Source organism: Lactobacillus sp. M0390, from assembly GCF_016102085.1.
Lineage (GTDB): Bacteria > Bacillota > Bacilli > Lactobacillales > Lactobacillaceae > Lactobacillus > Lactobacillus apis.
On record NZ_JACFPH010000001.1, the window covers coordinates 634,388 to 865,073 of the forward strand.

At 36.5% G+C, this 230,686-nt stretch carries 210 protein-coding genes, 2 tRNA genes and 3 other annotated features (2 of these 215 cut by a window edge); of the genes, 39 read left to right on the top strand and 173 right to left on the bottom strand.

Going from position 1 to position 230,686, the window contains the following annotated elements; all coding sequences use genetic code 11:
* Positions 1–451, top strand: the end of a protein-coding gene (locus H3R25_RS03050; RefSeq protein WP_198194272.1) for an HAD-IC family P-type ATPase. The gene continues 1,823 nt to the left of window position 1, outside the view; only the last 451 of its 2,274 coding nucleotides appear in the window; its start codon lies beyond the left edge, outside the window; it ends in the stop codon at positions 449–451.
* A 115-nt stretch (positions 452–566) separates the two neighbouring features.
* Here the strand turns inward: H3R25_RS03050 and H3R25_RS03055 are convergent, their stop codons facing one another.
* The 24 genes from H3R25_RS03055 to H3R25_RS03170 form a co-directional block, all read right to left on the bottom strand.
* Positions 567–1,085 carry an N-acetyltransferase gene (locus H3R25_RS03055; protein WP_109715553.1) on the bottom strand — a complete coding sequence of 173 codons (519 nt, stop codon included), beginning with the start codon at positions 1,083–1,085 and terminating at the stop codon, positions 567–569.
* A gap of 309 nt (positions 1,086–1,394) precedes the next feature.
* Positions 1,395–1,922: an adenine phosphoribosyltransferase gene (locus tag H3R25_RS03060; protein ID WP_198188562.1), complete on the bottom strand. Its 528-nt coding sequence runs from the start codon at positions 1,920–1,922 to the stop codon at positions 1,395–1,397.
* Positions 1,923–2,011: 89 nt separating this feature from the next.
* Complete coding sequence (gene recJ, locus H3R25_RS03065) at positions 2,012–4,288, bottom strand: single-stranded-DNA-specific exonuclease RecJ (RefSeq protein ID WP_198194393.1); 2,277 nt, start codon at positions 4,286–4,288, stop codon at positions 2,012–2,014.
* A 170-nt stretch (positions 4,289–4,458) separates the two neighbouring features.
* On the bottom strand, positions 4,459–6,297 hold the full coding sequence (gene lepA / locus H3R25_RS03070; RefSeq protein WP_198194273.1) for a translation elongation factor 4: 1,839 nt from the start codon (positions 6,295–6,297) through the stop codon (positions 4,459–4,461).
* 140 nt (positions 6,298–6,437) lie between these two features.
* Entirely contained in the window at positions 6,438–7,577 is a 1,140-nt protein-coding gene (gene dnaJ, locus H3R25_RS03075) for a molecular chaperone DnaJ (RefSeq protein WP_046307029.1), read from the bottom strand.
* Positions 7,578–7,655: 78 nt separating this feature from the next.
* Positions 7,656–9,506, bottom strand: a complete 1,851-nt coding sequence (dnaK, locus tag H3R25_RS03080) for a molecular chaperone DnaK (protein WP_198188551.1) — start codon at positions 9,504–9,506, stop codon at positions 7,656–7,658.
* 18 nt (positions 9,507–9,524) lie between these two features.
* Positions 9,525–10,106, bottom strand: coding sequence for a nucleotide exchange factor GrpE (grpE, locus tag H3R25_RS03085; protein WP_074425234.1), 582 nt, complete (start codon positions 10,104–10,106; stop codon positions 9,525–9,527).
* Between the two features lie 12 nt (positions 10,107–10,118).
* On the bottom strand, positions 10,119–11,168 hold the full coding sequence (gene hrcA / locus H3R25_RS03090; RefSeq protein ID WP_198194274.1) for a heat-inducible transcriptional repressor HrcA: 1,050 nt from the start codon (positions 11,166–11,168) through the stop codon (positions 10,119–10,121).
* 136 nt (positions 11,169–11,304) lie between these two features.
* Positions 11,305–12,237, bottom strand: a complete 933-nt coding sequence (ribF, locus tag H3R25_RS03095; RefSeq protein WP_187157999.1) for a riboflavin biosynthesis protein RibF — start codon at positions 12,235–12,237, stop codon at positions 11,305–11,307.
* Positions 12,238–12,257: 20 nt separating this feature from the next.
* A complete protein-coding gene (gene truB, locus H3R25_RS03100; protein ID WP_198194275.1) occupies positions 12,258–13,151 on the bottom strand; it encodes a tRNA pseudouridine(55) synthase TruB in 894 nt (297 codons plus the stop codon).
* A 43-nt stretch (positions 13,152–13,194) separates the two neighbouring features.
* On the bottom strand, positions 13,195–13,557 hold the full coding sequence (locus H3R25_RS03105) for a ribosome-binding factor A (RefSeq protein WP_046307037.1): 363 nt from the start codon (positions 13,555–13,557) through the stop codon (positions 13,195–13,197).
* 18 nt (positions 13,558–13,575) lie between these two features.
* Positions 13,576–16,236, bottom strand: coding sequence for a translation initiation factor IF-2 (infB, locus tag H3R25_RS03110; RefSeq protein ID WP_046307039.1), 2,661 nt, complete (start codon positions 16,234–16,236; stop codon positions 13,576–13,578).
* A gap of 4 nt (positions 16,237–16,240) precedes the next feature.
* Positions 16,241–16,552: a ribosomal L7Ae/L30e/S12e/Gadd45 family protein gene (locus tag H3R25_RS03115; RefSeq protein ID WP_074425229.1), complete on the bottom strand. Its 312-nt coding sequence runs from the start codon at positions 16,550–16,552 to the stop codon at positions 16,241–16,243.
* Positions 16,553–16,554: 2 nt separating this feature from the next.
* Positions 16,555–16,851, bottom strand: a complete 297-nt coding sequence (gene rnpM, locus H3R25_RS03120; protein ID WP_101138666.1) for an RNase P modulator RnpM — start codon at positions 16,849–16,851, stop codon at positions 16,555–16,557.
* 18 nt (positions 16,852–16,869) lie between these two features.
* Positions 16,870–18,084 carry a transcription termination factor NusA gene (nusA, locus tag H3R25_RS03125; RefSeq protein WP_198194276.1) on the bottom strand — a complete coding sequence of 405 codons (1,215 nt, stop codon included), beginning with the start codon at positions 18,082–18,084 and terminating at the stop codon, positions 16,870–16,872.
* 19 nt (positions 18,085–18,103) lie between these two features.
* Entirely contained in the window at positions 18,104–18,577 is a 474-nt protein-coding gene (gene rimP / locus H3R25_RS03130; RefSeq protein ID WP_198194277.1) for a ribosome maturation factor RimP, read from the bottom strand.
* Positions 18,578–18,682: 105 nt separating this feature from the next.
* The gene (locus tag H3R25_RS03135; protein WP_198194278.1) at positions 18,683–22,990 is read right to left on the bottom strand and encodes a PolC-type DNA polymerase III; all 4,308 of its coding nucleotides are present in this window, start codon (positions 22,988–22,990) and stop codon (positions 18,683–18,685) included.
* A 5-nt stretch (positions 22,991–22,995) separates the two neighbouring features.
* Entirely contained in the window at positions 22,996–24,696 is a 1,701-nt protein-coding gene (locus H3R25_RS03140; protein WP_198194279.1) for a proline--tRNA ligase, read from the bottom strand.
* Positions 24,697–24,715: 19 nt separating this feature from the next.
* Positions 24,716–25,972, bottom strand: coding sequence for an RIP metalloprotease RseP (rseP, locus tag H3R25_RS03145; RefSeq protein ID WP_198194280.1), 1,257 nt, complete (start codon positions 25,970–25,972; stop codon positions 24,716–24,718).
* 9 nt (positions 25,973–25,981) lie between these two features.
* Positions 25,982–26,779, bottom strand: coding sequence for a phosphatidate cytidylyltransferase (locus H3R25_RS03150; protein ID WP_109715567.1), 798 nt, complete (start codon positions 26,777–26,779; stop codon positions 25,982–25,984).
* Positions 26,780–26,790: 11 nt separating this feature from the next.
* Positions 26,791–27,525 carry an isoprenyl transferase gene (locus H3R25_RS03155; protein ID WP_074425222.1) on the bottom strand — a complete coding sequence of 245 codons (735 nt, stop codon included), beginning with the start codon at positions 27,523–27,525 and terminating at the stop codon, positions 26,791–26,793.
* 2 nt (positions 27,526–27,527) lie between these two features.
* Entirely contained in the window at positions 27,528–28,085 is a 558-nt protein-coding gene (frr, locus tag H3R25_RS03160) for a ribosome recycling factor (protein WP_046307059.1), read from the bottom strand.
* A complete protein-coding gene (gene pyrH, locus H3R25_RS03165) occupies positions 28,085–28,810 on the bottom strand; it encodes a UMP kinase (RefSeq protein WP_074425221.1) in 726 nt (241 codons plus the stop codon). The genes frr and pyrH overlap by 1 nt, the downstream gene beginning before the upstream one ends.
* A gap of 205 nt (positions 28,811–29,015) precedes the next feature.
* The gene (locus H3R25_RS03170; protein WP_198194281.1) at positions 29,016–30,473 is read right to left on the bottom strand and encodes an FAD-dependent oxidoreductase; all 1,458 of its coding nucleotides are present in this window, start codon (positions 30,471–30,473) and stop codon (positions 29,016–29,018) included.
* A gap of 107 nt (positions 30,474–30,580) precedes the next feature.
* Between H3R25_RS03170 and H3R25_RS03175 the strand changes: the two genes are divergently transcribed.
* Positions 30,581–31,468, top strand: a complete 888-nt coding sequence (locus H3R25_RS03175) for a LysR family transcriptional regulator (RefSeq protein WP_074425218.1) — start codon at positions 30,581–30,583, stop codon at positions 31,466–31,468.
* A 37-nt stretch (positions 31,469–31,505) separates the two neighbouring features.
* Here H3R25_RS03175 and H3R25_RS03180 read toward each other — a convergent pair whose 3' ends face one another.
* From H3R25_RS03180 to H3R25_RS03210, 7 genes are all read right to left on the bottom strand, one after another.
* Positions 31,506–32,420 (bottom strand): ROK family protein, encoded by a 915-nt coding sequence (locus tag H3R25_RS03180; RefSeq protein WP_198194282.1) that lies wholly within the window; start codon positions 32,418–32,420, stop codon positions 31,506–31,508.
* A gap of 249 nt (positions 32,421–32,669) precedes the next feature.
* A complete protein-coding gene (locus H3R25_RS03185; RefSeq protein ID WP_198194283.1) occupies positions 32,670–33,470 on the bottom strand; it encodes an alpha/beta fold hydrolase in 801 nt (266 codons plus the stop codon).
* Positions 33,471–34,133, bottom strand: a complete 663-nt coding sequence (locus H3R25_RS03190) for a malonate decarboxylase holo-ACP synthase (RefSeq protein WP_198194284.1) — start codon at positions 34,131–34,133, stop codon at positions 33,471–33,473.
* Entirely contained in the window at positions 34,121–35,788 is a 1,668-nt protein-coding gene (mdcD, locus tag H3R25_RS03195; RefSeq protein ID WP_198194394.1) for a biotin-independent malonate decarboxylase subunit beta, read from the bottom strand. Before mdcD ends, H3R25_RS03190 begins: the two co-directional genes overlap by 13 nt.
* A complete protein-coding gene (gene mdcC, locus H3R25_RS03200) occupies positions 35,778–36,071 on the bottom strand; it encodes a malonate decarboxylase acyl carrier protein (protein WP_187158013.1) in 294 nt (97 codons plus the stop codon). The genes mdcD and mdcC overlap by 11 nt, the downstream gene beginning before the upstream one ends.
* Before the next feature lie 15 nt (positions 36,072–36,086).
* Positions 36,087–37,727 carry a malonate decarboxylase subunit alpha gene (gene mdcA, locus H3R25_RS03205; protein ID WP_187158014.1) on the bottom strand — a complete coding sequence of 547 codons (1,641 nt, stop codon included), beginning with the start codon at positions 37,725–37,727 and terminating at the stop codon, positions 36,087–36,089.
* A 1-nt stretch (position 37,728) separates the two neighbouring features.
* A complete protein-coding gene (locus tag H3R25_RS03210) occupies positions 37,729–38,637 on the bottom strand; it encodes an acyltransferase domain-containing protein (RefSeq protein ID WP_198194285.1) in 909 nt (302 codons plus the stop codon).
* Positions 38,638–38,747: 110 nt separating this feature from the next.
* Between H3R25_RS03210 and H3R25_RS03215 the strand changes: the two genes are divergently transcribed.
* Both H3R25_RS03215 and H3R25_RS03220 read left to right on the top strand, forming a co-directional pair.
* Positions 38,748–39,620 carry a LysR family transcriptional regulator gene (locus H3R25_RS03215; RefSeq protein ID WP_198194286.1) on the top strand — a complete coding sequence of 291 codons (873 nt, stop codon included), beginning with the start codon at positions 38,748–38,750 and terminating at the stop codon, positions 39,618–39,620.
* 98 nt (positions 39,621–39,718) lie between these two features.
* Positions 39,719–40,828: an acyltransferase family protein gene (locus tag H3R25_RS03220; protein WP_198194287.1), complete on the top strand. Its 1,110-nt coding sequence runs from the start codon at positions 39,719–39,721 to the stop codon at positions 40,826–40,828.
* A gap of 178 nt (positions 40,829–41,006) precedes the next feature.
* Here H3R25_RS03220 and H3R25_RS03225 read toward each other — a convergent pair whose 3' ends face one another.
* Entirely contained in the window at positions 41,007–41,744 is a 738-nt protein-coding gene (locus H3R25_RS03225) for a MurR/RpiR family transcriptional regulator (RefSeq protein WP_198194288.1), read from the bottom strand.
* A gap of 148 nt (positions 41,745–41,892) precedes the next feature.
* Between H3R25_RS03225 and H3R25_RS03230 the strand changes: the two genes are divergently transcribed.
* Entirely contained in the window at positions 41,893–43,752 is a 1,860-nt protein-coding gene (locus H3R25_RS03230; protein ID WP_198194289.1) for a glucose PTS transporter subunit IIA, read from the top strand.
* Positions 43,753–43,776: 24 nt separating this feature from the next.
* A complete protein-coding gene (locus H3R25_RS03235; protein WP_278955526.1) occupies positions 43,777–45,264 on the top strand; it encodes a glycoside hydrolase family 1 protein in 1,488 nt (495 codons plus the stop codon).
* Positions 45,265–46,077: 813 nt separating this feature from the next.
* Here H3R25_RS03235 and tsf read toward each other — a convergent pair.
* The 3 genes from tsf to H3R25_RS03250 all read right to left on the bottom strand — a co-directional run bounded on the left by tsf (position 46,078) and on the right by H3R25_RS03250 (position 48,956).
* The gene (gene tsf / locus H3R25_RS03240; protein ID WP_074425200.1) at positions 46,078–46,953 is read right to left on the bottom strand and encodes a translation elongation factor Ts; all 876 of its coding nucleotides are present in this window, start codon (positions 46,951–46,953) and stop codon (positions 46,078–46,080) included.
* Between the two features lie 31 nt (positions 46,954–46,984).
* Positions 46,985–47,770 (bottom strand): 30S ribosomal protein S2, encoded by a 786-nt coding sequence (gene rpsB, locus H3R25_RS03245; RefSeq protein WP_187158021.1) that lies wholly within the window; start codon positions 47,768–47,770, stop codon positions 46,985–46,987.
* A gap of 154 nt (positions 47,771–47,924) precedes the next feature.
* Positions 47,925–48,956: a GIY-YIG nuclease family protein gene (locus tag H3R25_RS03250; protein ID WP_046307070.1), complete on the bottom strand. Its 1,032-nt coding sequence runs from the start codon at positions 48,954–48,956 to the stop codon at positions 47,925–47,927.
* Positions 48,957–49,014: 58 nt separating this feature from the next.
* Between H3R25_RS03250 and H3R25_RS03255 the strand changes: the two genes are divergently transcribed.
* Positions 49,015–49,629 (top strand): 1-acyl-sn-glycerol-3-phosphate acyltransferase, encoded by a 615-nt coding sequence (locus H3R25_RS03255; RefSeq protein ID WP_198188500.1) that lies wholly within the window; start codon positions 49,015–49,017, stop codon positions 49,627–49,629.
* Between the two features lie 98 nt (positions 49,630–49,727).
* Positions 49,728–50,906, top strand: coding sequence for a cyclopropane-fatty-acyl-phospholipid synthase family protein (locus H3R25_RS03260; RefSeq protein WP_046307074.1), 1,179 nt, complete (start codon positions 49,728–49,730; stop codon positions 50,904–50,906).
* Positions 50,907–51,069: 163 nt separating this feature from the next.
* Here H3R25_RS03260 and H3R25_RS03265 read toward each other — a convergent pair whose 3' ends face one another.
* From H3R25_RS03265 to H3R25_RS03285, 5 genes are all read right to left on the bottom strand, one after another.
* Positions 51,070–52,470: an FAD-binding oxidoreductase gene (locus tag H3R25_RS03265; protein WP_198194290.1), complete on the bottom strand. Its 1,401-nt coding sequence runs from the start codon at positions 52,468–52,470 to the stop codon at positions 51,070–51,072.
* A 131-nt stretch (positions 52,471–52,601) separates the two neighbouring features.
* A complete protein-coding gene (locus tag H3R25_RS03270) occupies positions 52,602–54,392 on the bottom strand; it encodes an ABC transporter ATP-binding protein (RefSeq protein WP_198194291.1) in 1,791 nt (596 codons plus the stop codon).
* 1 nt (position 54,393) lies between these two features.
* Positions 54,394–56,148 (bottom strand): ABC transporter ATP-binding protein, encoded by a 1,755-nt coding sequence (locus H3R25_RS03275; protein ID WP_198194292.1) that lies wholly within the window; start codon positions 56,146–56,148, stop codon positions 54,394–54,396.
* Positions 56,149–56,219: 71 nt separating this feature from the next.
* A complete protein-coding gene (locus H3R25_RS03280) occupies positions 56,220–56,435 on the bottom strand; it encodes a YneF family protein (protein ID WP_046307085.1) in 216 nt (71 codons plus the stop codon).
* 69 nt (positions 56,436–56,504) lie between these two features.
* On the bottom strand, positions 56,505–56,777 hold the full coding sequence (locus H3R25_RS03285; RefSeq protein ID WP_046307087.1) for a DUF896 domain-containing protein: 273 nt from the start codon (positions 56,775–56,777) through the stop codon (positions 56,505–56,507).
* A gap of 144 nt (positions 56,778–56,921) precedes the next feature.
* On the opposite strand from H3R25_RS03285, the gene lexA reads away from it, so the two are divergent.
* On the top strand, positions 56,922–57,545 hold the full coding sequence (lexA, locus tag H3R25_RS03290; protein WP_046307089.1) for a transcriptional repressor LexA: 624 nt from the start codon (positions 56,922–56,924) through the stop codon (positions 57,543–57,545).
* Between the two features lie 269 nt (positions 57,546–57,814).
* Here the strand turns inward: lexA and H3R25_RS03295 are convergent, their stop codons facing one another.
* From H3R25_RS03295 to ylxM, 7 genes are all read right to left on the bottom strand, one after another.
* Complete coding sequence (locus H3R25_RS03295; protein ID WP_198194293.1) at positions 57,815–58,579, bottom strand: nucleoside phosphorylase; 765 nt, start codon at positions 58,577–58,579, stop codon at positions 57,815–57,817.
* A gap of 100 nt (positions 58,580–58,679) precedes the next feature.
* On the bottom strand, positions 58,680–59,027 hold the full coding sequence (gene rplS, locus H3R25_RS03300) for a 50S ribosomal protein L19 (protein WP_046307093.1): 348 nt from the start codon (positions 59,025–59,027) through the stop codon (positions 58,680–58,682).
* Between the two features lie 113 nt (positions 59,028–59,140).
* Complete coding sequence (gene trmD, locus H3R25_RS03305) at positions 59,141–59,866, bottom strand: tRNA (guanosine(37)-N1)-methyltransferase TrmD (RefSeq protein WP_198194294.1); 726 nt, start codon at positions 59,864–59,866, stop codon at positions 59,141–59,143.
* Positions 59,856–60,371, bottom strand: a complete 516-nt coding sequence (gene rimM, locus H3R25_RS03310; protein WP_198194295.1) for a ribosome maturation factor RimM — start codon at positions 60,369–60,371, stop codon at positions 59,856–59,858. Before rimM ends, trmD begins: the two co-directional genes overlap by 11 nt.
* A 71-nt stretch (positions 60,372–60,442) precedes the next feature.
* Positions 60,443–60,715, bottom strand: coding sequence for a 30S ribosomal protein S16 (gene rpsP / locus H3R25_RS03315; protein WP_046307097.1), 273 nt, complete (start codon positions 60,713–60,715; stop codon positions 60,443–60,445).
* 85 nt (positions 60,716–60,800) lie between these two features.
* Positions 60,801–62,228 carry a signal recognition particle protein gene (gene ffh, locus H3R25_RS03320; RefSeq protein ID WP_074425178.1) on the bottom strand — a complete coding sequence of 476 codons (1,428 nt, stop codon included), beginning with the start codon at positions 62,226–62,228 and terminating at the stop codon, positions 60,801–60,803.
* Between the two features lie 3 nt (positions 62,229–62,231).
* Positions 62,232–62,573 (bottom strand): YlxM family DNA-binding protein, encoded by a 342-nt coding sequence (gene ylxM / locus H3R25_RS03325; RefSeq protein ID WP_046307101.1) that lies wholly within the window; start codon positions 62,571–62,573, stop codon positions 62,232–62,234.
* Positions 62,574–62,778: 205 nt separating this feature from the next.
* On the opposite strand from ylxM, the gene H3R25_RS03330 reads away from it, so the two are divergent.
* Positions 62,779–64,206 carry an APC family permease gene (locus tag H3R25_RS03330; RefSeq protein ID WP_046307103.1) on the top strand — a complete coding sequence of 476 codons (1,428 nt, stop codon included), beginning with the start codon at positions 62,779–62,781 and terminating at the stop codon, positions 64,204–64,206.
* Between the two features lie 62 nt (positions 64,207–64,268).
* Here the strand turns inward: H3R25_RS03330 and H3R25_RS03335 are convergent, their stop codons facing one another.
* From H3R25_RS03335 to H3R25_RS03425, 19 genes are all read right to left on the bottom strand, one after another.
* Positions 64,269–65,693 carry a C69 family dipeptidase gene (locus H3R25_RS03335; protein ID WP_046307105.1) on the bottom strand — a complete coding sequence of 475 codons (1,425 nt, stop codon included), beginning with the start codon at positions 65,691–65,693 and terminating at the stop codon, positions 64,269–64,271.
* Positions 65,694–65,727: 34 nt separating this feature from the next.
* Positions 65,728–66,990, bottom strand: a complete 1,263-nt coding sequence (ftsY, locus tag H3R25_RS03340; RefSeq protein ID WP_198194296.1) for a signal recognition particle-docking protein FtsY — start codon at positions 66,988–66,990, stop codon at positions 65,728–65,730.
* 2 nt (positions 66,991–66,992) lie between these two features.
* Positions 66,993–70,556 (bottom strand): chromosome segregation protein SMC, encoded by a 3,564-nt coding sequence (gene smc / locus H3R25_RS03345; RefSeq protein ID WP_198194297.1) that lies wholly within the window; start codon positions 70,554–70,556, stop codon positions 66,993–66,995.
* A 12-nt stretch (positions 70,557–70,568) separates the two neighbouring features.
* Positions 70,569–71,255, bottom strand: a complete 687-nt coding sequence (gene rnc / locus H3R25_RS03350) for a ribonuclease III (protein WP_122035384.1) — start codon at positions 71,253–71,255, stop codon at positions 70,569–70,571.
* A 131-nt stretch (positions 71,256–71,386) separates the two neighbouring features.
* Entirely contained in the window at positions 71,387–73,156 is a 1,770-nt protein-coding gene (locus H3R25_RS03355) for an oligopeptide ABC transporter substrate-binding protein (protein ID WP_122035386.1), read from the bottom strand.
* Between the two features lie 245 nt (positions 73,157–73,401).
* Positions 73,402–75,171, bottom strand: a complete 1,770-nt coding sequence (locus H3R25_RS03360; RefSeq protein WP_198188469.1) for an oligopeptide ABC transporter substrate-binding protein — start codon at positions 75,169–75,171, stop codon at positions 73,402–73,404.
* 179 nt (positions 75,172–75,350) lie between these two features.
* Positions 75,351–77,111, bottom strand: a complete 1,761-nt coding sequence (locus H3R25_RS03365; RefSeq protein ID WP_198188466.1) for an oligopeptide ABC transporter substrate-binding protein — start codon at positions 77,109–77,111, stop codon at positions 75,351–75,353.
* Positions 77,112–77,304: 193 nt separating this feature from the next.
* On the bottom strand, positions 77,305–79,071 hold the full coding sequence (locus tag H3R25_RS03370; RefSeq protein WP_198194298.1) for an oligopeptide ABC transporter substrate-binding protein: 1,767 nt from the start codon (positions 79,069–79,071) through the stop codon (positions 77,305–77,307).
* Positions 79,072–79,211: 140 nt separating this feature from the next.
* On the bottom strand, positions 79,212–80,984 hold the full coding sequence (locus tag H3R25_RS03375) for an oligopeptide ABC transporter substrate-binding protein (RefSeq protein WP_198194299.1): 1,773 nt from the start codon (positions 80,982–80,984) through the stop codon (positions 79,212–79,214).
* A gap of 192 nt (positions 80,985–81,176) precedes the next feature.
* Complete coding sequence (locus tag H3R25_RS03380) at positions 81,177–82,949, bottom strand: oligopeptide ABC transporter substrate-binding protein (RefSeq protein ID WP_122035396.1); 1,773 nt, start codon at positions 82,947–82,949, stop codon at positions 81,177–81,179.
* Between the two features lie 165 nt (positions 82,950–83,114).
* Positions 83,115–84,035, bottom strand: coding sequence for an ABC transporter permease (locus tag H3R25_RS03385; protein ID WP_122035399.1), 921 nt, complete (start codon positions 84,033–84,035; stop codon positions 83,115–83,117).
* A 12-nt stretch (positions 84,036–84,047) separates the two neighbouring features.
* Positions 84,048–85,007 carry an oligopeptide ABC transporter permease gene (gene opp4B, locus H3R25_RS03390; protein WP_198194300.1) on the bottom strand — a complete coding sequence of 320 codons (960 nt, stop codon included), beginning with the start codon at positions 85,005–85,007 and terminating at the stop codon, positions 84,048–84,050.
* 2 nt (positions 85,008–85,009) lie between these two features.
* Positions 85,010–85,987: an ATP-binding cassette domain-containing protein gene (locus H3R25_RS03395; RefSeq protein WP_187158041.1), complete on the bottom strand. Its 978-nt coding sequence runs from the start codon at positions 85,985–85,987 to the stop codon at positions 85,010–85,012.
* A 2-nt stretch (positions 85,988–85,989) separates the two neighbouring features.
* Positions 85,990–87,003 carry an ABC transporter ATP-binding protein gene (locus H3R25_RS03400; RefSeq protein ID WP_198194301.1) on the bottom strand — a complete coding sequence of 338 codons (1,014 nt, stop codon included), beginning with the start codon at positions 87,001–87,003 and terminating at the stop codon, positions 85,990–85,992.
* Positions 87,004–87,124: 121 nt separating this feature from the next.
* Complete coding sequence (gene acpP, locus H3R25_RS03405) at positions 87,125–87,367, bottom strand: acyl carrier protein (RefSeq protein WP_046307130.1); 243 nt, start codon at positions 87,365–87,367, stop codon at positions 87,125–87,127.
* A gap of 23 nt (positions 87,368–87,390) precedes the next feature.
* Positions 87,391–88,389: a phosphate acyltransferase PlsX gene (gene plsX, locus H3R25_RS03410; RefSeq protein WP_122035407.1), complete on the bottom strand. Its 999-nt coding sequence runs from the start codon at positions 88,387–88,389 to the stop codon at positions 87,391–87,393.
* An 18-nt stretch (positions 88,390–88,407) separates the two neighbouring features.
* On the bottom strand, positions 88,408–90,444 hold the full coding sequence (recG, locus tag H3R25_RS03415) for an ATP-dependent DNA helicase RecG (RefSeq protein WP_198194302.1): 2,037 nt from the start codon (positions 90,442–90,444) through the stop codon (positions 88,408–88,410).
* A 1-nt stretch (position 90,445) separates the two neighbouring features.
* Positions 90,446–92,104, bottom strand: a complete 1,659-nt coding sequence (locus H3R25_RS03420; protein WP_198182350.1) for a DAK2 domain-containing protein — start codon at positions 92,102–92,104, stop codon at positions 90,446–90,448.
* 21 nt (positions 92,105–92,125) lie between these two features.
* Complete coding sequence (locus tag H3R25_RS03425) at positions 92,126–92,488, bottom strand: Asp23/Gls24 family envelope stress response protein (protein ID WP_046307138.1); 363 nt, start codon at positions 92,486–92,488, stop codon at positions 92,126–92,128.
* A 166-nt stretch (positions 92,489–92,654) separates the two neighbouring features.
* Between H3R25_RS03425 and rpmB the strand changes: the two genes are divergently transcribed.
* Positions 92,655–92,840 (top strand): 50S ribosomal protein L28, encoded by a 186-nt coding sequence (gene rpmB, locus H3R25_RS03430; RefSeq protein WP_046307139.1) that lies wholly within the window; start codon positions 92,655–92,657, stop codon positions 92,838–92,840.
* Positions 92,841–92,925: 85 nt separating this feature from the next.
* On the opposite strand, the gene H3R25_RS03435 is transcribed toward rpmB, so the two are convergent.
* From H3R25_RS03435 to gmk, 10 genes are all read right to left on the bottom strand, one after another.
* Positions 92,926–93,618, bottom strand: coding sequence for a thiamine diphosphokinase (locus tag H3R25_RS03435; protein WP_198194303.1), 693 nt, complete (start codon positions 93,616–93,618; stop codon positions 92,926–92,928).
* Positions 93,618–94,271, bottom strand: a complete 654-nt coding sequence (rpe, locus tag H3R25_RS03440) for a ribulose-phosphate 3-epimerase (protein WP_198194395.1) — start codon at positions 94,269–94,271, stop codon at positions 93,618–93,620. The genes H3R25_RS03435 and rpe overlap by 1 nt, the downstream gene beginning before the upstream one ends.
* A 7-nt stretch (positions 94,272–94,278) precedes the next feature.
* Positions 94,279–95,172: a ribosome small subunit-dependent GTPase A gene (rsgA, locus tag H3R25_RS03445; protein ID WP_198194304.1), complete on the bottom strand. Its 894-nt coding sequence runs from the start codon at positions 95,170–95,172 to the stop codon at positions 94,279–94,281.
* Positions 95,169–97,148, bottom strand: coding sequence for a Stk1 family PASTA domain-containing Ser/Thr kinase (gene pknB / locus H3R25_RS03450; protein WP_198194305.1), 1,980 nt, complete (start codon positions 97,146–97,148; stop codon positions 95,169–95,171). The genes rsgA and pknB overlap by 4 nt, the downstream gene beginning before the upstream one ends.
* Complete coding sequence (locus H3R25_RS03455; RefSeq protein ID WP_074425145.1) at positions 97,145–97,894, bottom strand: Stp1/IreP family PP2C-type Ser/Thr phosphatase; 750 nt, start codon at positions 97,892–97,894, stop codon at positions 97,145–97,147. The genes pknB and H3R25_RS03455 overlap by 4 nt, the downstream gene beginning before the upstream one ends.
* A 4-nt stretch (positions 97,895–97,898) precedes the next feature.
* The gene (gene rsmB, locus H3R25_RS03460; protein ID WP_198194306.1) at positions 97,899–99,221 is read right to left on the bottom strand and encodes a 16S rRNA (cytosine(967)-C(5))-methyltransferase RsmB; all 1,323 of its coding nucleotides are present in this window, start codon (positions 99,219–99,221) and stop codon (positions 97,899–97,901) included.
* Complete coding sequence (gene fmt, locus H3R25_RS03465; protein ID WP_198194307.1) at positions 99,211–100,155, bottom strand: methionyl-tRNA formyltransferase; 945 nt, start codon at positions 100,153–100,155, stop codon at positions 99,211–99,213. Before fmt ends, rsmB begins: the two co-directional genes overlap by 11 nt.
* A gap of 14 nt (positions 100,156–100,169) precedes the next feature.
* Entirely contained in the window at positions 100,170–102,569 is a 2,400-nt protein-coding gene (priA, locus tag H3R25_RS03470) for a primosomal protein N' (protein ID WP_198194308.1), read from the bottom strand.
* Between the two features lie 63 nt (positions 102,570–102,632).
* Positions 102,633–102,851, bottom strand: coding sequence for a DNA-directed RNA polymerase subunit omega (rpoZ, locus tag H3R25_RS03475; RefSeq protein WP_046307157.1), 219 nt, complete (start codon positions 102,849–102,851; stop codon positions 102,633–102,635).
* 2 nt (positions 102,852–102,853) lie between these two features.
* On the bottom strand, positions 102,854–103,468 hold the full coding sequence (gmk, locus tag H3R25_RS03480; RefSeq protein WP_046307159.1) for a guanylate kinase: 615 nt from the start codon (positions 103,466–103,468) through the stop codon (positions 102,854–102,856).
* Between the two features lie 207 nt (positions 103,469–103,675).
* Between gmk and H3R25_RS03485 the strand changes: the two genes are divergently transcribed.
* Positions 103,676–103,951 carry a hypothetical protein gene (locus H3R25_RS03485; protein ID WP_046307161.1) on the top strand — a complete coding sequence of 92 codons (276 nt, stop codon included), beginning with the start codon at positions 103,676–103,678 and terminating at the stop codon, positions 103,949–103,951.
* 40 nt (positions 103,952–103,991) lie between these two features.
* Here the strand turns inward: H3R25_RS03485 and H3R25_RS03490 are convergent, their stop codons facing one another.
* From H3R25_RS03490 to H3R25_RS03565, 16 genes are all read right to left on the bottom strand, one after another.
* The gene (locus tag H3R25_RS03490) at positions 103,992–104,855 is read right to left on the bottom strand and encodes a GNAT family N-acetyltransferase (RefSeq protein WP_198194309.1); all 864 of its coding nucleotides are present in this window, start codon (positions 104,853–104,855) and stop codon (positions 103,992–103,994) included.
* Positions 104,852–106,537, bottom strand: coding sequence for a DNA repair protein RecN (gene recN / locus H3R25_RS03495; RefSeq protein ID WP_198194310.1), 1,686 nt, complete (start codon positions 106,535–106,537; stop codon positions 104,852–104,854). The genes H3R25_RS03490 and recN overlap by 4 nt, the downstream gene beginning before the upstream one ends.
* A 9-nt stretch (positions 106,538–106,546) precedes the next feature.
* On the bottom strand, positions 106,547–107,356 hold the full coding sequence (locus H3R25_RS03500; protein WP_187158049.1) for a TlyA family RNA methyltransferase: 810 nt from the start codon (positions 107,354–107,356) through the stop codon (positions 106,547–106,549).
* A gap of 3 nt (positions 107,357–107,359) precedes the next feature.
* Complete coding sequence (locus tag H3R25_RS03505; RefSeq protein ID WP_198194311.1) at positions 107,360–108,226, bottom strand: polyprenyl synthetase family protein; 867 nt, start codon at positions 108,224–108,226, stop codon at positions 107,360–107,362.
* 1 nt (position 108,227) lies between these two features.
* A complete protein-coding gene (locus H3R25_RS03510; RefSeq protein WP_046307168.1) occupies positions 108,228–108,470 on the bottom strand; it encodes an exodeoxyribonuclease VII small subunit in 243 nt (80 codons plus the stop codon).
* Positions 108,460–109,818 carry an exodeoxyribonuclease VII large subunit gene (gene xseA, locus H3R25_RS03515; RefSeq protein ID WP_198194312.1) on the bottom strand — a complete coding sequence of 453 codons (1,359 nt, stop codon included), beginning with the start codon at positions 109,816–109,818 and terminating at the stop codon, positions 108,460–108,462. Before xseA ends, H3R25_RS03510 begins: the two co-directional genes overlap by 11 nt.
* Entirely contained in the window at positions 109,808–110,656 is an 849-nt protein-coding gene (locus H3R25_RS03520) for a tetrahydrofolate dehydrogenase/cyclohydrolase catalytic domain-containing protein (protein WP_074425126.1), read from the bottom strand. The genes xseA and H3R25_RS03520 overlap by 11 nt, the downstream gene beginning before the upstream one ends.
* Positions 110,657–110,706: 50 nt before the next feature.
* A complete protein-coding gene (gene nusB / locus H3R25_RS03525) occupies positions 110,707–111,105 on the bottom strand; it encodes a transcription antitermination factor NusB (protein WP_046307173.1) in 399 nt (132 codons plus the stop codon).
* Positions 111,083–111,541, bottom strand: a complete 459-nt coding sequence (locus tag H3R25_RS03530) for an Asp23/Gls24 family envelope stress response protein (RefSeq protein ID WP_046307175.1) — start codon at positions 111,539–111,541, stop codon at positions 111,083–111,085. Before H3R25_RS03530 ends, nusB begins: the two co-directional genes overlap by 23 nt.
* Positions 111,542–111,559: 18 nt before the next feature.
* Complete coding sequence (efp, locus tag H3R25_RS03535) at positions 111,560–112,129, bottom strand: elongation factor P (protein ID WP_046307177.1); 570 nt, start codon at positions 112,127–112,129, stop codon at positions 111,560–111,562.
* Positions 112,130–112,200: 71 nt separating this feature from the next.
* On the bottom strand, positions 112,201–113,310 hold the full coding sequence (locus tag H3R25_RS03540) for a Xaa-Pro peptidase family protein (RefSeq protein ID WP_074425124.1): 1,110 nt from the start codon (positions 113,308–113,310) through the stop codon (positions 112,201–112,203).
* A gap of 127 nt (positions 113,311–113,437) precedes the next feature.
* Positions 113,438–113,731 carry a 50S ribosomal protein L27 gene (gene rpmA / locus H3R25_RS03545; RefSeq protein WP_046307181.1) on the bottom strand — a complete coding sequence of 98 codons (294 nt, stop codon included), beginning with the start codon at positions 113,729–113,731 and terminating at the stop codon, positions 113,438–113,440.
* A gap of 13 nt (positions 113,732–113,744) precedes the next feature.
* On the bottom strand, positions 113,745–114,059 hold the full coding sequence (gene rplU, locus H3R25_RS03550) for a 50S ribosomal protein L21 (protein WP_046307185.1): 315 nt from the start codon (positions 114,057–114,059) through the stop codon (positions 113,745–113,747).
* Positions 114,060–114,073: 14 nt separating this feature from the next.
* Positions 114,074–114,151 (bottom strand) — a sequence feature (ribosomal protein L21 leader region).
* A 76-nt stretch (positions 114,152–114,227) separates the two neighbouring features.
* A complete protein-coding gene (locus tag H3R25_RS03555; RefSeq protein WP_109715612.1) occupies positions 114,228–115,067 on the bottom strand; it encodes a YitT family protein in 840 nt (279 codons plus the stop codon).
* A gap of 116 nt (positions 115,068–115,183) precedes the next feature.
* Complete coding sequence (locus H3R25_RS03560; RefSeq protein WP_198194313.1) at positions 115,184–116,512, bottom strand: DUF2325 domain-containing protein; 1,329 nt, start codon at positions 116,510–116,512, stop codon at positions 115,184–115,186.
* Positions 116,513–116,602: 90 nt separating this feature from the next.
* Positions 116,603–118,333, bottom strand: coding sequence for a DUF2207 domain-containing protein (locus H3R25_RS03565; protein ID WP_198194314.1), 1,731 nt, complete (start codon positions 118,331–118,333; stop codon positions 116,603–116,605).
* 247 nt (positions 118,334–118,580) lie between these two features.
* Between H3R25_RS03565 and H3R25_RS03570 the strand changes: the two genes are divergently transcribed.
* A tRNA-Arg gene (locus H3R25_RS03570) sits at positions 118,581–118,654 on the top strand.
* Positions 118,655–118,773: 119 nt separating this feature from the next.
* Here H3R25_RS03570 and H3R25_RS03575 read toward each other — a convergent pair.
* Positions 118,774–119,259 (bottom strand): hypothetical protein, encoded by a 486-nt coding sequence (locus H3R25_RS03575; protein ID WP_074425117.1) that lies wholly within the window; start codon positions 119,257–119,259, stop codon positions 118,774–118,776.
* A gap of 430 nt (positions 119,260–119,689) precedes the next feature.
* Between H3R25_RS03575 and H3R25_RS03580 the strand changes: the two genes are divergently transcribed.
* From H3R25_RS03580 to H3R25_RS03595, 4 genes are all read left to right on the top strand, one after another.
* Positions 119,690–120,727 carry a PTS sugar transporter subunit IIC gene (locus H3R25_RS03580; protein ID WP_074425115.1) on the top strand — a complete coding sequence of 346 codons (1,038 nt, stop codon included), beginning with the start codon at positions 119,690–119,692 and terminating at the stop codon, positions 120,725–120,727.
* Between the two features lie 81 nt (positions 120,728–120,808).
* Complete coding sequence (locus tag H3R25_RS03585) at positions 120,809–121,165, top strand: arsenate reductase family protein (RefSeq protein WP_198194315.1); 357 nt, start codon at positions 120,809–120,811, stop codon at positions 121,163–121,165.
* Between the two features lie 96 nt (positions 121,166–121,261).
* Positions 121,262–123,658, top strand: a complete 2,397-nt coding sequence (locus tag H3R25_RS03590) for a Xaa-Pro dipeptidyl-peptidase (RefSeq protein ID WP_198194316.1) — start codon at positions 121,262–121,264, stop codon at positions 123,656–123,658.
* Between the two features lies 1 nt (position 123,659).
* Positions 123,660–123,962 (top strand): hypothetical protein, encoded by a 303-nt coding sequence (locus H3R25_RS03595; protein WP_109715618.1) that lies wholly within the window; start codon positions 123,660–123,662, stop codon positions 123,960–123,962.
* A gap of 733 nt (positions 123,963–124,695) precedes the next feature.
* Here H3R25_RS03595 and H3R25_RS03600 read toward each other — a convergent pair.
* The 7 genes from H3R25_RS03600 to H3R25_RS03630 form a co-directional block, all read right to left on the bottom strand.
* A complete protein-coding gene (locus H3R25_RS03600; RefSeq protein ID WP_109715619.1) occupies positions 124,696–124,989 on the bottom strand; it encodes a hypothetical protein in 294 nt (97 codons plus the stop codon).
* A 77-nt stretch (positions 124,990–125,066) separates the two neighbouring features.
* Complete coding sequence (gene carB / locus H3R25_RS03605; RefSeq protein WP_198194317.1) at positions 125,067–128,249, bottom strand: carbamoyl-phosphate synthase large subunit; 3,183 nt, start codon at positions 128,247–128,249, stop codon at positions 125,067–125,069.
* Complete coding sequence (locus H3R25_RS03610) at positions 128,242–129,327, bottom strand: carbamoyl phosphate synthase small subunit (protein WP_198194318.1); 1,086 nt, start codon at positions 129,325–129,327, stop codon at positions 128,242–128,244. Before H3R25_RS03610 ends, carB begins: the two co-directional genes overlap by 8 nt.
* Positions 129,328–130,602: a dihydroorotase gene (locus tag H3R25_RS03615; RefSeq protein ID WP_198194319.1), complete on the bottom strand. Its 1,275-nt coding sequence runs from the start codon at positions 130,600–130,602 to the stop codon at positions 129,328–129,330. It lies immediately after the preceding gene.
* On the bottom strand, positions 130,602–131,558 hold the full coding sequence (locus H3R25_RS03620) for an aspartate carbamoyltransferase catalytic subunit (protein WP_198194320.1): 957 nt from the start codon (positions 131,556–131,558) through the stop codon (positions 130,602–130,604). Before H3R25_RS03620 ends, H3R25_RS03615 begins: the two co-directional genes overlap by 1 nt.
* 159 nt (positions 131,559–131,717) lie before the next feature.
* The gene (pyrR, locus tag H3R25_RS03625; RefSeq protein WP_122035448.1) at positions 131,718–132,257 is read right to left on the bottom strand and encodes a bifunctional pyr operon transcriptional regulator/uracil phosphoribosyltransferase PyrR; all 540 of its coding nucleotides are present in this window, start codon (positions 132,255–132,257) and stop codon (positions 131,718–131,720) included.
* A 237-nt stretch (positions 132,258–132,494) separates the two neighbouring features.
* Positions 132,495–133,418: a dihydroorotate dehydrogenase gene (locus H3R25_RS03630; RefSeq protein WP_198194321.1), complete on the bottom strand. Its 924-nt coding sequence runs from the start codon at positions 133,416–133,418 to the stop codon at positions 132,495–132,497.
* A gap of 243 nt (positions 133,419–133,661) precedes the next feature.
* Between H3R25_RS03630 and pyrF the strand changes: the two genes are divergently transcribed.
* Both pyrF and pyrE read left to right on the top strand, forming a co-directional pair.
* Positions 133,662–134,369, top strand: a complete 708-nt coding sequence (gene pyrF / locus H3R25_RS03635; protein ID WP_198194322.1) for an orotidine-5'-phosphate decarboxylase — start codon at positions 133,662–133,664, stop codon at positions 134,367–134,369.
* Positions 134,370–135,005, top strand: coding sequence for an orotate phosphoribosyltransferase (gene pyrE / locus H3R25_RS03640; RefSeq protein ID WP_046307214.1), 636 nt, complete (start codon positions 134,370–134,372; stop codon positions 135,003–135,005). It begins immediately after the preceding gene.
* A gap of 146 nt (positions 135,006–135,151) precedes the next feature.
* Here the strand turns inward: pyrE and H3R25_RS03645 are convergent, their stop codons facing one another.
* From H3R25_RS03645 to H3R25_RS03695, 11 genes are all read right to left on the bottom strand, one after another.
* Positions 135,152–136,336 (bottom strand): MFS transporter, encoded by a 1,185-nt coding sequence (locus H3R25_RS03645; protein WP_198194323.1) that lies wholly within the window; start codon positions 136,334–136,336, stop codon positions 135,152–135,154.
* Positions 136,337–136,604: 268 nt separating this feature from the next.
* The gene (locus H3R25_RS03650; RefSeq protein ID WP_198194324.1) at positions 136,605–137,624 is read right to left on the bottom strand and encodes a linear amide C-N hydrolase; all 1,020 of its coding nucleotides are present in this window, start codon (positions 137,622–137,624) and stop codon (positions 136,605–136,607) included.
* 165 nt (positions 137,625–137,789) lie between these two features.
* Positions 137,790–139,127 (bottom strand): type I glutamate--ammonia ligase, encoded by a 1,338-nt coding sequence (glnA, locus tag H3R25_RS03655; protein ID WP_187158062.1) that lies wholly within the window; start codon positions 139,125–139,127, stop codon positions 137,790–137,792.
* A gap of 193 nt (positions 139,128–139,320) precedes the next feature.
* Positions 139,321–140,571, bottom strand: coding sequence for a methionine gamma-lyase family protein (locus H3R25_RS03660; protein WP_198188417.1), 1,251 nt, complete (start codon positions 140,569–140,571; stop codon positions 139,321–139,323).
* Entirely contained in the window at positions 140,564–141,484 is a 921-nt protein-coding gene (miaA, locus tag H3R25_RS03665; RefSeq protein ID WP_198194325.1) for a tRNA (adenosine(37)-N6)-dimethylallyltransferase MiaA, read from the bottom strand. Before miaA ends, H3R25_RS03660 begins: the two co-directional genes overlap by 8 nt.
* Before the next feature lie 84 nt (positions 141,485–141,568).
* On the bottom strand, positions 141,569–141,973 hold the full coding sequence (locus H3R25_RS03670; protein WP_074425086.1) for a rhodanese-like domain-containing protein: 405 nt from the start codon (positions 141,971–141,973) through the stop codon (positions 141,569–141,571).
* Positions 141,974–142,032: 59 nt separating this feature from the next.
* Positions 142,033–142,251, bottom strand: coding sequence for a YqgQ family protein (locus H3R25_RS03675; protein WP_046307223.1), 219 nt, complete (start codon positions 142,249–142,251; stop codon positions 142,033–142,035).
* On the bottom strand, positions 142,251–142,931 hold the full coding sequence (locus H3R25_RS03680; protein WP_198194326.1) for a rhomboid family intramembrane serine protease: 681 nt from the start codon (positions 142,929–142,931) through the stop codon (positions 142,251–142,253). The genes H3R25_RS03675 and H3R25_RS03680 overlap by 1 nt, the downstream gene beginning before the upstream one ends.
* 10 nt (positions 142,932–142,941) lie before the next feature.
* The gene (locus H3R25_RS03685; RefSeq protein ID WP_198194327.1) at positions 142,942–143,514 is read right to left on the bottom strand and encodes a 5-formyltetrahydrofolate cyclo-ligase; all 573 of its coding nucleotides are present in this window, start codon (positions 143,512–143,514) and stop codon (positions 142,942–142,944) included.
* A 53-nt stretch (positions 143,515–143,567) separates the two neighbouring features.
* A complete protein-coding gene (gene rpmG / locus H3R25_RS03690) occupies positions 143,568–143,717 on the bottom strand; it encodes a 50S ribosomal protein L33 (RefSeq protein WP_046307229.1) in 150 nt (49 codons plus the stop codon).
* Between the two features lie 84 nt (positions 143,718–143,801).
* Positions 143,802–145,829, bottom strand: a complete 2,028-nt coding sequence (locus H3R25_RS03695) for a penicillin-binding protein 2 (RefSeq protein WP_222710185.1) — start codon at positions 145,827–145,829, stop codon at positions 143,802–143,804.
* A gap of 302 nt (positions 145,830–146,131) precedes the next feature.
* Between H3R25_RS03695 and H3R25_RS03700 the strand changes: the two genes are divergently transcribed.
* Complete coding sequence (locus tag H3R25_RS03700) at positions 146,132–147,046, top strand: N-acetylglucosamine kinase (protein WP_198194328.1); 915 nt, start codon at positions 146,132–146,134, stop codon at positions 147,044–147,046.
* 54 nt (positions 147,047–147,100) lie between these two features.
* On the opposite strand, the gene greA is transcribed toward H3R25_RS03700, so the two are convergent.
* From greA to H3R25_RS03725, 5 genes are all read right to left on the bottom strand, one after another.
* Positions 147,101–147,577 (bottom strand): transcription elongation factor GreA, encoded by a 477-nt coding sequence (gene greA, locus H3R25_RS03705; protein ID WP_198194329.1) that lies wholly within the window; start codon positions 147,575–147,577, stop codon positions 147,101–147,103.
* A 77-nt stretch (positions 147,578–147,654) separates the two neighbouring features.
* Positions 147,655–150,072 carry a phenylalanine--tRNA ligase subunit beta gene (gene pheT, locus H3R25_RS03710; protein ID WP_198194330.1) on the bottom strand — a complete coding sequence of 806 codons (2,418 nt, stop codon included), beginning with the start codon at positions 150,070–150,072 and terminating at the stop codon, positions 147,655–147,657.
* Positions 150,072–151,121: a phenylalanine--tRNA ligase subunit alpha gene (pheS, locus tag H3R25_RS03715; RefSeq protein ID WP_046307238.1), complete on the bottom strand. Its 1,050-nt coding sequence runs from the start codon at positions 151,119–151,121 to the stop codon at positions 150,072–150,074. The genes pheT and pheS overlap by 1 nt, the downstream gene beginning before the upstream one ends.
* A 37-nt stretch (positions 151,122–151,158) precedes the next feature.
* Positions 151,159–151,366: a binding site (T-box leader), on the bottom strand.
* Positions 151,367–151,414: 48 nt separating this feature from the next.
* Positions 151,415–151,765, bottom strand: coding sequence for a helix-turn-helix domain-containing protein (locus H3R25_RS03720; RefSeq protein ID WP_046307240.1), 351 nt, complete (start codon positions 151,763–151,765; stop codon positions 151,415–151,417).
* 76 nt (positions 151,766–151,841) lie between these two features.
* Positions 151,842–152,609, bottom strand: a complete 768-nt coding sequence (locus H3R25_RS03725; protein ID WP_198194331.1) for an RNA methyltransferase — start codon at positions 152,607–152,609, stop codon at positions 151,842–151,844.
* A gap of 103 nt (positions 152,610–152,712) precedes the next feature.
* Between H3R25_RS03725 and H3R25_RS03730 the strand changes: the two genes are divergently transcribed.
* Together H3R25_RS03730 and yidC are read left to right on the top strand one after the other, a co-directional pair.
* On the top strand, positions 152,713–153,042 hold the full coding sequence (locus tag H3R25_RS03730; protein ID WP_046307244.1) for an acylphosphatase: 330 nt from the start codon (positions 152,713–152,715) through the stop codon (positions 153,040–153,042).
* A 36-nt stretch (positions 153,043–153,078) separates the two neighbouring features.
* Positions 153,079–154,050 carry a membrane protein insertase YidC gene (gene yidC, locus H3R25_RS03735; protein WP_198194332.1) on the top strand — a complete coding sequence of 324 codons (972 nt, stop codon included), beginning with the start codon at positions 153,079–153,081 and terminating at the stop codon, positions 154,048–154,050.
* 143 nt (positions 154,051–154,193) lie between these two features.
* Here yidC and H3R25_RS03740 read toward each other — a convergent pair whose 3' ends face one another.
* The 31 genes from H3R25_RS03740 to H3R25_RS03890 form a co-directional block, all read right to left on the bottom strand.
* Positions 154,194–155,762 carry a HAMP domain-containing histidine kinase gene (locus H3R25_RS03740; protein WP_198194333.1) on the bottom strand — a complete coding sequence of 523 codons (1,569 nt, stop codon included), beginning with the start codon at positions 155,760–155,762 and terminating at the stop codon, positions 154,194–154,196.
* Positions 155,740–156,453, bottom strand: a complete 714-nt coding sequence (locus H3R25_RS03745; protein ID WP_046307250.1) for a response regulator transcription factor — start codon at positions 156,451–156,453, stop codon at positions 155,740–155,742. The genes H3R25_RS03740 and H3R25_RS03745 overlap by 23 nt, the downstream gene beginning before the upstream one ends.
* Positions 156,454–156,595: 142 nt before the next feature.
* Complete coding sequence (locus tag H3R25_RS03750; RefSeq protein ID WP_198188407.1) at positions 156,596–157,162, bottom strand: DUF177 domain-containing protein; 567 nt, start codon at positions 157,160–157,162, stop codon at positions 156,596–156,598.
* A 1-nt stretch (position 157,163) separates the two neighbouring features.
* A complete protein-coding gene (locus tag H3R25_RS03755; RefSeq protein ID WP_074425068.1) occupies positions 157,164–158,318 on the bottom strand; it encodes a nucleotidyltransferase in 1,155 nt (384 codons plus the stop codon).
* A 6-nt stretch (positions 158,319–158,324) separates the two neighbouring features.
* Positions 158,325–158,672, bottom strand: a complete 348-nt coding sequence (gene rsfS, locus H3R25_RS03760; protein WP_074425066.1) for a ribosome silencing factor — start codon at positions 158,670–158,672, stop codon at positions 158,325–158,327.
* Positions 158,673–158,681: 9 nt separating this feature from the next.
* Positions 158,682–159,281 (bottom strand): bis(5'-nucleosyl)-tetraphosphatase (symmetrical) YqeK, encoded by a 600-nt coding sequence (gene yqeK, locus H3R25_RS03765; protein ID WP_198188405.1) that lies wholly within the window; start codon positions 159,279–159,281, stop codon positions 158,682–158,684.
* The gene (locus H3R25_RS03770; protein WP_187158072.1) at positions 159,274–159,915 is read right to left on the bottom strand and encodes a nicotinate-nucleotide adenylyltransferase; all 642 of its coding nucleotides are present in this window, start codon (positions 159,913–159,915) and stop codon (positions 159,274–159,276) included. The genes yqeK and H3R25_RS03770 overlap by 8 nt, the downstream gene beginning before the upstream one ends.
* 8 nt (positions 159,916–159,923) lie before the next feature.
* On the bottom strand, positions 159,924–161,039 hold the full coding sequence (gene yqeH, locus H3R25_RS03775; RefSeq protein ID WP_122035490.1) for a ribosome biogenesis GTPase YqeH: 1,116 nt from the start codon (positions 161,037–161,039) through the stop codon (positions 159,924–159,926).
* On the bottom strand, positions 161,032–161,556 hold the full coding sequence (locus H3R25_RS03780) for a YqeG family HAD IIIA-type phosphatase (RefSeq protein ID WP_046307262.1): 525 nt from the start codon (positions 161,554–161,556) through the stop codon (positions 161,032–161,034). The genes yqeH and H3R25_RS03780 overlap by 8 nt, the downstream gene beginning before the upstream one ends.
* 106 nt (positions 161,557–161,662) lie before the next feature.
* On the bottom strand, positions 161,663–162,019 hold the full coding sequence (gene rplT / locus H3R25_RS03785; protein WP_046307264.1) for a 50S ribosomal protein L20: 357 nt from the start codon (positions 162,017–162,019) through the stop codon (positions 161,663–161,665).
* Positions 162,020–162,055: 36 nt separating this feature from the next.
* Positions 162,056–162,256 (bottom strand): 50S ribosomal protein L35, encoded by a 201-nt coding sequence (rpmI, locus tag H3R25_RS03790; protein ID WP_046307267.1) that lies wholly within the window; start codon positions 162,254–162,256, stop codon positions 162,056–162,058.
* A gap of 26 nt (positions 162,257–162,282) precedes the next feature.
* Positions 162,283–162,792, bottom strand: a complete 510-nt coding sequence (infC, locus tag H3R25_RS03795) for a translation initiation factor IF-3 (protein ID WP_046307269.1) — start codon at positions 162,790–162,792, stop codon at positions 162,283–162,285.
* 37 nt (positions 162,793–162,829) lie between these two features.
* Positions 162,830–162,940: a sequence feature (ribosomal protein L20 leader region), on the bottom strand.
* Between the two features lie 101 nt (positions 162,941–163,041).
* The gene (locus H3R25_RS03800; RefSeq protein ID WP_198194334.1) at positions 163,042–163,698 is read right to left on the bottom strand and encodes an amino acid ABC transporter permease; all 657 of its coding nucleotides are present in this window, start codon (positions 163,696–163,698) and stop codon (positions 163,042–163,044) included.
* Positions 163,699–163,711: 13 nt separating this feature from the next.
* Positions 163,712–164,350, bottom strand: a complete 639-nt coding sequence (locus H3R25_RS03805; RefSeq protein ID WP_187158074.1) for an amino acid ABC transporter permease — start codon at positions 164,348–164,350, stop codon at positions 163,712–163,714.
* The gene (locus tag H3R25_RS03810; RefSeq protein WP_228150045.1) at positions 164,347–165,168 is read right to left on the bottom strand and encodes a transporter substrate-binding domain-containing protein; all 822 of its coding nucleotides are present in this window, start codon (positions 165,166–165,168) and stop codon (positions 164,347–164,349) included. The genes H3R25_RS03805 and H3R25_RS03810 overlap by 4 nt, the downstream gene beginning before the upstream one ends.
* A gap of 10 nt (positions 165,169–165,178) precedes the next feature.
* Entirely contained in the window at positions 165,179–165,916 is a 738-nt protein-coding gene (locus H3R25_RS03815) for an amino acid ABC transporter ATP-binding protein (RefSeq protein WP_046307278.1), read from the bottom strand.
* A gap of 202 nt (positions 165,917–166,118) precedes the next feature.
* Positions 166,119–168,053 carry a threonine--tRNA ligase gene (gene thrS / locus H3R25_RS03820; RefSeq protein WP_198194335.1) on the bottom strand — a complete coding sequence of 645 codons (1,935 nt, stop codon included), beginning with the start codon at positions 168,051–168,053 and terminating at the stop codon, positions 166,119–166,121.
* Between the two features lie 343 nt (positions 168,054–168,396).
* Entirely contained in the window at positions 168,397–169,299 is a 903-nt protein-coding gene (gene dnaI / locus H3R25_RS03825) for a primosomal protein DnaI (RefSeq protein WP_198194336.1), read from the bottom strand.
* An 8-nt stretch (positions 169,300–169,307) separates the two neighbouring features.
* Entirely contained in the window at positions 169,308–170,654 is a 1,347-nt protein-coding gene (locus H3R25_RS03830) for a DnaD domain protein (RefSeq protein WP_198194337.1), read from the bottom strand.
* Positions 170,655–170,656: 2 nt separating this feature from the next.
* The gene (nrdR, locus tag H3R25_RS03835; protein ID WP_046307290.1) at positions 170,657–171,124 is read right to left on the bottom strand and encodes a transcriptional regulator NrdR; all 468 of its coding nucleotides are present in this window, start codon (positions 171,122–171,124) and stop codon (positions 170,657–170,659) included.
* 1 nt (position 171,125) lies between these two features.
* Entirely contained in the window at positions 171,126–171,728 is a 603-nt protein-coding gene (gene coaE, locus H3R25_RS03840) for a dephospho-CoA kinase (RefSeq protein WP_198194338.1), read from the bottom strand.
* A complete protein-coding gene (gene mutM, locus H3R25_RS03845) occupies positions 171,725–172,555 on the bottom strand; it encodes a DNA-formamidopyrimidine glycosylase (RefSeq protein WP_198194339.1) in 831 nt (276 codons plus the stop codon). Before mutM ends, coaE begins: the two co-directional genes overlap by 4 nt.
* Before the next feature lie 12 nt (positions 172,556–172,567).
* The gene (gene polA, locus H3R25_RS03850) at positions 172,568–175,243 is read right to left on the bottom strand and encodes a DNA polymerase I (RefSeq protein WP_198194340.1); all 2,676 of its coding nucleotides are present in this window, start codon (positions 175,241–175,243) and stop codon (positions 172,568–172,570) included.
* Positions 175,244–175,403: 160 nt separating this feature from the next.
* Positions 175,404–176,678 (bottom strand): SLAP domain-containing protein, encoded by a 1,275-nt coding sequence (locus H3R25_RS03855; RefSeq protein ID WP_198194341.1) that lies wholly within the window; start codon positions 176,676–176,678, stop codon positions 175,404–175,406.
* Positions 176,679–176,829: 151 nt separating this feature from the next.
* Positions 176,830–178,065, bottom strand: coding sequence for an SLAP domain-containing protein (locus tag H3R25_RS03860; RefSeq protein ID WP_198194342.1), 1,236 nt, complete (start codon positions 178,063–178,065; stop codon positions 176,830–176,832).
* Between the two features lie 96 nt (positions 178,066–178,161).
* Positions 178,162–179,472: a UDP-N-acetylmuramate--L-alanine ligase gene (gene murC / locus H3R25_RS03865; RefSeq protein ID WP_198194343.1), complete on the bottom strand. Its 1,311-nt coding sequence runs from the start codon at positions 179,470–179,472 to the stop codon at positions 178,162–178,164.
* 165 nt (positions 179,473–179,637) lie between these two features.
* Positions 179,638–180,285 carry a YtpR family tRNA-binding protein gene (gene ytpR, locus H3R25_RS03870; protein ID WP_074425039.1) on the bottom strand — a complete coding sequence of 216 codons (648 nt, stop codon included), beginning with the start codon at positions 180,283–180,285 and terminating at the stop codon, positions 179,638–179,640.
* Positions 180,286–180,306: 21 nt separating this feature from the next.
* Complete coding sequence (locus H3R25_RS03875) at positions 180,307–180,627, bottom strand: thioredoxin family protein (protein ID WP_109715657.1); 321 nt, start codon at positions 180,625–180,627, stop codon at positions 180,307–180,309.
* Positions 180,628–180,662: 35 nt separating this feature from the next.
* Complete coding sequence (gene trmB, locus H3R25_RS03880) at positions 180,663–181,322, bottom strand: tRNA (guanosine(46)-N7)-methyltransferase TrmB (protein WP_074425037.1); 660 nt, start codon at positions 181,320–181,322, stop codon at positions 180,663–180,665.
* Between the two features lie 2 nt (positions 181,323–181,324).
* Positions 181,325–182,524 (bottom strand): ABC transporter permease, encoded by a 1,200-nt coding sequence (locus tag H3R25_RS03885; protein ID WP_074425035.1) that lies wholly within the window; start codon positions 182,522–182,524, stop codon positions 181,325–181,327.
* Positions 182,517–183,257, bottom strand: a complete 741-nt coding sequence (locus tag H3R25_RS03890) for an ABC transporter ATP-binding protein (RefSeq protein WP_198194396.1) — start codon at positions 183,255–183,257, stop codon at positions 182,517–182,519. Before H3R25_RS03890 ends, H3R25_RS03885 begins: the two co-directional genes overlap by 8 nt.
* 90 nt (positions 183,258–183,347) lie before the next feature.
* On the opposite strand from H3R25_RS03890, the gene H3R25_RS03895 reads away from it, so the two are divergent.
* The 3 genes from H3R25_RS03895 to H3R25_RS03905 all read left to right on the top strand — a co-directional run bounded on the left by H3R25_RS03895 (position 183,348) and on the right by H3R25_RS03905 (position 185,140).
* Positions 183,348–183,791, top strand: coding sequence for an HIT family protein (locus H3R25_RS03895; RefSeq protein ID WP_198182298.1), 444 nt, complete (start codon positions 183,348–183,350; stop codon positions 183,789–183,791).
* A complete protein-coding gene (locus H3R25_RS03900; protein WP_198194344.1) occupies positions 183,788–184,114 on the top strand; it encodes a hypothetical protein in 327 nt (108 codons plus the stop codon). The genes H3R25_RS03895 and H3R25_RS03900 overlap by 4 nt, the downstream gene beginning before the upstream one ends.
* A 126-nt stretch (positions 184,115–184,240) precedes the next feature.
* A complete protein-coding gene (locus H3R25_RS03905) occupies positions 184,241–185,140 on the top strand; it encodes a peptidylprolyl isomerase PrsA (protein ID WP_074425028.1) in 900 nt (299 codons plus the stop codon).
* A 43-nt stretch (positions 185,141–185,183) separates the two neighbouring features.
* On the opposite strand, the gene H3R25_RS03910 is transcribed toward H3R25_RS03905, so the two are convergent.
* From H3R25_RS03910 to H3R25_RS03930, 5 genes are read right to left on the bottom strand one after another with little or no spacing between them, the layout of a single operon-like run.
* Positions 185,184–186,161 (bottom strand): 3'-5' exoribonuclease YhaM family protein, encoded by a 978-nt coding sequence (locus H3R25_RS03910; RefSeq protein ID WP_046307314.1) that lies wholly within the window; start codon positions 186,159–186,161, stop codon positions 185,184–185,186.
* Positions 186,161–188,656: an AAA family ATPase gene (locus tag H3R25_RS03915; RefSeq protein ID WP_198194345.1), complete on the bottom strand. Its 2,496-nt coding sequence runs from the start codon at positions 188,654–188,656 to the stop codon at positions 186,161–186,163. The genes H3R25_RS03910 and H3R25_RS03915 overlap by 1 nt, the downstream gene beginning before the upstream one ends.
* Positions 188,637–189,854, bottom strand: a complete 1,218-nt coding sequence (locus tag H3R25_RS03920) for a DNA repair exonuclease (protein ID WP_198194346.1) — start codon at positions 189,852–189,854, stop codon at positions 188,637–188,639. The genes H3R25_RS03915 and H3R25_RS03920 overlap by 20 nt, the downstream gene beginning before the upstream one ends.
* A gap of 8 nt (positions 189,855–189,862) precedes the next feature.
* Positions 189,863–190,213 carry a YlbF family regulator gene (locus H3R25_RS03925; RefSeq protein WP_122035540.1) on the bottom strand — a complete coding sequence of 117 codons (351 nt, stop codon included), beginning with the start codon at positions 190,211–190,213 and terminating at the stop codon, positions 189,863–189,865.
* A 15-nt stretch (positions 190,214–190,228) separates the two neighbouring features.
* Positions 190,229–192,286, bottom strand: a complete 2,058-nt coding sequence (locus tag H3R25_RS03930) for a PBP1A family penicillin-binding protein (protein ID WP_198194347.1) — start codon at positions 192,284–192,286, stop codon at positions 190,229–190,231.
* 84 nt (positions 192,287–192,370) lie between these two features.
* On the opposite strand from H3R25_RS03930, the gene H3R25_RS03935 reads away from it, so the two are divergent.
* Complete coding sequence (locus H3R25_RS03935) at positions 192,371–193,261, top strand: RluA family pseudouridine synthase (protein WP_198194348.1); 891 nt, start codon at positions 192,371–192,373, stop codon at positions 193,259–193,261.
* Between the two features lie 38 nt (positions 193,262–193,299).
* Here the strand turns inward: H3R25_RS03935 and H3R25_RS03940 are convergent, their stop codons facing one another.
* Both H3R25_RS03940 and H3R25_RS03945 read right to left on the bottom strand, forming a co-directional pair.
* The gene (locus H3R25_RS03940; RefSeq protein WP_198194349.1) at positions 193,300–194,016 is read right to left on the bottom strand and encodes a GntR family transcriptional regulator; all 717 of its coding nucleotides are present in this window, start codon (positions 194,014–194,016) and stop codon (positions 193,300–193,302) included.
* A gap of 14 nt (positions 194,017–194,030) precedes the next feature.
* On the bottom strand, positions 194,031–195,275 hold the full coding sequence (locus tag H3R25_RS03945; RefSeq protein WP_198194350.1) for an alpha-L-fucosidase: 1,245 nt from the start codon (positions 195,273–195,275) through the stop codon (positions 194,031–194,033).
* Positions 195,276–195,456: 181 nt separating this feature from the next.
* Between H3R25_RS03945 and H3R25_RS03950 the strand changes: the two genes are divergently transcribed.
* The 3 genes from H3R25_RS03950 to H3R25_RS03960 are packed head-to-tail and all read left to right on the top strand — an operon-like array spanning position 195,457 to position 197,960.
* Positions 195,457–196,368 (top strand): PTS mannose/fructose/sorbose transporter subunit IIAB, encoded by a 912-nt coding sequence (locus H3R25_RS03950; RefSeq protein ID WP_198194351.1) that lies wholly within the window; start codon positions 195,457–195,459, stop codon positions 196,366–196,368.
* 1 nt (position 196,369) lies between these two features.
* The gene (locus H3R25_RS03955) at positions 196,370–197,164 is read left to right on the top strand and encodes a PTS sugar transporter subunit IIC (RefSeq protein WP_074425012.1); all 795 of its coding nucleotides are present in this window, start codon (positions 196,370–196,372) and stop codon (positions 197,162–197,164) included.
* Entirely contained in the window at positions 197,139–197,960 is an 822-nt protein-coding gene (locus H3R25_RS03960) for a PTS system mannose/fructose/sorbose family transporter subunit IID (RefSeq protein ID WP_122035552.1), read from the top strand. The genes H3R25_RS03955 and H3R25_RS03960 overlap by 26 nt, the downstream gene beginning before the upstream one ends.
* Before the next feature lie 109 nt (positions 197,961–198,069).
* Here the strand turns inward: H3R25_RS03960 and H3R25_RS03965 are convergent, their stop codons facing one another.
* Both H3R25_RS03965 and H3R25_RS03970 read right to left on the bottom strand, forming a co-directional pair.
* Positions 198,070–198,984 (bottom strand): proline-specific peptidase family protein, encoded by a 915-nt coding sequence (locus tag H3R25_RS03965; RefSeq protein WP_074425011.1) that lies wholly within the window; start codon positions 198,982–198,984, stop codon positions 198,070–198,072.
* A gap of 35 nt (positions 198,985–199,019) precedes the next feature.
* Positions 199,020–200,798 carry an oligopeptide ABC transporter substrate-binding protein gene (locus tag H3R25_RS03970; RefSeq protein WP_198194352.1) on the bottom strand — a complete coding sequence of 593 codons (1,779 nt, stop codon included), beginning with the start codon at positions 200,796–200,798 and terminating at the stop codon, positions 199,020–199,022.
* Between the two features lie 189 nt (positions 200,799–200,987).
* Here H3R25_RS03970 and H3R25_RS03975 point away from each other — a divergent pair, with 189 nt between their 5' ends.
* Complete coding sequence (locus tag H3R25_RS03975) at positions 200,988–202,358, top strand: serine hydrolase (RefSeq protein WP_198194353.1); 1,371 nt, start codon at positions 200,988–200,990, stop codon at positions 202,356–202,358.
* A 223-nt stretch (positions 202,359–202,581) separates the two neighbouring features.
* Here the strand turns inward: H3R25_RS03975 and H3R25_RS03980 are convergent, their stop codons facing one another.
* From H3R25_RS03980 to H3R25_RS04020, 9 genes are all read right to left on the bottom strand, one after another.
* Entirely contained in the window at positions 202,582–203,481 is a 900-nt protein-coding gene (locus H3R25_RS03980) for a ketose-bisphosphate aldolase (protein WP_198194354.1), read from the bottom strand.
* A gap of 96 nt (positions 203,482–203,577) precedes the next feature.
* A complete protein-coding gene (locus H3R25_RS03985; RefSeq protein WP_198194355.1) occupies positions 203,578–204,696 on the bottom strand; it encodes a PTS fructose transporter subunit IIC in 1,119 nt (372 codons plus the stop codon).
* A 5-nt stretch (positions 204,697–204,701) separates the two neighbouring features.
* Positions 204,702–205,031, bottom strand: coding sequence for a PTS fructose transporter subunit IIB (locus H3R25_RS03990; protein ID WP_198194356.1), 330 nt, complete (start codon positions 205,029–205,031; stop codon positions 204,702–204,704).
* Between the two features lie 14 nt (positions 205,032–205,045).
* A complete protein-coding gene (locus H3R25_RS03995; RefSeq protein WP_198194357.1) occupies positions 205,046–205,513 on the bottom strand; it encodes a PTS sugar transporter subunit IIA in 468 nt (155 codons plus the stop codon).
* Positions 205,514–205,527: 14 nt separating this feature from the next.
* Positions 205,528–205,965 carry a PTS sugar transporter subunit IIA gene (locus tag H3R25_RS04000; RefSeq protein WP_198194358.1) on the bottom strand — a complete coding sequence of 146 codons (438 nt, stop codon included), beginning with the start codon at positions 205,963–205,965 and terminating at the stop codon, positions 205,528–205,530.
* Complete coding sequence (locus H3R25_RS04005; protein ID WP_198194359.1) at positions 205,946–207,436, bottom strand: PRD domain-containing protein; 1,491 nt, start codon at positions 207,434–207,436, stop codon at positions 205,946–205,948. The genes H3R25_RS04000 and H3R25_RS04005 overlap by 20 nt, the downstream gene beginning before the upstream one ends.
* 271 nt (positions 207,437–207,707) lie before the next feature.
* Positions 207,708–208,487, bottom strand: coding sequence for a S9 family peptidase (locus H3R25_RS04010; RefSeq protein ID WP_198194360.1), 780 nt, complete (start codon positions 208,485–208,487; stop codon positions 207,708–207,710).
* Positions 208,488–208,499: 12 nt separating this feature from the next.
* Positions 208,500–210,446, bottom strand: a complete 1,947-nt coding sequence (locus H3R25_RS04015; RefSeq protein ID WP_198194361.1) for a PTS glucose transporter subunit IIA — start codon at positions 210,444–210,446, stop codon at positions 208,500–208,502.
* 13 nt (positions 210,447–210,459) lie between these two features.
* On the bottom strand, positions 210,460–211,281 hold the full coding sequence (locus H3R25_RS04020; protein ID WP_198194362.1) for a PRD domain-containing protein: 822 nt from the start codon (positions 211,279–211,281) through the stop codon (positions 210,460–210,462).
* Between the two features lie 348 nt (positions 211,282–211,629).
* Here H3R25_RS04020 and H3R25_RS04025 point away from each other — a divergent pair, with 348 nt between their 5' ends.
* Positions 211,630–212,199 (top strand): histidine phosphatase family protein, encoded by a 570-nt coding sequence (locus tag H3R25_RS04025; RefSeq protein ID WP_198194363.1) that lies wholly within the window; start codon positions 211,630–211,632, stop codon positions 212,197–212,199.
* A gap of 99 nt (positions 212,200–212,298) precedes the next feature.
* Here H3R25_RS04025 and H3R25_RS04030 read toward each other — a convergent pair whose 3' ends face one another.
* From H3R25_RS04030 to H3R25_RS04055, 6 genes are all read right to left on the bottom strand, one after another.
* The gene (locus tag H3R25_RS04030) at positions 212,299–213,162 is read right to left on the bottom strand and encodes an aldo/keto reductase (RefSeq protein WP_232354536.1); all 864 of its coding nucleotides are present in this window, start codon (positions 213,160–213,162) and stop codon (positions 212,299–212,301) included.
* Positions 213,163–213,317: 155 nt separating this feature from the next.
* The gene (fba, locus tag H3R25_RS04035; RefSeq protein ID WP_198194364.1) at positions 213,318–214,232 is read right to left on the bottom strand and encodes a class II fructose-1,6-bisphosphate aldolase; all 915 of its coding nucleotides are present in this window, start codon (positions 214,230–214,232) and stop codon (positions 213,318–213,320) included.
* A 100-nt stretch (positions 214,233–214,332) separates the two neighbouring features.
* Positions 214,333–216,018: an arginine--tRNA ligase gene (gene argS / locus H3R25_RS04040; protein WP_198194365.1), complete on the bottom strand. Its 1,686-nt coding sequence runs from the start codon at positions 216,016–216,018 to the stop codon at positions 214,333–214,335.
* Between the two features lie 261 nt (positions 216,019–216,279).
* Entirely contained in the window at positions 216,280–216,921 is a 642-nt protein-coding gene (locus H3R25_RS04045) for a L,D-transpeptidase (protein ID WP_122035568.1), read from the bottom strand.
* Positions 216,922–216,980: 59 nt separating this feature from the next.
* Entirely contained in the window at positions 216,981–217,826 is an 846-nt protein-coding gene (locus H3R25_RS04050) for an NAD(P)H-hydrate dehydratase (RefSeq protein WP_109715680.1), read from the bottom strand.
* 1 nt (position 217,827) lies between these two features.
* Positions 217,828–219,108, bottom strand: coding sequence for a serine hydrolase (locus H3R25_RS04055; RefSeq protein ID WP_370567425.1), 1,281 nt, complete (start codon positions 219,106–219,108; stop codon positions 217,828–217,830).
* Positions 219,109–219,201: 93 nt separating this feature from the next.
* On the opposite strand from H3R25_RS04055, the gene H3R25_RS04060 reads away from it, so the two are divergent.
* The 3 genes from H3R25_RS04060 to H3R25_RS04070 all read left to right on the top strand — a co-directional run bounded on the left by H3R25_RS04060 (position 219,202) and on the right by H3R25_RS04070 (position 220,865).
* A tRNA-Leu gene (locus H3R25_RS04060) sits at positions 219,202–219,288 on the top strand.
* A 70-nt stretch (positions 219,289–219,358) separates the two neighbouring features.
* Complete coding sequence (locus H3R25_RS04065) at positions 219,359–219,580, top strand: PspC domain-containing protein (protein ID WP_122035573.1); 222 nt, start codon at positions 219,359–219,361, stop codon at positions 219,578–219,580.
* Between the two features lie 178 nt (positions 219,581–219,758).
* Complete coding sequence (locus H3R25_RS04070; protein WP_198194367.1) at positions 219,759–220,865, top strand: pyridoxal phosphate-dependent aminotransferase; 1,107 nt, start codon at positions 219,759–219,761, stop codon at positions 220,863–220,865.
* A 174-nt stretch (positions 220,866–221,039) separates the two neighbouring features.
* Here the strand turns inward: H3R25_RS04070 and H3R25_RS04075 are convergent, their stop codons facing one another.
* Both H3R25_RS04075 and leuS read right to left on the bottom strand, forming a co-directional pair.
* Positions 221,040–222,683, bottom strand: a complete 1,644-nt coding sequence (locus tag H3R25_RS04075) for a polysaccharide biosynthesis protein (protein ID WP_198194368.1) — start codon at positions 222,681–222,683, stop codon at positions 221,040–221,042.
* A 95-nt stretch (positions 222,684–222,778) separates the two neighbouring features.
* On the bottom strand, positions 222,779–225,193 hold the full coding sequence (gene leuS, locus H3R25_RS04080) for a leucine--tRNA ligase (protein WP_198194369.1): 2,415 nt from the start codon (positions 225,191–225,193) through the stop codon (positions 222,779–222,781).
* Between the two features lie 259 nt (positions 225,194–225,452).
* Here leuS and H3R25_RS04085 point away from each other — a divergent pair, with 259 nt between their 5' ends.
* The 5 genes from H3R25_RS04085 to H3R25_RS04105 all read left to right on the top strand — a co-directional run.
* Complete coding sequence (locus H3R25_RS04085) at positions 225,453–226,139, top strand: phosphatase PAP2 family protein (RefSeq protein WP_122035631.1); 687 nt, start codon at positions 225,453–225,455, stop codon at positions 226,137–226,139.
* A gap of 495 nt (positions 226,140–226,634) precedes the next feature.
* On the top strand, positions 226,635–227,828 hold the full coding sequence (locus H3R25_RS04090) for a hypothetical protein (protein WP_198194370.1): 1,194 nt from the start codon (positions 226,635–226,637) through the stop codon (positions 227,826–227,828).
* Between the two features lie 65 nt (positions 227,829–227,893).
* Positions 227,894–229,084: a hypothetical protein gene (locus H3R25_RS04095; RefSeq protein ID WP_198194371.1), complete on the top strand. Its 1,191-nt coding sequence runs from the start codon at positions 227,894–227,896 to the stop codon at positions 229,082–229,084.
* Complete coding sequence (locus H3R25_RS04100) at positions 229,081–229,692, top strand: ABC transporter ATP-binding protein (protein ID WP_109715685.1); 612 nt, start codon at positions 229,081–229,083, stop codon at positions 229,690–229,692. The genes H3R25_RS04095 and H3R25_RS04100 overlap by 4 nt, the downstream gene beginning before the upstream one ends.
* A 5-nt stretch (positions 229,693–229,697) precedes the next feature.
* Positions 229,698–230,686, top strand: the 5' portion of a protein-coding gene (locus H3R25_RS04105) for a hypothetical protein (RefSeq protein ID WP_198194372.1). 139 nt of this gene lie beyond the right edge of the window; 989 of the gene's 1,128 nt are visible here — the first part of the coding sequence; its start codon is at positions 229,698–229,700; its stop codon lies beyond the right edge, outside the window.

Consider the following 230,686-nt stretch of genomic DNA (forward strand, 5'->3'; position numbering starts at 1 on the left):
TATTATGAATAATATGGTAACGATGATGATTGGTACTGACCGAACTCATATTACCTACAAACCAGAAAATTGGAATATGGCTAGATTGGCAAAAATTGCTTTTTCACTAGCTTCTGGCTGGACTGTAATTGGTATTCTGGCCGTTGCCTATCTAAATACTCATGGTTGGAGTCATGGGACGATTTCAACTATGGTTTACGTATATCTTGTTTTAAGTGCAATGTTCCTTATCCTAATTACAAGAACAAAACGTTACTTTTGGCAAGATTACCCTTCCAAAGCTGTCGGTTTAACTCAGCTAGGTGACATCATCCTAACAGTCATTTTAGCAATCTTGGGGATTGCAATGGATAAGATTAGTTGGACTAATCTGGCAATTACATTTTTGGTGGCACTAGTAGCTGCAATTGTCATTGACCTCTTTTATCAGCCAATAATGAAGAATAGGTAAAAGTTAGCAAAGTTAAATACATATTTTTAAACGCATCAAGTTAATTTGGTGCGTTTTTATTTTTAAATAAAAAAAACTCCCAAATACTTGAGAGTCTTCTATCAAAACTAATTATTTACTTTTTCAATTCATAGACGTATGAGGTTTCATTTGGCCGGTAAACCCCATGAAGGAGACCAACTTTGGTGAAACCCATTTTATCTATTAAATGTTGCATTGCCTTATTATCTTCGTGTGTGTCTATTCTGACGGAATCAATTTCGTCACGATTGTCCTTAATGTCATTAATTACAGCTTGCAGAAGTTGAGTAGCGTAGCCTTTTCCAGCATGGTTCGATTTAATTGCAACACGATGAATTACTACGTAGTTATCAGTATCACATATCCACTTGCCATCTAAATGGTCATAAACATGATCTGGACCATCAACAATTGCAATAGCACCAACTGTCTCATGATCATCAGATTCAGCTAAAAAAGCCCAACCGTGTTCAATATCTTCTTCAATTTGGCCTTTTGAAGGGTAGTCACCTTGCCATTGATTGACTCCACGTTCGGCTAACTGGTTAGCACCGTCTTTTAAAATAGTGATAATTTGGTCAAAATCGGCCATTGTTGCTTTTCTTAATTGCAAATTACTCTATCCCCTTTTTTGAAATACCGTACCATTATATCCACTCAAGTCTCACTTGTAAAAAAAATTGAACACTTTTTTTGGAACTTAAAATGATTTTCATTTAGGAATTATTTTTGCTGGCTAATTCTTTTTTTAACAACATTTTGACAATCCAAATTAAATGAAAAGATCATGGCATTTTCCTTGCTAGCACTTTTTCATTCAGACATATTTAGTATAGCTTGCTTTTTCACTGATGTTAAAAATCTTGCTCTAAAAAGAGTACAAAAAAAGATTGTACTTATGAAAGTGCAATCTTTTTATTTTTTAAGCACCGTGATATTGAACTAATGAAAAGACATCCAAATCAGGTAACTTTTCTCTACCATGCAAATCAGGTAATTCAATATAGAAAGCAGCGCCAACTAGTTCAGCTCCTAGGTTTTCAATTAACTGCTTGCAAGCAGTTAGTGTTCCTGCAGTCGCTAGTAAGTCGTCACAAATTACCACTTTTTGCCCTGGCTTAAGGGCATCTTTATGCATCTCTAAACTATTTGAACCGTATTCCAAATCATAAGAAGCACGTTCAACATCCCTAGGTAATTTATGCGGCTTTCTGGCTGGAACAAAGCCAATACCTAATTCAGTTGCAACAGGACAACCAACGATAAATCCTCGCGCCTCAGGGCCAACAATAACGTCAGCACCCTTATTTTTAGCATACTCAGCCAACTTATGAGTGGCCTCTCGAAATAATTTTCCATCTTGTAAAATCGGGGTAATGTCGCGAAATACAATACCTTCATTAGGGAAATTATTAACACTTGCAATGTGTTCTTTAAAATCGTTTGCCAAAAGAAGAAAAACCTCCAAAAATACAATCTTATAACTTAAGCTGTTTTACTTACTCATTCTACCATTTTTTGCACATTTGCGCATCTGTCTTAATGCTGTTTTAATTGCTTATTCACGTACATTAACAATTGACTGCTTGGCATCCGTCGAAGTTGCTTGATAAAACTTAGCTGTGAGCTAATACCATTGTAATATTTAGAAGCAGTCAAAGGCTTCTTAGCCGGATTTTTAACGCCTACAATTTTTCCTTGCTTCATTTCAACGAAATTTAGTTCAAAAAATACCCGAAGAATGAATAGAATACTATTATAGTCTAGGTTGAGAAATGGCCCTACCTGACGATAATCTTCTGCACTTAGTCCAGGATGGGAATAAACATAGCGTAAAACACTCTCAAATGCATTATTATCTGGAATATTCTTGACAGGTAGCTGATCCATTAAAAAGCGCAAGTACAGTTGCTCAAAGTTATTGCTAAGTGCAAAATCTAGCTCATTTTGATTGTGAGGAGCATCAAGTAAAACGACCACTTCTCCATCTTCATCATATTCACTGGCTAAAGTAATTTTGGTTTCATCCAGATCGAAATTATTCATTGCTGCAAACTTGTTTTTCTTATCGAATAACAGGTAGCGGTCAGCAAAACCCATGACATATTTTTCTTGCCGTAAATCAACTACTGGAGCAGGAACAGCCAGTTTAGGCGCAGCAAAGATCATCCCTTCCATAATACCTTGCAACTTAACTTGATTACGATAAGTATTCTTGCCGAGTTGAATAAACATCTGATCAATGTATGGTAACAGAACTTTTGTTAGATATTTTTTGTTAAAGCCAACAACTTCAAGTTTGTTGTTTCCCTTAGTTACCGTAACTTTAATGTGATTTTTCTCTTTGCCCATAAAAAAGCAGCCACTAATTTGTGGTTGAGATATGCAGAAAATAGGTTGCGGATTATCCGTTCCAAATGGACCGACTTGATCGATTTTATCAATTAAATCAATCGTAAGTTCTTCAAAAGGCAATTCCATATCATACGGCTTTACAATTTGCTCATGAACGCCATGATAACTATCTTCAAATGCTTTTCTTAGCGCCTCAATTTTACTCTCTTCCATAGAAAGACCACAGGCAAAATCATGGCCACCAAACTTTAAGAATAGATCCTTTTTAAGCGGATCGAGAGCATCAAATAGGTTGAAACCTGCAATAGAGCGTCCAGATCCCTTAATAATTCCATCATCATTTTTAGTTAAAACGATTGTTGGTTTATGCACCTGCTCAGCAACCTTGTTTGCAACAAGGCCCAAAACGCCCTCATGGAATTCAGGATTATAAATTACTAGTGTCCCTTTGGATTGCCAGCCCTTTGCTTTGATTTGCTCCAAACAATTTTGATAAACCTCGACCGTTAGTTCTTTACGTTCATCGTTTAGCTTCTCAACCTGGTCTGCAATTTCTTGGGCTTCTTCTTCATCCTCACTTAGTAATAATTCTACAGCTAAGCTTGCATCAGCAAGTCTACCAACCGCATTAAGTCGTGGGGCGATATTGAAACCGATATCTGTTTCGTTGATTTGTCCAAAATTTAAGCCAGAATTTTTAATTAAAGCACGTAATCCAGGGCGCTCTGTCTGATTCAGCTGCTGGAGTCCTCTTTTTACGATGATATGACCTTCACCAGAAAGTTTTACCATATCACCAATTGTTCCAATCATTGCAAGTTCTAATAGTTCCGGCATTGGATCTTGCATTAATTGCCGACAGATTGTATAAGCTACACCGGCACCACAATAGTCGTCAAAGGGATAATCTTGGCCAGGAAAATTACAATGCACAATTGCATAGCTATCCGGTACATCTTCTTGAATTTTGTGATGGTCAGTAATAATCGTATCGACCCCGTGAGACTTAGCGTAAGCTACCTCTTCAGCCCCTGTTATCCCATTATCTACAGTAATAATTAAATTGGTTCCGTCTGCAACGATTTTTTCATAAGCTGCCATATTGGGGCCATAACCATCACGGAAACGATTAGGAATGAAAAAATGAACATCTGCACCTAAGATAGCGAGGGTTTCCATCATAATACTGGTTGCAGTAATGCCATCTGCATCGTAGTCACCATAGATTGTTATTTTCTCTCCGTTGTCAATTGCATCATTGATTCTTGCAACTGCTTTATCCAAGTCGTGCATTAAGCTGGGATCTGCTAAATCTTCTTCTGTTGCATTAAACCAAAAATTCAATTTTTCATCAGTGTTAATACCACGCAAAGAAAATAATTTTGCCTCAGTATTGCCAAGTTGGTATTTTTCAACTAGTTCAGGAGCTAGCTCTTCTCCTGTGCGCTGTTTCCAATCTATCATTAAATTAATTAAGCCTTTTTTCTATTTACATTTATCTTTATCTGCTTGATAAAAAATACCAGATTAAAACTGCGACACCATTATCTGATTATATTCTAAAAATACATAAGGATTAATATCCATCAGATAATAGAGTCGCAGCCTTGCTTATTTTGTTAAACAATTTATTATTTAGAGTTTAAATCGTCATCATTCATTCGTAAGACAGCCATGAAAGCATCTTGTGGTACCTCTACACGACCAACGGCTTTCATTCGTTTCTTGCCACGTTTTTGCTTATCTAATAACTTAGCACGACGGTCTGGGTCACCCGTGTGAATTTTCCAGGTAACGTCTTTTCGATAAGGCTTAATTGTAGCACGCGAAATGATTTTTGCACCAATTGCTCCTTGAATATCAACTTCAAAGTTTTGACGCGGAATTAACTTCTTAAGCATAGAGGTCATTTGACGTGCACGATCTTGTGACTCATCCCTATGCGCAATAAAACTCAATGCATCAATTACCTGCTTATTAAGCAAAATATCTATTTTAACTAAATCAGTTGCACGATATCCCGTAATTTCATAATCAAGTGAAGCATAACCTTTAGTCGAAGACTTCAAATCATCAAAGAAGTCATAGATTATTTCAGCAAGTGGCATATTGTAAATCACATTGACACGGTATTTATCAAGATAATCCATTGTGACAAATTCACCGCGCTTACGTTGACAAAGTTCCATTACTGGTCCGACAAAATCGTTTGGAACCATTACTTCTGCCTTAACATAAGGTTCTTGAACTTCCTTATATTCTCCTGCTGATGGTAAATCGGCTGGATTATCAATTACTTTGGTTGAACCATCATTCATAATTGCATGATAATCAACCGAAGGCGCGGTCATAATTAAATCCAAATCAAATTCTTGTTCTAACCGTTCTTGAACCACATCCATGTGTAGTAAGCCTAGAAAACCACATCTAAATCCAAATCCCAAAGCAGTTGAAGTTTCTGGTTCAAATTCCAATGCAGCATCATTTAACTGCAGCTTTTGGAGAGCTTCTTTTAAGTCGTCATATTTAGCATTGTCAACTGGATACATACCAGAGTATACCATTGGTGGTATTTGACGATAGCCAGGAAGAGGTTCTGCAGTGGGGTGTTCAGCTGAAGTAATCGTATCACCCACCCGTGTCTCTCGAACAGATTTAATATTAGCCGTTAAGTAACCAACATCACCAGCAATCAATAAATCTTTTTTAACTGGATGAGGACTTGAGACACCAACTTCAGTAACTTCATACTCTTGGTCGGTATTCATAATCTTAATCTGATCGCCAGGTTTTACTGTTCCCTCTTCTATTCTAACGGAAAGAACTACGCCTCGATAATCATCATACTTTGAGTCAAAAATTAACGCTTTAAGAGGAGCCTCTAAATCACCTGACGGAGCTGGAATATCCTTTACGATCCGTTCGAGTAATTCGTCAATTCCCTGTCCAGTCTTACCAGAAACCTCGGCAGCGTCCGAAGCGTCTAGACCTAGCATTTCAGTGATCTCTTCCTTAGCCTGCTCTGGATTTGCGGAAGGTAAGTCAATTTTATTGATTACTGGCAAAATTTCTAAATCATCATCAATTGCTAAATATGTATTAGCTAAAGTCTGTGCTTGAACACCCTGAGAAGCATCTACAACCAACAGTGCTCCTTCACAGGCGGCCAAAGAACGCGAAACCTCATAAGAGAAATCGACGTGACCTGGTGTATCAATTAAGTGGAAAATATAGTCTTCACCATTTTTTGCATGATACTTAATTTCTACAGAGTTCATTTTGATGGTAATACCACGTTGACGCTCAAGTGGCATGTCATCCAGCATTTGATTTTTTAATTGTCGCTCTGAAACTGTATCAGTCAGCTCTAAAATTCGATCAGCAATTGTTGATTTTCCGTGATCAATATGTGCCACAATAGAAAAATTGCGAATGTGTTCTTGATAATCTTGTAATTTTTTAATATCCATAAATTGCACCCTTTACTCTATCTTTCCTATTATAGCAAATTCGCTAAAAGGGATAAAACTTTTAATTGCCATCTCAGCTAATCTTTTAATCCCGCTTAAACAAAAAAGCAACAAGTTATTAAACTCATTGCTTTGATAGTTTATTGTAATTTATCTTTTAAGCGTTCAAAGAAACCCTTCTCCTGTGGGGTAATTGATCCTCCACCGGCTTTGACAAATTCAACCAGTGCTTCTCTTTGCTTTTCATTAATTGACTTAGGAATCTGAACCTGAACCGTGGTTACTTGGTCACCATTACCGTTGCCACGTAAGTATGGTACACCTTCACCATGTAAAGTGAACTTCTTATTTGGCTGAGTACCAGCTGGAATCTTCAACTTCTTTTCACCATGAACGGTTTTAACATTGATTTCATCACCCAAAGTAGCTTGTGCAAATGAAATCGGTACTGTTGTATAAATTGTGTTACCACTACGTTCAAATTCTTTTGAAGGCTTAATTCGATAACTGATGTATAGGTCCCCGTAAGGTCCACCATTTTTACCAGCTTCACCTTGACCTTCATAGCGCAATTGTTGGCCATTATCAATACCTGCAGGAATATTAACTTCAATCGTATTCTTGCCATCAACAACACCATTACCATGACATGTCTGACATGGATGCTCAATAATTACACCACGGCCATGACACTTGTCACATGTCGTTTGTCTTCGTACAACACCAACTAAAGACTGTTGCGTAATGGTCATATAACCAGTTCCTTGACACTTGTCACATGTTGTTGGATGTGTTCCTTTTTCAGCGCCACTACCCTGACAAGTTGAACAGGTTTCGCTACGAGTATATGAAACCTGAGTCTTCTTACCAGTAATTGCATCCATAAAATCAATGGTTAAAGTATAATCTAAATCTTCGCCCCTAGTAGGTGCAGTTGGATCAACATGTTGCTGACGCGCACCATTACCAAAGATATCACCGAAAATATCGCTAAAGTCACCAAAACCACTGAAGTCACCATAGCCCTGACCTGCTCCACCGCCAAAGCCACCTTGACCATTTACACCAGCAGAACCAAATTGGTCATACTGTGCACGCTTTTGTTGGTCATGAAGAACTTCATAAGCTTCATTAATTTTCTTATACTTTTCTTCAGCACCTGGCTCATGGTTTATATCAGGGTGATACTTTTTAGCTAATTTACGGTAAGCAGAGTTGATTTCTTTATCACTGGCATCACGACTAACACCTAGCACGTCATAATAATCTTCTTGTGCCATCTAAAAGCTCCTTACTTTACAAAAGAAAAGAACTACTATTGCGGCAGTTCTTTTCTAATTTATTTAATTATAAACCCTTTACTTGTCTGGGTCTACTTTATGAAATTCACCTTCGTCAGCAGAACCACCTGTTGAATTGCCATCTTGTGAACCAGGGTTTTGAGGACCAGCTTGGCCTTCAGCACCTTGAGCACCACCATTAGCTTGGTAAAGCTTAACAGCCAAGTCTTGAGCAACCTTAGATAATTCATCCTTCTTGGTCTTCATTTCGTCCAAGTTGTTATCTTTTTGAGCCTTCTTTAAAGCTTCAAGAGCATCTTTGACTTTCTTAGTATCTTCTTCAGATACTTTATCCTTAACATCTTCCAAAGTCTTTTCAGTTGAGAAGATTAATTGGTCAACTTCGTTACGAAGATCAACTTCTTCTTTCTTCTTCTTGTCTTCTTCAGCATGCTCTTCAGCTTCTTTTTGCATCTTTTGAATTTCTTCATCAGACAAACCAGATGAACTCTTAATAGTAATCTTTTGTTCCTTACCAGTACCCATATCCTTAGCAGATACGTTAACGATACCGTTCTTGTCGATGTCGAAAGTAACTTGAATTTGAGGAACACCACGAGGAGCTGCAGGAATATCTGTTAATTCAAAACGACCTAAAGTCTTGTCATCTGCAGCCATTGGACGTTCACCTTGTAAAACATGAACATCTACGGCTGGTTGATTATCAGCAGCTGTTGAGAAGATTTGACTCTTTGAAGTTGGGATAGTTGTGTTCTTTTCGATCAACTTAGTGAAGACACCACCCATGGTTTCAATACCAAGTGAAAGTGGAGTAACATCAAGTAAAACAACATCCTTAACGTCACCTGAAATGACACCACCTTGAATTGCGGCACCGAGGGCAACAGCTTCATCAGGGTTAATTGAGTGATCAGGGTCTTTGCCAGCCCATCTCTTTACAGCTTCTTGAACAGCTGGAATACGAGTTGAACCACCATTTAAGATAACTTTGTCAATGTCATTTACAGTTAAATCTGCATCCTTTAAAGCATTATCAAATGGAATCTTTGTACGGTCAACCAAATCAGCAGTTAATTCATCAAATTTAGCACGAGTTAAATCTGTTTCAAGGTGAAGTGGACCTGATTCACCTGCTGAAATGAATGGAAGTGAGATATGAGTTGAAGATACACCAGATAAGTCCTTCTTAGCTTTTTCAGCAGCATCCTTTAGACGTTGCAAAGCCATCTTATCTTTAGAAAGATCAACACCATTTTCATCCTTGAAGTTTTGAACTAGCCAATCGATAATCTTGTTATCAAAGTCGTCACCACCAAGGTTAGTATCACCGTTTGTTGACAATACTTGGAAGACGCCATCACCTAATTGCAAAACTGAAACATCGAAAGTACCACCACCAAGGTCGTATACTAAAACTTTTTCATCTTCTGCATCTTTATCAAGCCCATAAGCAAGTGAAGAAGCAGTAGGTTCATTGATGATTCTCTTAACATCTAAACCAGCAATCTTACCAGCATCCTTAGTTGCTTGACGTTGTGCATCATTGAAGTATGCAGGAACTGTAATAACAGCTTCAGTAACCTTTTCACCTAAGTAGTCTTCAGAAAACTTCTTAATGTATTGCAAAATCATTGCTGAAATTTCTTGAGGAGTATAAGCTTTATCACCAATTTTAACTTTGTAGTCAGCTTCGCCCATGTGACGCTTGATTGATGAAATTGTGTTTGGGTTGGTGATTGCTTGTCTCTTAGCAACTTCACCAACTTGAATTTCACCATCTTTAAAAGCAACAACAGATGGAGTAGTACGATTACCTTCTGGGTTAGTAATAATCTTAGGTTCTTTTCCTTCAAGAACTGCAACTGCTGAGTTAGTAGTTCCCAAGTCAATACCGATAACTTTTGACATTAATAATCATCCTTTCAATTATTGAGCAACAACAACCATTGCTGGTCTTAATGTGCGATCTTTATATAAATATCCCTTTTGTAGAACCTGAACAACGTGATCTTTTTGATCATCAGATTCAGCTGCAACAGTCTGAACTGCTTGATGTAAGTTCGGATCAAACTGTGCTTTTTCAGCATCAATCTCGCTAATTCCATGATCCTTCATGGCTTTAACAAGCGCATCCAAAGTCATTTGAACACCCTTTTTAAGTTGACGCGAAGCCTCATCATCTACCTTAGTTTCCAATGCTCTTTCTAAATTATCCATCGCTGGTAAAATATCTTTAGCTAAGGATTGTGACTCATACTTAATCAATTGAGCACGTTCATTGTTGTAGCGATTTTGCATATTCTGCATTTCCGCTTGACTACGAAGGTACTTGTCTTCTAGTTCTTTTTGTTCTTCTTTTATTTTTGCTAATTCTGTTTCAAGCTTTTTTGAAGTCTCAGGTTTCTTACTTTTATCTGTAGTATTAGCCTTTGTATCAGACTTTTTTTCTTCAGCTTTAGTTTGATCTTTGTTTAGATCTTTTTCACTAGCATATTTTTCTTTACTCACGGCTAACCTCCTTTATTTGAATCTACCATAATACTCAAGTAGTTTCTTAGCAAGTTCATTTCTAAAATATTCCAAAAGACCAATTACTTGCGAATATGGCATATTGTTAGGACCAAGTAAAGCAATTACGCCTTTACCATGTGAACCAACACTATATTCCGCAGTGAGCAGACTATAGTCCTTAAGTAAATCACTTGGCAAATCTGAACCCAAACTAACACGAATTGGATACTTACCACTGTCTGAGTTCATACATTGATCAACCATATCCGAAATCAAATCATTGTGATCAATTAACTCATAAACGGAGCGTAAACTTGAAACATCATCCAAAGAAGTATTATTAAGTAAATTAATCTGACCATCAACATACATTTGCTCACTTGTAGCGTCTTTAATGACGTCTTCAACCAACTCAAGTAAATCACTTGCATGAGAATCAGCAAGTTTCTTACCCAAAGTTCGATTAAGCAAAGATGATGTAACTTCATTTAGCGTTTTGCCAATTAACTCATCGTTAATCATTCGGACTGCTTTTTCAATTTCATCACCACTGATGTTACGTGGCAAGTTATAAACTTGATTGTGAACATCACCATCACTAGTAACTAAAATTGCCATCACTTGTCTATTAACTAAGGAGACAATTCTAAAACCAGTTATTGTAATATCATTGTTTTCTGGCCCTTCTGCAAAGGCTGTGTAATTAGTCAAATCAGATAAAATCTTTGCTGCTTCTTGAACAATTTCATTAACCTGATGAAAAGGTTGATCAAGTTGACTAACAATTCTCTTGTAAACAGAGGATGGTATCTTAAGTGGCTCAAGCAAGTTGTCTAAATAGTACCGATAACCGTTCATTGACGGAATTCGTCCACTTGAAAGATGTGTTTTCTCAAGAAGACCTTTATCTTCAAGTGCAGCCATTTCATTTCGAATTGTCGCACTTGAGACTTTCATCGGTAACTGATTCATCACTGTTTTTGAGCCAACAGGATCATGCGTCTGAGTAAAATCATTAATAATTGTTTTTAAAATTAATTCTTGACGTTCGGTCAACATAAATATCGCCCTCACTTTTAGCACTCATACTTTTTTGGTGCTAACAATTATTATGATACTAGCTTTTAGCAGAATGTCAAGTTGAGTGCTAATTTTTTCGCAATTAATTTTAACTTGAATTACTGTTTAACTAAAATTAACTTTGCTGAGCAAAATAAGCCTTAATTTCGTTCTCGTCTGCTTCCATTTGTTTTTTCAAATCATCCAAATTGGCAAATTTTATCTCACCACGTGTATACTTGTACCATTTAATAGTCATTTTTTTGCCATAGGCCTCTTCATCAAAGCCAAATAAATTTGATTCAATTAAAACTTTTTTTCCATCGCCGATAGTTACATTGTATCCAACACTAGTCATTGAATCATACCAATGCCCATCAATCTTCGTTTTTGTGGCATAAACACCAATTTTTGGAATAACCTTATTATCTTGCCAAACCAAATTAGCAGTTGGAAAACCGAGCTTATGCCCGTTGCGCAAACCATGACCAATTTTTCCAGACATCATATATGGAAAGCCAAGAAGTTCATTAGCTAGTTCCATGTCACCATTAACAATGGCTTTTTTTATTTCAGTAGAACCAATTTTTTGTCCACCATATGACTGCTGTGGCACATTGACGATATCGAATCTGCCTTTAGCAAACTTAGGGAAATTTTCCATATTTGCTACGTCTTTTGGACCATACGTATAATCAAATCCAGCTACGACTGTATCTGTTTCAAGTTTTACAATAATTTCATCAATAAATTGTTGAGCACTTAACTTACAAAAAGCATCACTAAAGTGCATTACCAAAAGATAATCGACATTCAATTTTTCCATTTTGTATGCTTTTTCGTCTAAGCTATCGATATAGCTAACATCTGCTCCTTGATAAACTGACTTGGGATGACGGTCAAATGTCATCACTGCAAGAGGAAGCTTTTTCTCAGTTGCTTTTTCTCTAGCAGTTCTAATTAAATGTTGATGACCACGATGTACACCATCAAAAAAGCCCAAAGCAAGCACAATCTTAGTAGGGAAAATATTCTCCTTAATTGGATAAGTTAAATGGATAATTTGCACAATAAAGCCTTCATTTCATCTTACTGGTTTTGTAATAGCATTAAAAACGGATGATACATGTGGTCATCCTTTTCGTATATTGCTTTAATGCTACTATTGTACCTTAACGCAACTTTTTTTGCATTCGTTTTCAAAACTATTGCATTACCATTTTTCACCTTAAGCCATTGCTGATCATTCAAGTTGATACTTTCATAATCCTTGAAAAAGGCATCAATTGGTTGAATAAAATCGGCAATCTTTTCTGGTGCATTAATTACTTCATCCAATTTAACTGCTTGGCTCAAATCAAAACCTGAGCTAGCAGTTCTTCTCAATGATTCCATAACTGCAGGAACATTCAATTCAGTTTTAAGATCGTTGACCAAAGATCTCACGTAAGTGCCCTTACTACATTCAATCTGAAAATCAAAAGTTTCTTCACCTTTTCCCTTATCAAAGGTTGGATCATTTTTAATATCATATTGATAAACTTGTACCTGCCGCTTTGGCCGCTCTACTTCAATACCAGCACGAGCGTATTCATATAAATGCTTCCCATTAACGCGGACAGCAGAATAAATTGGCGGAACCTGTTCAATTTCTCCCACAAAACTTTGCATTGCTTGTTGGATGGTTTCCTTTGAAATTGGAGCTGTGATCCTTTCACTTTCCAAAACTGTCCCACTCACATCATAACTATCAGTTGCATAACCAATAATTCCTGTGCCCTCATACTTTTTATTCTGTGTGTGCATTAATTCAATCAGCTTAGTAGCTTGACCAATTGCAATTGGCAATACACCGGTCACATCTGGATCTAGAGTGCCAGCATGACCAATTTTTCTGATATGTAATGCTTTTCGCAAATGATAGACAACATCAGCACTTGTCATGCCTTTATCTTTATCAATTACTAAAATTCCGTTTATCATATTTTCCTATTCCATAAAAAAAGCGCTCGCAAGCGCTTCTTAATTAATTATTGCGATCCTCATCTTGCTTCTTTACTTCAGCAATTAAACGGTCAATTTTACTACCATATTTAACTGAATTATCGCGTTTAAAAATCAGCTCAGGGACTTTATAGACTGTCAGCACTTGTCCTAACAAGTGTCTCATCATCCCTTTTGCTTTTTCTAAACCAGCTGCAGCTTCCTCTTCCTTTTTAACACTTTCAGAGAGAATACTGTAATAAATAGTTGCATATGATAAATCATTAGTACATTCAACTGCTGTAATTGTAACATCACTTACACGCGGATCACGAATATTTTTCCGCAAAATTTTAGTTAATTCACGGAGGATTTCTCCTTCAACACGACCTACTCTGTGTTTCATGTTTTCCTCCTAGTTAAACTAGTTGTTAGGCTTTACCTCTTGTTGCTCAACGGCTTCAAGTTCATCGCCTACTTTAATATCATTGTAGCCTTCTATGGTTAAACCACAATCAAATCCTTGCTTAACAATTTTGGCATCATCTTTAAAGCGTTTCAGAGAAGCTACTTTACCTGAGTAAATAACCACACCATCACGTATTAAGTTGACATCAGCATCACGAGAAACGTAACCTGAATCAACAAATGCACCGGCAATTGTACCAACCTTTGAAACCTTCCAAGTTTCACGAACAGTTAGATTACCAACAACCTTGTCTTCGTATGTTGGTTCAAGCATACCCTGCATAGCGGCCTTAACATCATCAATTGCTTTATAGATAATACTGTACAAACGAATATCAACACCATCAGCTTCGGCCTGTGATTTGGCAGTTGCCGTTGGACGAACATTGAACCCAATGATAAATGCGTTAGAAGCTCCAGCAAGTGTAACGTCTGATTCATTAACAGCACCTACACCTGCGTGAATGATATTGACGCGCACGCCTTCAACTTCAATCTTTTCAAGTGATTGTTGTAATGCTTCTGCTGAACCTTGAACATCGGCCTTCAAAACGACGTCAACTTCCTTCATGTTCTCTTTCTTCATTGTATCAAACAAGTTGTCAAGAGTAACATGTTGAACGTTTTCACGTGATTGTTGCAATGCCTGTTGTGCTCTCTGTTCACCAACACTACGAGCAGTCTTTTCATCTTCAAAGACAACCAGCTTATCAGCTGATTCAGGAACATCGTTCAATCCAGTGATTTCAACTGGCATTGATGGCGTTGCTTTTTCTACTTGACGACCACGATCATTTGTCATTACACGGACACGACCAAAGCGGTTACCAACGACAATTGGATCACCTGTACGCAAAGTTCCTTGTTGAACAAGAACATCGGCTACAGGACCACGCCCACGAGATAGACGTGCTTCAATCACGGTACCAATTGCCATTTGTGTAGAGTCAGCCTTTAATTCCATCATATCAGCTTGCAATAAAATCATCTGCAACAATTCATCAACATTTTCACCAGTTTTAGCAGAAATATTGACGAAAATTGTGTCGCCACCATAATCTTCAGGAATTAAATTATATTTCATTAACTGTTCAGTAACGTGTTGTGGATTTGCACCTGGAGCATCCATTTTATTAATGGCTACAATAATAGGAACCTTAGCACTTTTAGCATGGTCAATGGCCTCAATAGTTTGTGGCATTACACCATCATCTGCAGCAACAACTAAGATAACAATATCAGTTACTTCAGCACCACGTTCACGCATGTTTGAGAATGCAGCGTGTCCTGGGGTATCCAAGAATGTGATTGGTTGGTTATCGATTCTAACTTGATATGCACCAATCTTCTGCGTGATACCACCTGCTTCATGATCAGTAACATGAGTATGACGCAAACGGTCAAGTAAAGTTGTCTTACCATGATCAACGTGACCCATGATTGTGACAACTGGTGGACGTTTGTGTTGATGTTTCGACTCTTTAGAAGCTTCCATCCGCTTACTATAAAGGTTGTCGATATCAGCTATATCTTCATGTACCTTCTCTTCAGCATCGATACCATATTCTGCAGCAATTAATTCAATTGCATCTTTATCTAATGATTGATTTTGGTTGGTCATCACACCAAGCATGAACAGCTTTTTAACAATTTCAGCAGGTTCACGGTGTAAAATTTTACCTAAGTCTTGGGCATTCATTCCTACTTCGTATACAAGAGTTTCTGGTAATGGACGCTCTTTTCTTTGAGTTGGCTGCTTTTTAGGCACTTGCTCAACCTGATGTTTTTTATTTTTATTCTTGCGCTTCTCTTGACGTTTTGAGAAACCATTACTGTTATTGCCAAATGACTGATTTTTACCCTTACGTCCTGGTTTTCCTGCGTTGCGAGAATTATGACCGTTACCGCGTCTTTTTTCATCTTTAGCAGGTTCAGGAGCTGCAGCATTGTCAATTTTTCTAACTTGGTTAGAAGAAGTTTCTTGATTTTGCTTCAATCTGGCTGGTGATGGTTTAATGATTTTTGGACCAGTTACTGTAGACGTTGTTTTCTCCACCTTAGTTACTTTTGAAACAGTAGATTCTGTTTTTTCAGTTGATTTCTTTTCTTCTTTTGTACTATCAGGCTTATTTATATCTTTATGATATGACTCGCGCGCTTTTTCTGTCTGCTTGTTTAATGAACTTTGCTCAACTCTTTGCTTTTGTTTCAACTGTTTAAGCAAATCTTGAGCAGCTGGTTTGGTAACTTTTTGCGCGTGATTCTGATTAGTAGCTTGCTTAGAACGGTCTTGATTTTGTTGACTGCGGTTATTCGCTTTACGATTATTGCTACGTCGAGGGCCATTAGTATTTTTGGTTTCTTCGTGGTTCTTTTCGTTTTTACGAATTGAAGTGACAGAAATTTTGATTTTACTGCTCTTTTTATTGGCTTGCTTCTCTTGCTTTTTAGCGGGAGCGGGGTTGCTAAAACTACCCTTCAATTGATTCACCTGAGAATCTTCTAGTGATGACATATGATTTTTCACATCAAAGCCAAGGTCTTTCGCCTTTTTGACCACGTCTTTATTATCGATGCCTAAATCTTTTGCAATTTCATAAATTCTTTTCTTAGTCATCAAATCACACTCCTTTATGTATTTTTTGTATTAGTGCTTTACCAAAACCTGTATCAGTAATTCCCAATACTTTTCGGTTTTTGCCTACCGCATGTGATATTTCATCGCTGCTAAAATCATCTATTACTGTTACGTCATTTTGCTTAGCAGCTCTAGTGACTTTTTCGCAGGTGTCTGCATGACTGTCATTAGCCAAAATAACTACTTTTACTTTTTTCGACTTAAGTGACGCAAGAACGATATCTACACCAGAAACCAGTTTTCCAGCTCGCTCACATAGTCCAAGTAAATTTAATGCTTTTGTTCTATTTTGCAAATTTATTTATCACCAAACAATTCTTTTCTTGCTTTTTGATGATCAACGTAAGAATAGAGTTCTTCGTAAAAGGACTCAGGAACCTTTGTACCTAAGCTCTTATCTAATAACCCTTTTTCTTGGGCAAATTTTATTTTGCTCGGATCTAAAGATACGTATGCACCTCTGCCTGGTTTTTTCCCAGTAGGATCAACCGAAATATTTTTTTCCTTATCAATTACGACACGGACTAATTCTTTTTTCGGTTGCATACTATTTGTTAATAGATCTTTGCGCATTGGAATTTTTCTTTTTTTCAAAAGAACTCACCCCTCGCTTTATTCTTGATCAGCCTCTTCGTCGCTATCTGTAGAGTCTTCAATTTCAACATCATCTTGATCAACAGCTTCAGCCGAAATATCTTCATCTATGCCGTCAGCAACTGAATCAACAATTTCCTCTGTTTCAACTTCAGCATTTTCTTGGTTTGCTTCAGTTGTGTTTTCATCAACAAATTCAACTTCAGATTCTGGTCTAATGTCAATTTTGTAACCAGTTAATCTTGCAGCTAATCTAACATTTTGACCTTTTTTACCAATAGCAAGTGACAATTGATAATCAGGAACGATCACAAGTGCACTCTTTTCGTCTTCTTCATTACCAAACTGAACAGCAATAACTTCTGCTGGATTTAACGCATTGGCAATAAAATCTGAAGGATCCTCTTCATATTTGACAACGTCAATATTTTCGCCGCCTAGTTCGTTAACAACGTTTTGCACACGAGCACCACGTTGACCAACACAAGTACCAACTGGATCAATATTAGGGTCGTTAGATTTTACCGCAATTTTTGTTCGATCGCCAGCCTCACGAGCTATTGAAACTATCTCAACAGTCCCATCATAAATTTCAGGAACTTCTTGTTCAAATAGACGTTTAACCATGTCTGGAGCAGTACGTGAAACCGTAATTTGTGCTCCCTTGGTGTCTGAGCCAACATGAGTTACCAAAACACGTATCTGATCTTGCGGATTATAATTTTCATTTGGCATTTGATCATTACGTGGCATAACAGCTTCGACATTACCAATTTTAACATAAACGAAGCGATTATCACGCCTTTCCACGGTACCAGTAATCAACTCATCTTCATATTGTGAATATTCATCAATAATATGATTTCTTTCCGCTTCACGTAAATGTTGCATAATAACTTGCTTGGCAGTCTGTGCAGCAATTCGGCCAAAATTCTTTGGCGCAACTTCAAAGCGGATTTTATCTCCAACTTCATAAGCCTTATTAATTGTCAAAGCATCTTTTAAGCTGATTTCAAGTCGGTCATCGTGAACTTCGTCGACAACTTCCTTTTCAGTCATTAACTTAAAATCGCCTTTACGTTCATCAAATTCAACTACTACATTAGTTGCTTGATTATAGTTTTTCTTATAGGCTGCAACAAGTGCTGCTTCGATAGCCTCAACAATCACATCTTGTTTTATACCTTTGGTTTTTTCTAGAGTCGCAAAGGCCTCTAGCATTTCTTTAGACATAAGTTTTTAATCAGCCTTTCTAAAATTCGATTGCAAAACGAATGTTTGCAATCAACTTCCGGGGAATAGTTAACTGTTTCCGCCTTGTTTTTACCTTTACTTCAAGTTCGATTTCTTCGTCATTAAAGGCTTTCAGAGTACCTTCATATTCTTTTTCGCCTTCAATTTTTTGGTAAAGGCCGACATGAATATAGTTATTAAGCGCCTTTTGCCAATCTTTTTCAGTTTTGATAGGACGCTCAATACCAGGAGATGATAATTCTAAAATATATGGATCAGGAAAAGGATCTGGTGTGATTTCGTCGAGTTTTTCAGAAATCAATTCGCTAAGGCCAGCAATTTCATCCATATCAATTCCATTTTCGCGATCAACATATATTCTTAAATAATTTTGACCCTTTTCTTTAACATATTCAATATCAACAAATTCATCATTGCGTTGTTCAATGATTGGTTTGATTTCTGCAAGTACAGAATCTTCAACTTTCGCCAAGTACTTTCCTCCGTAATAAAAAGAGTGAGCAAAACTTGCTCACTCCGAATCATTTATTCGAACTTCTTATAAAAGTATACCATATTTATATTCTTGCTGCAAAAATTAAAAAAGTGATAACTGGTTCTGGTCTGGCATCCCTTCCAAGACCTCATTTTCTTCCAGATAATCCATAATTGTTTGCGAAACCTTACCTCTTTTGGCCAAATCCTCTTTTGATAGGAATTCTTGCTCTGCTCTAGCTGCAACAATTTGCTTAGCTGCATTGTTCCCTAAGCCAGGAACCGCATTAAATGGGGCCAAAATAGTATGTTGATCAATAATTTTGAAGTTTGTTGCTTCTGACTCATTGATGTCAACCATCCTAATTTTTATACCTCGCTCTAAACATTCATTAGCGATTTCTAAAACAGTTAGTAAACTCTTATCTTTAGCAGAAGCGTCATTTCCTTTTTCCTGAATGTCTGCCATAGCTTTTTTCACAGTATTTTTGCCGTGACTCATTGCTACCAGATCAAACAAATCAGCACGCACAGAAAAGTATGCAGTGTAGTATATTTCCGGATAGTAAACCTTAAACCAAGCAATCCGTAAAGCCATTAGGATATAGGCTGTTGCATGTGCCTTAGGGAACATGTATTTAATTTTCAAACAAGATTCAATATACCAGTCTGGAATTTTATCATTTTGCTTCAAAACTTCCATGTCTTCATCACTAATTCCGCGACCATGACGAACAGATTCCATCGTTGAGAAGGCAACCTCTGGTTTTACACCCCAGTGGATAAGGTCCATCATAATGTTGTCACGACAACCAATCACGTCTTTCAACTTGCAGGTACCGTTATTAATCAGCTCTTCTGCATTGCCGAGCCAAACATCAGTACCATGCGAAAGGCCAGAAATTTGAAGTAGTTCAGAAAAAGTGGTTGGCTTAGTTTCCTCAAGCATTCCACGGACAAATCTAGTTCCAAATTCTGGGACACCCAAAGTACCAGTTTTAGATTGAATTTGTTCTGGCGTGACACCTAAGATATCCGGACTGGAAAATAATGACATGACGCCAGGATCATCGGGTGGAATTGTCAATGGATCAACACCGGATAAATCTTGCAACATTCTGATCATCGTCGGATCATCATGACCTAAGATATCGAATTTCAAAATGTTATCGTGGATTGAATGAAAATCAAAATGCGTCGTTTTCCATGCAGCATCCACATCATCGGCAGGATATTGGACTGGTGTAAAGTCGTAAATGTCCATATCATCAGGCACTACAACGATACCAGCAGGGTGCTGCCCCGTAGTCCTTTTTACCCCACTGACTCCGGCAGCCAAACGATCAAGTTCAGCTTTTCTTAAGTTCAGTTCTTTTTCTTCATCATAGTGTTTCGCATAACCATAAGCAGTTTTATCAGCCACAGTCGCAATAGTACCAGCACGATATGAATTACCTGGCCCAAACATAACTCGAATAAAGTTATGAGCAACAGGTTGATAGTCACCTGAGAAGTTCAAATCGATATCAGGAACTTTGTCTCCATGGAAGCCTAAGAAAGTAGCAAACGGAATATCCTGACCATCTTTCACCAAGTCTGCCCCACACTCAGGACATTTTTTATCAGGAAGGTCATAACCTGAGCCATACTCACCATTTTCAAAAAATTGCGAATATTTACATTTTGGACATCGATAATGAGGTGCTAGTGGATTTACTTCAGTAATTCCAGACATAGTAGCGACCAGACTAGACCCAACAGATCCACGAGACCCAACCAAGTAGCCATCCTTATTTGACTTGGCAACAAGACGTTGTGAAATCAGGTAAATGACTGCATAACCGTTTGAAATAATCGAATTTAGTTCCATATCCAAACGATCCTGAACAATTTTAGGAAGAGGATTACCATAAAGCTCGTAAGCCTTATCGTAAGTCAACTTTTTCATTTCCTCATCTGAATTTTCAATATGAGGTGGATATAAACCGTCTTTAATTGGAGCAATTTCTTCAACCGATTCTGCAATTTTGTTTGGATTAGTAATAACAATTTCTTTTGCAACATCTTCACCTAGGAAACTGAATGCATCAAGCATCTCCTGTGTAGTATAAAAATGTAAATCAGGTTGCTTTTTATTGCGATCTGGATTACTACGCTGCGCTGAAATCAAAATTGTTCTATAAATTGCATCATGCTCTTCAACATAATGTGCATCCCCTGTTGCAACAACAGGCTTATTTAATTCTTTTCCTAACTTGTATATGTTAGTTAATATTTCTTCTAATTCAGCCTCATCCGCAATTAAATGGTCTTCAATTAGCTGGGAATAGTTTGCTGGTGGCTGAACTTCTAAATAATCATAGAATTTAGCTTTTTCACGAGCTTCGTCATAGCCTTTTTGCATCATTGCAACAAAGACTTCCCCCTCTGAACAGCCCGAACCATATAATAATCCTTCATGATTATCAGTTAAATCGGATTTAGGGGTACGCGGAATACGGTAAAAGTACTTTGTATTAGCAATTGAAACTAGCCGATACATATTCTTCAAGCCAGCCTGGTTCTTAGCCAAAATAGTCATATGCTGCGGACGAGCTCTTTTGAAAACTTGTCCATGAGCCGCATAATCATTCATCTTGCCCATATCATCTTCACCATATTTTTTGGTAAAGGCTTCAAGTAGTTTGAACATTAAATAGCCAGTTGCTTCCGCATCTTGATTAGCACGATGGTGATGCTCAAGAACAACGTTGTATTTTTTAGCTAAAGAATCTAGAGTATGTCTCGTTTGCTCAGGATGAAGTAAACGGGACACTTCTAGCGTATCTACTACTGGTTGTGTGATTTCTTGCAACCCTGCTCTTTTTAGCGCAGCATTTACAAATCCCACATCGAATTGAACATTGTGTCCGCACAATGGTCGGTCACCATAAAAATCTTGGAACTGCTTAATGACGACTGCTTCATCATCAGCAGCACTCACCATTTCATCAGTAATTGAAGTTAGATTGATTGTTTGTTCGCTTAGCGCATGATGAGGATTAATGAACTTGTCAAAGCGTTCAAGTACCTCGCCATCCTTCATTTTGACTGCACCAATTTCGATAATTGTGTCGTAAACTGATGACAAACCAGTTGTTTCAACATCGAAGATAACAAACTCTCTATTTTCATATTTCATTGGTGCCGGATTAAGAACAAGCATGGCGTGGTCATCAATCATATTTGCTTCAACACCATAAACGATCTTAACACCGTTCTTTTTGCCGGCATTATATGCTTCAGGGAAAGATTGTACATCAGCGTGATCTGTAATTGCAATTGCTTTTTGACCAAACTTTTTAGCAGCTAAAACAAAATCGGTGGCTGTGTTTGTCGCATCTAGCTGACTCATATTAGTATGAAGGTGAAGCTCAGCCCGCTTTTCATCACCCTCATATTTTTCTTGTCTTCCGACATGCTCGACTGCTTCAAAACTGTTAATGTTGAATACGACATCATGACTCCATTGGTCTTCTGCAGCAGAACCCTGCATTTTAGCCCAAGTTCCTGGTTTTAAAGCTTTAATTGATTCCAATTGATCTTTATCTGAAATAAACTTTTTAAAGGAAATTGAATCACTATAGTCAGTTATTTCTCCAGTAAAGATGATTGTACCGGTTTTTAACTCTTTACTATCTGTATTAAAAATGTTTCCTTCTATAACAACATTTCTTGTACCATCAATAACATCCTTAATTTGAGTAATTGGTAGGCTTTCATCTAATTTTCGATTGCCATAGTGCGTCTTTTTAGTCTGGTAAGTAGTTTGCTTGGGTCTTTCCTTGACCGGCGCAGCTTCGTATACTTCCTGCATACTTTGCTCATGCTGTTCTTGCAGTTGCTGCAAACTCTCTAAATTGCTTAGTGAATTGGCATCATCAACTTCAGTAACAAACTTTAAATTGAAGAAACCATAATCGCGCATTTCTTCTGCAAGTTGGTCCAGCATCTTTTGTTCAATAAGGCCATCAACTACCAAGTTATCTACTGGAATAATCCAACGCCCATTTTCTTTTTTTGGTTTATGACTAGAAATAAATTCGCGCGCAACTGGCTGTAAAATATCAGAATTTTGAACGGCGTACTTCCAGTAATCAGTTAAATAGTCATCAAGTCCATCTTGAGTAGATACAAAAAGCCTGGTTTTAACAAAAGATGAAAAATTTGCTTCTATTGCTTTATTTAAAGCATCATATGTTTCAAATTTAAGCGGAGTAGCAAAAAGAACATGGATATCCCATCTATGTTCTTTAGCATATACATCCACGTTCTTAATTTCACCTTTTCTTAATAAGGCATTGTCTTCAAATTGATTTGGAAAATGAATTTGTTCTAACAGTCTTAAGAAAAGTTCGTTTTTATTAGCCACAGAAATTATCCTAACTCTTTATTTACAAAATCATCGAGTTCAGAAACATTCAGCTCTATTGATTTTTCATCAGTTGGACGCTTAACCTCAATAATTCCATCACTAGCTTTTTTACCAATTGTGATTCTAAGAGGCGCACCAATTAAATCTGCATCAGCAAATTTAACTCCTGCGCGTTCGTTACGATCATCATATAAAACATCATAGTCAGCACTATATTTTTGTTCAAGACTTTCAGCCAATTTTGTTTGGTCATCATCTTTCATCTTCATTTGAACAATATGAAGATCATAAGGAGCAATTTCTTTAGGCCAAGAAATTCCACGTTCAGTTAAATGTTGCTCAATAACTGCAGATAGAACTCTGGTTACACCGATTCCATATGAACCCATGATAACAGGCTGAGCCTTCCCATTTTGATCAAGGAAACTTGCGCCCATTTTATCGGTATAGTAGGTTCCTAACTTAAAGATATGACCAACCTCAATTGAAGTAGTGAATTTTAATGGTAAGTGGTCAACAGGATCTGGTTCACCTTCATTTGCAACACGTAAATCACTGAATTCTTCAACTTTAAAATCACGATTCAGATTAGCATTCTTAAATTGGAAGCCATCTTTATTTGCCCCGACAATTACGTTAGTCAGATCTTTAACAGTATCGTCTGCAATAATCTTATCAGGCCAATTTGCTTCAACTGGACCAACACTACCCTTGCCGACACCTGTAATTTCCTTTAATTCTTCATCAGTAGCAACACGAACAGAGTCAGCATCTAACAAATGAGTTAACTTAACTTCATTTATTTGTTTATCACCACGAATTAAAACTAGAACGTGTTCTTTTTCATTAATAATGTATAAAACACTTTTTACAATTTTTGTTTCTGGTACTTTCAAAAATTCAGCTAAATCAGCAATTGTTTCTTGACCAGGAGTTGCAACCTCTTCTAATTCTGCAACTTGTTCTGGATCCTGTTTAAATGTGTCAATACTTTGAGCCATTTCCAGATTTGCAGAATAAGTACCTGCCTCATTAGTTGCAATGGTATCTTCACCAATTGCAGCTGGAGCCTGAAATTCCATTGAGTTTTTACCACCCATTGTGCCGGAATCAGCAATTACTGGTGTTACTTTGACACCACAACGATTAAAAATCGCTTCAAATGCCTTTTTCTCATCATCAAACTGCTCATCTAATTGTTGGCTAGTAGCAGCAAAACTGTATGCATCTAACATAATAAATTCACGGCTACGAAGTAAACCAAACCGAGGACGATTTTCATCACGGAACTTAGTTTGAATTTGGTAAAGCGCAATTGGCATTTGCTTATAACTCTTGAGATTTTTAGCAACAATTTCGGTAAAAGTTTCTTCATGGGTTGGCCCTAAAAGACTTTGACGTCCATGGCGATCTTTTAACTGAAACATTTCAGGACCATACTTCTGCCATCTACCTGATTCTTCCCAGAGAGTTGCTGGTAAAAGTTCAGGCATTTCCATTTCTGGAACACCTATTTTTTCCATTTCCTCTTCCATGATTTTTTCGACTTTATTTAAAACTCGAAAACCTAAAGGCAAATAAGCATAAACTCCTGCAGTAACTTGTCTTACATAGCCACCACGAAGCATCAGCTTATGGCTTTCAGCAACCGCATCTGTTGGTGCTTCTTTTAAAGTAGGTATAAATATTTTAGATTGTCGCATTAAATTCTCCCCAAATTCTTTATTTAATAAAGTAGCGATAAATATCGTTACCAGTAACTGCGATGATTAAAAGTAAGAGCAGACCAAATCCAACCAATTCAACAATAGCTTCATGGTTTTCAGAAATAGGCTTCCCACGGAAAATTTCAATAATATTAAGTAAGAACTTTCCGCCATCAAGTCCAGGAATCGGTACTAAGTTCACAATTCCCAAGTTAATTGAAATCATTGCTAAAAATGCCAAAAGGTATGAAAAGCCCATTTGCGAAACTTGTGCCGTCTGAGAGTAAATTCCCACAGGACCAGACAATTTATTCAGACTAAAGTTTCTAATTAAACCACCTAAAGCGTTAAAAATCATTCCTGTGGTTGACAAAGCTGTATTCCATCCACGTTTAGCTTTTGAAATAGCTCGATCGTCACTTTGAGCTTTAATTCCTATTTGGTAAACAGTTTGACCACTGACTTTTACAACCTTTGGCTTTACCGTAGCTGTAGTAGTCTGCTTGTTTTTTTCCAGAACTATCTTTAAGTTCTGGCCTTTACTTTGAGCAATTATATTAGAGACATCCTCAAATGAACTCGTCTTGTGACCATTAATCGAAACAAACTTTGATCCCTTTTCAATCTTAGCTATATCAGCTGGTGAATTAGGTGACACTGATTGAATTGTTGTAGTTGCAGGACCTGGAATTGTAAACGTCCAAATCATGAAAACCACAAAGCCAAGCAAGATGTTCATTAAAGGTCCAGCAACATTAGTAGCAAGTTTTTGCCAAACATTTGCTTCTTGAAATTGTGTATCACGAGGTGCGATTATTAGCTCAGTTTTTGATTGGTCAATGACAGTTGCATCATGGTCAACCGAATAGCTAACTGGTTTTTCCTCGTCACCATTTTCATAGCCTTCGATTACCAGTTTATCTACCAAATCAGCCTTTATTACTTGAACTGGAATTCCTTCCACCGGAATATCTGATTCTGAGGCATCAATTTTGACCACTTTATTCTGATCATTTAGTTGAAGAACTACATTCATTCCAGGCGAAAGCTCAGTTTCATCGTCCTTACTTGCTAAACGAACGTACCCACCTAAAGGTAGCCAGCGAATAGTATAAGTGGTTGGATTCCGTCTTACTTGAAATAGCTTAGGACCCATTCCAATAGAAAATTCACGAACTAAAATGCCGCACTTTTTTGCAACAATAAAGTGCCCGAATTCGTGAACAAACACTAACAAGCCAAAAACTACTAAGAAAATCAGTATACCTTTCATGGAATACTCCTAATGTATAATTCCTAGTAATGCCGCGAATACCGGCAAAACAAATAGCATACTATCAAATCGGTCTAAAATTCCACCGTGACCCGGTAAAATTTTACCTGAGTCCTTAACACCATAATAGCGTTTATATGCGGATTCAACTAAGTCACCCATTTGGCCAACAATTGATAGAATCAAAGCAAAAACAACCATTTGCCATAGCGGATAATCGACATTGACGAAATATACATAGATAGCGGCACAAATGACAGCACAAATAGTTCCGCCAATTGATCCTTCCCATGTTTTATTAGGACTAATCACTGGCCATAATTTATGTTTACCTATTTTACGTCCAATCATGTAAGCACCTGTGTCAGTCAACCAAACGACAACAAAAACATAGCAAAGTAAAGCTAAGCCGTTTGAACTATTTCTGATGCTTGCCATGTAGTGAAAACCGGTGCCGATATACAGTGAACCAAGTGTGTACACTGAAACATCATCAAAAGTTGTCTTATTCTTTGATAAAACTGTCCAAGTTAGCATTAACATAATTAGAGCAAAGTAAATACCGTATTTAGTCCAGTGGAACGGCATGCTCTTGATAAAACTATCGGGAACTGCCCAAGTGATTGTTGCCAATAAAGCTAGCAAAAAGTTAACAGAAACTAAAATCTGCTTTTTCATTAAAAAGATTTCACTTATTCCAACTGCAGCAAAAGCGACTGTCAGCCAATCCATCCACAAACCGCCCGCAATGACGATTGGAATAAATAAAATCAAAGCAATAACTGCTGTAATTACACGTTGTTTCATATAATAACTACCTAACTATCCGTTTCATCTAATTTGCCAAAGCGGCGATGACGATTTTGAAAATCACTAACAAATTCTTGCAAGTCCTCTTTTGTGAAATCAGGCCAATTTTTAGGGCTAAATGCAAGTTCAGAGTAGGCCAATTGCCAGAGCATAAAATTAGAGATGCGTTGTTCTCCAGAGGTTCTAATTAACAAATCAGGATCCCTAAATTCTTTGAAACTTGCGGTCATTAGTCGATTCGAAATTAGTTCTTCAGTGATTTGATCACTGGTAAGCTGCCCAGTCTCAATTAACGTACCAATTTCTTTAACCGCTGTGGTTATTTCTCTTCTTGAACCATAATTAAAAGCAAAATTTAATATTAAACCAGTATTTTGCGCAGTTTCTGCCATTGCACGTTGAACTACATCATATGTTTTATGAGGTAATTCATCCAAATAGCCCATAATATTAACTTTTACATTGTTTTCCATTAACGTCGGCATGAAGTGGTCAAAAAAGCGTACAGGCAAGTTCATTAAATACGCAACTTCTTCTTTTGGTCTTGCCCAGTTTTCAGTTGAAAAAGCATATAGAGACAAGACTTTTATTCCAAGTTGATCAGCTGCTAGAGTGATTCTCTCAACATTGTTCATCCCTTCGTAATGACCAGCCACACGTGGCTTACCTTGTTTTGTAGCCCAACGACCATTACCGTCCATAATAATTGCAAGATGATTTAATTGATTTCTTTTTTCTGCCATTTTTAGCCTTGAGTAATTTCCTTACGCTTTTTATCAGCTAATTCATCAATCTTCTTAGTTGCTTGATCCGTTACCTTTTGAACTTCTTTTTCAAGGTTACGTTGCTCGTCCTCAGTTATTTCATCATCTTTTTGTTGCTTCTTAAGTGAGTTCATTGCATCACGTCTTACGTTTCTAACAGCAATTTTTCCTTCTTCGGCAATTTTATTTACTTCTTTGGCAATTTCTTGACGTCTTTCACCAGTCAATTGAGGAATAACTAGTCTAATAACTTTACCGTCATTTGCTGGTGTTAAGCCTAGATTTGAAGCAAGAAGAGCATGTTCAATATCATCAACACTGTTTTGGTCATATGGTGTAATCAAGAGAACACGAGGTTCTGGAATAGTCACACTCGACATTTGAGTCAATGGGGTTGGCGCACCATAGTATTCAACTTGAACGCCATCAAGCAAGGCTGCATTGGCAACACCGGCACGAATAGAGCCGAGATTCTTTTCAAAAACGCTGATAGATTTTTCCATATTATCTTGCGCTTTTTTAATCGTTTCGTTATTCATTATTTTCCACCTTCAATTACAGTTCCTATATGTTCACCCATAACGACTTTTCTAATATTTCCTTCTGTATTGACGTTAAATACAATTAACGGAATATTTGTATCCATTGAAAGTGAACTAGCAGTTCTATCCATAACTTTCAAATCTTTGGAGATTACATCAAGTTGAGTTAACTCATTGTACTTTTTAGCGTTTGGATCAATTTTTGGATCAGCGGAGTAAACTCCGTCAACACCATTTTTAGCCATTAAAATGACATCTGCATTAATCTCAGCTGCACGTAAAGCTGCAGTGGTATCAGTCGAAAAGTATGGGTTACCGGTTCCACCACCCATGATTATTACTCTGCCTTTTTCAAGGTGACGAATTGCCTTTCTTCTAATGTAAGGCTCAGCAATTTGTCTCATTTCGATTGATGTCTGTAATCTTGTTGGCACACCTACATGCTCTAGACCATCCTGAAGAGCTAAACCATTCATGATAGTTGCTAGCATACCCATGTAGTCTGCTTGTGAACGTTCCATTCCCAGTTTTTCACCAGTTTCACCACGCCACATGTTACCGCCACCGCAAACGATTCCAATTTCAACGCCTAGGTCGTGAACTGATTTAATTTCTTCGGCTAAATGGCTGATAACTGTAGGATCAATTCCAGTACCTTGACTACCAGCCAATGCTTCACCAGAAATCTTTAAAACAATTCGCTTATATTTAACTTGAGTCATGACAACCTCCTCTATTAACTTTAGTTATTCTACCATATAAAAATGGCAAATGTAGGACTACAAAACAAAAGAGCAGAATTTTATTAAGAAATTTATTTTCTCTTTAAAAGCTTATTTTAATAGAAGAAAAACGCACTACTTATTTATTATTTTTTGTTGAAAATAAAAAGCACTGTCGTATTAAACAGAGCTTTTTAATCAATTATTATTTCAAATATTTTTGTGCATGTTGCGCTGCATTTCTTCCAGAATAAAATGCATATCCTGCACAAGTTCCTGGCATATTTGGACCATATGTATCTCCAGTTAAACCACTTGCATCATTACCTGTTGCATATACACCTTTAATTGGTTGACCTTTTTCATCTTCAATCTCATTATCAGGGGTTATTCTTAGACCACCCATCGTGCAATATGCACCAACTGTTAACTTAAAGCCATAAAATGGACCGTCTTCAACAGTTCTTAAATATTTTGGATCCTTGCCAAATGACTTGTCCTCACCAGATTTTACATCTTCATTGAATTTTTCAATATTTTGAACAAACTTATCTCTTGGCAAGTTCATTTTTTTTGCTAATTCTTCTAGCGTATCTGCCTTAAAGATGAATGGTTTGTTTTCACTAATTGCTTGATCAATTTCTTCTTGTAACTTATCCATCTTGTGTCCACGTTCAATGTAAACACCTAGTCCCATAAAGTTACCCTTTTCAGCCATTTCATCAATGATCTTTTTATCTAAAATGCTGTAAACCTTATTTTGACTGTACAGAGCGTTGCCAGCATATGAAAAGTTATAAACGACTGATTCATCAACAAATCTCTCACCATTTTCATTTACCCATAAAAGAGGCTGTTGTCCTGCAGCCACATTCATCTGACTCCGCATCATCTTGAACGATGGTTGGCCTGGATCTTTCAGATAGCCACCAAATAGCATTGCTGTACCCATGCCATATTTTTGACCACCAACATGCCATCCTAGTCTCAAACCATCACCAGTGCCTTTGCCACATGAAACTGTAATCAATCTGGATAAATCATAATTGGTTTCTTTTGCCATCATTTCGTCATTGTTTAAATAGCCTCCTGTTGCCAGGATCACTACTTTGGCTGTAATTGTTTCAATGTCACCATTAGCTTCATTTTTGAGTGTTACCTTTTTATTGCCATCATAATCAATTTCTAGGTTAATTGCTGATGTAGAAGTTAAAAGTTCTCCACCCAATTTTTTGAAACGAGGCTCCAAACCATTGTGCATTGCGCCATCGCCGTATCCTTTATAAATATGCCACGTTGCTTCACCAGCACCCATTGCTTGAACACCTTCGTATTCAACACCTTCATCATGTAACCATTTAATATTCTCGGCACTAGTATCCAAGTAATTACGCCAAATCCTTGAATCAGCCTTATAGCTGGAATACTCAACTTCTTCTTTTAAAACATCCAAAGTTGAAACATTAATTCCCTTTTCTTTTTGTAAATATGAACCGACTGCAAAAAGTCCCTCGCTATAATTTGCAGAGCCACCAGTGTGACGCCCCTTTTCAAGCATCAAAACACTGTTACCGTTCTCGACAGCTGTTAATGCAGCAGCTTGACCAGCAGCACCCGAACCTACAACTACAACATCATAATTTTCTTTCTTTGAAATTTTCATAACCGTATACCTCTTTAAAACTATTTATGCTTTAATAGTAAGTGCTTACAAGCAAAAAATATAGACACTTTATTTTTCAACACTAGAAGTAAAAGGTTCGGATAAAGATGAATTTCACTCAATTAAATACTTTCATTACGGTAGTCGAAACAGGGAGTTTTCAAAAAGCTGCTGCAACACAATACATCAGTCAACGCGCAGTTTCACAGTCAATTGGCAAGCTTGAAAACGAACTAGGCTTTAAATTATTCGAGCGAGGCAAAAACAAGATTTCAATTACCTCCCAAGGACAGGAATTTTTCTTAAAAACCAAGGAAATATTACATAGCTTTTCTGTAGAAATCAATTCTCTGCGGCATGAAGCTGCCACCACCTATCAAGAACTAAAAGTTGGCTACTTTTCTCCTTTTGAAGGGGCATTGTTGCTACAAAAAATCTTTGATGCAAATCAAAAACAGCCTGAATTAAAAATCAAGATAACCGAGGAGAGTATTGAACATTTAATATCAGATGTTTCCCTCGGCATATTAGATTTAGCTTTTATCTTAGATTATGGAGAACAAGAATTTTTGACTAAGAACCTAACTAACAAGAGTATTTTTCAAAGCAAAATGGTGATTGGTGTCAGTAAACTCGATCCTTTAAGTAGCGGTTCTGTTTTTCCATTAACTGCTCTTAAAGAAAAACCCATTTTATATTATGGGCCTGAGAAAACCAATTATTTAAAGCATGCTTTTCTTGCTACCTTACCTGACGCATATCAAAATTTACCGGTCGCTAGAATTTCAACTATTGAACAAATGCAAATTCTTGTTTCTTCTAATCAGGCCAATGCATATTATCCAGATGGCTTACTTCAGCCTTCAAACTCTCCGAGTGAGAAAATTGAATATTTACCATTAGAGGGCAACAGCAGTGCCCAAAATTACCATGTCCAAGCTATTTATCAAAAGAAAACTGAAAAGAAAAAATTAATCCAGCAGTTTTTAAGCTAATCAAAAACCTCACTTTAGCTTAAAGCGAGGTTTATTATTAATAATCAGTTTCGTTATCTACAATTAATAACAAGTTATATAAGGCTCCATATAAATTAGAGTCATTTCTAAATTTAGCTGCAACTATTTCTGGTTTAACTAATGTTTGGCCAATGATTGAATTCATTTCGCCAACTAGCCTATCATAAGCCTTATTGATGCCAGAAAGTAGAATTGGTTGAGCACTAATGCCGCCACCGATTGCCACTTTATTTATATCAACTACTGTATTCATATTTAAAATTAATGCTGCAATGTTTAAACAATAATCATTGAAAATCTTAATTGCGTCTTCATTGCCGCTTTTAATTTCTTCAAAAGCATGAATTCCATCATTGATTTCAGAATAACCTGTTTTTTGATTTACATGCTTAACGAAGTTGACAGCAGAGCATAGATTACCGACGCTACCTTGCATTTTTTCCGGGTGGGTCAAATCAACAATCATAAAGCTCATTTCACCAGCTTGATAATGGGAGCCTTGTAAAAGATGACCGTTAACTATGATGCCACCGCCAACACCCGTGCCTAATGTTAGTGCTGCGCAGTTAGTTTCTCCTTTTAAACTTCCTAGCCAGTTTTCTGCCAGAATGCTTGCTTTACCATCGTTAAGAACAGTTACAGGGTAATCCTTATCTTGATAGATTTCTCCAAAGTCAATGCCATCAAGATAAGGAATTGCACCTCCAAAACGTATTTTTGTTCCTTCGATTTTTCCAGGAGCACAAATTGCCAAGCCTTTGATTCTATCTGTATATTTTTTTACAATTTTATCTACTGCAACTAAAAAGTCAGCTTTATTGTCAGGAGTACTTACTTTGCCCTTTTCAATAATATTACCAGCTTGGTCTATTTGTGCGTATTTAATTTCTGTTCCGCCAATATCAATACTTAAATAATTTTTCATCTTCATCCTTCACCAATAGATAAATTAAAAGTTACAGCCATAAGAGACACATAAAAGATTATAAACTAAAACTCAGTCTTTGATTGCATTACTTTTAGACAATCAAGAATTCTACTGTATCATAAATTTTCAAAAACTGCCTTTAAAAATTATATCTCACATTAAAAACTATTTTTATGCCTAATATCAAAAAGACCTCTTATCCAATTAAATAAGAGGTCTTCTAAAAAAATTTAAATCCTTAAACCTAATACACTATTCAGGCAAATAACGATTTTTCAGTAAAAAGTGACGTAACAGCTGATTAAATCGTCGAGGAACCTCAGCCATAATATCATGTCCGCAATCATCTAAAACAGCATATTCAATTCGCGAATTATGTTTAGCCATCCATTCAGCAAATTGATAGTTATAATATGGACTTTTCTTAGCAGCAAAAACAACTATTTTTTGCGTAGTGGTTATAATTATATTTCGCCAATCCTGCTTAATGTGCTCTTGCAATAAATCCATATTACTTTGACGATCAAAAGGATACTTAGTTTTAACTAGGTTGAGTTCATTAAAAACTTCAGTATCAAGGCCATGAAGAGTTTCATGAACCTCTGGAATAATCTTAGATTGCTCTTTGTAGTTTTTCAAAGTATAGTTCATGAAGCCAAAATGCCAGTCCTTAGTATTTAGCATATATGGTGTTTGATCAACGATACAAGCTAAATCAACTAAATTAGGTTTTGTCTTAATTAAATCATATAGAACACTACCACCCATTGAATGCGCAATAAATGTGGCATGACTGATATTTAGAAATTTCGCTAAACCAATCAGATCATCAGTCAATCTTTGGAGAGTATGACCATTTAATGTTTTTTCACTTTCACCCATGTTACGGTGATCATACGTTATTACCTGATATCCCATATTTAACAAATAAGATACTTGTTTTGTCCAGATTTCTTGATAACCACCAAAGCCAGTAACCAAGACAATTGGCCTACCGTTTCCGTATACATGATAATTAAGTTTAACCCGATCACTGGTTAGATAGTAACTCATCTATTCTTTCCTTACAAAATTCCACGGGTTCTCTACCAAAATAGGTCCGGTAGCTGTTTTGATTAGTACTTTTTTGTTGCGCCCTGCAGCATACTCTTCTAACGAAAAGCCTTTTTGTCCATGTACAACCTGAACATCCGCATGAACTCCGTATAAATTTATCTTTCTTAATAACTCTCTTGCTTGACTCACACTAATTTCTTTTGTTGCCGACAGAATAACATCCAAATCACTGATATGCTCTGAATTATTTTTTACTATCTTCATTCCAGTGGCCATTTCGTAAGCCACCGATCCACCGATTCCCCATTTAAATCCTTTTAACAAAGGAACCATTTTAATTAGAGCTTGAAATTGAGGTAAGTTTTGGCGAGCAGGAGTCAATTCTTTCCATAACTGTTTTTTTATAAAGTAGTCTGGCGAGTAACAATTTACTACTTGCTCTTTTTTTAAAAAGCAGGCTAAACGCTCATTTCTTTGAGATCCTCTTATTCCAACTGGAATTAGATTATTCTCTATTTCTCCTCTTCTGACAACAACAATTTTAGCTTTAGCTAAAGAATCCTTTGCCCATTCAGGTAAAGGATTCTCGCCTAGCACCAAATCACTAGTTTTGTTAAAAGTGAGCAAATCATGTGGCCAAACTTGTTTTATTGATTCCATTGTTCAAAAACTGTTTTACGCATCTTGTTAGTTGCTATACGTCCACTTTCAACCGCAATTGGCGTTTCATATCTAAAGTGCAAATCAGTGGGTTGGTTCTCAGTACTTTCAATTGCTTCATCAATAACGGTTTTGATTTCTTCAACTGCGTTTTCATTAGCATCCCATGAGGAAACATCCTGAACCAATTTGTAAAGAGCACCTAATTTTTCATAGTTGTGAATATCATAGGCCATTGCAGGAACATGTTTAGTAGCTTCTTCTAATTCAGCAATCGTTCTTTGAGTAATTCGAGCAGCTGAAGCCTTAGACATTGCTTGAATTGTGATTGAGTCATCTGCTAAAGCTATAATTCGGTTTGATTGCAAACCATGAGCTAAAAAGCCTCCTGAAACGGCATCCCCAGGAATAAACGCAATAACAGGATGCCCTGCCTGACGTGCCTTAGCATATGCAGCGGCAGCTGATGCTAAACTGATATGAATACCAATTAGTTCCTCTTTGTAGCCATATGCTTGACTTGGTACGTCAACAACCAAAATAAGTGGCCGTTTTTCTTTCTTATCTTTGTCTTCATCAACTATCTTGTTAACAATTTCAGCTACTAGAAAACCTTCCTGTAAGCCAACTTCTCCCTTTCGAACTCGTGGAAAACGATTATTTTCATCTGGGACAATTGCAATATATTCTTTACCATCTTTTTCAGCATGTAAAACAGTAGGATAATTTGATTCTGCATTTTCAATTCCAGTTAATTTTTCAAACCAAAGTCGACCGCGTGACTTAGTTTTCGCTTGCTGACTAGCAGTAGCTTCATTAACGACATGTTTAGTTGCTTTATTCTTAGAATAAAGGTCACGGTATTGCTTGGTATTAAGCGGTTGAGCAAAATCAATCTCATCGAGTAAAGAGAGGTAAAAATCAGCTTGGTCTGTTCTATGAGCATCCTTATTCTGTTCAATTGCATTGTTAATTGCGTCCTTAATAGCTGAAACATCATCGTCAACTACTTCATCAGCAATTCCTGTTTCAACACGTTGCCGTGTTCCTAGTGTGTCCCAAATCAGGTTCTTATCGCTGGAATCGAATTCTCTTACACCAGCTTCTTGCTCAATTACTTCTGGACCATTCAGAGCAATTCTAGCTTTAGGTGTTGTAATTAGATAAGAAAGAATTGCACTTGTAATTGACATTCCGCCAAAGCTTCCAACTCTTCCTGGCACAATACCAATAACGGGAACATATTCTTTTAAGGCAATAACCGCGTTTTGAATTTCTGAAATTGAAAGTAGGCCATAGTTTGCCTCCTGCAACCGCACACCACCTGTATCAAGAACAATAATTGGGTATTCCTTGATTCCATTTTTATTGTCTTCAAGTGTCTTTTCCAAAGCAGCTACAATTTTAGCTCCTGAAACTTCACCAATTCCACCGCCTTGGAAACTACCTTCAATTGAAATAATAACGGTAGCTTTTCCATCTAGCTTACCTTTTGCAATAATTACGCCATCATCACTTTCAGGCACAATGTTTTGCGGCTCCAAATGAGGTGAAATAAAATCAAACTCAGGTCCAACAATTTCGCGCCCAGTGTTCTCATCAAGTAAGCTAAAAGCACGTTGACGTCCATTTAATTCAACAAAACTATTTTTCATCATTTAATGCCTCCATTGCTTGTGTGAGACGTAAGTTAACAACGCCTGGTGTTGCACCAAAGTCATGAATTACAAATTTTCCTTTTAAAGGATAACGAGTGAAAAAGCGATCTAAAACATTTTTCCAAACTTCTTTAAAGCCATCACTACCAGTTACTATCTCGATTGTTGTTTCATCTGCAGGGTAAAGTAGGATTTCTAAATCTCCGGATGCTACTACACCAACATGAACAAACTTTTTAACAGTTTCTGAATTTTGATAAGTAAAATTAAGTTTTTCCATCTTAACTAACCTCCTTTATGACCATGATCTGAATTTAGCAGGTGGATTGTATAAACCATGTGACCACTCAACTAAATCATCCATCGTTTGTGCAGCTAGCAATGAACGCTTTGCATCCTGTCTACGAACCCCAAGATCTTCTGGTAGAGCAATAATTCCTTTATCACGCAGCTTTTTGACCTCTTCAGGATTAGAGCGAAGACCTACAGGTGTTACACCCGCAATCGCTTCAATGGCAGCCTTACGCTCTTCCATACTATCTGTCTTATAAAGGTATGCAATTCCTTCTTCAGTTACAATATGAGTTGTATCTTCGCTATAAATCATGATTGGTACATTGGCCAATTTTGCTTCTTTTCTTACTTCTTCAGCATCCAAATGATCAACAAAGACAGGTTTCTTATTAGAACCAAATGTTTCAACCATTTGGACAACTAATTTTTGTCCTTTAGCTAGTGGATCATCAGCTGGCTTCAAACTTTGCCATGCTGCAGTTGAGTGACGTCGACCAGTTGGGTTCGAACCCATATTAGGTGCGCCACCGAAACCTGATAAACGACCGTGGGTAACAGTAGAAGAATTGCCCCATTGATCAATTTGTAACGTTGACCCAACAAACATATCACAGGCATATTGACCAGCAACTTGACCTAAAGCACGGTTAGAACGCATAGTACCATCTTTACCGACAAAGAAAACGTCTGGCCGAGCAGCAATATACTTCTCCATGCCAACTTCACCACCAAATGAGTGAATTGAGTCAACCCAGCCACTTTCAATTGCTGGAATCAAAGTTGGCGTTGGATTTAATTCCCAGTTACGGCAAATTTTTCCTTTAAGACCAAGTTGTTCGCCGTAGGTAGGTAATAGCAATTCAATCGCCGAAGTGTTGAAACCAACACCATGGTTTAGAGTTTGAACATTATGCTTTTCATATATTCCGCGAATTGCCATCATACCCATTAAAATTTGCAATTCACTAATTGCTTGTGGGTCACGCGTAAACAATGGCTCTAATTGATATGGCTTATCAGCTGGAATCACAACATCAACCCAACCAGCTGGAATATCAACTCTTGGAACTTTATCTACAATTTCGTTAGCTTGAACAATGACGATACCATCATGAAATGCTGCAGCTTCAACAATCGTAGGTGTTTCTTCAGTGTTAAAACCTGTATATAAGTTACCTTCATGATCAACTTTATCTGCTGCTACTAAAACAACATTTGGAATCAAATCTATGAACAGTCGCCCAAACAATTCAAGGTAAGTATGGATATCTCCAACTTTCATCGTTCCGTCTGCAATCATTTGGGAAACCCTGGTACTTTGTGGACCAGCATAAGAAAAGTCCATCTTAGTGGCAATCCCTAAATCAAAAATATCCAAGTGTTCAGGTCTCGAAATGCTGGACATAATCATATGCAAATCATGAACTTTATCTGCATCCACTTTTGCTAAGGCTTCAGATAAGAATGAGGCCTGTTTTTGGTTGTCTCCTTCCAAAACAACCTTATCACCTGGCTTAATCAGCGCTTCAAGAACTTTAACAACATCTTCTGTTTTTGCAAACTTGCCATCAAGAAGAGCACTTGCGCCATTTAAACGGGCAGCTTTTGCATCTCGATGCGTATGCCAATTTCTTTCAGTCATATTATTTTCCTTTCCATTTATTAAGTAAAAAGTCGGCATCATCTATTGCCATTTTACTTAATGTAATATTTGATACCTGATCAGTTTTAACCTTTAATAACTTTGTAAATGCGTTTCCTGGCGAAAATTCGATACTCACTTGCGGATTATACTCAAGTGCAACATTAATCATCGTTTCCCAAAAAACAGGATGGGTTAGATTATTAGCTAGGTCGTATTTAACATCTGCAACCTTTTTTACCGGATGACCGTTATTATTGGCCAAGTAAATACAGGCAGGGTTACTTAAATGTAACTTCCCTATCTCATAATCTAATTGTTCAGCAACATTTGCCATTAGTGGCGAATGTGATGGATTAGGTACATGCAATAATTTAGCTTTAGCTGCACCTTGCTTGGTGGCAAGCTCTAACACTTGTTTAATCGCAGTCAACTTACCTGACAGAGTATTTTGCAACTCTGAATTTTGATTCGACAGGTATACCGGATTTTCCTCGGTATGAACCTGTTTCACAAGCTCGGTAACTTCTTGTCGAGATAAACCAACTACCACGCCCATACCATAACCTTCGGGATAAGAGGATTGCATCAGCTTAGCCCTTAAGCTAACTAATTTAAAAACATCTTCTTTTGAAATTACTCCAGCAGCATATGCTGCTCCAAACACACCTAAGGAATGTCCAGCCACTAAATCTGGTTGCCAACCCATTTTTTTAAGTTGATCAACTTCATTAATTTGCAAAAGTAAAATACTTAATTGAATCTGTTGCGAATCAGAATAACCTTCACTAGTATCTAAAAGTTTTACTCCCGTCCAATTTTCTACATTCTGTTTCAAATTGGGGTCAACATTAGTTAACATTCCAGCTTTCTGACTTCCTTGCCCAGGAAACAACCATAAACTTTTCACGTTATCACCTCTTTGGATCTCACAAATTTAGTTTAAACCCAATAGATAACCATTTATAATAGATAATAGGAATAATAGTTAACCAAAAAGTTATTAATTGGAGCAAAATAATGAATTTAACTGGTTTAAAATATTTTGTCAGTGTAGCTAGTTTGGGCTCTGTAACGGAAGCAGCCCGGGCAGCATTTGTCAGTGAATCCGCAATTAGTAAAACCATTAGACAGCTTGAAGAAGAAATTGGTGTAAAACTGTTTGATCGTCAAGGAAGAACAATTAAGCTGAATCAGCAGGGAAAGATCTTTTATTCATACGTTTCCGATAGTCTTAGCCTGCTGAGCCGTGGAATCAACGCAGTGAAAACTAATTCAGCAGAAGAAAATGGACAAATCAACGTTCTTTTTACTGTTGGCTCACCTTTAATTCCGATCATTGCACTAAAAATGCAAAAATTACTTCCAAATGTCAGCCTAAATATTCACCAGCGTACAACTTTTGCTAAAGACCTAAAGCAATTTGACTTTGTTATTTCTTCACATAAGATTAAAAACTTTACGACAATTCCTTTATTAAGAGAAGAAATCTTAATTGGCTGGAAAAAAAGTTTCATGCATAAGAAAAAGTTTTTTCAAGCTTCAGAATTAAAAAATTTTACTTTTGTCGGTGAAAATGATGAAACCGAGTTACAACAAACTGTTAACCAGTTTTTAGTAAGTAATGACATCAAATTAAATTTCAAATACCAATCAGATGAACCTGCTACAGTTCGAGAAATGATTGTAGCAGGACTAGGCATGGGTTTTATTCCTAAAGTCACATGGGGAAATTACTTTACTAATTCAAACTCAATCGATATTGCAAGAATCCTTCCCAATTCACCTCACCGAACAATCTATTTAAATACCCCACACCAGACGTTAAATGATACTCAACGCTTATTTAGTAATGAAATTGCTAGTGTTTTAGTTGAAGCACAATCGAATTAAAAGAAAAAATATAACTTGCCTTTTTTGAAAAAATCGCATATATTAAGGCTGAACTTCTTAGGGATCTCACAAATCTACTAAGAGAGGTCTTAAATGAAATGGATAGATATCCTTATCCGGCATATAAAACAGCAGATATTGGAGATTACTTAAAAGTCTTTGCCTGTACTGCAGTTATGTCGCAGCCAATTATGTCTTTGGTTATGGGGGTTGGTCAGCCTTTTGCCACACAAGATATATTTGGCATTATGTATAATTTGGTTAAATACACTGCACCAGCCTTTATTTTTGGCATCCTATACACCACAATTCGAACAAATGATTTGGCAGGCAATTTTTCATATAAAGCACATATGAGGTCAAGCTGGTCAAACCTATTTGTTCCGACAATTTGGTGGACGTTAATTTATTTGCTGGGAATGCCATGGCTCCAACAGATAAATAAATTTAATAATTTTGGTTCATTTTGTTGGCATTTTATTAATGGTAATGGAGCACCGCATTTGTGGTACAACACAATGATGTTGCAGTTTATTATTTTAATGCCATTGTTTTGGGCAATTAGTCGTTACGTTGGTAAAAATGTAAAAAGAGGATTACTTGTCGCTCTAATTACTTTTGTTTTATATTTTGCCTGGCTATGGTTTTATGATTTTTACGTATTCCATGGTCCACACGAAAAAACGTGGTATATGCTAGATCGAATTTTTATTTCGTTCTTTATTTACGGCGTATTTGGAGTACTTGCCTGGCAACTGAGAGATTATGTTAATTCAATATTAAGTAAATTTTGGTGGCTAATTCTATTAGTTTTTCTTGCTTGTTTTATTTGGACAAATTTTGAATTACACGGCTTTGGCCATCCAGTCCTTTTTGCAAACGCTCCGTATTATAAACCATCAATGACATTCTATTGTTTATCAGTCATTGCTTTAATTGCTGCTCTATGCTTACATCAAGTTAAGAATAATTCAGAAACTTCACTCAAAGTTTTTCATTTTTTAGCCACATATGCTTACCGTGCTTACCTTTCAAACGTATTTTGGAATCAACTGATTTGGCGTGGATTAAATATGGGTTACCATGCGACTTACCACCCATTTTTAACTTTCCTAGGCACATGGATCTTAACTTGGATACTATCGTTCACTTCTGCATATTGCCTACATATTTGGTGGACAAAAATAAAAAGCTACATAGTTAAATAGACGTTAAATCAATTTAAGAATGCAAAAAGAACCCTTTATAAAGAGGGTTCTTTTTATTTAACCTGAAAATGTTTCTATTCTAGAAGAACTTTTATCCGACAGCTAAAAAAAATGCTAGTGCATCTGGAATGACATATAGGACGAGAACTAAATTTAAAATCAAAATATATCATAAGAACTAGTAACGAGTAATATGGTTTATAACCATTTCAACAAATAAAGAGAACAGTGACTGTGGATCAATTGCGGAACTATTAGCAAATGCTTTTCCAGGTAAAACAATGCAATTTTTAAAATACTTGCTCAGTTTAGTATCTGGATTGAAAGTAATTAAATAAGTTCTAGACAGTTTACTTAAAGGTTCTGAAATATATTTTTTAATGTAGGGATCATTACCGCTGACTGAGAACACCACGAATGCATCCTCCTCTTCAATTAATCCCACCCAGTGAGAAGCATTTACATAGTTATCGGTATAAAAACTTACCTTATTTAAGTCTTGCATTCCCATTGCTAACTGTTTTGCAGGCATACTTGAATAATATACTCCAATTATATAATTATGGTTTGAACATACCAAGGCTTCTGCAAGATTACTAATTTTGTCTTCTTCAATGTTTTTAAAGCTATTGGCAACTTTCAGATAATTTGATAAATAACTCGAATTGTTTTTATCAAAATTTAGTTGTTGTAGCAAATAATTTTTTAATTGAAATTTAAATTCTTTAAATCCTGTATATCCAAGTTTTTTACAATATCTTTGTACAGAAGCTACTGATGTTTGAGCATCAGTAGCTAATTTTTGTATAGTAATTAATTGAACATGCGCTGGATGTTTCAGAATGACTTCATATATTTTTTTATCAGATTTAGAAAATTCAACATTATTCGGCTTTAAAAATTCATTTAATTTCATTTTTTCCCTCACTTAATGGGTATTTTATCATAGTTCCTGTTATTTTTATCAATTTATTATTGTTAACGCTTGCAATTAGTGATAGTATTTTTGTAATAAATATCATAAATTATGATATTTTTATCGTATTTTAAAAATGGAGGTTAAAATGGACTATCACAAACTAGCAAAAATCATAGTTGACGATGTTGGCGGAACGGACAACATCAGGAGTGTAACTCATTGCATGACTCGATTAAGATTTTCTTTAAAGGACGTTTCCAAAGTAAACGAAGGTGGATTAGGCCTAGTTAAGGAAATACTTGGTACTGTTTACTCAGGAGACCAATATATGATAATTCTAGGTGCTAATTTATTGCCAACATATAGTGCTGTCGTTAAAGATTTTAATTTAACAACGGAAGACCCAGTTGAAGAAAACTTAGATGAGCCATCAAAAACAAAGTGGACATTTAAAAATTTTGGTGGGAAAATCTTGGATTTTATTCAAGCTTCCGTAACACCTATGTTACCAGGGTTAATAGCAGGCGGCATGTGTAAAGTTGCTTTACTACTTATAGTGACTTTTATTAATCCCAACTTTGCTAAAACATCTAGCTATATGCTTTTATCTGCCATCGCTGATGCTCCCTTCTATTTTATGCCAATTATGGTGGCATACGGAGCAGCAACCAAACTGGGAGGAACTCCAGCATATTCAATGATGGCTACTGGAGCCTTGCTATATCCCACCTTTCATGACATTGCTAACCAATTAGCAACTAATCCAAATCTAGCAAGACAGTCACTTTTTGGCTTACCAGTGAAAGTTCTCAACTACGGATCATCATTGCTACCTGCCCTACTGATTTCAATAGTCGCTTATTTTACTGAAAAATATTTGAACAAAATTGTTCCAGGTATTTTTAAATCAGTATTTGTTGGGATGGGAACAATTTTTATTTCAGGCTCTCTTGGTTTCATAGTACTTGGACCGCTAGGAAATTATCTTGGACAAGTCATAGCTTCCATAGTTATGTTTTTAAGTAAAACTGTTGGGCCTTTAGCTGTAGGACTATTAGCAGCTGTCTTACCATGGTTAGTAATGACTGGTATGCATACGGTACTATCACCATTTATGCCACAGTTAATAAGTAATCCTGGTTATGACCCAATTCTTCGACCAGCGTTTATCCTGCATAATATGGCCGAAGGGGGAGCTAATATTGGAGTTGCCTTAAAAACTAAAGATAAAAAATTGAGGAGTCAGGCATGGTCCTTAGCAGTTGGTGCAATCATTGCTGGAGTAACTGAACCGTCTTTATACGGTATCAACTTAAAATACAAAAAGCCTATGTACGGTGTAATGGCTGGTGGCTTTGCAGGAGGACTTGTTGCTGGGCTTCTAAATGTAAAAGCCTATGTAATGGGATACTCAAATATTCTAGCATTACCTATTTTTGAAAATACTATTGGAGCTATGATTGCTGGAATAGTTACTGCAATTTTAGTATCAGCAACAGTCACATTTTTTTTAGGTATTAATCAAAAAAATGAAGTTACCAAAGCTTCACATAAAAATTATTCAGACAATTCGTTAGTAGCAATTTGTGATGGAACTTTAGAGCCTTTATCACAAGTGAATGACAAAGCTTTTTCTTCAGGAGCTTTAGGAAACGGGGTAGCATTTAAATTATCTGGGAACTATATTTGTTCCCCTGCTAATGGTACTTTATCAGCTCTATTCCCCACTGGACACGCTTTTGGAATTACAACGAAAGATGGTGAAGAACTACTAGTACATATAGGAATCAATACTGTTGACCTTAAAGGCAAAGGATTTAATGTACTCGCTCAGCAAGGAGATGAAATTAAAGCAGGTCAACCTATTATAAGGGTTGATCGTAATTATATCGAGGGTCAAGGTTATGACTTGACCACAATGTTAGTTTTCACAAATACAAAAGATAAAAAAACAAATCTTAAAGATACTGGAAATGTTTCAGTAGGAACAATAATAAATTTGTAAGGAGTTAAAAATATGACCAAAAATATAACCAAAGAATTACCATCAAACTTTTTATGGGGAGGAGCAACCTCAGATTTTCAATATGAAGGTGGCTTCCGTGAAAATGAACGTGGACTTTCTACACATGACTTTGAAACAAACGGTAATCAAGAAAATCCTAGACACCATACAATGGTAAATTCAGATAGAAAAAAAATATTTCCTAAAAGTGCTTTTGTTAATGCAGATGATGTTCCTGAGAATGCAACGCCTATACTTGAAGACAACCAATACTATCCAAGTCATAATGCTGTTGACTTTTTCCATCATTATAAAGAAGACATCAAGCTTATGGCTGACATGGGATTTAATGTTTATCGCTTTTCGATATCTTGGAGTAGAATTTACCCAACTGGTGAAGAAGAAAAGCCTAATCAACAAGGACTAAAATTTTATGAAAATGTCATCAAAGAACTTGAAAAATATAACATACAACCATTAATCACAATATGTCATGATGAATTGCCAATCAACTTAGCACTGAAATATGATGGTTGGAACTCAAGAAAAGTTATAGATTTCTACTTAAAATATGCTCAAACTTTATTTGAACATTTTGGAAAACATTGCAAGTATTGGCTAACTTTTAATGAAATTAACGCTATTCGTGGTTTTGGCCCTACAGGTGTGCATAAAGCAAATGGTATTGACAGATATCAAGCCGCTCACAACATGTTCGTTGCATCTGCCAAAGCTGTCAACTTAGGCCATAAAATGATGCCTGAAAGCCAGTTTGGAGCAATGTATGCAATGAGTGCTTGTTATCCAGCAACTTGTAAGCCTGAAGATGTTTTTCATAATCAACTAGAACTACGTGAAAATTGGTATTATATAGATACTATGGGGCGAGGCTATTACCCTGCATATGCAGATGAAGTTTTAAAGCGTCATGGAGTAAAAAGTCTAAAAGAAATAAAAATGGAACCAGACGATAAAGAAGTTTTGAAAAAAGGACAGCTCGATTTTATCTCTTTTAGCTACTACCGCTCAAACATTTCTAAAGATGGAGATGCTTGGTTTAATGTTGGTGGATCTCCGAATCCATACTTAAAAACCACTCCATGGGGTTGGGGATTAGATCCTTTAGGACTTAGATACACAATGAATATGATTTTTGATAGAATACAAAAGCCTATTTTTATTGTAGAAAACGGTATGGGGGCAATTGATAAGCCTAATCAAGAAGGATATGTTGAAGACGATTATCGTATTGATTATCTGAACCAGCATCTTTCAGCCATGGCTGACGCAATAAATATTGATAAAGTTCCTTGTATTGGCTATACAATGTGGGCACCAATTGACTTAATCTCTTTATCCACTGGAGAAATGAAGAAACGTTATGGTTTTGTATATGTTGATATGGACGATTTAGGTAACGGTACATTAAAGCGTACTCCAAAAAAATCTTATTATTGGATTAAACATATAATTGAAACAAACGGCAAAGCACTTGATGAAGAAAATAAATAATTTATAGTAGCATTCTCTATTCTAAAATAGATTAATTTATGCTTCTTTACCCTAAGGACTAATTTCAAACATTCGTTGATATTAGTCCTTTTTTAGGTCTTTATTATGTAATAGTATGCCAACTCATCGTTTAATAAACTTTAAAAAAATAACCACCTTTTCTAAAATTTGCTTACTCTTCAAATTGAAAGTAATCTTCTACACGGCGTTTAAATTTAAAGAAATATATGCTTAATTTTTAACACAAAAAAGGCTGCGCTATAACCTACTAGCACAGCTTTTTTGTATGCAAAGATCATTTCTTATTTTTAAATTGATTATATAGTATTTTATGATAGGAATACTCTTCCTAGTATAAAAAGAAACTAGCTCTATTAAAACGAATCTCATTAAAAAAGTATTTGCTTAGTTATATTAAAGCAAAATCACTATAAAAAACGCTTTTTATCCTTCTTATGAAAATATTTTTATTCTAGACAAACTCTTTTATCCGACAGCTAAAAAAAATGCTAGTGCATCTAGAATGATACCCAAAACAAATACCAAACTATTGTTTAATTTAGAAAAGGACTTTTCAACGCTTAAATATATACATATTGTTCCGACTATCACTGCAATCATCATTATGTCAAAGCCCATATGCCTTACCTCACTTTGAAATTTATCTAATTATATTTTTCCATATTAAAATTAGTCGGTAAATTCATTTGGTTTTATTTTAGAATTATTTTATTAACTTTAGCTTTCTTTAAAAACAAAAAAACCTTATCCATTAGGATAAGGTTTTAGTAAATCTTTTTTAGACTTCAAGGACTATTTAATTTGCTCTTGAACTTCAGCAGCAAAGTCTTCTTGCTTCTTCTCGATACCTTCGCCAACTTCGTAGCGAGTGTATGCAGCAACTTCACAACCTTCAGATTTTGCGTATTCTGCAACTGTCATATCGCCATCTTTAACGTAAGGTTGGTCAACTAAGCAAATTTCGCTTAAGTACTTGTTAACACGACCTTCAACGATCTTAGGAATAATGTTTGCAGGTTTACCTTCGTTTTCAGTTTCCTTAGTGAAAACTGCCTTTTGACGATCAAAATCAGCCTTTGGAACAGAAGCTTTATCTAAGTACTCAGGGTTAATAGCAGCAACGTGCATTGCAATGTTCTTAGCTGCTTCTTCGTTGTCACCCTTTAAAGTAACAACAGCAACAATTGATCCACCATTATGCTTGTAAGCGCCAAATACTTCGTCATCATTCTTGCTGATTAAATCAAATCTTCTTAAAGTGATCTTTTCACCGATAACAGCAGTCAAGTTGGTAATTTCTTCACCAATTGTTGAGCCAGCCATTGGAGCCTTTAAAGCTTCTTCTACGTTAGCAGGCTTTGCAGCAAGAATTGCCTTAGTTACATCATCAACTAACTTGATAAACTTATCGTTTGATGAAACAAAGTCAGTTTCTGAGTTAATTTCAACTAATGCAGCTGTGTTACCAGAAAATGCATATTCAGCCAAACCTTCAGCTGCAATTCGACCACTCTTCTTAGCAGCTTTTGCAACACCGTTTTCTCTTAAAATATCAATTGCCTTTTCAACGTCTCCATCAGCTTGAACTAAAGCTTTCTTGGAGTCCATCATTCCGGCACCAGTACGATCACGTAACTCTTTAACTTGTTTAGCAGTAATATTTGCCATTGATGTATCCTTTCAAATAAAAGATATTTAACTAGTCTTCGTCTGAAGTTTCTTCAGCTTCAGTTGCTTCTTCAGCACCATCAGCTGCAGCATTCTTAGTCATTTCAGCTTCTACGTCAGCGTTATTGTCATCTTGACCTTGCTTACCTTCAATAACAGCATCTGCCATTGCGCCTGAAATTAAGCGAATAGCACGAATAGCGTCATCGTTTGAAGGAATAACAACATCTACTGGATCTGGATCAGTGTTAGTGTCAACCATTGCAACAACTGGAATACCAAGAATGTTTGCTTCGTGAACAGCAATCTTTTCCTTCTTAGGATCAACAACAAACATTACGTCTGGGATTCTAGGCATGTCTTCAATACCACCTAAGAATCTTTCAAGCTTATCCTTTTCCTTAGTTAATAAAGATGCTTCCTTCTTTGGTAATACTTCAAAAGTACCATCTTCTGACATCTTCTTAAGGTCCTTTAATCTTTGAACACGACTTTGAATAGTCTTCCAGTTAGTTAAAGTACCACCAAGCCAACGTTGGTTAATGTAGTATTGACCAGCACGAGTTGCTTCTTCAGCAATTGAGTCTTGAGCTTGTTTCTTAGTACCTACAAAAAGAATTACACCACCGTCTTGAGCAACTGCTCTAACGAATGAGTATGCGTCATCCAACATCTTGATTGTCTTTTGCAAATCAATGATGTAGATACCATTTCTTTGAGTAAAGATGTAAGGAGCCATTTTTGGATCCCATCTTCTAGTTTGGTGACCGAAGTGGACACCAGCTTCAAGTAATTGTTTCATTGAAACTACTGACATAATTAACTTCCTCCTATGGTTTTATACCTCTCAAGCGATCATTTCAACGTTTCACCAGTGTGTGGCACCAAAACGTTGATCACTCTTGATGTTTCTTACTTGTGTGTTTAACACACAAGTAAAATAATACTAAATTTAGGCTTAAGAATCAAGGCTAAAAATCAACTGATCGTTCACGCAAAAAATTTTCCTTCCACTGTCGTGTATGGTGCTTAAACCAATACTCTCTTTTCAATGCTAGTTGCTTATCTTGAAATTTTTCATGATAAATCATTTTGACAGGTCTTCTAGTCTTAGTATATTTTGCTCCTTTACCAGTGTTATGTGCAGTTAAACGTTTTTGTAGGTCATTTGTAAAACCACCATAAAAACTGCCGTCATTGCACAACAAAACATAAAAATAGTAACTTTTTCCTTCATCATGTTTTTGCCGCTCTTCATCAGTTTCACGAATTACTTTTTGAATCACAGGTAAAAAATCACCGTTTTCATCATGAACTTCAATCGCATCCCTCAAAACCAAGCCATCTGTTGCCGTGTGCTTAACAGCTTCAATAATAACTAAATTTGCATCATCTCCACGATGAGATACATACGGCTGTACAAATTTGATACTTAAATCGTGCTTTATGCAAAAATATGCAATTTCGTTAAGACGTTCAGGTCGATGTACCATATACATTTTTCCCTTCATCTTAAGAAGATCACTGGCAACCATAATTATTTCTTCTAAGTTAATTAACAATTCATGACGTGCAATTGCTTTTTTAGGATCAGGATTTACTTTATGATTCTTTGCCACTTTAAAATATGGTGGATTAACCACAACTACATCATAAGAATCTTTACGTAAAAATTTAGGTGCATCCTTAACATTTTTTTGATGAACTTGAATACGGTTTTCCATTTGATTTAATTCAACCGATCGCCTAGCTTGTGAAGCAGCTTCATCTTGAATTTCAATTGCATCATACTTAGCTCGATTAAAATATGCCATATAAATTGTTGCAGCGCAGTTTCCTGCGCAGAGATCAGCAACTTTCGAACTATCTTTAATTGATTCTTTAGCTTCTGCCGCCAGTAATAATGTGTCTAACGAAAAGCTAAAGGCATCTTTGTCCTGAACAATTTTAAGATTATCGCTATACATATAATCAATTCGTTCATTTTTTGACAAATTTACCATAAAAATTTCTTCCTCTCCTCAAGCTCTGTTATAATATTTTACATCATTGGAGGAAATAATGTTTTATCATATCATTCGACCAATTGCCCGCTTTATTGTCTGGCTACTAAATGGGCATTTACATGTTAATCATAAAGAACGTATCCCAGATGGGAATTATATTTTGGCAGCTCCGCATCGCACGTGGTGGGAACCGATTTTGTTTGCTTTAGCTGCAAGTCCAAAAGAATTCATGTTTATGACAAAAATTGAATTATTTAAATATCCTGTTTTAAATTTCATTTTAAAGCATGCACATGCCTTTCCAGTTGACCGTAAAAATCCTGGTCCATCTGCTCTAAAGACACCTATCAAGGGACTAAAAAATGGGAATTATTCATTAATTATCTTTCCATCTGGAACCAGACATTCCGCCGAACTAAAAGGCGGAACTATTGCAATTGCAAAGCTATCCGGTAAGCCAATTGTTCCCGTTGTTTATCAAGGTCCTCTGACCTTTACAGGACTTCTAAAGAGAAAACCACTTGAGGTTTGCTTTGGCGACCCTATTCAAGTTGATCGAAAAATCAAACTAACACATGAAAATGAAGCAATGTTAGATAATCAGCTTAAAGAAGCTTGGAATAAGATTGATCAAGAACAGAATCCTAATTTTCATTATCAACCAAAGTAAAAACAGACAAAATGAAAAGATTAAACTTTAATAAGTTTAATCTTTTTTTGTAGTGTTAAAATAATTACGACTGTAATTGAATGGAGGAAGTCAAAAAATTGTTAGAGAAAACATTTTATAAAATGATGTTAAGTAAGTCTTTTCCTTTCCCAGTGAAAGTAACCTATTGGGATGGTAAGAGTGAAGTTTATGGCAATGGCAACCCAAACATTGAAATCATTTTTAATGAAAAAATTCCAGTTAATGAAATCACCCGTAATGCTTCATTAGCACTCGGCGAAGCATACATGGATAAAAAGATTGAAATCAAGGGCAGTATACAGGAACTTATCCTTGGAGCTTATGAAAGCCCAAACAGTTTTATGCGGTCTAGTAAATTCCGCAAATTTATGCCTAAGCAAAATCATACTGAACAACAGAGTGAAAAAGACGTTCAAAGTCACTATGATATCGGTAATGATTTCTATAAGTTGTGGCTTGACCCTACGATGACCTACTCATGTGCATACTTCAAGGAAGGCAATCAAGACGACCTTGAAAAGGCTCAAATTGATAAAATTAATCACATTCTTGATAAACTACATCCACAAAAAGGTAAAACTCTTTTAGATATAGGTTGTGGCTGGGGAACGCTTATGTTGACTGCAGCCAAAGAATATGATCTTAAGGTTACTGGTGTAACTTTAAGCGAAGAACAATATAAACTTGTTCAAAAGAAAATTTACGATGAAAATCTACAGGATCAGGTAGAAGTTAAGCTAGAAGACTATCGCGAACTTGGCGATCAACAATGGGATTACATTACTTCAGTTGGCATGTTTGAGCATGTTGGTAAAGAAAATCTTGGTCAGTATTTTAATGACGTTGCAAAATACCTTAAAAAAGACGGCGTTGCCCTAATCCACGGAATTACCCGCCAACAAGGTGGCGCTAGCAATGCTTGGATTGATAAGTACATTTTCCCAGGTGGCTATATCCCAGGACTAGATGAAAATGTTCATCATATTGTCGAAAATGGTATGCAAATTGATGACATGGAAATGTTAAGACGCCATTATCAACGAACAATTGAAATTTGGGATAAAAACTTTAACAATCATCGTGATGTTATTCAGAAAAACATGGGTGAGCGCTTCACTAGAATGTGGGATCTTTATTTACAAGCATGTGCTGCCTCCTTTGAATCAGGAAATATTGACGTAGTTCAATATCTCCTAACCAAAGGGCCGTCTGGTAAAAACTTACCAATGACTCGTGATTACATGCTTAAAAATTAAAACAAACGAGCTATAACTCAATTTTTAAAAGATTAGTTACGTATTTAATCGTAACTAATCTTTTTTATTTTCAACTAGAATTTTTTGACCAAATTAAAAACAACCTCCGAATTCAATAATGATATCGAAAGTTGCTTTATAAACTTATTTAACTTTTATATTGTTACATCTTAAAGATTTTGCCAGGGTTAACCACTTCATTAGGATCAAACAACTTCTTAACTTGACGTAAAAGCTCAGTGTAGTCGTGACCATAAAAATCTTCATAGTAACCAGCGCGAGCATAACCAATACCGTGTTCGCCGGACATATTACCATCAAGTGATTTAGCTGTCTTGTATAATTCAGAAATTACTTTATCACTTGTCTTAGCGTATTCTTCATCAGACATGTCGTCAGAGCAAAGATAAATATGTAGGTTTCCATCGCCAGCATGTCCAAAGTTTGGAATTCTAATATTCAATTCGTTTTCAAGCTCTTCAATACGATCTAAAACCTCTGGAATGTGGTTAATCGGAACACAGACATCGATTTCATCCATCTTTGGAGTTGACTTTTGAATTGCAAGAAGTAATTCTTCACGACATTTCCAAATTTTCTTAGCTTCTTCAGAATCGGCACTTAAGATAACTGCATCTTCAGCTTTAAATTCTTTTACAGCTTCCAATGCTTGTTTCAGTTCTGCTTGCCACTCTTCTTCAGTAAATGAATCAAGGCCCATGATAATAAAACCATCACCATTTTTAATTGGGAATTTATCGTCTGCGTATTTTTCCCATAAGTTAATCACTTTACGTCCCATGAATTCAACTGTAGTTGGAACAACACCGGAAGCAAGAATTGCTGGAACTGATCTAATTGCATCATTCAAAGTTGGGAAAGGAATAATTGCATTAATTGATTTGCGTGGCTTTGGATACAATCTCAATGTAACTTCAGTAACAACGCCAAGCGTACCTTCTGAACCAATAATCAAATCTTTTAGAGAATAACCTGATGAAGATTTAACTGCTTTAGAGCCAAACTTATACAATTTTCCGTTAGTTAAAACAACCTTCAATTCGCGGATGTGCTCTCTTGTAACACCATACTTGATTGCTTTTAAACCACCGGCATTTGTATCAACATTACCACCGATTGTAGCCCAGTGCATAGCAGGTGCAGGCATATAAGTAAATGGCTTATCAGCAAGATATTCTTCAATATCCTTTAATCTGATTCCGGCTTGAACTGTCATAGTTAACCCATCCGGATCATATTCTAAAATACGGTTCATTTTAACCATATCGAGTGAGATACCACCATCAACAGATAAATTGGCACCCATTAACCCAGTTGAATTACCTCGTGGTACCAAAGGAATATGATGATCACTCGCATATTTAACAACATTTTCTACTTCTTGATTAGTAACTGGTTGAATTACTAATTCTGGCATTGCTGTTACTGTTCTAAATTGGTCATGATCCCAATGTTTAGTTGGCTCTGTAACAAAACGTTCAGGTTCTGAAATAAATTTACGTAAATTTTCACGATCAGTATCATTAATTTGATGGTATTCCATTTCAAACTTCCTATTTCTAAAACATAAATATTTTTAATTGTTATTATAATTAATTTACATCTTTGTGTAACCGCTGTCAACAATTGGTGTAAAAGAAAAGCACGGGATAATTAAATAACCCGTGCATAAACTTAATTTTGACTGTTTTGCAACTTATATAAGTTGTAGTAATAACCTTTTTGAGTTAATAATTGTTCATGATTTCCATGTTCAACTATTTTACCATCGTTTAAAACGATAATTTGATCAGCATCAACAATTGTCGACAATCGGTGTGCAATGGCCAAAGTAGTTCGGCCTTTTCTTAAACTCTTTAAGGCAGTTTGAATTAATGTTTCAGTTTCAGTATCAACGTTAGCCGTTGCTTCATCAAGAACTAAAATTTTCGGATCAGTGACTAAAGTACGAGCAAAGGAAATCAGTTGTCGTTGTCCCTGACTGAACTCGCTACCGCCTTCACCAACCTTGGCATGATATTTACCAGGTAGATTTTCGATAAAGCCGTCTGCTTGAACAGTTTTAGCTGCATCCTTAATTTCTTCATCAGTGATATTTTTATTATAAAGTCTAATATTAGAATTGACATCACCATAAAACATGAATGGTTCCTGTAAAACTAGACCCAGTTTTTTGCGAAGCTCTTCTTTTGGATACTTCTTTATATCTACACCATCAATTAGTACTTGCCCCTTATAGAATTCATAAAAACGCATCATTACGTTGATAATTGAACTCTTACCGGAACCAGTGTGTCCAACAATTCCCAAGGTTTCACCTGGATTAACAGTAAAAGAAATATCATGCAATATTTCATTTTTACCATCATATGAAAAGCTTACGTGCTTAAATTCAATTTTACCTTTAGTAATTGTTAAGCCTTTTTCAGCTTGCTGCTCAGGTTCAAAGTCTGTATTGTCAAGAATTCTAAAGATTCTCTTTCCTGCAACAATTCCATCTTGAAAGAAGGTCATTTGATCCATCATATTAGCAATTGGATTGAAGAATTGCGAGATATATTGTGAAAATGCATAAACCACACCTGCAGGAACAAAAGTCTCACGTAGTGGAAAACCAAAGTACATCAGGGTTAAAGCAAGTGCTATCGAGTAAAGCATACTCGTTAACGGTGATAAAAGTAATGAATTAAGGTTTATCATACTAAAACGCGTCTTCATTAAAGAAGTGTTTTCATGTTCAAAATTATCAGTCATCCGCTTTTCTTGTTTGAATTGCTGAATTAAAGAAACCCCTTCAATTGATTCGTTTAAATTCGTATTAATGCGACTTAAGCGCTCGCGATAATTTCGGTATAACTTTGAACTTCTCTTAGAATATTGCCAAATAATTAGCAATAAAATGGGTAAAAATGCCAAAACAATTAAGCCCGCATAAAAGTTAGTCGTAAACATCGCTACTAAAGCAGAAATGATTGAGAAAAAGGACATGACAACACTTGAAAGTACCACTAAAAAGTTACTTAAAGTCATTGTATCGTTAGTAACGCGCGAAACGATTGAACCAGCTGGAGTTTGATCAAAATAGCGCATTCCCAACCTTTGTAATTGCTTATATAGTGCTGAACGTAAACTTTCAAGCGATTTTTCAGAACCTAAAGCAAAAAAGTACTCGTAAGTAAACTGCAAAACCGCTTTGATAACTGAACCAAAAGCATATAAGAAACCAGCAAATAAGATGACCTGGGTTGTTACACTCTCTTTGACTAAGTAATTGTCCAAAAAGAACTGCAGTCCGTATGGCAAAAGCATGTTGATTACACTAACCAAAAATGCCCCGATACCTGCAATAATCATTTCATTTTTAAACCGCATTACAAAACGCATTAAACGCTTGAAGATACTGATTTGTTCTTTTACAGGTATTTCCTTTGACCAAACAGATTCATAATTACTTTGTTCGTCCATCCTATTCACCTACCTTTGCTTCTAATTCTTGGCGTTGCCACATGTCTGCATACCAGCCATTTCCTGCTAAAAGCTGATCATGTGTTCCTCTTTCAACAATTTGACCGTCCTTTAGAACCAAAATTAAATCGGCATTCATAACTGAGGTCAGTCTGTGCGTAGCAATTAAAGTAGTTTTACCTTCACGCTCTTTACTTAGTGATTTCAAAATTGCCATCTCAGTTTTTGCGTCAACAGCAGATAATGCATCGTCTAGGACTAAAATTTGGCTTTGCTTCAATAAGGCCCGTGCAATTGACATTCTTTGCTTCTGTCCACCAGAAAGAGAAACACCATTTTCACCAACAAGAGTGTTATAACCACCAGGCATTTGCAAAATATCATTGTGCAAATCACTCTTTTTAGCGGCTGACTCAATCGCACTCTCATCTGAATTTGCATCTGAAAAAGCAATATTCTTTTGAATACTGGTTGAGAAAAGATAATTATCTTGCGGAACATATGAAATCTGACGCAATAAAACATTTAATGGTATTTCTCTAATGTCATGACCATTTAATGTGATTTTCCCATCATATTTATCAAATTCGCGCAGCAATAGCTGAATGATTGTAGTTTTACCTGCTCCAACCTTCCCAACTAGTCCAAGTGTCTGCCCTGTTTTTAGAGTGAAATCAATATTATGCAGCACAGGAATTTGTGGCTCATCAGGATAAGCAAAGGATTTTACTTGGTATTTCAAATCACCTGCAATATCTTGAGCCTGAAGGCTTTGATCAGCATGTTGATCGGTAATTTCAGGTTTTTCATCGAGTAGTTTTTCAACTCGATCATAGCTTGCGCTACCTCGCTCAAGGATATTAAATAGGTAACCAATTGCAAACATAGGCCAAACCATATTCCCGATATAGGCAATAAATGATACAAGTTGCCCAATTGATAAAGCCTTGTGACTAACCAACAATCCACCATAAATAATAGTTATTGTATAGGTCAGTCCAATAAGAAGCGTTCCCAATGGGTCAAATAATGAATCCCACTTAAAGACACGCTTATTGATTTTAATCGTATCATTAACCATGTCATTGAAGGCTTCAGTATCTTCTTTTCCTTGACCAAAGGTTTTTAGGACCTTAATCCCGGAAATCGATTCCTGAGTTTTATTGTTTAAACGAGAAAAAGCAGCCTGAGATTCATCAAACGCACCGTATAGCTGATCGCCTAATTTCCATGCCCCCCAAGCAAGAAATGGTAATGGAATAAGTGCAACGATTGTTAACCGCCAATCAACAAATACTATCATTGCGACCATTGTTGTTACACTCATCAAAAGTGAATCAACTAATGTCAATACACCTTCACCCGCAACTTCCTGAATCGCTGAAACATCATTAGTGGCGTGTGCCATTAGGTCACCTGTTCTATGGCGTTGATAGAATGTACGATCCATTTCCATAAAGTGCTCAAACAGTTTAGAGCGCATTTGCAATTCTAATTCGGCTGCACCACCCCAAATTTGACGACGCCAAAAATAGCGGAAAGCATATAAAACTAACGCAGCTAGTACAATGGCTAAGATTAAAGTCGCATATTCTTGCCAAGAAATATGACCTTTATCTAATTGATCAGCCATTAAACCCAAAATTCTTGGTGGTACTAAGTTAATTATTGAAGTTAGTGCTAGAAAAGCAACACCGATTAAATAGCGTTTCTTTTCCTTTTTAAAAAACCAGCCTAACTTAAAAAATATACCCATTTTTCACCTGTCTTTCAAAATAAAAAGGCGGAAGAAATAATCCTCCGTCTGATGTCAATCTAGTTAAGATTTTATTTTTGATGTTTCATCATGTTCATCACTTGGTTTACCTTTTTAGCAGAAGGTTTTTGACCCATTTGTGACATCATGGCAACAATCATATCTTCACTGATTGGTGGATTATCTTTAAAATATTTCTTCATGTATGCTCTAGCACCATAAAATCCGCCAACAAGACCTATTAGCAGCGCTACAATAATTAATACAATTGCTAATCCTAAATTCATAAAATAATCACCTCAATTTGTCCAATAGTTATATCTTACCTAAAAAATAAGTAAATTAAAAGCTATAAATCAGTCTTTTCTCAAGCCTTTCTTACGCTGTGCCTTTTTTGCTTTTTCGGAAGTTACTTCTTTACCATTTTTATCTACGATAACCAAGTCTTCGACGTCTTGTTTAAAGCCAGCACGGAAATTTCTGATAAATTCTTTGTGAAGCTTTTGTCGCTCCTCTTCTTCTTCTTTTGTTAACCCCTGAGCTTCTTTCTTATGGTATAACTCATTGATTCTATCTGTTAGTTTTTTTTCTTGTTCTTCAGTTAATCTTTGTTCATTATTTTCAGTCATTTTTGCACCTCTCATTTGTAAAAGTCTACCTTACTTTTTGGATAAAAAAAAGAATAATTATTTAGAACGCCTGTTTGTATTAGGCAACATTATTTGTTAGAATGTAGTTAATACAAAGAATTAACTAACGAATGGGAGAAAAAAATGACCAATAAGCAAAGTTCTAAGCAACTACAAATTCTTCGTTATATATATGATACCGTTGAAAAACGCGGATTCCCTCCCACTGTTAGAGAAATTTGCCAAGGAGTTGAACTCTCATCAACTTCTACAGTTCACGGTCATCTTTCTAGATTAGAAAGAAAAGGCTTAATTGTTAAGGACGCAACTAAACCTCGAGCACTAGAAATAACAGAAGAAGGCAAAAAGGCACTTGGTGTCAAGCCTACTGATATTCCAGTTGTTGGTGATGTCACAGCAGGTCAGCCTATTTTAGCCGTTGAAGATATTGAAGATTATTTCCCACTTCCCCCTGATTTAGCTAATGATGCTGGCGACTTATTCATGCTACGAGTTCACGGTGAAAGCATGATTAACGCTGGTATTTTAAACGGAGACAATGTGATTGTCCGTAAACAAAGCTCTGCTACTAACGGTGAGATTGTTGTTGCAATGACCGATGAAAATGAAGCAACCGTCAAGCGGTTCTATAAAGAAAAAGATCATTACCGTTTACAGCCAGAAAATGATACTATGGCACCAATACTCTTGAACAGCGTTCATATCTTAGGTAAAGTGGTTGGCTTATATCGAAACAACATTATTTAGAAACTATTTATTACACCATTGAAATTTACGAACTAGTTTTATTCGGAATTCAATGGTTTTTTTCTACATTTTTGAGTCACATCTAAATAAAGCAGAAATGCAAAATTTGTCCTTTTATCTTTCCACAGCAATTATTAAAATGTAATTCACAAATTTTTGAAGTTATTTCGGTATTGAATGCTGTTATATCAATATTTGTTTTAAACTTTGTGAAATACAGCATGGTTTCACATCAGTTTCACACTTCCATTTTTTCACAAAGTTGGAAATTAAATGTTGGCTATAATATTTGCTGCTAAATTGATGGCTTTTTCACGAGCATCACTGCCCCAACCTCTTTCGTCATGATTTTCTAAGTCTTTGAGAGAATCTGCTGTAAATAATATTTGTGCAAAATCTACCCCTCTAAATTGTGCACACGCAGCCATTGCTGCACATTCCATCTCTACACAAGAGGCCCCCAGTTCTTTGGCCTGCTTTACTTTCTTGACAGTTTCCCTAAAGAAACCATCAGTTGTCCAGGTAGTTACTTCTTCAACTTTAAAGCCTTCTTGATTCAGTAACTTTTTTGTCTTTGTTAGAAACCTTGAGTTTAAATCAATATATGTTCCTGGTTTCATATAATGAAAGGATGTACCGTCATCTCTAATAGCTCTTGTAGGTAGTAGAAAATAGTTCTCTGGTAAATCAACTAAGCAGCCTGCTGATCCTATTGCTAAAATCTGTTTAACACCATAACTTATTAGCCAATCTAATAGCTCTACAGCAGCTGCAGCACCTATTTTTGCCTGACAAAAAGTAATTTTTTGTCCATCTAAATCAACCTCATATATTGGGGTTTCTCCTTCAAAGCAGTCAAAGAACCCAAGCTTTTTATGAGGATAACGAGCCAAAAAATCACTGATTACATCAGGAGTTAAGAATGCGAACAGCAGCTTGGGCTGAAAATGAAAGTGATTAATTTCTTTTTCGTGATCTCGTTCTAAAACAGCCCGCGGTTCAGGATCAAAATTTAACAAAAATGGTTCTTTCATAGTTCTTTTCCTCATTAAAAATATTTTAATAAATATTTTAACATAAACAAAAAAGAGAATCACTCCATTGCGGAGTGATTCTCTTTTACTTAAACGTGAATTAACGACGCTTTTCTGCGATTCTTGCAGATTTACCATGACGTTCACGTAAGTAGTAAAGCTTAGCACGACGTACACGACCGTGACGTAATACTTCAATCTTAGCTACTCGAGGGTCATTTACTGGGAAGGTACGTTCAACACCAACACCGGAAGCAATCTTACGAACAGTATAAGTTGCAGCAATACCTGCACCCTTACGTTTGATTACAACACCTTCGAACATCTGAATACGTTCGTGAGAACCTTCAACAACACGTACGTGAACACGAACAGTGTCACCAGCACGGAAGTCAGGAATATCATCACGTAATTGTTCTTTAGTTAATTCTTGAATTAATGGATCCATATTTTTCTCCTTCTTCGGCATTCATCAACGATTATCTACGCCAGCGGAACACCCATAACTATTAGTACATTACAATTGCACCTTTGTTATCTTAGCAAAGAAAGCTTGTAAAATCAAGCTCTTGTGTCTTCTTGTTTAATCTCTTCTAACATGGTTTTTTCTTGAGAACTAAGTTCATAATTTTCCAGTAAATCAGGCCGATACAAATACGTTGCTCGTAGCGACTCTTTATGACGCCATTCTTCAATTTTTTGATGATTACCTGAAGTCAAAACAGCTGGGACCTTCATCCCTTCAAAATCTTCTGGTCGAGTATACTGCGGGTATTCTAATAAGCCATGTGCAAAGCTTTCTTCAACTGGAGAGGCTGCGTTACCTAAAATACCAGGTAATAGCCGTACAGTTGCGTCAACCATACTCATCGTTGGTAATTCTCCACCAGTTAAAACATAATCTCCAATTGAAACAGTTTCATCCGCTAAATCATAAACACGCTGATCAAAACCCTCATAATGGCCACAAATAAAAGTTAAATTATCTTCTTTTGACCATTCCTGTGCCATTTTCTGATTGAAAGTCTTTCCTTGTGGTGCCGTAATAATCACTTTACCTTTATTGGCAAGTGAATCAAGTGCCTTTTTAATTGGCATAATTTGTAAGACCATGCCTGCGCCGCCGCCGTATGGCGTGTCATCAACATGATGATGAACATCAGAAGTAAAGTCACGAAAGTTAACTAAATTTAATTCCCATTTACCGTCTTCAAGACCACGGCCAAGCATTGAAGTTGTTAAAGGAGTGAACATATCCGGAAAAAGTGTCAGAATATTAACTTTCATCTCGCAAACCCTCCAATAGTTCTACATAAACTTTTTTAGCATTGACATCGACCTTTTTGACAACATCATCAATATAAGGAATTAAATACTCGTTGCCTGAATCTTCAGTAACTTCCCAAACGTCATTGGCTCCTGGGGTTTCAATTCCAGTGATTTTTCCCAAATCACTACCATCTTGATTATCAATAACCGAACACCCTAAAATGTCACGGTAATAATAGTAGCCTTGTGGCAGTTCATGCTGTTCAGTCTCACTAACAACCAAGATTTTTCCCTTGAGTAATTCTGCTTGCTCAATTTGATTGATCTCTTCAAATTGAATAAGCCAAAATTGTTTAAACGGTCTGCTACTCTTAATTGTTAATTCCGTTTGCAGATCATCTTTCAGTGATAACTTGCTCCCGGGAGCAAACCGTTCATCTGGAAAATCGGTAATTTGCGTTACTTTGACTTCTCCAGTTAAACCATGTGTCGTCAATATGCGCGCAACGTCATAAAACTGCATCTTTTCTCCTAAATTTAAACCAAGAAAAAAGTTTGAAGCAAACTACTCCAAACTTTTTCTAACAAATTCAATTATTTGTTGAATTTTGATTCGTGCAACTTCTTCATTAAGCCAGCGCTTGAAAGAAGTGAACGTACAGTATCTGAAGGTTGTGCACCCTTCTTCAACCATTCAAAAATCTTGTCTTCATCAAGCTTCAATTCCTTAGGTTCTGAAACTGGATTGTAGTAGCCTACTTCTTCAATAAAACGACCATCACGTGGCATTCTTGAATCTGCAACAACTATTCTGTAGAAAGGTTTTCTTTTGGCACCCATACGGCGCATACGAATTTTTACTGACATAAATTAATATCCTCCTAAAACTTACGAGTAATAATATAGCATGTTTTTTTGGGGGTGTAAAGCTTTTTCCCTTAACAGGTAAAAACTAAGAATGATAACGCTTGACCTTCATTCGCTTCTTCTTATTTTTCTTAAATTTCTTACCCATTCTTCTCATTGCAATTCTTCCCATTGGTGAATCCATACCAGGAATATTCTCCATTCCTTTTAAATTCCCTTTGGTTATCTTACTCATCATGTCACGAGCTTGCTTAAACTGCTTAATCATTCGATTAACTTCAACAATCGGTCTACCAGATCCAGCAGCAATTCTCCTTCTGCGACTTGGATTTAGCAATTCAGGATTTTCACGCTCTTCTTCTGTCATTGAAGAAATAATTGCTTTAACATAGACGATTTGCTTTTTATCAAAATTGACATTTTTTAGCTGAGGGTTGTTAGCCATTCCAGGAATCATCTTAACAATTTGGTCAAGTGGTCCCATCTTTTCAACTTGTTCAAGCTGATCAACGAAGTCATTAAAGTCGAAGGTATTCTCCTTCATCTTTTCTGCTACTTCTTCAGCTTTTTTGGCATCGTAATCTTGCTGAGCTTTTTCAATTAGAGTCAGCATGTCACCCATGCCCAAGATTCTGGAGGCCATCCGATCAGGATGGAATTGTTCAAGGTCAGTTAATTTTTCACCTTGCCCAGTATAAATAATTGGCTTTCCAGTCACAGCTCTAATTGATAAAGCTGCACCACCTCGAGTATCACCATCTAATTTGGTCAAAATGACGCCGGTAATGTCTAAGCGACTATCAAACCCCTTTGCTACATCTGTTGCTGCCTGACCAGTCATTGCATCAACTACAAGCAAAATATTATCTGGATGTGCAATTGCTTTAACTTGCTCAAGCTCTTCCATCAATGGTTCGTCAATTTCTAGTCGACCAGCCGTATCGATAATGACATAGTCATTTTTATTTTGATCAGCCTGTTGCAGACCGTTTTTTACAATTTGCGCAACGTCTTTTTCATCCCGCTGACTATAAACCGGAACCTTTAATTGATCACCTATTTGTTCAAGCTGATCAATTGCGGCAGGTCGGTAGATATCGCCCGCAATCAATAAAGGACGGGCTTTTTCTTTTTCAATCAAGCGATTAGCTAGCTTACCAACAGTTGTCGTTTTACCGGTACCTTGCAAACCAACCATCATAATAATAGTAGGAATGTGCTTAGATTTGTTAAGTGTTGTAGCACTCTCGCCCATCATCTTAGTCAATTCATCATTAACAATTTTAATGACTTGTTGACCCGGATTTAAGCTTTCTTGAACCTCTTTTCCTAAGGCTTCTTGCTTAATCTTTTTAATAAAGTCTTTGACAACTTTAAAGTTAACATCCGCTTCGAGTAAAGCTAGTCTGATTTCACGACTGGCATTATTGATGTCCTCTTCAGAAATTTTACCCTTACCAGATAAATTGCGTAGAGCTTTTTGAATTCTTTCACTTAGATTCTCAAACGCCATGAATTATTCTCCCCTCATCTTGTGCAATAACTCGTTAATATCATTTAAAGCTTGATTTTGCTGCTTTTCTTTAATTGCAATGGAAATTTGACCTAGCTTCTCTTCAATTTCATTATAGTCTTTTTGCATATGCAGTTTTTCCTCATAATTGACTAGCAGAGTGCGGCAACGCCGTAAGTTATCATAAACCGCTTGCCGTGAAACTTGATGATTCAGAGCAATTTCACCCAAAGAAAGATCATTATAATAATAATCTTCAAAATAACTTTGCTGGTTTTTAGTCAATAATTTTCCATAATAGGCGTATAAATCACCTAGGACTTCATTTTTTGTTAGTTCATCCATTGCGTTCACCTTGAACCAGTATAGCAAAAATGCGCGTACTTGACGATCTAGAAAGATGAGTTTACCTAAAAAATCCAATTAAAGTTTCTTGCATTCAAAGATAATAGCTTGTATCATTACGGTGCTATTTTGTCTAAAAGGTAAGAATACACTAATGACAAGCTTTTGCTTGTTAAATTTAACATAACACTAAGGAGATTTTTGTTTGAACTTTTGGAAAAAAATGAATCGGAAAGAAAATCCGGCCATTTATCAAGAAAAAGATGGTCACTTAATCCGCACATTAAAAGTCCGAGATTTTTTAGCTTTAGGTGTTGGAACAATTGTTTCAACCTCAATTTTCACCCTGCCTGGTGAAGTTGCTGCCCTGCACGCTGGTCCTGCTGTCGCGATTTCCTGTGTAATTGCTTCAATCGTTGCTGGTTTGGTTGCATTTGCCTACGCTGAAATGGCAGCAGCAATGCCATTCGCAGGCTCAGTTTATTCATGGATTAATGTTATCTTCGGCGAATTCTGGGGCTGGATTTCTGGCTGGGCACTACTTGCTGAATATCTTATTGGAATGGCCTTTATCGCCTCTGGGCTTTCAGCCAATTTCCGCGCTTTAATTGCTCCACTTGGGTGGCAACTACCAAATGCGTTAGCTAACCCTTTAGGAGTAAACGGCGGCTTCTTTGATCTCATTGCCTTAATTGCGATTACACTAGCTGCTCTGATTGTTAGTTGCGGTGTATCTAAAGCTTCAAAAATTGAAAATGTTTTAGTTGTAACAAAAGTTCTGGCAATCCTTTTATTTGTTGTTGTTGGTCTAACCGCAGTACAAAAAGTTAATTTCATTCCCTTCGTTCCTTCATACCGGCCTACTAGCCATGGTGCTTTTGGTGGTTGGCAAGGAATATATGCAGGCGTTTCAATGATTTACATTTCTTTTTTAGGTTTTGACACAATCGCTTCAAATTCAGCTGAAGCAGTTAATCCGCAAAAGACAATGCCGCGTGGAATTATCGGTTCCTTGCTTATTTCAGTTGCATTATTTGTTGCTGTTAGTCTAGTTCTAGTAGGAATGGTACCTTATCAACAATATCTTAATTCAGCAGAACCAGTTGGCTATGCATTAAGGCAAACGGGTCATGGAATGGTCGCAGTAATTGTCCAATCTGTCGCAGTTTTAGGCATGTTTACTGCTTTAATTGGCCTTTGCTTGGCTAGTTCACGTTTGATATATTCGTTTGGTCGTGATGGGATGCTACCTAAAAAATTAGGAAAATTATCGGCTTCTCGTCGTCCAACATGTTCGCTATGGACAGTTGCAATTATTGCTATCTTTATTTCTGCCTTCATACCGTTTACCTTTTTAACGCAATTGGTATCTGCAGGAACTTTAATTGCCTTTATGTTCGTTTCAATCGGAATTTATCGCTTACGTCCGCGTGAAGGAAAAGATATTACTGATCCAGCCTTTAAAATGCCATGGTATCCGGTTTTACCGTTCTTAGCATTTTTGGGATCTTTCGCCGTTTTCTGGGGATTAGACATGCAAGCTAAAAAATACATGTTCTTCTGGACCATTATTGGGCTTATTATTTATTGCTTTTACGGAATCAGACACTCAACGATGGATAAACGAAATTAAATAGCATTAAAAAACCTCCTAGTAAAAACTAGGAGGTTTTTTCACTTATCTCTAAAAGTGACTTATAGATTAGCATCCATATTAAAGGTTAGCTTAGACATATTGATAGAATCAATCATCATTTGTGCCCATAATTTTTCTGAACGTTTTCTAGTATATGCAACGGTCTCTTGATTTGCCTTCGTTAAGTAAGCAGTCAATTCAGCTCCAGATTTTTCACCGGCACCTTCAATAACGTCATGTACACGGTGACGATAGTATTGGTTCAGTTCATTCAAGTAATCAGTATCTAACTGAACAAATTGTGGGTAATGACTCTCTACCAACGCTGCAAGTGACTTGTAGTACCACCAAGCGTCATCCATATTGTAATCCATTGAAGTATTGTTATATGAAGGATCAGTATCATTCATATTAGCAAAAAATGGAACAAATGGCGTGAATGTTGGTCCACCAATACAAAGCCACATTACAGCAGCCTTGTCGTCTGGCACATCATTTCTTATTTGTAAGATATGCGCATTTTGAGTACGATTAAGTCCAATTGGACGGAAGCGGTGCTTTTCTTCTTCAGTGCCCTTGCCAAAAGGATCATATGGAGTGTTTTGATAATGACTACCTAAAACAAATTCGATATCTTCACGAGTGATTTTTTTAGCAGCACGTCTAATAAATGGCAAATCACCGTCTGTTGGATCTTGTTCAATCTCTGGATTAAAGTACTTTTGACCATACCAAACACGGTTAGTGTTGTAAAAACGATCTTGTTGACTGTAAGTACCAAAAATATGGCGGAAGTTCCAGCCTTCATGATCGACATTCAAATGATGTTCCTCAACAAACTCGCGAATACCGTCACTCCACATGAAGTTGTCAGTATCTTCAAAATCAACTTGCTCAATTGAAACACGATTAGCTGCTACAGCATATGCATCATCTGGTATACGTTCAGCTACCCAATGATGACCGGTAACTATTTCCATGTACCAAATTTCGTCTTTATCACCAAACAGAACAGAGTTTCCAGCTGGTGAACCATATTTAGCAATTAATTTTCCTAAGTACTCAACACCGTTTCTAGCGGAATGAATGTATGGCAAAACAACTGTCTGCATACAATCTTCATCAAGACCATCTTTTACAAGGGGATCATAGGCCAATGCACGTTCATTACCATAAGTTGATTCAGTACATGACATTGCAACATTTTCTTGATTAATTCCACTTTCATCGTAGTAACCACGATTTTTATAATCAACATTAGGAACTGCTGGAACTGCTTGAGCATCTTCTGGCAAATCCATTTCAAATTTGTTTAGCCAAGACTTAATTTTACGGCCCTTTTCACCTTTTGCGGCAGGTTCGATAATGAACTTCTGTGGTGTAATTGGACGAAAAGTATCATCGTTTCGGCAGATCATAGTCGAACCGTCAACAGAAGCATTTTTACCTACTAAAATTGTGGTACATGCGCTATATTCTTTCATCAAGTATCTCCTCTTTTTGTTCTATCTTTCTATCTTAAACCAAATCGTGGAAAAGACCAACTGCATAGTCTGCGGCATCAAAATCGGCTAAATCACTTGCTTTTTCACCAAGACCAACCAATTTCACAGGTAATTTCATTTCGTTTCTAATTGCCAAGACAACCCCACCTTTAGAGGAACCATCTAATTTAGTCAAAACTAAACCCGTTAATTTAGTTGTTTTGTCAAAGTCTTTTGCTTGAAGTAATGCATTCTGGCCAGTTGAGCCATCTAAAACAAGCAACGTTTCTGTTGGTTCGTCAGGAGCTAATTTTTTAATTGTTCGCTCTATTTTTTCAAGCTCATTCATCAAGTTCTTTTTGTTTTGCAAGCGTCCAGCAGTGTCAACTAGCAAGTAATCAACTTGTTCGTCTATTGCTCTCTTAGTTGCATCATAAACTACCGAGGCTGGATCCGCTTGCTCCTTACTAGTAACAACTGGAACATCGACACGTTTGCCCCATTCAACTAATTGTTCAACTGCGCCAGCTCTAAAAGTATCTGCAGCAGCAAGTAAAACAGATTTACCTTCGTCTTTAAGACGTTTAGCTAATTTTCCAATTGTGGTAGTTTTACCAGCGCCATTAACACCAACGAAAAGATAGATATTAGTCTTGCCATCATCATGATGACTTAGTTTTTCGTTTTCACTGTCACCGTTTTGATCATATAGCTCAACCATTTTCTCAACAATAACTTTTTTAAGATCATCGCGAGATTTAGCTTTTTGTAGTTTAGCCTCATCCCTCAAAGCATCGGTTAACTGCTCTGCTGTCTCATAACCAACATCTGATTCAATCAACAGCTCTTCTAGATCATCAAAGAAATCTTCATCAACCGTTCTAAATTGAGCAAAAAAGCGATTCAAACGAGCACCAAAACCTTTGTTCGTCTTCTCTAATCCCTTTTCATATAACTCAGTTTGATTTTCAGATTGTTGATCTTCAGAACCCGTTTGATCCTCTACTTCATTTTCCTCATTATCTGTTGAGTCATAATCAACATCTTCTTGGGCAGTATCTTCTTTATCTTGTTCAGACTGCTCTTCTTCAACATCGTTAGATTGATTCGAAGAATCATCTTCCGTATTCTTTTCTGTTGTTTCAGCTTCTTCTATACTTTCATCTTGCTCTGCTTCTTCAACGTCAGCTGCTTTATCACCGTTTTCTTCTTCGGCTTTCTCGTCCTTTTTGGTTTCTTTATCTGTATTTTCATCTTCACCAAATAAAGATTTTTTTATCTTATCAAATAAACCCAAAGTTAATTCACCTCATCTTTTAGTTCTTTCAATGAAACCGAGAGTACTTGCGAAACCCCCGATTCCTGCATTACTACCCCATATAACTGATCCGCGCGTTCCATCGTTCCACGTCTATGCGTAATAACAATGAACTGAGTATGCATATCATATTCTTCCAAAAAGTTGGCAAACCTAGTTACGTTAGCATCATCAAGAGCGGCCTCAACCTCATCCAAAACGCAGAATGGAACAGGTTTGTATTTTAGCATCGCAAACAATAATGTAATCGCAGTTAAAGCACGTTCACCACCTGAAAGTAAACTTAAACGTTGTGACTTTTTACCAGGTGGCTCTGCCATGATTTCGATTCCAGTAGTTAACATATCGTCCGGATCAGTTAAAACAAGTTTAGCATTACCGCCACCAAAAACTACTGGAAACAGTTGACTAAAGCTCTCAGCAACTGCGGTAAATGTCGCTTCAAATCTTGAACTAACTTCTTGATCCAATTCGGCCATCGATTCGCGCAAATTGTCACGACCCTTGATTAAGTCATTTTGTTGATTGTTAAGGAAGTCGTACCGTTGCTTAACGTTCTCATACTCTTCAATTGACTTTAAATTAACTGGCCCAATATCTTCAAGTGACATTTTGTGTAATTTTACACTCTTTTGAAGTTGTTCACGGGTTTCTTGATTATTTGGACTTTGCGCCTGATTCAAAGCAGCTTCAAAACTCAAAGAATAATCTTTACTTAATTGGTCAAGTCGTTGATCAATTTGACTAGTTAGACGAGCAATCTTAACTGAGAAATCTTCTTGTTCACTTGCTGCATCTTTGCGCAAATCATAGTTTCTACTTGCCACTTGATCGAGCTGATTAATCTTAGCATCAAATTGTCCCAGCTTTGAACTAAGATTATTTAAACTAGTTTGTAATTCTTCTTTTTCAATAGAGCCTTGCTTAATTTCTTCATCCATTTGCTTTTTCTTAGCCTGGTCTAGCTCGCCACTATGACTGAGGGAAGATAATTTTTCGGATAAAGACTTGAGCTGAGCTTTATGCTGTTTCAAGCTTACGGCCTTGTCATTTTCTTGTCTAGTTAAGTTTTCCAACTTATTAGTATAAACAGCAATTTGCGGATCTAATTCAGAAAGCTGTGCCTGAACTTTTTGATTAAGCTCGGTAAAGTTTTTGATTCTATCTTGTATCTTGCTAATTACTTCTTTTTGTTGGTCAATTTTTTTGACAAAATCAGCTTTTTGTTTTTCAGCTGACGAAATCTTTTCTTTAATCTTTGCAATTTGCTCGTCACGTTCTTGTTGATGAGCTTCCAGCAAACGTTTGGCAGCCTTTAATCGATTAACTTCCTTCTCCTGATTTTGAAAAGAAAGAACGGCCTCACCTAAGTCTCTGCTATATTCTCGTTCCTTGTTTTGTAGCTGAGTAATTTCTTCAGTTAAAGAATCACTAGAATCGGATAATTCAGTAAACTGCACTTGATCCTTTGCCATTTGCTCTTTCAGTTGAGCAAGTGTTTTCTTTAATTGGTTAAGTTCAGAAACAGTCTGAAGCGGGGAATTATTTTTTTGATTTCTCGCTCCTCCTGTCATTGAACCACCAGGCGAAATAATATCACCATCGAGTGTAACAATGCGATACCGAGCAACTCGTTGCCTAATTTTCATTGCGTTATCGATTGTATCAACCACAATTGTGCTGCCTAACAAATAATTGATTGCAGCACTAATATCTTCTTCAGTGGAGCTTTTGACAAGCTGGCTTGCTATCCCTTGATAGCCGTCATAAGATTCAATAATCTTAACTGTTGAGGAAGGTATTTCATTTACTCTTAAACCATCGAGTGGTAGAAAAGTGGCACGACCACTATGATTCATTTTTAATCGATTAATCGCATCCCGCGCACTAGTGCGAGAAGTGGTCACAAGATCCTGAACTCCTCCACCTAAAGCAGTAGTCATTGCCGCTTCAAATTCAGCCGAAAAAGTTATTAGTTCTCCAATCGCACCAATAACTCCTGGAAAATCACTTAAATTATTAAGCACATTTTTCACACCATAATAATAGCCTTCATGCCTGTTTCTAATGTTTTTAAGTGCTTCATACCTAGCATTAACCTGACTATAGCGCTGGTTATTATCACTGACTACTTGACGCAAATTAGCTAAAGTTGCTTGTTGACTAGCTTGTTTGTCAGTCAATTGCTTTACATCGGCTCTAGCCTTTTGGTGTTTTTCTTTTAATTTTTTTCCTTGCTCACGTAGCCGTTCAAGCTCACTATCCGCTTTTTCAAGTTGATTAACTACATCATCATTCTGGTAATCACTATCATCGCTAGTGCGCTTAAGTTCTGAATTTAAATAGACAATTTCATTATTATTAGAAGTTTGATCTTGCAAAAGTTGAATATAATCAGCTCTTAGATCGTCTAATTTCTTATTTAATTGCTCTGGATTTTCATCCAATTGCTCGGTTAGCTTAGTTCTTTTATCTTTCAGCTGAGCTTGTTCTTCAGCCAGTTCCTTTTTTTGCTGAAGTAGCGCCGCAGATTCTTCTTGTAAGTCAGCAATCTGCTTTTTTAGATCTGCCAGCTCCTTCTGATACTCTTTCTTTGTTGCTTCACTATACTGTTTGCTTTGCTCAGCAACCTGCAATTCAGTATTCAAATCAGAAAGTTTCTTTGTCAAAGCAAGTAGTTTTTCCTGAATTTGTTCGCGTTCATCATTTGCTGCTTTGTACTCTGAACGCTTAGCAGCAACCGCTGCTTGAGATTCCTTCACTTCACTATCAAGCTTTGATAAAAGAACTTGGTTTTGATCAGCTTTTTCTTGAACTTCCTTTTTTTGTTCATCTAAGTCTTCAATTTCAAACGCTAATAAAGTCTTTAAATCTTTGTCTAAACTATCTTTTTGAAACTGATATTCCTTAGCAAGTGAACTTTGCTCGTGAAGCGGTTCAATTCTTTGTTCCAGTTCCTTGACCAAGTCATTAATTCTAATTAGATTTTCGGTAGTTTGGTCTAATTGAGCACTGGCTTCTTCTTTTTGCTTTTTAAAATGTAGTATTCCAGCAGCTTCCTCAAATAGACTTCGTCTTTCTTCCGGTCTGGAATTTAGAATCTGATCTACTCGCCCCTGCGAAATAATTGCAAGACTATCTTGAGAAATTCCTGAGTCCAAAAATAAAGCACGGACATCTTTTTGCCTAACACTACGCTTATTGATTAAGTACTCATTATCGCCGGAACGCAATATTCTTCTAGTAACGATTACATGATCATCATCAAAGTTAAGTTCACGTTTTTTGTTATCAAAAATCATTGAGACTTCAGCATAATTAGCGGGCTTACGGAATTCACTACCTGCAAAGATGACGTCTTTCATATTTGACCCACGTAGCGACTTGGCGCTTGATTCACCCATTACCCAACGTATTGCTTCAGTAATGTTACTTTTTCCACTACCGTTTGGGCCAACTATTCCGGTAATACCAGTGTCAAATTCAATTTTAGTTTTTTCAGCAAATGATTTAAAACCATCAATGATAAGTTCTGTTAATGGCAAACACTTATCCTCCTAATTGAGTTCGTTTAAGGCAACCTTAGCTGCTTCTTGTTCAGCTGCCTTCTTATTATGCCCATTTCCTTGAGAAACCACTTTCCCATTTACAACTAACTGAACAGTAAAACTAGAAGGTGTCTGAACTTCTTTTATTACTTGATATTCAATTTTAACCGGTCCGTCCTGTTGTAAAAATTCTTGTAAGTCCGTTTTGTAATCCCGCGATGCATCAAAATTACCAGCATCAATTTCTGGGAAAACCGTTAATCTTAGAAAGTGCTCAACCGTATTCATGCCTTGATCAAGAAAAAGTGCACCGTTAAATGCTTCAAAAACATCTTCCAAGAGCGTTTTTCTGGCTCTTGCTCCTGCTTTTTCCTCACCATGACCTAAATTAATTTCAGCTGGAAAGCCAAATTCTTGTGCAAACCTAGCAAAGCCCTCGGTATCCACAATATTTGACCGCATCCGTGTTAGTTCCCCTTCATTAAGTTGAGGGAAATTACGATACAAATAATCTGAAATGGCTAATTCAAGAACTGCATCACCTAAAAATTCTAGTTTTTCATAGTCACGAACGCCATCATTCGGATGCTCGTTGGCATACGATGAATGGGTAAAAGCTTCCTCTAATAATTTTGGGTTATTAAAGGTAATCTTGTATTTGGTTTTTAATTGATTAATAAATTTTGTACTGACCATCTTTTCAACCCCTTTTTCTTTATAGATTATACCAGTTTTTACCTTTAAAAATGAAAAAGAAAACTATTACATCAAATTCATGTAATAGTTTTCTTTATTATTGGTCTATTTGCATTAAATTAAGATTGCTTTTATTTAGTAAAAGCTACTTGATACCATAGTGGGTGTCCATTGTTCATCTTAGATGGCTTATACGAATAACCAGTCAGTTTGCTGTTAACAGCGTCGATTTGATATACGTTGTATGTTGGAACAACATATGCTTCATCATTCATATATTTTTGCCATTCATGGAATTTTTGAACACGATATTTATGATCAAAGGCTTTTTGTGAGTCCATTTCCTTCAACAGTTTAGTGTTTTCTGGAGTTACAAAACGTGAATAGTTCTGCATGGTTCCTTCACTATAGAGCTGTTCCTGTGAAGGTTCAGATGAAAGTGTCCATCCACCTAGAAAGACGTCAACCTTAGGATCATCATGTTGAACCTTGTCATAGAAGGAGTTAAACTCGGCTAAACGGCCACCAACCAACTTAACATTCAAGCCAACCTTTTTCCACTGCAGGATATAGTTCTGAATAATTGGCTCATCGATTGGTGTCTTAGCCTTAGCTAACAAGTTAATTGTTAATGGCTTGCCATCAGGAGTTGTACGCCATTTACCCTTCTTCTTATATCCAGCTTTATCTAAAATTTGATTAGCCTTCTTGAGATTAAAGGTATAGCCCTTGTTACTCTTGTCGAAGTAATCGCCATATTGCGCAGGAATCAAGGTTGGGACCTGGAAACTCAAGCCATCAGTATAGTGCTTATAGACAGAATCTGTATTCAATGCATATGCCATTGCTTGACGAAGTGACTTATCACCCATCTTAGCTTTAGGATTCATTACGTTCTTAGACTTTGCGTCATCCCACTTACCAACCTTAAATGCCATGTAGAAGTAGGCTAATGGAATTTGGGCAACAAAGTTTACGTCCTTAGTGTCTTTTACTTCTTTCCATTGGCTGTTCACAACTCGAGCAATATCAAATTTATGACTCTTAATTGACTGAGAAGCTGAATTTGTAGCAATTACTTGGTATTCAATCTTGTCTAATTTTGGTTTACCACGCCAATAGTACTTGTTAGGTACCCAAGTTACAGCTTGACCACGAACAATTTTTTGAGCTTCGTACGGTCCAAAATATAACGGCTTCTTTCTGAGCTGATCAGACGATTCTAGCTTAGAGAAAGGAACATCTTTAAGGTAATGATATGGTGCAGCATTCTCACAGAAATATCCGTTACCAGAATAATACATCCCAGGTTTTAATTCACTGCAGTGTAATACAACTACTCGACCTTCTTCACCATCTGGCATTTCAATGCCAGAAATTGTCTTGGCTTTACCTTCATGATATTCTTCCATACCATTTATGATATTAAATTGGGAGGAATAACGCTGCGATTTAGTTGCCTTATTAGCAATAATCTCATAAGCAAATTCAACGTCCTTAGCAGTTACTTGTTTACCATCCGACCACTTAACGCCCTTTTTTATTGTAATCGTAACAGTTTTCGCTTTACGATTGAGCCTTAATGTTGCTGGACCTTTATCATTAATTTTATATTCGTCGTCGGTATCAAAGAGAGATTCTTGACCAGGACTTGATACATCAGCACTAGGCTGATCATTTTGCAACTCTTCGTTAAAAACTCCAGTAAATGGTGTATCAGATTCTAATGCTATTTTAATCGTTCCACCTTGTTTAGCAGTCTTATTTGGAGACTCAATTGGGAACTTTCTATCCGTCTTAGCGCCCTCATTACCTCCATTACCGCTCTTACCACAAGCAACTAGTGCTAAAGCAGCTGTTGACACAATACCTAGGGAACTGATAAATTTACCTTTTTTCATAAAGCGTGTTCCTCCTTAATTCGTAAAATTTTAATTGAGTATTAGAAACAAGTTAATAATAAAATAATACCATCAAAAATTATAAAATCAATATAAAAATTAATATTTATTTCATTTATTTTTATTATTTTAGCAATTATTTATAATAGAAAGAATTTTGGCAATAATTTATCACAAAAAAAGAGTGAAGAAACCTAGATTTCTTCACTCTTTTCATGTATTAAGCTTAAAGCTTATTTGATTTTTTACTTAGCAAAACCAACGTTGTACCATAATTGGTGACCATTGTTTAACTTAGAAGGCTTCAATGAGTAGTTAACTAACTTGCTGTTAACAGCATCAATTTGATACTCATTGTACATTGGAATGACGTAGGCTTCATCATTCATATACTTTTGCCATTCATGGAACTTGTCAACACGATACTTGTGATCAAAGGCTTTTTGTGAATCCATTTCCTTAATCAACTTAGTGTTTTCAGGAGTTACAAAACGTGAGTAGTTCGACATTGTACCTTCACTGAACATTTGCTCTTGTGATGGTTCAGTTGATAATGTCCAACCAGCCATAAAGACATCTACCTTAGGATCATCATGTTGAACCTTATCGTAGAATGAGTTGAATTCAGTTAAACGACCACCAAGCAATTTAACGTTCAAGCCAATCTTATTCCATTGTTGGATAAAGTTTTGAACAATTGGTTCGTTGATTGCTTGACCAGACATTGCCATGAAGTTAATTGTTAATGGCTTACCTTCTGGAGTTGTACGCCACTTACCCTTCTTCTTGTATCCAGCTTTATCCAAAATTTGGTTAGCTTTCTTAAGGTTATATGTATAACCCTTATTGCTCTTATCGAAATAGTCACCAAATGGTGCTGGAATTAAAGTTGGGATTTGGAAACTAAGACCATCTGTATAGTGCTTGTATACAGCATCTGTGTTCATTGCATAAGCCATAGCTTGACGAAGTGACTTGTCATGCATCTTAGAATTTGGATTCATGACATTCTTAGACTTCTTAGCATCCCACTTACCAACTTTAAAGGCAAGATAACGATAACCTAAAGGAATTTGTGCTACAAAGTTTACATCCTTAGTGTCTTTAACCTGCTTCCATTGACTGTTGATAACACGAGTAACATCGAACTTGCCACTCTTGATTGATTGAGAAGCAGAGTTAGGTGAAACAACTTGATAAATAATTTTATCTAGCTTAGGAGTGCCACGCCAGTAGTACTTGTTTGGTACCCATGTTACAGATTGACCACGAACAATCTTCTGAACCTTGTAAGGACCAAAGTACAAAGGTTTCTTTCTAACTTCATCTGAACTTTCAAGTTTAGAGAATGGAATGTCCTTTAAGTAGTGATATGGTGCAGCCATTTCCCAAATATAGCCGTTACCACTGTAATACATACCTGGCTTTAATTCCTTGCAGTGCAATACAACTACTCGGCCATCTTCACCATCAGGCATCTCGATACCAGAAATGGTCTTTGCTTTACCTTCATGGTATTCTTCCATACCGTTGATAATGTTGAATTGTGATGCATAACGTTGTGACTTAGTAGCCTTATTCGCAATAATTTCGTAAGCATATTCAACATCTTTTGCGGTTACTTGTTTACCGTCTGACCACTTTACGCCTTTTTTAATTGTGATTGTAGCTGTTTTAGCTTTACGATCAAGTTTTAAAGTAGCTGGACCTTTATCATTAATCTTGTAATGATCATCGGTATCAAAAAGTGATTCTTGCCCTGGACTTGCAACATCAGCATCTTGCTGACTCATTTGCAATTCTTCATTGAAAATACCTGTAAAAGGTGTATTTGTTTCTTCAGCAACCTTGATAGTGCCACCCTTTTTTACAGCTGCACTCTTAGTTTCTACTGGAAACTTACTTGCTGTTTTGGCACTTTCATTGTTTGAACTTTCACTTTTACCACATGCAACTAGTGTTAGGGCTGCAGCAGTCACAACTCCTAACGAACTTAAAAACTTACTCTTTTTCATAAGCGAGATTCTCCTTCTTAAATAAATAAGAATTTAACTGAGCTCTCGAAACAAGTTAATAATTTTATCTTAGCATTAAAAATGATAATTGCAATAATATGATTAATCAAAAGTTAAGTTTTTTATATTATTATTCTTCAAAAGCAACAAAAAACTCGAGCTTTACTCGAGTTTTTTGCTTATTTAGCGTATGCAACTTCATACCAAATTGAATTAGAATGTGAAGGTTTTAATGTGTACCCTGTCAGCTTCTTATTAACAGCAGTAATTTCATACGAATTGTTAACTGGAACTACATAAGCTTCTTTATTCATATATTCTTGCCACTCATGGAATTTTTCAACTCTGTATTTGTGGTCAAATGATTTTTGTGAATCTATTTCATTCAAAAGCTTAGTGTTTTCAGGAGTTACAAAACGACTGAAGTTAAATGGTGCACCTTCATTGTAAATATCAGCAGGTGAAGGTTCGCTTGACAAACTCCAAGAACCCATAAACATATCAACACCGGGATCGTCATTTTGGACCTTATCATAGAAGGAGTTAATTTCTATTAAACGTCCATTATACAAGCTAACATTTAAACCAATTTTTTGCCATTGTTGAATATAGTTTTGGATGATTGGTTCTTGGACAGCTGATCCTGCCATACCTAAGAATTTAATCTTTAAAGGCTTACCATTTGGTTGAACACGCCATTTACCCTTCTTCTTATAGCCAGCCTTGTCCAAAATTTCATTTGCCTTTTTAAGGTTGTAGTTATAACCTTTAGCATCTTTGTCAAAGTAATCGCCAAATGGCGCTGGAATCAAAGTTGGAATATGGAAGTTTAAGTCACTATTGTACTTCTTGTTAACTTGATCTATGTTCATGGCATATGCCATAGCCTGACGAAGAGACCTGTTACTCATTTTGCTCTTTGGATTCATGACGTTCTTACTTGTCTTAGCGTCAAATTTACCAACTTTGAAAGCCAAATAACTATATGACAATGGAATCTTTGCAATAAAATTAACACCTTTAGCATCTTTGGCTTGCTTCCATTGAGAGTTAATTACCTTAGCAACATCAAACTTATGGCTCTTAATTGCTTGAGTTGTGGAATTAGTTGAAACGACTTGGCAAACAATCTTATCCAATTTTGGTTTACCACGCCAATAGTACTTATTAGGAACCCAAGTTGCTGACTGTCCACGAACTAGTTTGTCCAACTTATAAGGGCCAAAGTACAAAGGCTTTTTTCTGATTTTATCTGATGACATGAGTTTACTGAAAGGAACATCTTTTAAATAGTGATATGGTTCAGCACTTTCTGAAAAATAGCCATTACCACTGTTATACATACCTGGTTTTAACTCTGTATAGTGCAAAACCATTGTAAGTCCATTTTCACCATCAGGTAATTCAATTCCAGAAATAGTTTTTGCCTTACCTTCATGATATTCCTTTAAGCCTTTAATGTTTTGTAACGAAGCGGTATAGCGTTGAGACTTAGTCGCCTTGTTAGCTAAAATCTCATATGAAAATTCCATGTCTTTGGCAGTTACTTGCTTACCATCGGACCATTTAACACCCTTTTTGAGCGTAATGGTTACTGTGTTATTTTTACGATTAATTTTTAAAGTGGCGGGACCTTTATCATTAATCTTGTAATCATCATCAACATCAAATAATGACTCATTACCTGGTTCTGCAACATCAGAATCAGTTTTTGTAGTTGATAATTCACTGGCAAAAATGCCAGTAAATGGCGAATCACTTTCAATAGCTAATTTTACTGTACCACCCTGCTTGACAGCTTTCTTAGGTACATCAGTTGGAAACTTGCTAGCTTTCTTTACTTCATTAGCATTATTATCGTTGCTTTTACCACAAGCAGCGAGGGTCAAAGCAGCTAAGCTGGCAATTCCGACAGACCCTAAAATTTTCGACTTTTTCATTTATACCTACTCCTTTTTTAAATTTGAGTATTTTCTTGGAAACAAGTTAATAATAAAATACTATCATACTTAATTAAAATATCAATATATTTTTTAATAAATACATAATTTGATTATTAATATATACTAAAACATGTTTAATTATGCTAAATTGTTTTTCATAATTTAAAAAGCTCAAGCAGATCCTGAGCTTTTATTTGCTATAAGCAACTTTAAACCAAAGAGCATTTGAATCAGATGGCTTTACTGAATATCCCGTTAGCTTATCATTGACAGCTGTTATTGTGTATTCATTAGTAGTAGGAATTACATAAGCCTGGTCAAACATATATTTTTGCCACTTATGAAATTGTTCAACACGATATTTGTGGTTAAATGCTTTTTGCGAATCAATTGCATTGAGTAATTTTGTGTTTTCTGGAGTGACAAAACGAGCAAAGTTGAAAGGTGCCCCTTCACTATAAAGGTATGCTGGTGATGGTTCACTTGAAATGCTGGTTAGACTCCATCCGCCAGTAAACATATCGATTCCAGGTGCATCATGCTGTACCTTATCAGCATATGAGTTAAATTCAATTAGTCTTCCGTTATACAAGTTAATGTTAAGACCAATTTTATGCCATTGCTGCAAATAATTTTGGTAAATTGGTTCTTGAGTGTCATTACCTTGCTGCACTAAAAAAGTTATTTTAAGCGGCTTGCCATTAGGTTGGACACGCCATTTTCCTTTCTTTTTGTATCCAGCTTTATCCAAAATTTGATTAGCCTTTTTTAAGTTGTAAGAAAAGCCTTTAACATCTTTGTCAAAATAATCGCCATACTGCGCTAAAATCAGCGTCGGAATTTGAAATGTTAAGCCACTATTATATTTCTTATTAACGTCTTCAATATTCATTGCGTAAGCAATTGCTTGCCGTAAAGCCTTATTATTCATTTTGCTCTTAGGATCCATCACATTTTTACCTGTTTTGGCATCCCATTTTCCAACCCTAAAGCCGATATAACGGTAGGATAAAGGAATATTAGCAATAAAAGTGGTTCCTTTAGCGTCTTTTACCTGTTTCCATTGGTCATTAATTACGTTAGCAACATCAAACTTATGACTTTTAATTGATTGTGAAGCTGAATTAGTCGAAACAACCTGGCAAACAACCTTATCGAGTTTTGGCTTTCCACGCCAGTAATACTTGTTAGGAATCCAAGTAACAGACTGTCCGCGAACCAATTTTTCCAATTTATATGGGCCAAAAAACATTGGCTTCTTTCTAATTTTGTCAGATGATTCAAACTTACTAAATGGGATATCTTTTAAATAATGATATGGTTCGGCTCCTTCAGTAAAATAACCGTTACCACTGTTATACATGCCTGGCTTCAACTCTGTATAGTGAATAGTTAGAGTTCGTCCATTTTCACCATCTGGCATTTCTAAACCTGAGATAGTCTTCGCCTTGCCTTCGTGATATGCTTTCATCCCTTTAATATACTCAAGTTGACTTGTATATCTTTGCGACTTAGTTGCTTTATTGGCCAAAATTTCGTACGGAAATTCCAAATCTTTGGCAGTTACCTGCTTACCATCAGACCATTTAACTCCCTTTTTAATGATGATCGTAACCGTCTTTTTTTCTTTATCAATTTTCAACACTGCAGGGCCTTTATTGTTAATACGATAATCATCATCAATATCAAACAATTTTTCGTTTCCTGGAGAAGCTAGATCTATATCAGTTTTTGAAAACGCCAATTCACTAGCAAAAATTCCAGTAAATGGTGAATTAGTTTCAATTGCATACTTAACTGTGCCACCTTGTTTAGCCTCTTTTTTGGGCATTTCCGAAGGAAATTTACTAGCCTTTTTTGAATCATCAGTATTTTCAGCTTTATTACCACAAGCTGACAAAACAAGCGTAGCAGCACTGAGCAGGGCAATTGAGCTTAAAGTTTTGATTTTCTTCATTTATCTTACCTACACTTTTTCCTTATTAATCTGCCAATTTGTAAAAAAACAATAGTTCAGTAGATTATGAATTTAATAAATAGTTCATGCTGTTAAATATAACAAAAAAACTCTCCCTAAGAGAGCTTTAGATAAATTTTTTATTTCACATAGCCAACTTTGTACCATAAAGGATGTCCATTACTATTTTCAGTTGGTTTAAGCGAGTAACCAGTAATCTTATCATCAATAGCAAAAATCTTGTACGAGTTAAACATTGGAACAACATATGCTTCATCATTCATGTACTGTTGCCATTCATGGAATTTTTGAACACGATACTTACGGTCAAAAGCTTTTTGTGAATCAATCTCATCAATTAATTTATTGTTTTCTGGGGTAACAAACCTAGTATAGTTCGCTGGTCCACCTTCACTGTATAATCCATTTGGTGAAGGCTCACTCGACAAGCCCCAACCAGCCATAAACATATCTACAGCAGAATCATCATGTTGTACTTTATCATAAAATGAATTGAATTCAGTTAATCTTCCTCCAACAAGCTGTACATTTAAACCGACTTTATGCCATTGTTGTAGGTAGTTTTGAACGATTGGCTCTTGTGTTACGGCCCCCGACATTGCTAAAAGGTTAATCTTTAAAGGTTTACCATTCGGTTGAGCTCTCCACTTACCCTTCTTCTTATAGCCAGCCTTATCTAAGAGTTCATTAGCTTTCTTCAAATCATAGTGGTAGCCTTTTGCATCTTTATTATAATAATCACCAAATTGTTTGGGTATCAACGTTGGCACTTGGAAGCTCAAACCATTTGTATAGTGCTTGGTAACTTGAGCAATATTCATTGAATAAGCAATAGCCTGACGCAAAGACTTATTATTCATTTTACTATTAGGGTTCATAACGTTTCTGCCTTTTTTGGCATCCCACTTGCCGACTTTGAAGCCTAAATAGTTATATGCTAACGGTATTTGTGCAATAAATTTAACGCCTTTAGTATCCTTTACTTGCTTCCATTGTGCGTTAACAACTTGCGCAACTTCAAACTTATGCGCCTTAATAGCTTGTGAAGCAGAATTAGGTGAAACTACCTGATAAACAATCTTAGATAACTTTGGTTTGCCACGCCAGTAATACTCATTAGGCACCCAAGTAGCTGATTGTCCGCGGACTAATTTAGCCAATTTAAATGGTCCAAAGTAAAGTGGCTTTTTTCTAACCTCATCTGAAGATTCAAGTTTGTCAAAAGGAACATTTTTCAAATAATGATACGGTGCAGCGCCTTCCCAATAATAATCATTTCCACTATACGCCATGCCGGGCTTGATGGAATCGAAGTGTAAAACCATTGTTCTACCGTTTTCACCATCTGGTAATTCGATTCCGGAGATTGTTTTAGCTTTTCCCTCATGGTATTCTTTCAGCCCTTTAAGAGCCTCTAATTTGGTTGAATATCGTTGTGCCTTAGTTTTTGCATTACCTAAAATCTCATATGAATATTCCATGTCCTTAGCGGTTACTTGCTTACCATCTGACCACTTAACACCCTTTTTGATTGTAATGGTGATGGTCTTTTTATTTTTGTCCAATTTCATTGTAGCAGGACCGTCATCAGTTATCTTGTAGTAGTCATCAGTTGCAAATAATGATTCCTCACCTGGAGAAGCAACTTGAGCATCAAAACTAGTGACAGACAGTTCATCTAAAAAAATCCCTGTGAACGGAGTATCTGTTTCCAATGCCACCCGTACAGTGCCGCCTTGTTTAGCTTCTTTTTTGGGCATTGCACTAGGAAAACGACTTGCTGTTTTTGCATTATTAGTGTTATCCGCATTATTGTTTTTGCCACATGCTACCAAAGTCAACGCAGCAAGGCCCAACATTCCTGCCGATCCAGCTAGTTTTGCTCTTTTCATAAAAGTACTCCTTCAAATTCAGAATTAAAATTAGTTTTGTTAATATTATATGAATAAATTAAACATGTCAATCACTTTTATTAATATTATTTTAATTTTATTAAAAATGTCAACCAGTAGTTCTGTTTTTAAAATAAAACAGCAAACAAAAACACCCCAAGATAATATCTTGAGGTGTTGCCATAAACTTAGTTATTTAGTAAAGCCAACTTTATACCATAATTGGTGTCCATTTGAATTTTCAGATGGATTTGTTGAGTAGCCAGTTATCTTCTTATTAACAGCTATTACTTTGTATGAGTTATCTAGAGGAATTACGTAAGCCTCGTCATTCATGTAATCTTGCCATTCATGGAACTTATCTACACGGTAGCTATGATTGAATGATTTTTGCGAATCAATTTCTTTCAATAGTTTATTGTTCTTTGGCGTAACAAATCTAGTGTAATTCATTGGAGAAGTTTCACCATAAAGCGCTGCTGGTGATGGCTCACTCGCTAAACTCCAGCCAGCCATGAAAACATCAACTTGAGGGTTGTCGTTTTGAATCTTATCATAGAATGAATTGAATTCACTCAAGCGGCCACCGACAAGCTTTACATTCAAGCCAACTTTTTGCCATTGTTGAATATAGTTTTGAACGGTTGGCTCTTGAACAGAACTACCGGTCATTGCCAAGAAGTTAATGGTTAATGGCTTACCATTAGGTTGAACACGCCATTTACCTTTCTTCTTATAGCCAGCCTTATCAAGTAGCTGATTTGCCTTTTTCAAGTTATAATCATAACCTTTGGCACTTTTATCGTAGTAATCACCAAATTGAGCAGGGATTAGAGTTGGGATGCGGAAACTTAAACCAGAAGTATAGTGTTGATCAACAGATGAAACATTCATTGCATAGCCCATAGCTTGACGCAATGCCTTGTTATTCATCTTTGCTTTAGGATTAGTAACGTTCTTGCCTTGCTTATCGTCCCATTTACCTACTTTAAAGCCTAAGTAGTGGTAACTAAGAGGGATTTGCGCAACAAAGTTAACATTTTTAGTATCCTTAACTTCATTCCATTGTGAATTAACTACTTCTGTAACATCAAATTTATTACTTTTAATACTTTGCGAAATTGAGTTATCGGAAACTACTTGTGAAACGATTTTTGCTAGTTTTGGTTCACCACGCCAATAGTACTTATTAGGAACCCAAGTAACTGATTGTCCACGGACAATTTTTTGAACTTTAAACGGACCAAAGAACATCGGCTTCTTTCTGATTTGATCAGATGATTGTAATTTATCAAAAGGAATATCCTTCAAATAGTGGTATGGCGCTGCTGATTCCCAGAAGTAACCATTACCACTGTAAAGCATCCCTGGTTTCATTTCTTTGAAGTGCAAAACAATAGTTCTACCTGACTCACCGTCTGGCATTTCAATTCCTGAAATTGTTTTGGCTTTTCCATCATGGTACTCTTTCATACCAACAATTTCTTCAAATTGACTGCTATATCTTTGTGCCTTTGTTTTCTTGTTTGCTAAGATTTCATATGGATATTCGAGGTCCTTAGCATTTACTTGCTTACCATCAGACCACTTCACACCCTTTTTCACTGTAATTGTAATTGTTTTAGCTTTTCGGTCTAGTTTAAAAGTTGCTGGACCTTTATTAGTGATTTTGTAGCTGTCGTCAGTATCAAATAATGATTCCTCACCAGGTTCAGCTACTGAACTATCAATTGCAGTAGTCGATAATTCATCTGAAAAAATACCAGTAAATGGTGTATCTGTTTTAATAGCGTACTTTAGAGTACCACCTTGCTTAGCCTCTTTTTCTGGCACTGCTTGAGGAAATTTACTTGCCGTCTTAGCATTTTCATCATTAGCAGTATTATTACTTTTACCACAGGCTACTAGTGTCAAAGCCGCAGCAGACACTAAACCTATGGAACGAAGAATTTTTGACTTATTCATAATTATTTAAAAACTCCTATCTAATCAATGAATAATAAATTCCCGTATGTTCTTGGAATAAGCTAATGTACTAATTTTAACATATTTACCGCTACTTTTAAATGTGACCACTTTTTACTTTTTCGCTGCAACAAAAAAGACTTGCTCTCACAAGTCTTTTTATTTTTAGTTTTCACGTTGTCTTGCATCACCTGCACGTTGTAATGCTCGACCGACATAGTTAACACTAAGTGAAATAGCTAGCAACATAACTGTTGCTGGAAGCCACAACCAAGGACGGCTAACAACATTAACTGGGTCATTGGCAAAACCAATTAATGTACCAAGTGAAGGCACTGTAGGCGGTAATCCGTAACCAATGAACGAAAGAGTTGTTTCAACACCAATGTTACTTGCAATTGCAATAACAACGTCGATGATAATCATTGAGGTAATGTTAGGTAACACTTCACGGAACATAATCTTGAAATCAGACGAACCAGAAGTCTTTGAAGCTAACACATAATCACGTCCACGCTGGGAAAGAACAAAGGCTCTAAAGTACCTAGCCGTTCCAGTCCAACCAAACATTGAAATTATCCAAACCAAACTCAGTGGGCTGTAGTGAGGAATAACTGTTACCAAAACAATTTCGATTGGCATTACAGGTAAAACTTGGATAAAATCAACTATTCTCATGATAATTGCATCAATGTAACCGCCGTAATAACCTGAAACTAGTCCGACAACCAAACCGACAATTTCACAGATAGCAGTAACACCCATACCAATAAGAATTGAGTTACGTCCACCCATAATCAATAGTTTTACAATATCACGACCACCATCGTCAGTACCCAATAAGTGGCCATTGGTTCCCCAACCATAGTAGGCATCAATAATATTGGTTTCTGTAACCTTTTCGGCGTTCAAGAAAAGCGAACCACCAAAGGTGAATAATAAAATTGCAATTATGATAATAAAAGCAGTTAAAGCAACTTTGTCTTTAAAAATCTCTCGCGCAATCACTTTTAAGCTTGAAGCAGGAGAAGAAATTTTTTTCTTTTTAACTTCTTCAGTTGAAGTGTTTTCTTTCTTTTCAGACATTTCTTTTCCTCCTTACTTAATTCTGATTCGTGGGTCAACAATACTCATAATAATATCTGATAATAAATTACCGAGTAAAGTAAGAATACCGAAGATTAAAATCAATGCTGTTAAGGTTGTGTAATCACGTTGGCCAATTGAGTCAAGGAACAGTTTACCCATTCCTGGATAACTGAAGACTGACTCGACAATCATTGAACCACTCAATAATCCAGTAATTGTTGTACCAAATGATGAGGCAATTGGTAAAAGTGAGTTACGTAAAATGTGCTTACGGAAAACAACATTTTCTGGAACACCCTTACTGTGGGCTGTACGAACGTAATCTTCAACCTTATTATCAACAATACCAGTTCTTAAATATTGAACAATTGAAGTGGTTGTGATTAAGGCAACCAAGCATGCAGGTAAAATGATGTGATAAATTTGACTACCTAAAGTGCCCCAGAAACCAGAAGCATTAGGAGAAACAGAACCTGAGATTGGGAACCAACCTAAAGTAAAACCAAATAGCCAAATTCCTAAGATATAGAAGACAAATGGTGGTACTGCAAAAGTCACATAGTTAAAAATTTGAACTGCTTGATCTTGCCATTCGTCTTGGTGACGACCAGCGGTAACACCCAAAGGAATAGAAATACCATAGCTGATGATAGTAGTTAAAAGTGATAGCCAGAAAGTGTTTACAGCACGGTCAGCAATTAATGAAGTTACTGGAACATGCTGGATATAACTAGTTCCTAAATCACCTTTAAATAAGTTAGCAACCCAGCGTCCATATTGAACTGGAATTGGATCGTACAAACCAGCGGCACGTTTCAAAGCCTCAAGTTGCTTTGGATCAGTATTAGGATTAATCTGACCACTAAATGGGTCACCAGGCATCATTTTAGCCAAGAAGAAGATCAAAATACTCAATATAATCAACTGAGGAATCATGACTAATATTCGTCTTAAGACTGTTTTCCACATTATTAGTTTCTCCCTTCTTCTTTTAACGTTTCACGTTCAAGTTCATCTTTTGGCAAAGCAACCCAGTGCTTACCTGAAACTTGTTGCAGTGGGAAGACACGACCCTCTTGGTCGTACCATTTACTTTGATCATTTTGGAATTCTTGTTCGACTTCTTCACGGTGCTTTTTATTTTCTGCACGATGTTCAACGTCAACAACAGGAATTGCTGAAAGCAGACGCTTAGTGTAGATATGCATTGGATGGTTGTAGATGTCCTCACGACTACCAATTTCTACTAGACGACCACGGTGCATAATAGCCAAGTTTTCAGACATGTGCTTAACAACACCTAAGTCATGAGAAATAAACAAATACGCAATGTTATATTGCTGTTGGATATGCTTCATAAAGTTCAAAACCTGCGCCTGAACCGACAAATCCAAAGCACTTGTTGGCTCATCGGCAACAATCAACCTTGGATTTGTTGCAACCGCACGTGCAACACCAATTCTTTGTCTCTGACCACCAGAAAATTCATGTGGGTACTTATAAATTGAGTCACTTGGCATACCAACGATGTCCAATAACTCTTGTACACGATCACGTTCTTGATCAGTGGTTAAATTCTCAAAATTACGAATTGGTTCAGCAATAATGTCTTCGATTCGCTTTCTAGGATTCAAACTAGACATTGAATCCTGAAAGATCATTTGGACATCTTTGTTATAGTTTAACTTACGACGATTCTTAGACTTTGTAATATCAACATCATGATAAATAATTTCGCCGCTTGTTACTGGTTCAACACCAACAATTGCTTTTCCAGTTGTTGACTTACCGGAACCTGACTCACCAATTAAGCCATATGTTTCACCTTCGTTAATAGTGATGCTGACACCATCAACCGCACGAACATAATCAGTAATACGATTCCAAAAACCAGATCTAATTGGATAGTGTACCTTTAAATCTTTTACTTGAATAATTTCTTTTGCCATAATTACTCCCCACTTGCTTCAGAATCATCAAAGTGGAACGTCTTCCAGCATGTACATCTTACCCAGTGACCTGGCTCAACTTCATGCATGACTGGTTCCTTTTCATGGGCACTCGCAGGAATCCACGGAATTCTATCCGCAAAACGATCCCCTTCACGTGGCATGTTTATCAATGATGGAACGGTTCCATGAATAACGTGTAAATCTTCATCTGTATCATCAGATTGAGGCATTGAGTTCAATAATGAACGTGTATATGGGTGTAACGGATTGTCGAAAATTGTCTTAACGTCTGCTTTTTCAACTACTTGACCGGCATACATAACAGCGACTTCATCAGCTGTTTCTGCCACAACACCCAAGTCGTGCGTAATCAAAATAATACCTGAATGAGATTGCTTTTGAATATCTTCAAGTAAATCAAGAATTTGTGCTTGAATAGTTACATCCAAGGCTGTAGTCGGCTCGTCAGCAATAATAACTTCTGGTTTGCAGGCAATTGCCATGGCAATCACGATACGTTGACGCAAGCCACCTGAAAGTTCGAAGGGATACATTGAGTATGTTTCTTCCGGCTTTGGCATACCAACTTGATTGAACAATTCAATAACGCGTTCATGACGTTCTTTTTCATTCATATCGGTGTGGTAGTACAGAGTTTCTGCAACCTGGTCGCCTACACGCATAAGTGGGTTTAAACTGGCTAGTGGATCCTGGAAGATCATACCAATCTTATTTCCACGAATCTTATCAAATAGAGATTCATTTAAACCGACAAGGTTTAATTCATTATATAGAATATCTCCAGTTACTTTTGTATTTTTATGGTCATATAAACCAATAATACTTGCGGCTATTGTACTCTTACCACAGCCAGATTCACCAACGACTGATAAAATTTCATCTCGCTTCAGAGTAATGTTAACATCGTCTGCTGCATCGTAAAACTTTCCGTTTAAACGATAAGCAGTATGAAGATGCTGGATATCTAGCAAGAGATCACTTTGTTTTTCCAAAGGCCATTTCCCCTCTCAATTTTTCAACAAGTTTATTAAAGATACTTAATAAATTTATTTAATTTCTAATTATATACATCAAAATGGCTATATGCAAATATCAACCTGAAATTTATTGAAATTAATTTTGATGTGAAGCAATGTAACTAACTGCATCGCCAACTGTTTTTATCTTTTCAGCATCTTCATCAGAAATTTCTGCACCAAATTCATCTTCCAATTGTAAAATGAACTCTACTAAATCAATTGAGTCAGCATCTAAATCAGTTGTAAAATTCGTTTCTTTTGTAATCTTGTCTTTAGAGACTTCAAAATTATCGGCTAAAATGTCCTTTATTTTAGTAAAAATTTCTTCTTCAGTCATTATTAATTCTCCTTTATTACTTTTCATTTATCAGTAGCAAATTCAGCCCTAAATTGGTCAATAATATTTTCTTTTAATATTTTATCGACCTGCTTAATCGTAAAATAGACTGCTCGCTTGTCTGAACGTCCATGCGTCTTTACCACAGGAGCATCCAGGCCTAGTAAAACCGCTCCACCGTACTTATCAACGTCAAATTTTGAAACTAAACCTTTCAAGGCATTTTTTATTAATAAAGCACCAATTTTAACCAAAAAACCACTATTTAGCAAATTGTCTTTTAATAAATGAATTAGAACTGAAGACGTTCCCTCAATATTCTTTAAGACGGCATTGCCTGTAAAACCATCTGTTGCCACAACATCGGCTTTACCCTCTAAAAGCTCATTTCCTTCAATATTACCAATGAAGTTTAATTCACTATCAAGTAATAATTGATAAGCTTCTTGATGAACATCGTCACCCTTATCACTTTCAGACCCATTGTTAAGAAGGGCAACGCGTGGATTTCTAATACCGCGGACTTTTTCAGCATAATATGATGCCATTTTAGCCCAATTAAGGATGTACTCAGGTTTGGTCTTGGCATTTGCACCAACATCAATCATGTTAAAACCATCGTCTGAATTTTTAACAGGTAAAGTTGGCATAAATCCTGGACGAGCAATCCCCTTAATCCGACCAATAATAAAAATACCACTAGCCAGAATTGAACCAGAATTTCCTAATGATAAAAGTGCGTCCGCTTTTCCCTGCTTAACATACTGCGCTGCGACAACCAAAGAAGAATCTTTCTTTGTCCTGATTGCTTTAACAGGTTCATCCTCATCATTAATAACTTCTGTTGTACCAACTATCTCTATTTGGTCAGTATCGGAACCGACCAGTTTTTTAATTTTTGCTTGGTCACCAAATAAAATAAATTTGGTTTCTTTTAATTCTGTTTTTGCCTGCAAAACGGCTTGGACAATGGCTTCTGGCGCATTTTCGCCACCCATTGCATCAATTGCAATTGTTCTCATTTATTTCCACAATCTTTTCTAAGTACGTTCTTGCTGTAATTTTTTATATTCTATCACTTGTTTTAAATTTTTGTGCTCACTATCAGATAATTCTGGATCTTTTTCAACTATATTGTTGGCTACTTGTTGAGCCACAACCATTGTTTCGTAGTTGTTGACCACATTTCCTACCTGAAATTCTGGCAAACCAGATTGTGCACGCCCGAAAAGATCACCTTCACCACGAAGCTTTAAATCTTCTTCGGCCAGTTTAAAGCCATCGGTTGTTGATGCAATTATTTTCATTCGCGCCTTCCCAGCTTCCGTTTTTGGATCTGCTAAAAAGACACAATAGCTTTGCGTTTTTCCACGTCCAATTCGGCCACGAAGTTGGTGCAACTGACTAATTCCAAAACGATCGGCATTGTAGATAATCATTAAATTTGCATTGGCGACATCGACTCCAACTTCAATCACACTAGTAGTAACTAAAATGTTAATCTCACCAGCTGCAAACTCTGACATAATTTCTTCTTTTTTTGCTCCCGGCATTTGGCCGTGAAGAAGTTCAACACGTTGATCAGGAAAATCATGGCTTAGCTTTTCAAAAAGTTCCTCTGCATTTTTTAAATCAAGCGCTTCAGATTCAGTAATCAGTGGAGTAACCGCGTAAATCTGAAAATGTTGCTCCAGCTGCTCGCGCATTAGACGATAAACATCACTCATCTGGTTGCCAGTCTTCCAAAAGGACTTAATTTGCTTTCGGCCCGCCGGAAGATGGCGAATTTCTGAAACAGAAGTTTCGCCATAAACTGTTAAGGCTAGGGTTCTTGGAATTGGAGTTGCAGTCATTGCCAAAGTATCAGGTGCATTACCCTTATTAATCAAAGCTTGACGTTGTCCAACTCCAAAGCGGTGTTGCTCATCAATAATTACGAGTCCTAGGCTTTTAAAAATAACACTTGGTTGAATTAATGCATGAGTTCCAACAACCACATTGATAGTGCCATCGGTCAATTCACGATATATTTCTCGACGCTCGAGTGTCTTAGTAGTTCCAGTTAAAAGTGCTGTCCTAACTCCAAACGGCCGCAAAAGATCATCTATCTTCTTAAAATGCTGCGTAGCTAAGATTTCTGTTGGCACCATTAAAACTGCTTGAAACCCCGCAGTAACGGCTGCATACATCGCATAGATTGCAACAATCGTTTTACCTGACCCAACATCCCCTTGCAGCAAGCGATTCATTTGCTTAGTAGAATGCAAATCAGCAAAGATTTCATTTATAACCCTTTTTTGATCATCTGAAAGATCAAATGGCAATGCTTTAGTCAGTTCATTGATTTCTTCCAAGTCATACTTTTTTGCTATTCCAGTATTTTGGGAATTATGCCTAGTCAGTTCAGCAAGTTCTGTTTGGAAAATAAAAAATTCGCGGAAAATTGCGCTTCTTTTCGCTAATTCTGCTTCACGACCATTTTTTGGATGATGCATTTGCAAAATTATTTGTTGCTCGGGAAGTAAGCGATACTTTTGACGAATTGGTTCGGGAACGATATCCATTACGTCTGGCAAAAAATCCTCCAAAGCTAAATCTATCAACTCAACGAGCTTCTTTTGCCTAATATGATGGTTAACCGAATATATCGGAGCCATTCCGCTGTCATTTTCCTTTGCAGCAACAAATTTAAAGCCAGCCAAACTTTGCCTTGCGAGGTTGTACTTGCCATAAACTGCTACTTCTTTTCCAACTTCAATTTTTTCTTTTAGCCATGGCTGATTAAAAAAATTGACCAAGATTACATCATGGTCAATTCTCATTTTGAAACTAAGTCTGCTTTTTTTGTAACCAAATCTGCTAACAAAGGCGTCAGTCGCAACAATCCCTTTTAGCATTACCTTTTGACCATCCATGATCTGATCAAGTGGTATCGTCTGCAGCTCATCATAACGAAATGGAAAATAAAATAACAAGTCGTATATGCTATATATTCCTAAGCTACCAAGAGCAGCAGCAGTTTTTGTTCCTACGCCTTTTAAATTGGTCACAGGAGCAAATAGTTTGTTTGCATCCATTTTACTCTACAGAAATCAAGAAATTATAAACTGGTTGCCCACCATTGTGCACTTCAAATTCAAGATCGTCGTGCTTTTCTTCTAGCGCAGAAACAACTTGATTGGCCTCTTCTTTGTTAGAATCACGACCAAACATCACAGTAATAATTTCTGAATCCTCATCAAGCATTTTTTCAACCATATCAACGGTAGATTGAACTAGATCTTTTTCAGCAACTTGAATATCACCATCAATAATACCTAAAAAATCATTTTCATGGATTTCAATACCATTGATTGTTGTATCACGGTTAGCTTTAGTAACTTCTCCTGAAACGACATCTTCAAGTGAATCAGTCATATTATCAACGTTGTTTTCCAATGTATCATCTGCATCAAAAGACAGCATTGCAGTTAATCCTTGCGAAATTGTCTTAGTAGGTACAATGCCAACTGGAATATCGCTAACTTCTGCTGCTTGCTTTGCTGCCATTACGATGTTGCCATTGTTAGGTAAAACGATTGCCTTCTTGGCTCCTGATTTCTTAATCGCATCGATAATGTCTTGAGTAGAAGGATTCATTGTTTGTCCACCAGAAATAATCCGGTTTACTCCTTCACTTTCAAATAGCTTACGGATACCGTTACCAGAAGCAACTGCGATTACAGCAAAATCTACACTTTCTTGCTGTTCTTCATTGTTGTTAACAATCGTCTCATGTTGAATACGCATGTTATCAATTTTGATTTTACCTAATTGTCCAAATTGGCTGCCATATTCAAAAATTGCACCTGGATGCTCAGTATGAATATGAACTTTAGCCACCTCGTCATCAGAAACAGCTAAAAGCGAATCACCTAATTTAGATAAGTGATCTCTAAATTCTTCAAGGTTAAATGGCTTTTTATCAGGCATATCAGCAGTCAAATCAACCATAATTTCTGTACAATAACCATGGTCAATATCTTGAGTAGCTAATTGTGATTGAACGGACTGGTGGTGCATGGCATTAATCATTTCATCCATTTCACCTTCATCTGGTTGGTAGCGATCTGCAAAATCTTCGCCGAGAAGACCTTCCAAAAATCCTTCATAGATAAAGAGCAAGCCCTGTCCACCTGAATCAACTACACCGACTTGTTTTAAAACAGGTAACAAATCAGGTGTTGTCTTCAAAGCTGCTTTTGCTCCTTCAACAATCGCCTTCATTACTTCTTCGACGTCGTCCGTTTCGTTAGCCTTATTAGCACCTTCTTGAGCTGCTACACGGGCAACAGTTAAAATTGTACCTTCAACTGGTTTCATCACAGCCTTGTAAGCTGTGGCAACACCATTAGAAAAGGCATTTGCAAGTTCTTGAGCGTTTAAAGTCTGCATTCCTTGAGTAGCTTTGTACACACCTCTAAAGAGCTGGGAAGAAATAACCCCACTGTTACCGCGGGCACCCATTAACATCCCTTTAGCCAAGCTTTCGGTTAAATCACCGACACTATTACTTGGGTTTTCGCTGACTGCCTTTGCTCCGCTTTCAATAGTTAAATTCATGTTTGTTCCAGTATCACCATCAGGAACTGGAAAAACATTCAAGGAGTTAATAAACTCTGCATTTCGGCCAAGTCGGTGTGTTGCCACACGGACCATGTCTCTGAACTTTTTACTATCTATTTCCTTTAAAACCAAAATTTATAACCTCCGCTTGAGTTATTCGTCAAGCACTTTAACACTTTGAACGATGACATTAACAGCCTTAGTATCAATTCCAAGTTGATTCTTCAAATTGAATTTAACGCTAGTTTGTACGTTACGGCTAACTTCAGAAATTTTTAGTCCGTAGCCCACAATAATATAAACATCAACCGTAATACTATTATCTTCCGACTTAACAACAACACCACGTTTATAGTTTGCTCGATTAAGAATTCCGTCAAAGCCATCACGAATGGCATTCTTAGATGCCATCCCAACAACACCGTAATTGGATGTAGCTGCACTACCAACAACAGTTGCAATTACTCCGTTTGAAATATCAATCAAACCATCTTTTGTTTTGATTTTAACAGCCATGTTTATCCTCCGAATCATTGTTCTCAATATTATGAATCTATTTTATCATAGTAATCAAGTAATAATACAAAAATCCATTTATAAAAAATACTTTTCAGGTTGCAATGATTTAGAGAATATGCTATCTTAACTAAGTATGAAAACACAAATAAAGGGGGTTTAGCAAATGGCAAAAGATTATATCACTGGTAAAAAGACCACTTTTGGTAACACACGTTCACACTCACTGAATTCATCACGTCGCACGTGGAAGCCAAACCTTCAAAAAGTTCGTATTCTTGTTGATGGTAAACCAAAGCGCGTATGGGTATCAACTAAGACTTTAAAGTCTGGTAAAGTTACTCGTGCTTAATAAATGGACTGACAAATAGTTTGTCGGTCTTTTTTTATACTTAAAAAGCCACATTCTCTTTTAACTTGAGTAAGTGGCTTTTTCTTTATTTTTGAATGTTTTGAAAACGGTCAAGATCACGCGATTGGATTATTGCAATTAACCCCTTCTTAAATGATACATTAAACGTGTCCTGTTTATGCAAAAACTCGTTTGAACTGAGGGAAACTGGATTAGTATTTGAATAGCCAGCAAGATTATACTTGGCGTTTGAGATATTCAGTTCCTGTACTTCATTCAATGTAGCAACGCCAAAATAAGTGTAATTCTCTATACGTTTAACAACATGCTTGCCAGGGTTTAAAAATGAAATATAATTTTGCTGATCAATTATTTGTATCTTTTCAGCATATTGCCTGAATTCAGGTTTTAGCAGCATGAATAAATTAGTCAAAAAATGATCTAGTCTTCCACCAGTTGCACCAATTAAAGATAGTGAGTCGACGCAATAATCATCAAAAGCATAATGTAAAGCAAGTTCGGTATCGGTTAAGTCTTTTTCAGGCACTGAGTAACGAATATCAGAAACACTCTGATTAATCCGCAATAGCTCTTCTTTTTTCAGAGAATCAAAATCACCTACCGCAAGATCAGGAGTTAAATTTAACTCTTCCAATAGCAAACTTCCACGATCGACACCAATAATAAAAGTTCCTTTTTCACGAGCTTTTACCATTTTATCCTTTATATCAATAGGCCAAGAAATATTTGGACCGCCTAATAGTGCAATTGCCTTCATTATTCTTCAACAGCTTTTTCTAATTTTTCAATTTGGACTGGAATACTCTTTTGGCAGAATAGATACGAACCCGCAACAAAAATATTAGCTCCAGCGTCCTTAGCCAGTTGAGCAGTTTGGTCGTTAATACCACCATCAACCTCAATCGGAACTCTTCCTGCTAAAAGTTCATTTGCTTCTTTAATTCGCTCACATGAACCCGAAATGAATTTTTGTCCGCCAAACCCTGGATAAACAGTCATCATTAAAACTTGATCTATTTTAGCTTGGAATTTTTCTAAAACTGAAACAGGTGTGTCTGGATTAAGAACAATGCCAGCTTTTATCCAATTTGAATGTAAAAAATCGATCCAGTGATTCAGCTTATCTTCAGTCATTGCTTCATAATGAAGCAAGATTAAATCTGCTTTTGCTTTAGCAAATTCTGGTACCAAAACATCAGGATTATTACTCATTAAGTGAACTTCTGCTTCTAAATCAGGAAATTCAGCTTTAAAATCACTGACTAGCTGCGGGCCAAATGACAGATTTGGTACAAAATGGCCGTCCATAATATCAATATGAAAACGCGTAATCCCATTTTCAGCAGCAGTGGCAATATCATCCTTCAAATTCAAATTATTAATATTTAGAATTGATGGTGCAATCATTATTGTCTCCTTATTTTAAATACTCCGGCATCCTACCATTCTCAATTTCTGAACGCATCTGTAAATAATTATCATAACGGCTTTGTGTGATTTCCTGCTTTTCAACCAGATTTTTGACCTCGCATTTAGGTTCCTTGATATGTTGGCAGCCACGAAACTTGCATTTAACACTTGCTCGTTTAAATTCAACAAAGTAATTACATAAATCATTAATCTTAATTGGTGTAAAGTCAATCGCAGAAAAGCCCGGTGTATCAGCTAAAAAGCCCTCACCAAGTGGGAACAGTTGAACTGTTCTAGTAGTATGCTTACCACGGTTCAAACTGGTAGAAATTGCAGCAGTTTCCTGCTCTATATCTTGTTTCAGATGATTAATCAATGTTGATTTTCCAGCACCAGATTGTCCAGCCAAAGTCCAAATTTGTTGAGACTCAATTGCTGACGGCAATTTCTCTGCCAGTTCTTCCCATTGGTAAAAAACTGGATAGCCTATTTTTACGTAGTAAGACAAACTAGCTTTAATTTCGGCAAATTTTGCTTCATCGACCAAATCGCTTTTTGAAAGATAAATACTAACTGCAACTTTTTGCCAAGAAAAGAAGGTTAGATACCTGTCTAATAATTGAAGGGAAAAATCAGGTTCAACAGCTGAAATCACCAGTAAAACATGATCTACATTTGCTAGTGCAGGTCGGCCAATCATGTTAACTCGAGGCAGGATTTCTGTTAAATAGCTTGTACCCTGCTCGTCTATTTGAATTTTTACATGATCGCCAACAGTCGGTTTTTCCTTATTTTTCCGGAAAAGTCCTCGCGCTCTTGTGCGCACAATTTGGTTTCCAGTTTGAACATCATAAAAACCAGAAATTAGTCCAACAACTATCCCATCAGTTTGTTTAATCATCTATTTACCTTTTCGTTTAGTATAGTTTGACCATCCCTGACAACACGTAATTCACCTGCTCCATCCTTTAACGAAAATGGAATTGAGAAGTTCATGTCTCTTTTTATGTACAAATCACGGTAAATATTATTAATTGAGTGATCGTCATCAGAAATATAGATTTGAATGTGATTACCTCTTCTGTTAGGCGAATCATCATCATCATTATCTTGATACGTTACTGTAAATGTTTTAATCGCAGTATGGTCGCGCTCAATTTTTGGACCCTCAGAAACACTAACCATTATTGTACTTCCATGAGGGACATGTGTTCCGGGGGCAGGACTCATGGAGATAACCATGCCCTTTTTTACTTTCTTTGAATAAGCAGGACTGACTTGCAAAATCAAATCATGCCGACGAACGTATTCTTGAACTTCTCGCAATGTGTAATCTTTAAAATCTGGAAGCTTAACAGTATCATTTTTTTCGTGATCATCTTGTCCCTTTGAAACGACCAAGGTGATCGTTGTTTCCGCCGGCTTTACTTCTACTCCAGCAGCAATACTTTGCGAAACCACATGATCAATTGGAACACTGTCAGAAAATTGGTTTTCGCGGATAACGTCAAAACCCATTTTTTCTAGTTTAGCAACTGCTACTTGGTACGAATCGCCTGACACATCTGGCACTTTAGCCATTCCAACGCCATCGGAAACTTTTAAGTCAACAAATCTACCTTTTTTTGTCACTCTACCAGCTGGAGGCGATGTTGAAATAACTTTACCTCGACCAATTCGCTCTGAATTTTGGTGCCTTATTTTGCCCACCTTCAAACCGACTTGTTCAATTTTTTGGCGAGCAGATTCTTCGGATAAATTAGTAACATCTGGGATTCTTACTTCACTTTGACTGTTATTGGTAACAACTAAAAGCAATAAACCAACCACTAAAACAGCTGCCAGACCCATAAAAAGCCACCACCATTTATGAGTTTTTAATGTCTGCAAAAAATTGCCTTTTGTTGAGGACTTATTATTTTTATCGTCTAATGTCTCTTCTTTTACTTGATTACTATCCTCTCGCTGACGATTAGCCTTAAAATCAGGTAAAATTATAGTTTCATCATCACTTGTGCCATGTGTTGGTACAAAAACAGGTTCATTAACTCGAGCAGGATCCAAGCTAGTGTCAATGTCTGCACGCATTGCGCTCGCTGAAGCATAGCGATCCCGGGGATCCTTAGCGGTTGCTTTTAGAACAACATTTTCTAGAGCTTGCGGAACCTTCGCATCTTTTTCTTTAATCGATGGAATTGGTTCTTGGGCATGTTTAAGAGCAATCGCGACTGCAGAGTCGCCATTAAAAGGAACTGAGCCAGTTATCAGCTCATAGAGAATGATTCCAAGTGAGTAAATATCTGATTGTTTAGTAATTAACCCACCACGTGTCTGTTCAGGAGACATGTAATGCACTGAACCGAGCGCAGAATTTGTCTGCGTAATTGAATTTTGGTTTAATGCAACTGCTATACCAAAATCGGCGATTTTAATATTACCGTGTTTATCCATCAAAATATTTTGTGGCTTTAAATCACGGTGTATCACATTATGCTTATGCGCCAATGTCATTGCACTAAGTATTTGATCCATAATTCGAATCACATCATGCAAATTAAGTGGTGAATTCTGAATAATATAGTCTTTTAAATCAGGTCCATCTACGTACTCCATTACCATGTATGGCAAGCCTTGATCAGTGCCCACATCTAAAACCATCACAATATTAGGATGACTTAATTCACTGGTAGCAAGCGCTTCACGTTGAAAGCGCGCTACAGTTTGCGGCTCTTTTTGTAGATCCAGCCTTAAAATTTTAACGGCAACTTTCCGCTGTAAAATGATGTCTTCAGCTAAATAGACATTTGCCATTCCGCCTTCACCTAATGTATCGATTATGCGATAGCGGTCGCCTAATAAATAGCCTTTATTAATCAACGTGAGCCACCACCTTCATTTAGGACTAGACAAACGGTAATGTTATCGCCGCCACCAAGACGATTTGCTTCATTAATTAGCTTATGGCAGCGGTCTTTGAGTGACAGATCCTTAGTGGCTAAAATTTGTTGGATTTGCGGATCAGTCAAAGAATTGGTTAGGCCATCTGTACATAGCAAAATAAGGTCGTCATCATTGAAGGGGATTTCACGAAATTCAGGATCAATTGTGCTTGAAACGCCAAGTGACTGCGTAATGATGTTTTTTTGTGGATGGGTTAAAGCCTGCTGCTTAGTAATTTGCCCCATTTTAACTAGTTCATTAACAAGAGAATGGTCTTCAACTAGTTGAACAAATTTTCCTTCTGCATAACCGTAAGCACGTGAATCACCCAAATGAGCAATCAAAGCTTGATGGTCAAACACAACTGCCAAAACAATTGTAGTGCCCATTCCATTTAAATCAGGAAAACGATCTGCTGTGCGCAAAATCGTTTCATTTTCAGAGCTTAATTGGACATCAAGCCATTTATGAGCATTTGCACAATCACTGAAATCGGTCTCGCTAAAGCTGTGACCTAAATGGCTAACAGCCATGGTTGAGGCAACGTCACCACCTTGGTGACCACCCATGCCATCACAAACGATTGCCATCGTCGCTCCACTTTTGTTTTTAAAAACTTGTACAAAATCTTGGTTGCTTTTACGTATTCGTCCAATACTTGAAGCAAATGCTGTTTTAATCAAAATGTTAACCTCGTGCTATAAACTTGGCAATAAAGAAGCCATCACTGCCATAACTGTCCGGTAAAAGCTTAATTAAACCATTTGGCGCATCCATATTACCTGTAGTGAATGACTGTAATTCAAACTCCGGATGCTCTTTTAAGAAAATTTCTACAACGTCTTCGTCTTCTTCACTTGCAATCGTACAGGTAGAATATACTAGCTCTCCATTCTGCTTCAGTAATTGACTAACATGATCAAGAATCGCCAACTGAATTTGTTGCAGCTTGGTTAGATCAGCCAGGGTTTTATTGTAGCGAATTTCTGGTTTTCTTCTAAGTAATCCTAATCCTGAACAAGGAGCATCCACTAAAATCTTATCAAAAGAATTTTTGCTGAATTCACTATCCACCTTACGAGCATCCATTTCCTTGGTGATTACCCGCTCAGCTACATTCATTCGTTCAGCGTTTTGCTTAACCAAGCGTAGTTTATTGGCATGAATATCCAACGCCGTAACTGTGCCACTGTCTAGGTTTTCAGCAATCTGCACTGTTTTACCTCCTGGGGCACTACAGGCATCGAGAACTTTTTCATTTCCTGTAAAATCAAAAGCGCTCACTGCTAAGCTAGCAGCTTCATCTTGAATGGTTAGTTTGCCAGATTTAAATAAGTTAGTTGAACTAACACCGCCATGATCCAAAACCAATTCTTCACTCGTCAATTGGGAAGGTTGTGGCGAGAAGCCTAATTCATTCAATTCACTGACAACTTTATTTGGATTCGCCAACCGAGAAAGACGAACAGTATTTTTAGCTGGTTCATTAATACTTGCCAGAATACTTTCTGTTCGTTCAATTCCCCAATGATCAACTAAGTACTTAACTAACCATTCTGGGACGCTTTCTTTGACGCTTAAATAATTTATCTGCTGCTCTTTTTCAGGTAAAACTGGCCCACGTCTAATTAAAGAGCGCAAGATTCCATTAACTATTTTATAGCCAGTCGAATTACGCTTTCCAAACTGTTTAGCCAAAATATTAGCTTCGTTTAAAACTGCTCGGTTAGGAACTTTATCCATAAAAAAGAGTTGATAAGCTGACATTAATAACAATGGCTTTAGATAGTCTTCTTTTAGCTTGGTTTTGATTAAATCATGCAATTGAAATTCCAAATAAATCTTATATTGAACCGTACCATAAACAAGCCTGGTAGCAAAGTTGCGGTCAGTTTCCGATAAATTAGAATTGCGTAAGCTATTATTCAAGCTAATATTTGAATATGAACCATCATTAAATATGTGTATTAAAGTTTCTAAAGCAATAAAGCGAGCACTTTTATCCGTCAACTACTTGTTCTCCTACTTTAAACTTACTACCTTGACCATTCAAAAAGCTCTGAATTGACATTTTCTTCTTTCCAGCTGGTTGAACTTCTAGCAGATTCAAAACGGTGCCTTCCGCAAAACTAATTGCGAAACGATTATCATTAGCAACTAAACTTCCAGCGGGCAAAGTTGTTTTTTCTTCAGGAACTTGAGCTTGCCAAACTTTAAGTCGACTATTTCCAAGCATTAGGTAAGCGCCTGGATCAGGATTGAGCCCTCTTATTAAGTTATTTGCTTGTGACGCAGTTAACGTCAAACTAATTTTTTCTTGTTGCTTGCTGATATTCGGAGAGAAAACGACCTGATCAGGATCCTGCGCCGTTTTTTCATCTGGATGAGCAATTATATGTGGAAGTGTCTCTAAAAGCAAGTCTCGACCAACAAGTGATAATTTATCAAAAACGCTACCAGTAGTATCATCAGGCTCTATCTTAATTGCCTTTTGCGCATAAATGTCGCCTGCATCCATTTCCTTGACCATTTCCATAATAGTGATACCTGTTTCTTGATCACCATTAATCACAGAATATTGAATTGGCGCTCCACCACGATATTTAGGTAAAAGTGAGCCGTGAACATTAACCGCAGCAATTTTAACTGAGTTTAAAAATTTAGTTGGTAAAAATTGACCATATGCTGCTGTAACAATAAGATCAGCGTGCATTTCAATCAGCTCTTCGACTTCTTCAGAACGAGCCAACTTAGTAGGCTGATAAATCGGTAAATTGAGTTCTTCAGCTGCCACTTTAACAGGCGTTTTAGTAACTTGCTGCTTTCGACCAACCTTTTTATCTGGTTGCGTCACTACAGCCTTAATTTCATAATTATTTTCGACTAGTCCTTTTAAAATTGGTACAGAAAAATCTGGTGTTCCCATAAAAATTATTGATGTCATTAAACATATCCCCTTTACATGATTCGTTCTGGTTCATTGTCGATATAAATATTTAATCCATATCTCTTCACTTTTTGTGCAGAATCCTGGATTTGATGTAATAAGCTATTTAAATTGTCTTCTTTTTTATATTTTACCAGTATTTGATAATAATATTGATTTTTTAGGCGAGAAATTGCGCTTGGTGATGGTCCTAAGATAATTGCCGAACTACTCAAATGTTGCTGAAGTTGCTTTTTAATTTTGAATGCTTCCTTAGCAGCATTTTGCTCATTTTTGGATGCAACAGAAACCAAAACGGTATAAAAGTATGGTGGATAATTACCAGCATGACGCACTTTCATTTCATAAGCATAAAAATTCTCATAATCCTGTTTTTTAGCAAATTTAATAGCGTAATGATCTGGATTAAAAGTTTGTATTATGACTTCGCCAGTCTTTTCAGCACGTCCTGCCCGACCAGCTACTTGTGTCAAAAGCTCAAAGGTACGTTCAGATGCATTGTAATCTGGCACCCACAAACCCGTATCAGCATTGATTACACCAACTAAAGTTACATTGGGAAAATCCAGTCCCTTGGCTATCATCTGTGTGCCCAATAGAATATCTGCCTCATGATTTCCAAAAGTATCAAGAATTTTTTTAAAAGCACCTTTTCTTCTCGTCGTATCAACGTCCATCCGTAACACTCTTGCTTTGGGTATTAGCTCATTCAACTCTTCTAACACCTTCTGCGTTCCGGTACCTAAAAATCTGATTCGTTTACTGTGACAATTTGGACAAATTTGTGGAATTGCAGTTGTATAGCCACAATAATGACACTGCATTTGTTGGGTATCCTTATGCATTGTCAATGAAAGGTCACAATTAGGACATTTCATTACGTAACCACATTCACGACAAAGCATAAAACTGGCAAAGCCACGTCGATTTAGCATTAAAATTACTTGTTCATTTTTTTGCAGTCTTTGCTTGATTGCATCAACTAGTTGAATTGATAAATCAAGTTGATTACCTGCAAAATCAGCCTTTTTTAAGTCTATTAAATTTACTTCAGGTAGTTTCTTGGCATTGGCACGTTTTGGAAGTTCTAATAACTGATAAACACCTTTCTGGGCTCGTGCACGGCTATCAAGAGACGGAGTGGCACTACCCAGAACTAAAGGACAAGAATTGTATTTACTACGCCAAATTGCAACATCCCGTGCATGATAACGCGGATTGTCTTCTTGCTTATAAGACGATTCATGTTCTTCATCAATTACAATTAAACCGATGTTAGTTAAAGGAGCAAAAACCGCGCTTCGTGCACCTACTACAACATGAACCTCCCCGCGTCTTATACGACGCCATTCATCATATAATTCCCCTTCAGATAAACCACTGTGCAATACCGCTATTTGATCACCAAAACGATTTTTTACTTGCTCAACCATCTGCGGTGTTAGTGAGATTTCTGGTACTAGCATTAACGCATTTTTGCCAAGCTCAAGCGTCTTACTAATTGCATTCAAGTAGACTTCAGTTTTGCCACTACCCGTAATCCCTTCTAATAAAAAAGTCTTAGCCGTTTTAGTTTGAATCGCAGGGGTAATTTGCGCAAGTGCTTCTTTCTGGTCCTCATTTAACTCAACCTTTGGTTGACTTGCTTTAGACCGTCCATAGCTAGCTATTGGATCACGATAAATTTCAGTTTGACTTCTTTCAAGCCAACCTTTTTTAATCGCGCTTGTTAAAGTTTCTGTTTTGAGCTGAGCCCCTTGCTCAAGTTCATTTTGCATCATTGGAAATTGTTCATAATTTTCAATGACAAACATTAATAGTTGTCGCTGCTTAACGGCATTTGTACGAAGCTCTTCATACAAACTAATATAATCTTTTTTAGCTAAAGTAAGTTCATAACAATTGGCTGTTTTTACTTTGGCACGATTTTCAACCAAATATTCTATCTTGGCATCTTGACTGCGTAGCAAGCTATTAATGCGACCAATCTCTTGATTATCAGTCACATTAGCTAAATCAATTGGATCACCGTGAAAGTATGGCATTTTTTTTGCTTCGTCGGTTATCGGTACCAAGATTTTGCGGTAATTTGCCCGCATCACTCTTGGGAGCATTGTCTTAAGAATCGAAATTCGATAGGCAAAAATCCGATTAGCCAGCGCGTTAGATAATTCAACTAATTCAGGTGTTAACGGTGGCATTTCATCCACTACTAAAAGCAAATCTTTTAATTCACCCTGATATTTGCTTTTTTCACTGAGGCCAACGACAAAACCCTGCAATTTACGTGAACCAAATGGTACAAATACTCGTGAGCCAATTTCTACACCATCTAAGTCATCTGGTACATAATATTCAAAAATGCGGTCAGTCTGTTTTGCTGCAATATCAATTACTACTTGCGCAATCATTTAATCATCCTTAAAAAAATAACCTCCATCCCAAAAGAGATGGAGGTTAAATAATTCAACCAACTACTGATTAACCTCGCGATGGCTTGAATCGACGGTAACTTTACCGGCTTCAATCTCCTCAAGGGCCTTTCCGACGGGCTTTAATGATTTATATTCTTTCAATGCCTCTGGATCACCAGCTTCAAGTTCATGTGCACGCTTTGCAGCAAGAACTGATAGTGAATATCTTGAATCCACTTGGGCTAACAATTTATCAATTGATGGATATGTAACTCTCATCTTTAATCCTCCCTAACCATTTTACGGTAAGTATCAATCACGCGTTTTACGCTGACATGTTCAGCATCTACGATTGCCTTAATGTGATCAACTGCATTTGCAACAGTATCATTGACCACCGCATAATCATAATCTTGCATGACTAAAATTTCATTACGCGCCTGCTTGATTCTTCCCATAATAACATCTTCAGACTCAGTCCCACGATTTTCTAGACGTTGATGTAATGTATGCAAATCTGGTGGCGTTAAAAAGATAAAAACTCCGTCAGGCATTTTTTCTCGTACCTTTTTTGCTCCATTAACATCGATTTCCAGCAGTACATCTTTGCCTTCTTCAAGCATTCGCTTAACCGGTACTAAAGGTGTCCCATAAAAATGATCAACGTACTTATTATATTCTAAAAGTTCACCTTGGTTAATGGCTTCTTGAAATCTTTCTTCGCTAACAAAGTAATAATCTTTACCATCTACCTCGCCCGGTCTAGGTTTTCTTGTTGTCATCGAAACCGAATATTCAAACGGAAAAACTTTACCATCTACGATTGCACTTTTCACAGTGCCCTTTCCTACTCCTGAAGGACCAGAAAGAACAAGCAACAAGCCTTTTTCTGTCATGCCATACTCCCCTAATAAAAGCTATTATGTCTAGTTTGCACTAAATGCAGAATATTTTCAAGTTCTACCTATTTATTATGTACAACAAGGAATTTTAAAGTAGCGCATGATGGAAATTATTTTTGGAAAAAGTATTGTTTTTCTGAACAAATGTTCTTATAATATAAAGAGTCAAACAAGTGTTCGAGAAAAACTGAGGTATGATTGATGAAAAACTCACTTAAAAAAATCTATCACTATTTATTTGATTATGACATTGATAAACTGAGTATTTATGACCAATATCACAGTGAAATTCTATCTTCTTTAGAATTTGCTTTACTTCACCGGGCTTATGTCCTATTAAGATATCAAGATGGTACTAGTGAAATTGGCCAGGTCATTAAGCACATTTCTGCAGGACGCTTTGCCTTGCGCACAACTAACCAAAAGCTAATAAAAGTTATTGACTTAGATAATATTTTTAGGGTCGATTTAGCTTAATAAAAAAAGAGTTGAGAAATATTTCTCAACTCTTTTTTTACTATTTTTCTTTCACTAAATAGTAAGTTTCACTAACTATTTTTAAGCCAGCATTTTGATATGTCCGAACTGCCGCTATGTTATCAGGTTCCACATCAAGCGAAAACTCGTTTATTCCTTTTCTAATCAAAATTTCCATCATTTTTTTAATAAAGAAGCTAGCATATCCATGTCCCTGATAGTCGCGAGCAACAAATAAACCAAAGAAATACCCGTCATCAACAGCACAATAGCCAATCACGTCTTCTTTATAAGTTAAAACAAAACTCAGCATTTGATCATCAGCCAAACTTTCGGCAATATAAGTTTTAGCGTTCGCAATATCTAGATCAAAAGCTACACTATAAATACTTGCAACATTATTAAAATCCGTTTTGACCATCTGACGCACGCCTAGTATGCGATTCAGTTTATCATCTTGAAAAATTTTCTCTGGATTTTGTGTACTCATATGATAGTCAGCAGCATCAACTTTTAAATTATTATTGGACAAATATGTCGGATTTTGTTCTATAAAAGCTTTCTCGCTAACAAAATCATAGTTCTGATAACCATATTTATTCAGAATCTTTTTTGCACGCTTAATCATTTCAGTAGCTATGCCTTGTTGACGTTTTTTGGGCGCTACTTCCACATGAATGTCAACTTCTTCATCCGGCTTCTCATCAGCATAAAGCATTGTTAGACCTATTAGCTCTTCATTATCATAAGCTAGAATAAAAGTAGGCATATCCTTAAAATAATTGTATTGATTACTTAAATAGATATCACAAAAAGTTTTATCGTGTTCATGAATTACTTTAGCTAGCTGACGAGCCTGCTTCACTTCTTTAGAATCTAATTTTATTTTTTCGAGATATCTCATTCTTTCTTTTTAAAACTCCTCATTAGGTCTTTCGCGTTTTGTTTTGCAGCTTGAGTAACATCGCTTCCTGCCATCATTTCGGCAATTGCAGTTACTGTTTCTTCCTGGGTTAATGGACCTATTTGAGTGTAGGTTGCACCATCTTTAACTTCCTTGGCAACTAAGTACTTTTGATCACTAGCTGCAGCTACCTGAGGCGAATGAGTTATGGCAATAACCTGTTTATTTTGTCCAATTGAATGCAATTTCTTTCCAATTGCCGCTGAAACTCTTCCAGAGACACCAGTATCAATTTCATCAAAAATCATTGTTCCTACAGGTTCAACCCGACTAAAAATTGCTTTAAGCGCTAAAATCAACCTTGATTGCTCACCACCTGAAACAATTTTTACCAATGGCATTAAATCTTCTCCCGGATTAGGAGCGATTAGGAACACAACTTCATCTGTTCCCTTTTTGGTGAAACCCTTAGTAGTCGAAATATCTATTGCAAAACGGGCCTTTGCCATGTATAAGTCTTTAAGTTCTTGCTTAATCTTCTCTTCTAATGTATTTGCAACTTTTTCACGCATCTGATGAAGTTTCTTTGCTTCTTCAGTTAGCTTACTTTCAACTTGAGCTACTTCTTTTTGCAGTTTTTCTTCATCCAGACCGCCAGTTTCATATTGACTCAACTCTTTTTGTACTTTTTCATAAAAAGCAAACACATCCTGCAAAGTAGGGCCATACTTTTTCTTCAGCGAATTAAGTAAATCTAATCTACTTGTAACATATTGATAGCGTTCCTCATCAAAGTCCATTTCATCTAAGACATTTGATAGTTCACTTCTGGCATCACTTAATGCAAAGACACCGTCATCAATTGTTTTGGCAATGTCCTTAAACTTAGCACCATATTCGCCGAGTTCATTTGCAGCACTTTGAGCATTACCTAGTAGTGTTTCCAAACCGTGTTCGTCATCATCGTACAACTGCATTAAGTAATTGGCAGTATCCACGATTTTTTGATAGTTACTTAATTCGTTGTAGTCCTCTTCTAGTTGCTCGTCTTCTGTTGGATCAGTTAAGTTGGCAGAAGATAATTCTTCACTTTGAAAGGTTAAAATATCCTGCTTTTGGGCTAACTCTTGAGCGTCACTTCGCAAATGGTTCAACCGGTCGCTTAACTTTTCCCAAGTAGCGAAATTGGCTTGGTACTCCGCTAGCTCTTTTTTAAATTGTTCTGGAGCGTAATTATCAACTAAATCAATTTGCCGGTCCTGATCCATTAAAATTTGTTGATCATTTTGACCATGAATATCAACCAGATAATAACCCAATTCTCGTAGAACGTTAATCGTCGTTAACTGTCCATTAATTCTGACTACATTACGACCTTTAACGGCAAGCTCCCTACTAATCACAAGTTGCCCGTCTGAAATTGGCAAGCCATACTGCTCACATAGTTCTGTAATTTTAGTGGCTTGATTGTCAATTTCAAAAAGACCTGTAATAACAGCCTTCTTTTCACCACTACGAACCATTTCTTTTTGGCTTCTTCCACCCATCAATAGTGAAACGGCATCAATAATAATAGATTTACCAGCACCAGTTTCACCAATTAGCACTGTCATATGTTCTTGAAAGCGAACCTTCAAAGCCTTAATAATGGCGAAGTTTTTAATATCCAGTTCAACTAACATAATTATCTCCTAAAGCTCAGCAACTGCTCGTTCAACAACTTCTTCAGGGGTTCCTGACCATAGCATTTGCCCACCATTTTCTTCACTTTTTTGCAAATGAACTAAAAATTCAATATTGCCTTTGCCACCTTTAATTGGTGAATAATCAAGGCCTAGCACGTTAAAGCCTATTTCACGCGCTTTTTCGATGGTATGTTCAATTACATTGCAATGAACCTGGTGGTCATGAACAATTCCGTGTTTACCAACATTTTCTGGCCCCGCTTCAAATTGAGGCTTAATTAGGCAAACAGCATCACAATCATTTTTAAGAATGTCGTACATTGGCGGCATAATTAGATCAAGTGAAATAAAAGAAACGTCAGTCATCGCAAAATCAGGTAATCCTTGGGTAAAATCTTCAGGTTTACTAAAACGGAAATTTTGCTTTTCCATGACCACAACGCGTTTGTCATCTCGCAACTGCCAAGCCAACTGATTGTATCCTACGTCAAGTGCATACACCATTTTGGCGTGGTTCTGTAGTGCAACATCTGTAAAACCACCGGTAGAAGCTCCAATATCAAGACATATTTTATCTGTTAAATCAATTTCGAACGATTCAAGGGCTTTTTCGAGCTTAAAACCCCCACGTGAGACATATTTTTTATCCGACTTTTTAATATAAAAATGTTCATCTTCAGGAAAACTTGTTCCACTCTTATCAATCCGCTGATGATTGTGATCCGAAACCAAACCAGCCATAATTGCTCGCTGTGCCTGAGTTCGAGAGTTAAAAAGTCCTTGTTTAGCTAATAGTATGTCAGCTCTTTCTTTCATTTTTTAGAGCACCTTTTGATATAAATCTAGAAAACCAGTTAAAACTCCATTGTTAAGACTCGTTAAATTTGCTTTTGCCTCAGCAATTAATTTGGTTAGTTCACTTCTACTTTGTTCAATACCAAGAATTGTTAAAGTATTGTTCTTACCATTTTCTTGGTCCTTGTGAGTTGCTTTTCCAGCCTCTTTACTAGTTTGAACGACATCAACTAAATCATCATAAATTTGGTATGCTCGACCAAAATTATCGGCAAATTTAATTAGATTTGTCTTACTATTTTCATCTGCTCCCGCATAAACAGCACCCATTTTGACACAAGCTTCAATCAAGCAACCTGTTTTTAACCATTCCATTCGATCAATTAAAACTTCGTCATCAGCCACACTTGCATTATTGGTTGAATCAATGTCAAGATATTGTCCTCCAACCATGCCGTTGGGTCCAACTGCTGAAGTAATAATTTTAACCAATTCATATGACTTACTACCTTCTGCAATCCATTGAATTCCTAATGGAAGCAATGCGTCTCCAGCCAATATTGCTTCAGCTTCACCCCATTTTTTATGACTGGTTAATTTGCCACGGCGATAATCATCATTATCCATCGCAGGTAAATCATCATGAATCAAAGAATACGTGTGGATTAGTTCGATACCACAAGCAATTTGAACTTCAGAATTCGTAATGTCCTTATTTAAAGAATCTAAGGTAGCCAGAAACAATAAGGGCCGCAGTCTTTTACCACCAGCCATTACTGAATAGGTCATAATTTGACTTATTTTTTTGTCATCAACGTCTTGTTTTAAATGTTCCTCTAAATATTGATCAATTTTGGGTGTCCATTTTTTTCTAAATTCTACAAAATTCATATTATTCTTCCGGTGCTGCAGCGTCATTTGGATCTAATTGATGTTCTGTACCATCACTATCAATTAATTTGGCAACAGTCTCCTCTGCTTCCGTTAAACGTTTGTTTAAGTCCTTACTCAGTTTTACTCCAGTTTGAAATTCAGTCAATGCATCTTCTAAGGCTACATTACCATTTTCAAGGTTGCTAACAATTTTTTGTAATTCATTTAATTCTTCTTCGAAGTTATTTTTCTTAGTTGCCATTTTCGTTTCTCCTAACTGCTTTTACAACAGCCTGTGCTTTACCATCTTTAAAATTAATGTTTATTTCATTATTCTTCTTCAATTGATCCACAGAAGTAATTGTCTTCTGCGTATCATCAGTTACATAAGCATAACCACGATCAAGCGTCATTAAGGGACTGTAGTCGTTCAATTGCTGACCGGCTTGAGCCAAATGATGCCTTTTTTCGCGTAAAAGCGTCTGCATATTGGAAACTAGTTTTTGGTAGAAAAAGTTCTCTTGTTGAAGCACTTGCTCAATTTTCTTTTCTGGATTCACACCAACTAGCTTTTGCTTTGTAAGTTGATATTGTTGTCTTTGCCGCTCAAGTAGATGAATCATGCTACTGTGAAGCCGCTCACGTAATAAATCGACGGTTTGGGCCTGCTCGTCATATAGTCTGGCCGGTTCTCTCATAATGACCGAATTGTTAATACGATTCAAATATTCACGTCTAACTCGAATAATATTCTGCATACTTGCCAATAGGCTGCTTTGTAATTGATGAATATTAGCTAATTCATCAGGCAAGTTAGGTGTTGCATATTCAGCTGCAGCAGTGGGTGTTGCAGCACGGGCATCAGCCACCAAATCACACAAGGTAGTATCAGTTTCATGACCAACTGATGAAATAACCGGCATACTCATATCATAAACTTGCCGAACCACTTTTTCTTCATTAAAAGGCCACAAATCTTCAAGCGAGCCACCACCTCTACCAATAATCATGACATCATATTTGTCACCATAACTGGTAATTTGTTTCATTGCTTCCACCAAAGAATCTGCAGCACGATCTCCTTGAACTTGAGCAGGAAATAAATCAACTTCGGCATGAGGAAATCTGCGATTGACAGTAACCAAAATATCATGAATTACTGCTCCGGAAGCACTTGTAACTACTGCAATATGATCTGGAAACTTTGGCAATGGCCTCTTATGGACTTCATCAAACAAACCTTCGTCAGATAATTTTCTTTGCAATTGTTTTAACTGCTCATATAGTGCCCCAAGACCAGCAGGTTCCATTGATTCGGCATAAAACTGGTAGGTTCCCTGAGGACCATATACACTTACATAACCCGAAATATAGACCTTCATACCCTCTTCAGGCTTGAATTTAACCTTATCAAAATATGAACGGAACATTACCACATTTATTTTGGATTTTTCATCTTTCAACGAAAAATATTGATGAGAATTTCTGCGATAGCGAAAATTAGACAGTTCACCTTGAAGAAAAACTTTATGCAAATACGGATCATTTTTGAACTTCTGTGTAATATAGTAATTCAGATCCGTAACTGTAAGATACTTATTATCTGCCATTTTTTCTCCTTGTTAGTTTAACAACTTGCTCCATCAATGATTCTACAGTTAAAGGACCAATTCCTCCAGGGACTGGCGTAATAAAGCTCACTTTAGGTTTAACCAATACAGTATTAACATCCCCAACAGTTTGATTGTTAACTCTATTAATGCCAACATCAATCACCACTGCATTTTCTTTGACCATCTCTGGCGTAACCAAGTTAGCGTGTCCAACAGCTGAAACAAGTATATCGGCATTTTTGGTATATTCAGCAAGCTGTTTTGTTTTTGAATGCAAAATAGAAACTGTCGCATCTCGTTCTAGCATTAAAGCAGCTAATGGCTTGCCAACAATACTACTACGACCGATGATTACCACTTTTTTGCCATGTAACTTAATTTGATAGTGATCAAGTAATGCCAATACACCATGAGCTGTTGCAGGTTCGACATAATGGTCACCGCGCCATAAACGGCCTACATTACTCGGCGTCAAACAATCGACATCTTTTTCTGGATCGATATGTTCCAATGCTTCATTGAGGTTAATTTGCGGTGGGACCGGTAACTGGATCATAATACCGTAAACTTTTTTATCCTGATTTAACCGATCAATCAGAGTTAACAAAGACTGCTGACTCTGTGTTTTAGGCAGTTGATAGACTTTTTGAACAATTCCAATTTCATCTGCTCGCCTTTTTTTAGTTTTAATATAGAGCTTACTGCTTGGATCATCACCAATATTAATTACGCAAAATAATGGAACTATTCCCTGACTTTTTAATTCACTAACCTGTGTCTTTAGTATAGCCGCGCGCTCATCAGCTAAGTTCTTTCCATCTAGAAATTGACCCATTAGTTTATTCCTTTTTTAAAAAAATAGCCGGCTATCAAGCCGACTATTAATTATTTTTGGATGAAATTTGCCAAAATACCGTTAATAAACGGTTTAGTTTTTGGATCTGCAAACTCATCACATAAGTTCAAAGCTTCATTGACCGCTGCTTTAGGCTCAATTTCATCGCTATATTTAATTTCAAATAGAGCTATTTCTAAAATAGCCAGCGAAATTTGGTCAATTCGATCAATACGCCAGTTTTTCTTCAGATAAGAAGCAAGCTGACCTTTTAGCTCGTCCCGCTTTTCAATCACACCTTCAATTAAAGTCTTTGAATAAGCAGAAAGTTCTTTTAAATCAAGCATTGCAACGGTTTTCGCCTCAACTTCAGCAGGTGTATACTTTAAATCTTGATTAGCTAAATATACAGCCTGCATTGCAACTCTACGACTCTCGTGTTGATTCATTTTTATCCTTTTCATCAATGTCAGAGAAAAGTTGAGAGGTACCACTATCATCCTGCTCTTCTTCCTCTGGGAATACTAGACCGATTACATGGACATTAATTTCCTTGAGAGTCAGATCAGTCATTTGAAGCACTTGCTGTCTTAATGACTTTTGAAGATCCTTTGCGATTTTTGGCACATTACAGCCAGCTTCAAGACCAACGTAGACGTCAGCAATTAAGTCACCATCTTCGTTTACTCTAATTTCGACACCGCGACGTAAATCTTCGCGACCTAAAACCCAGTTAATTCCAGATCTGACATTGCCATGCATTTCAGCCACACCGTCAACTTTTTCGGCAGCAATGCCCATAATAACTTCAAGAACACTAGGATCTATTTCAATTTCTTCACCGTTATTTTTATCATCTAAGACAATTTTTGAACTATCTGCCATTTTGTTTACCTCAAAAAACTATTTATTTGCGCGAGATACGTATGTGCCATCAACAGTATTGATAATTAATACATCGCCTTCATTAATAAAGAATGGCACGTTGACTACTAAACCTGTCTCCATTGTAGCAGGTTTACCACCACCTGAAGAAGTATCACCCTTAATATTTGGTTCAGTTTTTGAAACCGCTAATTCAACCGTGTTAGGTAATTGAATTCCTAATGTCTTACCATCATGCATAATTACACTAACATCCATGTTTTCCTTTAAATACTTAGCTTCATCAGTAATTTGTTCATTTGGAATTGCTAACTGATCATAAGTAGTTGTATCCATGAAAACATAATTTGAACCATCGTTATAAAGGTATTGCATACCCTTTGTTTGGATTTCCGCAGTTTCAACTTTAGCAGTGGAACGGAATGTATATTCTTGAACTGCACCAGTGTTTAAGCTCTTTAACTTGGAACGAACAAAGGCACTACCTTTACCAGGTTTAACATGTTGGAACTCAACGATGCGCCATAAGTCATTATTGTACTTGATGGTCAAACCATTTTTAAACTCGTTAACTGAAATCATTGTCATATTAAGAACCTCATCTCCATAATAATATCTTACCAATTAACACGTGATTTTACTATAAATAATCTCTAACTTTATAAAGAAATTAACTCATCCTTAGGTAAAGTAGATAAAGTCTCTGGCGAATTGTCGTGAACAAGAATATCATCTTCAATTCTAACCCCACCTTTATTAGGAAGGTAAATTCCGGGCTCGACAGTATGAACCATATTATTTACCAATTCTTGCTTACCAAATGGTAACGCCGGTTGACAGAGTTCGTGAATTTCTAAGCCGATTCCGTGCCCAATGCCATGACCGAAGTACTGACCATAGCCTTGTTCAGTGATATAGTCGCGGGCAGCATGGTCAACATCACTACCTTGATTGCCTACCACTGCTGCTTCGATACCACGTCTTTGAGCTTCATGAACAATCTCATAAATTTTTTGCATTTCTTGATCAACTTTACCAACTGCTACAGTCCGCGTAATGTCAGCTGCGTAACCATTATAAAAGGCACCAAAGTCAATTACAACCATGTCGCCATCTTCAATTACTTTATCGCTTGCAACTCCGTGTGCCCAAGCTGAACGCACGCCAGAAGCAATAATTGTATCAAAGCTCGGGCCATCGCCTCCATTAACTTTAAAGAGGTAATCAAGTTTGGCACCAATATTACGCTCAATTGCCCCTGGCTTTACTAAAGGTAGAATTTCATTGAAGCTATCCATTGAAATATTAATCGCACGACGGAGCATCTCAATTTCCAGCGGATCTTTAACGTTTCTAACTCGTTCAACTAATTCTTCACAAAGTTCAAAATCAATTTCTGGATTAAGCTCTTGCAAAGTAAATAATTCAGTTGCTGAAACAAATTCCCCTTCAACCAAGACTTTTTTCAGATTAGCCTTTTTTAACTGATCAGATATTTCTTGATCTTGGTTGCCATGCTTCATAATAACAGTCATTTCACCAGGAGCCTGAGCCTTTATTTGGCCCGCAAAACGCGAATCTGATAGTAAAATCCGATCACCTGCAGCTGTCAAAATCAACTGTGCTTCTTCACCAGTAAAATTAGTCAAATAACGATAGTTAGCTTGATTAAAAATGAGTATAGCATCTGCATTTTTTTCTTTTATTAAATTAGCTACTTCTGTAATACGCCTATTTAGTAGACTTAATAATTCATTTTTTTCAGCCATCTTTTTTCTCCTATGTAAAGTTTGACTATATTTTACTGCTAAAAACTATTTATAGATCATAACGTATTTTTTAACACAGAAAAAGACGAGAAGCACATGCTTTTCGTCTTCTTAATTAAGAACTAAATTACTTAGCTTCTTCTTCAACTGGGATAACAGAAACTTGCTTTCTGTATTTATCCTTACGTTCAAACTTAACTACACCATTTACTAATGCAAATAATGTGTCATCTCCACCTTGACCAACGTTCTTGCCAGGGTGAATCTTAGTACCACGTTGACGATAGATAATCGTACCTGCGTGAATTGTTTGACCGTCTGCAGCCTTAGCGCCTAAACGACGACCAGCTGAATCACGACCGTTAGCAGTAGAACCTCCACCCTTGTGGTGGGCAAATAATTTAAGATTTAAAATATTCATAATTGTTTCACCTCTAGTTTAATTCAATTTTTTCAATTGTAACCTTAGTATAAGGTTGACGGTGACCATATTTTGAATGTGAGTGCTTCTTAGGCTTGTACTTGAAAGTAACAACTTTCTTTTCCTTACCTTGCTTCTCAACCTTAGCAACAACCTTGGCGCCATCAACTAAAGGTGCACCAACCTTAACGTTATTGCCGTCAGAAGTTAAGATTACTTCGTCAAAAGTAACTTCCTTACCTTCTTCAACGTCAAGCTTTTCAACAAAAACACTATCGCCTTCAGCAACTTTGTATTGCTTTCCGCCGGTTTTAATAATTGCGTACATTTACTGCCCTCCAAAAATTTACTTAGACTCGCCAATTGAGGTGTTTCTTGATAGAAAACTTCTAACCACAAAATGTGCGGTTGCAGATGTGAAGGTCTCCACAAATACAACTCCTATATAGTACTACTTCAAACAAAAATTGGCAATAAAAATCCAACTAATTGAGCCTTAAATTTGCCACTTTCCACCGTGAACTTTTGCTACATTTTCTGTCACGATGAAGGCTTCATTATCAATTTCACGTATTTTTGCTACTAATTGACCATATTCGTTTGTGTCAACTACAATTACCAGCTGCTGTTTGTCTTTATCGGTGTAACCACCAACAACGTTGAAAACTGTTAGACCTTCATAGTCATTTTGTAGCATATCACGAACCTGATCCAACTTTGTATTACTCATGATTCTAACCTGGTATTTCTTATCAAAACCAGTTTCTGTATACCGCATTGTAATTGTTGTAATTACCTGCGAAAAAGCAGCAAGTAAGAATGCTTCCGTTCCATCAACAAAGAGATTTAAGACAATTATAGTCATATCAATTGCCATCAGTGACATAGCAGGATCGATATAAAAGTACTTTTTGATAATAAGTGGTGGAATAGTTGTTCCTCCAGATGAGGCATTGATGCGGTAAAGCATTGATACCCCGATTCCCATTAGAACACCACCATAAATTACTGCCAGCATATTGTTAGTAGTTAGTTTCATGCTTGGCGTGATTGCCATTAAAATTGGCAGCAACATACTACCGAGAGCCACTTTTTTCAAAGTTTCTTTGCCAAGAAAAATGACTGCTAGAATGAGCATGATTAAATTGACAATAAAAACTGTTATTGAGCGATTAATGCCCCATACGGCGTCTACAAGAATTGAAATTCCCGTTGATCCTCCTGCGGCTACATTAATTGGTGCATAGAAGAAGTTAATTGCAATTGTTATAATCTCAAGTCCAGCCAAGAAAAATAACCAATATTGCCATGTGTGTTTGTGCTTTATGTTTTTCATCTCATCTTCCTTCCATAAAAAGTGTTATTTAATATAATACAAGAAAATAACTAATATACGCAAGAAATAAGTCTTTTTGCCTCCTAAATTATCAAAAACTTATAGATTTAATTGATCTAGTTATCTGCTTTTTCATATTGAATACTTTGATTACCCTCATATGCTGGTAACCCTTTGGCAGCACGATATAGCGCACGCTCAAATGATTGGTAACCCTTACTTGAACTAACGGCGAACTTGACATTATATTTACTTGCAAATTCACTGATGTTCCAAGCACTATCATGAGCAGCAAATGCTGTCACCAAAATAACCAAGTCTAAATCTTTTATTTGATTCTCAATAACTTTTTTCTTTCCCTGAAAGGCATCTACTGGAATCGGAATTCCATTATAACGAGTTACGATTCCCTCTAATAAAGCTTCGTTTTGATTATCTCCTACCGCAATACCAACTCTTTGGTAATGAAGATCTAAAGCTAATTTTGGTAACTCAGTTGCCTGCGTTTCAACTTTATCTTTCTTTTTCTTAACATGAGTCGCCGACTGTGGCTGTTCAAGCTGGTAAACCCAGCGAATTTGAATAGCGTCAGCCGGACTTTTCTTTAGCCTAACATCCCCGTCATACCATGCTAAATCAACAATTGAGCCATCAACCAATTGAATATTATCATCCCAGTATTTGCTTGAATCTATTGGGAGTAAAACTGCCTTGCCTCGAATACGTAGTTTTTGCCCCTGAGCATTACGGCTGATTGACAAATGACCTGGTCTCCCTTGTACAACAGCGTACTTAAAGGTAGAAATAGTATCAACTTCCATTTTTGATAACTTGCGAAAGCCAACAATACGTAAAATTTCTGCTTCATAATGTGGATTATTTTCTTCTGGTAAAGCTTCGACAATATCACCACTTTTTAAATTCAAAGAGTGAATTTGCGATTCCTTCATCGTATAAACGATTCTATTACCATCATCGACTAAATCACAACCAGATAAAAGCCTAACAACTGTATAACGCTTACCTTTTCGATAATCCTTTTTTGGTTTTTCTTTTTTCTCAAGCGCCTGCTCAAAGATCTTTTGATTAACTTGTTCATTCGAAGTCTTAGACAAATTAACATTCTTTTTAAGATCAATCAGATTATCCCTGAATTTTTTGTCAACTTGTGGTGTCATTGTCAGTTTTTGAATCGCCGATAAAGCTGTGTTTTTTGCCTGAACATCTCCTGGTGTCCGTATCAATTTAGTGAGACTGGTCAAAAGCATATTTACTTGATTTAAATCAAGTTCAATCGAACTTTTCCTTTTTTCTTTTGGTATTGCTTGATCACCATCTGTCATGCCTAAAATCAACTTAATTGCTGCTAGACCATTTCGTAAGCTTTTCTCATCGCCAGTAGTCTGATTTAAAATTCTTTTTATATTATTCCGGTAATCAAACATTTTAATCTCCAACTTTTTTCTAATCTCTATCTTTAATAGTATAGCAAACAAAAAAAGCCTAGCATAACAACTAGACCTTTAATGAAATTTCTAAAATGCTCCACCACCGGAACCGCCGCCAAAGCCGCCCGATGAACCGGAACCAAATGAACCACTTGAAACGCTACTTGAACCAGCGGCAATTCCGTTTTTAAAGCAGGTATTGAAGTTTTCAGCAAAACTATTTTTACCACTATTAGCCAGAAAACCATAGAAGAATAAATCACTATTATTTAACTCATCCTGGTTAAATTCAATTTTAAGTTCTTTCATGACCTTCTTAGCTAGGCCAAAAGAAACTGCATAAGGTAAAATATCTTCCCACAAGATTAAATCGCCAACTTCTTTCATATTGAAACGACCAATGTCTTTCAACATCTTCTTAAAGCTACGTACCTTGTCAACTTCAAGTGCACCCTTCTTGGAATACAAATTGATCTGGTTTTTATCCCTGTACATACCTATAGTACCAATGACAAAAAGTAGTCCTGCAACAATAATAATTGGCCAGATATACTTGCGGGTAAATAACACGGCAAGACCAGCTGCAACCAAACTCGCAATCCTCAAACCAAGAATTATCCTGTTACTACGCTTCTTCTTTAACAATAACTCCTCAGGCATATATTGATCTTTATCTGCTGAATAGAATTGATCATCAGCCCAGTCATCAAAACTGCGTCCCAACTTTTTACCACGTGCTTTTTTCAATTCTTTTGTAGTAAAACTTGTTCCATCACCAATTTCATTAAAAAGCATCCACATAAGGGTACTTTCGTGTGCAACATTCTCATCGATTAAAGAAATACGATAATAGGTTGTCTTTAGCTTACTCTTGTAATCTTCAATTTTAATTTTCTTATGAATAGCAAGCTCCATTAAGTAAGCCGTAAAAGCCTTACTATCAGGAACTTTAGCAGTGTCAAGAACTTGAGCAATCACTGGATTGGCATCAGGTATTTCATAATCGTGACTTAACTCACTAATCTTTTTAGGCTTATAGCCTATCTTCTGTGTGGTAAAGCCTTTAAAAATAGAGAGGATTCCCGTCACAACACTGACTAAAACAAGAACTAGACTAATCATCAAGTTTTTCTTTTGTTTGGCGTTACTTTGCGCTGCTAATTTCTTTTCTTGTTTAAGAACAGCCTGCTTATGATTGACATTTTTTACATTTTTATTTTTAGGCGTTACGCTTAATGGAAAAATGGTATGGACTTCAATTCCTGTATGACCACCCAAATTATCAGCAGTCATGATAATTTTGCCGTCTTGAGGATCCACTTCAAGCTTACCATCAAGTGGGCCATGGGCCCAAGCCTTCAAGTCCTTAACTGGGCCTGGAAAAATCACACTCGCTTTAACTTTTTTTAACCTTGTATCCCAGCCATTACCAATAATCATAAAGTTTAATTCAGCAATATCGCGATAATTAGTAATTGCATTGGTAATTTGGTAGGCGTAAGTTACAGTAAAATGTTCATGCTTTTCTCTAACAACATGAGGCACTATCATCTCATAGCCGTGTTCACTTTTACGAAGCGTAAAATCGGTCGAATTGAGCGTTGGTGCATCATTGGCCTTGGTCGTTATCTTGACATGCTTAATCTTTTGATTAGGCTCAAGATTTTGACGATAAAAAACGCCGTTAGCAGTTGATTGAAATTCATAATCAATTCTGCGTTTTATCGTTAATGAGCCATCCGGATTTACTTTAGAAGTAACCTGGTTGTTTTGAATATCATATTTAACCTCAACTTCTGCCTTCGCTTTTTGCGGCATAGCAAAACAAAATAGCAAAACACTTATAAGAGGAAGTATTTTTAACAGCTTTCTTCTCATACTTTTTCTACCTTTTCCTTAGTTTATTGGTTTAATTATACAGATTATTACTATATAAAACACTACCCTATATAAATTTATTTAAAGTACAACAATTATTATGGAAGATTTGAAAATTAGTGGTTGCAATTAGACATCTTTTTTTCTATAATAGTTACTGTTCTTGCGCGGCAAGCGTAAATTCGATGGTCTGGTAGCTCAGCTGGATAGAGCAACGGTCTTCTAAACCGTGGGTCGTGAGTTCGAATCTCACCCGGATCATTTTAGAAGCCACCTTTACAATTTGTAAGGGTGGTTTTTTCGTAAACCAGAATGACTACTAGCAAAAAGGGCCTCAACTTTAAGTTGAGGCCCTTTTGATTTGTAAATCACTTAATAACTTAATTGTCTTTGAGTTTTGAAATCAGATTTTCTTGACGCTTAGGATTAATACGGTAGTATGCCGAAGAAATACCTAAGAAAGTTAAAATGACTGTACCGACAATTAGCCAGAGGACACTTTCAATGTGAAGCTCGCCTAAGAACTCATATAAAGATGAGACCATCTTAAGCCAACCACCAAGTGACACAAAGTACCAAGCCGTAGCTTTGTCAATAAAACTCATTGCAGTTCTCAAATCTGATTCATTCTTGATAATGTCACCTAAAATTTTCACTGCACGTTTTTTCTCAAGATAAATCTTAACTATTGGTGCAATCCAATAAAGTGGTGAGATTTTCGGTTGTGATTTACTAGACTGATTAAATTCGGTCAAAAACCACTTATAATCATAAAGCTCCATCAATCCCTGATATAAAGGAAAAGAAAAGAGCAACCAGTCACCCAAAAAGCTAATAAAATTAATAAACGTAGATATTTTAATCACTTCTCCTTTTTCTCAAACCTGATTATGGAAAATCCATAATGCAATTACTGAATATTTTAGTTCAACAAAGGTGTCCTTAACAAGTATTAAATAGTTTATTTTTTAGGAATTATTTTCTATTTATGATTAGTACTTAATATCTACACTAAATATTTTATTTTTAATTTTGCTTGCTTTTTAAAATTTAGTTTAGTATGATATTGATTAAATATTTATGAGAGGTACGGATTATTATGACAAACATAAAAACTAATCTAACACCAGTTAAATATTATTTTTGGTACTTTAGTGAATGATCTGAGTGCCTAATTTGTATTGTCTTAGACACACAGTTCAAATAAAATGCTGTGTGTCGTAGCTTAAGTACTTCTTCTCGAGTAATGCTCACACAGCGATTGACTGTGTGAGTTTTTTATTTCGGGAGAAAAGAATGAAAATTTTAAAAAGAATTACCTTAGATACGCTTAATGGCCTATCCACAGGAATAGTAGTTGCGTTAATTCCAGGCGCTTTAGTTAGTCAATTAATTAAAGTACTCTTACCCATGTTTCCTCAACTAGGATTCATCCTTACCTTTACTACTTTTGCTTCTTCACTTCTACCTGCAATTAGTGCCGTTTGTGTTGGTATGACTGGTAAGTTGACCCCTATCCAAACTTCATCCATTGCACTTGCAGCTACTGCTGCAGCTGGTAACTTTACGATTCAAAACGGTAAAGTTGTGGTAATCGGCAGCGGCGACGTAATTAATGTCGCAGTCACGATCATGGTTGCCTACGCATTAGTCCTGTTTTTAGGTAAAAAGTTAAAGGCATACACAATTTTACTTGTCCCCCTAATTGTTTTGGTAGTTGCAGGTGGAATTGGAAGTCTCACCAGAATTCCAATAAGTGCATTTACGAGAATAATTGGTTTAGGAATTGAACATCTAACATCACTGCAACCAATTCTAATGGGAACACTGATGGGAATTGTTTTTGCAATCCTTGTCGTTTCACCTATTTCATCTGTCGGCATCGCAACTGCAATTAGTATTCACGGTATCGCGGCTGGTTCTGCCAATTTGGGAATTACTGCTGCAGCTTTTGCCCTAGCAATTTTTGGTTGGAAAGTAAATTCATTCGGTACCTCAATTGCGCATTTTTTGGGTTCACCAAAAATGCAGATGGCAAACCTACTTACTCAACCTAAGCTATTGATTCCACTTGCAGTTAACGCTGGAATTATGGGTGCTTTAGGCGCAATCTTTGGAATTGTTGGTAATCCAATGAGTGCTGGATTCGGTTTCTCCGGTTTGATCGGACCAGTTGCTGCTATGACCGGCCGACAAGCTAATTTTGCTAACATTGCTTTAATTACAATCCTCTTTTTCATTTTACCGATTGCACTTGGAATTATTGCCAACTACTTATTATCGGTTAAAACCCACTTTTTCACTGGCAAAGATTTCGAATTAGATTTTGAATAAAAATGACTTAGCCTATATATTTTCTATTTAATTAATCACTGCTATAATAAGTGCCAAGATGATTAAGAAAAGGAAATAATAATGATTAATTTTTATGGTTATAAACGTTGTTCAACTTCTAGAAGTGCACAAAAATGGCTTCAAGATCATAATGTTGACTTCACTTTTCAAGATTTAGTTGAGCAACCTCCTCGAAAAGAAGATCTTGTTAAGTGGATGACAATGCACCAAGATCGAGGGCTAAAACATTTCTTTAATACTCATGGTCAAGACTACCGCAAGTTGAACTTAAAAGAGCGCGTTCCAGAAATGTCAATTGAAGAGGCTGCCGATATGATGTCGAAGAACGGTAAACTAATTAAACGCCCACTAGTTGTTGAGGGTGAAAAACTAACTTGTGGCTTTAAAGAAGATTTATATAAAAAAACTTGGCTGTAAAAACGGATGTAAAAATCCGTTTTTTATTTATCCTCTTTTTAAACTTTCGTAACATCTCAAGAACAGGTAAAATAAGAAAATAATAAGGAGGACAAGATGAAATATAACCAGTATGCATATGTTGAAACAAAATTAGAAACGCAAGTTAAAGAACTACTACAAATTAAATTTTTGCCTGCTAACTATCAGGATCTATCTTTTGCGCAACTATTAGCCGAAATGGTAGAAAATTGTCGGGCCGAAGTTCAGCCAAATGATGAAAACGCTCGTGCTACAAAACTAAATGAAATTGCTGTTTCACCTACACAAACCTTGGCAGCTTTCTTGGATACAAAACCAGAAGAAATTTTATTGATTGAATTTTACAATATCGCTTTACAGTTATTGGACTACCGTGTTCATTATGACTACGACCTAAATGATCCCTGCAAGACAATGAAAAAGCAAGCTTTGACAATGGTCGACAGTATTAGTAATAAAGAAGAACTAATTAGTGCCTTTTACCGATTACTAAATACGCGTACCAAAAACGGTCAGCTGCTAATCGATGTAATGGCTGGCAAAGGCTATTTTTATAACCGTAAAAATGAATTGCCTACTAACCAGTTTGTCTTCTTGAACGGTAAAAGCTTACCAGTATTTGACACTAGCAAAGTAATTCGAGAAGTTGTTTATGTTGAAAGTGATCTAGATACTGATGGCGACGGCCAATCTGACTTACTTCAAGCAACTATTTTTCGTCCTTTCGAAAGTGAAAAAATGCCTGTTCCAGCCTTGTATACAGCTAGTCCCTACTTTGGTGGAATTATTGACAACGAAAAACGTAACCATAATGTTGACGAAAATCTGACGGATGCTACTGAATGGACAAATCCACAGTACGAGCCATCTGCTGTAGTCAAAGCGAGAAAACCTAGTGATGAAAATACTTCTTCTGCAACTGAAATGGCTGTCGGCAAATCTTCTTATACCCTAAATGAATATTTGTTAGCTCGCGGCTTTGCCAGTGTTTTTGCTGGTGCAATCGGTACACGAGGAAGTGACGGTCTGCGAATCACAGGTGCCCCAGAAGAAACTGAGAGTGCCAAAGAAATTATTGAATGGCTTCATGGAGACAGAATTGCCTATACCGACCGCTCGCGAAAACATGAGATTAAAGCAGATTGGTGCAACCATAATATTGGAATGACCGGTCGCTCATATTTAGGGACTTTACAAATTGCAATCGCAACGACTGGTGTTGCCGGATTAAAGACAGTTGTCTCTGAAGCTGCTATATCTTCTTGGTATGACTACTACCGTGAACACGGCCTTGTAATCGCTCCTGAAGATTGTCAAGGTGAAGACTTAGATTTATTAGCAGAAACTTGTCAATCTAACTTACTGGATTCAGGTGACTACATTAAGATTAAGCCTAAATATGATGAAATGCAGGCTAGTCTACTAGAAAAAGAAGACCGTAAAACGGGCCAATATTCTGATTACTGGGAAAATAGAAATTACCGTCATCATACAGATAAAATCAATTGCTCTTGGATTAGCGTTCATGGCCTAAATGACTGGAACGTCAAGCCGAAAAATGTCTATAAAATTTGGCAAAAAGTAAAAGACTTACCGGTTGAGCACCACTTATTTTTACACCAAGGACCTCATTATAATATGAATAACTTGGTATCAATTGATTTCACTGATTTAATGAATTTATGGTTTGTTCACGAATTATTGGGTATCGAAAATAATGCCTACAATCAATGGCCAACTGTCATGATTCAAGACAATCTCGAGGCCGATATCTGGCACGATGAAGAGGACTGGAGCAATGACGTTGGTCAAAAAGTAGTTTACTACCCAACTGACGATGCCGAATTGCAAAAAGATGGTAACGGCAAAAAGAAGCTTGCTTTTCTTGATTTAGGTGGTAAAGATTTTAAAGCAGCTAAAATTTCTGAAAGTGCTTGGCAAGATAAATTTATTGCTGGTGATGAAAAATGGGCTAAGCCTAGTCTTCGCTTTACAACAGATGAGTTTATTCACCCAGTAACTATTGTTGGACGTCCTGAAGTAAAATTACATGTTTCATCTAGTCTTAACAAAGGCCAAATTTCTGTTGCTCTAGTGGAACTTGGTGACCGTAAGCGTCTAACTGCAGTACCAAAATTCCTGATGCGTGATGGCCAAGAACTTGGTTTTCGTTTTGGAACAGATACATTGCAAGAATTTGTTCCTGATAAGCTATCTCATGCTAAATTAATAACTAAGGCTCACATGAATCTACAGAATTATGCGGACATGCAAAAACCTGCAGCAATTGAGCCCGGAGAATTCTATGATTTGAGCTTTGAATTACAACCTACTTACTATAAAGTTCCAGTAGGCAGCAAACTATGCTTAATTATCTATTCAACTGACCAAGGCATGACCAAACGACCACTTGAAGAAACAACTTATACGATTGATCTCGCAAAAACAGAAATCAAATTTAACGAAAAATAAAATGGACGAAAAAAAGCAAGAAGATTTAATACTTGTTATAAAAACAAGTATTAAAAATGATTTTGAATATAAAATTGAAAAATCATATAAAAATAGCGTTTTTATTGTTGTGTATTCTACTGAAAGTCTCTCTACTATTTTACATTTATGTGGAACGCTTGGTGCCTTCTTTAATTATGGTAAGGCAGAAGAAGTCGATGAAATTCATGCTTTTGAATATGAAGTTTCAATAACTGATTATGGACTTGATCTTTCAGAGGTTGCAAGATTGACACGTGAATATATAGATCCTAATGATATTTGATAAGACCCATCTATCACTAAAGTAAAAGAAGGCACTTTAAAGTGCCTTCTTTTATTTGCTTAGAGCAGTTGAAAAAGTGACAAAAAGCTCATGCCTTATCGGTTTCAAATAAAACAATAGAAAAAAATTACCACCGTCAAAAACAACCTTAAATTTTTTAAGTTTCATTTCAATAGAGTACACACATCAATGATCTGTGATAAACCGCACTAAAGCTGCGTTTAATCGAGTCAGTCTTAATCAGACCCTGAGTACCGCGATAGCTGTTGTATTTGTGCCAGCGTTTACTGACTATGTCAAATAATTTCATTTTGTTATTAGGCACTGCACCTTTTTATGATTGATTAATAAACCGTGACGTCTAAGCTATACAGTAATGCGGCGATAGCCATAGTGGTGCTTGTATTCTTCATAAATGGCTTTAATTCAGCCATTATTTCTTAATTATTCCGATCTTTGTCCTTCTTCTTTAAAGCGCGTAGTAGTAATTACTACGAGAAAGACGGGGCGGATTCAAGTTGGCATTAATGGCATCAAGAATAAAAGTTACACTGACCTTAAGCTCGCTTCTTAGTTGGGTGACTGCCAGGGCTATTTCCGAGGCTTGCGGTTCTTGGTCCGCTGGTCGATTAAGACGCTAAATTTTTTATAAATTCGTTCTCGATTTTCAGCTTTAAGTTCTGCTGGCGTAAGCGGTTGTCCTCTCTACTTGTTAACGATATTATATCCATTTTCACGGTATTCGCGCAGTCAATTGGACAACATGCCATAACTTTTCTAGTGCTACGTAATAAAGGGGCTCATGGTTAACTACGATTCGCTTGAGAGCCTGCTCCTTAAAATTACTTGTATAAGTAGTGAACGGCTGGTTTAAAATAGCTAGACCGTGACGGTCAATTAAAGCCAACAAGTAACTAATATTAGATTTGCCAACCCGATAACGCTGACTTAACTCAATAGAACCGATTTGATAATCATGCCAAAGATGATAGATTTCAATTTTATCTTGTTTAGATAATTTAGACATAAAAATAACCCCCAAATTTGTCCTAAATTTGGGGGTCATATCAGATATCCTGTAGTTCTCTTTTTGTTAGCTTTTTTCTATTTTAAGCTCGTTGTTATAAATGAACGATTTTCCAAAGCGATTAATAGTGCTCGTGCTGTATCTAGACTAGTAATCAATGGAATATTTTGCTGAATTGCATTTTGTCTAATAATGAAGCCATCAGAGTTTTTGGCCACATCGTGTCCCATCGTATTAATTACTAAATCAATCTTACCATTCTTAAACTCACTTAAAAGGTTGTCTTCCTTCTCTTCATGGATTTTGCTTACTTCAGTTACATGAAGGCCATTATCCCGCAAGAAGTTAGCTGTTCCACTAGTGGCAAAAATTCTGTAACCGATTTGAGCAAATCTTTTCGCAATCGGTAAGATTGCTTGCTTGTCACGGTCCTCAATTGTTAACAAAACATTGCCGCTGTCAGGAATTTGCATATTGGCGCCTGAAAAGGCCTTGTACAATGCTTTAGGGAAGCTCAAGTCGCTACCCATAACCTCACCAGTTGATTTCATTTCTGGTCCAAGGTAACTATCGACATCAGCAAGCTTACTGAATGAAAAGACAGGTGCCTTAACACTAATCATTTTTGGTTCAGGAGCCAAGCCATCAGCATAACCTTGCTCTTTCAAGCTCTCGCCCATAATTACTCGTGTTGCTACTTGCGCCATTTCAATATCAGTAATTTTACTCAAAAATGGAACTGTTCGACTAGCACGTGGGTTAACTTCAATAATATAAATTTCCCCATCACGCTCAATTAGCTGCAAGTTCATGATACCGTGGCAATTTAGCTTCAAGGCTAGTTTCTTGGTAACATCAGCAATTTTTTGCTTAATATCAGGGGTAAAGGTTTGAGCTGGGTAAACAGCCATTGAGTCACCAGAGTGAACTCCGGCGTGTTCAATATGTTCCATAATTCCTGGAATTAGAACTGTTTCACCATCACAAATTGCATCAACGTCACACTCGCGACCATCAAGATAGTCATCAACCAAGATTGGATGGCTGCTGGCGATATCAACGTGATTATTTAAGTAATCTTCTAGTTCTGCTTCAGTATAAACAATTTCCATTGCCTTACCACCAAGCACATAACTAGGTCTTACTAAAACAGGATAACCAAGTTGTTTTGCTGCTTCAATTACACCGTCGTGCGTGGTAGTAGTTATACCTTGAGGTTGCTTTAATCCTAATTCTTTAACTACTTGGTCAAACAATTCACGGTCTTCAGCACGGTTCAAATCAGCCACACTAGTACCTAAGATCTTAACTCCATGTTCTTCTAAGCCCGCAGCCAAGTTGATTGAGGTTTGTCCACCAAACTGAATAATGACACCCTCAGGCTTTTCTAAGTCACAAACGTTTAAGACATCTTCTAAAGTTAATGGTTCAAAGTATAATTTATCTGAAATAGAGAAATCAGTTGAAACAGTTTCTGGATTAGAGTTAATGACAATTGCTTCATATCCCATTTTCTGCAATGCCTTCACACAGTGAACAGTAGCGTAATCGAATTCTACCCCTTGACCAATTCTAATTGGACCCGAACCAACAACCAAAACTGATTTTTTGTTAGTTTTCAAACTTTCATTTTCAAGATCATAAGTTGAATAAAAGTATGGTGTCTTAGAAACAAATTCTGCAGCACAAGTGTCAACCATTTTATAGACTGGAATAATTCCATTACTCTTACGTAAATTACGTACCTGATCTACATTTTCATTCCACAAGTTGGCAATAGTATCATCGCTAAAACCGTATTTTTTGGCATTCTTTAATATGGCAATATCATCAGGATTTGCTTGAATTTCTTTTTCTAATTCTACAATGTGCTTAACGATATCCAAGAAGTAGAAATTAATTTTAGTCAACTCATGTACGTCTGAAATTGAGTAATCTCTTCTAAAGGCCTCAGCAATATAGAAGAGACGGTCGTCTTGCACTTTAACTAATTTAGTTTCAAGATCTTCGTCGCTTGCTTCATGTGCCTCTTTAGAGAAAAAGTCTTTTTGATCAATTTCAAGTGAACGTACAGCTTTTTGGAATGCTTCTTCAGCTGTACGCCCAATTGCCATTACTTCTCCAGTGGCTTTCATTTGTGTACCAAGTTGACGATCAGCCTTGGTAAACTTGTCAAATGGAAAACGTGGAATCTTGCAGACAACGTAATCAAGCGCAGGCTCAAATTCAGCAAAAGTTGTACCAGTAACAGGATTCTTGATTTCATCTAAAGTCAGACCGACTGCAATTTTAGCTGCCATCTTGGCAATCGGATAACCAGTTGCTTTAGAAGCTAAGGCTGATGATCTTGAAACACGAGGGTTAACTTCGATAACATCGTAGTCAAAACTATTAGGATCAAGGGCTAACTGAACATTACATCCCCCTTCAATCTTCAAAGCTCTAATCAAACGCAAGGAACAGTCTCTAAGCATTTGATACTCTTTATCAGATAGAGTTTGAGAAGGCGAGAAAACAATTGAATCTCCTGTGTGAATACCAACTGGATCGAAGTTTTCCATACAACATACAATCATGGCATTATCATCATGATCTCGCATTACTTCAAATTCGATTTCTTTGTATCCAGCAATTGATTTTTCAATTAAACATTCAGTTACTGGTGACAATTCCAAACCATTTTTGGCAACACTAGCAAGTTCTTCGCGGTCATTACAAATACCGCCACCTGTTCCACCCATTGTGAAAGCAGGACGAACAATTATTGGATAGCCAATTTCATCACCAAAGTCTAAAGCTTCTTGAACGGTTTTAACACTTTTTGAAGGTGGAACTGGTTCGCCTAATTTTTGACACAGTTCTTTGAACTTCTCTCGGTCTTCTGCTTGTTCGATTGACTCAAGTTTAGTTCCCAGAAGTTCAATATTTAACTCATCTAAAATACCAGTTTCAGCTAAGGACAAGGCCATGTTTAAGCCAACTTGACCACCCAAAGTAGGTAAAATTGCATCAGGATATTCTTGACGAATGATACGTGACACTGAATCAACTGTTAATGGCTCGATATATACTTTATCAGCAATTGTGGTATCAGTCATAATTGTTGCTGGATTAGAGTTAACCAGTACTACTTCATAACCTTCTTCACGTAAAGCAAGGCAGGCTTGAGTTCCCGAATAGTCAAATTCTGCAGCTTGTCCAATAATAATCGGACCAGAACCGATCACCATTATTTTTTTGATATCTGTTCTTTTAGGCATGAGTCTGTGCTTCCTTTCTTTGATCAATCATTTGCATGAAATAGTCAAAAATACTTTCTTCATCGTGAGGTCCAGGGGTACTGTCTGGGTGGAATTGAACTGAAAAAGCTGGATACTTTTTATGGCGTAATCCTTCTACAGTGCCGTCGTTAACTTCAACGTGAGTAATCATGAGGTTTTCTGGATCAACTGAATCGCGATCAACTGCGTATCCATGGTTTTGTGAAGTAAAGCCGATATTACCAGTTGCAATTTCACGCACTGGGTGGTTAAAACCACGGTGACCGAATTTCATTTTATAAGTTTTGGCACCATTAGCTAAGGCAAATACTTGGTGACCCATACATATACCCATCAAAGGAATATGCTTTTCCACCTCTTTAACCATTTCTACGGCATCTGCCATTTCAAGCGGATCACCAGGTCCATTGGATAAGAGCACACCGTCTGGTTTCAATGATAAGATTTTTTCGGCCGAAACTGTGTAAGGTAAAACAACACAGTTACAGTCACGTTTGGCAAGCTCACGTAAAATACTGTTCTTTAAGCCAAAATCAACTACAACGATATTACGTTTTGAACCAGGTACAGGGTAAGAAGTAGAAGTTGAAACTCGACTAATTACACCTTGAGTAACATTGGTCTTTTTAAGCTCAGAAGCAACTGTCTCTGCTTCTTCTTTTGAATCGCAGATTTGTCCTCTCATAGTTCCATGCATTCTCAACTTTTTAACCAGTTCCCTGGTATCGATTCCCTGGATTCCTGGGATATCCAAGCTTTCCAAAAAGTCTGGTAAAGTTGTTTGCATCCGCCAATTATCTGGGTAGCGTGCAACTTGATGGCAAATCACGCCCTTAATGCCAGGCTCAAGTGATTCATAATCTGCCAGCGTAATCCCATAATTACCAATTAACGGATTGGTAAAAACTAAAATTTGATCAGCATATGATTGATCCGTAATAGCTTCTTGATAGCCTGTCATACCTGTTGTGAATACGACTTCACCTTTGGTTTCTTTTTTGCTGCCAAAGCCTTCGCCTTCATATATGCTGCCATCTTCTAAGATTAAGTATCTCATTTAATTTCCTTCCTTTTGGTAAACAACTTTACCATCGACTATGGTCATGGATGTTTGACCATAAACTTCATCCCCCGTAAAAGGAGTATTAGTTCCTTTTGATAAATAATCGGTTTCGGCAATTTTATGACTACTATTCAAGTCAAAAATTGCAATATCTGCGGGTTGTCCTAACGCTATCCTGCCCGCTTGACTAAGTCCAAATGCCTCGGCAGGTTTAACAGTTAACCATTTCAATAATTGCGTTAGTGAAAAAACACCAGTTTTAACAAAATGGGTATATAATTCGCTAAAGACAGTTTCGCTTCCAGTGATGCCAAAGGCGGCTTTTGCAAAACCACCTGCCTTATCTTCTTGGGTATGCGGAGCATGATCTGTTGCAATCATATCAATTGTACCGTCAAGTAAACCTTCAATTAGCGCTTGTTGATCAGCCTTACTTCTAAGTGGCGGATTCATTTTATAGTTACCGTCATTTGCAGGGATGTCGTAATCCGCAATTAACAAATGATGTGGTGCAACTTCACAAGTAACATTAATACCTGCCTGCTTGGCAAGTCTTACCAATGCCACACTCTTTTCGGTTGAAACATGACAAATGTGATATCTCACACCCGTCTTTTGTGCAAGCAATAGATCACGTGCGATTTGTGTTGTCTCGGCCAACTCAGTAACTGGCCGCACCCCAAACTCCTCTGCTTTTTTTCCTTCATTTATCACACCCAGATTAAAAAGCGAATCATCTTGCGCGTGCTCAGCAATAACCAAATTATTCTTCTTTGCTTGCTGCATGGCCAAGTGCATTGTTTGTGCACTCTGAACACCCTTACCATCGTTACTTAATGCAAAACAGCCTGCTTCTTTTAAACCGCGATAATCCGGAATCTCATCGCCTATTTCATCTGTTGTTATCGGACCATACTGCATGATATGAACCACACCATGTTCCTGATTATTTTTAACCATCTCAGACATTAATTCCGGTGTGTTAGGTACTGGAATAACATTTGGCATGGCACCAACAGTAGTGAATCCACCGTGTGCTGCTGCTTTAGAACCGGTCTGCACGTTTTCTTTATTAGTTTGACCTGGATCACGATAATGAACGTGAACATCAACTAAACCAGGACTAACTAATTTTCCACCTGCATCAATTTCATTGTCTCCTGTAAGTGATTGTCCAATAGCAACTATTTTGCCTTTTTCAATTAAGAGATCGCCCGATTCAATCCGGTCCCCGATAAAAAGTTGACCGTTTTTAATTACAGTTGACATTAGGAAAGGCCTCCTAGCTTGCGCCCACGCACTACAGCTTCAATCATTGCCATTCTCATAAATACACCATTTTCCATTTGGCGAACAAAGCGGCATTTAGGTGCTTCTACCAGCTCACTTGCCAATTCAACTCCCCGGTTAATTGGACCTGGATGCATAATAATGGCATCATCTTTCATTTGATCATAGCGTTTCTGATTAATTCCAAATTCTTCGTGATATTGCTTTGCATCAAACTGTGCTTCATTTGGATCACCAGCGTGACGTTCATGTTGAACCCGTAAGAACATCATGACATCCATTTGGTCGACTAATTCATCAAGCTCTTTAAACTGACCATACTGATCATATTTGCTGTCGTACCAGTAGCTTGGGCCAGAGAAGTAAACCTGCGCACCTAACTTATTTAAGAGCTCCATGTTGCTCTTAGCTACTCTTGAGTTAGTAATGTCACCAACAATTGCAATTTTGAGATCTTTAAAATGACCAAATTGCTCGTAAATTGTCATCATGTCTAGTAGGCATTGCGAAGGATGTTGTCCACTACCGTCACCGGCATTAATTACGCCAATGTTTAAATGCTCATTTTCCTTAGGATGGATTAACTCTTCATAATATTCATTCTCAGGATGTCTAATCACTTCGAGATCAATTCCGACGGCTTGCATAACTAGTGAAGTATCATAAAGCGTTTCGCCTTTTTTAGTTGAACTATGAGATGGATCAAACGGAATAACCGTTAATCCTAACTTTCTTTCAGCCATTTCAAAGCTAGTATGTGTCCTACTAGAATTTTCGAAAAACATGTTTGTAACATATACAGGCTCAGTTAAATGAGGTCTAGCACCACCATTTTTAAAGTATTGTGCACGCGCAATCAATGCTTCAACTTCTTGCACACTCAGGTCTTCAACACTGACGAATGATGATAAAGTGACTAAATTGGTCGTTTTCATTTTAAAACTCTTTTCTTTTGCAAAAAAATAAACCGGAAGCTTTCACTCCAGGTTTATCAAAAGGGAATTTTATTTTATGCAGTGCCGCACAAAAGAAACTCAAGCCCTTCTGACCCTCTCTGGAGTCAATTAAATGGTTGAATTAAATCATAACTTTTATCACGATAGTGGTTTCAGTTCAACACTATCTTTTTGATCAATTTCTTCAACTTTAACAGCAACTTGTTCATTTGAAGAAGTTGGAATATTCTTGCCGACAAAATCAGCTCTGATTGGTAACTCACGGTGACCGCGATCAACTAACACGGCGACAGCAATTGAACTCGGACGTCCCATGTCCATCAATGCATCCATAGCTGCACGAATTGTTCGGCCAGTGTAAATAACATCATCAACAAGGATTACATGTTTATCGGTAATATTAACACCCAATTCATCCGAGTTAACAACAGGATCCTGTTTTAATGAAGCGTCATGACGGTCATCACGATAAAGTGTGATATCAAGTTGACCAAAAGGTACATCTACGCCTTCAAGTTTTTGAATCCGATCGTGAATACGTTGTGCTAAATAAACACCACGAGTTTTGATACCAACTAAAACTAAATCTTCTGTGCCTTTATTATGTTCAATAATCTCATAAGTAATTCGTGTCAAAGCACGCTTCATTGCAAGCGCATCCCAGATTTCTTTTGCCATCATTTTCTCTCCTATTACCGTTGCTATGAAAAAACACCTAGTCTAAATGAGACTAGGTGCTTCCTAAAAAGTTTGATACTTAATTAAGCCTGCCTTGCTAGCCTCACTGGACTAATTTAAAGGACATATTTCTATTTAAATATACGTGTTCCACTCCTACTTGTCAACTAAAAATCATAGGTTTTAGCTGAATTCAAGAAAGAGTATCAAACATAAATTTGCTCTTACTTGTTAAACTTAGTTAAACTCGACCTGATTAACTAAGTCATTAATGTCTTCGACACCTAGTTCTTCAAGTACCGCTGGCAAATCACGTGCAATATGTGGACATGCTAATGCATCCTTAAAATGAGCACTGCCAACTTCGACTGCATTAGTACCTGCTAGCATAAATTCAACAACATCTTTTGCAGATTCAATTCCACCCATTCCGATAATTGGCAAGTTAGTAGCCTGACGCACTTGATTAATCTGATACAATGCAATTGGCTTTACAGCGCTACCAGAATAACCGCCGATATTGTTACCTAAAAGTGGTTTACGTGTTTTAAGATCAATCCGCATCCCAGTTACCGTGTTAATCATTGCCAATCCATCAGCGCCACCAGCTTCTGCTGCACGCGCAATTTCAGTTGTGCTTGTTACATTTGGCGTTAGCTTAATATAAATTGGCACATTAACCGCAGCCTTAATTTTAGCAGTTAAACTTTCAACGAGTTCAGGATGAACACCAAAGGTCATGCCACCTTCAGCAACATTAGGACAGGAAAAGTTGATTTCTAGTGCATCAACTAAGTTTGAATTAGCTAATTTAGTTGCTACTTCAACGTAACCCTCTTCACTTTCACCACCTACGCTTGCAATTAGTGGCAGCGTCGGATAACTCTTTTTCAATTCAGGTAATTTGTCGCTTACGACTTGATCAACTCCTGGATTTGTTAGGCCAACTGAGTTAAGTACCCCATTGTCCAAAACGGCAATTTGTGGTTGCGGATTACCTACTCGCGCTTTGGGCGTAGTTGTTTTAATTACTAGTGCGCCTAATTCATTCAAATCAAATTTCTTAGCTGCTGGTACGTCGCCAAAACCAAAAGTACCACTAGCAGGCATGATTGGATTTTTTAAATTAAGTCCTGGTAATTTTACACTGATATTTGTCATAAGTTCCTCCAAAAATGAATGCTCTCAGTCATTACAATTATTTTTGGCTCTATTTTACACGTTTTTTCATTTTTTAAAAACTAAAAATTGGTTGTATTTTATTGATGAAGGTGGTAATCTCAATGTTGACAAACTTTAAACGGTACAGAGAGACCGCAAGTTGAACATGACTTAAATTAAATAAAAAGTCTATTTTGTTGCACTCTTGTACCAGAATAGGCTTTTTGCTTGTGGAGGTTTTTAATGGAAAAAGCGGTATTTGTAGCTTTGGACTATGACAATGAAAATGATGTTCAAAAGCTACTGGCAAAACTAGGCAAGCCCGAAAATACTTATTTAAAAATTGGAATGGAACTTTTCTATCACGCCGGGTCGGACTTAGTTAAAAAACTAGTTCAGCAAGGTTACCCCATTTTTTTAGATTTAAAGCTACACGATATTCCAAACACAGTTTATCAAGCAGCTAAACAGCTTGCTCAACTTGGAATTTTTTGTACAACTATCCATGCTCTTGGTGGTAGTGAAATGATTGCAGCTGCACAAAAAGGATTGATAGACGGAACTCCTGAAGGAAAGGAAATTCCTAAACTGCTAGCAGTAACCGAGCTCACATCCATTTCAGATTCAATCTTGGCAAATGAACAAAATTGTTCATTACCAATGGCTGAGCAAGTTGTTAGCCTTGCCCAAACAGCTAAGAAAGCTGGCGCTGATGGTGTAATTTGTTCACCACTTGAAGTTGAAAAACTGAAAAAAGAAGTTGGAGATGACTTTTTATACGTCACACCCGGCATTCGTTTAGCAAGTGACACCAATGGAGATCAAAAGCGTGTTGCAACACCACAAAAAGCTAAAGAATTTGGTTCTAGCGCGATTGTTGTTGGACGATCAATCACACAAGCAGATAATCCAGAATTGACATATCAAAAAATTAAAAAGGAGTTCAATTAAATGTATCAAGATCAAATCATTAACAAACTTGTTGAAGAAAAAATTATTACTATTTCACCTGACAAACCTTATACATATGCCAGTGGTATGTTATCACCAATTTACACTGACTTAAGATTGACGGTTTCTTATCCGGATTTACGCGATTGGATTGCTACTGACTTAGCCGCATTGATTAAAGAAAAATATCCTAATGTATCAGTAATCGGTGGTGTTGCTACTGCTGGAATCCCTCATGCAGCCTGGGTTGCCACCAAATTAGGCTTACCAATGATTTATGTTCGACCAAAACCTAAAGATCACGGAAAAGGTCGCCAAATCGAAGGACGCTTTACTGAAAATGATCAAATTGTTTTAATCGACGACTTAATTACAACAGGTGGTTCTGTCATCAACGCCGTTAAGGCGACTGAAAATGAAGGTGGCAATGTCATCGGTGTAGGTTCAATCTTCACTTACTACCTTAGTGATACTAAAAAGAACTTTGCTGATGCAGGTGTAGACTTCAGTCCTCTACTCACCTATCCCCAACTACTTCAAAAAGAAAAAGAAATGAACTACATTAGTTCTGATGAATATGAAGCATTAAAAACGTGGCACGAAGATCCATGGGAATGGGGTAAAAAGTTCCAATAATTAATCTTGCTAACAAAAAGTGCAGCTAAACAATCGTTTAGTTGCACTTTTTTAGTTGCAATCGTAATTTACACGCAAATTTTTGCGAAAAATTGTCTATGTTACATACTTCTAGTCTATTTGTCTCCCTAGGTCTTATCACACTTTTAATGATGATTAATTGCTCCATTCAATCGGGTATGGTAACGCCAGTAAACGATTAACATCAGTGGTAATAACAGCAATTGAATTGGGTAGAAAAATTTAATTGGCAAAAGATCGCTAATTAATCCCATAATAATTGGACCAAATGCCATCCCAATATCTAATCCTAAGTAAAAAGTGCTACTTGCTAGTCCCTGCTCACTAATTGGCGCCAAAAGAAGTGCTGTTGACTGCAAGATTGAATAGATTACCCCATAACCAATTGCCATAAAAGCAGCAGCTAAGGCCATCATCAAATTATTCTTCATAGTTGATAATAAAAGCAGATAGATCAAAGTGGCTCCAATACTAACCCAAAACCAGATACCAAATTTGACTGTATCGAAAAAGTTCTTTAGAAAAATTCTAATTACTAATAGAACCACTGCATAAATCAAAAAGAATGATCCCACATTAACATTCAGATGACGTTCTTGAGCATAAGTAACCAAATCAGCTTGCGTAGCAAAATAAGGAAAAGCAAATAATGTGGTCAGCAGTGCGATTGGCAGGACATTTTTTTGAATAATTTTAAACTGATGCGAAGAACCGGACTTTTTCTTAGCCATACCTTTTTTAGGATTTGCACGATTACCAACAAATTGAATGATAATGACCATCATAAAAGCTGCAATTGCAGAAGCAATTAGTGCTAGCCGGTAACCAGTTTTTTGATAAACATTAATTGCCAAGGCCGGAGCAACCGCCATTGCCAAAGCATTCATTAAGCCATAAAAGCCCATAGCTTGGCCAACATGAGCCCGAGGAACCAAAAATGCTAGCCACGTAGACATGCAAACAGTACATAGAACGAACCCTGCACCATTAATCAAGCGAAAAATTAATAGCCAATTGCTAGCAGGAGCTATGACATAGCCAATCACACCTATCATGATTAAAATACCGCCAATCAATGATAAGCAATATTTAGAAAGTTTATCTGTTAAATTCCCTGCTATTGGCCTTAGAAACATTGATGCAATACTCATAATCCCGACTATAACGCCTGCAAATGCACTACTTGCTCCAAGACTTTTGGCATAACCGTTAATTAGTGGATTAACAAACATTGTACTGAACATAAAAAAGAACGAAGCTGCCATCACTAGAATTACGTCTTTGGTATAAATTGATTTTTCTTTAGCCATTTAATCTCTCACTTAGTTTTAAAAATAGATTAATGTTTTTATTCTATCACTTATAACATTTTGAGTTAACTACGAATTGCTTGCAAATTTTTACTATTACAAAAAGCTATTGTTTTTGCATAGCTAACATTAGCTAGGTATTCAAGCTTTTTAAAAAGATAGTTTTATTCAAGCATGTCCCTCGTTCTATGCTAGGACCAACTGCAGCAAAGTTTAACAATCAAAAAAGACACTCCATTTATTGAAGTGTCTTCTTTATTAGTAATAATTAGTTTTTGGTCTCTAAAACTTTAAATTCGTGTTGAATAGGCTGTGTAACCTTAGTAGTTATATTCGGATCAAGTACAAATTTAGTCATTGTTGGACAGTCCTCAGGTTGAATGTATAGACTTCTTTGGATCACGTCATAACCAGCCCAATAACCAGTGTAATCACAGTTATCAGTTTCTGCACTAAGATGCTCAATTCCTCTTGGAATCATTAATGCTTTAAAGACATTATAAAGCTGTGTAATTCCTTGATCAGAATGAAAAGGTGCAAGGAATTTTGAAAGATAAGTACTTCGAACAAAACGAGATGGTGATGTATAGTCCCCAGGTAAGCCAATCAATCCGGAGCCACTTTCAATTTGTTTGATATCCAGTTGATCAGTAATTTGGTTATGACCTAAATTGTGGTTTGTAAGCTGAAGATAGTTACGTAAGTTATCCAAGTGCCATGGATACTCTGGACTGTTAGTCATTACCCCAATGCCATCATAAATTTTGAAAGCACCATTATTTACCGGCTCTAAAATGACACTTTTACCAGTTGAATCGCTGAAAGTATAGTGCATTGGAATTGGCGTTGGGATGCCAGTATCAGCAGCTTCCCAGTCAGGATAAGTTGTTTTTTCCTGGCCCATCTTTTGAAAAGCTTCTTTAATTTCAGCAATACTACCAAAATTACTTAAAACGTAGGCAACTACTTCTTCACCGATGATTGGTTTTAGGCCACGCTTTTTGAGATTATCAACTGTATCCCAAGAAGCTTCTTCTAGGTATTGTGCGTCCCCTACAATACCAGCACTGTTAATACCATCATTAAAAAATAGAGAATCATTAACATTAATTCCCATAAAAGCATATTTAGTTGACCAACTTTGATGCAAACCTTCTAATTCATAATTTGCAGGATAAGAGGTCATTTTACTGTCAGCACTAGGCTTAAATGGATCAAAAGTGAAGTCCATTGTCCGCCCCCAAAATACATCTCCGTTATCTGCAGTAATTGAAATATTTGTACACATTTTTTACCTCCTATAACTCAATAAATACTAAGGATGAATATATCTTATCATACATTTATTATTAAAAAATAGTTGTTATTTTAATCAGCTTTTCAGCTCCAAAATACTGTAGCAAATAAAAAGCGAAACAATCGCTTGTTTCGCTTTTACTATATTTCTTATTAATTAATAGCCCATGTAGCGATTTCTTTCCCAATCTGAAACTGTTTCGGCGTATTGTGCCCATTCAAGTTCTTTGGAATCGATAAAGCTTTGTGTAAGATGTTCACCAAGTGCTTCTTGAATTAATTTATCTTCTTTGAAGGCCTTAAGTGCATTGTGCAAAGTTGAAGGTAAAGGCTTAATACCCATTTCGTTACGCTTTTCTTCACTAACTTCAAACAAGTTGCAAGTTACAGGATCCATTGGCATCTTTTCACGCTTGATACCATCTAGACCAGCTTCCAAACATGCTGCTAACAATAGATATGGGTTAGCAGTTGGGTCAGCAGAACGCATTTCTAAACGAGTATTAACTTCTTCAGCCGAGGGTACTCTGACCATTGGAGAACGGTTCTTAGATGCCCAGGAAATGTAAACTGGTGCTTCATAACCAGGAATAAGTCGTTTATAAGAGTTAACTGTTGGGTTAGCAACCGCTGTAATTGCGCGAGCATGCTCAAGAATACCATTTAAGAAGTAAAGAGCAGTATTTGATAAGTGGTACTCATTATTCTTATCGTAGAAAGCATTTTTACCATCTTTGAACAAAGACATGTTAGTGTGCATACCATTACCAGCTTGACCTTGTAATGGCTTAGCCATGAATGTTGCGAACAAGCCATGCTTTTTAGCAATTTCGCGAACAATCATCTTGAAAGTTTGTACACGATCCGCAGTTGCCAAAGCATCGTCAAACTTAAAGTCAATTTCTTGTTGGCCATCACCAACTTCATGGTGAGCTGCTTCAACTTCAAAACCGATACTTTCCAAAGTTTCAACGATATCACGACGGCAACTTGCACTTTCATCATTTGAAGTTAAGTCAAAGTATGAAGCGTGATCTGGAACTTCAGTAGTCCAATCACCTTTTTCATTTAATTTAAATAAATGGAATTCTGCTTCAAAACCGATGTCAAATGCAGAAAAGCCCATGTCCTTCATTTGCTTTTCAATTCGCTTCAAATTATTACGTGGATCACCTTCAAATGGTTCACCATCTGTTGTATGAACGGAACAAATCAAGCAACCGATTTTACCACCACGACTATCTGTCCAAGGTAGTACTGACCAAGTTGAAAAGTCTGGGAACAAAATCATGTCACTTTCTTCTAGACGAACAAAGCCATCAATTGAAGAACCATCAAATCTAACATCATTAGTCAAAACCTTGTCTAATTGGCTAGTTGGAACTTCTACTGCTTTAAGAGTTCCATTAATATCTGTAAAAGCCAATCGAATAAAGCGAACGTCATCATCAATAACGCTCTTTCTAATATCATCTGCTGTAATTTTCTTTGTCATGCTTTTCCACCTAAAAATATAAACAACTATAAATAACTAACAATTGGTATAGCCCGAACACAGTTTTCCAAACCTTGCTCAAAACTTGATTAATAGATTAGCAAAACATTAAATGCTTGTCAAAGTGGTCTAACCATTTTTTTGCTAATCTTTACAAAAGCTTTACTAATATAAAGCCATTGACAGGCCAAAATTAATTTTTGAAGAATAATTCATTAACTGCATTGGTAATCGCAATTTTGACATGAGCATAAGTTAACCCACCTTGCATGTAAATTGCGTATGGCGGCCGAATTGGTCCATCTCCAGAAAACTCGATACTTGCACCTTCAACAAAAGATCCATCAGCCATAATAACCTTATCTTCATAGCCAGTATCATTGCTTGGCACAGGATCAACAAACGAGTTAATCGGTGAATTTTCCTGTAATGCTTTAGCGAAGCGAATCATTTTATCTTTGTCATGGAAAATTACTGCCTGAATCAAATCAGTTCGATCGTCATTCCATTTTGGAGAAACTTCTGCTCCCATTCGTTCTAAAATAGCAGAAGAATAAATTGCACCTTTAATCGCATTTCCCGTTACACTTGGAGAAATAAACAGACCTTCAAAGTAATCCAAATTATTATTTAGACTTGCACCCTCTTCACGTCCAATACCACCAGCTGTTAAACGTGCAGCCGTATTTTCAATTAACTCATGCTTTCCAACAACATAGCCACCGACTTTAGCTAAACCACCACCAGCATTTTTAATTAAAGAACCAGCCATTATGTCTGCGCCAAACTCTGTTGGTTCATGTTTTTCAGAAAATTCGCCGTAGCAGTTATCGACGAAAATGATGCTGGCGGGGCTCACTTCTCTGATCATTTCAATCATTGGCTTTATTTTTTCGATCGTAAAACTTTTACGCGTATCATAGCCACGTGAACGTTGAATAACCACCATTTTTGGCTGATGCTCAGCTAGCAAACTACGTGCACCGTCAAAATCAACGCTACCATCCTCAAGCAAATCAACATGAGAAAATTTCACTCCGTATGATTTCAGACTGCCTCGACCATCGCCAGCAATTCCAATAACTTGTTGCAAGGTATCATAAGGCATTCCAGTCAGATAAGTTAACTCATCCCCAGGAAGTAAATTACCTGCCATTGCAGTGGCTAAAGTATGCGTTCCGGAAACAAACTGAGAGCGAACCAGCGCATCTTCGGTATGAAAAATTTGCGCATAAATACGATCAAGCTTATCACGGCCACTATCATCTGAACCATAACCGGTACTACCAATCAAGTCGGCTTCTGCTACGGCCTTATCCTTAAATGCTTGCAATACTTTGTTTTGATTATACAAAATATTATCGTCAATTTTTGCTAACTGCGGAGCAATTTGCTTATCAATCTCACTAACAATCTGTTGTAATTCTTCTGGCCAATTATTCATTCAACCATTCCTCTGCTTTCTGTTTCATTTTTATTAAATAATCTTGATCATTAAGGGGGTCGACCCATGTAATTGGCAATTGATGCCTAAAATAGGTCAGCTGCCGTTTAGCGTACCTACGTGAGGCTGTCTTTAAATCTTTAACAGAATCATCAAGTTCTTTATTGCCTTCAAAATATGGAAAAAATTCTTTATACCCAATTGCCTGCAATACTTGGTACTCTTTTTGCCGATTGTCATAAATAAACCTAGCTTCATCAAGTAGGCCCGCATCCATCATCTGATCAACTCGTAAATCAATTCTGTGATAAATTTCTTGGCGATCAGAATTTAGGCCAAAAATCAGATAATCATAACGCGGCTTAATTTGTGTTTGTTGCTCTGAAAACTTTTTCCCTGTGCGCTTAATAACTGTCAGAGCACGTAAAACCCTTCTTGAGTTTGTAACTGGAATCTTAGACGCAGTCACTTGATCTTGCTTAGCCAATTCTTGCCACAAAGCAGCCTCACCGTTTTTATCTAAATAGCTTTGCCAATAATCGTCTACTGCTTGCTTATGTTCATTTACTTCACCAAGTTGCATCTGATTTAACAGCGCATTAATATAAAAACCTGTTCCCCCTACCAAAATTGGCAACTTGTTTTTGTGTGCAATCTCTGAAACTGCCTGCTGCGCTTGGTCAACAAAATCCTTAACTGAATAGGGCTCATAAACCGACTGCACATCGACCAAATAGTGCTTAATTAATGCTTGTTCTTCGCTCGTCGGCTTGGCTGTGCCCACCTTAACTTCACGATAAATTTGCATTGAATCGCCAGAGATAATTTCCGCATTGAGCTCAGTGGCTATATTAATCGCTGTGCTTGTCTTACCGATTGCCGTTGGCCCAACAATTGCTAATATTTTTTGCATCTTTCGCTTCCCTTTTTTTGCATATCGATTTTAATTATATATTAAAAAAACACGTTTGAAAAAGAGTACAAACATGTTTTTAGATTAATATTTAGATGATTTGGTACGGCCATCCCATTCATCAAAGCCATTTTTTAGCCATTTAATTGAAGAGAAGTTCTTCTTTTGCAAAAATCTAGCGGCACGAAGAGTAACCGACAAAGAATCGGAATACAAATAAACAGGTAAGTCTGGTCTTAACTCTGAGTATTGGTATTTCATCATCGTGTATGGAAGATTACGGGCACCATCAATGTGCTTTCTTTTGAAAGGTTCCTTTTCACGTAAATCAACAATTTGTGCCTTTCTCATTCCTTGATTAAATTCTTCATTGGTTAAGTCACCATTACCTAATCGTTTTGTTTGAATTTTATTCCACAGCCAAACAGCGACAAAAGCCAAGATGATAACTATTAATACTATATCTACAATAATTATAAAAGTTGACATAAAAATCGATTTCTCCTCTAGTAAAAATGTTCATAAAAATAATATACTCCTAAATTTCTTTAAGAGCTATGGTTATCTTGTTGATGCTTTTCTTCGTATTCATGCTCTCGATTTAAAATTAGTTTTGCCACTAAGTAATCGTGCTGACTAATTAGATGAGCATGATTAATATTATCGAGTTCTAGCGCCATGAGTTCAATATCCCAGATCCGCTTACCAACATGAACAAATATGCCGTATTTTTCAAGAAGCTGTTGTACATCATATAGTGTTTTCATTATAGTTTTATGACCATACCCATTCTGACAGTGGCGACACAATAAACAATTAAGACAGCTGCAGCAACAGTTCTTTCTTTAACCGAGTAATGATGTGTCGTGCGGTCTCCTAAGATAATTGCCACAAGTACTCCCGCAACAAAACCGCCAATATGACCTTGAATATCGATGTTAGGAGCAAATAAATCCAATCCAATATTAATGGCTGCTAGCCAGAAAGCCTGACGGCCCAAATACGAAATAACTGGATTAGCACGATTTTTTAAAGCCACTGCAGTCATTGCACCAAACAAGCCAAACAATGCTGTTGAAGCACCGGCACTAAGAGAACTGTCGCTTCCCATAGCCAAGCTTAATAAATTACCACCTACACCTGAAAGCAGGTAAAGCAATAAAAAGCGCCAGTGACCAAGAAGTGGTTCCATGTAGTAACCGATATAATAAATCATTACCGCATTTGAAACCAAGTGCATAATGCCAATGTGTAAGAATTGGGCTGTAAAGAGCCGCCACCATTGGTTTCCACCAACTACAGCATAATTGTTCATGGCGCCCATTTTAACCAGGACAGCCGTATTTTCAGAGCCACCAAGAGCTGTTTCTACAATAAAGGTAAGTAGTAGTACTACCAAAATGCCAACAGTTACGTAGCAATTTTTTAAATATTGTCGTTGATCCATCTTAACCTCGTTAATTTTGTAAAATTGAAGTAGGCGTAATAATCATTTCAATCGGAATATCTGTTGCCTCAATTTCCCACTGAGCAGAACTAAAAATCATTTTTGTATTCGCTAAGGCAACAGTCTTAGTGGCAGTATGTTTAGCCAAAAAACGGTCATAATAGCCTCCACCAAAGCCTAAACGTTGATGGGAATCTTCGGCAAAAGCTAATCCAGGAACAATCAACAAATCAAGTTCATTATTAATTTTAGCGTGCGGATCACTTACTTCTTCTACACCAAATTTTGAGCGCGAAACTCTTGTCATATAGTTATATAGAACAAAATCTTGCGTGTGTTCTTTATCGTTATTCGCACGTGCAAGATAAACTTCTTTGCCCAAATCCCACAGATAAGCAATCAGCTTAGCAGTATCTACTTCATAGGATAGAGAAGAAGTGACTCCAATACTACGACTATTTTTTAATAGCTCAGTATTAATAAAGCTCTCAAGCAAAGCTTGATCTTCATTTATCTTTTGCTCACTGTCCGCATATTCACCTAAAATCTTTATTTGTTGTTGCCTAAATTCTTTTTTGTCCATATCTTCCCTATACAAAAAATAGCAGGAGCATAGGCTCCTGCCATATTGGTTTATTACTTAGTTTCACGATGAAGAGTAGTGTGTCTTTCAACTGGACAATACTTCTTCAAACTTAAACGATCCGGATGCTTACGCTTGTTTTTCTTAGATAAGTAACTTCTATCGCCACATTCGGTGCATTCCAAAATGATGTTATCTGCCATTTCTTTCACCACCTAAATTCTTTATTCTGACTGTATAAGTTTAGCATTTCTCTTTCACTTTTACCAGTAATTATTATCTTTTTTCTATTTTTTATAGAGTTTAAAGTAATCTTGAACCATTGCTTTAGTCATTTGCAGTGTGTAAGAGCCTTCCAAATCAGGGTCTAAACCTGGGAAAACAACGGCAGTCGCAATCTTTGCATTGTCCGATGGTGCATATCCTACAAACGTTGCATTGACTAACTCTGGTGGATTCTTTTGATTAGGGTTATCTGGATCATAATAAAAGGTTTGCGCTGTTCCAGATTTACCGGAAATTGACGGTTTAACATTCTTTATCTTATGCGCAGTACCCCATGAGTTAGTACCGTGTACAACACGCCAAAATCCTTGCCGAACTACATCCAGTTCACTTGGCGTCCATGGAATTTTTAGTTGAACATTAGGTTTTTTGTCATAATCAATATAAACCTTTTTACCATTTCTGGAAGTTCGACCAATTGACTGGACGATATATGGTTGCATTCGATAGCCGCCATTAGCTATTGTTGAAACGTATTGCACCATTTGAATTGGTGTATATGCATCATAGTTCCCATAAGACAAGTCTAGAACTGACCCTGATAAAATCTGTCCGTGTTCATTAAAGGACTTACCTTGAATACCTGAAATTTCACCTGGTAAATCAACACCAGTTTTCTGTCCCAAGCCAAACATATTAAAATTATGTCTGATTGTATCAAAGGCAGTATTAGGCATACTAATAAATTCTTTAGGAACATACTTAGCGTTAACCCATTTCATTGCCAAACGCATCATGTAAATGTTACTAGAAACTTCCAGTGCTGTTGAGGCATCCAATGAGCCAAACGTTCCCACTGGATATACTGATTTCTTAATCGGTGTTCCGGGTAGATAAACTGGAACATCGGGCATCACGTTGTCTGTTGGCGTAATAATCTTGTTAATTAGGCCACCACTAACCATTGCTCCCTTAACGGCAGATCCCATAACGAAGGCTTGATTGATGACGCCTAAGGCATTATTAGTTGTTTTATTTTTCTTTGGATCTCGACTAATTCCAGCAACTGCCAGAAGTGCACCAGTTTTAGGATTCATTGCAACGGCATAGGCACCGTTTGAATAATGAGCAGCTCCAGATGCAATCGCGGAAGAATAAATCTGTTCAAGTGATTTCTGTACTTCTTTTTGATAGCGTGCATCAATCGTTAAAACCAAACTTGCTCCAGCTTGACCAGAATAAACTGATTTAGTCTGCTCGATATTACCGGAGCTTGTCGTTGAAACTTTACTGGTTGATTTTGTTCCTTTTAACAGTGGCTCATATTCTTCTTCTAAATATGAAGTACCAACCCGATCATTTCTTGAATAACCGTTGGTCAAATAGTATTGCAAGTTATCACTGGGCAAACCCGCCTTTTGGGTGGAAACCGAGCCAATAATACTTTGAATAGAAGAGCCGTTAGGATATGATCTTTGCCAGTCAGTTCCAATTCCAACTCCTGGCAACTCGGATAAGTGCTCACCCACTTCGGCAATTTCTTTATCGGTTAAACCATCGTTTTTGACGTAAATGGTTGACAGTGTATACGCACCGGAAATTTTGTTATAAATTAACGCTGCTGTTTCCTGCCGTTTAGATAGTTTTAAATGCTTTGCTTGAACCTGTTGTTGAATACTTTTATTAATTTTTTCATCATCTTCAGTAGCACGGATAGATTTAGGAACTCTAGCAGCTTCTCGCTTACTATTCTCCTTATTACCCAAATAGTAATCAATGATTTGTTGTTCAGTTGGCTTCTCGTTCTTAATCAAAATATAATTGCTGAGCTTATTAGAAATTGAGTAGACATCATCAATAGTCGTTGAAACGCTCTTAGTATAAGTAATCGCATTTTTGGCGGTATTACCAACTAAAACTCGTCCCTTATTATCGTACATCACACCACGCGGAACCTGACTAGAGACAACGGCTGAATTTGATTTTTGTACTTCTGCTTTAAATCGTGACCCATAACCGATTTGTAAATAAGCTAATTGACCAATTAATGTAGCAAAAAGCACAAAAATAATGCCCAGAATTAACTTCATTCTGAGTGGTGTTGACGATTCTGTCTTATTTCTATTTGATTTTTGATCCTTTTTAAAAAATTTCACGTAATCCAACCTCACTAAACTAAGGCTATTTTATCAAATGCAATGTTGTAATTCCATCACTTGCTTGTTGCTTTGACAAAATTTAAAAAGAGAACAGCAAAATAGTAAATTTGTTGGATCACTCTTTTTAAAAAGCAATTATCTACTTCTTTATTTACTGAAACATCTTCTGCATTTAAGCTTTTTGTAATAGAATAGATAGTGAAAAGAGTAATTAATGGAAGGAAGATAAAACTATGACACTTGAATACCAAATTGGTGTCGATGCTGGTGGTACACATACCACCGCAATTGCTTATGATCTAGCTGGTAACGAAATTAAACGTAGTGAAGCTGGCCCAGGTCAAGTCAATACAGATTACGACACTGCAATCAAGAACATCACTAGTGCCATTAACCACCTAATTGATGAAATTGATGGTGATTGCCAACGCATTTTGTGTGGTATGGCAGGCCTATCAGTTATTGGACATGCCTCCGAAGTGGCTGCAGAAATTTCTGCTAAAGTTAATAACTTACCAACACGTGCAGTTACAGACTCATTATTAGCACTTTATAGTGGTCTTGAAGGCGAAGACGGCGGTTTGGTTATTGCAGGAACCGGTTCAGTATTTAACGGTTTACAAAATGGGCGAATCATCACTACTGGCGGATACGGTGCCACTTTGGGAGATGAAGGCTCTGGTTATGCAATTGCCTTAACTGCACTTAAGTCTGCCTTATTAAGCTGGGATAAGCGCGAAGATAACAAACTTATTCCAATGTTTAATGACTTATTTAAGACTGATAACATTGTTGATGGGACTGCCAAGTTCTACCAAATGACTAATCCAGAAGTTGCTTCAATGGCTGTTAGCGTTGCAAAATTGGCTGACAGCGGCGATGAAAATGCAACTGCAGTAATTAAAGAACAGGCTGAGCTACTCGCCCGCGATATTATCATTGGTATGGATCGCTACGAGGAACCAAAGCCAATGCGCATTGCTCTGACAGGTTCAGTTCTTGCAAACAATGAAATGATGCGGAATTACTTGGAAGCTAAAGTTCATGAGCGCTATCCAAAAGCTGTATTTTCAATCTCAAATGGAGAAAATGCCCGCGGCGTTGTTTTTGACAAGAGTAAAGATTATCGTTACTTTACTAGTCACTAGTAATTTCCTACAAAAAAACCAGTTACATAAAAGTAACTGGTTTTTTTATTATAATTATTCTTCAACTTTGTTAATAACAACGTCAAATTTACCACCTGGTGTTGTAATGGTCACTGTTTGACCCTTTTTCTTACCAAGAATGGCTTGAGCAATCGGTGAATCGTTAGAAATTTTACCATTCATTGGATCAGATTCATCACTACCAACAATAGTATATGTTTCTGAATCATCTTCACCAACTTCAGTATAAGTAACAGTCTTTCCGACAGCAACTTCATCTGGGTCACTTGAATTTGCATCAACAACGTGTGCATATTTCAACATTTCTTCAACGACATTGATTCGATCTTCTAAGTGACTTTGTTCATCCTTAGCGGCATCATATTCTGAGTTTTCAGATAAATCACCGTATGAACGAGCAACTTTGATTCGTTCAATTACTTCAGGACGTTTTACTAATTTTAAATTCTTAAGTTCTGCTTCAAGTTTTTCTTTTCCTTCAGCAGTCATTGGATATGATTTCTCAGGCATGAAATTTTCTACTCCTTAAAGTTAAAATTCTATTTGCACTGGTTTATGATATTGATTTCTACTTCCAAAGTCAACCTTTACCGAATTTCAACACCAAGTTGTTCCTTCAGTTCTGCATCAATCGCAGCCAACGCTTTGTTAACTACTTCGTCAGTCAAGGTGTCATGTTCATTAAGGAAAGTAAGACGGTAAGCCAGACTCTTCTTATTTTCATCAATATGAGCACCTTGATATACATCAATAACACGTAAATTAACTAAGAACTTGCCACCATTATCGTTGATGACATTTTCAATAGCTTGATTAGAGACACTTTCTTCAACCAAGATTGATAGGTCACGTTCAATTGCAGGAAACTTAGGTGCATTTTTAGAAACAGTCTTAGGACTAATAATCATTGGAACTAAAGTATCAAGATCGATTTCATAGCCGTAAATCTCACTACCATTTAATGCCTTGCTTGCTCTGGTTACAGCATGACTAATCATTCCAATCATTCCCACATATTGACCATCGATATAAATACCAGCTGTTCTAGTTGGATGCATTCCTTCGATTTCTTCTGCTTTATACTCAACTTTACTTAAATTAACACCAATGGCTTTAAACAAGTTGGTTAATTGTCCTTTGACATAGAAGAAGTCGATTTGTTCTTCTTCATGTTGCCAGTTATCAAAATAGACATTCCCAGAATATAGCGTTGCTAAATGCTCGTGCTCATTATATGTGTCGTTTTCAAAATCATATACTCGTCCCTGTTCAAAAAGTGCAAGCTGATTTTGTTTACGTGCCATATTATAACTTGCTGCATCAACTAGTCCAGTCATTAAGTTTTGACGTAAAGTTGAACGACTTGAATTTAATGGCATTTGTACTTGAACTAATTTTTTGGGATTGTGAGTGTATGAAACAGCCTTTTCGGGGGAAGTCAGTGAATATGAAATTGCCTCAATTAGTCCTTGACCTTGAACAATTGCTTTAATTCTCCTAATTGCTTCCTCTGTTTCAGAATAACCCCCATGTGTTTCCGCTAAAACTGGTTGAGTTGATTTAATCTTGTCATAACCATAAAGCCGACCAACTTCCTCAACCAAATCTGCTGGAATAGAAACGTCCCATCTTCTTGCAGGTACATTGACTGTTAGATTATCACCATCAAGTTCGTATTCAAAGTTAAGTCGATCGAAGATATGACCTACTTCATCATTCGAAATTTCTGTTCCCAGCACTTTATTTAAATAAGAAACAGTAGTGTGAATAACGTCAGGTTGACGTTTTTCATCAGTCGCAGTAATCACACCTTCGTCAATTGTACCCGAAGCATTGTTACGAAGAAGTAAAGCTGCCATGTCGAGCGCACGTTCAGTAGCATCCCAGTTAACACCTTTTTCATAACGACTTGAAGCTTCAGTTCTATTAGCATGACGTAAAGCTGCTTTGCGAATTAGAGTTGGATCAAAAATTGCTGATTCCAAAATAACATCGGTTGTGTCATCCTCAATTTCTGAATTAAGGCCACCCATAACACCGGCCATCATGACAACACGTTCACCATTAGTAATAACGATATCATTTTCATCAAGGTCAATCTCTTTGTCATTTAGAAGAGTTAACTTTTCACCTTGATTTGCTTTTCTTACTACTAACTTGTTGGTTTCAAATGCACGAGCGTCATAAGTGTGCATTGGTTGACCAGTTAAAAGCATGATGTAGTTTGTCACATCAACGACATTATTAATCGGTCTAATACCAGCATTCCAAAGTCTCTTTTGCATCCAAAGAGGACTATCTGCTACCTTTACACCACTGATTTTACGCAAATTAAATTTTGGTGCGAGCTTAGGGTCAACTTCGGCAGTGAAATTGCCAGTCCAAGATTCGCCGTCTGCTTTTAAAGTGACATTTTCAATTTTAACTGGTTCATCAACGATTGCACCTACTTCATAAGCAGCACCTTCCATTGATAATGTATCTGCCCTGTTAGGTGTGATATCAAAATCAAAAATATAGTCATCCATTCCTAAAGGTTCGTAAGCATCCTGCCCAGGTTTTACATCAGCATCTTGAGGGAAGACAAAAATACCATCAGCGTATTTTTCTGGAACGAGATTATCAGCAAAACCTATCTCTTGTAAGCCACAAATCATGCCATTGGATTCGTATCCACGCAACTTACCCTTTTTAATTTTAACGTTATCCGCAATACGCGCACCTGGCAGTGCAACAACAACATCCTCACCTGCAGCAACATTTGGAGCACCACAGACGATTTGATGAGGTTCTTCTTCACCAACATCAACATGAGTTAGGTTCAAGTGCGTGCCTTCGATTGGCTCACAATCGATAATGTGACCGACAACGATTTTCTTAAGTCCTTCTTCAGGATGCTTTACTTCAGCAATTTCAACCCCAGTACGGGTGATTTTTTCACCTAATTGATGTGGCTCTTGGTCTAATTTAAGAAAATCTTGTAACCATTGATATGAAACTAACATTATCTTTCCTCCTTGCTGAATTGTTCTAAGAAACGAACATCATTAGTATAGAAGTCACGGATATCATCAATGCCATATTTAAGAATAGCAAAGCGGTCTAATCCTACACCGAAGGCGAAACCACCATAGACGTTAGAATCAACTCCAGCATTTTCCAGAACATTAGGGTGAACCATTCCGGCACCTAAAACTTCAATCCAGCCAGTATATTTACAAATTGAGCAGCCTTTACCATTGCAATTGAAGCAAGAAACATCCATTTCAACTGATGGCTCAGTAAATGGGAAGTAACTAGGACGAAGGCGTGTCTCGCGGTCTTGACCAAAAACATGTTTAGCCATTAACTCCAATGTGCCTTTTAAGTCGCCCATTGTAATATTTTTATCGACTACTAAGCCTTCCATTTGCATAAATTGGTGTGAGTGCGTTGCATCATCATCATCACGACGATATACCTTACCAGGCCCTACCATCTTAAGTGGACCTTTTGAAAAGTCATGCTTCTCTAATTCACGGGCTTGATCACCTGAAGTTTGCGAGCGAAGCAAATCCTCTGAATCAATATAAAAGGTTTCCTGCATGTCACGTGCTGGATGATCCTTTGGTAAGTTCATCATTTCAAAACAGTAGTGATCAGTTTCAATTTCAGGACCCTGTGCTACCTTGAAACCCATGCCAATAAAGTACTTTTCTAAGTCATCCAAAATAATATTGATTGGGTGCTTAGTGCCAAGGTGCTCCTCACGTCCAGGAAGCGTCACGTCAATTGCTTCCTTTTCAAGTTGTTCCTTAACCAATTTCTCAACAATTTCGTTTTTGGCATCATCTAATTTTTGATTAAACAAATCACGCACTTTGTTGACCTTTTGACCAATCTCACGTCTTTTTTCAGGTTCAACGTCTTTCATTGAATGCAAAATTTCGGTTAATTCACTTTTACGACCTACTAACTTAACGCGTACATCGTTTAGCTTTTCTTCGGTTTTTGCTTTATCAATTTCTGATAATCCTTGGTCGCGAAGTTCTTGTAGCTTCTCAAACAAATCCATAATTTTTCCTTTCAAACAAAAAGCTTCATCCCCAATATCAAGGGACGAAGCTTCGCGGTACCACCCTGGTTTAGACTCACAAAGGGAGTCTACACTCAAGTCTTCGATAACGGTGAATACCGGAATTGATTAAATCCTACTAGTAAGATGAAATTCACAGCTCTATTTAGACTTTTCTTTCAGCTAATAAAAAAGTCTCTCTGCAATAAACGATCACTGCTACTAGTCTTACTCTATGTAATTAACTATTAGAATAATTCTTTTTGTTAAAACATGCAAGCAATTATTAAAAATTAGACCCACTTGTCGGCCCAATCATGTATTTTGTCTAAAGCTGGCTTTAAATCTGCACCCTTTCTCGTTAAACCATAAGAAATAATTTTAGTATCACTATCAACTGATCGCTTAACAATTCCTTCTTTTTCTAGTTCTTTTAAACGTTCAACCAAAACACGATCGGAACAGGCTCTGACACAACGTGTTAAGTCTTTAAAGCGCATGTAATTTCCGGCACAGAGGGAACTAATTATTAAGCCATTCCACTTTTTACCAATTATTTGAAATGCATTTATATAGTGCTGGCACATCTCGTTGTCTGTGCCAATATAGTCAGTACCTTCCTTGGTTTTACTACTTGAAGCCATCCTACTTTCCTCCTATAGCAAAGCAATGTCATGAATTTATTATAAAAAAAACACTTACTAGAAACAAGTACAAGACCTAGGCAAAATAATAAATCATAATTCCAGCTGCAACTGCAGCATTAAGTGATTCTGCTTGACCTTTAATCGGAATATAGAGCTTTTCATCACAAATATTAGCCACTTCTTCACTTACCCCGTGTGCTTCATTCCCAATTACCAACCCCAATTGAGCAACATGCTTAAATTCTGGTAATTGCTTCGCATTTTTGTCTAATAAGCTGGCATAGACAGGAATAGAATTTAACTTCAATTCATTAATTACTTCGGATAGTGGTTTAACTATTAAATTAAGGTGAAACTGGCTACCCTGCATTGCACGCTGTGTTTTAGGATTATATAGGTCAACACTTTCAGGTGACAAAATAACACCATCAAAGCCGGCAGCGTCAGCAGTTCTGATAATTGTCCCTACGTTACCAGGATCAGAAAGATTATCAAGCAATACCCACTTACCAAAGTTAAATGAATAGTTCTTCGGCTGAGTCATCTTAAGAACCATAAAAATACTTTGTGAATTTTTAGTGCTAGTTAAATTTCGTGTAATTGCTGTATTTATCAAAAAAACGTTTTTGGCGCTTAAATCTACATTTAATTCCTCTTCTGCGCGTTCCAAAGCATCTTCTGTTCCTAGTAAATAAACGTAACTTAGCTTTGCTTTAAGTGCCTCTTCTATTAAGTGGAAACCTTCTATCATGTAAGTACCGGTTTGCTCACGATACTTTTTTTGCTTTAGTTTAGCTAAACTTTTAATAAGTTGATTATTTACCGAAGTAATTTGTTCCATTTATTTGTCCTCTTTTTATTTAGATTTAGTACCTGACAATTGTAATATTCGATGAAGAAAATGGTAAAATCAAGATGATATGCTTTTAGAAAGGAAAATCATTATGGGCTTATTTAATCATCACAACCACAATAGTGAAAAAACGACTGACTCACCAGTTGAAACGTGGCAGTTAACTGCCTCTGGTATTGTCCAAGGTGTTGGCTTTCGCTGGAGTGTTATGAACCTTGCCAAGCAGATGAATATTGCTGGTAACGTATGTAATAATAGCGACAGCACAGTCACCATTACTTTACAGACTAACCTTGATTGCGTCAATCAATTTATCAAGGAACTGCCTCGTAATGTTTCACCTTCTGCACGTATTTCTACAATAAAAAAAGAAAAACTGACAGATGTAGCCAAACTCCATGGTTTTCATGTATTATATTAAGTATTGACTTTTTAAAAAAATAACTTGGTGAATTTAATGAAAAAATTTCGTAAATATATTGGATTAATTGCTCTTTTTTTTGTGGTCATGCTAACTGTTACAGCATGTGCCCAAAATGGTAATGCTGCTACTAAGCCCCCTACAGGCTTTTTCTATGGCAATATCTATCGCTTTATTGGGAAACCACTTCAAAATATCATGTTGTCGTTCTCGCACATGATTGGTGGAGCAAATGGCGCAGGTTGGGCAATCATTTTAATGACGTTAGTTGTTAGAATAGTTCTTCTGCCTTTAATGCTAAGCCAACAAAAGAAATCAACTACACAACAGGAAAAAATGACGCGAGTTCAGCCTCAAATGCTGTTAATCCAGGACGCAATGAAGCGTAAAGATTTAACTCAAGACCAACAAATGACTTTGGCAGGCTGGCAAAGAGAACTTTATTCGCAAAACAACATTTCTTTAACAGGCGGTATGGGCTGCTTGCCTTTGATTATTCAGTTTCCAATCATGATTGGAATTTATCAAGCCGTAATGTATTCCAAACCACTGGCAAACTCGTTTTTCTTTGGTATCTCACTTAGTGAACGATCCATTTCGGTTACCATCATTGCAACACTGTTTGCTTTCATCCAAGGGTACCTGTCAATTATCGGTGTCCCTAAAGAGCAAAAGAAACAAATGCAATCAATGATGTTGATGAACCCAATCATGACTTTGTTTATTTCTTTATCCGTTTCTGGTTCAGTAGCTCTCTACTGGGCTGCCGGAAACTTCTTCTCGGTCATTCAGCAACTAATCGTTACTTTTATCATCATGCCAAAAGTTAAAAAAGACGTTGATGAACACCTTAAGAACGAACCAATTAAAGCTATCGTAACGAAAGAAAAAATTGATGAATTACTAAATCAAAAAACTTCAGGTTCAGCAGTCTCCGAAAAAGAAAAAGAATTGCACGAAAACTTGCGCAACCGTAATAAAGGTAAACAACAAAAACATCATAAATAAAGATTTCTCAAGATCTTAACTAAATAACCTAGAACTACTAAAGGACTAATTCCAGTACATAGAATTAGTCCTTTTTACTTACCTAAATTTAGCTAAAACAAAACAGCAAAAGCTTTTCTTTTGCTGTTTCATATATTCCTCTATTACTCTGCTTCTTTTTGACTTTGAGCACGTTCACGCAAAGTTTGTGCCTGCTTTTTTGTGAGGGCTGGGAACTCAATAATGAACTGACTACCCTGACCTTCGACTGATTCAACACTAATTTTACCATGATAGCTGTTAACCAGTTTTTGTGCAATCGACAGACCTAAACCATTACCACCCTTTTCACGTGTTCTCGCTTTATCAACACGGTAGAAACGGTTAAAAATCTTGCTTTGATCTTCTTTAGAGATACCTTCACCAAAGTCTTGCACGATAATGTGTACGTCATTTTGGGCCAGACCAGCAGAAATATTAATTTCTTTTCGCGTAGTTGAATACTTTATTCCATTATCAACCAAAATTACAAGTAGCTGCTCCAAGTGCCCCTGGTAGATTTGAATTTCAGTATCCTGAGGTAAATCATCCATTTCCAAACCGATTGAAAAGTCCTGATGGACCATTGCCATATCTCCAGCGACACGCTTCAAAACATCCGCAACGTTTGTTACAGCATTTGGATACTGCACATTGATTTGTTCCGCACGGGTTAAGTCAAGCATTTCTTGAATTAGATGCTGCATTCTGTTGGCTTCTTGTAATGAAGCATTGATCGATTCCTCCAGAATTTCTGGATCATCTTTGCCCCATCGTTCTAACAAGTTCAAATGTCCTTCGATTACCGCAACTGGTGTGCGCAACTCATGTGAAACGTCGCCAACAAATTCTTTTTGCTGGTCAATGTAGCGCTGCATTCGATCAAGCATTTGATTCAGAGAAACTGCTAGCTCTTGCAGCTCATCATTTCGGTGAAATCTTCTTATTCGAGCAGTACTGTTTGGATCTGCATTAACTTCACGGGCAACCTTAGACATTTCTTTGATTGGCCGAACAACGCCGCGCACAATCATATACGAAATCAAAATAAAGACCACAATCGCAATAGCAGAAATCCGTACCATCCATTTAAGTAGATCGTGCATCAACTCATTGTAGTAGGACATCTTGTTGGCAACAACAATGTAGCCTGTGAGTTTGCCACTATGTGCTGCTCTAACTTTCTGATAGGTAATAATTTGTCGCTGATGGCCCTTAACATAGACGCTCTCCATCGAATAATCACCCTTAATATGCTTAAACTTAGGGATTGGTCCACCGTTATCAAAAACGTCTTCTTTTTCCAAGTTATAAACAACAACACTCAAATCAGGATTCGTTAGTGATGAAAGGAGGTCATCATTAAATGCACTTCCAGGATGGTCATCATTAGTAATAGGCGGATTACCTTCTAAAACATTTCTGGTTGATGGCGTTAGAGCAGGAACTACATTAGAAATCTGTAATTCATGTGGAATTCTATTTAAGCTTTCATTTAGCTTAACAACCATTTCAGTTGAGGTCTTTTTCTGCTGCACGAATGATTGCTGACCTACAACTGAGTAAATAACAACTGAGAATACAATAAAAGAGACCATGATCGTTAAAGCAACGATACTGACCCAGCGTACAATTAACGATGAGTGCTTGGTCTCTTTTTTACCTTTGACTTTACTTCTTTTCATCATCTTCATCTCTTACCATATATCCGGTACCACGAACAGTCTTGATATATGATTGTTGACCTGGGATGTCAATCTTATTACGCAAGTAACGAACATAAACTTCAACAACATTAGTTTCAATGTTTGAACCTGGTCCCCAAATCTTAGAAAGTAGTTGGTCACGGCTAACAACGTTGTTCTTGTTCTTAATTAAAGTCATCAAGAGGTTGTATTCACGTTTGGTTAGGTCAACTGCTTTACCATCCCCGCGACGAACAATTCTATTTGCAGTTTCAATTGTTAAGTCCTTAAACTTAACTACCTTCTTTTCAACTGTATCATCTGACGCATCTTTTTCAATCTTGACACGACGTAAAACGGCACGTAGACGAGCTAACAATTCTTCAATGGCAAAAGGTTTAACAATGTAATCATCTGCACCATGATCTAAACCAGAAACACGATCAATTACAGAATCACGTGCAGTCATCATAATTATCGGTGTACTCTTAACTTGACGAACACGACGAGCAATTTCAAGACCATTTAAGTCAGGCAACATTAGGTCGAGTAAAATAGCATCAAAGTCTTCTTTCAAAGCCAAATCCAATGCTTTACGACCGTTGCTCTCAACAACAGTATCATATTTTTCATGTTTTAATTCTAGCTCCACAAAGCGAGCTAAGTTCTTTTCATCTTCAACAATTAAAATTTTTGCCATTTTTATCATCCTTTATATTAACTATCAAATGCTAAATCAAGTTAAAACCTTTTAATTAAGATAAGCATACTTTAAAAGAGGTTTTAAAACAAGATTAAAAAACTGAGTTAAGAATAACTCAAAGTTTTTGCATTACTTATTTTTATTTTTGCTTATTATTTTTATCATGTTCATCCTGTTCAAGCAAGGATTTAAGCTTGGCAAATGCGGGATTAACTTGATTTTTCTTTCCTTGGTCATAATCACTTTTTGAAATAACAGACCAGCCATTGCCTTGAGGATAGATATCTTCTTTTTCTTCTTCAGGTGTCAAAATTGTGATTGGAATATTAAGAATAATATTATCTTCGACTGCAGTCTGCAAATCGATTAGATCATCTTCAACCTTAACGATTGGAATTTCACTTTCATCAATTTTTTCTTTCGACACTTCTTCATCAGTATAGTTTTCTGTAAACCGGAAGTCCTGTTGATAATCAACAGGTTCTAAGCTTCGACTCGAAGGAACAACCAAGGATGCCTTAACATGAAAATCGCCAGTTACATATGGTTCATTGTAAAAAAGTGAACCAGTTAATTGCACCTTTTTTACTTGATCAACCAAGTTTTTGCTCCGGTCAAAAAATTCTGGCCTCATTTGAACTTCCTGATCAATCTTCGTCAAAACTTCATTACTATTTTTGATTTGTGAAAAGTTAATTGATAGCATTCTAAACCTCCAACGGACGACGGCCAAAATTTTGATCCTTCTGCATAATTTGTTCAAATAAACGATCAACGCGAACCTGTAAGCCCAATGAACCATGCTTAGCATTGTTCTGATCAACCTTTGAAATAATATTGGCAGAAGTATCTTTTCTAATTTGCTTCAAATAATTGCGCCCAAGCTTACTATAGCCAAGTAATAACAACGACTCATGGTTAAAGCTTTCAATCATATCGTCTTGACTTACATTCAGTAAAGTATACAAGCATAATCTTCTCAAACGCGCATAGGTATACCGTTTCGATTTGATTCTACGTAAAAACTCAGTAAAGTCATGGGCCAAGTGAATCTCTTGTTTCATTTTATATTCAAGGCCTTCACTCATTTGATATATTTGACGTAGTTCTTCTACACTAGTAGATTCAAGCCGGTACTTTAAAAACGGGAACAATATATTCCAGTTTGGATACTCGCTTTGGGCATCAAGCATTTGAACTTCTTTTTTGGGCAGCCATTGCTCTAATTCCGAATCTATTTTGTTATGCAAAATAATATTGCGAATTGCACTCGCACTTTGAACTACACCATTATTTTGTAACAAATCATCATGCCCAGCACCAATTCGATTAACTGGATGTAGTGCTAAAGGTGTACCTAGGTTGTGATTTGCAACAGCATAGGCCAACGCCAAAATTGCATTAGGCTCATTAACTTCATGCCCAACTTCACGTGCAACCATCTGATTATACTGTGTTGAATATGTCTGACTATAATCATTAAAGTCCATATGACTTTGTGGAATTTCTGCAATTTTGCTTCCTAAGTAAGCAAAATTTTGGGTTGCATCTTCAACGCCAAAAACTAAGTCAGTAACCCCAACTTTGACTAATTGGTCGATGCTTCCAAGTGAAAAGAGGTCTGCTGGTTGAACCGCAGTTGAAAATGGTAGTTCAAATACTAAATCCGCACCACTTTCAAGTGCAGCCCTAGCGCGCGACCACTTATCCATAATTGCCATTTCGCCCCTTTGAACATAGTTACCTGACATAACAATCACGATTGGATCTTTGTCTCCTGCCAGATAGCGAGCCTGATTCATCAAAAACTCGTGTCCACTATGAAAGGGATTGTATTCAGCAATGATCCCAACAACACTCATTAGCAGCTAATCTTCCTCTAACTCTAATTTTTTACCGTCTGCCCATAGTTTTTCAACATTATAAAAGTCCCGGGCTTCTTCAGTAAAGACATTGACGACTACATCACCTAAATCTAAAAGTAGCCAATTTGATTCGCTACTTCCTTCAACTCGATAATCATAGAAGTCAGCCTTATGTGCCTCATCAATAATTGCATTAGCAATTGCGTGCAACTGTCTATTAGAACCTGCACTGGTAACAACGTAATAATCAGCTAAAATACTGTATCCTTGCATGTCATATGCAGCAGTATCTTCACCATGACGGTCACTGATTGCTTTTAATGTAAAAGCTAAGATTTCTTTACTAGTCAATTTTTCTCCTTATTGTTTTTTGATACTCCACACATTGTATGCTTCTAAAGTGCGTGGATAAATTTTACTTCTGTTATGAACTAAATATTCAAGTGTATGTGCAAGTTGATAGCCTACACCTTCATCTAAGTTGGCATAGGTGACATCACGTGCTTGTTCAACACCCGCAAAATCTCGTCCAGGCTCAATATAATCAGCCATATAAACAATCTTATCTAAGGTGGTCATTTCTGTATCAGCAGTTGTATGACGTCGAACAGCGGTTAATATTTCCGCATCAGTAATTTTTAAATCACGTTCAATAAAATAAGTACCCACTATTCCATGCCAGATTGCAGGACCCCAATTAAGCAAATCCTGATCAAATCCCTGGGTTTTAATTACTTGTCGAAATTCTTCTACTGGCACTTGCTTGGCATAATCGTGAATAAAGCCAGCAAGTGCTGCTTTATCCTCATCATAACCATTTAGTTTAGCAAGCTTACGAGCCGTCTCACTCACTCCTACACAGTGGGTAAAACGCTTTTGATCCATATTGCTTCTTTCTTTAGCAACTATTTCAGCGCTAGATAGCGGTGAGTACGTTTCATTAAAAAATAAATCACTCATGATATAGTTCCTTTTTTTGTATATAGTTTCTCACTGTGTCAGGTACAAGATACCTGATTGAGCCACCCATTGCAATAGTTTGGCGTATTGAGGTCGAACTGACATCTAAGCTTGGCACATCGACCCAGATCATTGGCAATTCTGCTTTAGTGGGATAGCCCGCGCGTTTAATTCCAACCAAGGTTGCCATTTGCGCAATTTTAGTCGGTTCTTTCCATTCGTTGAAATTATTTACCTGATCACTGCCCATAATCAAGTAATAATGATTTTCAGGTTGAGTTTCATGTAGATATCGCAATGTATCGACTGTATATGAGACTCCACCTCGATAGAGTTCAAATAACTTCACCTGAAAATGAGGATTGTCCTGAGTTGCTAATTCTAACATATTAGCACGATCTTGCGGTGAAACAGTTGGGGAATCCTTCAAAGGCGGAATATTAGTTGGAATAAACCAAACTTCATCGAGGTGAAGCTTATTATATACCTGTTCACCTACTATTAAATGAGCCGAATGTACTGGATTAAATGTTCCACCTAAAATTCCAATTTGTTTACCCTTCTTAGGCTCTATTTTTTCTTCTTTAATTTCAACTGACGGAATTTTTCCTAAATCCTTAGCAATAGCGATCATTTTTGCCTCTAAATTAGTGCACGTCTAATACCTAAACCAATTTTATCAGGAGTATAAATCTTAACCAAACAATCTGCCGGCACAGTTACAAAGCCTATACCACCAAATAACAAGTCACTTTTACTTGAAGTATGGAATTCTTGCCCTTTTAGTTCGGGAAGATCTGTTTCTTTTTCTGGTGGATTCAGCAATTCACCAACATGCTTTTCATAAAAAGCATCAGCATTCTCAGTCTTGGTGCGATGAATGTATAATCCACGCGCCGCATATACTGTAAAGCTAGCCGGATCACCCTTGATAAAGTCTATTCTCCCAAGTCCTCCCAAGAATAATGTATTACCTGGCTTTAATTGGTATGTCATAGGTTTTAATGGCTTTTGTGGCGAAATAACTGCTAATTCACTAGCATTTAATCGCGTTGCCAACTGATTTTCAGTCATAATACCTGGAGTGTCAACTAAAAAGTGTCCATTTTCCAACGGAATTTCAATTTTATCTAATGTAGTTCCAGGGAAACGAGAAGTTGTAATCAGATTCTTAATGTCACCCATTTGGTCAATAATTGCATTTAACAAAGTTGATTTTCCAACATTAGTCATACCAACAAAGTATACATCTTCTGTTCTAGAAGCTTTATCTAAATACGAAATTAAAGTTTCTAAGTTCTTTTGTTTTTTGGCACTAACCAAAAAGATTTTCTTTGGAAATAGGCCAACTCGATTAGCCTCTTGACGCATCCAATCTTTAATTTTGCTTTGGCGAGAATTTAGCGGGAATAAATCAAATTTATTTCCTACTAAAATGAAGTCATTATCGCCGATAAAACGTTTGAGAGAAGATAATAATGAATTAGTAAAATCAAATAAATCCACCACGTTAACAATTAACGCCTTTTTTTCTGCCAATGAGTTTAGCAGTGCTAAAAAGTCATCGTTATCCGCATTAACAGGCATAATTTCATTATAATGACGCAAGCGGAAACAGCGTTGGCAATATGTATCATTATCTTCGTCTTGATTTTCGATAGCTTTCTTCAAACGTTGAGCTGGTAAAAAGCCTGCTTCTTCCGGATCAGTTGATTGCAGCTTTGCTCCACAACCGATACAAATTAACTCATCATCCATTTTCTAATGTCTCCTTAAAGGTAACTCTATGCGAAATTGCTAAAAAGAAAAAAATTATTTTTTCTAAGAAGCGATTAATGCGAGTATTCCATTTATCCGTTTCAACCAATGGTTTCACCAAAACTGACTCTACACCGGCCAAATTTCCAGCCTGAATATCAGTAATCAACTGGTCGCCAACCATCATTACCTGATCTTTTGCCAAACCAAGTTGTTCTCTTTTTTTAGTTATTGCAAAAGGAAGCGGCTTTCTTGACTTCGCAACGAAGTCAATTTGATATGGGTTCAGAACCTTACCGATTCTTTCTGCATTATTATTGGATATTACAACCAATTTGATGCCAGCTTTGGCCAAACGTTGATTGAGTTCATCCATTTTTTTGGCAGTCTCAAATTCATTCCATGCAAGTAATGTATTATCCAAATCTGAAAAAACTGCTTTGACATTCATTTGTTGAAGCACATCAGTATCTAAATGATAAATCGTATCAATTGTATAACGTGGCCTGAATAACATTCAACTTCCCCTTTATTTAAGTTTTCACTCATCTAATATATCAAAAAAACTCAGTAAAGTGATAATTTTTGACATAAAAAAATGGCGCCAATGCGCCATTTTTAAATTAATTTAAAGCCTTCTTAGCTGTTTCAGCTAATTGTGCAAAGGTCTTTGAATCGTTATAAGCAATATCAGCTAACATCTTACGGTTAATGTCAACACCAGCTACTTTCAAGCCGTGCATTAACTTAGAATATGAAATATCATTCTGTCTTGCAGCTGCATTGATTCTGGCAATCCATAATTTTCTAAAGTCGCTCTTGCGTCTTCTACGGTCACGGAATGCATATCTGTAAGATACAAATAATTGTGTACTTGCAGCCTTAAATTGCATATGCTTTGCGCCACGGTAACCCTTGGCAAGCTTCATAACCTTCTTACGACGTTTACGTGTAACAGTTCCACCCTTAACTCTTGGCATCTAAAATTCCTCCTAAATATCGTCTCTTACAATTAATTAACGCATTTGAGAGAGCATCTGTTTGATGCGCTTCAAGTCGCTGCGTGAAACTAATGCAGCCTTTCTCAAATGACGACGTTGCTTCTTTGTCTTACCGTGGAAACGGTGTCCAGTAAAAGCGTGATGACGTTTTAATTGACCAGAACCTGTTCTCTTGAAACGCTTTGCAGAAGCGCGGTGGGTTTTCATTTTAGGCATTTTCTAATTCCTCCAAATTAACTAATTTACTTTTTATCACTCTTGGGAGCAAGCATTAAGAACATTGAGCGACCTTCCATTTTCGGTTTGCTTACTACAGTAGCAATATCCGAAGTGGCTTCAGCCATCTTTTCCAATACTTCGCGACCTAATTCCTTATGAGTAATAGCTCGACCCCTGAACCTAATTGAAACACGAACTTTTGCTCCCTCTTTAGTGAGGAATTTTTGAGCGTGCTTTAATTTAGTGTTAAAATCATTGCCTTCAATTGTTGGGCTCAAACGGATTTCTTTGACACTGACGGTCTTAGATTTCTTGCGAGACTCCTTAACCTTCTTTTGTTGTTCAAAGCGGTATTTACCGTAATCCATAATGCGGGCAACTGGTGGCTTGGCATTAGGCGAAATTAGAACTAAATCTAAACTTGCAGCACTGGCTTGGCGTAAAGCCTCAGTCTTTGTTACAACACCAACTTGTTCACCATCTTCATTAATTAAACGAACTTCACGAGCACGTATTTGATCGTTTAATATCAAATTCTTTGGTATAATTCTTCACCTCCGTGTTAATTTGAGGACAAGAAAAAGACGGGTAAAACGTACCCGCCTTTAATCAACAGAAAATATCGATTAGCCCAGAGGTCAACTTAACATAGGCGAGAAGCGGGAGCTTCTTCTTGTTCTCAACTAATGTGATTATACGCGTTAGTATTCAATTAGTCAATATAATCTGTTTAAAAATGTTCTTAGTCTTGAGGAAAGACCTTTTATCAAAAACCAAAATTGTTAACTAGCCATATGCTTATGTAAATAGCTTCCTGCCATTGAAAGTGTAAAACAAATAACAAAATACAGCAAGGTTAATGCCGCAAACATTGGAACAATGTAATTAGCATTTTGACCATAGATGACTTGAGCATGTTGCATCAATTCTGGAACAACGATAATTGTAGCAAGAGAAGTGTCCTTGATTAAAGATACAAATTGACCAATAATCGTTGGGATCATATGGCGGTATGCTTGTGGCAGTATGATGTACCACAATGCTTGGACAAAACTCATCCCTGTTGATCTTGCCCCTTCCATTTGCCCCTCAGAAACTGACTGTATACCAGATCTAACAATTTCAGCTAGCATGCTTGATTCAAAAATTGTCATTGCAATGATTGCCGAAGTAATTGCACTAGGGCGATAGCCAATTTTAGGCATTCCAAAATAAGTAAAGAAAATAATTAACAATAAAGGAAGGTTACGAACCAGATCAATTACAAATCCAACCGCAGCTGAAATATATTTAATTTTTGAATATCTTATTATCCCTAATACCGAACCCAAAATAAAACTTAAAACAATCGATACTAATGAAATATATAATGTAACGGCCAAACCTTTAAGCAAGAAGCCAAAGTTGAGCCAAGATAGTGCATCTATCCATGTTTGCATTTCAGTCGCCTCCCTACGCTAATTTCTTTTCAAGGTACCGCATGTAGTAACTTAACGGCATCGTGATGATTAAATACAGGACCCCAATGATAAAGTAACTGTTCATTGTGTCAAAAGTTACAGATGCAATTGCATTGGCTTGATACATTAAATCAAAGCCAGCTACAAAAGCTAAAATTGAGGAATCCTTAATAAGGTTAACGAACTGATTACCTAATGGTGGAATGACAATCTTCATTGCTTGCGGCAAGATGATGTACTGCATTGCTTGCTTATAAGTCATGCCAGTTGATCTGGCACCTTCCATTTGGCCACCAGATACGGATTGAATGCCTGAACGTATTATTTCAGCAATAAAAGCTGAAGTGTAAAGGAACAGTCCAATTGTACCTGCTGTAAAACCATTTAATTGAATAATATACTTTGGAACTATTAGATAGAAAAACATCACAATAATCAACAAAGGAATATTACGAAAAATTTCTACATAACCACGTCCAATTTTGTTAGCAACTTTATGAGGAATTACTTCTAATAAAGCAATAAATATACCGAAAATCAAACTGAAAACTAAGGTTAGGAAACTAGCTAAAAGTGTCCAGCCAAAACCCACAAAAAGTTCGTTACTAAAGTGATTTAATATGTTGATCATTTGTAATACATCTCCTTATAGTTGAAACCGGGAACTTGGCCAAACCACTTTTTAATTAAGCGATTATATTCACCACTGCGTTGGATTTTATCAACTGCGCGATTAATTGCGCGATGAAAAGGTTCCTGATTTTGGTTAACCGCAATACCATAAGGTTCTTTCGTAAAAGTTCCACCTCTTACTTCTAAACTCCCTGCACTTTGCGCAGCAAGTCCATACAAAATACCATTATCACTAGTTAAGGCGTCACCTTGATGTGATTTAAGGGCAGAAACAGCTTGACCGTAATCTTGCATTGCAACAACTTTAGCTTTAGGTGCAACTTTTTTAATTACTTCAACCGAGTTGTCACCGACGATTCCTATCACAGTTTTACCATTTAGGTCACGCACACTTTTAACATCAGAGTCCTTATTAACTAGCAATGATTTACCAGCCCTAAAATATGGCTTAGAAAAACTAATGATTTTTGCTCTCTCAGGCGTAATCGTCAAAGTTGCAATTACTGCATCAACATTACCGTTTTTCAAAAGTGGGATTCTTGATTGCGATGTTGCTAAAGTAAATCTTGCTTGGCCCTTCGGTCCCAAAATCTCTCTAGTAATGGCTTTAGCCATATCGATATCAAATCCCTTTTCCTGGTCATCACGAATATCAATTAGACTGAAAAGCTTTTTGTCACCTTCGACGGCCCATGTAATTGTGTTAGATGAACGGACATTTTTTAAAGCGGATTGATCTGTTACGCTTTTCCCGCAACCAGTGAGCATTAATGCACTGAATAATAGAGCAATTGGCCAGATAATTTTTTTCATCATGCCAACCTCCTTAGTGCGAAATGATTTTACTCAAAAATTGTTGTGCACGTACTGTCTTAGGTTGCTTAAAGAAGGCTATACTTTCGTCATCTTCAACAAGATGTCCTTGATCCATAAAAATCACGCGATTAGCTACTTCTTTAGCAAAACCCATTTCATGCGTAACAATCAATGATGTCATTTCACTTGCAGAGGTTACCTTTTTTATAACCTGCAAAACGTCATCAATCATTTCAGGATCAAGTGCAGAAGTTGGCTCGTCAAACAGCAATAACTTAGGTTTCATTGCCAAGGATCTAGCAATTGCAACACGCTGCTTCTGTCCACCAGAAATTTGTGCAGGCATGTTTTGGGCCTTATCTGCAAGACCAACCATGTCTAATAGCTCCATCGCCTGCTTTTTGTTTTCCTCTTCAGGCATATGACTAACTATTCTTGGTGCCAACATAATGTTTTCTAGTACATTTTTGTTTGCATAAAGATTGAAGTGTTGGAAAACCATCCCGACATCTTGACGTAAACGATTGGAATCCGTTTTAGGATTGGACAAGTCTTGATTATTAACAATCAGCTTTCCACCTTGAATCGATTCTAACCGATTTACTGTCCGAATTAGCGTACTTTTACCTGACCCCGAAGGACCAATTAAAACGACCGTTTCACCTTTGTCTATTTCTAAATTAATATCGTGTAAGGCGTGAAATTTACCATAATATTTTTGCACGTCGTGGAATTCTATCATTGACATATAAATGCTCCTTTGTGTTCGATCAACAAAAACACATCATACTTTTCTTATCAATTGATTTAAAAAATCAAAAGTGCATCCCCGTCAACACTACGTTTGTTACCCGACTTGCAAAGTTCCAGTATATTAAAAAATTAAATGTTTATGTTGTCACCCTATAATCTTTGATTTATCGATAAATACTTTTTCAATTTCTAACTACCTATTTTTTTCTTGAGTATGACTTAACATCTTGATCAATTTCTGCAATAAATTCGTCAAAACTCTTTACAATTTCTTCTTCAGTTCCGTAACGACGAACGTTAACGCTGTTAGAAGACATTTCTTCATCACCTAAAACTAAGGTATATGGAATCTTTTGAGTTTGAGACTCGCGAATCTTATAACCCAATTTTTCATTTCTTAAATCTGCTTCAGCTCTAAAGCCACGCTTGTTAAGTTCATCGCGTACCTTTTTCGCATATTCAGAGTGTGCATCAAGGTTAACTGGAATTACTTCTACTTGTACTGGTGCTAACCAAGTTGGGAACGCACCCTTGTAAATTTCAATTAAGTAAGCAATGAAACGTTCCATTGTTCCAACAATTCCGCGGTGAATCATAACTGGACGGTGCTCTTCACCATCTTGGCCAACGTATGACAAGTTGAAGCGTTCTGGCAACATGAAGTCAAGTTGAATGGTTGACATGGTTTCATCCGCACCTAAAGCAGTCTTGGTTTGAATATCAAGTTTAGGACCGTAAAAGGCTGCTTCACCTTCGGCTTCAACATATTCAAGTCCCATGTCATCCATTGCTTTCTTAAGCATTGATTGACTTCTTTCCCACATTTCATCATTTGCAAAGTACTTTTCAGTGTTCTTTGGATCACGATATGAAAGTCTAAAGTAGTAATCAGTAATATCGAAGTCCTTATATACTTCCATGATTAGTCTCAGAATCTTGGTAAATTCTTCTTGAACTTGCTCAAGTGCAACGAAAGTGTGACCATCATTCAAAGTCATTTCACGAACACGTTGCAATCCAGATAAGGCACCTGATTTTTCATACCGGTGCATCATACCTAATTCAGCGATTCTGATTGGTAATTCACGGTAAGAACGAATATGGTGCTTGTAAATTTGAATATGTGAAGGACAGTTCATTGGCCGTAATTCGAGCATTTCACCATCACCCATATCCATTGGTGGGAACATATCATCACGATAGTGTGCCCAGTGTCCAGAAGTCTTATATGCATCAACATTCATCAAAACTGGGGTATATACGTGTTGATAGCCATCGGCAACTTCTTTATCAATAATGTAACGTTCAACAACACGGCGAATAGTTGCACCCTTTGGCATCCAGTATGGTAGGCCAGCACCAACTTTAGGATCAACAAAGAATAAGTCAAGATCACGTCCGATTGTTCGGTGATCACGTTCTTTAATATCTTCACGGCGTTTAATATCTGCATCTAAGTCTGCTTTCTTAAAGAATGCTGTACCTGAGATTCTTTGCAGCATTGGATTGGATGACTTGCCCTTCCAATATGCACCAGCAACAGATAAAAGCTTAAATTGTTTAATTTTACCAGTATTTGGTAAAAGTGCGGCAAAGCCAAAATCAACAAAGTCACCTAACTTGTATACCTTAACTTCATCGCCTGTTTCTTGACTTAATAACTCAAGCTTGAATGGATCATCTTTAAAGATTTCTTCCAATTCAGCCTTAGGCATAACAACACTTTCAATTTTTTCGCCTGCTTTAACTGCTTTCTTAACAGCATTTTCAAGTTCAGGTAATTCATTGACTTTAATTTGATTTTCCTTATCGGTGTCAACAAAAAAGCCATCTTCGCCTGCAGCATGTTCACCAAAACGTAATTCTGGATATGCTTTTTTAGCAACTGCTTCAAAAACAAATGCTACTGTATCACGTAAGACATTCAAGCCTTCTTCATCTTTATCAGTAATAATTGCTACATTAGCATCACTAGCGAGTTGATAATCAACCGGTTGTAATTGTCCGTCCACTTTACCAGCAAGTGCTGCTTTTCCTAGTGATGTTGAAATACCATGTGCCAAATCACTAATTGTAATTGCTTGATCAAAATCACGTTTTGATCCATCTGGCAAAATAACTGAAAAACTCATCTATACCTCCGAAAATATAAAAAAACGCCCCAGTGCATCACTGCACTGGGACGTTATTAGCGTGGTTCCACCCAAATTTTAAGTCAGATATACGAATCTAACTTCTCAAATTAAGTTGATAATGGAACTCACCCATTTTAATTACTTTTTAAGTTTGAATGAGTGGGGTACATCTACATTGAACCACTTCCAGAATAATGTGATTCTCTCTGACTTGAGTTGCATCATGTTCATTCAATTAAGATAATTATACATATCTAACATTTTTTTGCAAGAACTTTTTTAATAAAAATCACAAAAAGCACTTTTAGTTAAGTGCTTTTTGTTTTAACTTATTTTTAATTTAGCGCCGTCTATTAGGACCAGAAACAACGACCTCTTTAGCCAAAGTCCGTACTCTTTCCATTAGTCTTGCAGCTTTAACTGGATCTATTGCATTTTTAGTCTCCTTAAAATGTTCTTCCAAATCGTTCATCGAGAAATTGGAAGAAAAGAAAGTCGGCAATTGATTGTCCATCCTGGATTGCAGGATTACTGCTAAAACTTCGTCACGAGACCACTGACTGAGATTTTCAGCACCAATATCATCCAAAATTAGTACATCACAACTTGAAATTCGCTGTACCTCTTCCGGCAGGCTATTATCATTAAAATGACTTGAAAGACCGGCAATGAAATTAGGCACATGCATGAAAACAATACGCTTATTCATCATTGCAAGTGAATTTGCCAAGCCAGCAAGAATGAAAGTTTTACCTACTCCAAAACTACCCGATAAAAATAGACCTTTTTGATGAATATTCTTAGAGTAGGCACTCAAGAATTGACCAATATCAGCCATTGCTTGCTTTCTTTCAGGCGTTATCTCAACTTGACTGAGTTTAACATCATGCAAACTGGTTGGCAGATCAATTAAACGCAGATTCTTTCTGGCACTAACTTCCCGATCATGTTCAATCTTACTGTCTTCAGGAACGTAAGTAATATCAATCGCATTAGTATTTAGAATCAATTTCGGTTTAAAGCCTTGCGTGACTGGATCCTTTTTATTTTGTTGAAACAAATAAAATTCAAAAAGAGCAGACATGCTCTTATCAATCATTTCATCCGTTATTTTGTCCTGATGAGCGTTAATGAACTGACTGACAGCCGGTTCAGCTAAAACTTGTTGCCTAATCTGAGCTGGATCAATTTTTTTAGCTGCTGGATGATTCTTTCCAGAAATAAATTTATTAATCGGTTCCATAGATTCACCTACTTCATGCCATTTTGGTCTTCAAAGTTCTTGAAAAAGTTCTTTAAATCTGCCGAAGAAACGTCTGATTTAACTGTAGCTTTTTTCTTGCTCCAGTCCGTTGCTTTTTCAACCCTTTTTGCCTGAGTATAACGAGGATATTTTCCTTTATTTTGCTCACGTTTATTCATATAGTCAAGTGCTTGCTCACCTGTCTTCACACCATGTTGCAACCAATCATGCAGGATTTTATTCGCTAAACGATAGGAAATATTCGGTCCGCTTTTTAGACAAGCGTAGGTCAAAAGATTCAGCAATTCAGCTGGTATCCCTTTTTCATTATATAAACTGTCAAGGACATGATATTCGCTAGCATCAACATAATCATGACGTTCAGTTTTTAGATAATATAAAAACTGAGCTGGAGATTTACTCTTCGCAAGTTGTAAAAGTTTTTGTTCTTGTTCACTAAAATGCGCATTTGAAGGACTAGTTTCTTCAGTACGCGTAACTCTTCTAAGTTGCTCACGTGTTGTTTGAGCATGGATACTGTTTGCGATTGTCTTTTTAATTAAGGACATATCAAGCTGATAGTCTCCGTGTAAGCATGACAAAGCCTCATCAACAAATTCTTGTTCGGACAAACCATAGGTGCGCATAACGGCCCGAATTGCTTCGCGGTTGCGATCAATTTCTGTCTCCGGAATCTGATAAATCTCAAACTGCTGCTTCATAAAATCCCAGTCAATCTTGTCATCTTGTTTGATACTTGCCTGAACAGGTTTAGCAATCTGGTTTTCTTGAGCAGCCTGTTTCACTTCAATTGAAGGTTCAATTGCTTCTTGATCGGGTAAACGAAAGACGTCCATGAATGAGGCAGAAACATCAGTTGCGGTCGCTAAGCCATTAGGTTGGTTTAAGTTCTGACTACCTTCTTGGGCAAAGACATGACTCAATTTTTGAAATGCGCTAACACCAATTTTTTCCTTAAGCAAACTGGCTAAAAGAGGAGTAGCAAAAAATTCATTACTACTTGGCACCTTTGCTAGCTGAAAAACTAGTACCTGACCCATAATTTCATTTTCAATCATGCGTGTTTGAATCAAACCAGTACCTTCAAGCTTATGCAGCGCAATAAAAAGACTTTTAAGGTTGCAATCAAGCTGTTCTTGTAACGCGTATAAGCCAGTTGAATCAGATAGCATTGCACCAGAATTATAGTCTTCATTCAGACTAAGGTACATGGAAAGAGCAAGAGAGCCAATTAAAGGCTGATAAAGCTTTACTAAAATACGAATATCAGCTGGATATAGGTCAATATGATTAGCAATAAAAAAAGGTTGTTTGGGATTATCTGTCTCAAACATTTCTAATTTCCTTTCTCTCTTTTAGCAATCATATCCTCCATTGTCTTCATGAAACTCGACATATCTTTAAATTCGCGGTAAATCGATGCAAAACGAATATAAGCAACATCATCTAGTTCAGCTAATTCATCCATCACCAATTGACCGATTTTTTTCGAAGATATTTCACTTACACCTTGCTGTCTAACCTTGTTTTCAACGTGATCAACTAGTTCTTCAAATTGTGCACTGGTAATTGGACGCTTTTGTCCAGCTGCCATTACACCATGCAGAATCTTTTTACGATTAAACGGCTCTCTAGTATTATCATTCTTAATTACTAATAATGGCGTTGTTTCAATTCGCTCAAAAGTAGTAAAGCGAAAGCCACAGTTTTCACATTCTCTTCTGCGTCTAATTGCACGATTTTCATCACTTGGACGCGAATCGATTACACGTGAGGCATTTTGCCGACAATTAGGACATTCCATCTTAGTCCTCCTCTTTTAGTTCACATAGCAGGTTTGCTAATTTAGTTTCTAGCTCTTTTATTGTACCAGTATTTGTGATGACATAATCTGCTAATTTTTCCTTTTGCGATAGTGGCATCTGTGTTTTTATTCTATTTAAAGCCTCAGTTTTATTTAGGTGATCACGTGTCATTAATCGCTGCAATTGCAACTCCTCTGGAACCGCAATTAACAAGGTCTTATCGCAATAATCTTTTACTTTAGTTTCAAATAATAAAGGTGCATCTACAATAACTACTGGTTTCTTTAAAAGTTTATTTTGCGTAATTTTATCTTCAATTTCGCTAAAAATCAATGGATGTGTTATCTGGTTAAGCACATTTAACTTACTTTGATCATTAAAAACAATTTGTCCTAACTTTTTGCGATTAAGTGTACGATCAGAATTTAAAATATCTTGGCCAAAGTAACTAATCACTTTTTTATAACCTAACTGACCGATATTTAAAATGTCATGTGCAATCACATCGCTGTCAATAACAGGTAAATTGCGCTTAAGGAAAAAAGCATCTGCCGTGCTTTTTCCACTTGCAATTCCACCTGTTAAGCCAAGTACTAAAGTCATTTATAAATTACCTGACAGTGGGGACAAAATGTAGTCCCTCGGCCCGAAACTTTTATTTTTTCTAATGGTGTGTCACAACGAACGCATGGCTCTCCCTTATGACCATAAACTTTGAGCATTTCCTGAAAACCACCGGTTTTTCCATTAGCATCAAGGTATGTATGAACCGTAGTTCCTCGTTCTTCAATCGCCAATTCAATTAAAGAATTAATGTTATCGTGAAGCTGTTTGATTTTAGTTTTGGGCAGAGCATTGGCCATACTCAAAGGATGAATTTTGGTTTCCCATAAAACTTCATCAACATAGATATTACCTAGTCCGGCAACCACAGACTGGTCAAGAAGCGTATTCTTAATACTCTTTTTTTTGCGCGCCAGTCCCTCAGTAAAAGCAGCAATCGTAAAATTTGGCGAATTAGGTTCTGGTCCCAGTTTACTGATACCAGTTACTTCTTTTTCCGTTCCAGTTTTAACTAACTGCATTCTACCGAATTTACGAACATCGTTATATCTCAAAGCTGAACCATCAGTAAAAACAAACTGAACATGATCATGCTTATCTTTTTTCGTGTTTTCTTTAACTAAGCGATACTTGCCTTCCATGCGCAAATGAGAAACTACCGTCAAATTCCCACTCAACCTAATCAACAAGTACTTCGCATAGCGATCAATCGTTTCTATTTTTTTATTAACTAATTGCTGTTCAAATTCTTGCGGGTCACTGGCAATAATTTTGGGGTACCACAACGTAACTTTTTTTATTGTTTTTCCTTTAATCAGTGGTAATAAGGTACGACGTACCGTTTCAACCTCTGGCATTTCTGGCATTACTTATACTCCTTATTTGGCATCAAACCAGTTGTGACCATAACCTGAATCAGCAACTAAAGGAATATCTAATCTAACTGCTGATTGCATTACTTCAGGCACAATCTTCTTAATTGTTTCAAGTTCATCTTTTGGAACATCAAAAATCAATTCGTCGTGAACCTGGACAACCATCTTAGTCTTCAAGTGCATTTCATCTAACTTTTGCTGCATATTAATCATTGCAATTTTAATAATGTCTGCGGCAGATCCTTGAATTGGTGAGTTGATTGCAGTTCTTTCTGCAAAAGAACGGACATTGAAATTCTTCGCATGAATGTCAGGAAGATACCGACGTCTATGCATAATAGTTTCCGCATAACCTTTTTCACGCGCAACTTTCACTGCTTTATCCATATAGTCTTTAATTTGTGGATATTGTTCAAAGTAGTTATCAATAAATTCTTTTGCCTGCTTACGACTAATATTTAAGTTTTTAGACAAACCATAATCTGAAATACCATAAACAATACCAAAGTTAACTGCCTTTGCACGGCGACGCATTAATGGTGTTACTTCATCAGTTGACTTTAAGTGAAAAATTCTCATTGCAGTATGAGCGTGAATATCATAACCCGTTCGAAATGCTTCTTGCATCTGCTCATCACCTGAAACCTGAGCCAAAACCCGTAATTCAATTTGTGAATAGTCACAAGAGAAAATATAACCATCAGGTTGACTAGGAACGAACGCTTTTCTAATTTGCTTTCCTTCCTCTGTTCTAGTTGGAATATTTTGTAAGTTAGGATCAACTGAAGAAAGACGTCCTGTTGCAGTCAAAGTTTGCAAATAACGTGTATGTACACGTCCGTCTTTTTGAATGACATCAAGCAAACCATTAACATAAGTTGACTGGATTTTTGCAATTTGACGATAAGAAAGAATCTTTTCAATAATTGGATTCTCATCCTTAAGCTGATTTAATACATCAACTGAAGTCGAATAGCCAGTTTTAGTCTTTTTGATTGGCTTAAGGCCCATTTTTTCAAACAGGATATGGCCAAGCTGTTTTGGCGAATTAATATTGAACTCTTCGCCAGCTTCTTCATAAATTTCCTTCTCCATTTTGGACAATTCACCAGCAAACTCATCTTGCAATTGGGTCAATGTATCAGGTAATACCTTGATACCATTAATTTCCATCTTTGCCAAAACGCGCGCAACGGGAATCTCGATGCTAGCAAAAAGATCATCCTGTTCATGCTCCTTAAGTTTAGCAAGTAAGGTTTCCTTCAAGCTTTCGATTGCTTCAGCCTTGGTTGCAAGGTGATTAAACAAAACCTTATCATCTTCAGGGATTTGTTCACTTTTTCCTTTTCCGTAGACGTCCAAATCACTTCTAACCGAATTATTACCATACATCCGGCAAACTTCAGCCATGTCATCCGAATTATTTTCATTGTTAATCAAGTATGAAGCAAGGAGCATATCATAATCGATTCCATGTGCATGAATTCCAAGTCGGTTAAGTCCAACTGTCGTACGTTTTAAATCAAAAACATCCTTTTTGATTTTTTCATCTTCTAACAGATGTTGCAAATTTTGCTCTTTTAATAGGTCAACATCGCGACTGACATAAATTTGACCAGCAATTTTAAATGCAAAACCAACGAAATCAGCTAAATGATAATTAGGTCCGAGCATCCCTAAGTAAAAGACAATGGTGTCGCCTTCTTTAGCGTCAACTTTTGCCAAATTATCCTTTGTCAATTCCGTATATTCCATCAAAACTTTTTCATTTTCATCATTTTGATTTTCTGAATCTGCAGCGCTAGGATCAAGTTCACTTAAAAACTTTCTGAAACTCATTTTTTCATAAAAACGTCGTAATTTTGGGTAGTCGACATCCTTACGCTTAATATCATCAATTCCAATCGTAACTGGAGTTTGACAATCAATAGTAGCAAGTTTTTTACCCAAAAGAGCCTTGTCTTTATCGTTTAGCAGGTTTTCTTTTAATTTTGACTGCTTCATTTCGTCGATATGATCATAAAGATTTTCAACTGAACCATATTCTTGGACCAATTGCGAAGCCTTTTTGGGACCCACCTTGGTTACTCCAGGATAATTATCGGAATTGTCGCCCATCAATGCTTTCATATCGATAAATTCAGTTGGTGTAACACCATTAACTTCTTTCATGTGTTCCGGTGTGTAAGCCTCTAAGTTCATCACACCTGACTTAGTCACCATGACCGTAGTCTTTTCAGTAGCTAATTGGGTTAAATCTTTATCACCAGTCACAATTGTTACATCGAAACCATTTTTTTCACCGATTCTAGAAAAAGTACCGATGATATCATCCGCTTCATAGTTTTCCAGCTCATAGGTCGATATACCTAAGTCATGCAGCAATTCTTGGATATATGGTAATTGCTCGGACAATTCACCTGGTGTTTTTTGACGTCCCCCCTTATAATCAGCGTACATGTTATTTCTAAAAGTAGTTTTGCCCGCATCGAAAGCAACTAAAACATGGTCAGGCTTGACATCGTTAAGTAAGACATCAAGCATGTTTTTAAATGTATAAATGGCATTAGTATGTAGTCCCTCAGGATTCCTGAAGTTCTCAAGCTGACGGTATAATGCATAAAAAGCGCGAAAGGCAACAGAATTACCATCAATTAAAAGTAGTTTTTGGTTAGCCATTAGATCTCCTCACAGTTAAACTAGTCTAGTATTCATTAATCATTTTACCAGTTTTTCCTTTTTTCTGGCATAATACAGATTCATCTTGCAATTTACTTAACTTATTAATTTTGAACAACAAAAAAAGACTGAAAACTCAGTCTTTTTTGTTGTTTTCTATTTAGTTCATTGTACTGATCCATATAATATATGGTGTAGTAGCACCTAAAATAGCATCACTTTCGGCTTGTGACTTATCATAATGAGATAAATCATTTTGGGTCTTAACCAAGATTGCTTTTGCCGCTTTGACTTCTGAAATTGTTGCCTTATCAGAGTTTAGTGTAGTTTTAGCTAACTTCAGTGCAGCCTTAAAGCGATTTTCAAGATTACTCAAAGACGAGCTTTGGTATGGCGTAATGTTTTCTTGATCTACTAAATCTTGTAATTCCTGTTTGTCTTCTTTGACTGCTATCTTAGCATCTTTTTGAGCCTGCTCAGGTGTGTTAGTTGGTTTTAAAGCTGGACCTGATTCATATTCAGTTGTATCTGCCTTAACATAAACTAAACCAGCAAAATCTTGTGCGTGATAATTAGCTAATGAATAAAAACGAGGCTCGTTCCAGGAATCCTTTAACAAGTAAAATAGTTCTGCCTTATTGTCATTAGCATTCCACAAATAAGTTGCACTTTCAACTGGATAAACATCATAGGCAGCAAAAGTTGCGTTAGGATCAGTTGTAGGACGAGCTGAACCATCCACATTATAAGTTCCAGCTTTTTGGGTAAATATAATGTAACTAGCTTGCGTATAAGTTTGCAATTGTTGCTTAGGTTTAGCCTTTATTTTGGTTTCTGGAATAAAGGCAGTCTTAGTTCCGCGAACACGATATTCAACCGAAAGACCGGATTGACCTGACATACCAGTCACACGGTCAACTTGGTAGGTTTTACCATTTTTTAAGTTAATGCTGTCTTTACCAGCACCGATTTTGTATGATTCGTTCTTTTTTAAATTGGCAATTTTAACAGTTGCTTGATCAGTATATAGGGGGTGACCAGCAATTCGATAAACATTGTTTGCTTTAACATAACCACCGGAGCTAAGTTTGTAATAGCATTGGCCCTTAATCATCTTATATGGTAACCAAGATTGCTTTTCACGATCTTCATTTAACAAATAGAACTTTTTAGTGTTAGGTTCAACTTCTTTAATAGAACCAGAAAAGTTTATACTCGTGCCCTTTTTCAAATATGCATTATGCTTTTGCCCATGATAATTTTTAATCCTTTTACCTTTTTGATTAAAAATATAGGCATTATGTGCTAATTCAAGACTATTATTGTCTGTTGCTGCTTTAACAGTTGCAGCGTTAAAACTTGCTAACTGACTTACAAGTCCGAACGTCATCATTCCAGCTACTGTGCTTTTAAGCATCTTTTTTTGCAAATTCATAATTACCTCAAACTACTTTTTTTGAAATTTTAATCTCTATTCTAGCCGAAAAATAAAAATAATAAAGAAAAACCAAACTAAAATTTTTAGTTTGGTTCATAAATTTAACTACAGAATTTCTCGTGCTTAATAAAAACTATTAAATCACCGCTTAATATGGCTTCGTATCGGTTACATAATCTATAAGACTAAGTTCCTCAGGTGACTTCAATTCTTTTTCTTGCTGTCCTTTTAAGACAAAGGCTGCTTGTTTGACTTCCATTACAGTTGCAGTATCTGAGGCAACAAGCTTTTTGGCAGTTGCTAACGCTGCATCATAACCGTCATGTTTAAATTCCTTGTATGATTCTGAATTCTTAACTACATTTTCTTGATCAATTAGTTTCTGCAAGTCTGATTTATCAGTGCTTGTTGCTAGCTGGGTATCAGCTTTAGCCTGCTCAGGCATATTAACTGGTGTCAAGAATGGCCCACCGATATATTTACAGTCATCTGCTTTAAGATAGCTCAAATCATCCTTAGAATTGTCCACGTAAACAATATCACCCATACCTGAATCACCTAGCAAATGATAAAATAACTCCGCCTTATTTTCTTTTGGCAACCAAATATAAAGTAATTCATCTACTGGCAATTTATCGCCTTTACCAAAAGGTCTATAGGCTTCAAATGGTGGCTGTTGGTTTTCTCTAACTTCACCTTTATTGTTAAAAGTATTGATACTGGCATTAACTAAAACATAGGTATAACCACTAAAAGTCAGTAATTTCTGTCTTGGTGGCGTTACTACAACTGATTTTGCTAAAAAACCAGTCTTTGTACCACTAATACGGTAAGAAGGAACTGCAGATGGATCCTCCTGCTTTAACGTGGTACGATCTACTTTAATTTTTTGATTATTCTTAATCATCATATTGTCTTTTCCACGACCAACAGGAAAAGAATTAGGAGTTTTTACCTTAACGGTTGCTTCAGCAGTATAAAGCGGTTTTTGATTAATCTGGCCAACATTGGCCGCATTAATATAACCACCAGAACCTATATTGTAATAATAGCTTTTGCCAGTCTTAGTATATGGTAACCATGTTTGGTGATAATTATCATCATCTAAAAGGAAGTACTGCTTAGTATTGGGCTCGATTGATTCAAGTTTATTAGCAAACTTTACAGTTGCTCCTTTATACAAATGAGTCTTGGATCTACTGCCCTGAAATCTCTTGAGTCGTTTACCATTTTTATTATAAACGTAAGCGCCATGTACTAATTTCATTGTATTCGTAGCTGTCGTTGCTGCAAACACTTCATTTGTTTGACTTACTATTGCAAAAGTTCCTAACGCCAAAACGCTTGCTATGGCATTTAATGCAACTCTTTTCTTTAACTTCATAATATCACCTCATTTCCAATTATAGTCCTAAATACTATTTGTGACTTTAATAAATGAAAAATGACCATTACCTAATAAGTAACGGCCATTTTTTATTTAAATCAGTTTTTCCAAAGCGTCTTCATACTTTTGAATATCACCTGCACCCATAAAGACAATCACACTGTCTTTATTTTGAGCCAGGTCAGCAATGTTGTCGAGGTTGATTACTTCGGACCCGGGAATCTTAGCTACTAGATCCTCACTCGAGATGTCGCCACTTGCTTCTCTGGCGGAAGCATAAATTGGGGTAACGTATGCTTTATCAACTCCTCTTAAAATTTCTTCAAAATCATGTGCATACTTTTTAGTTCGCGAAAAAGTATGCGGTTGGAAGACAACTACAAGTCTCTTATCAGGAAACTTCTGTCTAGCTGCTTGAATCGTTGCCCGCATTTCAGTTGGGTGGTGAGCATAGTCATCGATAATATTAATATCGCCAAAATCCTTTTCGGAAAAGCGACGTTTAGCACCTTGATACGTAAGGAGCCCTTGCTTGATATCTTCCAAAGGTATCTTCTCTGTGTGAGCAACAGCAATAACAGCTGTTGCATTCAAAATATTATGATCGCCAAACAAGTGAATTGTGAATTCACCAATCATTTGACCGTGATCCAAAACACTGAAGGTGGAGCCTTCTGTTGTTCGCTTGACGTCTACTGCTTGAAAATCATCATTAGCTTCAAACCCGTAAGTATATTTAGGGACTGCTGCTTTGAGTTCTCGTAGACGTTCATTTCCACCCCAAACAAATAAACCTTTTTTTGTCTGATCTGCAGCAGTTTGAAAGGCGGAAGTATAATCTGCTTGATCCTTAAAGTAATCAGGATGATCAAAATCAATATTTGTCATAATCTGATAGTCAGGATGGTAGGCCAAAAAGTGACGGCGATATTCGTCAGCTTCGTACACAAAAAAGCGTGAATTCTTGATTCCTTTTCCTTCACCATCTCCAATTAGATATGAAGTTGGCGCTGCTTCACTCATTACGCGAGCAAGAATTCCGGTTGTTGATGTCTTGCCATGAGTTCCTGCCACACCAATACTTGTATGCATCGCAACAACTTCTTCAACCGTATCAGGGTAGCTTTGCCAGCTAATCCCTTTGTCCTCACAAGCCTTAACTTCAACATTATCATTTTTGAACGCATTCCCTTTAACAATTACTTGACCTTCAGTTTTGATATTGTCAGCACTAAAAGGAGCAATTCTAATCCCAGCTTTTGTGAGTGGTTCCTGCGTGAATGTATATTTTTCAATATCACTACCGCTCACTTCATAACCTAGATCATTAAGCAATAATGCTAGGGCAGCCATTCCTGTTCCCTTAATTCCAATAAACCAAATTTGCTTGTTCTTGTCTAACATATCTTAGCTCCAAAATCTATTTTTCATCGTTTATTATTTTACCATTGTTGCAGTAAAAAGAGCAGAATTCAAATAAACAGTTAATTACAAAAATAAATCTCAAATTACCGTTATACGTTTTTAACCATAAAAAAACTTCACGTTAACCGTGAAGTTTATGCTCATTTATAGGCTGATTTTACCGCTAGCTAATAATTCATCACATTTAGCAGCATCAAATTCGTCTCCAACTTGAAAATCATCTGGTAAAACCATGATGCCACGTTTTTCTGGAGCATGTTCAAGGCCTAATTCACGTGCTGAACAAATCATTCCGTATGAATCAACATGACGTAATTCACCAGGCCAAATCATTTGTCCGTTAGGCATTAAAGTTCCTGGTAAGGCAACAACTACCTTTTGTCCTTGAGCAATATTAGGAGCACCACAAACAATTTGATGTTCTTCGCCGTTACCAACTTCAACTGTAGTAACATGTAAATGATCAGAATCAGGGTGCTTATCACAAGTCTTAACATAGCCGTAAACCAATGTTGGTTTACCATATGCAAGTTCCTCAGCAAAACCGGCATCTGCTAATGCTTTATTCAATGCACTTAAATCAGCATCGGATAATTTAACTTGACCGTCTGGTAACTTATCGTAGTCAATAACTTTATCAACGTTGAAAAAGTTGAAGCCAGTGACGTTCCCTTTTTCATCAGTGATACGAGTAATATCACCTTTTTCTTCATATTCACTCTTACCTTGATCTTGACCTAAAATAACAATCAAAGTATTGGGATAGCTACGTTTATTAATACTAGTAATCATCAAAATTCAATCCTCTTTCACTTAGTCCAATGACCGCAAAAAGTCTTCAACTTGGTCTTTGGTTTTACGATCCTTATTAACTAGTCTACCAATTTCTTCGCCATCTTGGTAGACCACAAATGATGGTATTCCCATAATATTTAACTCTTTAGCCACATCAATTGAACCATCACGGTCAATTTGGTAAAACTTACTTTCAGAAAAGTCTTGTTCAATTTCAGGTAAAAATGGATCTAAAAAGTGGCAATCAGGGCACCAATCAGCTGAAAATTCTAAAACTACTCGGCCACTTCTAGTTATCTCTGATAATTTTTCTTTGTTTAATTCTTTAATCTGTTCCATCTTATTAGCCTCACTCATCTAGATAAATATCTAATCTATTCTACTCCAAAATCTGCATGAAGAGCGTAAATTGGATTACCTTTAGCAGCAAATTTGTGCTCATACTCAGTTTCAATGTTTTTTGCTACAATCTCCTCATTTTCATGATGAAGATCAACAGAGACAAAGTCAAAATGCATACCATAATTGTTCATGCTAGCGACTGAATATGAGAATAATCCTGAGTTATCAGTCTTAAACTCAATTTGACCTACAGGCTTCAAAATCTTTTTATACTTTTCTAAAAAGGTTTTATAAGTTAAACGCCTTTTTTCATGCTTTGTTTTAGGCCATGGATCACTGAAGTTTAAGTATAGTGTATCAGCGCTATTTGCAGCGAAAAATGCCGTAATGTCAGCTGCATCAGCACATAAAATTTGCAAGTTATCCAGCTTCTTTTCAAGTTTGGTTCGCAAAATCATTCCGGCAGCTGTCACTTGCAGTTCAAGTGCAACAAAATTCTTATCAGGATTTTGTTCAGCCAAAGTGGTAATAAAATGTCCTTTGCCTGACCCAACTTCAATTTCCAACGGTCTAGAACAGTCTGCAAAACGCTGTGACCAATCAATCTGTTTTTCAGGATCAGGACGATCTAATACACTTTCTGGATGCTCCTGTACCAACTTAACTGCCCACGGCTTATTCCGTAATCTCACTTTTAAATCTTCCTTTTCTTGATTTTGATTGGTAAGTATAACCACAAAATAATTATACTAAAAATTAATAGACCAATGATTGCCTCAGCTAGCTGCAAATTAATTGGCAAGATAATTAACCAAAATAAGCTAATGATAAGCCATTGCAGGCCTAGCGCCAATTTAAGTACTGCTACTAAATCTTGGCCCCTTTTTTCGCGTTCAATCGGATAAATTCGATACATAACGTTATCATCAAATTCAGATACCAAGGGTAATAACTGGTAAACGGTCAGAAAAATAACTAAGCATGACAAACCAAATGCCCAAAGCCAGTTCTGAACTAGCCATGAGATTAAAATTGCAAATGCAGTCATTCTTACCAGTAAATTAAGGTACTCCGGATTACGCAATAAAGAACGACGGTATAAGAAGCGATTTGGTTTTTCTTTTGCCAATGATTTAGGTAGCAAAAAGTCTAAATATTTACGTCGCTTTATACTGATTTTCTTTTCTTTTACATCAGTAAACATGCTAAAGGCACTATAAACACGATTTTTCCTACCTTGTTCTTGGTTAACCGCATATTGCCAATCAAATAACGCAACATTTTTTTGCTTTTGTGCAAGCATAAAAAAAGCACCTAAAATCAAGATGACAGCAATATAGCTACAGATTGTCCAAGTTGCACTGCAAATTAAGCCAAGTAAAAGTAGCAAGCTGAGTAGTGGCAATGAAAGCTTATGACTCGAATATAAATTATATTCTTCTAATTTCAACTGAAGAACTTTTGCCAATAAAACTACTACTGCAAGTACAACATATGCTACTGGAGATATTTCAGCTTTAAGTGTCGCGAAGGGAAACAAGATTCCCGCAATAAGTACCAAAATAATTGTGGGTACAATCAAGCTATAATTTAGCATTGGTTTTAAATAGTCACGCATTTGCTTATCCTGCGGTAAGAGAAAATGCAAATCAGCTGGCTCTAGCAAAGTTACTAGTTTTCCAGAAATTAAGGGTAACCAAATAATTACTCCAACTAGCGGGCGGTAAAACCATAATCCGGTTGGCATCTTTTTCATACTCTGGGCGTACCAAAACATTAAGGCGCCGAATAGAAAAATCAGGGCCAGAATAAAGAAATCATTAAAAACTAACACCAGGTACTTAAGCGACTGCTGTAAATTTTTGCGTAATCTTTTTTGAGCTAACTCACGCATGACGTTGCTCCTGATTTAAGATTTGGTAAATCTTGTCGAAAGAATCGCTATCGTTTAGACCATAATACTGCCTAATCTCAGTCAGATTACCTACAACATCAATTACCCCATTGTTTAATACCGCATAATTTGAAATTGCTTGCTCTGCATCAGCTAGGATATGAGTCGACATCAAAATCATTTTACCGTCACTTATCGCTGCTTTAATCAGTTCAATTAAATTAGCTACAGCAAGTGGGTCCAGACCAGTAAATGGCTCGTCAATCACTAAAAGTGGCGTGTCTGCTAGAAACGCAGTGACGATCATCACCTTTTGCTTCATCCCTTTGGAGAAATGAATTGGTAACCACTCTAGCTTGTCCTCCAACCTGAACATCGTTAACAGCTTATTCGCTCTTTGCCAAGCCTTATCTTCATCCAGTTGATAGCTTAAAATTGTTAAATCTAGATGCTCTTTTAAGGTCAGTTCAGGATATAAAACTGGTATCTCCGGAATATAAGCAATTTGTCGCTTAAATTCAGTTGGTTGTTTAGTTAATTCTATTCCATTTAAACTAATTTTCCCTTTTTGCGGGCGTAACAATCCTAAAATATGTTTAATTGTAGTAGATTTTCCAGCACCATTAAGTCCAATAATGCCTAATGCTTCTCCTGGTTTGATTTCAATATTAATATCGTTAATGACTGGCACACCAGTGTAGCCACCAGTCAAATGCTCTATTTTTAGAACCATAATTCCTATCTTTCTTTTAGTGAATTTACTTATTTTATATGATAGCATGATATTAATGGAAACTAAATTTCAAAATCAAGAGGTTTAAAAATGGATGAATTAGATAAAGACTGTTTATTTTGCAAAATTATTCGTGGTGAAGTTCCTAGTTATACCGTTTTCGAAAATGATGACGTTAAAGCTTTTTTAGATTTATCACAGGTTAATCCAGGACATACCTTAATGGTGCCCAAAAAGCATCTCACAAACTTATTTGATTATACTGCCGAAGATGCAGAAAAGTACTTAAAGTATATTCCGGCAATTGCCAATGCAATTAAGAAATTTGATCCTAAGATTACTGGAATGAACGTTACCACCAATAATGGTGAAAGTGCTAGTCAAGTTGTAATGCACTCACATATTCACTTCATTCCCCGTTTTGAAGGCGATGGCTTAAAACTTGCCACCCGGAATAATGAAGATAAATACACTCCTGACGACTATCAAAAGATTGCTGATCAGATAAAGCACAATTTTAAGGAGAAAAAATGAAACATTTTAGCCTAGGACTTGCCGTAGGTGCAGGATTCGGGATGGTCCTCTCTCTTTTTGAAGATAAAAATGGCAATCGTTTAGCTAAACCAGTTCAAAAGCAATTTAATGGTGTTAAAGATGATGTTACGAGTCTGACTAATGCCATCGCTGATTTAAAAACGGCTCAACAAGAATTAAAAGATGCAACGCCGATTGCTAAGCAGGGATTGACTGAAGTAGAAAAAGAAATTGAGTATTACCAACTTAGTGTTTCTCGCATAGTTGATAGTTTACAGCAAGAACTTGATAAACTAGTTCAAAGTACACCAAAGAACAAATAATTCTAAAAATTGTTAAAGAAAGTTTGTTTTTTGAATGAATTCTGTAAATTTAAAAACTTGTTCTGCGAGTTTATGTTATATTAATTGTCGGTGACTTATTTAATTAAGGATGTGGAGAAATATTTTATGAAAAAATATATTAAAAAATTAGCTACAGTAGCTGCTGTAGCTGGTATTGCGCTATCAACCACTGCTTGTTCTAACGGTGGTAAAACAGTTGCTTCCTATAAGGGTGGCAAGATTACCCAAAATGATTACTACGACGAAATGAAGAAATCACAAGCGGGTCAAACTACTCTTGCAAACATGATTATTAACCATGTTTTAGAGCAACAATATGGTAGTAAAGTTTCTAAGAAACAAGTTGATAAACAATTCAACAGCTACAAAAAGCAATATGGTTCTCAATTTAATGCCGTTTTACAACAAAATGGCATGACAGTTTCAAGTTTCAAGCAAAACTTAAAGACTAATTTGCTCAGTGAAGCTGCATTAAAAGATGTTAAGAAAATTTCCAAGAGTCAAGAAGACAAGGCTTGGAAAGAATATCAACCTAAGGTTACTGTTCAACACATCTTGGTTTCTAAGAAATCACAAGCTGATACCATCATTAAGGAATTAAAGAATGGTAAGAGCTTTAAGAGCTTAGTTAAGAAGTACTCATTAGATCCTGGTACTAAGGCTGATGAAGGTAAGCTTCCTGCATTTGATTCAACTGATGCAACTTTAGATCCTGCATTCAAGAAAGCAGCATTTAAACTTAAGACTGGCGAAACTACTAGTAGTCCAGTTAAATCTCAATCTGGTTACCACGTAATTAGAATGATTAAACACCCAGCTAAGGGTACATTTGCTTCTCATAAGAAGGAAATTGATGATGAAATCTATCGTTCAATGTCCCAAGATCAGGAAACAATGCGTAGCGTTATTTCTACTGTTCTAAAGAAAGCTGATGTTTCAATTAAGGATAACGACTTGAAGAACGTCTTATCATCTTACGTTTCTACTTCAGATTCTAAGAAATAAAAAGCAATAAAAAAGAAGTTCATTGGAAAATGAACTTCTTTTTTTACTCTAATTTTTTAAACTTCGTCAACGCCTCATCATTCTTCGGCCGATAAAAGCGTCTTCCACCCTGGCTCATAATGTTATCTGTAAAATTACCAGGGCGTGTATTTTGCAGCGCGTTTGTTATTGCATAAAGCGACGCATCTAGGTCATCAATTCTGTGTAATAACTCAGCTTCTAATAAAGCTGGCAATTTTGGTGACCCATATTCAAATTTACCGTGGTGCGACAATACCATATGACGCAACAACAAAACGTCTTCTGATTCAAGATCAAAATTCAGTTCTCTAGCGGCAAGCATTATTTGCTCATCAATTAGGACTAAATGTCCAATCAAGTTACCTTCCGTAGTATATTGAGTTGCCACTGGCCCAGACAATTCCAAAACCTTTCCCATATCATGTAAAATGCAGCCGGCATATAAGAGAGAACGGTCAACTTGCGAATAGTTATCGGCAATTGCTTTAGCATCCCTTAACATTGACAATGTATGATATGCCAGACCGCCGCGTACCGCATGATGATTGCTCTTGCCTGCTGGATAATCAAAAAAGCGCTTGTCCCATTTTTTCAATAAATAGCGAACAATTCTATTCCAAGTTGGATTGAGAATTTCAAACACATACTGATTAATTTCATCTTTCATTGATGAAATTTCTTCGGGTGCAGATTTAACAAACTGATTTAGATCATAGCCCTCTTCAGGTCCTACCACACGCAAGCCATAAATCTTTATTTGTGGCTGTCCCTGGTATTCTTCGCGCTTACCGTCCAATTCAACGATTGTGCCACTACTATAGGTTGCAGCATCTTGATTAGTTGCATCCCAATAATTTCCACGAATTTCACCAGAAGCATCGCCAAAAGACAATGCCAAATATAATTTACCCTTCTGGGTATGTCTTAACTGGGAATTCTTAATTAAGACAATTGCCTCTAATTCCTCGCCATCATTGTAGTCCAGTAAGTGTTTATACATTACTCGGTTCCTTTCGTAAAAGTTAGCGGCTTAAGCTGTAACTTTTCAACTAATCCAGCTTGTGCGGTAAAAATAAGTACTTGATTATTCTCGGATACCTGGCCCAACAACTGCTTAATTTGATTTACTCTTTGATCATCAAAGTTTACAAAAGAGTCGTCAATTAAAATTGGCAAGTTAATCTGATCTTTAATTTGTTCAACAAAAGCCAACTTGAGTGCAAAATAAAGCTGCTCAGATGTGCCGCGTGACAAATATTGTACTTTAATCTTTTTACCATCGAATCTAGTAACTGTTAATTTCTTATCAATATTAAGACTATTATACCGATTATTTGTTAATAGTCGCAAATATTCTTTTGCTGTCTTTAACATTTTAGGGAACCGTTCATTTGAAGCGAGGTCTAAGGCACGTGAAATCCACTTTGAAGCAGCTAAATTAGCTAGATACTCAATACTTAAGTTTCTAAATTCAGTTTCTGTATTAGCTAATTCTTGTTTGGCTGCGAAAACGGCATTTGAATTCGCCAAATTAGTCATTTTAACCTTTATTTCGGCATCTTCAGTCTGCAATTCTTTGATTACTTTTTGCTTCTGGGTAATTTTAATTTGGACTGTTTCTAGCTTTTTAGCAAGCTGATCACTTTCTTGAAGCTGCTTAATCTCAGCTAGATTTTCACCAAGATTATCTTTCAGAAGAGAAATCTTAGTTTGAAGTTCCGCTTGCCGAGTACTCTTAGCCTGCAAAGCTTGGTATTCAGCCATATCTTCAACTTGTGCTTGGGCAAACGCCGCCTTTAACTGTAAATTAAGTTCATGTGCCTCAGCTCGAGTTTTTGTCAGCCGCTTTTGCAGATCAATTCTTTGATCTGCAATGTGCCTCGAGTTCGCTAACCGATTCTCAAGTTCATCTAATGAAGCTATCACGGCTTCAAAACTAGGTTCAATTGAGCGATCGAGTGTGGCACTGATTTTCATTGCAATTTTTGCAAGTTGCTCGTTAAGCTCGCGTTCACGCTGCAAATCATTCTGCTTTTTTTGCTCAAGCATTTGGTATTGACGCCATTCATTGACCAAACTATGAAGATCAAGCTGATCAGGATTAAGACCATACTTATGTGAAAATGTAATTCTTTGTTCCTTAATCAGCTTCGCCTGTTTAGCCTGTTGGTTGAGCACACGCTTTTCTTGCTTTTGTTTGCCAATGCTCCAACAAGCTCCGACTAGGCCAATTAACATGACCAACCCACCGATTAGCGGCGATGATGCAACTAACAGAATTATGCCGATAGCAATGATTAAGCCTGAACCAATCGCAGCGTATTTACCAACTGCATTTTCAGAACTAGAGGTATTGTCTTTAGAAGATGGCAATTTTTCAAAATCATTTTGTAATTGAATAATATCTGCCTGAGTTAAATTGGTGATTTGATGCAAGTCTGGATTTAAAGTGAGTAATTGCTCCTGCTGCTGACTAACTTGCTGAAAGTCCTGCTGGCAATCACGGTCTTCTGCGCGCCATTGCAATATTTCAGGCTTTTTTTGTACCAACAACTTCAAGGAATTCTGATTTTCATCATTAGACGAAAAGTTGGCAAGTTGCTGTTCTAGCTCACTTTGCTCTTTTTGAAGATTTTTAGCTTCTAAATCGAGTCTTTGCGCAGCTTGATATTTTTCTGGATCAAATTCAACTTGTTCCACTTCCCGCTCTAATTCAATTAGCTTGCGGTAGTTAGGAACCTGATTTTGCAGTTGACGTAATTGCTCTTGCTCACTCTGAAGTTTTTGAAGAGCTTGCTCCTGCTCTCTTAGTGCACTTGCTTGTGTTTTTTCTTGCTCACTCAAAGTACGATAATCATTAAACTCGTTTTCAGCTTCATCAACCTTAATTCGCTGATCCTTTAATTTGTTAAAAAGAACATTAAGTGGCGGGTTACTCCCCATCTTTTTGAAGATTTCGGAAGCTTTTTTAGCAAAGTCATCTCTTAAATCGATTAACTGGTCACTGTTTGAGGCTCCCAAATAATAAATTCGTTCCAACAGGTCAGTTTGTTGAATTTTCTCAACTTTAGCAAGCATGTCTTGATTAAAAATAAAACTATCCGCATAAAAGTCGCCATCAATATTTTTGATTTCTTCGAAAAAGACGCTTTCTGGAACAATCTGCTCGTTTAGTTTTACCGTTAATGTGCCGCCTTTAAGTCCTTTACCGCCAGCATATAAGCGCTCAAGTTCAAAGTGGTCTCCTCGGTCATTTTCAAAAAATAATGAGCCTCCCATCGGACTAACCCGTGCTAAAGGCGTGTAATCTTCAAAAAAAGCTGAGCTCTGCTTCTTTAAATGGAAACCAAACATAATCTGCTTTATAAAGGCAACTACCGTACTTTTACCAGCTTCATTCGTACCATAGAAAACGTTGAGTTTAGGACTGGATAGGTCAAAGGTAACATTAGAAAACTGCCCAAAATTGACAATTTTAATTTTCTTTAACTTCATCGCTAATTCCTTTCAGCTTGCTATTCAGTTTAACCTCGGCCAGTTCCTTCACTTCCTGTAGAAAATCTGGAGCATTTTCCAGTTGATTTGAGAGTTCATCTTTTTTGGCCCAGTCTTTACTTAATTCAGTAAATTCATCTGTAGCAAAAAGCTCTTTTTCTGCTTGATTAAAAAAGGCAAGATCACTTTCAGTGATTTTTAGTTGACTATTCGCCGAAAGACGAACGTCTACTAATTGAGAATCATAATCTAATTGATTGGAAATCATGCGCCAAAAATCATTTTCCTGAATCAGTTCACGCTCTTTATCATTTAAATACTCCGCTCCGCTTATTTGCAGACAAAAGTAAGTTGTTTCATTTGGATTTAATGAATCGATAATTAGATTCTGCAATTCGGTTTGTGAAACTTCAGAATTCAACTTAATTACTTGTTGCTGCCACACAATTGGACATGTTTGAACAAACTGAATGGTTGTTTCCTTTGTCTGTTCATTAATTTCACCCAAATAACAGCCTTTTTTATCTGTTTCGTTAATGTGGCGCCCTTGAATATTTCCAGAGTATACAATCCACGGATCTTTAGCTAAAACCTGTCTAAGGTGAATATGACCTAAAGCAAAATAGTCATAATTCAGGTCTTTTAAAGTAGTTAAGCTGAAAGGCGCATAAACATCCTGAGCACTTTGATTAGTCTTTTCTTGTGCATGCATTAGTCCAAAAGTGTAATGCACTGCTTTACTAGGAAATTGACTCACCTTATCTTCTGTGATGTGATTATTTAAATAAGAAAAACCCGTTACATCATAAGTAAAGCCCGTCTTGGTCTGACAAGTAATGGACTCGATTTTCTCTTCGTTGCCAAGCAACTTGAAATACTGGCTTTCGGGAACGAGCAAATCAGCTTCTGCCATGTGATCATGATTACCAAAAATCATGACTACTTGAATTTGTGCCTTAGTTAGCCGTTCAATTTGCTCAGCGAAAAAAATCTGCGTACTTGGGTTAGGACGCGCACTATCGAATGTATCACCCGCAATCAATACTAGGTCAACATCTTCTCTTAAAGCCAAGTCAACAATCTTGGTGAACGATTTATTGGGTGCCTGATGTATTTGTAAAGAGCTCTTAGATGGCAAAAAAGATAGCCCCAAAAAAGGACTATCTAGATGCGCATCCGCTAAGTGGATAAATTTCATTGGTCTAACTAATTTCTAAGACCTTTATACAGATCATTAATCGGCTGAGTAATTATCTTCTGTACTTCTTCAATCGTACCATATAGACCTTGCTCTGCTTGTAACAAATTCAAGATTTGTGGATCTTGTTGTACTTTTTCATTTAAGTTTTTATATTCATCTTGAAGCTCTTGCGATAAGTCTTCACCTTTGGATTGGGCAATTACAATCGCATTTTGTACCTTGTCCATTTCCTTGAAAAGTGCTGTACTTTCCGCGTTATTCTTAACGCCTTCAATTGCTTCTTTCAAAACACTAAATTCATCAATTTCTTGCAGCTCGGATGCTAATTGATTGGTCGTATCGAAAATATTCACCATTTTTAATCCTCCTAATCATCGGCCAAAAAGACCCTTCAAGTTATTATACCATTCATTTAGCTTTTCTCCCGCAGATCCTATACCTTTTTGAATTTTATTGTTCAATCCATTGGTCCAGTCCGATCCAGTACCATTATTTTGGATAATTTGCTTAGGAGCTTGTTCGGTAAATTGGTTCTGGGCAGTATAAGGAAGTATTCCTTCCATCTCTGCCTTGTATAGTCTAGTGATTTCAGTTTCTGACACACCATGCATGAAATGTTGCTTATTAGTGCGATCGTAACCAACCCAAGTTGCGACAACTACGTCAGGCGTATAACCAACAATCCACTGATCCTTGGTTCCAAAACCGTATGAATTTGGAACCTCAGTTGAACCAGTTTTTCCGGCAACTCGAAAACCAGCTGGTTGAGCTGATGCTCCTGTACCACTAGTAAACACGCCTAATAACATCGTTGTCATTTCATGTGCTGTACTTTCTGAAATAACTCGGTGTCTGCCAGTATCGTGATTTTCGGCAATTACGTTACCACTTGCATCAGTAATTTTTGTAATGAAATACGAATTATTCGGCAAGTTACCTTTATTGGCAAAAGCAGAATATGCTCGTGCCATCTGCAATGGTGATACACCGGTTGATAAACCACCTAGTGCTAAAGCTAGGTTTTGGTCTTCTTTTGGTACTTTAATGCCAAAATTATTTGCAGATTGTACCCCTTTGGACACACCAATCCGGTCTAGTAACCAAACTGCCGGTACGTTTTTACTTTGAGCTAAAGCAACATACATTGGAATCTTATCTGAATAACCATTATCAACGTTATGCGGCTCATACCCATTTTTACCAAATCGCTGCAACTTGTTAGAAAGCTGAGAGTCATAATGATAGCCTTGCTGTAAAGCAGGTGCGTAACTCACAATCGGTTTAATTGAAGAGCCCGGCTGACGCTTCATTTGGGTAGCGCGGTTATAACCACGAAAGACATGCTTGCCACGTCCGCCAATGACCGCCCTGACTGCTCCAGTACCTGGATCCATTACCACACTAGCGCCTTGCGTCTTTGTTCCATCAGTTGAGCCTTGCGGGAATAACCAGTCTTGGCTAAATTTTTCTTGGAGTTGTCCCTGATAATTTTGGTTCAGCGTCGTGTAGATACGCAGACCCTTATTCATAACATCTTCTTCTTTTAAGCCATAGCGTTTGATGGCCTCATCGACAACAGCATCAAAGAAGTACGGGTAGCGGTAGCCATCCTGGTTGTGGTAAGTATCACGCAAAACCAAGCTTTGGCTTTTTGCGACCTTAGCTTGAGAAGAAGTCAACTTGTTGTTTGCAACCATTAAATCCAAGACTAAGTTCCGCCTTGATAAAGAATAATTCATATGGTCAATTGGGTTATAATTACTTGGATTACGTAAAATTCCTGCTAAGGTTGCACCTTCTCCGACAGTTAACTCATTTGCGTTTTTACCAAAGTACTTTCTACTGGCATCTTGGACTCCCCAAACCCCATTACCAAAATAGGCATTATTAAGATACATTGTTAAAATATCTTTTTTAGAGTATACATGCGTTATTTCAACCGCAAAAAATAACTCTTCAATTTTTCGCGACAAAGTTTGCCTCTGTGTTAGTAAAGCATTTTTGGCCAGCTGCTGCGTTAAGGTCGATCCACCACCTGCAATTTGGCCGTGATGAATTACCAATCCTAAGGCCGCACGTCCCATTCCCTTGATACTAAAGCCAGGATTTTTCCAGAAAGTACGGTCTTCAGTCGATATCACAGCATTTTTTACGTTTGGCGAAATTTTGTTATATTCTACGAAAGTTCCCTTTTGCGAATATAGTGCTCCTGCTTTTTGACCTTTATAATCATAAATAGCAGTCGTCGTAGACAGTGAAGCTTTCAAATTTGAAATGTTTGATGTTTTAACTTTGACGGTATAATAAGTACAAACCAAAAGCGTCATGCTGAGCAAGATTAAGATAATCCAGCGCCCGATATAAAAGCGGTGATCAATGCGATACCATAAGGCCGCTAAGCCACTTTTCTTTGGTTCATTATTTTCCATTTTATCTGCTCCTTTAGAAACAACTAAAATTTTATCATATTAGCAAGGCTTCCCTTTATTTTCAAGAAGATTTAACAAATATTTATGAGCTATTACTTTACATTTAACATTCCAACAAATCATGAACCCTGTTCAGTAAACGACTTGTTACGTCAATTACTAATTCCACGCAAATGGCGTCATTTTTTGCGTACCGAACAAAAGATAATAATTAATGGTGCTTATCGGTATTTCAATCAAACAGTCTATCCTAACGATAAAGTCGAAATTTGGTTAGACCACGTTGAAACAGCGCAAAATGAGTATGCACCTAGTGGTAAAATGCCGGAAATAATCTACGAAGACCCAAATTTCATAATAATTAACAAACCAGCTGGTCAAAAAACTCATCCTAACTTGTTTGAAACTAACACTGCACTAAATGATTGCGCCACCTATCTGGGTTTTTCTCCCTTTATTGTACATCGTTTAGACATGTTGACGAGTGGGCTGCTCCTCGTTGCCAAAAATCCAGCAGTTGTGCCTATTCTAAACCGTGAATTAGTTACCAAGGCCTTTCACCGTGAATATTTAGCAGTTGTTAATCTAGAAAAAGCAATTGATGATAGCAGAACAATTGACTTACCCATTGGACATGACCCGCTTGATCAACGTAAGCGCAAAGTTGTTAGTGATGGACTGAAATCAATCACACACTATCAAGTTTTGAAGCGCTATGACAACAATACAGCTTTAGTTAAATTAACACTGGAGACTGGACGCACACACCAAATTCGCGTTCATCTTGCCGCAATTGGTTGTCCAATTATAGGTGATCCCCTCTATAACCGAAATGCTAAAAAAGACGAGTTTCTTCACTTAACTGCATATCAGATTTCTTTACAAGTACCTTTCACATTAGACAAACTGAGGGTCAAATTACCTGACGAAAAAGTGCCTTTACTTAAAGAAGCAAAAAAACTAAATCATTTTTGATTTAGTTTTTTTGTTTTCTATTAATTTAGATGTAAGAGTTACTGGCGATAAGCTGTTGCAGTTGCCTCATAGCCCCAGTATTCAGGTAGTTTATAGCTAATTGTATATTCAAGCAGTTCACCAGAAACTAGTGGCAAATAAGTTTCTCGTTCCTGATAAATAAAAAGTTGTTTTGCTTCTTGTGTGAAGTACTGCAATATTTCTTTATCGGAAACAGTTTTTGCCCAATTTTTTTGTTTAAATGGCAATTCAAAAGGATCAATTTTAGAGTCATCCCTAACCTTTTGGTAAACCGAACTGAACAATGACAAGTTATCCAATTCATCAGTATTTAAATAATTTGGATTTAGATAACTAATTGAATATTGACTTACTTTTTTACCAATATAGCGTAAACGTCTTACTTCAAGATAATTGTTAATTTCATCGAAATGAAGTTTTTGCAGCACATCTTGATCATCGCCCATTCTTACTAAAAGTACTTTAACACTTTCAGTTTGCCCCTCAGCCAAGTTCAAGTCCGTGAGCATTGCAACCTGCTTATGTGCTTCTTTTGCTACAAAAGTCCCACTTCCTTGAACTCGAGTTACCTTATTTTGTTGTTCTAAGGTATTTAGAACTTTTACTGCGGTCGTAGAGCTAACATGATAAATTCGACTGATTTCTGCTTCGCTATAGAAACGATCACCAGGATTCAACCATCCATTATCTAACTTTTCAACCAATTTTAAAACAATATCTTGATATTTTGACATCAATTTCACCGGCTTTATTTAAAGGAAACCTTGGCTATTCTTACACACCAATCTGTCCCATAAGTGTAACCACCTATGTCCACCGTAAGCGTTCCTCTATCAACATCTTGCATAAAAGGAAGTTCTTTTTGATCATCTAGCCAAGTTATTTTTTCTATCTGTTTGAATATACCACTAAATGAACGTAAATTGATACCTTCTCCGCCTAAAACTACATTATCATCGCCAACAATTTCTAAATCATGTAAAAACAAATATAGAGTATTTTTATCTATCAGAGCAATATCTTTATCGTTTCCGCTCGCCTTGATTTCAGAAGAAGGACGTGAGGTATAGATACTTTGCCCCGCCATCTTTGTCCATTTACCGATTTGTTCCATAACGGCTTGATTCATTAACGGAATTTGTCCAGTTCCAGTTAAGCCAATGTTAAGTAAAATGTTAGCCCCAATGCCACGAGCATGAACAATATTTTCAATTAGCTCTTTTGTAGATTTGAAGTTTAAGTCATCTCTTGCGTAGCCCCAATGTTTATTCATTGTTACTGAGGCTTCCCCAGCAACATATTTATCTTGGAAGCCATGATTAACTTGATCTGGCGTTTTTCGCTCATATGTCACAACATCAATTTCAGGATTACTTATCTTTCCTCTGTTTTTTAAACCTGTATTGTTAACAATTATTGCGTTAGGCTGATATTTTCTGATTGTTCCGTATAAACGATCTAATTTCCAATCAGCCTCTTTTTTATTCCAATCACCATCAAACCAAAATCCTCCAATTGAGCCGTAATTCTTGCACAAAATTTCAACGGATTTTAATAGATAATCTAAATACTTATTGAAGTCAGTTTGGTACAGATCACTATGCCAATCATATGTCGCCATGTATAAAAAAGGCTGAACATCATATTTATGGCAGGCATCAATAAACTCTCGAACCAAGTCTCTATGGGCAGGACTATGCATTGCATCAAACTCAGATAGTCCTTGGGTATCATACAAGAAAAAGCCTTCGTGGTGCTTAGTTGTTAAAACAATATACTTAGCACCCATTTTTTTAGCAGACAGAACTATTTGCTCGGCATCAAAATCTTTAGCAGAAAAATTGTTAATTAAGTGTTCATACTCTTCTTTATCTCGATGATGGATATATTCTGTCCACTCTCCGACTTCTAATTGCGAATATAAGCCCCAATGAATAAATAAGCCTAACCCCAAGTCTTCATATTGTTTGATTCTAGTCAAAGCTTCTACCATATTTATTCCTCCCATTCCATTTCAACATTTAACACATTAAGTTAAACACTAAGAAATATAAAAGTCCATAGCTTCATCCAATAAAATATTGTTATTAAGCTATTGCAATTGCTTTCATTTAGAATTAATATTTATCTTGTAACTAAGTTAACACATTAAGTTGAAGGAGAGTGATTTTTATATGTATATCTTAGCAAGTCATGGTGACTATGCAAAACAAACGCTTAAAAGCTGTGAAATGATTACAGGCGAATTAACTAATTTCGCCACAGTTTCTTTTAAAGATCCGATGGGCATTGATGATGTCGTCAAATGCTATGAAGATATTTATCAGAACAGGCAAGATTCTGCTGAGGAAGTCATAATTATTGCTGATATTCCAAACGGTACACCAGCAAACGCAGCAAATACTTTTATTGCAGAACATCCTGACGTCAAACTATATTCCGGTCTTTCCCTGATGTTGACCTTATCACTAGCAACAGGAACTCCTGCTGACGAGGCAATCAGTCAAACAATTGAATTAATGGAGTCAAACATCAAAAAGAAACCTAAAAAGCAGCCCGCAGCGCCAAATAAAGAAACTGCTCCTGTAAATACTGGTAACCCCCTAGTTAATGTAAGAATTGATTCGCGCTTAATTCATGGTCAAGTTGCTACCATGTGGACTAGAAGTCTTAATACGACGAGAATCATGGTCGTTGACGATCAAATTGTTACCAGTAAGGTGCAAAAGGCAACCTTAAAAACGGCTGTTCCAGCTGGGATTCACTTAAGTATTCTTACAGCTAAGGGAGCTGCAGAACGAATCAATAGTGGACAATACAATGGTCAAAGAGTTCTTTTACTCGTTAAAAAGCCGCAAATCTTGGCACAGCTAGTATCTGCTGGTGTTAAGCTTCCGGCAGTAAATGTTGGTAACATGTCAATGTCTCAGGGGGCACGTCAAGTTGCTAAAAGTGTTGCCGTTACTGACGAGGACACTGCTACCTTTAATCAGATGGCAGAAAAAGGAATTGAATTTTATCATCAAATGGTTCCGAACGATAAACAAGAGCCATTTATTTCAATTTTAAATAAGAAGGAGAACTAAAATGGCAATCACATGGTGGCAAATTTTACTATTAACAGCACTTGCTTTTTGGATGATTATTGACCAACTGACAGTTGCAATATTGTGTAATTATCCGCTTTTAATTGGTCTTGTAGCTGGACTTATTATGGGTGATATAAAAACAGGTTTAGTTGTGGGCGCGACGCTTCAATTAATGGTGTTAGGTGTTGGTACTTATGGCGGTGCTAGCATGCCAGACTTCATGACTGGGGCTATCGTCGGCACTGCCTATGCAGTTATGAGTAACAAAGGAGTTAGCTTTGCAATTGGTCTAGCAGTTCCTGTCGGCCTTTTAATGGTTCAACTAGATGTTCTGGCTCGTTTCACTAATACCTTCTTTTTACATCGAGTAGATAAGATGATTGAAGAAGATAATGAAAAAGGCGTTGCCCATAACATTATTTACGGGATGTTTCCTTGGGGATTATCACGTGCACTACCGGTACTTTTGATGTTATTAGTTGGTAAAAACACAATTCAGGTTGTAGTTAACTCTATGCCTCAATGGCTAACTAATGGTTTATCCGCAGCCGGTGGAATTTTACCAGTAGTCGGAATTGCAATTTTACTTAGATTTTTACCTACTAAACGTTTTATCGCTTACCTATTAATTGGTTTCTTTTTAGCAGCATACATCAAAGTACCAATGCTTGGTGTAGCAATTATTGGTGCTGCAATGGCAATTATCTATTACAAACAAAGTGAAACTAAGGAAGCAACAACTACTCAAACTGAAGGAGGACATGAAAATGAACTCGGCGAATACGAAGACTAATTCCCAAAAAATAACTAAGAAAGATCTATTCCGCGCAAACTGGCGTTGGTTGTGGAGTAGCCAAATTTGTTGGAACTATGAGCGAATGATGTCGACTGGATATCTTTACACGATGTTACCAACAATTCAAAAACTCTATCCTGACAAAGAAGACCGTGTTTCAATGATGAAACTTCATAATCAGTTCTTCAACACAAACGCTTACGTCGGTGGCTTTATTGTCGGGATGGACATGGCCATTGAAGAAAAAGAAGGCCGGAAAGCTGAAGAAGCAATCGCCGGTTTGAAAGCTGGTCTGATGGGCTCATTTGCTGGTGTCGGTGATACAATTTTTGGTGTCATTCTACCAACAATTTTTGGGTCAATTGCCTCATATATGGGACTAAAAGGAAACCCAATTGGTGCAATCATTTGGCTAATAGCAAACTTTGTTGTTCTGTTCTTACGCTTTGCCCTACTTCCGATGGGATACTCACAAGGTGAAAAATTAATTTATGCAGCAGGAAATAAATTAAACAGACTAACTGATGCAGCGATTTTACTCGGGGTAACAGTTGTAGGAGCATTGATTCCAACAGTTGTTAATGCAAATGTACCATTAGTCTTTAAAACAGGTAAAGTTGTTCTAAAAGCACAATCAATATTAGACCAAATCATGCCTTCACTTGTTCCAGTGCTATTAGTTGCAGTCTGCTATTGGCTTCTCGGCAAGAAGAAAATGACTTCAACTAAACTGATCATTACCGTTTTGATTGCCGGAATTATTTTAGGTGGATTCGGCATAATTGGTAAATAAAAACGAGTCAAAAGAATAGATACTAGTTAAGCAAAAAGTAAAAGAAACCGAGAGTCGATCGACTCTCGGTTTCTTTTGTTTTATTTAGCTCAAGCACTTATATAAGTGGCTATTCTCCCTTAAAAGTGCCAGCTTCAACTTCACGGATAAAATCAGCTACATGCTTGTAGTATACATCTGGATTATCAACCATATGGTGATGTCCTGCATTCGGTGTAGTAACTAAGCGAGAATTAGGAATTTCTTTTTGCATAATTCTTGCTGTTTCTAAAGGCATTGTATCCTCTTCACCAAAGGTTAATAATGTTGGCATTTTGATTTCTTTTAAATATTTTCTAAAGTGCCAATCTTTCAATTTACCAGTTACCACAAATTCATTATCACCTTGAAAAGCATGGTATACAGGCAAACCGCCAATACGCTTAATATGATATAACTTACATGGCTGACGACGATCAAGAAAGTTAATGTTCAATATCTGAACGTCCTCTTGGTAGCGTTTATTGTCATAGTCATTATTTTCTTCACATTCACGCATAAAGTCAATTTCTGATTGTGGGAAAATTTCTTGTCTACGACGATTGATTGATTCAATATAGTCATCAGTATCATCAACCATAGAAGAAATAATTGTTCCTTTTAAGTGTTGACCATATTTAACCGCATATTCTTGCGCAAGCAAGCCGCCCCAGCTTTGTCCAATCAAGTAGCAATTATCAAGGCCGAGCTTGTCCCGAACCTCGTCCACTTCGTCAAGGAAGTATTCATAAGTTAGGTATTTAGCTGCAATCTCAGGATCATCATAGTCGGGTTGATCTGAATAAAGTGAACCTAATTGATCATACATTGTTACTTGGACGTTAAGTCCTTGTTTAGCCAATTGATCTGCGGCGTCTTCCCAATATTCATGATTGCCGCCTGGACCCCCATGTAATGCCAATAAATGGATATCGCCTTCACCTTGGGTACTTGTCCATAAGTGATAGCCGTTATCTAAAGTGATAATTTTTGAACCTGTTCTCATTAGTTAGTCTAGTCCCTTTCTAGCCTATTTCTATCTTATTTTGCGTAACCAACTTTGTACCATAATGGGTGACCATTATTACCATCAGATGGCTTCAATGAATAACCAGTAATCTTATCGTTAATTGCTGAAATTTGATATGAATTATCGATTGGAATTACATAAGCTTCGTCATTCATGTATTTTTGCCATTCATGGAATTTTTGAACACGATATTTATGGTTCAAAGCCTTTTGCGAGTTCATTTCTTCCAAGAGCTTGTTGTTCTTCTCAGTTACAAATCGAGTCATATTAAACGGTGCAGTTTCACTGTAATATGGGTTTGGCGATGGTTCCGTAGGGGTTGACCAACCACCAATGTACATGTCAATCCCCTTGTCATCGTGTTGCAACTTATCGTAGAACGAGTTGTGTTCGATCAAACGGCCAGTAGCTAACTGAACATTCAAGCCTACTTTATGCCATTGTTGGATGTAGTTCTGGATGATTGGTTCCTTAGTTGCATCCCCACTCATAGCAGCAACGTTAATAGTTAAAGGCTTGCCGTTAGGTTGTACGCGCCATTTACCCTTCTTCTTATAACCAGCCTTGTCCAAAATTTCATTAGCTTTCTTTAAATTATAGTCAAAACCTTTTTCGCTCTTGTCGTAAAAGTCACCAAATTGTTGCGGAACCAGAGTTTTCACTCTGAAAGTTAATGAATAAGTGTAGCGTTTATTAACTGCATCAACGTTCATTGCATATCCAATTGCCTGACGTAAATACTTGTTGTTCATTTTAGCTTTTGGATTTTCAACGTTCTTGCTGAGCTTACTATCCCATTTACCAACCTTAAAACCTAAGTAATGATATGCAATTGGAATTTGAGCAATGAAGTTAACATCCTTAGTTTCCTTAACTTGTGGCCATTGCGTGTTGATTACAGGGATTACATCAAACTTATGACTCTTGATTGCTTGTGAAGCAGAGTTTGGTGAAATAACTGAAACAACAATCTTATCTAAGTTAGGCTTACCACGCCAGTAGTATTCGTTAGGTACCCAAGTAGCTGATTGACCACGAACAAGTTTCTCCATCTTATAAGGACCAAAGAATAATGGGTTCTTTCTGATCTTGTCAGATGACTTTAATTTATCAAATGGAACGTCTTTAAGGTAGTGGTATGGTTCAACCCCTTCCCAAAGTGAGCGACTTCCTGCATTGTACATACTTGGGCTCAATTCAGTGAAGTGAAGAATCAACTTACGGCCATTTTCACCGTCTGGCATTTCAATTCCAGAAATAGTCTTAGCCTTACCTTCATGGTATTCTTTGAGGCCCTTTAAGAGTTCAAATTGGCTACTATATCTTTGGCAAGCTGTATCCTTGTTAGCTAGGATTTCATATGCATATTCATAGTCCTTGGCAACAACTTGCTTACCATCTGACCATTTAACGCCTTTTTTAATATTAATGGTGATTGTGTTGTTTTTTGGATCTAATTTACGTGTAGCAGCACCCTTGTCTGTAACGCGATAATTATCGTCACTATCAAACAGGGTTTCCTGACCAGGTGAAGCAACTGTAGAATCTACATCTTCAGAAGATAATTCTTGAGAAAAGATACCTGAAAATGGGGTATCTGTTTCAACGGCAATTTTGACTGTGCCACCCTTTTTAACTGCCTTTTTAGGTGTTTCCATTGGAAACTTAGCTACCGATTTGGTGTCATCATTATTAGCACTGTTGTTGTCATTGCCTTTACCACATGCAGTTAAAGCAAATGCCGACAAACTCAAAATACCAATTGAAGAAAATAGTTTAGCTTTTTTCATCTTATTTCTCATTTCTTTATAAATTATATTTATTAATATTAATAAATATATCATACAAATAAAATTATTACATCATAATTATAAAAATAACATTTAATTTTAGTAAAGAAAGGAGTAAAATGGTGATAAAAGTCTGTTTTTTACCGATACTTTTATACCAATGTACCGGTAATTTTTAAAGGAGTAGTAATGGAAAAGCAAAAAATAACTGATTTCGCTGAAAAAGTAATGGATAAATTTAATTTACCTAGTCTAGGCTTTGGTGTATATCACAAAAATGAAAGCTACAGCCACGTCTACGGTGATGCAAACGAAGATAGTCTGTATCCATTGGCTTCTATTTCTAAGTCATTCTTAGCTACAGCAATTTGTCAACTGGCTGATGAAGGCAAAATTAGCTTAGATGATCCATTAAAGAAATATTGGCCTGACTTTAAAATGGTCGATAAATATGTTGAAGATCACTTAACATTCAGGGATGCATTAAGTCATCAAAGTGGCTTACCAGCACATGATTTAATGCGTTTTACCAATATGAATAAACATGATCTTTCATTAAAAGAAAAAGCAGAGCATGTCGGTTATTTACAGCCCAATCACGAATTGCGTGTAAAAATGCAATACAGCAACTTGGTTTATGCTGTGGCTACCTACGTAATGGAACAAGCAATCGGTCAAGATTACGGTTCATATGAGCGTGAACACCTTTTAAAGCCACTACACATGAATGACACATACATCAACCATAATGAGGCTCCTCGTGACCGCATTCCTAAGCCATATATTAGAGACAATGCTGTAACAGAAGAAGTACCATTTATTGCACCTGGTAAAGTTGGTGGTGCCAGCAGTATGCTAGCTACAATTTCTGACTTGCTAACTTGGGCAGAATTTCAACTGAAAACCCAAAAATCAACCAAAGATGAAGTGACAGCACAACGTTATTTACCACAATCAATTATGTTACCTAATCGTCCTTACGGTGGGGCAAACTTTGGTGCTTATGGTTTGGGTATGATGATGGAAGACTATCGGGGTCACAAATACTTCTATCACAGTGGCTCATACATTGGTTATTGCTCATTCCTTGGTTTTGTTCCTGACCTTGACCTTGCCTTTGTCTTTACTACCAATATGGATTCAACAGATTCAATTTTTGCTCTTGGCTATCAAACAATTGATGAAACTTTAGGAATTCATGATACAGATTGGGCAGACAAAGTAAGTAAAATCATGGAAGATAAAAATCGTGCTCGTGAAGATAACATTGCTAAGCTTAAAGGACCATCTCCAAAAGTAGTAAAAGCAACAGCTGAATTACTCGGTGATTACCAAAATCCAGGTTACGGTTTGGTTACCCTCTGCGATGAAAACGGTGAACTAAAAGCTACTATTGGCAAATGGAATTACCCAGTAATTGAAAATGCAGACGGTAAAATGTTCATCGAAGAAAGATTATATCAACATGGCCTAATTCCAATTACATTAGGTAAAGATAAAATTGCACTTCAATCTGATCCTGCACTTAAAGAATCAACTGAATTTACAAAAGTAAAATAAAAAGCTTAACTTTAATGATCAGAGTTAAGCATAAAATACTATTATAAGACCAGCTTTAATTACAAAGCTGGTCTTATTTGATTGTTAACTAATCTATAGTACGTTTTTATTAGCTAATTCACTATTTTGGTAAGATTATCAAAAATGAACTGTACATAAAAAGTCCACAACTATTGTGACTGTTTCAAAGTTGTAGACTTTTAGGTAATAATTCAGTTATTAATTATAATTTATCTGCTCGCCAAGGATCAATACCTTCATATAATTTGGCTTTACCAATTGCATTAAACAATTCATTTTTATGATGTATGACCTTTTTCCCAGCTTCAATTGCTTCTGGCAACAAATTATTTGGATCCCAACCGTCATTTTCGGCTAGAATTTCACGAGTCTTTTCGAAGAAGGCATGTTTATAATCTGATGAAATATTAACTTTACTAATACCATTCTTTACTGCTTCAGCAATCTGCTCATCTGGATTAGATGAACCACCATGCATAACTAAAGGAGTATCGGGAACTGCTTGAACTATCTCTTGTAAAATATCAATTCTAATTTTAGGAATAACATCGGCAGGATAAATACCATGACTAGTACCTATTCCGACTGCCAGTGTATCAACACCTGTTTCTTCGACAAATTTTTGTGCTTCTTCTGGTGTAGTATAAATACCTTCTTTTTTATGGCCTTCAACATGCACACCTGTCTGGCCGATAGTACCAACTTCACCTTCGACCGAAACACCAACTCTGTGGGCCATAGTTACTGTTTCTCTAGTTAAAGCAACATTTGTATCCCAGTCTTCAGCTGACAGATCAATCATTACCGAACTAAATCCATCATGAATTGCTCTAGCTGCACTATCCACGGAATCGCCGTGATCAAGGTGAAGTGCTACAGGAATCTTACTGTCACGAATACGAGTTAAAACATAACTGATAAAATCATCTTTACAATATCTTAATTCCGTTGGATGAATCATAATAATTGCTGGTGCATAATCAGCCTCACATTGTTCAATTGAAGTTCTCATTAATTCCAAGTTTGAAACATTATATGCGCCTACTGCGAAGTTATTCTTTCTTGCTACTTCAAGTAACTGATTCATATTTACTAAAGTCATTTTTTCTCCTTATTTATTGAATACATTAAATTAAATAATACTAACTTTTTAGATTAACTTTTAGATTGAATTCTGCATCACTTCCTCTAAGTGTTCTTATTGTAAATTCACACCAGAGAGATCAACATCTTTTTCATTGTCTTGATTCTCATCCGGTATTTCATTTACCTCTTCATTAGTCAGTGGCTTTTTAATAATTGCCAATAATATTCCTGTTACTAATGAGCCAGCTACTAAAGCAATTACGGCAATCATCGGCTTAGACATTGCTGGAATAACAAAGATTCCTCCAGAGGGAACTGAACTTTCGTTTCCCCAGCCATAACTGATCATTCCTGTAATACCACAACCAATCCAAGTACAAGGTAAAGTCCGTAGCAAGTCGTTCATCGCAATTGGAATGACACCTTCAGTTATCATGCAACATCCCATTGGGAAAGCTACTTCAATATTTTCAATTTCTCTCTTGGTATAAATATTTTTATGAAATAATTTGGCAAAAAAGTAAGATAATGTTATTCCAAATGGTGGAACCATGGCTGCTAGAACCTTAATTCCTTCTGGTCCTTTAATCCCGTCAAGCAGTAATCCATCGCAAATTAAGTTTGGAATTTTACTAATAGCTCCACCAAAGTCAGCACAGCCCATCCAGCCAATTAAGAAGCCATACAACGCTCTCTGTGATCGATCTAATCCAGTAATAAAGTGATTAAGTGCAGTTGTAGCTGCAGTCAATGGTCTGCCCAACAAGAAGAACATGATAAGGGCTGTAAAAATTGCAGTAACTGTTGGTACTATTAACATAGGCATCAATCCATTAGCCCATTTAGGAACTTTTATTTTTCTAATGCCTAATGCAATATAACCAGCAATAAATCCACCAATAATTCCGCCTAGAAAGCCAGCACCTAGGAAAGATGCTATTTGCCCTGACAAAAATCCTGGAGCAATACCAGGCCTATCAGCAATAGAATAACCAATATAGCCAGCAATAAACGATGGCAAAAGTCCCATTCCTAGTACGCCTAAAGTAGTCATGCTATTGGGAAAATTCATTTGAGCAAGGCTTGTAACCTGCTTACCACCCATTAGATTACCTATAGCTATTAATAACCCTGAAGCAACAACTAAAGGCAGCATGTATGAGATTGAAGTTAACAGATGCTTTTTAACAGCTGAACCAGCTTTTTTAGCACCGGTGACAAATGTATTCATTTAAATCACTCCTTTTGACTCTTTTTTTCTTTTACTTCTTGTTCAATTTTTTCTAACAATTGTTTGGGAGCCTTTACTACTAGAGAAGTACCTACTTTTACAGTAGGAATATTTTGAAAACGTTCATTACCTGTAGTAGCAATATCAACTGCTAACAATGCTACATCGGCCTCAGCAATTTGCTCTGGCGTTAATGCATTTTCTGTGCCAATTGTTCCTTGAGTTTCAATGTGAATTTCATCTCCTAGCTCTTTGGCAGCTTTTTCCAACTTAGCCTTTGCAAGATAGGTATGAGCAATACCAGAAGTGCAAGCACAAACACAAACTATTTTCATGTTTTATCATCTCCTTACTTTTGACATAAAAGATCAATTACATTTCTTTTATTTTTTGCTGCATGCAATTTACTAATAAAATCGTCATCTGATAGTAAAACTGCTACTTGCTGCAATAATTTCAGATGTAATGAACTAGCATCTTGATCTCTAACAGCAAATAAAATTACTGCAGTAACTGGCTTATTATCCAAGGTCTCCCATGGTATAGGATGATCACTTAACCCAATCGCAATCTTTGTATTTTTAACTGCACTGGACTTACCATGGGGAATGGCTACACCTTGACCAATTCCAGTCTCTCCTTCTTTTTCACGTATAAAAACATCTTCAATAAAGTCTTGAGTATTCGTAATATCATCATCATTTTTTAAAAGAATACTAAGCTCGTTAATTACATCTTTTTTGTTTTTTCCATTTAAATGAAGGTCAATCAGGTTTTGATTAATGACTTTCGCAATATTAATTTCTTTATCGGTCAAATTATTTTGACCTCCTATCTTTTTAAAATTTGAACAATTTCTGCTGCATTTTTAGCTTTATTTATTTCTTTGATTACAGCATCATCAGCAAGCTTGGTCATAATATCAATTACTCCCTTGAAACTGATGCTCGACTTTTTTACTACTTGGGGAACTACTAAACAGATGAGCTTATTAACCTTAGAGTTATCGAGACAGTCCCAATCAGATATCAATGTATTCGATTTGGAAATCAGTAGCCAAGGAGAAAAATTGTAATTTAAGATTATATGGGGGATAGCAACTCCTTTCACCAAAGCTGTATTAGCAGCTTTTTCTCTAGTCAACAAACTTTTAAAAACTGCTACTTTGCTAACATTCATTTTGCGACTAACCATAGTAGCTATAATTTGAAAAGCTTCATTTTGGTTTGTTACATTCATATCAAAGCTTTCAAGCAAAATCTCGTTCATTAATGATTTCCCTCACTACATTTTTAACTTTTAACTCATCTTTTTTTGTAAAAAAGGCGCTAACTAGTTCTACAGGAATGTCCCCGTGATAATTAATAGGAACAGTGCTAATTAACAACTCAACTTCAGGTTTATTTCTGATAATAGTTTCAATATCGTAATTAGAAGCAATTCCTACAATTTCAATTTCAGGAATTGTGTTTTTTATCTTAGTAGAGATAATTCCAGAAGTCCCAATCCCAGTTGTACATATTACGTAGGCCTTTATCTTTTTATTCGATTTGTTATTTTCCTCATAATATTTTGCAAAATATAAACATATAAAGCCTGTTTCATCATCTGAAATCACTGGTAAATCAAATTTTTGACTGGCCATTCTAGCTGCATTTTTAGTAGCACTAAAAACTTGTGGATATTCCAGCTTAATATCTTTTAATAACGCGTTAGGTAAGGCTATCTTCATTTTTAATCTGCTTATCATTGCTAAAACATGATTCTTAATTTCACTTTTAATAGATTGTGAAAAATCACAGTGTAAATAATTGGATACGTTGCAAATAAAGAAGTCTGTAACATCGTCGGCTAAATCACGATCATCAAGAACAATCCCATCAAACGAATTAAAACGTGAAGTTAACAAATATTTAAATAGGTAATAGACTTCTGGATCTAGTTCTTTTCCCTTAAAGCCCAAGTATTTCTTAATATTAGTTACAATACTTTTACAGATACTAAAAATTTCAGGATTCATTTTAATTTCCGCTTGTAAGCTGGCATCTAAGGAAATTGATTTATCCATAGATTTGTATTTTTTAGCTCTTATTAACAAAACATAAATATGAGCAAAAAAATTTATGTTATATGGATAAGGCAAGGAACTATTTAGTACTCGCAGTGCCATTTCAACCTGACTCAAAGCAAAATTAAAGTCTTTTTGGTCTAATTGCGAAGTGTTTTTTCTTAGTGTTTCAATATCTGTAGATTTATCAATATGAAGCACTACTTCCATTAATGCACTTCTGATATCTTTTTCTGTACCAACAATTTGTACGGACCTCTGTTTGCTTTTTAGCTTTAAGTTCCATTTACTTATTTTTTTACTTATCTGTCTTTCATCATTCCTCAGCACTGACTCGCTAATATACAAACTATTTACTAAATCATAAATTTTAACTTCACTAGGAGAAGCAAAAAGCAATTTTGCTAGCATGTTTTCTTGTCTAAGTTGCGTAGATGAATCATTATGAACGTTATCATTTGCTACATTCAAAAAATTTGTATAATTTAGTTCATAACCCCGCCCCCTTTGGGAAATAATTATCGGCTTTGAATATTTTTTATTGATACTATTTATATGGCGGGCAATTGTCTTCTTAGAAACATTTAAGCCATTAGATAGTTCTTCAGAAGTAATGAACTTATTGTGAAGTTTGAGATAATCAATGATTTCTTGACTAATTTCTTTATGCACTTATCATCCCTCCTGATATTTTTATTTTGCCATTCATGTAAACGCTTAATTAATCAAAAAGTGTCCGTTGAAAAAGAAATTAATGGACATTTATCTTAATTACATATATTTAGCCATGTTAAAAATTGCTTTATTCTTCACACTCTATCTGACTTAATTAAGTATTTTTAGATTTAAAAAGCCCTCTGAACTTAAAAATAAGTTTAGAGGGCGATTTCATTCTTTAAAGTCTGTCATTAAATAAATAGCTTAATATCAGTAATAGTCAATTTTATTTTATATTTTGACAAATCCAAGGAATCATTTTGTTGTTCAGTTCGTTTAGTTTTGTATAGTCACCTGTTTTGGCATTAAAAGTATGATTGGCTCCATCAATAACTATAGAATTAACATTTTCCATATGGCAATTTTTAACAAATTTAAATCCAACATTAGGATCAAGAGTAGGATCATTGGCTGCAATACAAATCAATATTGGATTTTTAAATTTACTAATGCTCATATTAAGAGTGTCTTTCATGTCTCTTTCAAATTTTTTATATATTAATTCAACTCTCCCATCACTAGTATGTAAAATACTATAACCCAACTGCTGCATCTCTAATTTATTATATGAAGGGACCATCATCTCATCGGTGTTTATTGCACCATTTAAAGTTACAATCAATTTAGCAGGTAAAGTCGAGCACGTAAATGCTAAACGACCACCAAGGCTGTGACCAAGCAAACCGATGTGCTTTTCAGAAATGTATGATAGAGACTGCAAATATTTAAAACATGCCTTAACCTCTTCAATCATAATCCTCATACCATACTTCTCACGTGAACAAATATTTTCACCCATACTACAGAGATCCATTCTTGCAGTAGCGATACCCTTCTTGGTCAATTCTGAGCTTATTTTTTGTAACATATGTCCATCCAAATTTTTTGCCGACATAAACCCGTGAATTAAAAGCATAGCAGGAAATTCTTGGCCTTCATCAGGTAAATCTATTTGCAATGGAACTTCATGATCAATACATTTTACAAAACAAAGTTTTTCTTTCATATGATTCTCTCCCTATATTTCAGCTATAAGTTTATTTTTTTTCAACTTAGTATTTTTGTATTTGTTTGAGTTTAATAACACTACAATTACAGTATCATCCACCTTACGCGTTTTTAATTGTTTTCGATGTAAAACAGCTATTTTTTGTCCTTGTGCAACTTGATCTCCTTTTTTAATTAGCACAGAGATATCTTTGGGCTGAAGCTTCATAGAATCCAAAGTCAAATGCAACATTATTTCATCACCGTTATCGCCTTTAATTGTAATCGCATGTTTTGTGGGAGCAATTGAATTAACCTTGCCATTAACAGGAGAATAAATATCATCACTTTCCGGCTCAACTCCAAAGCAACTTCCCAGACTACCACTGGAAAACGCATGATCACTTATTTCACTTTGAGGAATAATTTTACCAACTACAGGTGCTGTGATAATATCACTTTTTAAATTCGACAACTGTTTAGCTTCTTGAAATTTGTGACTAACATTTAGCACAGTAGAATCATCATTTGACTTTTTCCTATTAAAAATAGACTTTAATGACACTTGATCTATATTTGCATCATCATTCCATGACCATTTTGTAAACCAAACTCCAATAAAGGATATAATCGCAACTAGTATGATACCGCCTATTGCTTTAATTAAATTATTAGGGTCTTTCGCATTGTAAAACAAAAGTAGATTAGTTAAATAATATGCACCATAAGCATATGCTTTCGTTCCTACTATTCCGTTGTATATACTCAGAATTAGTCCAGTGATAAAATCTACAGCATACAAAACTGGCATTTTGTAAAGAATACCGTAAACCGTCGGCTCTGAAACTCCTCCAAATAGAGCTGAGATGGCAGCTGTCCAGGAAATATTTCTACCTTTGGTATTTTTGGATTTCAATGCAACCCATAATGCAACGAATCCAGGGACTAATGTGCCAGCCATAAACCAAATATTGATAATATCATCATAGCCTAAAGTGCTTAGGTTTTGAGTTGCTATCGGAATTAATGCCAAATGGAATCCTGGCATTAAGACTCCAACTGTCATTGCAAAAGTATATATAGCTGGAACTGTTAGCCATGGAACGGTCTTTCTTAAGAATGCTATGAATGAACTAATACCATTCGTAAATAGGCCTCCTAAAGGTCCAGTCAACGTTAATGTAATGATTGACATTAAAAGTAATAAAGACACAGGCTTTAAAAAATAACGAATTGAATTTGGAATTACTTTTTTAAGCCATCGATCTAACAAGCTCATAATCCAAATAGATAAGATAATTTGAACTACTTGTCCATTGTAAGTTTGCAAATGGACTGGTAATCCAAAATAAGACGTAAAACCTGTTGCAGAACCTTTTGCAACTAAATTACTCCAATCCGGATAAAGCAAAAAGCAAGCTAGCATGATTGACAAAATTGGATCTGTATCGAATTGCTTAGCTGATGAATAGGCCACCATGACTGGCAAAAAGTATAGAGCTGTTTGGCCCAAGCTATTTAAAATAATATAGGTAGAATCAGTAGTTTTTAGATGGAAAAACATTTGAGCTACAATAATAATTAGAGAGAAAAAGCCTGCGCAAATTAAAGCTGGAATAACAGGTGCCATAATTTTAGCAACTAATTCCAAAAACTCTACAAAGAGTGTACCAATACTTTTGTGCTTTTTTACTTTTTGTTTATTTTCTACATTTATTGCACCTGAAAATCCAGCAATTTGTCCAAAAGCATTATAAAGATCTTCTATAATTTGACCAACAATGACCTGTACTTGGTTTGAAATTATTTCAACTCCAAGAACACCTTCTATTTGACTTATTTTATTTTTATCAACATTTTCAGTGCTTTTTATGCCTAATCTTAATCTTGTAGCACAGTGATTGACTGAAACTAAATTTTCTTTACCACCAACATACTGCAAAATCTCATTAGACATTTTATTGTAATCTAAAACCATTTTTTACCTCTTTTCAATTATCTGAATAAATTAAACGTTGAAGATGTAATAACAAATATTTCTGTTCTAATTTGCCCATTAAGTGTCCGTACTTTTCTTTTAACTTTTTATTGATATTTTTTATTAGCTGACTTGTTTTAGTAATAAACTCTTGATCAAAATCAAATTTGATATTTTGTTCGTCATACTCTTGATTAGATACAAAGCGATAGGCATAGTATTGTAAATGCGTTCTAAATCTTTTATACGAAAAACTTTTTTTATCAAGATTGGGAAAAACTGCATTTACTTCTTCTTCAACTTCATCCACAACTTCCATTATCAATTTGAGTTCATTCATCCCGTTGTTATTACCAATCAAATTGACGACATCTATCGTTAAAAAACCAATTTCATCATCAGGCAGTTCAATATTTAAAGCTGCATCTAAATATTCCAGTATCCATTCTGCAACCTGAAATTCTTTTCTATAAAAAAGTTCTGCTTCCTGCATAAACCCGAAAGGCATACTAATACTATGTTTATAACGATACATTATTCCTTCAATATGATCTGAAATAACAAAGTATGCATCATCCGAAAGTGGCTGTTCTAATTTCCTTTCTGCATAACGAATTATGATTGTTGCCATTTCAAAGTATTCATCAGGTATTTGCTCAATTAGTTTAGTAATTTTTTGATCTGCATCAGTGTAAATTTTGTCAATTCTCGATTTATCTATTTCATCTCCCTCTTTTTTACCAAAAGTAATTCCTTTGCCAATAACAATAATTGAGTCTAAAGAACTATTAGTACAAATAGCTGCACTGTTATTTAGTTTGTGAAGAATCTTCAATTTTTACCTCTTTTCTGATTTAGTCAAAATAAAAAAGACCAAATATTAACCACATTAAAATGGTCTAATATTTGGTCTTGCTTTCTAAACGAAATCGCACCCATACTAATTTTTATGAATTTTGCGCCTAAGCTAACAATTTCACCACAATCAGTATATTTTAATTCTGGCTGTATTGCAAGCGGCTACAAAAATATTTTTTGCTTTTTATAACTTTCAACTCAATCTGTTCAGCAACTTTTTAGTATAACGTTTAGATTGAAATTTAAGTTAATTTATTTCATTTAGATTTTTATGCTTTTTTTGTTTACAATTTAGATTTATACATATGTCAAGGAAGGTAAAATTATGAAATATATTTATCTAATACGTCATGGACAAACTTTGTTTAATGTTCAACATAAAATTCAGGGCTTTTGTGATTCACCATTGACCGAATTAGGTATTAAGCAAGCTTTGACTACCAAAAAAGAATATTTTGAACACAAGCAGATTACTTTAGAAGAAGCGCATTGTTCTACTTCAGAACGAGCAGTTGATACTCTAAAGTTAATCACTGAATTGCCTTTTTCAACTCATAAAGATTTACGTGAATGGAACTTTGGTACTTACGAGGGCGAGGGTGAACATTTAAATCCTCCTCTTCCTTATAATGACTTCTTTGTTCAATTTGGTGGTGAATCCCAAGTACAGCTGACTAGAAGAATCAATGAAGCCATTACTAAAATAGCTGCAGAGTCTAGCAATGAACAAATCTTAATCGTTTCGCATGGAGCTGCTATTGCAAACTTCTATCGACAATGGGAAAAGTACAACACCTTTACGCGTAAAGATCGAATCAAAAACTGTTCAGTGCTGAAATATACATTTGAAAACGATATTTTTTATTTACAAGAGCTTTTTAACCCAAGCTGCTAATTACATGCACTTTTTATAACCTAACACAAAAAACTTCCTACATTTAAGATGATTAAATGTAGGAAGTTTTTTACATCTTAGCAAATTTACGTTCTTACTTTACATTTTTCCACCAAATACTGGAAAATGCCCAGCAGAACCGTAATCAAAGCTAGTGATATTCTCTAAAGTAGACATATCTTTAGCACTTATTTCAAAATTCAGCTCTGCATCCTGCTTCATATGATCTGGATTTTTTGCTTTAGGCAGAACTACAGTGTTTAATTGCCAATCATAACGAATACACAACTGAGCAACAGAAACATCATATTTATCTGCAATTTCTTTAATTGTTGAGTTATTCAGAGCTTCTCCATGTGCAACCGGAGAAAATGATTCAACTACAATATCATTTTTTTGACAAAAATCGATTAGCTTCTTAGGAGTTGCTCCAATATGACACAAAATTTGATTTACCATTGGTTTAGTATCACTGTTATCAATCAAATTTTGCAAATCCTCTGGTTCAAAGCTTGAAACACCAATAGCTCTTAATTTACCCTCTTTCATTGCATCCTCTAAAGCACGCCAGGTTTCTAAGTTGCCTTCAAAATGACGATCAGAAGATTGATTTACTTCTCGCCAAGGTTGCGGATTATGAATGATCATCATATCTAAGTAATCAAGTTCCATCCGTGTGAGAGTTTCATCAATTGACTTTTTCGCCTCTTGATAGTTTTTGATTTCAGCCTCAACTTTTGAATTAACAAAAATTTGGTCACGTTGAATGCCAGAGTCTCTTATTCCTTGACCAACCCCTTTTTCATTATGATAAGCTTGTGCGGTATCGATATGACGGTATCCCATCTTTAAAGCGGCTGCTACAGGTAAAGCTACTTCATTGTCTGGAATTTCCCAAGTTCCCAAAGCTAATTTAGGGATTTCTACTCCATTAGTAAGTGTAAATGTCTCATCAAAAATCATAATTGTCCTCCCATATGTTTTTCTTGAGTATAGTTCTTAAAGCCCACTTTAAGTCAAGAATTTTTCCACTCATTTAAAAATTAGAGAACTAGCTTTTTGAAGTACAAAAAAAGCCAGTTTTAAACTGACTTTTTTTAGATATTAAGCTAACTTAATTATTCTAAGTTTAATGAGCTCTTATCAAATGCAACTGACTTAATCTTGTCGTCGATTGATGGAGTACCTAACCAAGTAATCATTTCCTTCATTGAGTCAGTGATTGCTTCAGTACCAGGAAGAAGAAGCTTACGAGGATCGTAACCCTTGTTGTCCTTGTCTTCATCCTTGTGAGCTTCGAAGTACTTACGAGTAGCTTCTTGGAATGCTAATTGGAATTCAGTGTTAATGTTAACCTTTGAAATACCAAGTGAAATAGCCTTCTTAACTTGTTCTTCAGGAATTCCTGAACCACCGTGTAATACAAGTGGAACTGAAACAGCATCAGCAATTTCCTTTAGACGGTCAAAGTTAAGGCCCTTCCAGTCAGCTGGGTATACACCGTGAATGTTACCAATACCACAAGCAAGCTTGTCAACACCGGCAGCAGCAAATGCCTTTGCGTCTTCAACAGAAGCAAGTTCTCCACCTTCGGAACCTTGATTTTCACCAATCTTACCGATTTCAGCTTCAACTGAAATGCCGCGTTCGTGAGCTAACTTAACGATTTCCTTAGTCTTAGCTAAGTTGTCTTCAGTTGACAAAGCATGACCATCAAACATAACTGATGAGTAGCCAAGTGCAATACATTCCTTAGCAGCTTCAAAATCACCGTGGTCCAAGTTCAAAACAACTGGAACTGAGATATTCATTGAATCCATTGAGTCTTCAACAATATCCTTAGCAACCTTGTAACCACCCATGTACTTAGCAGCACCCATTGAAACTTGGATTAAAACTGGGGTTCTAGTTTCCTCAGCAGCTTGCAAAATTGCACGAGTCCATTCCAAATTGTTAGTGTTATAAGCACCTACTGCATAATGGTTTTCACGCGCATCTTTAAAGATTTGGTTACCATTATCTAAATATGCCATTAATAATTACCTCCTATTAATCTTACAGTCACATTGTACCGTAATAATGAAGTGATGAGCAATCTTTTAATCAATGTAAACGCTATTTTTGCAAAAAAATTTACATTTCTTTTGGTGCATTTACACCTAATAATCTTAATGCTTCAGTTAAAACAATTGAAGTGGCTTCAACTAAGGCCAAGCGACTATTAATCTGCTCATCTTCAGTCAAAATTTTAACATTAGCGTAGTATTTATTAAACTTTTTCGCAACATCTAAAGCATATTTAGCAATTACCGAAGGTTCAAACTTGTCACTACTACGTGCAATGATTCTAGGAAAATCGGCTAGAGCCTTAGCAACGCTAAATGACCAATCATCATTAAGACTATTATTTGAAAGGTTAGGTTCTTGACCCATCTTCGCAGCTTTGCGTAAAACACTTTGAGCACGCGCATTGGTGTATTGAACGTATGGACCAGTGTCACCTTCAAAACGAACAACTTCATCCAAGTCAAAATCAAAGTTTTCAATTCGATCATTTTTCAAATCGTGGAAAATAACTGCACCAACACCTACATCATGCGCAACTTGTTCCTTATTAGCCAAGTTAGGATTCTTTTGATCAATTTGCTTCTGCGCAAGGTCAACTGCATCCCCTAAAACTTGATCAAGGAAAACAACATTACCCTTTCTAGTAGAAAGCTTTTTGCCGTTTTGGGTGATTAAGCCAAATGGAACATGATGAATTCGATCTGCCCAGTCATAACCCATTTTCTTAAGAACAGTTTTTAATTCTACGAAATGTTGTGCTTGCTCATTCCCAACAACATATAGCATTTTTACAAAATGGTAAGTGTTCATCCGATAAATTGCAGCTGCCAAATCTCTTGTCAAGTAAATACTACTACCATCAGATTTAACAATTAAAGCTGGGTTTTCATCTTCACCCATATCAACAACTTGGGCTCCGCGAGATTCGTGCAACAAGCCCTTTTCCTTCAATTCATCAATAACAGGCTGCATTTTGTCATTGAAAAAGGCTTCACCTTTATAAGAATCAAAGTCTACGCCTAATTCTTTATAGATCCGCTTAAAGTCAGCTAAAGAAACCTCACGGAACCATTGCCATAATTCGACTGCTTCAGGATCACCGTCTTCCAGCTTCTTAAACCAAGCACGTCCTTCATCATCCAATTTAGGATCTTTTTCAGCTTCTTCATGGAATTTAACATAGTACTTAAACAAGTTCATGATAGGGTCTTTTTTGACGTCTTCTTCATTGCCCCAGCGCTTGTAGGCATAAATCAATTTACCAAATTGGGTACCATAATCACCAAGATAATTGATTTTGATTGGTGTGTAACCAACCTTTTTCATTGTTTCTGCAATTGAATTACCAATCACAGTTGAACGCAGATGGCCCATTGACATTGGTTTTGCAATATTAGGGCTCGACATGTCGATAGGAACATTACCTTCACCTAACTTCTGGTCACCATAGTGTTCTTTTTCACTTAGTACCTCGTCAAGAGTTTGACTGATTAGCTTTTCATGGTCAATTGCAAAATTGACATAAGGGCCAACTGCCTGAATATTTGCAAAGTCAGCACTAGTTAAATTAGCTGCGATTTCTTTTGCAATTTCTGCTGGATTTTTATGCATTGTTTTTGCTAAGACGAAAGCCGGAAAAGCATAATCACCCATCTTTTCATTTTTAGGCCGTTCGATTAACTGACTAATCTTATCTTTTGGTAGATCAACTTGGCTTGAAACCAAATCAACTACTTTATTTTTAAAGTCCATCGTTACCTCCAAAATCAAACAAAAAGTCTCCTCCTTACTTAAAAGGAAGAGACGAGTTTTTACCCGCGGTACCACTCTAATTGACACTAAGTATCCGCTTATTTAATTTGTTATCTTTTTATATTATTAGGCACGCCTTCAGCTATTTCTCCAGTTCACCTTACACCAACGTGAACTCGCTAAAAATGGAAAAGATGCTTACTACTCCTAACACCTTACAAAAACAGATTATAACAGGAAAAACTGTTAAAGCCAACCGTTTTAATTGTTTTTGATTATAACTTCAGTGTTTGCCGGTACATGCTTCATTATCCAATATGCATCAGGCACACTTAATCTAATACAACCGTGTGATGAGGGCTTAACACCCAACTTTTTGGCTTCTTTTTTATTGTACTTGCCATTAGTTTTGACGGGAACAGAATGAAATAAATAGACATTGTCAGTGTCAAAGCTTGTCCAATAATTCGCACCTTCATTTAATTTAGGATTGTAAAACGATGACCCACGATTATTCTGAATCTTAAATGTACCAGTCGGCGTATATGACTTACCATTGTGATACTTTCCTGCACTTGAAACCATTGTGTATACAACATGATTGTCACGTAAAATATAAACGCGATTCCCTTTTAAGGAGACACGAATCGTTAAATCATTTTCAAGACGCTTAACTTTGGGATACGGTATGCTTTGACTTGGTTTACGCCAATTGATCGGCACATTTAAAGTTTTAGGGTCTTTATAAGGACGATAAGAAGCTGCGGTCTTAGTTGCCGTACTTTGTTTTTGAGGCAAATTTGCCTTTTCTTGTGTTGGAGGCATTGAAACGCGCGCCAAACTAATCGCACAAATCAAAAGTATAAAAAAAGTCGCGAGCGGTTTTAATAAGTTGTCTTTCATGTCAGCCGACCTCCTTATGAAGCTCTCAGGTCTATTTTACAATCTTTTGCAAAATAAACTTATTGATTTTCAAATTCTTTCATTAATTTAGGCAAAAGCGCACTGATTTTAGTTGGTTGAACAACATAATCTCTTTTTGCAATGATATCTCCAGCCAGTGAATGCAAGTAAACTGCTGCTAAAACTGAATCAATGTTGCTACCAAACTGAGCTACAAATCCACCTATTATTCCAGCTAAGGTATCTCCCATGCCTCCTACTGCCATTCCTGGATTACCAGTAGTATTTTCATAAATATTTCCGTTTGAATCATAAATGTGAGTGTGATTTGATTTCAAAACCAAAATGCCATTTTTATTAGGAAAAAGATTAACAAGAGTAGAAAGATTGGCACTATCAGTTTGGTAAGGTATTCTGAGCTGGCTGACGCGTTGCCACTCCATTTGATGTGGGGTGAGGATCACTAAGCCAGCAGCTTGCGGAATTAATTCATGATTAGTTGCAATTAAATCAAGCGCACTGGCATCTAAAATCAATGTTTGCTTACTTGTAATTTTTTGGCATAACATCATCAGTATTTTTTTACCAAACTCATTAGTGCCCATCCCTGGTCCACAAATAATAACATCTACTTTTGGAACTAGTTCTGCCAAGTCGCTGCTACGCCAATCGATGTACATTGCTTCTGGATCACGAGCATGAAGTGCATTTAAATTAATCGAGTGACAAGCCACAGCTACCAGGCCTGCACCACTTTTTAGTGCTCCTTCAGTAGCCATGATAATCGCTCCACCATAGTTTTCGCTACCACCAATTAGCAAAACCCTGCCATAATCGCCTTTATGACTAGCACTTTTTCTCTTTGAAATTACTTTTGTTAAAATCTTTTCTGTTACTTTTGTCATTTTATCCTCCAAATAGCCAGTGCCAGAAGCGAATAAAGATATTTACTCTATCAGTTGACGTTTGCGCTTGAGCTGGAAGCATGATGCCGTTTGGCTGCTTTAGCGAAAACAGTTTTGAATTACCTGACTTGAAATAATATGAACTGACTGTTTGACCCTTAGTGATTGGAGCTTCTACTATTTTTTTAGTTAGACCAACCGAAAATGTTTCATCAACAGGTCGCCAAATAATTGCTTGCTTCTTTAAACTAATATTAATTTGCTTACTTTTTCCATTATGCACATTAACATTAGTTGAACCAATAATTGCTTGGTCCTTATTCAATTTAATTGGTTGATACTTTTGATAAACAAACGATAATAATTTCTTGGTTTCTTCAAATCGAGCTGGATCAGCACTATTTAGGTGTTTAGCCCCCATAACAACAGTGATAACCCTTGCTCCCTGATTCTTCGCAGTGCCGATAAAACAAGCACCCGCTGCATCAGTTGTACCCGTCTTCAGACCATCAATGTTGAAGTTGGAACTATGTTGCGATAATCCCTTAAGCATCCAATTAAAATTTGTCATTGGTGTTTTGGTGGCTTGATCTACGAAATCCAAATGAGCAATTCTAGTCGTCTTAATTATTTCTGGATACTCATTTAGTAAATGCTGACCAACTACTGCCATATCTTTAGCCGACATTAAATTTTCTGCATTTTTTTCAGCTCCAGGATAAGCGTCACTTCCCACACTCTTATTAGGCAAGCCACAAGCAGTATATAGCTTGGCATCTTTTATGCCCCATTGCTCTACTTGCAAACGCATTTGCTTTACAAAGGCTTTTTGTGAACCACTAATAGCTTGAGCTAATAACATCGCTGCACCATTTGCTGACTCAATTAAAGTGGCTTGATACAACTGCTTAATTGTATAAGAATGATTCATTTTTAATGGCACATTGGAAAAAAGTCTATTATTCGCCACCTTGACAATTTGTTCAGTTGGTTGAACTTCAGTATTCCAAGTGATTTTTTTATCATCAATTGCCTTCAAAGTTAGATAGGCTGTTATAAGCTTCGTCATTGAGGCAATTGGGAGTGGCTCGTTAATATTTTTACCGTATAAAAGCTGACCTGTGCTACTATCAATGGCAAGAGCAGATTTTACATCTAAGTCCAATTGTTCTTGTCTGTAATTGTCCGGTATTGCCTGAGCCGAAATTTGCTGTGCCGGTAATAATAATGTGACTATGGTAACAAGGACCACTAAAAGCTGGGAAATTTTTCGTTTCAAAATGTAAATCACCTTCCAATATCTTTTTTGGATATTTTTAGTTTTATGATTACATTCTATCAAATTTTTGGTATCATTATTACTGGATTAAATAAGGCCCCGATGGCGGAATTGGCAGACGCGCAGCGTTCAGGTCGCTGTTTAGGTAACTAAGTGAAAGTTCGAATCTTTTTCGGGGCACCAATTTGAGAAGCTAATCATTGTTGATTAGCTTTTTTTGTATTAAAATTTAGTTAAGTGAGGAGGGTTTGTCATGCAGAAACATTTAACTAAATCAAGAGATAAAATTTTAGCAGGAGTTTTTGGTGGAATTGCTGAATATTTTGGTTGGGACAAAGCTTGGACTAGAATCGGTGGGACAATTCTAATTTGTTGTACTGGCTTTGGTTTGATTGCATATATTGCTGCTGCAATCGTGATGCCTGACAAACCAAAGCATTCTGAAGCTCCAGAAGGAGATTTCCATAAACTATAATATTTCAATTACAATTCAATTTAAAAGTGCTTCAAGTAGACTGAACTTATCTCTTACTTGAAGCTTTTTTATTATTTACCAAACGCACTATACGAGTCTAATTACTTAACCAGTTTGACGCTTTTGCAATTATGGAATATTATTTAATAAATTCTTAATGCAATGAAAGGTTAAAAACATGAGTTTAGACGTTAACATTTTGCCTCCAGACTACATTGATTTCACCATAGGTGATTTTCGCTCTGGTGTAGAACCGACAGTTATCGAAGAACTTACGAAAAAAGTTCAAATAGACGGTAACGGTTATACACCCGGTCTTGGTCTACCCCTTCTTAGAGAAAAAATTATTTCTCACTATCAAGATACTTACGGTATTAAAAATATTAGTATGGAAAATATTCAAATTACTGTATCTTGTTTGCACGGCGCATTTTTAGCCTTAAAGTCAATTATCACATCGAAAGACGATGAAGTAATTATTATTGCACCGTATTTCCCTTCCTATGTAAACTTAATTAAGGGAGCTAACGGAACACCAGTTGTAGTCAAATCAATTGCTCCAGATTTTGCATTGCCAATTGAGCAAATTCAGGACTGTGTAAGTGAAAAAACTAAAGCAATTATTATTAATTATCCAAATAATCCAACTGGTGTCGGACTGTCAGATCAAGAACGTAATTTTTTAAATGAACTTGCTCTAGAAAAGAATATTTTTATCATCGATGACCATGTTTACAGTGATTATCCAAGCACACATCCCTACAAACCAGCATCTACAGATATTTCTCATCAGGTTCTAGTAAGCAGTTTTTCGAAAAATTTTGCGATGCCTGGTATCAGATTAGGTTACGTAATCGCGCCTAAGAAAATCATCGATTATAATGCCTTTTATAATGAAGGAATTACCTTCAGTCCGCCAACCATTAGCCAATATATTGGTGAAATCGTATTAGATAATACTTCCCAGTATCAACAACATTTAAAGGATATTGAACAAAAAGGTAAAGCAGTTGCTCAATTATTCCGTTCAAGTAACTACTTTAATTCCTGCACTTATAATGGTGGCCTATATCTATTCGTCAAAGTAACAGATGAAATCAAGAAGCCAGCTTTATTTTATACACTCTTGGAAGAGCACTTCCACGTTTTAGTAGCACCTGGAGATGAATTTGATTACTCAAATAGATACTTTAGAATTTCTTTGTCTGCAACTAACGATGACTTGCATAAAGGTGTCCAGAAAATTATTGATTGTGTTGATTATACTTTAAACTTTAAGCAATAAAATCTTGCTAAGTTTTACAATTAACCTACTTACTACTAATTAGATGAGACGGCGTTGCAACTTTAACAAGCAATTGCTAAAATAAAGTTCCTTGGCAGGGGCAGCAAGCTAATATATTATTTTTAGCTTTGTTAAGTCAAAAAAACGATATTGCTAATATAGCAATATCGTTTTTTATATCTTAACGTGTAATTTTTCTAAAATTGGAACAATTTTATCTCCAAGTATTTTCTGCGCTAAATGCGATTTGATCGCAACCAGTGCATAGAAGACGCCACCAACAATTACCACAACAAAAACAATTATTAATGCTGAAGCACGTTTAGCCGGACTTAGGAAGATTTCTAAGCCATGTTCAACTGCTAATACCAATAAGAACATGATTATCGAGAAAAATGTAATTCCAATAAAGCGGCGACTTGTCCTACTCTTATTGAAGTCAAACTCCACCTCGAGATGCTTAAATGACATAAAGATAATTACTAGCATCCCTAAATTAGTAGCGATTAGTGGCCCATACACTTTAAACAAGTAAACCATCGGATACTGAACTATCATCTTAATGACTAGGCCTAAAACTAAATATTTAATTGCTAGTCCATTTTCAGACAGTCCTTGTAAAATGGCCATTAATACCGTAAAAAGTCCCAAGGTAATCGAAGTAAAGGCCGACAAATATAAGATATTCGATCCTAATTGATCAAAACCATAAAAAACTGTATAAATTGGTGTTGCAATAGCCGCCATTCCAAAAGCGGCAGGAATCATCACAAACAAAAATAAGTCTAACGTATTACTGATTTGGTCAGAAATCCCTTTAAAGTCACGTTTTGCATGTGCCGCAGACAATAATGGAATCGCCGTTACAGCCATCGCACTTGCCAATGACACAATAATCATAATCAATTTATTGGCATTAAGAGCAAAAAGTGCATACCAAGTTTCAATTGTGTTATAGCTTGCATTAACTACACTTGCTATCATCGGATGGAAAGTGTATTGATCGACTAAGTAGAACAACTGAATCCCAGCATCGATAATGATAAATGGTATTGCTTGTTCAATTATCTCGCGAAAAAGTGAAGCAGTGGAAACCTGAATTTCATTATTTGAATTATCAACTAAATAATTCAATTCCTTACGTCTAAAAAACAAGAACCAAGCTAGTACTAAAATCCCAAAAGCTGCTCCAATTGCGGCAGCCAAGTTTGACTGAACAACCGCATCAACAAAATTACCATGTTGTACTTGCATGATGATGTATGCGGTGAGTAACATCCAGATTACTCGTGCCAATTGTTCAACAAACTGTGACATAGCTGAAGGCATCATATCAGAATAGCCTTGAAAGTATCCTCGCATAATACTTAGTACAGGAATAATCAAAATGGCATACGATAAGCTACGCATTACAGCAACCTGTCGTGGATCACTGCGAGATCCATTTGAGGCAAGTAGTGGTGAAGCAAAGTACATGATTGCAGCTGAGATTACGCCCAAAACAACCATCAAAACTAATCCTCTACGGAATAATTTTCGTCCTACCCCATACTCATTCAATGCATTATATTTTGCCACTTGTTTGGCCACTGCACCTGGAATGCCGGCAGTCGAAATCAAAATAAAGATACTGTAGATATTGTAACTTCGAGCCGTTAAAGCGTTGGCAATATTGCCATACGGTGACATCCAAATAAACCATGGAATAATGTAGAGGGCGCCCAATAAACGTGAGGTAATCGAACCAAAAGTCATCCACGCACTGCCTTTAACAAAGGTATCTTGCGTATTTTGTTCTTTCAAATTATTTTCTCTCATTAATTTTCCCTAAATTTATTTTACTAACTATCCTATTTTGACTGAAAAAAGGCAATTAACAACAAATCTACTTTGCACTTTAGGAAAAATTAAGTTTATTTAGCAACAATATTGACAATTTTATTTGGAACAATAATAACTTTTTTGACTTCCTTACCGTCTAAAAATTTCTGTACATGTGGTAAAGCTAGAGCTTGTTTCTCTAAGTCATCCTTGTCAGCATCCTTTGGCGCATCAAAGTTACCGCGTAATTTACCGTTGACTTGAACCATAATTTCTACTGTTGATTCAACTAGTTTACTTGGATCATAAGTTGGCCATTTAGCAAAAGTGATTGACTCATCATGACCGTAAATTTGCCAAATCTCCTCCATCATGTGTGGTGCAATTGGTGCGATTAAGGTCATGAAGCCTTCTGCATATTCTCTTGGAATTGTTTTTGCCTTTTGTGCTGCATTAATGAAGACCATTAATTGAGAAATTGCAGTGTTAAAGTGTAAGGCATCAAAGTCCTCAGTTACCTTCTTAACAGTTTCGTTATAAACCTTGTCCAATGTACCGTCATTTTCTTCAATAACGTTTTCTTGAGGAATTGCCTTCAAATCTAAGTCATTTACAAAAAGACGCCAAATTCTATCTAAGAATTTCTTAGTTGATGCAGGACCGTTGTCATCCCAATCAATTGAAGCATCTAGAGGACCCATGAACATTTCATACATTCTGAGACTATCGGCACCATATTCCTCAATAACATCGTCAGGGTTAACAACATTACCCTTGGATTTTGACATCTTATCATGGTCTTTGAGAATTAAACCTTGATTATATAGTCTTTGGAATGGTTCTTCATTCGGTACAACACCTAGGTCGTAAAGAACCATATTCCAAAATCTTGCATACAATAAGTGACGAACTGCATGCTCAGCACCACCGATGTACAAGTCTACCGGCATCCATTTCTTAAGCAATTCGTAGTCTGCAAGCTTATTGTCATTATGTGGATCAATGTAGCGTAAGAAGTACCACGATGAACCTGCCCAGTTAGGCATTGTGTTGGTCTCACGTTTTCCTTTACGACCATTTTTATCTACCACATTAACCCAATCTTTAAGGTTAACCAGTGGACTTTCTGGGGTACCTGATGGCTTAATGTCAGTAGCGTGAGGTAAAACTAGTGGCAACTCATCTTCAGGAACTAAAGTAGTTTCGCCATCTTCCCAATGAATAACTGGAATTGGTTCACCCCAGTAGCGTTGACGACTAAATTCCCAATCACGAAGTTTGTAATTAACCTTTTTCTTACCAGCGTTATGTTCTTCAAGCCAATCAACAATTTTCTTCTTGGCTTCTTCAACATTCAAGCCGTTCAAAAAGTCAGAATCAATATGTGGACCATCTTCTGTAAAGGCTTCTTTACTGATGTCGCCACCCTTGATAACAGCCTTGATTGGCAAATCAAATTTTTGCGCAAATTCGTAATCACGCGTGTCGTGAGCTGGCACAGCCATAACAGCACCAGTTCCGTAACTACCAAGAACATAATCAGCAATCCAAATTGGAATTTCTTGGTTATTAACTGGGTTAATTGCATAAGCTCCAGTAAAGACACCTGATTTAGTTTTATTTAAATCGGTTCTTTCCAAGTCTGACTTGGATTCAATTTGCTTAATGTATGCGTCAACTTCTTCTTTATGCCCGTCAGTCGTAATCTTTTGAACTAACTTGTTTTCAGGAGCCAATACGGCATAGGTAGCACCAAATAAAGTATCAGGACGCGTACTAAAGACATCAAAGGTTTCATCTGAATCCTTTATCTTAAAGGTAATCTGAGCACCTACTGAACGGCCAATCCAGTTGCGTTGCATTTCTTTAACGTTTTCTGGCCAGTCAAGATTATCAAGTCCAGCAAGCAGACGATCTGCGTATTTGGTAATTCTAAGCATCCATTGCTTCATATTGCGACGGTAAATTGGGTAACCACCACGTTCTGTTTTACCATCAACAATGTCCTCATTGGCTACAACTGTACCTAAATCTGGTGACCAATTGACTGGAACTTCGGCTTCATAAGCAAGACCATTTTTATACATTTGCTCAAAAGTCCATTGAGTCCACTTATAGTACTTAGGATCACTGGTAGAAACTTCACAATCCCAATCATAAGAAAAGCCCAATGTGTTAAGTTGCCGTTTAAAATTAGCAATATTTTCTTTGGTTACTACTGCAGGGTCTTGACCAGTTTGAAGTGCATATTGCTCAGTTGGCAGTCCAAATGCATCCCAGCCCATTGGGTGAAGAACATTGTAGCCCTCACTACGCTTCATCCGCGCCACAATATCAGTAGCAGTATAGCCTTCTGGGTGACCTACATGTAGTCCCTTACCAGATGGGAAAGGAAACATATCTAAAACGTAGTAATTTTTCTTTTTAGGATCATTACCCGTTTTAAATGTGTGGTTTTTTGCCCAATATTCTTGCCATTTTTTCTCTACAACTTTGTGATTGTACATAAATTTTACCTCATAAAAAAAGTCCTATGAAATTAATTTCATAGGACGAATAATCGCGGTACCACCTAAGTTTCATACATTTTCGCATGACACTCAAACGCTCCTTAACGCGGCTAGCCAACGAAAGATTTCATCTAGGCTCAGTTCACAATATATTTTTCGAGTCTTGCACCAACCGACTTTTCTCTATAGAAAAATAAAATCGCTACTATTTCCTAACCTTTATTTTTTGTTCAATAATGATTATAATTTACCACAAATGCTAAAAAAAACAAGGGGAGAAAGTCATTTGGATACGACAATTCATTCAAAAAGAGATACCATCATACCCGCGACGATTTTTTTAATGTTGTACGCGGTATGGGCAATATTAGTTTCAGCTGACAGTCAATTCATCCATCAGTTTGATACTGCTTTAATTGGGATAATTTGTAATAACAATCCTGCAATTATCAAATTTGCCACTACTTTTACTAATCTCGGTAATACGAGTGTTATCATGATTGAAACAATCATTTTGGTAGTGATTCTCGGAATTTTCAAAAAATATGCTTATGCATTTTTTACTGCTGGAACTATGATTGCGGCCAACGGATATAATTGGATCATTAAGCATGCAATTGCTAGACAGCGTCCTTCAGTGCATCATCTTGTTGATGCACATGGATATAGTTTTCCATCAGGTCACTCCGTTGGTAGTGCAACATTATTTGGCATTCTAATTGTCTTAACTATCTTACTAATTAAAAATAAAGCCGCTAAAACTGTCCTATGCATCGTTTGGCTGTGCTTCCCACTTCTAATTGGTTATACTAGAATTTTCAATCATGTTCATTATCCATCAGATGTAGTTGGTGGTTTCTTAGAAGGAATTGCCTTTTTATTAATTGGTTACTCCTTCTTATATCACTATTATTTGGAAACGCGAGTACAAGAAAAAATTTAGTTTAAAATCAAAAAGTTCAAACTTTTAATAGTTTGAGCTTTTTTTGTAGGCAAAATTAATCCTGAGCTGGACGACCAATGACAACTTTATATTCTGAATACTTCTTTAACAAATCGATTTTTTGCAACAGCTCAAGATTGTGGCAATCGCCTTCCCATCTTACTCTTGATAAGGTTTAAGATTTATATTTTTGATATGTTCATCGCGTTGCATTTTTGCTTAAAAGTTAGCTAATAATTTTCTAGGTAGACGTTGCGAACTTAAATAATTTAAGCTTAATTGATTAAATTTATTTCCAATAATAAATATTATATGAACTTTTTATTGCAAAAAAAGGAAAAATGCTATATTATCAAGTAACAAAATATTCACACTCAAAAGCAATTGTGCTAGAAGTCGTGACATAATTTTTTAATATTGAAGTTATAAGAACTGCTAGATTAATAAATTGAATCTAGCAGTTTTTATTAAACCAAGACTAAGAGGTGACGAAAAATGCCATATTTGAGGTTAAAAATTAAGCAGGTACTAAAAAGCAAACTTACTTGGATTAGTCTGATCGCGATTTTAATATGTTGCCTTTCTTTTTGGGTAAGGAATTATTATACTAGCAAGTCTGATAGTATGGAACTTAGTACTGCAAAAAGCAACTTAGCGATACAAAAGAAAAACGTAAAATATTTTCAAAAAGAACTCAAACAAAAAAATCTAGATGCGGACAGTAAAAAACAAATAAGAAAAACTCTAAAAAGTTCTCAAGCGGATATAGCTGAAAAGCAAAGGCTCATTAAGGCATTAAAATCTAAAGATTGGCAAAAAGCTTATCCGATTATGATTAAAGAAGCTAGATTTTGGCTTGCTGATGCTGATAAAAATGGTTCGAATAGTGAAGCCGTCGCTATAAGTAAACGTGATTTATTGGAGCTTCAAACATTAGCCAAACAACATTTACCAAAAGAACAGACTATTAATCCAGTAAAAGGTAGTTTTTTTCTCATTTTTGTAATGGAACAGTTCTTACCTATTCTTGTAGTCCTAGCAACTACCTTTATCCTGGTAAAAATATTTGCAAATGATTACTTTGACCATATGAGATTAGGCAATTTATTACCTAACAATAGATTGATCTTAAGCGAATTTTCTACAGGCTCGCTAATTAGCTTCAGTTATTTTCTTGTCATTTTCCTATTGATTTTCCTCATACCTAGCCTTTTTGCTGGTACTGGCAATTTTAACTATCCAATTGCGGGGATGAATCCAGTGACTAGAGAATATACCTTTATTCCGATGCATCAACTCTTACTTCCAATTTTAATTTTAGAATTGCTCAGTTTTATCTTTATCTCAGGTCTGGTATTATTTTTCGTTCAATTTTTTAAGAAGCCTATTATAGCATTACTTTTTTCTGTTCTGATATTGGTTGGAGGCATGGTACTGCCACAATTTGTAGTAGCCGAACGGAGTTTTGCTCAGTTTATTCCGATGAGCTACTTCTTTGCTTTACAACCTGTGAATGGCATGTTTGGTATCAGTAATGCCTATGCCTTCGCAGATGAAACGGAATTAGCAACTTATCCGCAAGTTAATTTTACTAATGGTGTAATAGTTTTACTAATAGGGATATTAATTCTTTTACTTCTAAATTACTTTGTCGCCGAAAAAGCACAAAAAGGAATAAAAGAAAGTTAACTTTATAATACTATCTTAAAATGTTTAAACATGCTTTTAATTTTTATATAAAGAGGTGACGAAAAATGCCATATTTTAAATTACAAATTAAGAAGGTAATAAAAAGTAAATTTACCTGGATTAGCCTTTTAGCAATTTTACTCGGATGTTTTTATTTTTGGACAAAAAACTATAATTCTCGCCATATTAATCCACGCATAACGGAAGCTAGAGAAAATATCGCGGTAGAAAAGAAAAATGTCAAATATTATCAAAAGCAATTAAAAAAAACTAATTTGACAAAAAAAGACAAACATAAAATTGAACTGGATCTAGCAGAAAACAAGTCATCTATCAAAGAATTTAAGACATTAATTAAATCAATTCAAACAAATAAGTGGCAAAAAGCTTATCAAATCATAATAAAGCAAGAGAAATATAATCTTGCTGATGCAAAACGTAATAATGCCAATAAAGATGATTTGTTGCCACTTGAAAGTAATATTCAAAAATTACAGTATCTGGCTCGAAATAACTTACCAGAAGAAAATGAACATTATTCTGTTAAAGGCGGCTTTTTTATATTAGAAATGATGCAAGAAGTCTTACCACCTTTAGCTGTTTTAGCCATAATTTTTATTCTAATCAAATTATACTCCTCAGGTTTTTATGATCGAATGCGTCTAGGAAATCTCTTACCACAAAGAAACCATTTATTGATTGAAGTTGGTGCTGGTTCATTAATTGGATTTGGCTATTTTTTATCAGCATTCCTGTTGATTTTTATTATTCCAAGTATATTTTTTGGTACTGGCAACTTTAAATATCCGATGATGGGTGTAGACGCAGTAGCTAAACAGAACATTTTCATTCCTATGAACCAGCTGTTTTGCCCTACTTTGATTTTAGAATTATTTAGTTTTATGTTCATTGCAAATGCGGTTTTACTATTCGTACAAATATTTAAAAACCGCTTGTTGGCGTTATTCGTTTCAGTTTTTATATTAATTGGTGGGATGGTACTACCTCAATACGTAGTAGCAGCAAGGAATTTTGCTCAATTTATTCCTATGAGTTACTTTTTCTCCTTACAACCAGTAGATGGTATGTTTGGTATTAGTAATGCATATGTCTTTGCAGATGAAACAAAATTAGTCACTTACCCACAGGTTAATTTTGTCAATGGCATCCTTGTTTTAACCGTAGGAATTATTATTCTTTTACTTTTAAACTATCTCATCGCACAAAAAGCCCAAAAAGGGAGGAAAACAAAATGATTGAAATTAAGGATTTAACCCTTACATTACGTGAACCTATACTAAAAAATGCCAATTTCAACTTTCAAAATGGCAGAATTTATATGCTTCATGCACTTAATGGCACTGGTAAAACAAGTGTCCTCAGAACTATAGTTAGCTTACTTGCTCCGAGCTCAGGTCAAGTTCTGTTCGATGGTAAACCTTTTGCTGACGTCAAAAGCCAAGTTTTTTACTTGGAAACTTCTGACTGGTTTGACAAAAATCTTTCAGGCTTTGATTATATGCAATTTGTTAAAAACGAATGGCATTCACACCAGGATTTGCAAGAAATAATAAACCGTTGGGAAATGAGTAATTATATCAAAACTCCAATTAGAAAATATTCATTAGGTATGAAACAAAAACTGGTAGTTGCCCTTTATGAGTTAAGCGATGCTAAATACTTACTAATGGATGAAATTAACAATGGCCTTGACTCTGACAGCCGTCAAATTCTTTATCAGGAATTGACCAATTTAGCAAAACAAAACAAACTTATTATTATGGCTTCTCATTATCAAGATGAAGTAGCAGGAATTGTTGATGATACTCTGACTTTAAAGCACCACCAATTAGTTCGGGGATAAAGCTTATGGCCTATTTTGAATTACAATTTAAAAAAGTGTTTAAAAATACTTTGACCTGGCTGATTTTAAGTATAGTGCTAATATGTGCAGGACTTATTCTAGGCTATAATGCCCTTAAAGGCGATCAAACTACAATTCGTTACCAAATAAACCAAGATTTAAGTCAGCAGAAACAGTCTCAAGCTAATTTGCCCACAGTTAAAAATCAAAATAGAAATGTGCGGCAAATATTAAAAGCCTTAGATAATAAAAATTGGGATCATGCTTATGAATTGATGATTCGCCAAAATAACAAGCAAGCAGCACAAGTCAAAATTGGCGGAGCTGATCTTAGACAAGAAATCAAACAGAAAAATGCCCGTTTAAATGCTCTAAAAAATGCAAATTTACCAGAACAAAATGAACAACATCCTAAACAAGGTTGGTTATTCCTGTTTAAACTTTCAGAAGGTTTTCTGCCTGCAATGATTGTCGCCATGCTTTGTTTTATTTTAAGTAATATTTTCGCATCAAAGTATGTCGATCATCTAAATCGTGCCATATTGTTACCAAGCAAGCACAGCGTATTACTAGATATCATTTTAGGATTACTGATTGCTTTTTCACTAACTCTTTTTATCAGCCTTTTAATCTGGGGACTTAGCAGTCTGCTCTTTGGTAGTGGCCCACTTTCCTATCCAATTCAAGGAATAACTTTACCAGGTAGTTTCAAAAGTACTTATCAACCTCTTTCTGTTTGGCTAAAACCTGCGTTTATTTTAACCGTCTTGACGTGTATTTTCATTGTGATTCTGTTACTTCTTTTAGCTCAAATCACGCGTAATCAATTAAGCTGCCTTTTCTTAGCACTATTTATACTTTTAGGTGGAGCAATTTTGCCATTCATTTTGCAATCAACCTCTGGTGGAAGTGGAATGGCCCAAACTACTATAGTGCAATATATACCAATGACTTACCTACTTTCGACTCAGGTAGCAAATGGAAATCTAGCAAC

Coding starts and splice junctions, on each gene's coding strand:
- H3R25_RS03750 (WP_198188407.1), bottom strand. CDS start 157,162: ATGCTATCAATTAACTTTTCACAAATCAAAAATAGTAATGAAGTTTTG.
- rseP (WP_198194280.1), bottom strand. CDS start 25,972: ATGAAAGGTATACTGATTTTCTTAGTAGTTTTTGGCTTGTTAGTGTTT.
- rplU (WP_046307185.1), bottom strand. CDS start 114,059: ATGTACGCAATTATTAAAACCGGCGGAAAGCAATACAAAGTTGCTGAA.
- H3R25_RS03910 (WP_046307314.1), bottom strand. CDS start 186,161: ATGTATAAACACTTACTGGACTACAATGATGGCGAGGAATTAGAGGCA.
- rpmA (WP_046307181.1), bottom strand. CDS start 113,731: ATGAATATTTTAAATCTTAAATTATTTGCCCACCACAAGGGTGGAGGT.
- coaE (WP_198194338.1), bottom strand. CDS start 171,728: ATGACTTTAGTACTTGGCTTAACAGGTGGAATTGCAAGTGGAAAAAGC.
- H3R25_RS03510 (WP_046307168.1), bottom strand. CDS start 108,470: ATGGCAACTAAGAAAAATAACTTCGAAGAAGAATTAAATGAATTACAA.
- H3R25_RS03505 (WP_198194311.1), bottom strand. CDS start 108,226: ATGAATTTTGTAGAATTTAGAAAAAAATGGACACCCAAAATTGATCAA.
- rsgA (WP_198194304.1), bottom strand. CDS start 95,172: ATGATTAAACAAACTGATGGGATAGTTGTTGGACTAATTTCTGGTTTT.
- rpsP (WP_046307097.1), bottom strand. CDS start 60,715: ATGTCAGTAAAAATTCGTATGCGCCGTATGGGTGCCAAAAGAAAACCT.
- fba (WP_198194364.1), bottom strand. CDS start 214,232: ATGGCATATTTAGATAATGGTAACCAAATCTTTAAAGATGCGCGTGAA.
- dnaJ (WP_046307029.1), bottom strand. CDS start 7,577: ATGGCACAAGAAGATTATTATGACGTGCTAGGTGTTAGTCGTGATGCC.
- H3R25_RS03540 (WP_074425124.1), bottom strand. CDS start 113,310: ATGGCTGAAAAAAATGAATTATTAAGTCTACTAAATAGGCGTATTACA.
- H3R25_RS03875 (WP_109715657.1), bottom strand. CDS start 180,627: ATGGAACAGATTAAAGAATTAAACAAAGAAAAATTATCAGAGATAACT.
- pheT (WP_198194330.1), bottom strand. CDS start 150,072: ATGTTAGTTTCATATCAATGGTTACAAGATTTTCTTAAATTAGACCAA.
- mutM (WP_198194339.1), bottom strand. CDS start 172,555: ATGCCAGAAATGCCAGAGGTTGAAACGGTACGTCGTACCTTATTACCA.
- H3R25_RS03660 (WP_198188417.1), bottom strand. CDS start 140,571: ATGAATAATTGGCCAGAAGAATTACAACAGATTGTTAGTGAGATTGAT.
- H3R25_RS03890 (WP_198194396.1), bottom strand. CDS start 183,257: ATGGTTCTAAAAATAGAGCATTTGACTGGTGGCTACACTGGTGTGCCA.
- H3R25_RS03815 (WP_046307278.1), bottom strand. CDS start 165,916: ATGTCAATGATAGAATTCCACGACGTGCAAAAATATTATGGTAAATTT.
- yidC (WP_198194332.1), top strand. CDS start 153,079: ATGAAAAAATTTCGTAAATATATTGGATTAATTGCTCTTTTTTTTGTG.
- H3R25_RS03295 (WP_198194293.1), bottom strand. CDS start 58,579: ATGAAAGAACCATTTTTGTTAAATTTTGATCCTGAACCGCGGGCTGTT.
- H3R25_RS03275 (WP_198194292.1), bottom strand. CDS start 56,148: ATGGGTATATTTTTTAAGTTAGGCTGGTTTTTTAAAAAGGAAAAGAAA.
- H3R25_RS03900 (WP_198194344.1), top strand. CDS start 183,788: ATGAAACATTTTAGCCTAGGACTTGCCGTAGGTGCAGGATTCGGGATG.
- pyrF (WP_198194322.1), top strand. CDS start 133,662: ATGGAAAAAGCGGTATTTGTAGCTTTGGACTATGACAATGAAAATGAT.
- H3R25_RS03700 (WP_198194328.1), top strand. CDS start 146,132: ATGACACTTGAATACCAAATTGGTGTCGATGCTGGTGGTACACATACC.
- H3R25_RS03500 (WP_187158049.1), bottom strand. CDS start 107,356: ATGAAAGAAAGAGCTGACATACTATTAGCTAAACAAGGACTTTTTAAC.
- lepA (WP_198194273.1), bottom strand. CDS start 6,297: ATGGATATTAAAAAATTACAAGATTATCAAGAACACATTCGCAATTTT.
- H3R25_RS03620 (WP_198194320.1), bottom strand. CDS start 131,558: ATGAAAACGACCAATTTAGTCACTTTATCATCATTCGTCAGTGTTGAA.
- H3R25_RS03645 (WP_198194323.1), bottom strand. CDS start 136,336: ATGGCTAAAGAAAAATCAATTTATACCAAAGACGTAATTCTAGTGATG.
- xseA (WP_198194312.1), bottom strand. CDS start 109,818: ATGGCAGATAATAAGTATCTTACAGTTACGGATCTGAATTACTATATT.
- H3R25_RS04050 (WP_109715680.1), bottom strand. CDS start 217,826: ATGACAAAAGTAACAGAAAAGATTTTAACAAAAGTAATTTCAAAGAGA.
- H3R25_RS03740 (WP_198194333.1), bottom strand. CDS start 155,762: ATGAAGATGATGAAAAGAAGTAAAGTCAAAGGTAAAAAAGAGACCAAG.
- H3R25_RS03860 (WP_198194342.1), bottom strand. CDS start 178,065: ATGAAGTTAAAGAAAAGAGTTGCATTAAATGCCATAGCAAGCGTTTTG.
- H3R25_RS04085 (WP_122035631.1), top strand. CDS start 225,453: ATGCTAAAAAAAACAAGGGGAGAAAGTCATTTGGATACGACAATTCAT.
- H3R25_RS03800 (WP_198194334.1), bottom strand. CDS start 163,698: ATGCAAACATGGATAGATGCACTATCTTGGCTCAACTTTGGCTTCTTG.
- H3R25_RS03945 (WP_198194350.1), bottom strand. CDS start 195,275: ATGGTAGAAGCTTTGACTAGAATCAAACAATATGAAGACTTGGGGTTA.
- H3R25_RS03530 (WP_046307175.1), bottom strand. CDS start 111,541: ATGGCAGATAGTTCAAAAATTGTCTTAGATGATAAAAATAACGGTGAA.
- H3R25_RS04070 (WP_198194367.1), top strand. CDS start 219,759: ATGAGTTTAGACGTTAACATTTTGCCTCCAGACTACATTGATTTCACC.
- H3R25_RS03180 (WP_198194282.1), bottom strand. CDS start 32,420: ATGAAGATGAAAAATTATTTAAGTATTGATATTGGCGGAACAGAAATT.
- H3R25_RS03695 (WP_222710185.1), bottom strand. CDS start 145,829: ATGAAGTTAATTCTGGGCATTATTTTTGTGCTTTTTGCTACATTAATT.
- H3R25_RS03980 (WP_198194354.1), bottom strand. CDS start 203,481: ATGACTTTAGTAAATATGAATCAGTTACTTGAAGTAGCAAGAAAGAAT.
- pheS (WP_046307238.1), bottom strand. CDS start 151,121: ATGGATTTGTTTGAGAAGCTACAAGAACTTCGCGACCAAGGATTATCA.
- H3R25_RS03265 (WP_198194290.1), bottom strand. CDS start 52,470: ATGGAATACCATCAAATTAATGATACTGATCGTGAAAATTTACGTAAA.
- H3R25_RS03730 (WP_046307244.1), top strand. CDS start 152,713: ATGGGCTTATTTAATCATCACAACCACAATAGTGAAAAAACGACTGAC.
- H3R25_RS03490 (WP_198194309.1), bottom strand. CDS start 104,855: ATGAGATATCTCGAAAAAATAAAATTAGATTCTAAAGAAGTGAAGCAG.
- H3R25_RS03140 (WP_198194279.1), bottom strand. CDS start 24,696: ATGCGACAATCTAAAATATTTATACCTACTTTAAAAGAAGCACCAACA.
- H3R25_RS03280 (WP_046307085.1), bottom strand. CDS start 56,435: ATGAATTTAGGATTAGCAATTGTATTAATTATTGTAGCGCTGCTAATA.
- infB (WP_046307039.1), bottom strand. CDS start 16,236: ATGACTAAGAAAAGAATTTATGAAATTGCAAAAGATTTAGGCATCGAT.
- H3R25_RS03780 (WP_046307262.1), bottom strand. CDS start 161,556: ATGTTATTCAGGCCACGTTATACAATTGATACGATTTATCATTTAGAT.
- H3R25_RS03270 (WP_198194291.1), bottom strand. CDS start 54,392: ATGGACGAACAAAGTAATTATGAATCTGTTTGGTCAAAGGAAATACCT.
- mdcA (WP_187158014.1), bottom strand. CDS start 37,727: ATGACTGAAAGAAATTGGCATACGCATCGAGATGCAAAAGCTGCCCGT.
- H3R25_RS03255 (WP_198188500.1), top strand. CDS start 49,015: ATGTTTTATCATATCATTCGACCAATTGCCCGCTTTATTGTCTGGCTA.
- greA (WP_198194329.1), bottom strand. CDS start 147,577: ATGCCTGAGAAATCATATCCAATGACTGCTGAAGGAAAAGAAAAACTT.
- H3R25_RS03225 (WP_198194288.1), bottom strand. CDS start 41,744: ATGAAATTAAATGAATTTTTAAAGCCGAATAATGTTGAATTTTCTAAA.
- lexA (WP_046307089.1), top strand. CDS start 56,922: ATGACCAATAAGCAAAGTTCTAAGCAACTACAAATTCTTCGTTATATA.
- pyrE (WP_046307214.1), top strand. CDS start 134,370: ATGTATCAAGATCAAATCATTAACAAACTTGTTGAAGAAAAAATTATT.
- H3R25_RS03960 (WP_122035552.1), top strand. CDS start 197,139: ATGAACTCGGCGAATACGAAGACTAATTCCCAAAAAATAACTAAGAAA.
- H3R25_RS03215 (WP_198194286.1), top strand. CDS start 38,748: ATGAATTTAACTGGTTTAAAATATTTTGTCAGTGTAGCTAGTTTGGGC.
- H3R25_RS03610 (WP_198194318.1), bottom strand. CDS start 129,327: ATGAGATACTTAATCTTAGAAGATGGCAGCATATATGAAGGCGAAGGC.
- tsf (WP_074425200.1), bottom strand. CDS start 46,953: ATGGCAAATATTACTGCTAAACAAGTTAAAGAGTTACGTGATCGTACT.
- H3R25_RS03615 (WP_198194319.1), bottom strand. CDS start 130,602: ATGTCAACTGTAATTAAAAACGGTCAACTTTTTATCGGGGACCGGATT.
- rpsB (WP_187158021.1), bottom strand. CDS start 47,770: ATGTCAGTAGTTTCAATGAAACAATTACTTGAAGCTGGTGTCCACTTC.
- recN (WP_198194310.1), bottom strand. CDS start 106,537: ATGTTAGTTGAACTGGATATTAAAAACTTCGCCATTATTAAGGCTTTG.
- H3R25_RS04010 (WP_198194360.1), bottom strand. CDS start 208,487: ATGAAAGAAAAACTTTGTTTTGTAAAATGTATTGATCATGAAGTTCCA.
- H3R25_RS03725 (WP_198194331.1), bottom strand. CDS start 152,609: ATGGAACAAATTACTTCGGTAAATAATCAACTTATTAAAAGTTTAGCT.
- carB (WP_198194317.1), bottom strand. CDS start 128,249: ATGCCTAAAAGAACAGATATCAAAAAAATAATGGTGATCGGTTCTGGT.
- H3R25_RS03675 (WP_046307223.1), bottom strand. CDS start 142,251: ATGAAAACACTATATGATGTACAACAGCTTCTTGAAAAATACGGCATA.
- mdcC (WP_187158013.1), bottom strand. CDS start 36,071: ATGGAAAAACTTAATTTTACTTATCAAAATTCAGAAACTGTTAAAAAG.
- rpmG (WP_046307229.1), bottom strand. CDS start 143,717: ATGGCAGATAACATCATTTTGGAATGCACCGAATGTGGCGATAGAAGT.
- H3R25_RS04045 (WP_122035568.1), bottom strand. CDS start 216,921: ATGAAAGACAACTTATTAAAACCGCTCGCGACTTTTTTTATACTTTTG.
- H3R25_RS03720 (WP_046307240.1), bottom strand. CDS start 151,765: ATGGCTTCAAGTAGTAAAACCAAGGAAGGTACTGACTATATTGGCACA.
- pyrR (WP_122035448.1), bottom strand. CDS start 132,257: ATGGCAAAAGAAATCTGGGATGCGCTTGCAATGAAGCGTGCTTTGACA.
- H3R25_RS03170 (WP_198194281.1), bottom strand. CDS start 30,473: ATGAAAATTTCAAAGAAAGAAAATTATGATGTTGTAGTTGTAGGTTCG.
- H3R25_RS03895 (WP_198182298.1), top strand. CDS start 183,348: ATGGATGAATTAGATAAAGACTGTTTATTTTGCAAAATTATTCGTGGT.
- H3R25_RS03595 (WP_109715618.1), top strand. CDS start 123,660: ATGGACGAAAAAAAGCAAGAAGATTTAATACTTGTTATAAAAACAAGT.
- H3R25_RS04090 (WP_198194370.1), top strand. CDS start 226,635: ATGCCATATTTGAGGTTAAAAATTAAGCAGGTACTAAAAAGCAAACTT.
- H3R25_RS03555 (WP_109715612.1), bottom strand. CDS start 115,067: ATGAAAAACATAAAGCACAAACACACATGGCAATATTGGTTATTTTTC.
- glnA (WP_187158062.1), bottom strand. CDS start 139,127: ATGACAAAGAAAATTACAGCAGATGATATTAGAAAGAGCGTTATTGAT.
- H3R25_RS03190 (WP_198194284.1), bottom strand. CDS start 34,133: ATGGAATCAATAAAACAAGTTTGGCCACATGATTTGCTCACTTTTAAC.
- dnaK (WP_198188551.1), bottom strand. CDS start 9,506: ATGTCAAAAGTTATCGGTATTGACTTGGGAACTACTAACTCAGCAGTT.
- argS (WP_198194365.1), bottom strand. CDS start 216,018: ATGGACTTTAAAAATAAAGTAGTTGATTTGGTTTCAAGCCAAGTTGAT.
- H3R25_RS03175 (WP_074425218.1), top strand. CDS start 30,581: ATGAATTTCACTCAATTAAATACTTTCATTACGGTAGTCGAAACAGGG.
- dnaI (WP_198194336.1), bottom strand. CDS start 169,299: ATGGAACCGATTAATAAATTTATTTCTGGAAAGAATCATCCAGCAGCT.
- yqeK (WP_198188405.1), bottom strand. CDS start 159,281: ATGAGTGATTTATTTTTTAATGAAACGTACTCACCGCTATCTAGCGCT.
- priA (WP_198194308.1), bottom strand. CDS start 102,569: ATGATTGCGCAAGTAGTAATTGATATTGCAGCAAAACAGACTGACCGC.
- trmD (WP_198194294.1), bottom strand. CDS start 59,866: ATGAAAGTTAATATTCTGACACTTTTTCCGGATATGTTCACTCCTTTA.
- H3R25_RS03365 (WP_198188466.1), bottom strand. CDS start 77,111: ATGAAAAAGTCGAAAATTTTAGGGTCTGTCGGAATTGCCAGCTTAGCT.
- H3R25_RS03220 (WP_198194287.1), top strand. CDS start 39,719: ATGGATAGATATCCTTATCCGGCATATAAAACAGCAGATATTGGAGAT.
- H3R25_RS03355 (WP_122035386.1), bottom strand. CDS start 73,156: ATGAAAAAAGGTAAATTTATCAGTTCCCTAGGTATTGTGTCAACAGCT.
- H3R25_RS04065 (WP_122035573.1), top strand. CDS start 219,359: ATGCAGAAACATTTAACTAAATCAAGAGATAAAATTTTAGCAGGAGTT.
- H3R25_RS03375 (WP_198194299.1), bottom strand. CDS start 80,984: ATGAAAAGAGCAAAACTAGCTGGATCGGCAGGAATGTTGGGCCTTGCT.
- H3R25_RS03885 (WP_074425035.1), bottom strand. CDS start 182,524: ATGCGTGAGTTAGCTCAAAAAAGATTACGCAAAAATTTACAGCAGTCG.
- H3R25_RS03745 (WP_046307250.1), bottom strand. CDS start 156,453: ATGGCAAAAATTTTAATTGTTGAAGATGAAAAGAACTTAGCTCGCTTT.
- H3R25_RS03590 (WP_198194316.1), top strand. CDS start 121,262: ATGAAATATAACCAGTATGCATATGTTGAAACAAAATTAGAAACGCAA.
- rplS (WP_046307093.1), bottom strand. CDS start 59,027: ATGGATCCATTAATTCAAGAATTAACTAAAGAACAATTACGTGATGAT.
- H3R25_RS04000 (WP_198194358.1), bottom strand. CDS start 205,965: ATGAACGAGATTTTGCTTGAAAGCTTTGATATGAATGTAACAAACCAA.
- opp4B (WP_198194300.1), bottom strand. CDS start 85,007: ATGTGGAAAACAGTCTTAAGACGAATATTAGTCATGATTCCTCAGTTG.
- H3R25_RS03150 (WP_109715567.1), bottom strand. CDS start 26,779: ATGAAACAACGTGTAATTACAGCAGTTATTGCTTTGATTTTATTTATT.
- H3R25_RS03560 (WP_198194313.1), bottom strand. CDS start 116,512: ATGTTTGATTACCGGAATAATATAAAAAGAATTTTAAATCAGACTACT.
- H3R25_RS04075 (WP_198194368.1), bottom strand. CDS start 222,683: ATGAGAGAAAATAATTTGAAAGAACAAAATACGCAAGATACCTTTGTT.
- H3R25_RS04100 (WP_109715685.1), top strand. CDS start 229,081: ATGATTGAAATTAAGGATTTAACCCTTACATTACGTGAACCTATACTA.
- H3R25_RS03920 (WP_198194346.1), bottom strand. CDS start 189,854: ATGAAATTTATCCACTTAGCGGATGCGCATCTAGATAGTCCTTTTTTG.
- ffh (WP_074425178.1), bottom strand. CDS start 62,228: ATGGCGTTTGAGAATCTAAGTGAAAGAATTCAAAAAGCTCTACGCAAT.
- H3R25_RS03435 (WP_198194303.1), bottom strand. CDS start 93,618: ATGAAGGCAATTGCACTATTAGGCGGTCCAAATATTTCTTGGCCTATT.
- H3R25_RS04095 (WP_198194371.1), top strand. CDS start 227,894: ATGCCATATTTTAAATTACAAATTAAGAAGGTAATAAAAAGTAAATTT.
- rnc (WP_122035384.1), bottom strand. CDS start 71,255: ATGGTCAGTACAAAATTTATTAATCAATTAAAAACCAAATACAAGATT.
- hrcA (WP_198194274.1), bottom strand. CDS start 11,168: ATGTTGACCGAACGTCAAGAATTAATTTTAAAAACAATTATTAATGAT.
- H3R25_RS03975 (WP_198194353.1), top strand. CDS start 200,988: ATGGAAAAGCAAAAAATAACTGATTTCGCTGAAAAAGTAATGGATAAA.
- leuS (WP_198194369.1), bottom strand. CDS start 225,193: ATGTACAATCACAAAGTTGTAGAGAAAAAATGGCAAGAATATTGGGCA.
- H3R25_RS03755 (WP_074425068.1), bottom strand. CDS start 158,318: ATGAGTGTTGTTGGGATCATTGCTGAATACAATCCCTTTCATAGTGGA.
- ytpR (WP_074425039.1), bottom strand. CDS start 180,285: ATGATTACTAGTATTAATAAACGTAGCTATCCCAATACTTTGATTGTT.
- H3R25_RS03855 (WP_198194341.1), bottom strand. CDS start 176,678: ATGAATTTGCAAAAAAAGATGCTTAAAAGCACAGTAGCTGGAATGATG.
- H3R25_RS03915 (WP_198194345.1), bottom strand. CDS start 188,656: ATGAAGTTAAAGAAAATTAAAATTGTCAATTTTGGGCAGTTTTCTAAT.
- H3R25_RS03230 (WP_198194289.1), top strand. CDS start 41,893: ATGGACTATCACAAACTAGCAAAAATCATAGTTGACGATGTTGGCGGA.
- thrS (WP_198194335.1), bottom strand. CDS start 168,053: ATGAGTTTTTCAGTTATTTTGCCAGATGGATCAAAACGTGATTTTGAT.
- H3R25_RS03685 (WP_198194327.1), bottom strand. CDS start 143,514: ATGGACAAAAAAGAATTTAGGCAACAACAAATAAAGATTTTAGGTGAA.
- pyrH (WP_074425221.1), bottom strand. CDS start 28,810: ATGACTCAAGTTAAATATAAGCGAATTGTTTTAAAGATTTCTGGTGAA.
- H3R25_RS03600 (WP_109715619.1), bottom strand. CDS start 124,989: ATGTCTAAATTATCTAAACAAGATAAAATTGAAATCTATCATCTTTGG.
- H3R25_RS03965 (WP_074425011.1), bottom strand. CDS start 198,984: ATGAGAACAGGTTCAAAAATTATCACTTTAGATAACGGCTATCACTTA.
- H3R25_RS03680 (WP_198194326.1), bottom strand. CDS start 142,931: ATGGATCAACGACAATATTTAAAAAATTGCTACGTAACTGTTGGCATT.
- H3R25_RS03335 (WP_046307105.1), bottom strand. CDS start 65,693: ATGAAAGAATATAGCGCATGTACCACAATTTTAGTAGGTAAAAATGCT.
- H3R25_RS03805 (WP_187158074.1), bottom strand. CDS start 164,350: ATGATCAACATATTAAATCACTTTAGTAACGAACTTTTTGTGGGTTTT.
- rpoZ (WP_046307157.1), bottom strand. CDS start 102,851: ATGAGAGTTACATATCCATCAATTGATAAATTGTTAGCCCAAGTGGAT.
- H3R25_RS03905 (WP_074425028.1), top strand. CDS start 184,241: ATGAAAAAATATATTAAAAAATTAGCTACAGTAGCTGCTGTAGCTGGT.
- H3R25_RS03385 (WP_122035399.1), bottom strand. CDS start 84,035: ATGTCTGAAAAGAAAGAAAACACTTCAACTGAAGAAGTTAAAAAGAAA.
- fmt (WP_198194307.1), bottom strand. CDS start 100,155: ATGACATCAATAATTTTTATGGGAACACCAGATTTTTCTGTACCAATT.
- H3R25_RS03810 (WP_228150045.1), bottom strand. CDS start 165,168: ATGATGAAAAAAATTATCTGGCCAATTGCTCTATTATTCAGTGCATTA.
- H3R25_RS03250 (WP_046307070.1), bottom strand. CDS start 48,956: ATGGTAAATTTGTCAAAAAATGAACGAATTGATTATATGTATAGCGAT.
- H3R25_RS04015 (WP_198194361.1), bottom strand. CDS start 210,446: ATGGTTTTAGATTACAATAAAATGTCTAATGAGATTTTGCAGTATGTT.
- H3R25_RS03565 (WP_198194314.1), bottom strand. CDS start 118,333: ATGCCGCAAAAAGCGAAGGCAGAAGTTGAGGTTAAATATGATATTCAA.
- H3R25_RS03380 (WP_122035396.1), bottom strand. CDS start 82,949: ATGAATAAGTCAAAAATTCTTCGTTCCATAGGTTTAGTGTCTGCTGCG.
- yqeH (WP_122035490.1), bottom strand. CDS start 161,039: ATGGATGATGAGTTAATTTGTATCGGTTGTGGAGCAAAGCTGCAATCA.
- acpP (WP_046307130.1), bottom strand. CDS start 87,367: ATGACTGAAGAAGAAATTTTTACTAAAATAAAGGACATTTTAGCCGAT.
- polA (WP_198194340.1), bottom strand. CDS start 175,243: ATGGCTAACCAAAAACTACTTTTAATTGATGGTAATTCTGTTGCCTTT.
- H3R25_RS03105 (WP_046307037.1), bottom strand. CDS start 13,557: ATGAAACACAGAGTAGGTCGTGTTGAAGGAGAAATCCTCCGTGAATTA.
- H3R25_RS03520 (WP_074425126.1), bottom strand. CDS start 110,656: ATGGGTCAATTTCTAGATGGAAAGAACTTAGCTGATGAGCGCGCGGCT.
- H3R25_RS03425 (WP_046307138.1), bottom strand. CDS start 92,488: ATGGCTGTTAAAATCAAAACAAAAGATGGTTTGATTGATATTTCAAAC.
- H3R25_RS03185 (WP_198194283.1), bottom strand. CDS start 33,470: ATGAGTTACTATCTAACCAGTGATCGGGTTAAACTTAATTATCATGTA.
- mdcD (WP_198194394.1), bottom strand. CDS start 35,788: ATGAAAAATAGTTTTGTTGAATTAAATGGACGTCAACGTGCTTTTAGC.
- frr (WP_046307059.1), bottom strand. CDS start 28,085: ATGAATAACGAAACGATTAAAAAAGCGCAAGATAATATGGAAAAATCT.
- H3R25_RS03650 (WP_198194324.1), bottom strand. CDS start 137,624: ATGTGTACAAATATTTCAATTACTGCAGATAACGGAGATGTATTTTGG.
- H3R25_RS03940 (WP_198194349.1), bottom strand. CDS start 194,016: ATGTCAAAATATCAAGATATTGTTTTAAAATTGGTTGAAAAGTTAGAT.
- H3R25_RS03360 (WP_198188469.1), bottom strand. CDS start 75,171: ATGAAAAAGAGTAAGTTTTTAAGTTCGTTAGGAGTTGTGACTGCTGCA.
- nusB (WP_046307173.1), bottom strand. CDS start 111,105: ATGAATCAACACGAGAGTCGTAGAGTTGCAATGCAGGCTGTATATTTA.
- H3R25_RS03925 (WP_122035540.1), bottom strand. CDS start 190,213: ATGGTGAATATTTTCGATACGACCAATCAATTAGCATCCGAGCTGCAA.
- rpmI (WP_046307267.1), bottom strand. CDS start 162,256: ATGCCTAAAATGAAAACCCACCGCGCTTCTGCAAAGCGTTTCAAGAGA.
- rplT (WP_046307264.1), bottom strand. CDS start 162,019: ATGCCAAGAGTTAAGGGTGGAACTGTTACACGTAAACGTCGTAAGAAG.
- H3R25_RS03155 (WP_074425222.1), bottom strand. CDS start 27,525: ATGGCAGAAAAAAGAAATCAATTAAATCATCTTGCAATTATTATGGAC.
- H3R25_RS03395 (WP_187158041.1), bottom strand. CDS start 85,987: ATGGCAAAAGAAATTATTCAAGTAAAAGATTTAAAGGTACACTATCCA.
- H3R25_RS03930 (WP_198194347.1), bottom strand. CDS start 192,286: ATGGAAAATAATGAACCAAAGAAAAGTGGCTTAGCGGCCTTATGGTAT.
- recG (WP_198194302.1), bottom strand. CDS start 90,444: ATGGATGCAAACAAACTATTTGCTCCTGTGACCAATTTAAAAGGCGTA.
- plsX (WP_122035407.1), bottom strand. CDS start 88,389: ATGAGAACAATTGCAATTGATGCAATGGGTGGCGAAAATGCGCCAGAA.
- efp (WP_046307177.1), bottom strand. CDS start 112,129: ATGACAATGATTTCAGTTAACGAGTTTAAAAATGGTTTGACCATCAAG.
- ylxM (WP_046307101.1), bottom strand. CDS start 62,573: ATGGATGAACTAACAAAAAATGAAGTCCTAGGTGATTTATACGCCTAT.
- H3R25_RS03630 (WP_198194321.1), bottom strand. CDS start 133,418: ATGACAAATATCAGTGTAAAATTACCAGGACTTAATTTAAAAAATCCA.
- H3R25_RS03370 (WP_198194298.1), bottom strand. CDS start 79,071: ATGAAGAAAATCAAAACTTTAAGCTCAATTGCCCTGCTCAGTGCTGCT.
- rpmB (WP_046307139.1), top strand. CDS start 92,655: ATGGCAAAAGATTATATCACTGGTAAAAAGACCACTTTTGGTAACACA.
- H3R25_RS03830 (WP_198194337.1), bottom strand. CDS start 170,654: ATGTTTGAGACAGATAATCCCAAACAACCTTTTTTTATTGCTAATCAT.
- H3R25_RS03970 (WP_198194352.1), bottom strand. CDS start 200,798: ATGAAAAAAGCTAAACTATTTTCTTCAATTGGTATTTTGAGTTTGTCG.
- H3R25_RS03990 (WP_198194356.1), bottom strand. CDS start 205,031: ATGAAAATAGTTTGTGTTTGTGCTTGCACTTCTGGTATTGCTCATACC.
- H3R25_RS03935 (WP_198194348.1), top strand. CDS start 192,371: ATGAGCTATTACTTTACATTTAACATTCCAACAAATCATGAACCCTGT.
- nusA (WP_198194276.1), bottom strand. CDS start 18,084: ATGTCTAAAGAAATGCTAGAGGCCTTTGCGACTCTAGAAAAAACCAAA.
- H3R25_RS03770 (WP_187158072.1), bottom strand. CDS start 159,915: ATGATCGCTATTGCTAAGGATTTAGGAAAAATTCCGTCAGTTGAAATT.
- H3R25_RS03985 (WP_198194355.1), bottom strand. CDS start 204,696: ATGAATACATTTGTCACCGGTGCTAAAAAAGCTGGTTCAGCTGTTAAA.
- H3R25_RS03670 (WP_074425086.1), bottom strand. CDS start 141,973: ATGTCAACTTTTATAATTATTGTAGATATAGTATTAATAGTTATCATC.
- H3R25_RS03580 (WP_074425115.1), top strand. CDS start 119,690: ATGAAAATTTTAAAAAGAATTACCTTAGATACGCTTAATGGCCTATCC.
- H3R25_RS04025 (WP_198194363.1), top strand. CDS start 211,630: ATGAAATATATTTATCTAATACGTCATGGACAAACTTTGTTTAATGTT.
- H3R25_RS03485 (WP_046307161.1), top strand. CDS start 103,676: ATGAAAAACTCACTTAAAAAAATCTATCACTATTTATTTGATTATGAC.
- rimM (WP_198194295.1), bottom strand. CDS start 60,371: ATGCAGTTTTATGACGTTGCGCGCATATTGACGACACATGGTTTAACT.
- nrdR (WP_046307290.1), bottom strand. CDS start 171,124: ATGGAATGTCCTAATTGTCGGCAAAATGCCTCACGTGTAATCGATTCG.
- H3R25_RS03285 (WP_046307087.1), bottom strand. CDS start 56,777: ATGACTGAAAATAATGAACAAAGATTAACTGAAGAACAAGAAAAAAAA.
- H3R25_RS03585 (WP_198194315.1), top strand. CDS start 120,809: ATGATTAATTTTTATGGTTATAAACGTTGTTCAACTTCTAGAAGTGCA.
- miaA (WP_198194325.1), bottom strand. CDS start 141,484: ATGCAAAAAATATTAGCAATTGTTGGGCCAACGGCAATCGGTAAGACA.
- gmk (WP_046307159.1), bottom strand. CDS start 103,468: ATGACAGAAAAAGGCTTGTTGCTTGTTCTTTCTGGTCCTTCAGGAGTA.
- truB (WP_198194275.1), bottom strand. CDS start 13,151: ATGATAAACGGAATTTTAGTAATTGATAAAGATAAAGGCATGACAAGT.
- H3R25_RS04030 (WP_232354536.1), bottom strand. CDS start 213,162: ATGATTTTTGATGAGACATTTACACTTACTAATGGAGTAGAAATCCCT.
- H3R25_RS03955 (WP_074425012.1), top strand. CDS start 196,370: ATGGCAATCACATGGTGGCAAATTTTACTATTAACAGCACTTGCTTTT.
- H3R25_RS03950 (WP_198194351.1), top strand. CDS start 195,457: ATGTATATCTTAGCAAGTCATGGTGACTATGCAAAACAAACGCTTAAA.
- murC (WP_198194343.1), bottom strand. CDS start 179,472: ATGTTAGACAAGAACAAGCAAATTTGGTTTATTGGAATTAAGGGAACA.